A 228,948-nucleotide genomic window follows, 5' to 3' on the forward strand; every position below is an offset into this window, starting at 1 on the left:
GACCGCGTCCACCGACACCTGAAGGTTCGCCTTGGCCTCGTCGTCCAGTTCGATCTCGATGACTTGCTCGACACCATCCTTGCCGATGATCACGGGCACGCCGACATAGAGGTTGTCGACGCCATACTGACCAGTCAGGTTCGCCGCGCAGGGCAGCAGGCGCTTCTGGTCGAACAGATAGGCTTCAGCCATCGCGATGCCGCTGGTGGCGGGCGCGTAGAAAGCGGAACCAGTCTTGAGCAGGCCGACGATCTCGCCGCCGCCCGAACGGGTGCGCTGAACGATGGCGTCGATGCGCTCCTTGGTGGAGCGGCCCTGCTTGATGAGGTCGGGGATCGGGATACCGGCGACGGTCGAATATTCGACGACCGGAACCATGGTGTCGCCATGGCCGCCGAGAACGAAGCTGGTCACTTCCTTCACCGACACCTGGAATTCTTCGGCCAGGAAGTGGCTGAAGCGTGCGGAGTCGAGAACGCCTGCCATGCCGACGACCTTGTTGTGCGGCAGACCGGAAAATTCGCGCAGCGCCCACACCATCGCGTCGAGCGGGTTGGTGATGCAGATGACGAATGCGTTGGGGGCGTTGTTCTTGATCCCCTCGCCCACGGACTTCATGACCTTTAGGTTGATGCCCAGAAGATCGTCGCGGCTCATGCCCGGCTTGCGGGCGACACCGGCGGTCACGATGATGACGTCGGCGTCCTTGATGTCGGCATAGTCGTTGGTGCCGGCGATCTTGGCATCGAAGCCTTCGACGGGGCCGCACTGCGACAGGTCAAGCGCCTTGCCTTGGGGCACGCCTTCGACCACGTCGAAGAGGACGACGTCGCCCAGGCCCTTGAGAGCGGCGAGATGCGCGAGCGTACCACCGATATTGCCAGCGCCGATCAGCGCGATCTTCTTACGGGCCATATGCAATCATCCTCCAAGCACGGAAATTGGGATTGCCCGCCCGCTTAAGCCGATCTCATTAATGATTCAACCAACTAAACGGGGTTTGGGAGATTTATCTTTGCAATTCATTCGCAGTTGCATTAATGCCCTTTTCGCCCCTGTTCGTTACGCGCTTCTACCCTGGCGCTGACTTGTCCCGCAGCGGCCACCTGCCGGACGCTTCCTCTCAGAAGGAAGCGTCCGGGCCATTTTCTATGTGATGAATGAGTGCCCCGCAGCACCGACTGGCGCTATTTCGGGCCGTGCCCCAGGGCAAGATAGTCGTCCGACTGCATTTCCATCAGGCGCGAAACCGTGCGTTCGAATTCGAACGCTCCGTCGCCGCGAGGATAAAGCTGCGGGGGCTCCGCATCGGCCGATGCGAGCAGCTTGACCTTATATTCGTACAAGGCGTCGATCAGCGTGACGAAGCGGGCGGCTTCGTTGCGGTTCTCAGGCCCCAGCACCCGGATGCCGACGAGGATGACGGTATGAAAGCGCCGCGCGATCGCCAGATAATCCGGCGCGCCGCGCGCCTCAGCACATAGGCGCTTGAAGGAAAAGACTGCCACACCCTTCAGGCTCTTTGGCACATGCAAGGTGCGCCCACCCTGCACCTTTATGTCCTCCACAGGAACCTTTGCCCGATCCTCCACCGGATAATCGGTAAGGCGGAAGAACGCTTCGGAAAGCGCCTTGGTCGCCGCTGGACCATTGGGCGAATGCCAAAGCTGCGCGTCTCCCAAACGATCCAGCCGGTAGTCGGTCGGCCCATCCAGGGTCAGGACGTCCAGACGTTCCTTGATCAGGTCGATGAACGGCAGGAAAAGCTGACGATTGAGGCCGTCCTTATAAAGTTCATCCGGCGCGCGGTTGGAAGTCGTGACGACCGTCACCCGCTTGTCCAGCAGCCCGGTGAACAGACGTGACATGATGGCGGCGTCGGCCATGTTGTTCACGACCATCTCGTCAAAGCAGAGCAGCCGCGCCTCTTCGGCGAGCGAGTCCACGACCGGAGGGATGGGATCCCCCTTCTCCGCCTTGCGAACCTCGGCAAGCCGCGCATGCACGTCGAGCATGAATTCATGAAAATGGGCGCGCTTCTTGCGCTTGACCTGCACGGTGTCGAAGAACAGGTCCATCAGCATCGACTTGCCCCGGCCGACGCCACCCCACATGTAGAGACCGCGTGGCGGCTCAGGCGCCTTTCGCAGCAATTTCCACAAGGTCGACCCGCGTGGCGGTGCCGCTTCCAATTCCTGCTGAAGCGCGTTCAGCCGTGCTGCTGCGGCCTGCTGATCCGGATCGGGGCGCAATTCCCCAGCCGCGACGAGCGCGCGATAACGCTCGATCACGCTGCTCATTTGGGGACCGGCACCTTTCGCACCGTGGCGGTCGAGGAAGCGACCAGCCCGTCATCCTGATGCAGGGTCAGCCGCATGAAGAATAATCGCCCGGTTTCCTGCAAAACCTCGACATCGGCGCGCAACGGCTGGCCGACTTTACCGGAGCCGCAATATTGCATGGAAAGATCGACAGTGACGGCAGCAGCCTGCTCGGGACGCCCCATGGCCGCCAGCGCCGCGAAATAAGCATGGTCAGCAAAGGCCGCGAGAAAGCCGCCATGCAGCGCGCCGTTGCGATTGGCGTGCGATGGACGGGTTTCCAGCATCACCGTGGCGCGGCGATCACCGGCACCTTGCGAATAGCTGGGGCCGACGGATGTGCTGAGGAACGTCTCCGGAACCGGATCGCTCCAGCGCAGCCAGTCAGCCCACGGACCTTCCAGCACCAGGCTTACAGGACCAGCATTATCGCCCACTGGATTAAAGCTGCCGTTCGACCATCATCTTCTTGGTCTCCGCGATCGCCTTGGCAGGGCTGAGACCCTTGGGGCAGACATTCGCGCAGTTCATGATGGTGTGGCAGCGATAGAGGCGGAAGGGATCTTCCAGCTCATCGAGGCGCTCGCCGGTAAATTCGTCACGGCTGTCAGCCAGCCAGCGATAGGCCTGAAGCAGGATGGCGGGGCCGAGAAACTTGTCGGAGTTCCACCAGTAGCTGGGGCAGCTGGTCGAGCAGCAGGCGCACAGAATGCACTCATACAGGCCGTCGAGCTTTTCGCGGTCTGCGGGCGACTGGAGACGTTCCTTGCCGCTGGGCGCGGGGCTGACGGTTTGCAGCCAAGGCTTGATCGAATTGTACTGCGCATAGAAATGCGTGAAATCGGGGACGAGGTCCTTGATCACATCCATGTGCGGCAGCGGCGTGACGCGCACTTCCTTGCCCGCGCACTCCTCGATCGAGGTGGTGCAGGCAAGGCCGTTCTTGCCGTTCATGTTCATCGAACAGGAACCGCAAATGCCTTCGCGGCACGAACGGCGGAAGGTCAGCGTCGGATCATATTCATTCTTGATCTTCAGCAGCGCGTCGAGGACCATCGGACCGCAATTGTCGAGGTCAATCTCGAACGTGTCATAGCGCGGATTCTGACCCGAGTCGGGATCGTAGCGATAGACCTTGAAGCTCTTGACGTTGCTCGCACCGTCAGGCGCCTTGTGGGTCACGCCCTTACCGGAAATCTTGCTGTTCTTGGGCAGGGTGAATTCGGCCATGGTTTAAGATGTCCTCCGTCCGCGCCGATAATTATATGGGGGCGCGCGCCAGAGGCCCTTAGCGCCTCGTTCCGCCATTTGCTACCCATCAAAGCAGCAAAAGCATGAAGCGATTTTTGGTAGTTAGATTAGAGAGCGTTCAATCTGAATCTCTCGATCCGTTCGGGCTGAGCCTGTCGAAGCCTCTTTCTTGCTATCTGAAAAAGTAGAGCCCTTCGACAGGCTCAGGGCGAACGGTATTGGGAGTAGTGCAGATTGCAGAGCGAAGCTTTACGCACGGTCGCTCAATATCTGTTCGATCAGCACCACATCCTCAACCTTATCCGCGTCGATGCAGGCTTCCGCCTTGCGCATGGGCACCAGTCGGGCGACGAGGCCAAAGCGGCGGCCGATGCGTGCAATGCCCCCGCGCAGCGTTGAGAGGCGCAGCCCCGCACCGAGCAAGACGATCGGCCCGAATGCCGAAAGGATCTTCCAACCCTTTTTGCGGTCCTGCTCCACCTCTTGCCAAAGGGCGATGACGGCGCGCGCCTTGGCGCTGCCGAACCAGAAGAGGTTGGCGCCGGACCACCAGCCGTCCCTGAATTTGAGCCAGGTCCGACGCGACGAGGGATAGCGGGCAAGCAAGGTCGCTCGTTCGACCATCGCCACCGCGATGTCGGCCCCTTCTGCCTCGGCTACAAATTGGTCGAGCATGTCGGCGTCGAGCAGAACATGATCCGCCGTGGTGACGAGCAGCGGAAAAGGGAGGTCTGGCCGTTGCAGGAGGCCCAGCAATGTGGACGCTATACCGCTGCCGCTTTGTTCGAAGCGGACGCGCGGGTCTTCGCCAAGCCAGGCTGTGGCGGGATCGGCGCGATATAGCTCCGGCGTCTGCGTGAGAATGACGACCTGTCCGACCGATGGATGCGCGAGCAGCGCCCGCGCGGGGTAATTGATCATCGGCTCGCCCGCCACAGGCGCGAGAGGCTTTACCGCGACCCCGGCTGCCTGCGCCAGAGGATCGGAACCGGGGCGCGATCCGGCGAGCAGCAGGGCGGTGATCTTGATCATGGAGGCGGGTTAGCGAAGCGGCCCAATTACGGGAAGCAGCTAAATTCTTACAGGGTGGGCGCAGCAGCCTGCGGCTTGTTTTGCGCGATAGTGACCGGCACGCCGACGCGTAGGCTCTTCAACTGCCTCAGCCGGTTCCGGAAAGCCGCCAGTTCTCCCCCGGCAAGCTGAGCAGTGGTGGTGAATTTGACCGAAAGCGGGTTCACCGTTTGGCCGTTGCGATACAGTTCGTAATGGAGATGCGGGCCAGTCGAAAGGCCGCTTGAACCGACATAGCCGATGACCTGCCCCTGACGGACGCGCTGTCCATAACGGGCGGCGATGCGGCTCATATGGGCGTATCCGGTGGCAAGGCCGTTGCCATGTTCCAGCCGGACATAATTGCCATGGCCACCATGGCGTCCTGAATAGGACACGACGCCATCGGTCGCGGCATAGATGGGCGAGCCATAGGCGGCGGCAAAGTCGATGCCCGCATGCATGCGCGTATAGCCAAGGATGGGGTGGCGGCGCATGCCAAAGCCAGAGGACATGCGGCCCTGCACCGGCGCGGACAGCACGCCGCGCCGTTCCCCGACGCCGGACGCCTCGAACCATTGGCTGCGGCCGTCGGTGGTCCATTTGAGCATGTCGATGCCCCGGCCGCTGGCCCGGTGCAGGCCAGCGAACAACAGGTCGCCTACTTCGACATCCCCGGTTGCCGCCCGGCGATATTCGGTGATGATGTCGTAGCGGTCTCCGCTATGGATCGACCCCAGATCGACTTGCTGCGCAATGACGCGCAGGAAGCTCTGGATCGCCTTGGGCGGCGCGCCAGCCGCGCGCGCGGATTGATAGATGCTGTCGCCGATTACGCCCTGAATGCGCAGCGGCGTGTCATCGACATGGATGGCCGTGCGCTTCACTTGCAGCAGCCCGCCCACGCGATTGATCTCCAGCGCCAGGTCGAGCCGGGCGCGGAAGGCGAGATGATCCAGCGGCCGGGGCATGTCGCGGCTGGCGCGGCGGCCAAGCACGATGTCGAGCGGCGTGCCCGGTTTCAGGCCCTTGGCTATATCGCCGCTGGCAAGCGCCATGACCTGAGCGGCGTCCGCATTGCTGACCCCCGCACGCGCCAGAGCGCGACCAAGCGAATCACTTCCACCAATCTGCGCGCGCAATTCGATCTGCGGACGTTCGGGTGTTTCGCGCAGAGGCTGGACGGCGTCGGTCGGCCCCATGCGCCGTCCGCTGTCCGCGCCCATGGCGAGCGGCGTGATCATCTGGCTGCGCACTTCCTCGAACTGCGGCTGAGCCAGCAGCGGCTCCGGCGCGCCGGGCAGAGGTTGAAAGCCGGGGGAGAGATAGAGCGCCGATGCGCAAAGTCCAAAGCATGTAGCAAGGCCGCGGAACCATGTACGGCTGCCCACTCGCTGGCCAAGGTCGGGGACCAGTTCGACCTCATCCGCCCAGTCGCGCAGGCGGGTGCGCCAGTCACGCGCGTCGGCGGTCGCGAACGGACCCTTGCCGATGGCGTCAGTCACCCAAAGGGAAGCGGATGCGCCCCCCTGCTGAGGACTGAACTGGCTACCGTGAAACACTTGAAAAAGCCCCCCACGGGCTGAAATTTCGCCCGACCCCCGCCGTGCGTTCATGGGCATTGTTGTGAACGCATAGGGTTAAAGTCAAATAAAGACGGATTTTTTAACCATATTCACGCGACGAAACGTGCCCTTCAGCCGTTGAACAACTGGAGCTGCATAGCCCAAAGGAGAATCGCGCCCTTCCCCTTGCTCTCGCTGCACTCATCCCCGACATAGAGAGGACCATGGCTCAATTTGCCCGATCGCCCGTCACAGCCGTGCTGGGTCCCACCAATACCGGCAAGACGCATTTGGCCGTCGAGCGCATGTGCGGTCATTCCAGCGGGATGATGGGTTTCCCGCTGCGTTTGCTGGCGCGCGAAGTTTATGACCGGGTTGTCGCCATCAAAGGTCCGGGTCAGGTTGCGCTGATCACGGGGGAAGAGAAGATCGTCCCTCCGGGCGCGCTCTATTATCTCTGCACGGCCGAATCGATGCCGCTGGACGGCGACTATGCCTTTGTCGCGCTCGACGAAGCGCAACTTGGCTCCGATCCGGAGCGTGGGCACATCTTTACCGACCGATTGCTGCGGGCGCGTGGTCGGGAGGAGACCATGATCCTGGGGTCGGCCAGCATCGGCCGGGTGGTGAAAGCACTGGTGCCGGGCGTGGAAATCGTCAGCCGCCCGCGCTTTTCCACGCTGTCCTATGGTGGGGCGAAGAAGCTGTCGCGCCTGCCGAAGCGATCGGCCGTCGTCGCCTTCTCGGCGGAGGAAGTCTATGCCGTGGCGGAGATGCTGCGGCGTTTTCGTGGCGGCGCTGCCGTCGTGATGGGGGCGCTGTCGCCCCGCACCCGAAATGCTCAGGTGCAGATGTTCCTGAACGGCGAAGTCGATTATCTGGTCGCGACCGACGCGATCGGCATGGGGCTCAATCTGGATGTGGCGCATGTCGCCTTCGCTTCGCTGCGCAAGTTCGACGGGCGGCGGACGCGGCGGCTGACCGTATCGGAAATGGCCCAGATCGCCGGTCGGGCTGGGCGTCATCATAAGGACGGCACCTTCGGTAGCCTTGGCCATGAAGATGGCGACGCTGCCTTCACGCCCGAAGAGATAGAGGCGATCGAAGCGCATCGCTTCCCGCCAGTCGAGCAACTCTTCTGGCGCGAAGGCCAGCCCCGCATGGACAGCATCGCCCGGCTCATCATGGAGTTGGAGACGCGGCCTGATCGCGACGAGTTGCGAGCGGCACCCGAAGCGGTGGACCTGGCGGTGCTCCGGCGGCTGTCCGACGATCCGCTGGTCATCGACCGGGTTAAGGGGAAGCAGGCCGTCGAAAGGCTGTGGGCCGCATGCGGTCTGCCCGATTTTCAGAAGCTGGGCGCGGAACATCATGCGCGCACCGTGGGCCGTATCTGGCGGTTCCTGTCCGAGGGTCAGGGCCACATCGCGCGCGACTGGTTTGCTCAGCAACTGGCGCGGCTCGATTCGGTGCAGGGCGACATCGATACGCTATCGGGGCGGATCGCCGCCGCCCGCACATGGTCCTATATCGCGCACCGCCCCGACTGGCTGGCGCATCCGGCGGAGATGGCAGAGCGGACGCGCGCTCTGGAGGAAAGGCTTTCCGACGCCTTGCATACAGCGCTGACACAGCGTTTTGTCGACCGCCGCACCGCTATATTGTTACGCGACATGGGGCAGGACGCCAGCAATTTGCCTGTCGATGTGGAGCAGGACGGGACGGTCTGCGTCGATGGTGAGACGATCGGGCGACTTGACGGATTTCGTTTCTCGGTCGATCCGGCTACGCGGCATCAGGATAGAAAGATGCTGCTGGCGGCGGCGGAACGCCGTCTTGGAAGGATATTACGAGTGAAGGCTGACGAATTGCTGGGCGCGCCCGACACTGATTTCGTGCTGATGGACGAGCCGGGACAGGCGCCGGGTATCGGTTGGCAGGGCAATGCCGTGGCGGCGCTGCTCGTTGGCCCGTCGCTGCTGGCGCCGGAAATCCGGCTTGATCGGGGCCTTCTAGCGCTTGGTCAGGATGTGCAGAAGCAGGTGCTCACGCGCCTCACAAGCTGGGTGGAGGCGCAAAAGGAAAAGCATCTTCTGCCCCTCGTGAAGATGGCGGCCAGCGCGGCCGATCCGGCGGTTCCTGCGGTGGTACGGGCGGTGTTCGCCCAACTGGCCGATGCTGGCGGAGTGATGGCAAGGATCGATCTCGATTCGGCGCTCAACCATCTGGACAAGGACCAACGCCACCTTCTGCGTCGTGCGGGCATCGATATCGGGGTGCTCGACATCTATCATCCGGGACTTCTGAAGCCCGGAGCGGCACGATGGCGCGCGGCGCTGCTGGCGGCACGCATCGCCAAACCATGCCTTCCCCTGCCCCTGCCCGGCCTGACGCTAATCCCGACGGGTGAAAAGGCGGAACAGATGGGTGCCCGCATAGCTGGCTTCCGCGGCTTCGACGATCAGATGCTGCGAATCGACATGGCGGAACGCATGGCCCGCGCCGCCCATGAAGCAATCGCGAAGGGCGAGGCCTTCACCGCGCAAAGCCCCCAGATCGTCTCACTCGGCCTCAACGAAGTCGCTTTCCTGCAATTGATGCGCCTTGCTGGCTTCCGCCCCGTCGAAGCAGCAACGGAGGGCGGCGCCAACTGGACTTTCCGTGGTCGGCAGAAAGCGCGGCCGGATCAACAGCAGGCCCGTGGGCCTAACCGGCGCAGCGCGCCTTCCCGTGGCGCACCTTCCCGCCCCGCTTCGACTGGCGCGGCGGCGCCAGTGGGCAACAATGCCTTTGCAGGCCTGGCGGAGCTTCTTGGCCGCAATGGCTGAAGGCGCGCCCCTCGGTAATCATGGACCGAGCCTGCGCATCGACAAATTCCTGTGGTTCGCCCGGCTCGCCAAAAGCCGGTCGGTGGCGCAGAAATTGGCCGAAGAGGGTCATATCCGCCTGAACGGTCGCCGCATCGAGCGCGCCCATTCGCCCGTGCGCGCGGGCGATCTCATCACATTTCCCCACCCCAGCGGGGTACGCGTGGTCCGCGTCGTGGAGCTTCCGGGACGCAGGGGACCAGCGCCAGAAGCTCAGACCTGTTATGAGGAACTGAAGCTGGGCGATTAGGGACGCAAAAATATCCTCATTGACCTTCGCGCGCGCCGGGCATAGCAGGGCCGCCGCTGTCGAACCCCTATAGAGTGCTGATCCATGACCTATGTCGTGACCGACAACTGCATCCGCTGCAAATATATGGATTGCGTCGAGGTCTGCCCCGTCGACTGTTTCTACGAGGGCGAGAACATGTTGGTCATCAATCCCAACGAATGCATCGATTGCGGCGTGTGCGAACCTGAATGCCCTGCCGAAGCCATTCTGCCCGATACGGAGAATGGTTTGGAGAAGTGGCTGGAGCTCAACACCAAATTCTCGGCTGAATGGCCCAACATCACCGTCAAGGGCGACGCCCCTGCCGACGCTGATGAGATGAAGGGCATCGAGAACAAGCTGGAGAAGTTCTTCTCGCCCGAACCCGGCTCTGGCAGCTGATCGGACGCTTCGGCGACGAGCGGGACGGCGTGTCCAGACGCTGAAAGTCCATCGTTTCCGATCATCATATTGATACCAGATCGTCCTTGACGAACTACCCCTAGCGTTTCGGCATGAGGCTCACTCCCGGATTTTGCGTCTGGGGGTGGCAATTTTGTTACGAATCTGCTAAATAAGGGTCAAGAGGCGGAAACGGTCGCATTCCGTCCTGGAGTATTTGCTCATGTCCTGACGGTGGCGCCGTGGAATCCTCGGCTTGTGCTACTCTGCGCATCTGTGACGCGGCGATATCCGTCCCCGGTAGAATTAGAAAGGTTTCAAATGGCTGCCAAGGCGCTGTCCTTTGACGTTGGTGATTATGTTGTTTACCCCAAACACGGTGTTGGCCGGGTGGTCGAGCTGCAAAAGGAGCAGATCGCGGGCATGGAATTGGAGCTTTACGTGCTCCGGTTCGAAAAGGAGCGCATGACGCTCCGCGTGCCGACCAACAAGGCCGAAGGCGTCGGCATGCGCAAGCTGTCGTCGAACAAAACCCTGGAAGAGGCCATCGAAACGCTGAAGGGCAAGCCGAAGGTCAAGCGCACCATGTGGTCGCGCCGCGCGCAGGAATATGAAGCGAAGATCAATTCGGGCGACCTGGTGTCGATCGCCGAGGTGACTCGCGACCTGTTCCGCGCTGACGATCAGCCCGAGCAGAGCTATTCCGAACGGCAGATCTTCGAGGCCGCATCCAGCCGTCTCGCTCGCGAACTCGCCGCAATGGAAGAAACGGATGAGCCCAGCGCACTCAAGAAGATCCTGCGCATCCTGAATGAAGCCGCACCGAAATATGCCAAGGTGGAAGGCTGATCTGAATTCAACCGAGCCGACAACGGCAGGTAAATGGATTTAGAAAGGGCGCTCCGATTGGGAGCGCCCTTTTTTATGCATGCCACGTCCGGGCGACAGCTTTTGCGAAAGCCGTTCCTGCTTATTCACCCTTCGCGCTGTCGGCTGCGTCCTTTGCAGCGCTTCCAACATCGCTCGCCGCTTGGCCGACCTGCGTGGCAGCGCTCTCAACCGCGCTATCCTTGCGCGTCTGGCTACTGATCAGGAAAAAGGCGGCAATCGCCACCACCACTACCAGCAACAGCACCGCAATCGCCGTGCCGCCACCGCTGCGCCGTTCAACTATCGTCGTCGTCGCTGGACGCTCCTGATAATCAGCCATGGATATCCTCCTCATCGTTACGCCACCCGCACGAATAATGCGCAATGGCGGAGGCGGTTCCTGCATCATCCTCAGCCGGCACGACGACAGTCTATTCTCGCGCAGAGCCCGCAGAAGGCGCAGAGAAAAATCTGCATTCCCGCGCGCGCTCTGCGCGAACGATATTCACGCGGAGGCGCGGAGACGCGAAGATGAAATTAAAACAACGGCTTTACTCCAGCGCCCATCCCTCCTGATACGGTAAGCGCCCGCAGCACTAGCGGAAGGCACCGCAAAGCTGATGCCGATGTCGATGCTTATCGCGGGACAAACGCGCCTTTTGCTCGATCCTTGACGACCTGATCCGCCCGAAACACCGATCCGCTCATGCTGATGTAGACACCAGGATCGGCAATCTGAGCCGTCGCGAACGCCATGCCGAGATTGAAGCTCGCGTCGCTTTGACCAAAGCGCGCAGGGGCGAGAGCGCCGACAAGCACGATCGTCTTGCCCTTCATGCCCTCAAGCGCCTTGGCTGTGTCCGTCATGGTATCCGTGCCATGAGTGATGACAATATGGCTTTCCGCCGCTGAAAGAACACGCTCGCGGATCAGCGCCCGGTCGGCATCATCCAGTTCCAGACTATCCTTGCGCGTCACCTCTTCTATGCGAAAGGGACGCTTCACCCCGCCTATCTGCAACAGTTTCGCGACGACGCTTTCACCAACCTTATAATCCGACAAAGCATCGAAATAGATTTTGTCGATCGTCCCGCCTGTGGTGAGAACCAGGATCGGCGTATTCACAGCCAGCATGGCGAACTCCCAACTCAGGCAGGTGCATTCAGTCTAAACGCGCCGCCATCGGATCGGAACCGCGGATCAGCGCGCGCGGGCGATTTCCTCGCCACGGTCGCGAGCGGCAGCCAAGGTATCGGTAAGGAGATTCAACAGCCGGTCGTTCGCGTCGAGAACATTCAATCCTTCGCGCGTCATGCCGCCGGGGCTTGCGACGCGGTCGGCCAATATCGCGGGGCGTTCGCTTGCCTGCGCGGCAAGACTGGCAGAACCTTGGACGGTGGCAAGCGCCATCCGTGCGGCCTGGTCTGCTGAAAGTCCGATCGCTTCTCCCGCGCGCGCGAACGCATCGATGAAGCGGAACAAGAAGGCGGGTCCACAGCCTGACAGGGCGGTCAACGCGTTGAACTGGCCTTCGTCTTCGATCCACTCGGCCGTACCTAATGGCGTAATGAGCGCATCCACTTCGCTGCGGATTGAGTGGGACACCTTGCCGTCGGCGTACAGTCCAATGACGCCCTGCCCCAAGGCGACAGGCAGGTTAGGCATCGCCCGGACGATGTCCTGGGCCACCGGGAAACGCTTACGCAGATCCGCAACCGGCGTTCCGGCCAATATCGAGACAATGCGCGTATCGGCCGCGCAAAGCGGCGCAAGCGAGGCTGCTACATCGTCAAGCTGATAGGGCTTCATTCCCAACAGTATTGTCGCATGCGCGGGCAGCGAGGCCGGATAGTCTGTCACCACCCGCACCCCGTCCGCGACGGCTCGGCCGCTCGGGCGCAACACGGTAACGCTGGCCGGATCAAGACCGCATGCCAACCAACGGGCAAGCATTTGCCCGGCCATATTGCCGCAGCCAACCATGAACAGGTGCGCGGGCCAAGCTTGCGTCATGGACAATCCTCAGGCTTCGCCGCGCGTCTCGATCAGGCTGGCGGAAATCGCCTCCGTCGGGCTCTTGCCGCCCCACAGGACGAACTGGAACACCGGGTAGAAACGCTCGCATTCGTCGATCGCGGTTTCGACCAGTATCTGCGCCTGATCCAGCGTCAACACGCCTCCCGCGCCCAGCAGAGCGCCGTGCCGGAACAGCACGATGCCACTGGAAGACCAAAGCTCGAAATGTCCGAGCCAAAGCTGCTCATTGATCAGGCCCAGCGTTTCGTAAATCGTCGCCCGCTTCTCCTCCGTCACGCGGATGTCGGGCAGGGCGAGCAGTTGCAGCACCTGATCTTCGTCGCGCCAGATGCCGCGCAGCTCATATTGCGCCCAGCTACCCTGCGTGCTGGCGACGATTTCATCTTCGCCGACCTGATCGAAACTCCACCCATTTGCTTCGAAATAGGCGGCCAGCATATCGATCGGCGCGGCCTCTTGGCCGCCATTTTCAAATTCGTCGCTGTCCATCATTGGCTGGCCATAGAGCATTTCCCGGCGGCAAGGAAACCACCGACTGAGGGAAACGCATCAAAATAGGCGATCGTTGCAGAAAACCAACGGACAGGCGGCAAAGCCTGCTTATTCCGCGTCGCCTGCCTTTGGCTTGGGCGAGCGGACGGTCTTTGTCACTGGTTCACCCGACCGGCCTTCCAGCGCGTCGATCCGGGCCTTCAGCAATTCGACCTCTTCACGGGCCGCCGCCGCCAGCGCCTTCAGCGCATCAAATTCGTCGCGGCTGACGAAATCCACGCCGCCGATCCACTGCTTGGCCTTTTCCCGGGCGTTGGTTTCAAATTCCCGGCTCATGCCAGCGACTGTTCCCGCAGCGCCGTTCACCAGCTTGGCGAGGTCGTCGAAAAAGCGGTTTTCGCTCTGCATGGTCTGAATGTCCTTGTTTTGCTGGCGCGCGAATGTGCGCCACGATGATGTCATATTTGGGTCTTGAGCGCGGGCGCGACAAGGGTCTCAGCATCCGGGTTGAGGCGCCCGATCTCATAATTCAGCGCCGATGCAAAGCCCAGCCATGCCAGATAAGGCAGCAGCAGCAGCCCCGCGACCCGCCTGATGCGCCAGAACAGCCATGCGGTCACAGCCACGGCGACGAAAAGGACGATGATCAGCGCAAGCGCATTATCGACCTGATGCGCGCGGAAGAAAAGCGGCGACCAGACGAGGTTTAGCGCCAGCTGGATCAGGAACAGGATGATGGCCACCCCCCTGCCCCGCGCTCCCCGCGCATGAATGACGATGGCCAGGGCAAGCCCCATCAGGATGTAAAGGATCGTCCAGGCGACACCAAAAGCCCAGCCGGGCGGCATGAAGTCGGGCTTCACCAGCGCGTCGAACCAGCGATTGCCATATCCGCTATTGGCCAGCTTGCCCGACAGGAAGCCCAGGAACACGATCGCCGGAACCGTGACCAGCGCCCAGCGCAGATAGGCCAAACGCAACTGACCGGGGGACGCGATTTCATTCATCGTCGGCGCAGCTCCACTAATCCTCACTCGGCGGCCTCGGGCGAATCCTTCCGGGCCTTGTCAAGCCGCCAGTGACCGGTTTGCGGTGAAACACTTCATCCCGCAACCGCGAATAGAGGTGGAAGAACGGCATCTGTCACAAAATCAAACGCCTGCCTGAGAATGAGCAAGCCCACGCCTAGCCGTCCAGCCGCGCGCCGATCAGAAACTCGACATTGCCTTGGGGGCCGGTGATGGGGCTTGGCGTCACGCCCAGTACTGTCCAGCCCTTCACCGTCAGCCACTGGCTGACTTCCTCGCAGACGCGGGCATGGATGGCGGGATCGCGCACGACGCCGCCCTTCCCGACCTCTTCCCGACCAGCCTCGAACTGCGGCTTGATGAGGGCAACGAGATGCGCTCCGGCCCGGGCGAAATCCAACGGACGGTCGAGCACCTTCGCCAGCGATATGAAGCTGGCATCGCACACGATGATATCGACCGGCTCCGGCACATGTTCGGCGGTCAATATGCGCGCGCTCGTTTGCTCATGCACGATCACGCGCGGGTCGGATCGCAGCTTCCAGGCAAGCTGGTTCGTCCCGCTGTCCACGGCGTAGACCCGCGCCGCGCCGTTGGTCAGCAGCACATCGGTAAAGCCGCCGGTCGAACTCCCGACATCGATCGCGGTCATGCCAGTCACGTCCAGCGCGAAATGATCAATGCCGTGGGCCAGCTTTATGCCTCCACGCGACACCCACGGATGATCGCGACCCTTCACCTCCAGCGCGGCATCCTCCGCGACCTGCTGCCCCGCCTTCTCGATCTTCCTGTCGCCCAGAAAGACAAGGCCCGCGAGAATAAGCGCCTGCGCGCGCGCCCGGCTCTCGGCCAGCCCGCGATCGACCAGCAGCTGATCTGCCCGCAGCTTCGCCATCAGCGCACCAGCCCGGTCAGCGTGGACACCGTCAGCAACTGCGGCAGCACCTCGGCGGATTTTCCCGGAGCATACCAAAGGTAGAGCGGCACGCCCGATCGTCCCTGCGCTTCCAGAAAGCGTGTGATGGCCGGGTCCGCACTCGTCCAGTCACCGACCATCACCGTCACGCCAGCCTTGGCAAAGGCCTCCCGCGTGTCGGCCCGGTCGATGGCGGCAGCCTCATTGGCCTTGCAAGTCAGGCACCAGTCGGCGGTGAAGTAAAGGAATACCGGCTTTCCAGCGGCACGCAGCTCGGCCAGCCGCCCCTCGTCAAAAGCCATAGCGCCATCCTGAACCTGCGCAGCACCAGCCGTCCGCGCAGGCAGCATCACCATCCCTACGCCGAGCAGCAGCGCAGCACTCAGCATGACGATCAGCCCGCCCCGCTTGCCGCGATGCTGACGCTCCCCCAGCCACCATAGCAGCAGCGCCAGCAGCAACGCCGCGCCCAGACCGATCGTCATCCCCGGCACGCCGCGCTGTTGCCCCAGCAGCCAACCCAGCCCCAGCGCGGTCAGGAACATCGGGATCGACAATATTCGCTGGAAAGTCCCCATCCACGCCCCCGGCCGTGGCAAACGCCCCCGAAGCGCCGGCATATAGGCGAGCAACAGGAAAGGCAGCGCAAGACCCAGGCCCAACCCCGCAAAAACCGCAAGCGCCGCCCCAACAGGCAGCACCAGCGCCGCCCCCATCGCCACCCCCATGAACGGCCCGGTGCAAGGCGTGGCGACGAAAGCGACCAAAGCACCAGTCCAGAATGACCCCGCAACGCCCTTCTTCCCCGCCAGCTTCTCACCACCGCCAAATGCGCTCAGTTCAAACAACCCCGCAAGGTTGAAGGCGACCGCCGTTACCAGCAGCAGCAGCAGCAAAATGACGCGCGGGTCCTGCAACTGAAACGCCCAGCCCACAGCCACGCCCGCCGACCGGATCGCCAGCAGCACCCCGCCCAGCACCAAACAGGTGAGAATAACGCCAGCGCCATAGGCCAGCGCCTCCCGCCGCACCGTAGCCTCATCACCGCCCGCGCGCGCCAGCTTGAGCGCCTTCAGCCCCAATATCGGAAAGACGCACGGCATGATGTTGAGCAACAGCCCGCCCAATATCGCCCCGCCAAGCGCGATCAACGCCGTGCGCAGCAGGCTTGAACTCGCCCCAACAACCGCGCCGGGACGAGCAGTCAGCAGAAAGCCGACATGGTTGCCGGTGCGCAGGACCGCCTGAACGGCATTCCCTTTAAATCCCTGCCCGGCATCGGTTTCGATCAGTAGCCGGTCCCCCTGACGATGGACCGATTGAGGCGCGGCATAACGGACAACCCCTTCTTCCAGTGGAAAGAGATGCACGTCAGACGCCGCAGCTTCACCGGGAAAAGGGATCGACATCCGCAGCTTGCCATCAGCAATTGCGTAACTCGCCTCACTCCCAAGCGGGCGCGGCAAATGCGCCCGCCAGCGGTCGAACCGAGCCTGAATGGCGGGCGACACCACACCATCGCCCGCGACCAGATCCAGTGCGATATCGGCACTTTCAGGCACGCAAATCTTGTCTGTGCAGGCGAGCCACTCCGCCTTCCCACGGATCGGCAGACGCGTGCCCTTCGCCACCTCCGGCGAAATATTCACAGGCGCGAGGAGCGTGTAAGGCCCCTCATAAACATGGTTCATCAGCCCGGAAATGAGCAGCGTCTCGGGCACCGGATAGCGCAAAGCCCCAATGCTCACCCCTTTGGGCAGCACCCATTTCACGGTCATGCCCAGACCCGCATCACCCGGATTCTGCCAATAGCCGTGCCAACCAGCCTCTGGCGTCATCGCAAAAGCAATGCTGCTGGTCCGACCCGGAGCAGGCGTATCGCTTTCGGCGACCAACTGCGCGGCGATATGCGGCGCACCCGATCCGAATGCGCCCTGGGCGCTGGCAACAGGCGCGATAAACAGCGCCAGCGTCATCAGGAGGACATGGAAAATCCGCATCGGGCCTCTGTTCGCGTGGATCAGAGCGGGCTAGGTCGGCATGGTTGCGCCGTCAAGGCACAGAAGGGATCGTAAAAGATGTTCAGGAAGACGCTTCATATCCTCCTGCTGCTAGCGCCCTTGCCTGCGCTGGCCCAGCCTGCCGCGAACCCTGCCCCTTCCGATGCTCCGCCACGGCTCATCATCGCAATCTCGGTCGATCAGTTTTCGGCTGATCTGTTCAACGAATATCGCCCCTATTATAGCGGCGGCCTCAAGCGCCTGAGCGAGGGCGCCGTGTTTCCGCGCGGATATCAAAGCCATGCCGCAACCGAAACTTGCCCCGGCCACAGCACCATCCTGACCGGCAGCCGCCCGTCACGCACCGGCATCATCGCCAATAGCTGGATCGACCAGAACGCTGCCCGGCCCGATAAGACGATCTACTGCGCGGAGGATGAGAAGCAGCCGGATAGCAGCAGTTCCAAATATATCCCCTCCCCCGTCCATCTGCGCGTCCCCACGCTCGGCGAACGCATGAAGGCAACCAATCCCGCCGTCCGCAATGTGGCCATCGCCGGAAAGGATCGCGCGGCCATCATGATGGGCGGCGCAAAGGCGGATCAAGTCTGGTGGCTGGGGCCGAAGGGCTATGTCAGCTATCCCGGCACGCCAACGCCTCCGCTGGTCGCACGGGTGAACGCAGTGTTCGAACAGCGGCTCGCCCAGCCCAATGCCGGTTTTGACCTGCCCCCGCAATGCGCCGCCAAGGATTTTCCCGTAAGTGCTGGCACGCGGGTTGTCGGCACCGGCCGCTTCGCAAGGCCCGCCGGTCAATTCGGCGCATTCCGTGCCTCGCCCGAGCAGGATGCCATGACCCTGGCCTTCGCCGCTGCCGCCATCGAAAGCATGAGCCTTGGCAAACAGGCTCAAACCGACCTCATTTCCATCGGCCTTTCGGCGACCGACGTCATCGGCCACGCCTATGGCACGGAAGGCACCGAAAGCTGCATCCAGATCGATCGGCTGGACCGCGAACTGGGCGCTTTCTTCGACCGGCTCGACAAGCAGGGCATCGATTATGTCGTGATGCTCACCGCGGATCATGGCGGCCACGACCTACCGGAACGCCATCAGCAAAATGCGATGCCAATGGAGCAGCGCGTCGATCCGGCGCTCATGCCCCGCGCGCTTTCAGAAGCCGTGGCCTCCCGCACCGGCGTAAACGGCAAGGGCTTGATCCAGGGCGATGGCCCGTCGGGCGACCTTTATTTCGACCGCAATCTCACCCGCGCCCAACGCGCCAAGGTGGAAGCCGCCACACTCACACTGCTGCGCGCCCATCCGCAGGTCGAAACCGTCCTTACCAAGGCGCAGATCGCCGCAGCGCCGTCTCCTTCAGGTCCGCCGGAAAGCTGGAGCCTGCTTCAGGAAGTGCGAGCCAGCTTCGATTCCGAACGCTCGGGCGACCTCATCCTGCTGCTGAAACCGCGCATAACGCCCATCGCTGATCCTTCGCACGGCTATGTGGCCACGCATGGCTCACCGTGGGACACGGATCGGCGCGTTCCGCTCCTCTTCTGGCGCAAGGGCATACGGCATTTCGAACAGCCGCTCGGCGTCGAAACGGTCGACATCATGCCGACGTTGGCGGCCCTCATCCATCTGTCCGTGCCCCGTAATGAAATCGATGGCAGGTGCATCGACCTGCAAGCAGGCCAAGGCGACAGCTGCGCTGCAAACTGAGGTCAGATATTCTCCGCGAAGCCGTCGCGTTCCGCATCCATCAGGGAGTGAACGCGGTGCGGCGCGGACACTTCGATCCGGCTGGTCACCTCATATTGCGCCTTTGCCTGACGCACATTGCTGTTCGCGGGAACACTGTCGGTCAGCCAGACATTGCCGCCGATCACTGACCGGCTGCCTATGATGATGCGGCCCAAAATGGTGGCGCCCGCATAAATCACCACATCATCCTCGATGATCGGGTGCCGGGGGATAGCCTTGGCCAACGCGCCCCTCTCATCGGCAGGAAAGCTGCGCGCGCCCAGCGTTACGCCCTGATACAGCCGCACCCTGTCACCCACTATGGCCGTTTCGCCGATGACGACGCCGGTGCCATGATCGACGAAGAAGCTGCGACCGATCGTTGCCCCCGGATGAATGTCGATACCCGTGCGCGAATGGGCAATCTCGGAGATGATACGGGCGACCAGCGGCGCGCCCAGATCATAGAGGCGATGGGCAAGCCGATGGTGGATGATCGCCAGCATCGATGGATAGCAGATCAGCACCTCATCAACGCTGCGCGCGGCAGGATCGCCCAGAAATGCCGCTTCGACATCGGAATCGAGCATGTCGCGCAAGCCAGGCAGGCTTTGGGCAAAGTTGCCGATGATGCGCGCGGCTTCGCCATCGATTTCGGCTGGCGGCCTGCCATGCATGTTATAGAGAAGCTCAAGGCGTATCTGGCCGTAGAGGCGGCTGAGCGCCGTCTGCAACGTCTGCGCTACAAAGGCGTCTTCATTATGGGTGCGAATGAAGCTCGGACCAAGGCGCAACGGAAACAGCGCGCCGCATAGCGACGTCATGATCTTGGTGAGATTGGCCCGTGACGGAAAACCCTCCGCGCCATATTCGGCATGATGCTGCTGCGCCGCGCGCCAGCCTGTGCGAACCTTCCCAAGATCGCTCACCAGCCGATCCAGGTCCCAATAGCCTTCCAGAAGCTGATCTTCGCTTTCGCCTTCTGCGGTCATATGCGCCTCTTGTTCAACAGCAGCTGGCATAGACCGCCACCAGCCGATCCGGTAAACGAGTTTTGCTTGGCCTCGCGATGTTTCTTTTTAACCGGAAGCCTCGGCCCGGTTTCAGCGGATAGGGCCTGCACCAGCTATATGCAGGCGGATTTCCACACTCAACCCGCCTTCGAGCCGGTTTTCCAGAACTAGCCTACCGCCTTCCTGATCGACCGCCTTCGCCACGATCGCGAGGCCAAGTCCCAAGCCCCGAGTATAACGCCCCCGCGCCTCATCGAGTCTGAAAAAGGGCTTCAACACCTCCTCCAGCTTGTCCTCCGGGATGCCCGGACCATCATCCTCCACCCGGATCAGCGCCTCCCCGTCACGGCGCTCGACGCTGACATAGGCCCGCTGGCCATAATGGAGCGCGTTTTCGACCAGATTGATGACCGCGCGGCGCAACAGCATCGGCCGCACATCCATTTCCAGATGATCCGGCCCCTCATAGCTTACATCGGCCCCCTGATCCTGAAAGCTATCGACCACCGTCGCCACCGTGACCGCAATGTCCGCCCGCACAGGTGGCTCGCCATTCTTTTCGCCGCCGAGGAAGGCGAGCAGCGATTCGATCATCGCCCCCATTTCCCCAAGGTCCCCGGCCATCGCATCGCGCGCTTCCGCGTCGCGGATTCCCTCCAGCCGAAGCTGCAAGCGGGCCAGTGGCGTGCGCAAGTCGTGCCCAACGGCGGCCAACGTTTCGGTACGCTCGGTGATCAGGCGATGTATACGCGTCTGCATCGCATTGAACGCCCGGATCAGGTCCCGCACATCGCTGGTCCCGCTTTCCGCGACGACGACCTCATCGCTGAGGCCAATATGCTCGGTCGCCTTGGTCAGGTCCTTGAGCGGCGCCAGCGTCCGCCGGATCAGCATGCCGCCCGCCACCATCAGCGCCGCAAGCGGGATGAGCGCCAGCCCCATCCGCCCGATGGTAAAGGTCCACTGCCCCCCGCTATGCCGCATGCCGAAATAGAGCCAGCTGCGATCGGGCAACTGCAAGCCGCCATTGATCTGCGACACTCGCCCGCCGGGCGACGCAAGGCGCAGCCAGAGACCCGACTGTTCCAGGCTCGGCTCCCAGGCAATGATCTGCCGGCGCATCCGCTCCAACTCCGGCGCCAATGAAGGCGGCGGCGGCGACGCTGGGGTCCAGTGAATATCATAGCGGTCGGTGGTAAGCTGGATCGCCATCGCATGCCGGTCGTTCGGCGGCTGCTCCGTCACCAGCTTGCGCGCGATCACCAGATGCTCGGCCAACCGCCGCGCCTCGTCATCCTGTAAGGATAGATGGCCAGCCCGCTCGTAGATCAGCGTACCGACCGCAAATTCCAGCGTAAGAGCCAGCAGCAGGATCGCCAGCAGCCGCCCCACCAGACCCAGCGACCGGCTCATATGCAAGCTCAAGCCCGGCTGACTTCCGCGTTGAACATGTAACCCACGCCGCGCACCGTGGTGATCGGCGCCGCCGCGCCTTCGGTCGATAGCTTGCGCCGCAACCGGCTGACCAGCACATCGATGCTGCGGTCGGAGCTGTCACCCATGCGCGTGCGCGACAATTCGATCAGCCGCTCACGCGCGATGACGCGCTGCGGATGACTGAGGAAGGAACCGAGCAGGTCGAACTCCGCGCCCGTCAGGTCAACGATCGCACCAGTTGGGGAGCGCAGTTCCCGGCGCGGGAAGTTGACGACCCAGCCGTCGAACCGCGCCTCATTCTCCCGATGTTCGTCGGGTCCACGCTCCACGCCCACGCGGCGCAGGATCGCCCGGATCCGCGCGATCAGTTCGCGTGTGCCGAACGGCTTGGGCAGATAATCGTCCGCGCCCAGCTCCAGGCCCACGATCCGATCGGTCTCGCTGCCCTTCGCGCTGATGAAGATGATCGGGACGTCGCTCTTGCGCCGGATCTGGCGGCACAGGTCGATGCCGTTGGTGCCCGGGAGCATGACATCCAGCACGACCAGATCGACCGGTCCTGCGTCAAAGGCCACCCACATTTCCGGCCCCGAAGAGGCCGGACGCACCTGATACCCATGTTCCTGAAGAGCGCGCGCGGTCAGCGTGCGCAGCGGCGGATCGTCCTCGACAAGTATGATCGTGGGGGCGGTCATGCCGGAAATGTTGCGCAACTAAAACGGCTCATAGCGCCTGAAGTAGGGGCGACCACCGACAGGGTCAACCGGACGTTACCGCAGAAACCCTCGGAAACAGGTCCAGCAACAATTTGTCATGACAGGGACAATTTCGCCGCCATGACGAGCAAGAATGCCATGCCGGGCCTCGTGAAAGGCCCGGCATGATTTCGTCAGAAAGCAGCCGAAACCGAGAATACCACCTGACTGCGAGCGATCGACTTGCCGAAATTGTCACCGTCCTGAACCATGAAGTTGGGGCGGATGTAGGTTTCGTCCGAACGCTTGATGTCGGTATCGACATAGGCGACGCCCAGGGTCAGCGGCGTGCCGGGGATCGCGACGTCCGCGCCGACCAGCCAGTCGAGATACTTGCCCGTGGGCGCGATCGACGTGCCGTTGGGGCCAAGGCCGGGGTTACCGTCTGAATAGCCCAGATGCGCCTTCAGCGTAACCGGCGTGCCCGGCACTGCGCCGCTTACGTCACCCCAGATGTACAGATTGTCTTCCTTGTCGCCCGGATCAGCGACAGTGCATGCCGCGTCGCTGCACCAGTTGCCCAGAGCCTGCTGCTTGGGTGCATAGGCGACACCGAGCAGACCCTTGACCGGGCCGAGCTGGCTCGAAAGCTTCACATAAGGCTCAGCGAAGTCGGTCTTGTCCGCGCCCGACGGGTACATGTACCAAGTCAGGCCGACGTCCAGCGTCGCGCTGCCCAGCGGGATGGCATAGCCAGCGAACAGATCGAGTTCCATGTTGGAACCGCCGAACTGGCCCCAGCCAGAAAGGTTCGAAGCCCAGGTGCCGACATAGGCGCCGCTTTCATGGGTGGCTGTGATGCCGCCCTGAATGGCCATGCCCTTGTCGCTCTGCGACACGCCACGGAAGCGATAATCGGAAACCAGCGCAACGCTGCCCGAAACGGTGACGGGACCTTCGGCCTCTTCCTGAGCGAAGGCCGGAGCGCTCGACAACAGGGCAAGAGCCGCACAGGCCATCTGCAACTTAGCGATTTTCATGAACATTCCCCTTTTTCGGTAAGAATGTTCCGTCCTGCGTCCGCGCTGGCCCAAAGGTCTGAATGCCCCGGATCCCGGCGGATTGACAGCAGGCTAGGGCGCGCCCGGATGAAGGGGAATGGACTTTTACCGCAAGTGCGAAGGTGACATTCAGGTCGTGCCATCAAAGGCACGGTTATTTGCTGATGGCGTTCCAAAAATGTCTATTTGATTTCCTGATCACATCCAGACATGAAAAAGCCGCCGCACCTGGAAGGGGTGCGGCGGCTAACGACGCCTGATGGAGGGGGTAGGTTCAGGCGGCGAGGTTACGTAGGCGTCCGGTTGCGCCCGCCAGTTCGACGCTGGCTCCGGTGCCACGGCGGCGGTCCATCCATTCCCGCACCATTTCGGCGCAGGTATGATCGATATGGAGCAGCCGCTCGACGTTCAGGATGACTGGACGTTCGGCGGGAACCGACTCCAGCTTTGCGGACAATTTGGGAAGTGTCAGGAAAGTGGCCGTGCCATGCAGGGCCAATTCATGCGCGTCATCCCGCCGGTCCTCATCCATGCCCAGCCGCAAACGGCGCGCATGGGGCAGCAGCTCAAGCAGCGACAGACCAATACCCACCAGCACGCCCGTCAGCAGGTCCATCGTGACCACCATGATCAGCGTCACCGCCCACACCACGGCGGGCAGCGGGCCATAACGGTGAAGCAAGTGCTTCACATGGTCCAGGCTGACCAATCGAACGCCGGTCACGACCAGGATGCCTGCCAGCGCCGCCATCGGAATCTCACGCAGCAACCAGGGCAGCAACGCCACAAAGCCGAGTATCCAGATGCCGTGCAGGACAGCGGACATGCGGGTCTTGGCACCCGCCTGGACGTTGGCGGAACTGCGGACGATAACGCCGGTCATCGGCAAAGCGCCCGCAACGCCGCACAGCAGATTGCCTACGCCCTGCGCGCTCAATTCGCGATTATAGTTGGTCCGTACGCCATCATGCATCCGGTCCACCGCAGCGGCCGACAGCAATGTTTCAGCGCTGGCGATGAACGCGATCGCGATGGCGGTCGTGATGACCGTCGGGTTCATCAACTGCTGAAACAGCCCTTCGCCCGGCAATGTCACCGCTGCGACGATCGATTCCGGCACTACGACGCGCGCCACCGGCAGACTGAACAGAAACGCCACCAGCGTGGCCAAAACCACGCCGACAAGGGCGCCGGGCAGCAGCTTCATCGAGGCCGGGCGGATCTTTTCCCAACCCAGCATGCCGCCGATGGTGACCAGACCCACGGCAAAGGCCGTTGCTGCGTCCTGATTGCTTAGGCCGAAAAGCTGGCCCGGCATCGCGATCAGGTTCGCAAGGCCGCTGGACAGCGGCTTGTCATCGAACAGGACATGGAACTGCCCTACGACGATCAGCACGCCGATACCCGCAAGCATGCCGTGGACGACGGCGGGCGAAATGGCGCGAAACCAGCCCCCGACCCTCATCAATCCGGCGATGACCTGAATCGCACCGGCAAGGATCAGGATCGGTCCCAGCGCGGACAGGCCCTGCTCGCGCACGATTTCAAAGACGATGACGGCAAGGCCCGCCGCCGGGCCACTGACCTGCAAGGGAGAACCGGCCAGCAGGCCGACGACGATGCCGCCAATGATGCCTGTGATCAGCCCCTTCTCCGGCGGCACGCCGGAGGCGACCGCGATGCCCATGCAGAGGGGCATCGCGACGAGGAACACGACGATGGATGCGGTGAAGTCGCGGCTGAACGTGCCGCCGGAAAGAGCCTTCAGCATGAGGCTTACTCCGCGGCCATGGCGATGCTGGTTTCACCAGCAAGGCGCCGCGCCTGCGCCTGTGCGACAGGAAGCGGATCGCCTTCGCGCATGGGCATGAACCGGCCGGTTTCCCCGTCGAGCCCAAGAACCTGGCCCGCATGAATATCGACATACCAGCCGTGCAGCGCGATTTCCCCACGCGCCACGCCCGCCGCCACCGACGGATGGGTGCGCAGGTGGTTCAACTGCACCACGACATTTTCCAGCGCCATGTTGCGCAGTTTTTCCGCGTCGCTCAGATCGGACGGATAATTCTCGCGGCACACCTTTTGCGCGGCATGTGAGTGACGCAGCCATGCGGCAACATTGGGCATAGACGTCAGGTCGGCATCCGTTGCCAGCGCCTTCATCGCGCCGCAATCGCTGTGCCCGCACACGATGATGTCGCGCACGCCCAGAACCATGACGGCATATTCGACCGTCGCGGTGACGCCGCCCAACTGGCTGGCGTGCGGGGGCACGATATTGCCCGCATTGCGGCATACGAACAGATCGCCGGGATCGGCCTGCATGATATGTTCCGGCACGATGCGGGAGTCGGCGCAGGAAATCATCAGCGCCTTGGGGCTTTGTCCGTGATTGGCAAGCTGGTTATAAAGCGTGCTCTTGTCCGGAAAGACTTTGCTTTCGAAACTGAAGACGCGACCGATAAGCTCGTTCATGGCTTCTATCCTTCTTTTTGGTTGCCGATCAGGGGGGGGGGCGGATCGGCGCTATTTGAAGGATAGGTACTTGCCTTTGCTGCGTCGCAGCGGCTTTGTTAAATAGTGTGTCTGACTGGATTTTCTGTCGTCACTGCCGCTCGACAGCAGCGCTCAGCATATATCCCGCCCCCCGAACGGTGACGATCGGCGCGGCCCTGCCACCAACGCTCAGCTTCCGCCGGACCCGGCTGACCAGCACATCGATGCTGCGATCGGACGATGGCGCATCGCGCACACCGGCCAATTCCATGAGCCTGGCGCGCGGGATCACCGTCTGCGGATTTTCCAGCATGACCTGGAGCAGTGCGAATTCGGCGGCGGTAAGCTCAATCGGCTGGTCGGCCTCGTCCTTCACTTCACGCCGCGCGAAATCGACCTGCCACCCGTCGAACCGGGCGAGCGTACTGGCGCGCAGGCCGATCAGCCGCTCCTTTTTGCTGCGACGCAGCACCGCGCGAAGCCGGGCGGCCAGTTCACGGGTCGAATAGGGCTTGGACATATAATCGTCGGCGCCCAGTTCCAACCCCACCACCCGGTCGACCTCGCTGCCGCCCGCGCCGACCAATATGATCGGCACGTCGCTCCGTTCCCGGACGTCACGGCATAGGTCCATGCCATCGGGACCGCGCAGCGCCGCATCCAGCACCAGCACGCCCACAGGCGCGGTCTTGATCGCGTTCCAGATGTCGGATGCCGACGCCGCAGGCAGCGCGCGAAAACCGCTCTGCTCCAGATATTCGCGCACCTGCTGGCGCTGTTCGGGCTTTTCCTCGGCAATCAGGATCAGCGGTGAACTCATCCGCCCTTCACTGACAGGCTGCGAAGGCCATCAAGCTCACCCTGGATAACCGCGCTGTCACCCTGCGCCGCCGCCAGCGCCTCGCCAGCGCGCGCCCGTGCGTAGCGCCCGATTGCCGCGTCGATCTGGCCCCGCGCGCTTGCACAGTTCCCGGCGTAGCTACCCGATAGCGGGGTGAAGCGATGGATGGCCTTACCCATCGCGGCAATCGCATTGCCTTCTGCCGTCACCGAGCGGTTGACGCCCAGTTCGGCCTGCCAGCGGCAGACGGGCGTGGTCGGACGGTTGGCGAAACGCGATTCGACCTGTCGGACATGAACCGTCGATACCGTTTCGTAGCTCGTCCGATAGGCTGTGGACGCATGGTTGATGTCCGCACTGTGGACCGGAGCGACGACGGCCATGACGGCAGCGGAAGCGAAAATGGAAAGCATGCGAAGAAACTCCTTGGCATAGGAAGCGCTTGCCAAGGCATAGGCGGGGCAAATGTCTCTGAAATTTTCCAAATGTGACAAATTGTTGCTGCACACGCGGAAACGCTTCGGCGCGGCAAGGCATTTTTACGCGCCAAAATCCCTCATGCTTTGAACAGCGCATGCAACTCGCCCGGCGCTCAGGCTTTTAACCCTCGTCAACGGCCGCCCGCGCCTTTGGCGCCTTCATGGCCAATGATGAGGATTGCTGAATGAAAATCGCTCAAATCGCTCCCTTGGCCGAAAGCGTGCCGCCAAAGCTGTACGGCGGAACCGAGCGCATCGTTTCCTACCTGACCGAAGCGTTGGTCGACCAAGGACATGACGTGACATTGTTCGCCAGCGGCGATTCCGTCACTCGCGCGGAACTGGTGCCGGTTACCGACATGGCGCTCCGCCTCAACCCCCATGTTCGGGACGCCATTCCCTATCACATGATGCTGCTGGAAGCGGTGCGCCAGCGCGCCCATGAGTTCGATGCGCTACATTTCCACATCGATCTTGTTCACATGCCACTGGTGCAGGACATCGTCGGCCGATGCGTCACGACGCTGCACGGCCGTCTGGACCTGCCGGACCTGCGCCCTTTCTACCAGACTTTCCGCGATCACAGCCTGGTTTCCATTTCCGACCACCAACGGTTACCTATGCCGCCCGTGAACTGGGCAGGCACCGTCTATCACGGCCTTCCCGCCGGTCTGCTGCCGCCGAAAATCGACAGCGATGACGGCTATCTCGCCTTCCTCGGCCGGATATCACCGGAAAAGCGGCCCGACCGCGCCATTCGCATAGCCGCCCGTTCCGGGAGGCCGCTCAAGATCGCCGCCAAGATCGACAATGTGGACAAAGCATATTGGGAGGCGGAAATAGCGCCGCTTATCAACCTTCATCCCAACATTCATTTCGTCGGCGAAATCAATGAAGCGCAGAAGGCTGACTTCCTCGGCGGCGCCAGTGCCCTTCTGTTCCCGATAGACTGGCCCGAACCATTTGGTTTGGTGATGATCGAGGCAATGGCCTGCGCGACCCCGGTCATCGCCTTCCGCTGCGGATCGGTTCCCGAAATTATCGACCATGGCGTGTCGGGCTTCATCGTCGATACAGAGGATCAGGCCGTCGAAGCCGTTTCCCGGCTCGGCGAACTTGACCGTCGCGGGGTACGCGCCGCCTTTGACGCACGTTTCACGGCAGACCGGATGGCGGCCGACTATGTCTCGCTTTATCACGGCCTGCCTGGCGCGCGCACCGATGCCGCCCGGCTTCGTCGCGAGCGCGGCGATGAAGCGGAGCTTCACCTTCAGGTCGTCGGATAAGGAGAGTCGCATGACGGCGAGCCAGTTGCAGCCAGAAGCCTTGGCCACGGAACCGGCAAAGTCCCTGCCCCAGCAGCAGACCCAGTTCTTCATCCCGGCCACCGCTTCTCTACACGAACGGCGTCCGCGAACGCTGAAGCATGGCGACAGCTTCGCGGTCTTCGACCATAGCGGCGATGCGATTGCCGGACCGGGGAGTCCCGAAGGGCTTTACCACCGCGACACCCGGCACCTGTCGCACCTCTATATGACGATCAACGGACTCCGGCCCATATTGCTGAGTTCCGCATTGCGTGACGACAACGCAATGCTGACCTGCGACCTCACAAATCCCGATTTTTCAGGCGACGATGGCCGGGTCGCGGTGGAACATGACCTTATCCACCTGCGCCGCACGAGGTTCCTGTGGGACTCCGCCGTCCATGAGCGGATCACGATCCGCAACTTCGACACCGACGCCCGAACGGTGAAGGTGGAGATGAGCTTCGCTGCCGATTTTGCCGATCTGTTCGAGATCCGCGGCATGACGCGCCTACGTAAGGGGACGATGAAGCCCCCTGTCGTGGGAAGCGCCGATGTTCTCCTCGTCTATGAAGGCCGCGACGCCAAGACCCGCGAAACCCACCTCTGCTTTGATCCGGCGCCTCAAGAGCTCACCGAAAGCCATGCCATGTTCGAGGTCATGGTCCCGCCCGGCGAACGGCGCACCTTGTACATGCGCATTGCATGCGAGCGGGTCGAATTGACGCAAGAACCCTTCTCACGCCAGTTCCTCAAAACCCTTCGCGAATCCATGAAGTCGTTGAAACAGGCAAGGGCGCGCGGCGCGACCGTCCGCTCCTCGAACGCTCTTTTCGATGAGGTTACGCGCAGGTCCGTTGCGGATATCACCATGCTATCCACGGACACAGAATTTGGCCCCTATCCCTATGCGGGCATTCCCTGGTTCAGCACCGTGTTCGGCCGCGATGCCATCATCACCGCGCTGGAGACGCTTTGGTATGATCCCGCGATCAGCCGCGGCGTGCTCGGCTATCTGGCGAAGCATCAGGCCACTGCGTTCGACCCGGCAGCGGACGCGGAGCCGGGGAAAATCCTGCACGAAGTCCGCCATGGTGAAATGGCGGAACTGGGCGAAGTGCCGTTTCGCCATTATTATGGCAGCATCGATTCAACGCCGTTGTTCATCATGCTGGCTGGCGCTTATCTGGAACGAACAGGCGACCAGCCCTTCATCACCAGCCTGCTGCCGCATCTGGATGCAGCCCTCGAATGGGTCGATCAGTATGGCGACCGCGATGGGGACGGCTTCGTGGAATATGGGCGGCTCACCGATCAGGGCCTGACCAATCAGGGCTGGAAGGACAGCCATGACTCGATCTTCCACGAGGATGGCTCGATCGCGCGCGGCCCCATCGCGCTCGCGGAGGTCCAGGCCTATGTCTACGGCGCCTGGAGAGCCGCCGAGGCCATCCATCGGGCGATCGGCGATGCTCAACGCGAGTCAGACTACGGACTACGCGCCGACCATTTGCGCGACCATTTCGATGCGGCATTTTTCGACCCGCAACTTGGCACCTATGTGCTGGCGCTGGATGGAGAAAAAAAGCCCTGCCGCGTTCGTTCTTCCAATGCCGGGCATGTGCTGTTTACCGGCCTCGCGCTGGAAGAGCGCGTGGAATCGGTGGTGCGCACGCTGATGGCGCCAGCCTCTTTTTCCGGCTGGGGCGTCCGCACCATCGCATCGACGGAAGCGCGCTATAATCCGATGAGCTATCATAACGGCTCCATCTGGCCGCATGATAATGCCCTCATCGCGGCAGGCTTCTCCCGTTATGGCTATAAGCGGGAGGCAGCACAAATATTCGAAGGGCTCTTCGCGGCCGCCACTTATGTGGACCTCATGCGCCTGCCGGAACTTTTCTGCGGATTTCCCCGCCGCCGCGCGCAAGGGCCGACCTTCTATCCCGTGGCCTGTAGCCCCCAGGCATGGTCCGCCGCAGCGCCTCTGTCACTGATCCAGTCAAGCCTAGGTATCGGCTTCGATGTGGCAGGTCCTGAAATCTCCCTGCGAGAACCAGCCCTGCCGCGATTCCTCGACGAACTGCGGCTCTATGGCCTGCGCATTGGCGAAGCATCGATCGACATCGCCTTTGACCGGATGGGTGACAAGGTCGTGGTAAAGCCGCTCGACCGAACAGGCTCGGCGCGGGTGGTGACGATCGCTTGAGGCTTATGCCTGACGGCTCCGCGTCATCACAGGCTACTAAAAATGGTGCAGGACGCATTCCAGAGCGAACCCGTCTCTTCCCTGCATTTCCCTGATATTGCCGTGAACTGCATTTTCGTCTGGAAATTGTCGCCATTCATGCGAAGAAAATGGCGGAAATCTGCCGTTCTAAAGAGAGATTTTCCTAGTCTCGCCAGCAGGGATTCTCTCCTTCGATTGCAGGGAAAAGCGGCAAGTCAGCAGGGAAGCTCATATCGCCCGGCATGATCTGAAAAAAAATCGTGCCGGTGTCAAACGTTGGTAGGCGCGAAAGGTCAGGACGTGGTTCTGACGCTCTCCACCAAAGGAGAACGATTATGATGCAGCGCGCAACGCGCGTACCCACTCCAAGAAGCAGATCGGCCAGATCGCCAGGAGTATCAGGAAGTTCGGATTCACCAACCCGATACTGATCGACGAGGAGGATCGGATCATCGCCGGGCACGGCCGCGTCGAGGCGGCAAAGAGCCTCGGAACGCCGGGCCTCGGCCTGGATCTTTGGCGCCATCTGCCCGGCTGAAGGAAAGGCGGCCCGCATTGTCATGCCCCACTGCAACAGCGAGGCGATGGGCTTGCACCTGGAAGAGATCGCCTTCCATGTCGCGCCTGGCGCGCACGCCGTAATCCTGCTCCACCAGGCCGGATGGCACGGCTCGAATGATCTGATCATCCCCTCCAACATCACGCTGCTGCCGCTACCACCCCGCTGCCCCGAGCTGAACCCCGTCGAGAACCTGTGGCAGTTCATGCGCGATAACTGGCTGTCGAACCGCATCTATAAATCCTACGACGACATCGTCGAGCACTGCTGCCACGCCTGGAACAAGCTTGCTGACCAGCCATGGCGCATCATGTCGATCGGCCTGCGTCAGTGGGCGCATGGGTTCTGATCAATGCGCCTTGGTATTAGCCTCACAGGAGGAACCGCCCGAACCTCGCCGATTTGCCACGGGGTGACCGCTGACGAAATCGGCTTTCAGGCCCTTAACTTAATTTCTGCCCGCGATGCGAATGCACGGGTCGTCCCACCAAGATCTGATGGGAATATTGCGAGAGAGAGAGAGAGAGACTGGGGTGCTGCCCGAGAAGCCGTATGATGGTTTGATACGTACCGAAGCGTTGGCTTTGATGGACTAGTGGATTGAAAGAAATGATTTATTTTAATGACGAGCGTCGACCACAAGTGGAGTCGTGTCCAAAGGGTGGATCTCGCAGTCGTCGGTAATCGATCACACCGGTCCGGGGGGCTCGATCGGCGCTTCATCGAAATTGTAGGTAGCAAATAGCCCGCCAAACGCCACCAGGCGTTCGCAGATGCCTCTGGTGTATGATTTTTAGGTACCGCGTGATATCTGCCGTCCAATATTTGCCTTCACTTCATCTAGATAGATCGAATACGCTCGATCCGTGATCCGTACTCTTTTCGGAGGCCGAGTTAATCCAAGTTGTTGCTGTATTGGAGGGCTAGACGCTAAGCATGATTGATCCTCGCGCCCTTCGCACCTTCCTGGCCGTATGCCGGGCCAATTCGATCAGCGGAGGCGCCCGGCTGCTCAACATTTCACAACCATCCGTATCGATCACCATCGCCCAGCTGGAACAATCGATCGGCGCCACCCTGCTGGAACGATCGCGCGCAGGCATAGCGCTGACGGCGGAAGGCCGCGTGCTTCTTCGCCGCGCGCAGGCGATGGAGGGGTTGCTCAAGGACGCCGAGGAAGAGTTACGCCTCTCGCGGCAGGGTATCGCCGGGCCGCTGCGCGTCGGCGGCACGCCGGGCGCGTTGGTCAGCCTTCTGCCCGGGGCCGTCCGCTTTCTTGAGGAGGATGTTGGCAGCTTCGCGCTTCATGTCATCGAACGGCCCGATCCCGACCTCGCCACGCTCCTCCGCCAGGGCGACATCGAACTCGCCTTCGTCACCACCGGCATGGATACGCCGCCAGACGATCTGGACGAACTCACCTTTTCCCAGGATCCCTTTTCCCTGATCGTCGGGCGGGCCAACGAACATCTGCCGAGCGAAGTGTCGTTGAAGGACCTAGCCGATCTGCGCTGGGTGTTGCCCGAAGCACGCGGCGCATTCCGCAGGCAGGTCGATGCCCTGTTCCTCGCCGCCGACGCGCCGGTGCCCAACAGCAGCATCCGCTGCGACTCCCTGCTGACGACGAAGGCTATCGTGCGCAGCAGCAGCCGTGTCACCATCCTGCCCATGCAGGTCGCCGCTGCGGAACTGTCCATCGGCGTACTCCGCGCCATCGCCATTCGTGAGGCTGCTTTCCCCCGCAGCATTGGCATCCGCAAGTTGAAGGGCGCCCGCCTGTCCGGTCTGGGACAACGCCTGCTCGACTATTTCATCCATAGGCTCTGACTATGTTATTAGTAAAAATGATTATTTTTCCTACGGACGAATAAGGCGCATGTAAGCCCCGGCAAACAAAATATGCCGGGAGAGGACAAGATGCGGCAGCTGATCCACAACGTGCGCATTTTCGATGGCAGCGGCGCTGCCAGCGCACCGGGCGCCGTCCTGATCGATCAGGATCGCATCGCCGCCATCTTCCCCGCCGACGCTGACCTGCAGTCCATCGCCGCCGACATCCGCATCGATGGCCATGGCAACACGCTCATGCCCGGCCTGATCGATGCGCATTGCCACCTAACCTGGGGCAGCTCGGTCGAACATATCTACCACCAGTTCATCCTGCCGCCCGAAGAGCTCAAGACCGCCGCGTGGCGCAACTCCCGTGTCCTCCTCGATCATGGCTTCACCAGCGTCTATTCCGCAGGCGCGCTGGGCGAAGGCATAGAGCCCGAACTCGCCCGCGCCATCGCAGCAGGCGAGACTCCCGGTCCCCGCTTGATCCCCTCTACGCTGGAACGCAGCCCCGAAGGCGAAGAAGGCGTGGAGACGGGCGACGTCTTCAACGGCCGTGGCCCTGAAGCGATGCGCGCCTTCATGGACCATTGCCGCCACACGGGCGTCAAATCGGTAAAGCTCGTCATTTCCGGCGAAGATGCGCTGAAGCCCGGCTCGGCGCAGGACATCCTCTACACTGACGAGGAAATGCAGGCGGCTGGCGAAGCGGCCAAGGCGAACGGCCTCTGGATCGCCACCCACGCCTACACCCCGCGCGCCATCGACCTCGCGCTCGAAGCAGGCGCGCGCATCCTCTACCATTGCTCCTTCGCCGACGAAGCCGCGATCGATGCGCTCGCCGCGCACAAGGACGAGATTTTCTACGCCCCCGGCCCCGGCGTCTCAGTCGCAGCGCTGGAAGCAACGCCCCCACCCCATATCGACATGAGCGCGATGAAGGCCAGCGCCACCCAGCGCATGCAACTGGAAGCAAGCCTCGTCCCCGAACTCAAGCGACGCGGCGTGCGCATCCTGATCGGCGGCGACTATGGTTTCCCCTTCAATCCCCATGGCCGCAACGCCCGCGACCTCCAGCATTTCGTCGATTATTTCGGCTTCACGCCCGCCGAGGTCCTGAGCGCAGCAACCATGCTCGGCGGCCAGCTGATGGGCGAGCAGACCGGCCTCATCAAGCAAGGCTATCTCGCCGACCTTCTTCTGGTCGAAGGTGATCCCACGCAGGATGTCGCCATCCTTCAGGACCCCGCCCGTCTGCTGATGATCATGCAGGGTGGCCGTCTCCACAAGTCCGTCCAGCCCGTTTCCGCCTGAAAGAACTGACCCCGTAAGATGTTCGACGTAGCGATCATCGGTTGTGGCCCGGTAGGAGCTTTCGCAGCCAATCTCCTTGGCAAGGCCGGCCTGTCCGTCCTTGTCGTGGAGCAGGAGGCGCACCCCTATCCCCTGCCCCGCGCCGTCCATCTCGACCATGAGATGATGCGCCTGTTCCAGTCCGCAGGCGTCATTGATCGCGTAGCGGGCGATATGCGCGAAACGGAGGGCCATCTTCATGTCGGCGCGGATCATGGCGTCATCCGCTACATGGGCACGGTCGGCCGCCCCCGCCCCTTCAGCTGGTCCAACGACTATTTCTTCTACCAGCCCGAACTGGAAGAGCATCTGCGCGAAGCCCTCGCCGCCTATCCCAATGTCACCCTCCTGCTCGGGACGGCGTTCGAAGGGCTGGAGCAGGACGCTCAAGCCGTCAGCCTCCACCTGTCCGGCAACCGCACCGAAAGGGCCCGCTATGTCATCGCCTGCGACGGTTCACGCAGCGCCGTTCGCAAGGCGCTCGGCATAGCCCTTGATGATCTGGATTTCGAGGAACCCTGGCTCGTCGTCGATGCCGAAGTCGACGGCCCGGTCCGCTTCCCCGACCTGTGGGGCGTACCGGAAGCCGCCGACCTGCAAAAGCTCTCTGTCATGATGTGCGACCCCAAACGCCCCGCGACCATTGTGCCGGGCCGTGGCAATCACCGCCGCTGGGAGTTCATGCTCCTCCCCGGCGAGGATGACGCCGTCATGATGCAGCCGGGCAATGTCGCCGCCCTCGTCGCCCCCTACCTCACCGGCGTGCCGCACAAGATCGTCCGCGCCGCCACCTACCGCTTCCACGGGCTGATCGCGGAGCAATGGCGTCAGGGCCGCGTCTTCCTCGCCGGGGACGCCGCGCACCAGACACCGCCCTTTTTCGGCCAAGGCATGTGCCACGGCCTGCGCGACATAGCGAACGTCGCCTGGAAGCTCGAATTGGTGCTGGCGGATCGCGCCCCTGAAACCCTGCTCGACAGCTACCAGACCGAGCGCGACCCCCATGTCCGCGCCGTCATCTCCGCCGCCGTAGCCGCAGGCCGTTACATCTGCATGCTTGACCCCGCCCAAGCCGCCACCCGCGACGCCCAGATGCGCGAAGCCGCCACGGGCGCGAAGCACGGCACCGCCGCCGACCTCATCCCCGCCATCGCACAAGGCGTCGTCGCCACCGGCACCCCCGGCGCAGGCGAACGCTTCATCCAGCCGAGCGTGGACGGCCAGCTTCTCGACGACATTACCGGCAGCGGCTGGCGCCTCTTCACCACCGCGCGCATCGACGCCCCCGCCGAAATCGCCCTCGTCCCTGCCAATGGCGCCATCGCCGACTGGCTCACCGTTCACAAGGCGCAAGCCGTCCTCGTTCGCCCAGACCATTATGTCTTTGGCACCGGCACACCCGCCGACCTTATCACCCTACTCGAAGCAAAGCTCCGGCCATGACCCTCACCCTCGCCCAAGCCCGCACTATCCTCGACGCCGCGCTCGCCCACGCCCGCGCGCAGCAGGCGCAGCCGCTCGCCATCATCATCCTCGACGCAGGCGCGCACCCCATCGCCTTCGCGCGAGAGGATGGCGCGAGCCTGTTCCGTTTCGACATAGCCAGGGCAAAAGCCTCGGGCGCATTGGGGTTGGGGGCGGACACACGAATCATTGCGACCCGCGCCGCTTCCAACCCCACCTTCTTTCAGAGCGTGGTGGCCGTCACTGGCGGCCAACTCGCTTTGTCACCCGGCGGCGTCATCATCCGTGACTTGGAAGGGCGGATGATCGGCGCCGTCGGGACCAGCGGCGACACCGGCGACATGGACGAAGCCTGCGCCATCGCTGGCATCGCCGCCGCTGGCCTCACTCACGGAGACGCAAAATGAAACTGCGCAGCATCGAACTGGCGCTGCCCCACGCCGCAGAGGCCGCCGCCTTCCTCACCGACATCTGGGGCATGGCCCCCGCCGAAGTGCGAGGCGGCACCCATTATCTGCGCGGATCGGGCAGCTTCCCCTATCTCGTCGCGCTTGAAGAGTCGGCGGAACCCCATGTCCGCTCCACCACCTTCACCTGCTCGCCCGAACGGCTCGAAGAACTGAAGGCCAGCGTCACGAAGGCGAACCTCCCCGCCAGCCCTGTCACTTCGAACGATCCCGGCAATGGCCACGGCATCATCGTCGAACTGGCCGAGGGCGAGCTGCTCCGCTTCCTCACCGATACGAGGGAAGTAGCGCCGATCGAAGGCAAGGATCTCCCCGTCAAGCTCACTCATGTGGTGTTCAACGCCACCGACGCCGAAGCCACCGGCCACTTGATCGAGGAAGCACTACGCTTCCGCGTCTCCGACCGGACGAAGGGCATGGTCTTCGTCCGCTGCAACGAGTCCCACCACAGCACAGCCTTCGCCCGCGCGGGATTCTCGTCGCTCAACCATATCGCGTTCGAGATGGCCGACATGGACGCGGTGATGCGCGGTATCGGCCGCCTGCGTGACCATGGCATGGTCCCCGCCTGGGGTCCCGGCCGCCACGGCCCTGGCGCGAATGTCTTCGCCTATTTCATCGCCCCCTTTGGTCCCGTCATCGAATTTTCCACCGCCGTCGAGAAGGTCCCCGACGACTACAAAGCCGGAGCCCCCGAAGACTGGACCTGGCCCGAAGGCCGCATCGATCAGTGGGGCATGTCCGACAAGGATCTCACCGGCCTCCGCGCCGCCGAGGAGAAATTCCGCCACCGCCGCGACTGGGCTCCGCAGCCCCTGAACGAGGAACAAGTCTGATGCGCTACGTGAGTTTCCGCCGCCCCGACGGCACCCCCAGCTTCGGCCGCCTGGACGGCGACGCCATCGTCGAACTGACCGGCGCCCCCAGCCTGAAAGCCGCACTCGCCGCGGGCAACCTCGCCTCGCTAACCGAGGGCGCCAGCTACAACCGCAACGACATCGTCCTGCTCCCGGTCATCCCCGACCCGGCCAAGATCCTTTGCGTCGGCCTTAACTATGCCGAACATGTCAAGGAAACCGGCCGCGAGCAGAAGGAGCACCCCGCAATCTTCGTCCGCTATGCCGACAGCCTAGTCGCCGACGGCCAGCCCATGGTGAAGCCGTCCGTCACGACCCGCTTCGACTATGAAGGCGAACTGGCCGTCATCATCGGCAAGCCCGCGCACAAAGTCGCCCGCGCCGACGCGACGGGCTACATCGCCGGTTATGCCTGCTTCAACGACGGCTCAGCCCGTGACTGGCAGCGCCACAATATCCAGTTCACGCCCGGCAAGACCTTCCCCGGCACCGGCGGCTTCGGCCCCGCGCTGGTGACGCCGGACGAGGCGGGCGACCTTGCCGCCCAGCGCGTCCAGACCCGCCTCAACGGCGAACTTCTCCAGGATCAGCCGATCAGCGACATGATCTGGGATATCGCCACCGTCATCGAATATATCTCCGCCTTCACGCCCCTTGCCCCCGGCGACGTCATCGCCACCGGCACCCCCGGCGGCGTCGGCGATAAACGCACCCCGCCGCTCTACATGAAGGCCGGCGACAAGGTCGAAATCAGCATCGGCGTCATCGGCACGCTCACCAACCGCATCATCGACGAACAGTAATCAACAAGGGGAGAAGATCAACGTCATGAGAAAGTTCACCATGCACATAGCCTTGGGCAGCGCCAGCCTGCTCGCCATCGCGACGCCTGCATGGGCGCAGGAAACAACCGCGCCGCAAGCGGCCGAGCCCGTCGCCTCGACGGACATCATCGTCACCGCCACCCGGCGCGCCGAACGCCTGCAGGACGTCCCACTCGCCGTGTCGGCTCTTAGCGGTGACCAGCTTGCCGCGACCGGCTTCAAGGACCTCACCAACATCGCCTACACCTTTTCGGGCGTGCAGTTCGGCACCACCCCCAACGACGCTGGCTTCCGCGTTCGCGGCGTCGGCACGCTCGGCGGCTTCACCAGCGCGTCCGAAGCGCCGGTCGGCCTGGTGGTCGATAATGTCGTCATCGGCTTCGGTAGCCCGGTCAACAGCCTTGGCGATCTGGAACGGATCGAAGTGCTGAAGGGACCGCAGGGCACCCAGTTTGGCAAGAACGCCTCTTCGGGCGTCATCAACATCACGACCAAAAAGCCCGAACTCGGCGAATTCAGCGGCAATGTTTTCGCCTCCTATGGCTCGTTCGACGAGCGCGACATTCATGGCGCGGTCAACATTCCGATCGGCAGCAAAGCCGCGGTCAACATCTACGCCTTCGACCGCGCCTATGACGGCTTCATCAAAAATGTCGTCCGCGATGAAACATGGGGCGGCCAGCATTATTATGGCACACGCGCCAAGCTGCTGGTCGAGCCCACCGATGGTCTCTCGGTCACCCTGATCGGCGACTATTCGCGCCAGAAGCAGAAGGGACCCGGCCAGACCTGGACCCTCAACAAGCTCTCAGCCGCTCAGACCGCTCCGGGCGGCATCGCTGGCGTGCCCTTCGTCAATCTCGCGGCGCTGGGCGTCACGCCCGGCCTGCACAATGAAGAGTCCATCGAAGATGGCGCGGGCTTCTACGACGTCGAAAATTACGGCGCCTCGCTTCAGGTCGATCTTGAACTGGGCGATCATACCCTGACCTCTGTATCGGCTTGGCGCGAATTCAATGAAGCGCCCTTCACCTATGCGATCGATGGCCTGCCTTATGAGAAGTTCTTCGCCAAGTCGAAGGGCGAAACCAAGCGCTTCTTTTCGCAGGAACTGCGCCTGACTTCACCGCAGGGCCAACCGCTCGAATATATTGCGGGCCTGTTCTTCTCCCGGCAAAAGACCGGCCTTGGCGGCGGCCAGAGCGCGATCTTGCGTCCGGCGCTGCCCTATTCGACCTTCCCGACCGTCTCGATCACCGCAGGCTATAACGTCACGCGCACCACATCGGACAGCGCCGCGTTGTTCTTCGACGGCAAATATCATATCACTGACACGCTCAGCCTGATCGGCGGTGCGCGCCTCACGCGGGACAAGGTGAAGGCGCTGAACTACTCCTATGCCGATCCGGAACTGGCGCCGTTCGATCCGCCATCTCCCGCGAACAATTTCACGCCATCGGGCACCGTGCCTTACGACGTGCGCGCGCCGCAGACCGGCCGGGCAAAGAAGACCGACATTTCGGGCCGCGCGGGCCTGGAATATAAGCCCAACCGCGACCTCCTCTTCTACGCCACCTACGCACGTGGTTATCTGGGGCCGACGGTGACCTTCTCCGGCCTCACCGGAACCCGCAGCACAGTCGCGCCCCAGACGGTGGACGACATCACGGCGGGCGCGAAGATGCAGTTCCTCGACCGCACGCTGACCGTCAACCTCAACGCCTTCTGGGACAAATATAAGGATCTTCAGACGTCGGTCTTCGATGGTCAGGAATTCCTTACCGAAAATGCCGGCGGCGCGGAGGTGAAGGGGTTCGAAGTCGAGCTGGTCGCCCGTCCTTCCAAGACCTTCTCGGTCAACGCGTCCCTCACCTATTCGGACGCGAAGTTCACCGATTATGTGACGGCCTGCCCGACCGTGTTCGTCGTTTCGGGCACCGCAGCGACGGTCTGCAACGCCTCGGCAACGCCGGGTCAGTTGTTTGACGCCAGCGGGGAAGTCCTGCCCGGCTCACCCAAATATAGTGTCGTGCTGGGCGCGAACTGGGAATATCCGGTCACCGACCGCTTGACCTTCGACGCATCCGGCAACCTGTCCTTCCGGTCCAAGACGCAAAATGCGGTGGGTGACAAGAATACAATTCAGCCCGCCTATGAAGTGGTGAACCTCAACCTTGGCATAGGCGATGCGGACGGCGCATGGCGCGTGGGCGGTTTCGTGCGCAACCTGTTCGACGTCGATTTCAACTCGGCAATCCTTGGCCTCCCCTTCTCGGACGGCGGCTACGTGAACTGGCGCACTCGTGAAGCCGAGCGCACCTTCGGCGTGTCGTTCGAAGCGCGTTTCTGATCAAAAGCTGGCGGGCGGTCCAAATGAGATCGCCCGCCTCTGTTGCCAGCTAAGGACGAAACGGATGAGGCACGATATCGCCGCCATGGGCCAAGCCCTCGGCCCTGACATTCTAGCCCGCTGCACCGCGTTATTCGATGCGGAACAGAGCACCCTCGCCGCTCGCATCCCCGCCACCGCGACGGACATCCCCTATGGCCCCCACGAGCGCCACCGCCTCGACCTCTACCGCCCGCAATCCTCCTCTTCCGCGCCCATCCTCATCTTCCTCCACGGCGGCGGCTTCCTGAAGGGCGACAAGGGCGGAGAGCAGAATTGGCCCAACGCCAATGTCGGCCGCATGGCAGCGCAGGCGGGTTTCATAGGCATCGTCCCCAACTACCGCCTCGCCCCCGACCACCAATGGCCCGCCGGTCCCGAAGACGTCGCCTCAGTCATCGCCTGGACGAAAGCCAACGCAGCCCAGCATGGCGGCGACCCCAATCGCATCGTCCTCATGGGTACCTCGGCAGGCGCCGTCCATGTCGCAGGCTATATCAAGCGCCACGGCACGGCCGATATCCGCGCCGCCATCCTGCTCTCGGGCCTCTACGGCTATACCCCGCTCGATGATCGGGACACGCTCTATTATGGCGACCCAGCACTCTACCCCGACCGCATGCCGCTCGAAGCCGTGGCCTCGACCACCCTCCCGCTCTTCATCGCCTGCGCCCAGCATGACCCCGCCCGCTTCCAACAGGAATTTCTCGGGCTGATGCAGGACCGGCTCAACCGCCACGGCGCCATGCCGCGAGCGATGATCGTCAGCGGCCACAATCATTACAGCCTGCCCATGCACCTCGGCACCAGCGACCGCCGCCTCGCCGACGAAATTTGCGCCTTCATCAAAGACACAACAAACTAACCCGAAAAAGGGAGAGAGACATGATCGACCGCCGGACCCTAATCGCCACCGGCGCGGCTCTCGCCGCCAGTCCCGCGCTCGCAGCCGCAAACCGGCTGAGCGGCCGCCGTTTCCCGCAGGGCTTCCTCTGGGGCGCCTCCACCGCCGGGCATCAGGTGGAGGGCAATAATGTCGCCAGCGACCAGTGGTTGCTCGAAAATATCAAGCCCACCATCTATTCCACGCCCTCGGGCGACGCCGCCAACAGCTTCGCCCTGTGGCCCCAAGACATGGACCTCGCCAAGGGCATGGGCCTCAACAGCTATCGCTTCTCCCTCGAATGGGCGCGGATAGAGCCCGAACCCGGCCTCTTCTCCATCGCCATGCTCGATCATTACAAGCGCATGATCGAAGGGGCACGGGAACGCGGCCTGAACCCGGTCGTCACCTTCAACCATTTCACCGCGCCGCGCTGGTTCAGCGCCATGGCCGGCTGGACCAACAGCGAAGGCATCCAGCTCTTCGGCCGCTTCTGCGACCGCTCCGCCCGGCATCTGGCAGGCGGCATCAGCCACGCCATCACCTTCAACGAACCGAACATCCTCCTCGTCCTGCGCGCCGTGGTCCTGCCGCCTCAGGTCATGGAGGCGCAAAAGGCGATGCTCGCCGAAGCAGCCCGCCGCATGGGCACGCCCAAATTCACCGCGCTCAACGCCGCCAACATGGACGATCTCGACGCCATGCAGGCAAACCTCGTCCCCGCACACAAGGTTGCAAAGGCTGCGATCAAGGCCGTGCGCGGCGACCTACCCGTCGGCCTCTCCCTCTCCATGTTCGATGACCAAGCCATTGGCCGCAACAGCCTCCGCGATGCCAAGCGGCGGGAGCTCTACGGCGCATGGCTGGAAACCGCGCGGGCCGACGACTTCCTCGGCGTCCAGAATTACGAACGCAATATGTGGAGCGACAAGGGCAAGCTTCCCCCGCCCAAGGGCGCGCAACTCAACTATTCCGGTGCGGAAGTCTATGCCCCCTCCCTCGCCGGGGCCGTCCGCTACGCCCATGAAGCGACCGGCGTCCCCATCTTCGTCACCGAACATGGCGTGGGCACCGATGACGACAGCATCCGCGCCCGCTTCATCCCCGCCGCCCTCGCGGAGCTGCAAAAGACCATCGCGTCGGGCGTGCCCGTCATCGGCTACAGCCATTGGTCGCTCATCGACAATTTCGAATGGATCTTCGGCTACCGTCCGAAATTCGGCCTCCACAGCTTCGATCCCACCACCTTTGTCCGCGTTCCCAAGCCCAGCGCGACCGTATATGGTGCAATCGCACGCTCCAATGCGATTTGATGCACAGAACAGATAGAGAGGAGACCCGTTCGATGAAGCGCCCGGCCCTGACCACCCTCGTCCTGACCACGCTCACCTTGGCGGTCGCCGCCCCCGCAGCCGCGCAAATGCAGCTCACGCCGATCGCCAAGCCAAAGCTCGCCGAAATCCCGCTCTATCCCTCCGCCAAGGATGCCGACAACGAACAATGGGAGCATTACAGCGTCCGTTATGGTCAGCTGCACATGGAAAATGACATTGTCCGCAATGTCACGCGCCCGACGATAACGCCCTATCTCCCCAACCCTGCAAAGGCCACTGGCGCAGGCGTCGTGGTCGCGCCCGGCGGCGCTTTCCTTCAACTTTCCATGGTCAGCGAAGGCGAGGAAATCGCCCGCTGGCTCGCTGCCCAAGGCATCGCCGCGTTCGTCCTCAAATACCGCCTAAACGAATCCCCCCGCGACGCGAAGGCCTACGGCACATTCATGGGCCAGCGCATGGCGCAGGCAACCAAGCCCGGCGCGGTGGACCAAATCAAGGAACCCCGCGCGACGCAGGACGCGCTGACCGCCCTCGCGATGATCCGCAGCCGCGCCAAGGAGTTCCGCGTCGATCCCGCCCGCGTCGGTATGATCGGCTTTTCCGCCGGAGCCATGACCGCGCTCAGCGCCGCGCTGGAGGGCCAGGGCGACGCCCGCCCCGCCTTCATCGGCTATATCTACGGCCCCATGACCGCCGTCACGGTCCCTGCCGACGCCCCACCGATGTTCGCCGCCATCGCCATGGACGACGGGCTGTTCAAGAAGCAGGGCTTCGCCATCGCCGACGCCTGGCGCCAGGCCCGCCGCCCGGTCGAGCTGCACGCCTATGAACGCGGCGACCACGGTTTCGGCGCTGGCCGCCCCGGCACCACCTCGACCGGCGTTCTGCCGCAATTCGCCGACTGGCTGCGGATGCACGGCTGGCTGGCCGACGCCCCCGCTACCGCCCGTTGATCCAAAGGATACCGGCATGAAGACCCGCGCCCTTCGTCTAGCGCTGCTGCTCGCCTGCACCGCCTTCGCCAGTCCGCTGTTGGCGGATGACCTCGCGGACGGCTTCCATAACCCACCGCAAAGCGCCCGGCCGCGCGTCTGGTGGCACTGGATGAACGGCAACATCACAAAGGAAGGGATCGACAAGGATCTCGACTGGATGGCCCGCATGGGCATTGGCGGCGTCCAGAATTTCGACGCCAGCCTGGAAACGCCGCAGATCGTGCCCAAGCGGCTTGTTTACATGACGCCGGACTGGAAAGACGCCTTCGCCCACGCCGTCCGCACCGCTGATGCCAAGGGCCTGGAATTCGCCATCGCCTCCTCCCCCGGCTGGAGCGAGACGGGCGGCCCCTGGGTCAAACCCGAAGACGCGATGAAAAAGCTCGTCTGGGCGGAAACCACCGTACGGGGCGGCCGCCGCGTGACCGGCGCACTGCCCCAACCACCCGCCACGGTCGGCCCCTTCCAGAGCGCGTCCCTCCCCCCCGCCTTCGAAGGCATGGGCGGCTCGAAAACGCTCGCCCCCCTCTATCGCGACGTCCGCCTGCTCGCCTATCCGGTAAAGCCCACCAGCTTGCCCCGCCCCCAAATGCGTCAAGGCGACGGCACCGCGATCGATGCCGCCGCGCTCGACGATGCCGACCTCAACACCGCCGCCCAAATCACTACCGGCACCCCCGATCAGCCCGGCACGCTGATCCTCGACTATGGCAAGCCCGTCACGGTCCGCTCCGCCAGCCTCTTCATCCCCAATGCCAAGCCGCCCTTCCGCGACCCCGCCTACCGCCCGGTGCTGGAGGCGCAGCAAGGCAGCGACTGGCGCCAGGTCGGCGACTTCCCCCTTTCCGAAGCCGCCACCACGATAGCCTTCCCCGCCGTCACCGCCAGCCGCTTCCGCATCGTCCTGCGGCGCAACGACGCGCCCCGCGCGCCCGGCCTTGGCGACGGCGTGCCGGGAGCCGTCACCATCGACTTCTTCGCTGCGCCGTCCAAGCCAAAGCTGGCCATCGGCGCGCTCCAGCTATCCGCCGAACCGCGCCTCGACCGCTTCGAGGCCAAGGCGGGCTTCACCGTCCTGCGCGACTACACCGCCCTCCCCGCCGGATCATCCTCCACCGCTGGCGCCGTAGACCCGTCGAAGGTCATCGACATCAGCAGCCATCTGCGCCGCGACGGCACGCTCGACTGGACCCCGCCTTCGGGCAGCGACTGGCGCATCCTCCGCCTCGGCTATTCGCTGCTCGGCAAGACCAACCATCCCGCCACCGCCGAAGCGACCGGCCTTGAAGTCGATAAATATGATCCTGCCGCCGTGCGCCGCTACATGGAAACCTATCTCTCCATGTATCGCGACGCGGTCGGCCCCAGCTGGATGGGGGCAAAGGGCATCCGCGCGCTCCTGACCGACAGCATAGAGGTTGGCCCGTCCAACTGGACGCCGCGCATGGTCGAGGAATTCACGGCCCGGCGCGGCTATGATCCCCTGCCCTATCTGCCCGTCCTCACCGGCGCGATCATCGGCTCGCCCGCGCGCAGCGACGCCTTCCTCCACGACTATCGCCAGACGCTGGCCGATCTTCTCGCCGACGCCCATTATGGCACCATCGCGAAGGTCGCGCATGAAAATGGCCTCATCCTTTATGGCGAAGCGCTGGAGGATGTGCGCCCGGTCTTGGGCGACGACCTCACCATGCGCAGCCATGCCGATGTGCCGATGGCCGCGCTCTGGACCTGGAACCGCGATGCAAAGCCCCGTCCAACCCTGCTCGGCGACATGAAGGGCGCGGCATCCGTCGCCCATATCTACGGCCAGAATATCGTCGCCGCCGAATCCATGACATCCGCCATGTCGCCCTGGGCCTTCGCGCCTTCGGACCTGAAGCGCATCGTCGACCTGGAATTCGCGTCCGGCATCAACCGGCCGATCGTCCACACCTCCGTCCATCAGCCGGTCGATGACAAGGTGCCGGGCCTCAGCCTCATGATCTTCGGCCAATATTTCAACCGGCATGAAAGCTGGGCGGAAATGGCGCGCCCCTGGGTCGATTACATGGCCCGCACCAGCTACCTGCTGCAACAGGGCCGCGACCATGCCGACATCGCCTGGTTCCATGGAGAGGACGCGCCGATCACCGCCCTGTTCGCGACCGCAGAACCGGCGGGATTGCCCAAGGGCTATGGCTATGACTTCGTCAACGCCGACATCCTCGCCAACATCCTGAAGGTCGAGGATGGCCAGCTGGTCGCCCCCGGCGGCGCCCGCTACCGCGCCCTCTATCTCGGCGGATCGAGCCGCGTCATGACCCTCCCCACCCTGCGCCGCATCGCAGCGCTCGCCGACGCGGGCATCCCCGTCATCGGCGAAGCGCCCCAGCGTGACCCCGCGATGAAGGATGATCCCGCCGAATTCGCCGCGCTGGTCGATCGCCTGTGGAAAGGCACCACCACCGCCAAGCCGCGCATCATCCCCGCTCAAGACCCGGACGCCGCCCTCGCCCGCATCGGCATCGCCCCTGACTTCCGCGTCACAGGCGGCGCGCCCGACAGTGCGTATCGCTTCGTCCACCGCACGCTACCGGACGGTGAACTCTATTTCGTCAACAATCGCCAGAACCGCGCGGAAAGGATCGAAGCCCGCTTCCGCGTGACCGGCCGCCAGCCCGAAATCTGGCGCGCCATCGACGGTACGGCAGCACCTGTCTCCTACCGCACCGAAGGTCAGGAAACCGTCATTCCGCTGGACGTCGGCGCAGAGGATGCCTTCTTCATCCTCTTCCGCAAGCCCGCCAGCGCCCCCGCCGCGACGATCACCGCGCCCAACCCGCGCCAGATCGCAACCCTCGACCAGCCATGGCAGATCAGCTTCCAGCCGGGCCGGGGTGCGCCCGCCACCCTGCCGATGCCACAACTCACACCGCTCAACGAAGCGACGCAAGAAGGCATCCGCTACTTCTCCGGCATCGCCACCTACACCAGCCGCTTTACTCTGCCCAAAGGCGCCAAGCGCGGCCAGCCGCTCTGGCTCGACCTTGGCAAGGTAGGTGACCTCGCCGAAGTCCGCGTCAACGGCCAACTCGCGGGCACCTGCTGGGTCGCGCCTTACCGCCTGGACATCGGCCGCTTCGTCAAATCCGGCAGCAATCAGCTGGAGGTGAAAGTCGCCAACCTGTGGGTCAACCGCCTGATCGGCGACAAGCAGCCCGGCGCAAAACCGATAACCTTTACCGCCGCTCCCACCTATAAACCGAACGCGCCCCTACGTCCCAGCGGCCTGATCGGCCCGGTGACGCTGTGGACCCAGTGAAAGCCCCTGCTCATCGCGTGGACCGTAGGGGATTTCTAGGGTCGGCGGCCGCCCTATTGGCGGCGCTTCCCTCTATGCTGCGGGCCGCTCCATCGCGCCGGTCTTCGCTGGCGCGGGTCATCATCGACAATGACTTTGCCGGAGATCCCGATGGCTTGTTTCAGCTCGCCCATCATCTTCTTTCCCCCTCCGTGAATATCCCGATCATCGTCAGCTCCCACCTGCCCCCGGCGTTCGGCGGTGCCTCGTCTGCAGCGGACGGCCTGGCAAAAGCAAAACAGCTACTCGCTGTCCTGAAAGCGCCCAGGACGCCACATCTGCTGACCGGATCGGAAAGCTCGATCGCCTCGCGTGACGCCTGGAAGCCCAGTCCCGCCACCGCCGCGATCGTTCGGGAAGCCATGCGCGAGGACACGAATGAACCCCTCGTATACGCCGCGGGCGCGGGGCTGACCGAACTCGCCCTCGCTTGGCTTGCAGAGCCACGCATCGGCCGCCGGCTGAAGCTTGTCTGGATCGGCGGACGCGAACATAGCGGTATCGCCTACCCGCCTCCGGGTCCGGATGAGGCCGAATTCAATTTCTCGATCGATCCCCTTGCAGCGCAGCTGATCTTCAACGAATCCGATATCGAGATCTGGCAAGTCCCTCGCGACGCCTATCGGCAGCTGCTGTTCAGTTCGGCGGAAATGCAGGATCTCGCCGCCTCAGGGCCGCTTGGCCGCTTTCTGAAGCTGCAAGTGGACGAAATGGACTCTAAACTCGCGGCGATCCCTGCATTTTCCAGCATGCCCTCGTCAGAAGTTATTGGGCTTGGCGACAGTGCGCTGGTGACGCTCACAGCGCTGTTGCCGCCCATCCAGCCCGATCCATCGTCGAGCCGGTACATTCTCCAGCCGACCCCTCGTTTGACTTCCGATGGCACCTACATCGCCAGGCCGACCGGCCGACCGATGCGTGTTTACACCTCGATCGACGCAGGCCTTACCATTCGCGACATGGTGCACAAGTTCAGGCGGCCACAGGTTCACCGGGAGCATTGATGGGGGCGAGCCGCTATGATGCTGTGCCAGAGCAGTCGAAAGTGAGACAAGGGGCGCGTGAAGGCCCCTTGCGCCACCATTATAGCGGCTGCCCCTCTCCGACCGCATCGACGTCGTCCCGCGTTTCATGACACTCGCTCGCGAGCGGCGGGATCAAATTCTGATAATCCAATGACACTTCTTCTGTGGCCACGATGGCCACAGGCAAAACGCGTCAACGCGAGACCGACCCTTTGCGGTCATTCAGCCACTAACTTCCCGACCTTCGGGGCGGTCGGTCTGCTTTTTTTGATCCTGTAGGCTCAGCCAATGACGGTCTGATAAGGAAACTGAGCAGTCAGCGGACCTTCTGCCTTGCCAGGACCACTGCTGAGTTGACGATTTTCATCAGCGACGGCTGCATCCATGATCCTGATCGGCCATACAGGCACCCATGCCACGTTTTAATGCGCGCTGACCGCGGCCCATTCGGCAATGTTTGTTTCCTGACCGATCAGCGCCAAGCCATGAGCGATCGACGTCAGTTCATCGCCACCCGCGATGCGGTCGGCCGCGAAACGCTCTTCAAAAAGGCGCCGGACGGCAGGGATCAGAGAGGAGCCTCCGGTAAGAAAGACCTGATCTATCGCCTGGGGCCCGATCCCCGCTTCGGCAAGCGCCGCGTCTACTGTCGCGCCGATGCGGTCGAGGTCCGGTGCGATCCACTGTGCGAAATCCGCACGGCTGACATCTGCCTCTACACGCACGCCAGCACGATCGAAATGAAAATGCGCATGCTCTTCGCTGGAGAGCGTGCGCTTCAATCGGGCGACCGCGTCATACAGTGGGTAACCCAGCTCATTTTCCACGACAGCGATCATACGGCCTATCGCTGCGGGATCGGCAGCGGCCCGCTTCAGCTTCTGCAATTCGGCCAGTGTGCGGCGATTATGCATCAGCGCAAGGCGAGCCCAGTCGCCAAAATCGGCGAAATGGCCCGCAGGGATCTCCAGCGACTTGCCCATCGATGCATAGGTACCGCCTTTGCCCAGCATGGGCAGCACCAGCTTGTCCATGATACGATAGTCGAAGCGATCACCCGCTATACCAATGCCCGCAGAGCCAAGCGGTATACAGCGTTTCGCCGCACCCGGCGCCTCGATCCGCACCACGGAAAAGTCGCTCGTGCCGCCTCCGAAGTCGGCGACCAGCAAGGTGGCGGGTTTGGTCAGCCGCGCGGCGAAGCTGAAGGCAGCGCCCAGCGGTTCGTAGACATAATGCACTTCGCGCTCCAAAGCGGCGAACATGAGGTCGTAGCGCTGGCGAGCCAGCATATCGTCTGGCCGTTGCCCTGCATAACGGACCGGGCGGCCAACGACGACCCGCGGTGGCAACAGTTTGAGTTCATCAGCCGCATGTGCCCGCAGCCGCTCCAGAAAAATATGGCCGAGTTCCTCGAAGCGCAATCGCTTTTCGAAGATGGTTGCGTGTTCGAACGCCTTGCTGGCAGCGACGGATTTGAAGGATTGCAGAAAGCGGCTGCCCTGAGGAAAATCCAGAAACTCGGAGATGGCCCATGGCCCAGCTTCCCGCGCGATGCCGCCCGGCACGCCGCTATCCTCCCAAAAACAAAGCGCGGAGCGAAAGATGGGACCGGCATTACCAGAGGCTGGATAATTCACCAACATCGCCTCGCCATCCGCGCAGCCTAGCGCGACAACCGAATTGGTGGTTCCAAAGTCGATGCCAATCGAACGAGGAGACGAAATCATGTTATCGCCAATGCAATTGGGGAAAGGGCAACACCGGCCCGACCGGTGGGGCGGGGCCTATCGCAGGCACAAGCGCCCGACGCAACCTTTACGATATCGCGGACATTAGAGCGGGCGGGCCACCGCACGGCGCTGTATAGCGAACAAGCGAACCAGCGTTTCATCCAGTGCGGAGAGGAACCGCGACCGGTCAACTTTGCTGAAAGCGGCGGGCCCACCAACATGATCGCTGCCAGCTCTCAAATCAGCCATGATCGCGCGAACCGCTATGGCATTGCCGATGGACGCGTTCGTAAAGGGCTTGCCGGTGGGAGAAATTACCGCCCCACCCATTTTCAGGCAGCGGTCAGCCAGCAGAATATCAGCCGTGATGACTACCGTTCCGGCCGTCACCCGCTCGGCGATCCAGTCGTCCGCCGCGTCGAACCCGTCGCTGACCACTGTGCGGCTGATCAGGGGATGACGGGGTATCCGCAAGGGACTGTTGCTCACGACCGTGACAGGCACGGCATGGCGAAGGGCAACCTTGTAGATTTCATCCTTTACCGGGCAGGCGTCGGCATCAATTAAAATTTGAATCATCGGACACCACACTCATGCTGCATGGCGCATCATCTTCCACCACGCTCGGCCCGGGCGAGGCGCCGTCCGGTGGTGATCGTCTGAATGATGAACAGCAGGATCAGGATCAGGCCAGCTGCTCCCACAAAAACATCAAAGCCGGACAGCGCTCCAAAGATACCGGGACCTGACCCGAGCACCATCATCATCACCGTCAGTGCGATCAGCATCAGTCGCAATTCTGTGGGTCCAGCGGCGAGATAGGACAGCTTGAACTCCCCCAGAACACGGGCGGAAAGATAGGCATGGATCGACAGCAACAGATAACCGGCCAGGGCCACCAGCGCGACGTTCATGGTTACGAAGGGACTAAGGCCAATGCCTGCAAGGATCAGCAGTGTTGCCAACCCATCGCAGCTATGGTCGATGAAGTAACCGTAGGAGGGACGCTCAATATGGCGATAGCGCGCAATGCTGCCATCCATCGAATCCCCGAACCATTGGACTACATAGCCGACGATGGCGAGTAGCAGCCAAGAAGCTGCCAGACCACTGGCGACATAACCCACGAAGATCATGAAGGCACCAACCATACCCAGCAAAGTCAGCCGATCAGGCGTGACCCACGGCGGCATCTGGCTGCACAGCCAATTCAGCAATCGACGTTCCCTGGCGGCTAACCAATTTTTCTGTATTCTCGATAGGGAAGGCGCGGTCTGTAATGGGATTGTCATACGGCCTTATGAGGCCGTACGCTTCTATGAGCAACGTGCGAATGTTTCCGACCTGAAGGCAGCGGCATGAGCGGCAAATCTCGGCAGAGCACGCCGCTTTGTAGCCGCTCAGCAGCTAATTTCTGGCACCCAGCTGCGGACGGTCGGGTTTTCCTGCTCGACCGCCGACGATCAGCGCTTGGCAGACGCGATCGAGAAGCTGCCCGGTAGTTCAGCTCAATTTCCGTTCACAATCTTGTCGCGCTGGTCAGCGGAGAGCGCGTCCGCATTGATGTCGGACTCGTCGATCGCTTCTTCCTTGGCTTCGCCTTGTTCCCGCGTGGCGTCAGCCTTGGCCTGCATCATGTCCTCGGCCGTTCCGCTCATATTGTCGGCCATGGCGTCCATCCTGTCCGCCCTGTTTTCCATCGCCTCCTGCGCCTGTTCGCCCAACTTGTCGTCTCCTTTGCCGCCACAGGCTGCCAAAGCCAGGCTGAGGCTCGCGGCGCAGGCGAAGATAATTGTGCGATGCATGTCGTCTCTCTCATTTTCCATCCAGGCCATAACCCCTTAACCCAATGTCGGATCCCAGAGGCAGATCGGGAGGCGTGGACAATCCTTACAAATTCGGCGTAACGACCTTGAGACGGCGATATCTCGCCTCCACGAAGCTGAAGATGCCGAACAGCGCCAGGCCGGTCGCGACTATCAGCAAGAGTGATGGCCCATGATCCTGCTCACGCAGTTCCCGGAGCGCCGCGCCAAGACCGCCTGCCTCTTGTGGATCGCGGTTGAGCAGTACGTTAATCAGGAACCATGCGATCATGGCAAAGACCAGCGCCCGCGCGGCATAACCTGCTTGTCCGATCCAACGAACCTGACGGGGGGCGGGCACATCGCCGTCCAGTTCGTCGAAATTCGCCTGATACGCCTTGACGCCCTGAGCCACCGCGACGGCAAGGAGGGAAAGTGCCACGAAGGCCACCAGCAGCGGACCTGCGGGCTGCTCCAACAGCCAGCCGGACCAGCTTTGAGCGGCTTCGTCACCCGGGCTGCCCAAGGATGCGGGGGCTTTTCGCAACGCCAGGCGTGCTGCCGTCACCGCAAGACCAGCGTGGACAATGCCGCTCAAGGCATAGCCAAGTCTTTCGAACTTCCCCTTGAAATCGCGCGATCGCATTTCGGGATCGAGAATGGCCTCGGTCAGACGCCAGAAGGCATAGCCAGCAAAGCCAAGAGCGCAAAGGACCAAGAGCAAGCGACCCAGCGGCGCATCGGCGAGCGTGCCCAGGACGCCCTGATTGTCACTTGGCTGCCCCCCATCGAATGCGACGTCGATCGCGAATACACCAATCAAAACGTAAACGAGCCCGCGCGCCGCAAAACCCAGCCGGGCAAACAAGGTGAACCAACTCCCGGAACCGTCGTACTTTATTCTCATCGCGCCTCCTGGTCATGGAACGCCGGGGAGCCGACGAAGTTGCCGAGGCTGATTGCGACACCGTCGGCGCACGGCAGCAGGTCGGCCAGGCAATGTATGCCGATCATCCAAAGGCGCCAGCAAGATCGTTCCTGCTGCGATGAAACCAGAGCAGCGTGGCAACGTTACGCTGACACAACAAGGAGAGAGGCTGATGAAATGGTGCGTCTTTCTGGCGATCGCAGCGAGCGCCACATCCGCCGGGCAGGCGCAGTTGCCTGCTGCAAACCCGGTGCTCGCCCCTGAGGAAACCTTGCTGGTGGTGAGCGGAGAAGGACAGAGCCGCCGAGTGCCTGATGTGGCCGTCTTCTCAGCTGGCGTTGTTACCCAGGGCAAGACGGGCGGCGACGCGCTCAGTGTCAACGCAATGCGGATGGATGAGGTGGTCAAAGCCTTGAAACGTGCCAGCATTGCGGATCGCGACATCCAGACATCGGCGCTTTCCCTGCAGCCGCAATATTCCAATCCGGATCAGGAGGCCCAAATCCGGGCAAGAATGACGCGCGAGCCCTATGTCGCGCCGGCACAGCCCCAGGCGCCCCGGATCATCGGCTATGAAGCGCGCAACAATGTGCAGGTGCGCGTCCGCAAGCTGGGTGAAATGGGGCGGATCATCGACACTCTGGTCCAGGCTGGCGCCAATCAGGTAGACGGCCCGTCCTTCACGCTGGACGAGCCCAAGGCCGCGCTCGACGAAGCGCGGACGGCGGCGGTGCGCGAGGCCCGGTCTCGCGCCGAGCTTTACGCGCGGGCGGCGGGGTTGCGCATTTCCCGCATCCTGTCGATCAGCGAGGGCGGAGGCTATTATCCCCAGCCGATCATTGTCACGGGCCGCATGGCAGGAGCGCCCCCCGCGCCGCCGCCGCCAAGTCCAGTGGCACCGGGCGAGTTGATGCTCGGCGCAACCGTCTCCATCCAGTTCGCGCTTCGACCCTAGGCGTGAAGCTGACGGCCTGGCCCGCGATGATCGCCGGGTCGCTCCTGCTTGCAGCGCTGCGAACCGGCAGATGATCGCGACGATCGTGGATGCTCTCGCCCAGGCGGGCATCGTGGAGAAGGACATTCAAACCCGATCTCTGAACGTGCAGCGAATTGATTGGGGCGATCGCAAGGGTCAGTATCAGGCGAGTAACGTCATCAATGTCACGGTTCGGGATGTGGATCGCGCCTCCGCTGCCATCACGGCGGCTACGGCTGCTGGAGCCAACATCCTGAGCGGTCCCGACCTGCGCCTCGCGGACCCGGAAAAGGCAGCCAACTCAGCCTACACAGCGGCGTACGACGCAGCCCATGCGCGGGCGCAGGCCTACACCGATGCAGCGGGCATGACGATCGCCCGTGTCCTGACCATCCGCGATGCGGGCGGGACGCAAGGCAATCGCTACCTGCCCGGCGCCGTACCCGTCGCGCCGCCGCCTGTCGCTGTCGAGCAATCCGCCACCAACGCCTCGACAGTTCTGCTCATGCCGGGGCAGACAGCGAGCACCGTTTCAGTTCAGGTCGATTTCGCGCTGGTGCCAAAAGCCGCCCTCTAACGAGCCGCGTCTCGTAAAAACGATTAGTTCGGGTGGCGACGCTTTGCGGCCGTTCGGAAGCCAAATTTTACATCCCGGATGCAGACGCCCAGCTATCCCGTTTAGGTAGCAGGAGGCTTCCGATGTTGAACGCCCACCGTGATAAAATCTCGGCTTCCCTCACAGGAAAGTCGCCCCTCATTCCGCGATGATAAGTTAAACAGGCAAGTTTCGTCAGGACCGCCTGTCACTGGCACCTTGTAGACGATCAATGCGGCCAATCGGCTGGTTTCTTGCCGGTCTGGCCCCCCTGCAAAGCATCCAGCGCCCGCTTGAATGCCGGGCGTGCCATGCCCCGCGCGACATAGGCGCCGAGCGTAGGATAATCTGCGAGGATCGCGCCATCGACATGACGCAGGACCTGAACCATGAGCAGATCGCCCGCGCTAAAATCGCCATCCAGCCAGTCCCAATCACCCAGCGCGGCAGCGAGTTCGCCAAGACGCACCTTCAACCGTTGCAGCACGCTTGGCCAGCGATCTTCAGCCCAGCTGTGCTTCGCGTCTATAATGCGAGCGATCACCTGATCCCATACTACTGGCTCGACGGTATTGAGCGCTGCGAAAATCCAGTCAATCGCGCCTGCCCGATCGGCCGGATCGTCGGGCAGCAGGCCCGGCCAGCGCTGCGCGATGTGCAGAACGATTGCACCAGATTCGAATTGAACGACGTCGCCCTCTTCATAGGCGGGCACCTGTCCGAACGGGTTGCGGGCACGATGCTCCGGATCCTTTTGCTCACCCCAGTTCAGATAGCGCACGTCATAGGGCTGGCCGACTTCCTCCAAAGCCCAGCGGACCCGCATGTCGCGTACAAGGCCGCGCCCTTCGTCGGGCGCCCAATTGTAGGCGGTGAGTACAGGTCGGGTCATGCCGATTGGTCCGGCATGTTTTTCATATTTTCCTTCCATTCGTCATAGGCCGCAGGGGGAGAGCCGGTGAAGCCCTCCAACTGGCTCGCGAGCGCTCGCTGAAACGCCGGGCGCGCCGTGCCGCGCTTCACATAATCCACCAGCCTTGCCTGTTCGGTCAGCAGCGGATCATGCTCGATAATACGAAGCACCGAGATCATCATCAGGTCGCCTGCCGTGAAAGCCCAGTCAAACCATTCTTCATCGCCCAGTCGGTCAGCGGTTTCCTGCAACCGCTCCCGGATGCGGGTCTCGACGGCCGGGCGGCGCGGCCTGGACCAGGGTTTGTCGGCTTCGAACAGGTCGATGATGGACAGGTCCATGATCAACGGCTCGACCGTATTGACCGCAGCAAACATCCATTCCGTTGCCCGGGCTCGGCCGGCGGCGTCGGCGGGAAAAAGGCCATCACGTGTGCTCGCAATGTGGTGGACGATCGCGCCGCTCTCGAACAGCGTGAGGTCACCCTCCTCCAGGGTCGGAACCTGTCCATAAGGTTGACGTCTGCGGTGCCCGGCTTCCTTCTGTTCGCCCTGGCGCAGATAGCGGACATGATATTCCTCGCCGACTTCCTCCAGCGCCCACCGTACACGCAGGTCGCGGACTTGCCCTTTCGCGAAATCGGGCACCCAGTCGAACGCAGTGATGGTAACCGCCATATCGTCCTCTCTCGGAATCCGCCGCTCGGCCGCCGGGCTTTAGCGGGATGCCGCCGTCATCGCGACAAACAATGACACACAAATATGATTTGAGTCGGCATAAATATTCAGAGTTCGCCGACGCATATCAAGCATCGCGCACGGATCGGCGCATCGCGCCCAACATACCTCAATAAATGCGACTGACTTGCATTAGTATCAAACATTCAGTAGCGAGCCCCAGGAAAACGGGGAACTCGATGCAAAAGACCATTCACGCTCTTCTGACAACCTGTGCGCTTGTGGTCACGGGCTCGGCATTCGCGCAATCGCCAGCCGGGTCGGACGGCGAGGCGGCTGCCCCGATTATCGTCACCGCCGCGCGCAGCATCCTGCCTGTCAACGCCCTGCCGCTGACGATCGACGTGATCGATAAAGAAATGCTCGACCAGCAGATCGCCATTTCCGGTTCGGTCACCGATGCTGTGGCGACGCTCACTCCTTCCTTCTCCCCCACGCGCCAGAAGCTGTCTGGCGCGGGCGAGACATTGCGCGGTCGATCGCCGCTTTACGCGATCAACGGCATCCCGCAATCGACGCCGCTACGCGACGGCGGGCGCGATGGCTTCACCATCGACGGCTTCTTCGTGGATCGCGTCGAACTGATCTACGGCTCCAACGCGCTGCAGGGGATTGGCGGCACCGGCGGTATCGTCAATCAGGTTACGGTCGGCGCGCCCAAACAGGAAGGCCTCAGCGGCCGGGTGCTGCTGCAAGGGACGGCGGACAACAAGTTCCACTCCAACGGCATGGGCGGCAAGGCGGGCGGCCTGTTCCAGTATAAGGCGGGCGATTTCGACGCGACAGTCGGCGCGACCTACGAAAAGCGTGGCGTCTTCTATGACGGGCAGGACCGCCGCGTCGGCCTAAACCTGACGCAGGGCGAAACGCAGGATTCGCAGGCGACGAATTTCTTCGCGCGGTTGGGCTATGCCGTCTCGGCGACCGGCCGCATCGACCTCATCGCCAGTCGCTTCGAGCTGAAGAGCGACGGCGATTACATTGCGGTTCTCGGCAACCGTCCAGCGGGCTTGCCGACCAGCGCCACACGGGGCGCTTCTCCCGGAGATCCTGCCGCCAACCGCACCGAAAGCGTGGTCCTGTCTTACACCGACAGCGCGCTTTGGGGCGGCAATTTCATCAGCCAGCTTTTCTTCAACCGTTCACGCGACACCTTTGGCGGTGAAAACCGCGATGCCACCGGCAAATATATCGCCTCCTTCCAGGACCCGAGCATCGCGCCGGTCGGCGATCTGTTCGATCAGTCGCAGAACCGCTCCCGCAAAATGGGAGCCAAGTTCAGCTATGAGCGGGCCGTCCCGGGCTTCGAAGCTCTCACCGCCACCCTCGGCTTCGATGCGCTGTGGGACAAGACCCAGCAGCGACTGATCGCCACCAACCGCGTCTGGGTGCCGCCCGCCGAGTTCCGCAGTCTCGCCCCCTTCCTGCAGACCAACCTCAAGCTGTTCGACGGACTGGTCCGCGTCGCGGGCGGGGCGCGCTGGGAAAATGTGCAGATCAAGATCGATGATTTCCACACCCTCGCCCAGACCACCCAGACGCTCCCCGCCGGGCAGCGCTATTGGGGCGGCGTCGATGTCGCAGGCGGCAATCCCAAGTTCGACGACCTGCTGCTGAACGGGGGTGTCATCCTCGAACCGTGGGACGGAATCCGCGCCCACGCCAGCTATGCCGAGGGCTACACAGCACCTGATGTCGGGCGGATCACGCGCTCGATCAATCTGACCGGCATCGACATCGACAGCTATCTTGCGATCGAGCCAATCGTCTCCAACAATCGCGAGATCGGTGTTGAAGTGAAGCGCGGACCGTTCGACGGGTCCGCCACCTATTTCTGGTCATCCAGCGATAAGGGCCAATTGCTCGTGCCTGGCACCGGCCGCAATTTCGACGTCCAGCGGCAGCGCATCGAGATCGAAGGGATTGAGGTCAATCTGCGCAGCCAAACACCGATCTCGGGCCTGAAGCTCGGCATCGGCTATGCCCATATCGAGGGCCGCTATGACAGCAATGCCGATGGTGCGGTCGATACCGATCTGGACGGCGTCAATATCTCACCTGATCGCGTAAACCTGTCCGCGACCTATAATCGTGGTCCAGTTTCAGCGATCCTCCAGACGCAATATTATCTCTCGCGCAGCTTCCATGCCGACGCAGGTGTGACGCAGCCCGATCCGCGCAACAACTTCGGCGGCTACGCCGTTACCGATGCCAGCATTCGTTACCAGACCGGTTTCGGCGGCGTCCGGTTGAGTGTGCAGAACCTGTTCGATAAATTCTACATCGATTACAGCAGCGACACGCGGCTGCCGTCCGACAATCTCGCTTATTTCGCGGGACGAGGGCGCAGCTTAACACTGAGCTGGGATTATAATTTTTGAAGATCCTCGACATCCTGCACCGCTGGATCGGCGGGTTGATCGGCGTGGTACTGGCGGTGCTGGGACTGTCGGGCGCGCTGCTGGTGCACAAGGATGCCTGGGTGATGCTCCCCCATGCATCCGATGTACTGGTGCAGGACGGCGCGGTCATCGCCCGGACGGTCGAGCGGGTCATGGCCGATCCCGTCCACCGAACGGAGATGATAAGCTTTGCCGGGCCGAATTTCGGCCTCGACCGACTACGTTTCGCGGACGATTCGGGCGCATATGTCACTCAGACAGGGGATTTGGTGACGCGCTGGGACAGCCAGTGGGAGCGGCCGGAACTTTGGCTGTTCGACCTCCATCACCATTTCTTCGCTGGCGACGTGGGCGAGACGGTCATCGGCATCGCCGCGCTGCTGGGGATGTTCTTCGTGGTATCGGGCGTCATCCTGTGGATCCGGACGCGCAAGACCTTCGAATTTCGCCTTTTCCCCAGGCGGCTCAGCCGCCCCGCAATCGTGCGCCAGCATCGCGATCTGGGCGTGATTGCTGCGCCCTTGCTGGTATTGGCGTTTCTGACGGGCTCCATATTGGTTTTCCGTCCCATGGCGGCGCTGATCCTTGGCTCCTCCGCGCCCGCGCAGATCGATGCCAGCCTGAAGCCACCCAAGGCCACTGCTGTACCGCTAGGCTCAAACCTCGACTGGCGCGCAATGATCGCCACGGCGCATACGCGATTCCCCGACGCGGAGCTGCGCAGCCTGTCGCTGCCTCGCAAAAAGAGCGGCCTTATCACCCTGCGCATGAAGAAGCCGGAAGAATGGCTACCCAACGGCCGCACGACCCTGTGGTTCGCGGCGGACAGCGGCCGGCTGATCGCGGCGCGAGACGCATCGCGTCTGCCTGTAGTCGTGAAAATCTATAATATGCTCTATCCACTACACGCGGCTAAAGTGGGTGGTTTGGCCTATCGGCTGGTGATGACCTTCGCCGGTCTGGCTCTCACGCTGTTGGGAAGTCTGACCCTCTGGTCCTTCTGGTTCGCTCGAGGCCTAACCCCAAACATGCTTCCGCGATCCGCCGACAATCCCAAACCTCTTGTTACCAACGCCAGGTAAGCCACGTATCTCGGTCTGCGTCACGGATACTGGTACTGGAATTCCAAAAGACATCGCCGCTCGCATCTTCGATCCCTTCTTTACGACCAAGGCAATCGGCCAGGGCACAGGCTAGGGTCTTTCCATGACCCACGGCTTCGTGCCGCAGTCTGGCGGGCAGGTTCGGGTGTACAGCGAACCCGGGGATGGCACCACAATGTGCCTGTACCTTCCGCGCTTCTTGGGTGAGTTCGTCGATGATGTCGCCGAGATGCAGGAAGAAATTCCTGAGGTCGGTGCTGGCGAAACAGTGCTTGTGATTGATGACGAACTGACCGTTCGCATGCTGATCGTGGAGGTCCTGGAAGACGCGGGAAGACCCTGATCGAGTCTCTGGGCATACCCAAGTTCCTGCGCACCAAGGGGGCTTCCGGCTATCCAGATCTGCTGGTCGGCGGGCCTGGCTTTTGCTTCCCTGTGTTGCGGTGGAATGGTCGAGCATACAGCCGACATCATTTCGAATATGAGGGCAAGTCTTGCCGAGCGCGGTCGTGATGGTGATGGGAAACTCGACCCTTCTTTGCCGTTTAGGAGAAAAATTTCGCTGCTCCGGTGCGGACTGTCCGCTTGTCCATGCTGAGCACCCCGAAACTGGCCACTCGCTGGCGGTCAGGCTCGTTCCGCCGCTCGCACCGCAGGCAACAGTGCCGCTGGTCATTAATCTGATGTGCTTTGCAAAGTGTGGAAGTCCACATTGCCAACGTCGCCTGGGCCGTGATTAGCTGTGACTGGTCGATCACAGGATGGACCATTAGCGACGAGGGACTCGCCAAAGCTGCTCTCGAACAATCAGGCTAGCCTGTCGCGCGCCTACCCTTGCACCGGATGATGAGGATGCTAAACCTTGGACCAGCCCGTCTCCGATCCCATAGGCGTATCGCGGTCCCAGGATCAAAGCTATCTCGAACAGCCGCCTCCCAGTTGCCGATGCTGGCACATTGCAGTCCCGCGAAACGCTGCTGAACGCGCTATACGCTAGTGCGTCGGAGGTCCCCGCCTGGGTCAGCTTCACGCATGCTGCGCGCGAAGTTTTCGGCTGTGAACATGCAGCGGTGATGGTGGGCGCATCCGGCGCTGAGATTGCTGTCGGCGCCTATTCAGATGACGCGGTGGCAGCGGAGATTGAGGCGTTCTTTGCCGCCACAACGCTGGAACCGAACAGCGGCGTGCACCGGCTCGCGGCCCTGGGCGGTGCACATGTCACGCTCCTGCCCGTCGCCGATAGTCAGAAGCGAAGTGCAACGATCATATTGTGGCGGCAGAGTGAAAGCGCGCCCCTTTCCGCGCCGCAGGAACAGCTGCTTGCGTCCCTGTCGGAACCTTTGCGCCGCAGCTTGCAGATTTATTACCGCATCATGGATCTGGCGCGGCGCGGCATGTTGAGTGATCTTGCGCTCAACACCAGCCGCATCGGCGCTGCACTCGTAAGCAGTGATGCGGAGTTGATGCTGGCCAATGATGTGGCGGACCATCTGCTTGCGTCCGGCGGCGGCTTGCGTGTCGTAGGCGGCCGGTTGCAAGCTGAAAGCGGAGAGGAAACCCGCGCGCTGCTTGCCGAAATCAGGCGTTGCGCGCTGGCCCAGGCGCCCGAACCCGATTTGCAGAATTATGTGCCCATGGCCTTTTCCCGCCGCGACCATGACTTGCCGCTGACGATCATCGTCCGGCCAGGTCCCGGCTATTTCCCGCTACGCCAGCCCAACCGGCGGACGGCCATCCTGGTGCTGCGTGATCCGGCAGCGCAGGCTGCCTGGCCAGCAGAAACACTCGCCCGCCTCTTTGGCCTCAGCGCTGCCGAGGCGCTGCTCGCAAGCAAACTGGCCAAGGGCGCGAGCCTTGAGGAAGCGGCGATGGAACTCGGCATCAGCCGCAACACCGTGCGGTCGCAGCTGCAAAGCATCTTCCTCAAGACCGGCATCAATCGCCAAAGTGACCTGATCCGGGCACTGCTGAACTCGGCCGCGACCTCAGCCTAAGTCAGGCTTAGCACGGCCCCCGCGCATGAGGCGGCCCGGCAGCACGCCGGTGGGCTGTCCATCGCGCAGCACGATCTCGCCCGCCAGCATGGTGACATGATAACCATCGGCCCGCTGCGTCAGCCGCCGTCCCCCCGCCGGAAGATCGAACGTCACCTCTGGCGCGTGCAGGCGAAGCGATTTCAAATCGATGACGTTGATGTCCGCGCGGTATCCGGGCGCAAGCACGCCGCGATCGTTGAGGCCGATGAGCGAGGCCGGGCCGCGCGTCAGCGCAACGACCGCGCGCTCCAGCGGCACCCTCCCATAGGCGCGGTCCCGCACCCAATGGGTCAGCAGGTGCGTCGAGTAGCTCGCGTCGCAGATCGCGCCGTAATGCGCGCCCCCGTCGCCTAACCCCATCACCGCATCGGGGTGCATCAATATCTTTCCCATCCCGTCCAGATTGCCTTCGGCATAGTTGGAGATGGTGAGGTACAGCTGCCGCTTGCCATCCCGCTCCAACAGCATGTCGTAAGCAAGCTCGGCGGGCGTCACGCCCATCGCCTCTGCCCGCCCCGCCATGCTTTCATCCAGCGATGGTTCGTAATTCGGCGTGTCGGCAAGCGCGAATATGCGGCCAAAGTCATGGACGAAGTTGGTCAAGGCATTGCCGGGATCCGGCGTCAGCGGCTCTGAAAGGATCGCGGCCCTCACCTCCGGCCGTCGCAGCTCCGCGATCTTCGCTTCGAAGGGCAGCTTGGCGAGCGATCGGTAGGTGGGGCTGGTGCAGAAGGGATGCAGGGTGAGTTGGTGCCCCATCACCGCGCCCGTCGCCCGGCCCAGAACCTGTACGCCGATGCGACAACCGGCTGCGTTGGCGGCGCTGATGCGTGACATCAGCTTGCTGCGTTCCGGGTCTTCCGCCGTGCCGCTGACGGGGAAAGTGATCGGCCGACCCGACTTTTCGGCAATGCGAGTCAGCATGTCGAATTCCGCCTCTTCATCGGCGAAATCGCTGACGAACTGGAAGGTGCCGCCACCCGCCGCCGTCATGGCGTCCGCCAGCGCCTGGAGCTCGGCTTCCCCGGCGGTCAGGGTGGGGATCAGATTGCCGTCGATCGAACGGTGGAACATCGTGCGGGATGTGCCGATGCCCATCGCGCCCGCCGCGATACCCTCCTTCACAAGCGCGGCCATGCGGGAGCGGTCCTCCGCCGTCGCAGGCTCGCGCGCTTCGCCCCGCTTGCCCATCACATAGACGCGCAGCGCTGCGTGCGGGATAAGCGCGGCGACATCCGCGTCGAATGCCTTGTCGCCAATGCTGTCGAGATATTCGGGGAATGTCTCCCAATTCCAGGGCAGGCCCTCGGTCAGCACGGGGTTCGGAATATCCTCCACGCCTTCCATCAGCCGGACGAGCCCCTCGCGCTGCTCCGCGCGGCACGGGGCAAAGCCAACGCCGCAATTGCCCATCAGCACCGTGGTCACCCCATGCTCGGTCGATGGGCGCAGCCGGGAATCCCAGGTTACCTGGCCATCATAATGGGTATGAATATCGACGAAGCCGGGCGTCACGATCATGTCCGTAGCGTCAATCTCTTCGACCGCATCGCCCAGATCCATGCCCACCGCAGCGATGCGGTCGCCGATGATCCCGACATCGGCCCGCCGGGCTTCGTTGCCCGTGCCATCGACCACCAGGCCATTGCGTATCAATATATCGAAGCCGCTCATTTCATTGCTCCTCGCCGTCGCCGTCTTTGCGGCGCGATCATGCTGCTTGTCCTATCCACTGATGTTAACAACAGAGGGCGTACCCGCCTTCATCCAAACGGATGATCGCCAGTCTTCACGCCGTTTTTCGCGCCGTCGTGCCGATCATTCATTTGCATGATGACAGTCGTGAAGCGCCGATTGAGAATAGCGCCATCACAACAGTTCGGCGGTCACCGGCCTGCATCAGGCAGTCGCAAAAACGGGATCAGGCTGAATCAGAAGAGGTGTTTGCAATGATCGAAACTAGGAAGCTCGGCGCGATCGGGTTGGAAGTCATCGGTGTAGATGCTTCCGGAGCGATCAATGAGGATATAGCCCGGCAACTTGTTGCGCTGTGGCGGGAAGAAGGCGTTCTGCTGTTCCGGGGCGTCGGCGTCGCGCCTGAACTTCTGCTCAACCTCAGCCAGTGCTTTGGCGAACTGGAACCGCATCCCGTTCCCGACCTGCGCCTGCCCGAACATACCGAATTGATCCTCCTCACCAACAAGGGTGGGCCGCGCGGGCCGGTCTATGCGTTTGACGGCGTGCCGACCTATGGCCGGATACCCTGGCATACCGATCTTGCCTTTCAGGAAGTGCCCAATGCCGGGGCGCTGCTCAACATGGTGGAGAAGGCGACGATCGGCGGACGCACCGCCTGGCTCGACACCGCAGCGGCCTATGACTCGCTCGATGAGTCGCTCAAGCGCCGTATCGAGGGCCTCGAAGTACGCTTCGAATTTTGCACCGACCTCAGCCGCGTTCGCTTCGGCAATGAAAATGGCACGCGCGTCGGCGAAATGAAGATGAACTTTCCCGATTATCCGCCACAGGCAAGGCCGCTCGTCTGGAAGCATCCGCAAACCGACCGCACGATCATGAATATCTGCCCGCTGAACCTGCAAGCCATTGTTGGCATGGATCAGGCGGAAAGTGATGAACTGCTCCAGACTCTGATCGGCCAGCTATGCCAACCGCGGTTCATCTACGAACATGATTGGGCCGAGGGTGACATCATCCTATGGGACAATTACCGGATGATGCATCGCGCCGAAGGACATCCGCTGGACGTCATCCGGGTCGTGCACCGGACGACATTGCGTGGATCGGCGAAGGTCGGGCGAACGATCGCTCCACACGCCGCGCTCGTCGCTTGAGGCGGTGCGCGCCGCCTGCCCTGACAACAGAAATTTGACACCGTGATCAAGGGCTTGGGCTTCGCCGCAGCGACAAAGGAACGAAGATGAAGCACAGATCCTCCTTGGAAAATCGTGGCAAAAGGTCGGAAGTTCCGCGGTTAGCGGAAGCAGAAACCGCCTCGTAGGCTGTTAAAACTTGCAGCCTGCATGTTTACGAGCTGCTACCGGCAGCAACCTTGCGCCGTCCCTTCATGATGATGGCCCATCAAGGGACCTCTTACACGCGTTCGATGCTTAGACGGTTTCAGTGCAAGTCACTCGTGGCACGATCGCACTGGCTTACGAGCAAATAGGCTCTCACCCTCCCCTCGTGAAGACTGCAGTTCCAGTGGCGACCATCGCCAACCATCGCGGCTGCGTTCGGCGGCGATCTAGGCGAGTTCGGCGTAAAAGAGAAACAACTTGCGTCAAATGTTATCAGGTCACACCTGGTGCTGGGTGCCGGACACCTGATCATCTGAGTGCTTGTGGCAGTATCGACGGAAGCGATAATCCGACGATTGCGGGTGCCGAGCCAAAAAATCAGTCTCGACACCGCGGCATCGTTCAATACTCAAACGTAAGTTCAAGCCCATAAGTGCGCGGATCGCCGAAGATCGCGCTTGGCAGGCCGCCGTTGAAATGGGCGATATAATATTCCTTGTCGGTCAAATTCTTGCCAAAGGCCGACAGACGCCAGTTGCCGAAGCCCACCGGAATATCGGAAAGGGTGAGGCGGGCGTTGAGCAGTCCATAGTCTCCGATCACATAACGCGGATCGGCTGTGGACGTCGAAACCTTGCTTTTGAGGAAATAGTCGACATTCGCCGTGAGGACGCCGATGGGCGTATCGGGGAAGCGATATTCCAGCGAAGTCGTCAGCGTATGTTTTGGCGCTTCGACAAAAGTATAGCGAGACGTGATGTCGTTGCCTGTTTGATCGAGGATCTGCTCGAACTTGGCGTCCAGATAGGCATAGTTGACTGAAAGCGTCAGCGCATCGGCCGGCTTGGCGATCAGGTCCAGTTCGAAACCCTGTATCCGGGCCTTGCCTGCATTGAACACATCGGTGATCGCGACATTGGTCGGGTCGGACTGAAGATTGGTCTGGATATCCTTGTAGTTCGACCGGAACAGGGCGAAGTTTGTCTGGAGATGATTGTCGAGCCAGCTCGCTTTTACGCCGAGTTCGAAGGAGTCCAGCGTTTCGGGACCGAAGCCTTCATTGAAGCGCGTGATGCTGCTGGCGCGGATATTGTAGCCGCCCGTCTTATAGCCACGCGCATATTTGGCGTAGATATTGAGGTTGGGGGTGGCGTTGTAGCCGATGACGAAGCTGGGGCTGAGGTTGGAGAAATGATTTTTGCCCTCGCCATGGGGTAGCACGGTCGGCGCGCCTGACGCGGGAACGATCGTCTGATCCAGCGTTGCTTCACGCTCGTCACGCGACCAGCGCAGGCCACCGGTCAGGTAGAGCCCCTCAACGAAGGCAGGGCGCAAGGTCGCCTGGCCGTAGAGGGCATAGGCGCGGTTGTGGATCGTCGCGACGCGATCCACGCGGGGACGGCCCGTTATCGCCGAATAATCGGTGCTTTCGCCATTTTCGTCGAAATAATAAGCGCCAAGGACATAATCCAGCCGGCGATCGAGAGCGGAGCCGACAAGTTGCACTTCCTCGCTCCATTGATCCTGCTGCTGGTCAAAGCCGGTCAGGATCAATGGGAATGCGCCGACGACGCCGGTCAGATAATTTTGATTGGTGACGCTGGAGAGCTTCCGATAGCCGGTGAGCGATTTCAAGGTGACGTCGTCAGCCACTTCCCAGCTGATGGTGAGGTTATGACCTTGAGACGTGGCATCGTTCGGCATGAGGTTGCGCACAAAGGGCGACCCCGCCGTTGGCCGGCCGGCCTTACGCGGGTAGAAAGGCGCCGCGGCCATGAAGACGGGTGTGTCGTTGATGTCGGAACGGTCATAGGTGTAGCGCAGCTGCAGAGCATCGGTCGGCTGGAACAGAATGGCCGCGCGATAGGCGTCGCGGCGCTGATCGCCCCAGCGGTCGACGCCGGTGCCCGGATTATCGACAAAGCCATCCTTCTGGCTGTGCAGATAGCCCAGTTCGACCGCCAGCTTGTCACCCACCGGGATGTTTACGCGGGTGCGCGACCGAAACTGGTTGTAGTTGCCGACGGCGAGGGTTTGCTTCGCGGAAAACTCGTCCAGTTCAGGCGCGCGGGTGATGTAGTTGATCGCGCCGCCCGTCGCATTGCGGCCATAGAGCGAACCCTGCGGCCCGCGCAGCACTTCAATCCGCTCGACCTCCGCAACTTCGGCAGAGAGGCCCTGGTTGCGGGCGATGTAGATGCCATCCAGATAGACTGCGACGCTGGGGTCCACGGTGATCTGGTCGTCATTATTGCCGATCCCGCGAATGAAAACGCGAGCCGTTGTCGCGCTGTTCGGATGGGGAGTCACGGCAAGGCTGGGGACCAGCGTGCGCAGGTCGGTGATGTCGGCAATGCCCTTCTTTTCAATGTCGGCGCCGGTCATGGCCATCATCGAGATGGGCGTTTTCTGAAGGGATTCAGATCGCTTTTGGGCGGTGACGACGATCTCCTGGATGCCCCCGCCATCCTCTTCCTGGGCGAGCGCGGGTGAGGCGCAGGCGAAAAGGCACAGCGCCAGGGCGTGGCGTGAAATAGCGTTGTTCATGATAGTTCCTCCCTGTTGTACGATGTTGTTTCGTACTGGTTAGCGTATGACGAGATTGATGGGGGTGACGGTGAGGTCGAGCGCGGCGAATATCTGCCCGAGCGCGGACGACCCTGCGCCGGAGATTGCGCCTGTTTTCACCAACGCGTCGACGGACTGGCTGCCGGAGACTAGATCTCCCAGCGCAGTGCGCTCCAGATTCACGACGGGCATGGTCCCCGCCTGGCCCCGCCGAAACTTCAAGGTGCTGTTACGCAGTTCGAGAAGCCATGGGTCGCTTTCTCCAGCGATGGCCAAGGCGACGGCATGGTCGCCAGCCCCGGCCCGCTTCGGATCGACCTTGTAGCGGATCTGCTCGAGCATCAGCGCCACCGGCATCTTGCGGATATTGTCCGGGTTCATGTAGCGCGCGGTGAGGCCCGCCTGCTGCAGCTTTCCTTCCAGCTCCAGCGCGCCCATCAGGTAGAAGCCGCGCCGGTTGCTGTTATAGGTGGCGTAGCCCAGCTTGCGGAAAGCAGCGGCCTTCAGGCGACGCGCGTCCATATCCTGATGGTCGATGGCGATGAGCAGCGTCGTCAGCTCCGCAGCCCATTGCGCGTCGCCCTGTGCAAAGGCGCGGTTAGCAGTGGCAAGGACCGGCGCTCGCCCGCCCATCAGCGCCACCTCTCGCCGCGCGCGCTCCACACGCGGCGTGGGCGCAAGATCGGTCGCATCGCCGGAGAACCAGCTGATATAGCCGACATAATAGCTGCGCGCGGCATCGGCGACGGTGCCATAATATTCGGTCGTATAGGGTTCCGAACGCAGCCATTGCGGCAACGGTCCCAATGCATCGGGTAGTTCATCCTCCGTAACGCCCTTGTTGATCAGGCGGATCGTCTGGTCATGCGTATATTGGATTGCATCCTCATAGCGGGTCAGCAGAGCCTTGATCTGCGGCGCGCCCTCCACGACCGGCCCATGCATCGGCACCATCCAGGCCGCGTCATAGCGCTCCATCCGGCGCAGCGCCTCGATCCAGCGATTGGCGTCGCGCATCTTGGTGCCGCGCATCGAATGGAGGTTGGGGAAAGTCGGCCCCTGCACCTCGTCGCCCGAGATCAGCACCTGATAGTCGGGAAGCCATGCCGCGATATGCGAAGCTGCCTCCCCGCCGGTATGGAACAGGTGCAGCTTAACCCCAGCGATTTCGATGTCGCGCGCGCCGTCCACATCGACGAACTGCGTGGGTGGGATATAGGCGGACTCATTCTTTCCAGCCGCGCCCAAGCCGCCACAGCAGCCGACATGAAAATCCTCAGCCTCCTTCCCGGTCAGGCTGAAGCCGAACATATAAGCGGCGCGGGTGGCGACGATCGGCAGCGTCGCAACGCCTTCATCCGACAATTCCTTCAGGAAATTGGAGGCGGCGTAGATCGGCACCTTGCCGCTGGCGACGTCGGCCGGGGTTGCGAAGACCCCTGCTCCATTCACATGATCGGGATGATGGTGCGTGTAGATGATCGCCTTGATCGGCTTGGTCGAGATCTGCGCCCTTATCTTTGCAAGGGCGGCGGTCGCGACATCGCGGTTCATGCCGGTGTCAAGGAGGATCAGCCCGTCGCTGCCTTCGACGACGACGATGTTCATGCCCTGAAATTCGATCTGCCAGACCGGCGTCTTTCCTACATGCGTAACGCGCTCCTGAAACAGGCGGGCATGCGCGGTGTAATTGGACGGCGCGGAAAAGGGCACGTTCAGGTCTGGCGCATGAGCGAGCGCAGGGGTAGCTGCGCCGGCCAGCAGCAGGGCTGTCAGGATGCGCATCAGATCGACGCTCCCGGCGCATGCGGCAATTGTCGAATGCGCCGTCGATCGGCGCAGCAGGTCGAAACCCCGCGGGTCATATACTCTCCTATCGTTCATTTTGTCGTTTGCTTGCTTGTACTGTACGAAACTATTCCGTACAAGACACAAAACAGGATGGAGTGGATGAGCGATGCCAAGACGTTCGGAAATGAGAGTTGGCGCGGGATTTCTGGCGGTTCTGCTGGCTAGTGCAGCGCCTATCGCGGCGCAAACCGTGCTACCACGCGCACCCGAACCATTTGCGGGCAAGATCGGGCAGACCTATGCCGATTCGGTCGCGGCCTTCCCCAAGCCGGTGACCGCGCCTGCGGGAGCACCCAATGTTCTGCTGATCCTGACAGACGATCTGGGCTTTGGCGCGGCATCCACCTTTGGCGGGCCGATACCTACGCCCAATCTGGATCGGTTGGCGGCGAGGGGCCTGGTCTATAACCGCTTTCATACCACCTCGATGTGTTCGCCCACGCGCGCTTCGCTGCTGACCGGGCGTAATCACCATGCGGTGGGCAATGCGGTGGTCAGCGATATCGCCACCGGATATCCCGGCTATTGGTCGATGATCCCCCGCAGCGCAGCCACGGTCGCCGAGGTGCTGCGCCAGAATGGCTACAACACGGCGATGTTCGGCAAGCATCATAATATCCCGGCGCAGGAGGGCTCCATCGCAGGCCCCTTCGATCAATGGCCGACGGGGCTAGGCTTCGAGCAGTTTTACGGCTTCCTGGGCGGCGACACGGAACAATGGACGCCCAAGCTCTATCGCGGCAATGCGCCCGCCGAGCAGAAATATGACAAGGACCCGACCTACATCCTGGACCGTGATCTGGCGGACGAGGCGATCGGCTATGTCCACGCGCAGAAGGCGGCGGCGCCCGACAAGCCCTTCTTCCTCTATTATGCTCCCGGCACGGCGCACGCCCCGCATCAGGCGCCAGCCGACTGGATCGCGAAGTTCAAGGGCCAATTCGACCAGGGATGGGACGCGGTTCGCGCCGAAACCCTGAAGCGGCAGATCGCGATGAAGATCGCTCCGCCAGGCACCAAGGCCACGCCGCGCATCGGTGATATTCCCGCCTGGGACAGGCTGAACGCCGACCAAAAGCGCGTCTATGCGCGGATGATGGAAGTCTATGCAGGCATGCTCGCCTACCAGGACGCGCAGATCGGCCGCCTGCTGGACGAGTTGGACCGCATGGGCGAGAGCGGCAACACGCTCGTCATGTTCATCGAAGGCGACAATGGCGCGTCATCCGAAGGCGGAATGGCGGGCAGCACCAATGAGCTGGGCACCTTCGCCAACGGCGCGACGGAGGACATGGCCTGGCTCAACAGCATGATCGACAAGCTAGGCGGCAAGGACAGTTACGGTCATTTTCCGGTCGGCTGGGCCTGGGCGACCAATGGACCCTTCCCATGGATGAAGCAGATCGCCTCTCACCTCGGCGGGACACGCAACGGTATGGTTGTGTCCTGGCCCGATCACATCAAGGCGCGGGGCATCCGTTCGCAATTCACCCATGTGAATGATGTGATGCCGACGATTTTGGAAGTGGCGGGGATCAAGGCGCCCGAGCGCGTCAATGGCACCGCCCAGCAGCGGATCGACGGCGTCAGCTTTGCCTATAGTTTCGACGCGCCCAAGGCTGCGGAGCGGCACGACACCCAATATTTCGAGATGATCGGCACGCGGGCCATCTATCACAAGGGCTGGATGGCCAGCACCACGCCCGCCCGCATGCCATGGAAGATGGGCGAAGTTCTCATTTCTCCCCTCGATTATAGATGGGAACTTTATGACCTGAACAAGGACTATGCGCAGTCCCGCGATCTGGCGGCGCGCTATCCGGAGAAGCTGAAGGAGTTGCAGGCGCTCTGGACGGCCGAAGCGCAAAAGAACAACGTATTCCCGCTCGATGGGGGGCAATCGCTCGACCGCTCCTCCGCGTCGGAGATCACCTTCGCGACGCGCCGCAAGAGCTTCACCTATTGGGGGAAGGGGATCAGCGTAGCAGAAGGCGCGGCCCCCATGATCCGGGGGCGTTCCTTCGAGATCGTCGCCGATATCGACATGCCCTCGGGCGGCGGCAACGGGCCGCTGGTCGCGCAGGGCAGCAAGTTCGGCGGCTGGAGCTTTTACCTGAAGGATGGGAAACCAGCAGCGCACGTGGCGTTGACGCAGCAGCCCAGCCATCAATGGGACGTCGCGGCGGCCACACCGATCCCGGCGGGTCCGGCCAAAATCAGCTATGCGTTCGACTATGACGGCGGCGGCTTCGGGCGCGGCGGGCTGATGCGCATCAGCGTCAACGGCAGCGAAGTCGCGCGCGGGCGGATCGAGCGGACCTTCCTGATCCCCGCCGGGCTCGGCGAGACCTTCGACATTGGCGACGACACGGGGGCGACGGTGATCGACTACCCGAACGGCCATTCATTCAACGGCGAAGTCCGCAAGATCGAGGTATTTCTGAAATGAGAAAAATGCTTGCCGCAGCTTTGCTTGCAAGCGCGTCGCCGCTTGCCGCGCAAACGGTATTGCCGGCCCCGGCTGCTCCGTTCGCGGGGAAGATCGGGCAGACCTATGCCGATTCCACTCCCGCCTTTCCCAAGCCCGTTACCGCGCCCGCCGGAGCGCCCAACGTACTGCTGATCCTGACGGACGATGTGGGCTTCGGCGCGGCATCCACCTTTGGCGGGCCGATCCCGACGCCCAATCTGGATCGACTGGCGGCGCGCGGTCTTGTCTATAACCGCTTTCATACCACTGCGATGTGTTCACCAACGCGCGCCTCTCTATTGACGGGGCGTAACCATCATGCGGTGGGCAATGGCATCGTCGCCAATCTGTCCACGGGCTTCCCCGGCTATACCAACATATTGCCCAAAAGCGCGGCGACGGTGGCCGAGGTGCTGCGGCAGAATGGCTATAATACCGCCATGGTAGGCAAGCATCATAATGCGCCGGAAGCTGATGTGTCGCCAGCAGGGCCGTTCGACATGTGGCCAACAGGGCTTGGCTTTGAACATTTCTACGGCTTCATGTCGGCGGAGACCAACCAGTTCACCCCGGCCCTGTATCGCGGCATCACGCCCATACCCACGCTGAAGGAAGGGGTGCTGGACAAGGCGCTCGCCGACGAAGCGATCCAATGGATCCACAATCAGAAGGCGTCCGCGCCAGACAAGCCCTTCTTCCTCTATTATGCGACGGGCTCAGCGCACGCGCCGCTTCAGGCCCCGGCGGACTGGATCGCGAAGTTCAAGGGCCAGTTCGACAAGGGATGGGACGCCGTGCGGGCGGAAACAGTCCGCCGCCAGAAGCGGCTCGGCATCATACCCTCCGCCACGCAGGACACCGCGCGGCCCGACGGCCTGAAGGCGTGGAGCGAACTGACCCCCGACCAGCGTCGGATCAACGCGCGCTTCATGGAGGTCTATGCGGCGATGCTCGCTTATCAGGATGCGCAGATCGGCCGTGTCCTTGATGAACTCGATCGCATGGGGGAAAGCAACAACACGCTGGTGATGTTCATCGAAGGCGACAATGGCGCTGCCGCCGAAGGGGGAGAAAATGGCAGTTCAAACCCCATGTCCGCCTTCGCCAACGCCATGCAGGAGGATGATAGGCTGCTGCTCGCCAATCTCGACAAGATCGGCAGTCCAGATGCCGTCGCCAACTGGGGTTATGGCTGGGCCTGGGCGACGGACGCGCCGTTCCGCTGGTTCAAGCAATATGCCTCTCATCTTGGCGGCACCCGCAACGGGCTGGTCGTGTCCTGGCCCGATCATATCAAGGCGCGCGGAATCCGGTCGCAATTCACGCATGTGACCGATGTGATGCCGACGATATTGGAAGTCGCCGGTCTGAAGACGCCTGATGTCGTCAATGGCGTGGATCAGCAGCGGATCGACGGCGTCAGTTTCGCCTATAGCTTCGCCGCGCCCAAAGCGCCCGAGCGGCACGACACTCAATATTTCGAGATGATGGGCAATCACGCCATCTACCATCAAGGTTGGCTGGCGAGCAGCACGCCCATCAATCTGCCGTGGCAGCGCGGCGACGGCTCGGTCCTGCCGAACCAATATAAGTGGGAGCTGTATGATCTGCGCAAGGACTTCTCTCAGGCGCATGATCTCGCGGCGAGCCAGGGCGCGAAGCTGAAGGAAATGCAGGCGCTTTTCCAGAAGGAGGCGGAACGGAACCAGGTTCTCCCGCTTGACGACCGGCTGACGCTCGCGCGGTTCCAGGCAGCGGAGAGCCAGCGGCCGCATCGATCGACCTACAGCTATTGGGGGGCGGGCATCAGCATCCCCTCGGTCAGCGCCGCGCCGTTGTTGGCGCGCAGCTTCCGCATCACGGCCGATATCGACGTGCCGAATGAACCTGCAACCGGCGCGCTCGTGGCGCTGGGCAGCAAATTCGGCGGTTGGAGCTTCTATCTGAAGGACGGTCGCCCCATTGCCCTGATGGCGGCATCGCAGCTGGCTGGCGACCAGTCGCAGGTGGCGGCGGCGCAACCGCTTGCGGCGGGGCAAAAGCGGGTTGTCTTCGACTTCCGCTATGATGGCGGCGCGAATGCCGGGGGCGAGATGACGATCAGCGCCAATGGCGACATTATCGGACGGGGCCGCATCGCGCGCACCATTTCCAAACTGCCGGAGATGAGCGACACGCTGGACATCGGCTTTGACGCCGACACGCCGGTCACTTCCGACTATGCGGTCGGCGAGCATTTCGCCGGCCGGATCAGGAAGGTGGACATCGCCGTGGGCAAGCCGGGCGCTGGCGGTGAAGCGCCCTGAACGGCGAGCCCCTGACGCCTGCAGTCCCGCGCGACCGCAGGCGTCAGGAGCCGCTTTTCGGCTTTGCCCGTTGACGTCGCGCCCTTTCCCGCCGTTAAGATGATCCCGCATGGTCGAAATCACTCTTCATCCCGATAGCGCCGAGCGCGACGGCAGGACGCAAATCCTTGACGCAGCCGGCGAAGTCTTTCTGTCCGAGGGCTTCGAACGCGCGAGCGTCGACAGGATTGCCGCCGTCGCGCACATGAGCAAGCAAAGCATTTATGAGCTTTATCCCAACAAGCTCGCCCTGTTCGAGGCCGCCGTCCGCAACAAGTTGAACGGCGCGTGGCTCAGCATGACCAATATCGACAACGGCATGGATGCCGAGGACACGCTGACCCGGTACGCCATGCGCCTGTTCGAAGGTTTCGCCGAACCGGTGAATTTCGGACTGTTCCGCGCCAATATCGAAGCGGCGAACCATGTGCCGGAATTGGCGGCGGAATTGCACGAAAGGCGACTGGCAGCGTCTCAACCTCTCGCCTTTTACCTTGAAGCGTTGATCGAGGGCGCGGTGATCGTGCCGTGCGATCCACTCGCCATGGCTATCCGCTTCGGCGGCGTGGCGGTGGAAGGCGCGCGCTATTTTCTGGGCAAGGCGTTGCCGGGCAAGGCCGCGCAGAAGCGCATCGTGGATCAGGCCGTGCGGATGTTCCTGGACGGATATCGCAGCGTGCAGGACGCGGCCGGGGACAAGGCCCCCTCCACGCCGATCGAGCCGCCTGTCCGCGAAGGCGTCACCGCGCTGCGGCTGCCTGCGGAAAAGCTGTTGGCGCTGCTGGATGCAGCCACCAGGGAATTTCTGGAATATGGCTATCGCCGCGCCAGCATCGACCGCATCTCGGCGGCGGTAAGGGTCAGCAAGGCGACCATCTACCGGCAGTTCGGCAACAAGGAAAATCTGCTGCGCTACATCGTTCAGCGCGAAATTTTCGCAGCCAATCAGCAGCCGTTCGAACTGCTGCCCGAAGGTACGGACCCGGAAATCGCGCTTGTCGCTCTGGCGCGTCAGGCGCTGGACCGTCATCTGGAACCGGCAAATATCCGCATGCACCGGCTGCTGATCGTGGAAGCCGATTTCATCCCCGACCTCGCCCAGCTATTCTATGAAGGGCGGGTGCGCCGCCTGGGCGATGCGCTGGAGCAGCAACTGGAAGCGCTGGGCCTGCCCCGCCCCAGCCAGTCGGCCACGCGCATCTTTTACACGCTTGCGACCTTCGCCGTGCGCTTCTTCACCGCCATGGCGCCGTCGTCGGAAGCAGATCGGGACATTTACGCCAGAGAGTGCGCCAGGCTGTTCCTGAATGGGCTGCGCGCAGGCAATAAGCAAAAGGCGATCGCGCAAGCAGATTGAATCCGGAGCATCGATGCGTCAGTTTACAAGAAAGGCGAGCCAATCATCGCGGACCGGTCGAACTGACACCAGCGGCATGCGCTGGGTGGAAGGGGGCGTGTTCGCGATGGGGTCTGAGAATTTCTACCCCGAAGAAGCGCCGGTGCGGCCCGTGCGCGTCGATGGCTTCTGGATCGACGAGACTCCTGTCACCAATCGCGAATTCGCCCGTTTCGTCGACGCCACGAACCACAAGACGCTGGCTGAAATCGCGCCTGATCCCAAAGACTATCCGGGCATGCCAATCGACATGGCGCGGCCGGGATCTTTGCTGTTCCACCGTACGTCCGGGCCGGCTGACCTGCACGATCCCAGCCAGTGGTGGGACTTCGCGTTCGGCGTGGACTGGCGGCATCCGCATGGGCCTGACAGCAATCTGGACGGGCTGGAGGATCACCCCGTTGTGCATGTCGCATTAGAGGATGTGCGTGCCTATGCGAAATGGGCGGGCAAATCGCTGCCGACCGAGGCCGAATGGGAATATGCGGCGCGCGGTGGGCTGGACGGGCAGGATTATGCCTGGGGCCATCAACTGGCGCCCGACGGAGCGATGCTGGCCAATTATTGGCAGGGCGCTTTTCCATTCGCGAATACTCTGGACGATGGATGGGAAAGGACTTCCCCCGTCCGCAGCTATCCGGCGAACGGTTTTGGCCTTTACGACATGATCGGCAATGTCTGGGAATGGACCATCGACTGGTATGCCCAGCCAAAGATTGAAAGCAAGGCGCGCGGTAGCTGCTGCATACCCGCAAATCCACGCGGTCCGACGCGGCGCGAGAGCATGGACGCAGTGAATGCGATCCCGCGAAAGGTCGTGAAAGGCGGTTCGCACCTTTGCGCATCCAATTACTGCCAGCGCTACCGCCCGGCGGCGAGACATGCGCAGGCAATCGATTCATCGACCAGCCATGTCGGCTTCCGCTGCGTGGTGCGGGCGAAAGGGTGACGCCACCGACAACTTAACCGTCCGCAACGGGGCTACAGGCTTTCGGCATCGCGGAGCTGGGCTATGTCCACCACTGCTATGCGGCGGCAGTCTTCGACCCCGCGGGAAAGGTGGCATGGCGCGATCAGCTTCGACCCTTTATGGTCGTTCAACCGCCAACTTCTCCATTCCAGCTGTCGACCGTCCACTTCCCCAATTTTTGTATACCCAAGTTTGCCGATTGGTCCGCCGGTTGCGCCGATCCTCCATGTCGGCTTTCCACACAACCGCGCGCTATGCCTCTGCGCGTACCGGAAATCCCGCTCCTGCCCGGCTTCGCATCCTCAACGGCCGTTGGGCCGCATCGCGAAGCTCCGATCGGAGCCGCTGTTGCCATTTCCTATCCGTTCGTCGCCGATGTCGGGCTGGGGGAAACATGGCTGTCCGAACAGTCTTGGGCTGTCAGCGACCTGACACAAGGCCATGAGTTTGTCAGCGGAGAACTCTTCAGCGGCTTTGGCTTTCCTCCCGGCGTTATGCTCCGACGCTTCGGACGCGAGTGACCAGGACGTCTCTCTTAATTTTTCACGGTCGGCAACTCCGACCAGTCTTCCGGGTTCATGTCGGGATATGTGCGGCCGGCTGCTGTGTCTCGTCGGCTCACCATCTCCACGATTGACAAGGAGCCGTCATGGCGAAGAAGTCTGCACCGTCCAAAGCCTCCTCGAAAGCATCTCCCAAATCGGCTGGGAAGCTGACACCCTCGGGTCTCGCGGGCGCCGATCTGGGTGGAGAGTCGCCACAAAAAGCGGCACCCGTCCCCGCTGACGCCGCCATCTCCCTCTCCTATGCCGAGAAACAGTCCGAAGGTGGCGAAACGCATCAGACTGCAGGGAGCGACGTAGCGACGCTCACCACGCAGCAGGGTATCCCGGTCGCAGATGACCAGAACAGTTTGAAGCAAGGAACACGCGGGCCAACGCTGCTGGAAGACTTCCATTTTCGGGAGAAGATCTTCCATTTCGACCATGAGCGCATCCCCGAACGGGTCGTTCATGCGCGGGGCTACGGTGCGCACGGCTTCTTCGAACTGACCGACAGCCTGGCCGATGTCAGCCGGGCCGACATTTTTCAGCGCGTTGGGGAGCGTACGCCTGCCTTCGTCCGCTTTTCGACGGTGGCCGGTTCGAAGGGATCATTCGATCTCGCACGCGACGTGCGCGGCTTCGCGGTCAAGATCTACACGCAGGAGGGCAATTGGGACCTGGTGGGCAACAACATCCCTGTCTTTTTCATTCAGGATGCGATGAAATTCCCCGACCTGGTTCATGCGGCCAAGCCCGAGCCGGATCGCAACTTCCCTCAAGCGCAAACCGCTCATGACAATTTCTGGGACTTTATCAGCCTGACGCCCGAAAGTTTCCACATGATTATGTGGGCCATGTCGGATCGGGCAATTCCGCGGTCCTTCCGCACGATGGAGGGCTTTGGCGTTCATACTTTCCGGCTGCTCGATGCGGAGGGCCGGTCCACCTTCGTTAAATTCCATTGGAAGCCCAAGCAGGGCCTGCAGTCGGTGGTCTGGAACGAGGCGGTCAAGATCAATGGCGCTGACCCCGACTTTCATCGCCGCGACCTCTGGGACGCGATCAACGCCGGCGATTTTCCCGAATGGGAATTGGGCGTTCAACTGTTCGACGATGCCTTCGCCGACAGCTTCGACTTCGATATTCTCGACGCTACGAAAATCATACCGGAAGAACTGGTGCCCATCCGGGTGATCGGTCGACTGGTGCTCGACCGGGTCGTCGACAATTTCTTTGCCGAGACGGAGCAAGTCGCTTTTTGCACTCAAAACGTCCCGCCCGGCATCGATTTTTCCAACGACCCGCTGCTGCAAGGACGCAACTTTTCCTATCTCGACACCCAGATCAAGCGTCTGGGCGGACCAAACTTCACGCATATTCCGATCAACGCGCCCAAATGCCCGATGGCCCATTTCCAGCAGGATGGCCACATGGCCATGCGTAATCCGAAGGGACGCGTGAACTATGAGCCCAACAGCTGGGGGCCCACACAAGGCGGGCCGCGCGAAAACCCAGTTCGTGGATTCAGCAGCTTTGCTGAAACTGCGGACGGCCCCAAGCAGCGCGCGCGATCGGAAAGTTTCGCCGACCATTACAGCCAGGCGCGGCAATTCTTTATCAGCCAGACCCCTGTCGAACAGAAACATATTGCCGATGCGCTCGTCTTCGAACTGTCCAAGGTCGAACGTCCCGACATTCGGTCGAGGACGGTGTCCCACCTGCTCAATGTCGACGAGACACTGGCGGTGAAGGTGTCCGATGGCCTTGGCCTGCCTCTGCCCGATCCGGCCGTGGCCGCACGCAAGCCTATCACGGACCTGCCGCCTTCCGACAAGCTCAGCATCGTCAAAAACGGTCCGGGTAGTTTTCGCGGTCGAAAGCTGGGCATCCTGCTGAGCGACGGAGCGGACGCAAAATTGCTCAAGGCGCTGATCGATGCAGTGGATGCAGAAGGCGCCATGTTCGAGATCATCGCCCCGAAGATCGGCGGGGTAACCCTGTCCGATGGGACGCGGGCAGCTGCCAAGCACAAGATTGACGGTGGGCCGTCGGTGCTGTTCGATGCAGTCGCCATCATCGTGTCCGCCGAGGGGGCAGCGCTGCTGTCGCTCGACGCGGCAGCCAAGGATTTCGTCACCGACGCTTTTGCCCATTGCAAATTCATAGGGATCAGCGCCGAGGCAGAGGCGATCTTCGCCAAGGCTGGCATCGCCAGCGATCTGGACGAGGCCTGTCTACCGCTCGGCAAGACCGACGACGCCCGCACGTTCATCGCGGCGTGCCGCCCGCTTCGCTACTGGCCACGTGAACTAAATGTCGACCTTGACGCGAACCCATAGCCCAAAGCGCAAGACCACCTAGTCGATGAGCGATCCCATCAATCACGCTTTGTGCCCGCGAGAGAAGAATATTCATCAACAAGATCCTCAACATTTTCCGATCAGCGGCTCTGCCTGCTTATCAAAGGGCTGGTTGTGCAATATGGTGCGAGAGGTCATACTGACTCTGGGGTTCCATCCCAAAAGTGTGGCCATCGGGAAAACGCGATCATATTGCAGGGTTACCGAATAGATGGTGACATCCTTGGCGCCGCCTTGACCCTGTACCCCGGAATCTGCATCCATGACACCGTTGCGGTTGGCGTCGTCGAAGCCCTCATTGTTGTTGCAGATGCCGTCTCCATTAGAATCAATAAAGGATTCAACCCGGGATTGCGCTCGGCCATAGGATTTGAATGCGAGCCGTTCAAAACTGAGCATACCTCCGCTCACCAATTTCTTTACGGCCCCTTCAACGCCCGCATCCAGCAAGGCACGATTGGTGTCGGTGGCAGTCTCCAGTGCCGACGCTCGCCCCGCGGCCTGAACTGGACATGTAACGGTTTTGTGCCGGTCACTTATCTCATTATGCCACCTTGGCTTCGAAGGCGAGCGGGCTAATGCCGCCCAGATATGAATGGCGACGACGGGCGTTGTAGAAGCCGTTGATGTATTGGAAGATGGCAGCTTCTGCCTGCCGTCGCGTTGGCCAGCGCTGCCGCCAGATGAGTTCCGCCTTCAGGGATTTGAAGAACGTCTCGACGGAGGCATTGTCGTAACAATTACCCTTGCCGCTCATTGATGGACGCAGGCCATAGGCCTGCAGCTTTTTCTGATAATCGTAAGAACAATATTGGCTGCCGCGATCCGAATGGAAAAGGCAGCCCTCTGGTGGCTGGCGCAGGCGTACCGCCATATCCAGTGCCCTGATCGCCAAATCCTTCTTCATCCTGTCGCTGACAGCCCAGCCCACGACGCGGCGGCTATGCAGATCGAGGATGACAGCGAGGTAGAGCCATCCCTCCGACGTCCAGATATAGGTGATGTCGCCGGCCCATTTACGGTTGGGCGCATCGGCGGCGAAATCGCCGTCCAGCCAGTTTGCCGCGACACCCAGGCGATGGTGGCTGTCTGTCGTAACCTTGTGTTTGCGCGTGCGGACCGGCCTGATCCCGTTGATGTTGGCTACGCCGCCCTTCGGGTCATAAGGCGCTCACCCACATCGAGCCCCACCTCTTTTAACTCCATCGTCATGCGAGGACGGCCGTAGCTGCCAAGGCTCAGCCTGTATTGTTCGCGGATATGAGCCAACACCTTCATGTCCGTCCGGCCCCGGCAACTGATCGGGCGCGAGCGCCAGGAACGATAGCCGCGTTCACTGACAAGCATGACACGGCAGAGCAGTGCAACGGGCCAGCGATGCCGCCAGCTATGCACGAAAGCGAACTTCACGGCCTTTGGCTCGCGAAGAACTGCGTGGCCTTTTTTAGGATTTCCCTCTCCTCCCGCAGCACGCGGTTCTCAAGGCGAAGCCGTTCATTCTCGCGCGCCAGATCTGCTTGCGGCGCTGAAACCAGATCACTGGGCCGATACTGCGACACCCACTTGTTCAGCGTCGATTTGCCAACCCCCAAATCCAACGCGACCCGCTCCCGCGGCAACCCACTGGTCAGCGCAATCCGCACCGCCTCCTGCTTGAACTCCTCGCTATGTTTGATCATCTCGTCGGTCTCCTTGAACAAGCTTTAAACTCTCAAGTGACCGGCACAAAACCGTTACATGTCCAATCATCAGCGCCATCATCCATGGTACGCAGCCGGCCAGCCTCACTCGCAGGCAACTGGTGCGCACCGATCGCATCCCACTGAGCTGGTCAGCTCAAGAGCGGTTGTTCGGGTTCGCCTGAAGACAACCCTCCCTCAAACGTCCAAAATTCTTGAGGCACCAACATCGGCGCCTGGAGATGTCGGGCTTTGGCAGGCGGCGCCATTAGGGCAATCTGGTCTCCAATTGCGCCAGAGCCAAACACACCCTCACAACCCACGGATAACGCGTGAGTAATTCTGACCGTCGGCCGGTCTCCCGGACACTGGCGATTCTTGGAAAGGAGTGGTGCACCCGACGGGATTCGAACCCATGGCCCTCAGATTAGGAATCTGATGCTCTATCCTGCTGAGCTACGGGTGCCCGGTGACGGCTCTATGCTGCGTCGCAGGCGGGGTCAATTCTTCGCTTCGGGCGGCACGACCGGAAACAGCAACGGAGCAACCTCCACGCCTTCCGATATCAGCGCGCGGGCTTCCTCGGGCGCCACTTCGCCGTGGATGCTCGCCCGGTCCTTCTCGCCATAATGCATGGCGCGGGCATGTTCGGCAAAGCCTCTGCCGACCCAGGTCGAATCTTCCAGAACCTTTGACTGCGCCTGCGCCAGCGCCTGCATCATCTCGCGCATCCGGACTTCGTCGCCCGCCATGGCCACCGGCGCGGTCGAGGTAGCAACCGGCGCTTCCGACCTGCGGCTGTTTCCTTTGGCGGCGACTGCGGGCGCCATCAATGCCTTCGACACCTCCGCATCGCCGCACATGGGGCAGGCCAGCAGGCCGCGAGCCACCTGATCCTCATAGTCCGCGCTCGATCCGAACCAGGCTTCGAACACATGGCCATGGGCGCCGCATTTGAGGTCAAAAACAATCACGAAATGGTCACGTCCACTGGAAGGTTACGCCGGTTGGCAATTGCAGGCACGCGCCCGCGCACTTCCTCTACGCGCGACAGGTCGATCTCGGCAAGGGCTAGTCCCGTCCCCTCTCCCATGTCGAGCAACACCTCGCCCCAAGGATCGATGACCAGACTATGGCCATAGGTCTCCCGCCCGTCTTCATGGCGGCCGGTCTGCGCCGCCGCGACCACGAAACACCCAGCTTCGATCGCACGGGCGCGCAGCAGGACATGCCAGTGCGCCTGCCCGGTCGGCACGGTAAAGGCGGCAGGCATCAGCAACATTGTGGCGCCCGCATTGGTGAGAGCGCGATAAAGGTCGGGGAAACGCATGTCGTAACACACCGACAATCCCATCCTTGCCCAAGGCGTATCGACCGCCACCACCTCTTCTCCCGGCCGATATACCGACGATTCCCGCCAGCTTTCCCCGGTCGCCAAATCAACATCGAACAGATGGATTTTGTCGTAGCGCGCCCGAATGCCGCCCTTGTCATCGATCATGAAACTGCGGTTGACCCAACGACCATCGCCACCTTCGTCCTTGAGCGGCACCGAACCAAGATGCACCCACAACCCGTGCCGAGCCGCCGCCTCGCGAACCGCATCCAGCACCGGAGCGTCAGCTTCGCCGCGCAGGGTAACCGCAGCCCGCGCACGGTTCTGATCCAGATAACCCGCCATTTCCGGCGTGAACAGCATGTCCGCGCCCTGTTCGGCCGCGCGTCCCGCCATCTCGACGATGGCGGCCGCATTCGCGGCGGGATCAATCCCGCTGGTCATCTGGAAGATCGCGGCCCGCATGGCGCTTACAGCCCTAGCAGTGGGTTCAGCTTGCCCTGACGATCCAGCGCCGCCATGTCGTCGCTGCCGCCAATATGCCTGCCGTCGATGAAAATCTGCGGCACCGTGGTCCCGCCATTGGCGCGATCCAACATTTCGCCGCGCTTCGGGCCGCCCATCGTGATGTCATATTCATCAAAGGCCACGCCCTTGCCCTCCAGCAGCGCCTTTGCCCGCGCGCAATATCCGCACCATGCCTTCGTGTAGATTTCGACCTTCGCCATTCGATACTCCTTGCGCGCTGAAATTGTGGCTGGGCGAGCCTTTGTCAATCAGTGCCTTCCGCGCCTTCCGGCAAAGCCCGCGCCCAGCACAACAGATGAACGCTCGACGCCCCGCCACGTTTCAGCACCCGCGCGCAAGCAGCCCCAGTCGCGCCACTGGTATGGACATCGTCGATCAGCAGCACCGCCCTGCCTTTGACGCCATGATCCTTAGCCAGTGCAAAAGCACCCGCGACAGCCTTGGCCCGCTGCCGCGCATGCATGCTCCGCAGCGGCTGCGTCGCACGGACTCGAAGCAGCGCATGCTTGTCCACCGGCAGCCCTGAAGCCCTACCAAGATGATCCGCGATCAGCGCCGCCTGATTGAAGCCCCGCCACCACAGCCGCCACCGATGCAACGGCACCGGCACGACTAACGGCGGTGCATCGAAGGCGGGCAAGCGCCGAGCCATATGCCGCGCGATCAGCCGCGCCAGACCGATGCGCCGCCCATATTTCAGCCGCAACGCCACCGTCCGCGCGACATCGCCATAGGCCAGCACCGCCCGCGCGCTGTCGAATGGCGGCGGATCGGCAAGGCAGGCGCCGCATGCCGCGTCCCCGCCCCTATCATGTTCGAACGGCACGCCACATCGCGCGCAGCAGGGCTCGCCCAGAAAGCGCATCCCGCTCCAGCATGTCAGGCAAAAGGCATCGTCGGCATTGACGATGACGCCGCATCCGGGGCAACGCGGCGGCAGCGCATAGTCGAGCGCCGGGCGAACAGCGCTCTTGAGAAGAGAAGCGAGATGCATGATCGCCCTTGTTCCCGCTCCGGCACCGATGCACAAGGGCCGCCATGAGCCAGCCCGACATCTTCGACCGCACATTGCGCGCCAGGCGGCGGGACCGGATGATGCCGCATTTCGCCGAGCATGACTTTCTCTATCGCGCGATGCTGGACGAATTGCTCGACCGGTTGGCGGATGTTCAGCGTGACTTGTCCGAAGTTCTCGTCATCGGCTGCCCCGACGGCAGCGCTCGCGCCGCGCTTGAAACCATGGAGAAGACGGTAATATGCACCGACCCCGGCTTCGCAGCCGCGAGCGCGCAGGGCGGCGTGCAGGCGGAAGAAGACGCGCTCCCCTTCGCCGACGACAGTTTCGACCTGATCATCGCCTGCGGCACGCTCGACAGCGTCAATGACCTCCCCGGCGCGCTCATCCTCATGCGGCGCATCCTGCGGCCCGACGGCCTGCTGCTCGCGGCCTTTACCGGCGCGGGCACCCTGCCCCGCCTGCGTACAGCGCTGATGGCCGGAGAAGGCGATCGCCCCGCCCAGCACATCCATCCGCAAATCGACGTGCGCGCGGCGGGCGACCTGCTGAGCCGCGCAGGCTTTGCCATGCCTGTGGCGGACAGCGAGACGCTGACCGTGCGCTATGGCGACATATTGCGCCTGATGCATGACCTGCGCGGCATGGGCGCGGGCAATGTGCTTGCGTCCCATCCCCCAGCCCTGCGCCGCAACGCATTGATCGAAGCAAGCCAGCACTTCGCTGCCGCCGCCCATCCCGACGGCCGCACTGCCGAAGAAATGGCTATCCTGTATCTAAGTGGTTGGAAGCCCGACCCCAGCCAGGCCAAGCCAGCCCGGCGAGGCAGCGCGACCGTGTCGCTGGCAGAAGCGCTCAAGCGGAAGGAATAGCCGCTCGTCCCTTTACAGGGTCACTCAACTCCGTTCGCTCTAAGCCGCCAGCCGCAGGAAAGGCACCGGCTCCGTCGATCGCAACACGATCGGCTTGCCCTCCGAAGCCTCAAACAGCTCACCGTCAAGAATGACGCTGCTTCGGTCGCCCTCGATCCGGATGATATCGCCCTGCTCCAGATGCACGCCCTGCACCTGCGACTTGCCGACCCGCCGGGTGATGCTCGCCCAGGCCAGCCGCAAAAGCGCGGCCAGACTCTGGTCCACCGCCATCAGCTTCATGTTCCCGCGACGGCTGTCCCCTGCCTGCACGCCCAGCAGCAGCCGGTCGAGCGTCGTCACGATAAGCACGGCAAAGCGCCCCGCCAACTGCCCTTCCCGGATCAGCGAGATGCGCACCGGGTGGCTGGATTGCGGCAGGAACCGCGCTCGAATGCCGAAAACCAACGACACCAGCACCGCTATCACCGTCAGGAAATGGCTAAGCCCATTGGACAGGCCAAGCGGATAAATCTGGTTGCGGCAGTAAAGCATGTAATCGGCAAGCCCCGCGCCGCCCAGGAACATGCCCAGCACCGGCCGCGATTCCGCACCTCCGTCGGACAGCGCGATCAGCTCACGCGCCACGACATGATCGTCCACGCCCGCCTTGGCGATCTGAACGATCCGCTCCAGCGCCTTGATCGGATCGCCATGGATGCCAAGGTCGAGCGCGATCAAATTGGTCTTGCCATTGGGCAGCACCGCGATCGGCGGCACGCGGCCCTTGAAATGTTCGCCCTGATACAGTTCCGTCAGCGCCGCCTGCACCGTCCCGTCGCCACCATTGATGACGATGACCACCGGATCGACGCGCGCGATGGTTTGCAACGCGCGGCCGATCTGATCGACATGCTCCACCTCATAATGGAAGATGTCGGGATTGCTCGCGCAATAGCTGCGCACGCGCGGCAGCGTCTGCCGGTTGCCCGTCGATTTAGGATTGGACAGGAGCGCGACCCGGACCATCAGAACTCACATATATTGAAGTTTAATGGTGATCCGCGTCACACCCGGACCCACCTTCACCGCAGCCTTTTCGACCGACGGCTTGCCCAGGTTGAAGATGCTGATCGACGGATTGTTGGAAAAACCGCCGCCGTCGCGCGAAATACTCGTCTTGCCATTGCCGTCCCGGTCGTGCCGGACTGCAATCGCATATCTACCCGGTTCGGGCACCGGCATGCAGAATCGCATCCCGTCGCTGCCGGAGCGAACCGCCGTGTCTATCCGGTTCAACCACGCACCCTTCGCCAGCCAGGCACTTTTGGTCGCGGGATAGGATTGCACGCGGACCTTGCCCGTCGCGGCGGCAAAACCCCGAACGTCGATCAGCAGCGCCGGACCCTTCGCGGACGGACCACAACGATCCAGCTCGTTTCCGATTTCCTGCCCGTGAGCCAAGGCCGGGATAGAGGCAAACACTGCCCCAGCCGACAAAAGGCCCATCGCAACTTTGAACATGACCATCCAACTCCGTGAAGCTATAGCCGCCCGATGAAACCGGACGGCGAGCCCCTGTTCGCCCCCGCGAACTTCATTTCCGTGACTCTGCTATGGGCGGGGTTTGCGGCCAAATCATGGTGATGGGACGACCACATAGAGAATGCTGACCGCCACCGACCGATATCTCGCCCGTCTGATTGCGCTGCCGATGCTCGGCACGCTGGTCATTTCCGCGATGCTGCTGGTGCTCGACAAGATGCTCAGCCTGTTCGACTTCGTGGCGGCGGAGGGCGGCCCCGTCAGCGTCGTGTGGCGCATGCTCGCCAACATGATGCCGGAATATCTGTCGCTTGGCATTCCCATCGGCCTGATGCTGGGCATATTGCTGGCGTTCCGCAAACTTGCCCTGTCATCGGAACTGGACGTCATGCGCGGCGTCGGCCTGTCCTACGGCCGCCTGCTGCGTGTCCCCTATATGTACGCGATCGCGCTCGCCCTCCTCAATTTCGGCATCGTCGGCTTCGTTCAGCCACTCTCCCGCCACGCCTATGAAGCGCTGCGCTTCGAACTGCGCTCGGGCGCTCTAGGCGCATCGATCAAGGTCGGCGAGTTCACCAGCCTCGGCAAGCGCATGACCCTGCGCATCGAACGCAGCCTGGATGAAGGCCGCAATCTTCAGGGCATCTTCGTGCGCGCCGCTGGCAAGGATGGCCAGACCGTCGCGGTGACCGCCGCGCAAGGCAGCTTCCTGGCGACGGACGATCCCGATACCATCATCTTCCGCTTGCGCGATGGGGTGCTGGTCAACGACGCGCCCAAATATAAGTCCCCGCGCATCCTTTCCTTCTCCAGCCACGATCTGCCGATCGACCTGCCGCAGATAGAGCGTTTCCGTGGCCGCAGCGTGGACCGGGAAAAGACCATCCCTGAACTTGCGGTGATGGGTCATGACCCCACGACACCCGAAAAGCTGCGCTATGAAATTCGCGCCAACTTCCACTTCCGCCTGGTGGAGGTGGCGATGATGATGCTTCTGCCGCTCGCGGCCCTCGCCTTCGCCATCCCGCCGAAGCGATCGACATCCGCACTCGGCGTCTTCCTCTCGATCATCTTCATCGTGACCTATCACAAGATCAACGAATATGGCCAAGGCGTCGGCTCACTGGGCAAAGTTGATCCGATCATAGCGCTCTGGACGCCATTCCTGCTGACGGCCGTACTGATCATGTGGATGTATCATGTCGTGGCGCACCGCCCCGGCGGCCAGCCGATCGGCGCCCTCGAATATGCCTTTGCAAAGCTCGGCAAGCAGATCGCGAAACTGCTTCGCTTCGGGCGAAAGCGGGTGACCACCGCGCAGGGAGCAGCCTGACCCATGCAGTTCGACTTCTTCCCCTCGCCCCAGATCAGCTGGTACATGGCGCGCCTGTTCCTGACGCGGACCTTCGCCGTGCTGGCGCTGCTGGTCGTCGTGCTGCAAACGCTCGACCTGCTGGGCGAGTCAGGCGATATCCTGGCCTATGCCGGTAACGGCGATGCGCAGCTGTGGCATTATGTCGGCCTTCGCATACCGCAGATCATAGCGCGCTTCCTGCCCTTCTCCGTTCTTCTGGGCACGCTCATCATGCTTGCGGGCATGAACCAGAATAGCGAGATCGTATCGATGAAGGCGGCGGGCCTGTCCGCGCACCAGATATTGGCGCCACTGATCGCCTCCGCACTCGGCGTCGCCATCATAAGCTATGCTTTCAACGAACGCGTGGTAGCCCGCGCAACGGCTTCGCTCAGCGCTTGGCAGGCCGTTGATTACGGCCCCATTCCCGCAGACAGCGGCGTAAAGTCAAATCCCTGGGTCCGTGACGGCAACAACCTCGTCACCGCCGCGATCGTCGCGGGTCGAGGCAATAATGTGCAGCTACGCAAGGTCGAGATTTTCAACCGTGTTAACAATAGCCTGACGACCATCGTCCAAGCTCCGCGCGGCCATTATGACGCGGCGAGCAAGAGTTGGTTGCTGGAGGATGCGCGCCAGTTCGACGTTGCGCGCGGCACGGAACGGCAGGTTGGCACCGTCCGCTTCGGCCATGCGATCCGGCCCGACCAGTTTACCCTGGCAAAGGTCGATCCTGACGCCCTGACTTTCTCGGAACTACGCGCCGCCATCGCCGACCTGCGCGACGCCGGACGTCCAACCGCCGAACTGGAAGGCAGCCTGTGGCACAAGCTGTCCGGCCCGCTTTCGGCCCTGCTGATGCCGATCCTGGGGTCCGTCGCCGCCTTCGGCCTTGCTCGCTCGGGCCAATTGTTCGTGCGCGCAGTGCTGGGGATGGCACTTGGCTTCGCCTATTTCGTCGCGGACAATTTCTCGCTCGCCATGGGCAATCTCGGCGCCTACCCACCCATCCTCGCGGCATGGGCGCCCTTCTTCCTGTTCCTGCTCGTGGGCGAAACAGTCCTCTTCAGAACGGAAGAATAGGCGTCACCCTCATCCGTCATCCCAGCGTTGAAATGAGGCGCGTGACTCATTTCAACTGGGATCTCAGGCCCAACGCGACGGCTTAACGCCGAACCATAGTACTGCGCGCAATCTTCCCCACCAGCGGCCACATGCCCGCATAATTGCCGCGATGATAAGGCGACTCCTCGCCCAAGGCCGCGATCAACCGCGCATGCGCCTTGCCCAGCGCATGATAAGGCACACTCGGTAACAGGTGATGCAGCGCATGATAGCGCAGCCCCACCGGCGCCCAGATCGCGGCCAGCGGCGAAGGCGGCGGCACATTCACCGAATCCAGATATTGCGCCGTCACCGTCATCGCATCGCCCTCATTCTCCCAAAGGTGCGCGACCAGCGTGCGAAGCTGGTTGATGACGGTCATGCCCGAATGCACAGCCATATAGACGAGCAAAGGCTTCCATCCAAAAACGAACACGCTGGCGACCAGGGCAAGCGCAAACAGCAAAGCGCCCGCCTCCTGCCAAAGCCAGCGGCGGCGAAACTCCCCTTCCGGCGCCCGGCGGCGATAGGCGGGGTTGATCGACAGCGCCGAAAATTCGGCGACGACCTTGCGCCGTAGCGCGGGCACGAAGAGGCTGAGCGGCGCCAACACGCCATAGCGCAGGATCAGACCCACGGGCGCCAGCGACGCGATCAGGATGAACAAAGGCAGCGACCATGGCTTCATCAACGCCAGCGGCAGATATTCCGGATCGTTCGCCGTGCCGTAGCGGGTGCGCGCATGATGCTGCGTATGCACATCCTCATACATGAAGGACGGGATCATCAGCGGAATGCCGACCAGCAGGTTCCAGCCCAGCCGGAAACCGGGAAGCGCGTCCCTGCGGATATGCGTCAGCTCATGGATGAAGCTCGCCGCGCGATAAAGCGCCAGCATCGCCACCAATCCGCACAATAGCGCCAATGCGACACTGTTCGCCACGATCGCCCCAGCGAGCGCCGCATAGCCGATCAGCGCCGACGCCAGCAGGTCCGGCCAGTAAATTCTCGGGTTCGCCACCGCAAATTCGCGCGACAGTTCCGCTGCGGCGCGCAGCATCGCCGCGTCATCCGGAATCGAGGCGCGCTTGACGGCCGCGCCCGCTATGATGGGATCATGCACAGTCATGCAGGCGCTCCTAAATGGTAAATGCGCTGAAATCGTGGCAGCGGCATGACAGCTTCGCCTTGGTACGTCATCAGGCGCGCACCGGATTGACAATGTCGTAACAAGCGCCGAACTGCTCCGGTCCTTTAGCGAAAGCTCTGCCGTGGCTACTCCGAATCTGGTAATAACCCCCGTCACTTCCAAGGCCGACAAAAAGGCGTTCGTGGACTTGCCATGGCGCCTGTACGCCAATGACCCCAACTGGGTGCCGCCGCTCAAGAGCGAAGTTTACGGTGTCATAGAGCCCAGCAAGAACCCCTATTTCGGCCATGCCGAGGCGCAATATTTCCTGGCCCGTCGCGATGGCCGGGTCGTCGGCCGCATCTCCGCCCATATCGATCATCTCGCGCTCGCCCAGCCGGTTGAACAGGGCATGGGTCCGGGCACCGGCAATTTCGGCTTTTTCGAAGCGGAGGACCCCGAAACCGGAAAGGCGCTGATCGAAGCGGCGGAAAGCTGGCTCCGCGCCAAGGGCATGACCCGCGTGTTAGGCCCCATTTCCCTCTCGATCTGGGAAGAACCGGGCCTTTTGATCGAAGGCCATGACCATCCCCCCACAGTGATGATGGGCCACAACAGCCCCGCTTATCAGGCGATGATCGAGGGCGCGGGCTACCAGCCCGTCAAGCAGCTCAAGACGTACGAACTCGACATCACCAACCCCTTCCCACCCCTCATCCAGCGGATCGTCTCGTCCGGCGAAAAGAGCGACCGCATCCGCATCCGCCAGGTCGACAAGTCGAAATTCGACGCCGAGGCGGCCATCCTGCTCGGCATCCTCAACGACGCCTGGGGCAGGAATTGGGGTTTCGTCCCGATCACCGACGCCGAAGTCGCGCATACCGGCAAGAAGCTGAAGCCCATTGTGTTCGAAGACCTGATCATGATCGCCGAACTCGACGGCGAGCCGGTCGCCTTCATGATGACCCTGCCCGACCTCAACGAAGCGACCGCGCCATTGAACGGCTCCCTGCTCCCCTTCGGCTGGGCCAAGCTCCTCTGGTGGCTGCGCAAACCGCAAGTCCGCACCATGCGCGTACCGCTGATGGGCGTGGTCCAGAGGCTCCAATCCTCCCGCCTTGCCAGCCAGCTCGCCTTCATGATGATCGAATATATCCGCCGCAACGCCGTCAGCCGCTATGGCGCAACGCGGGGTGAGCTCGGCTGGGTGCTCGACGACAATCAGGGGATGAACGCCATCGCAGATGCCATCGATGGCAAGGTGAACAAGATCTACCAGATCTACGAAAAGAACCTCGCCTGAAAGCCTAACCCGGCACCGCCACATCAATAGCGCCCGCGGCAACCTTGACCGTTGCGGGCGTCCTCGCGACCACCTCGCCATCGATCGAAATGCGCTGCCTAGGCTGCGTCTCGATCCGAAAAGACTGGCCCCGAAACTCCTCCGTCTGCGCATCCCTGTCGCGCAGCTTGAAGAATTTAGCGTACCAGTCCCACGCCAGCCGCGCATGGCTGCGCCCCACCACCGCCTGAACCACGATCTCGCCGCTATCCACGTCGGCACGATCGGACAGTTCGACCCCGCCATGATAAGGTCCGTTCAATATCCGCACTTCGGTCGACCACATCCGCCGCTCGGCCTGGCCGTCATCGATCATCAACCGGAACGCCCGAAACCCGACCGAACATTTTACCGCCCAGATCAGATAACCGATCCGCCCCAGATAGCGCTTCAGCTTGTGCGGCACCGTTTTCCCGATCATCGGCGACAGCCCCAGCGACGCCGCGTTGACGAAATAATCGTGATCGATCATCCCCAGGTCAATGCGCCGCCGCCTGCCCTGCGCGATCACCTGCACGGCCCCATCCAGATCCAACGGAATACCAAGCGTCCGCGCAAAGCTGTTGGCCGTGCCAAGCGGCAACACGCCAAAGACGCAATCCTTCCCCACCAGCTCATCCACCGTCCCGGACAATGACCCATCACCGCCGCCCACGATGACCATCGGCGCACCATTGCTCACCGCCTCGCGTACCGTCTCCTGCAATCGCTCGGGATCGCGCACCGCATGGGCCGCAATCAAGCGCACCCCCGCCGCCTCCAGCTTCTCGCGCGCCTCTTCAAAAAGCGCCTCTCCCTTCCGGCTGTGAACATTGACGATCAGCGCCGCATCGCGCGGCAGGGAGTTCGTTTCCATGCCCCAACAACTCGCCAGAACCCCATCGGCTCCTCACCGCAACAAATCCGCGTGAACAGTCGTTGGAAAGCCATGGCTCGCATCGCTCACCTGTCCGACATCCATTTCGGCGCCAACGATCCCAAAATAGTATCCGCCACCGAAGCCTGGCTGGAACGCAGCCAGCCCGACCTGGTCATCATCAGCGGCGATTTCACGCAGCGCGCCCGCGTCGATCAGTTCCGCGCCGCCTCCGCCTGGCTCAATCGGCTACGCGCGGCGGGCATGCGCCTGCTCGTCATTCCGGGCAATCATGACGTGCCGCTCTATGACGTGGTCCGCCGTTTCGCCGCCCCCCTGGAACGCTACAAACGCTATATCAGCAATGAGCTTTGCCCCTGGTATGAGGATGAAAAGGTCGCGATCCTGGGCATCAACACGGCCCGTTCGCTGACGATCAAGGACGGGCGCATCAACCATGACCAGATGAAGATGATCGAAGAGCGCTTCGCCCCGGTCGCACCGGAAAAGACGCGCATCCTCGTCACTCACCACCCCCTGTTCGCCATGCCCATCGGCAAGGGCGGAGAGCTGAGCGAAGCGGTCGGCCGCCATGATGACGCGGTCGAAGCCGCAGCCGCAGCCGGAATCCACATCGCCCTCGCAGGCCATTTCCACCGCACCTATGCCGAAGCAGCGCAGAAGATGGTCGCCGACGCAGGCGGAGCGCTGGTCATTCAAGCAGGCACCGCGACATCGACCCGCCTGCGCAACGCCGAACCGCAAAGCTTCAACTGGCTCCACGTCCACCGCAATGACCGGATCGAGTTGCAAGTCATTGTCTGGGACGGCGCCAGCTTTCAACGCGGCCATCATGTCGAATATAGCCGGGACGCCGCCGGATGGCAGGCACATGAGCTGGACGACCCGACCGCTCGCCCCGGCATCCGCGTGGCGCAAGCCGCCCGCGCCTGAGCGCCCGACGCTGATCAGGCGAATGCAGGGGCAGCCAGCCCCAACGCATGATCGCGGATCGCGACCGGCCAATCCGCACACAGTTCCTCGAACGCAGCCTGATCCCTCGCATACAGCGCGCGAATGGCCGCTTCATAACCGGGCCGGTCCCCTGCCATCACCGTCAGGAAATGATAGGCGGCGTCCATGGCGACGCGCGGCGTTATCAATCCTTCTGAAGCCTTTCGCGCCTGCTCCACCAATTGTCGCAACGTCGCCGACGCTCCGCCGGGCTGAGCCGCCAGCCATTCCCAATGACGCGGCAACAGCGTGATCTCCCTCGACTGCACGCCCATTTTCGGCCGCCCTCGCCCCCGTTGCTCCTGATCGGCGGAAGCATGGAGGTCGATATCGACCTGGCGCCCGGTCATGTCATCGAACAGCAGGACGCCTTGCGCATCGTCGGCCATGGCCTTCAGCGCCCGCCGCATTTCCCCTTCGTCGCCAGCGGCGACCACATGTTCACCCGCAAAGGCCGTAAAACGCCGTGTCACATCGAATCTCCTTCGACGCGACAAATATTACCCGGATAATATAGAGTCAATTATTCCCGGGTAATATTACGCGCTCAGTTCAACCCATGTCGGCGCATGGTCGCTCGCCTTCTCCCGTCCGCGAAAATCCTTGTCCACCTGTGCGTCGATCAGGCGATCGGCCGCCGCCGGGCTCAGCAGCAGATGATCGATCCGGAAACCGGCGTCACGCGGCCAGGCGTTCATCTGATAGTCCCAATAGGTCCATACCCCGCCCGCCGGATGGCGGCTGGCAATCGCGTCGGTCCATCCGTCGCCCAGCAAACGGCGATAAGCGGCGCGGCTTTCCGGCTGCATCAGCGCGTCGTCGGCCATGGCCTTGACCGAATAGACGTCCCGATCGCGCGGAATGACATTATAATCGCCAGCAAGAATGGCGGGCACTTCCTCTGCCCAAATCTCCGCCGCCCGGTCGCGCAGACGCTTCATCCAGCGCAGCTTGTAATCGAATTTCGGCCCCGGCTGCGGATTGCCATTGGGCAGGTAGATGCTGGCGACCCGAACGCCCTTCACATCGGCTTCGATATAGCGGCTATGCTCGTCCTCGGGCTCGCCCTCCAACCCCCGGCGTACCTCGACCGGCGTCTCGCCGCGCGCCAGAATGGCAACGCCGTTAAAGCCCTTCTGCCCGTGCCAGATCGCCCCATAGCCGACATCCTCAATGTCCTTCAGCGGGAATGTCTCGTCCGAAGTCTTGATTTCCTGAAGGCAGGCGACATCCGGCTGCGTCTCGCTCAGCCATTCCAGCAGGCGGGGCAGGCGCGCCTTGATGCCGTTGATGTTGAAGGTCGCGATGCGCATGGGGCTTTTCTCCTCCCGCGCATCCCTAAAGAGAATAGCCCCCCTTATACAAGGGACAGACAGCCGGTGATTAGCGCTTGGTGGTGCAATTCTTCAGCACCGTTCGCCCTAAGCCTGTCGAAGGGCTCTACTTCTCTTCAAGAAGAAGCGGGCTTCGACAAGCTCAGCCCGAACGGGTGAAAGCGTCAAAAGCGAACAAAAGCCCAGCCCGTGCTTAAATCGAAAAGCTCGACCCGCAACCGCAACCAGCGGTGGCATTCGGGTTCGTCACCTTGAACGCCGATCCGCCGAGGTCGGAAACAAAATCAACGGCAGCACCCCGCACCAGGTCCAGGCTGACGTCATCGACGACCAGCGTCACGCCATCCCGCTCCACGGCCAGATCCTCCGCCTCCACCGCATCGGCGAGGCCAAAGCGGTACTGAAAGCCCGAACATCCGCCACCCTCCACGGCCAGTCGCAGGATCGCGGGCTTGCCTTGCTTGGCGGCAATCGCAGCCACGCGGGCAGCGGCGGAAGGGGTAAGGTCAATGTCAGCCATGGCGCCTAGATAAGATCAAGCAAAAGGCCCGGCAACCCATCGGAGCCGAGCCTTTGCAAAGGATAAGCGGCGTAGCGCGGATTATTCCGCGTCATGCTCCTGCGCTTTCGTCGGGCCACCCATGGCAATGGGCGGCTTCGTGTTCATCGCTACGAGAACATCGGGACCGACGACGAACGGCATCGGGTTGATCGCCTGGCCGTCCACGCGGACTTCATAATGAAGGTGGCTGCCGGTCGAACGCCCGGTCGATCCCATCAGGCCGATCAACTGGCCGCGATGCACATAGCTGTTGGGGGCCGCGATCAGCTTCGACATATGGCCGTAACGGGTCTCAAGACCGCCGCCATGGGAAATCTGCACCAGATTGCCGTAACCGCTTGCCCAACCGGCGCGGCTGACGATGCCGTCTGCCGTGGCGTAAACCGGGGTGCCGACGGGTCCGGGAATATCGATACCCTTGTGCATCCGCGCGCCGCCGTTGAACGGGTCGGAACGAACGCCAAAGTTGGAGGTCAGCGACAGTCTTTCGACAGGCCGACCGGTCGGAATATTGTTGCTGGCCGCCTTTACGCCGCCATCCAGCCGCTGAAGGCTGGAGAAAAGATTGGAAAAGCCGATATCTGCCGGGCCAAGCGCGCTGGTATTGATTTCAGTCGCATCGCCATAAGGATCGTCGGCGACAGGCTTGGCCTGCGCAGGCATCGCTGCGCACAATGCGCTCACTACGCCTATAGCCCCAATGGATTTACACGCAGACAGGAACCATCGCGCGCTACGCGCATTATTCGAACGAAGAAACAACATGCCGACCCCGACTTATCCTCCGGAGGCTTTTTGAGCCTCTCGGCGCTCCCCGTGTTGACCAAATGCGACCTAAATCGCCACCCGCGTCATCAAAAGGACATTTCCCGCTTCATTGTGCAAGCGCGCCGTAAAAATCCAGCGTTAAACCGGCTTGTCGACGCGCCGAGTCGTTGAACGGCGGTTTCAGCGCCCCGCGAAAATGGCGTTTTACAAGGATTTGGTAATGATTTGCGGGGGTCAGCCCCTCTCGGTTCGCCGCATGACCAAACCAACTTGTCCCGGCTCTAACGTGGCAAATCTCATCTGTCATAATGCGGCGCAACATGCGCGCGGATGCTTTGTCCCCCACCCCTTCGAACCGCACGATCGTGGCGGGCGTGATGTCCAGCGCCCGCGCTTCCAGCACCATGGGAACGATGGCTAGCCGCGCCATGGCATCCCCTGCGGTTTCGGTAGCGGCCTGCCACAGCCCGTCATGGGCAGGCAGTTGGCCATAAGAGCTTCCCATTTGCCGCAGACGCCGGTCCAGCAGCGCGAAATGCATCGCCTCTTCGGCGCCTACCTGCATCCAGTCATCGACGAAGGCTTGCGGAAACTCGCTCCCGAACCGGCCGATCAGGTCGAAGGCAAGGTCGATCGCGACGAACTCGATATGCGCCAAGGCATGCAGCATGGCGATCCGCGCCCGGTCAGAACCGATCTTGCCGCGCTTGGGCATCTGATTGGCGGGAAGCAGGGCGGGAGCGTCGGGCCGCGCAGGCGTGTCGGGCATCGCGGCATCAAACTGATGCGCCAACCGGCCCTGCCTCCAGGCACGGGCCACCGCGCGCGCAGCCATCAGCTTGTCCCGTGGCTCCGGCATCATTAACACATGAGCGCAGGCCTGCCCCACGCTCTCAATCTCGACCGGCAAATTCAAAGCGCCTTCACGGCCTCCAGAACTTCGGCAGCATGGCCCTTCACCTTCACCTTGGGCCAGACGCGCAAAATCTTGCCCGTTCCATCGGCAAGGAAGGTCGCCCGCTCGATCCCCATATATTTCCGGCCATAAAGCGACTTTTCGACCCAAGTGCCGAACGCCTCGCACGCCTCACCCGGCTCGTCGGATGCGAGCGTCACGTTCAGGCCGTATTTTTCCGCGAATTTCTTGAGCTTCGCAGGCTTGTCCTTGGAAATGCCGACCACCGGCACACCCAATGCCGCATAGTCACCCGCCAACTCGGTGAAGTCCTTGGCCTCATTGGTGCAGCCGGGCGTATCGGCCTTGGGGTAGAAATAGACGACGACCGGCTTCCCCTTGAACCGATCCAATGTGAAGTCGACGCCATCGGCATCCTTCAACGTCACGCTCGGCAGGGCATCACCGGCTTCCAGCATCTTCTTCCTCCGAATAGGGCGCGGACAGCGCTGCCCAGGCATCGCTCACCCTTTGCCGGGCCTGCGCATAGCTTTCAAGCAGCGCGTCCCAGCTTTCGACACCACATGCCCGTGCAACGACCGGCCGGGTGGCCTCCGGCGGCTCGGTCGATTTGGGCGAAACCAGCCGCGACACGATCAGGAAACGCGTGATCAGGTCATGCGCATCGATCAGGTCTGCTGGAAGATGACCCGCCTCGACCAGCTCATCCAAAGCGGCGCGCAAATCCGGGCTGAAGGCCATATTATGCTTGAACTGCGACACGTGGATCAGGAACTCCAGATCGACCAGCCCCCCCGGCACCAGCTTGACGTCCAACTCACTGGCAGGCGGCTTGTGCGCGGCGATATCCCGGCGCATCTTCACCGCCTGACGCGCCAGCTCCGGGAAATCGCGCGGCCGTTCCAAAGTCTCGGCCAATATCGCGCTCAACGCCGCCCGGCCGCTATCCGACCCGAAAACCGGCCGCGCGCGCGTCAGCGCCAGATGTTCCCAAGTCCACGCCTCCTCGCGCTGATATTTGGCAAAGCTGTCCAGACTGACCGCCAGCAACCCCTGCGCGCCCGACGGCCGCAACCGCGTATCCACTTCATAAAGCGGCCCCGCGGCCGTCTGCACCGATAACGCATTGGTTATGCGTTGCCCCAGCCGGTTGAAATATTGCGTAGCCCCCAACGGCTTTCTTCCATCGGATTCCTTCATGAAATCGCCGGAAAAAAGAAAAACCAGATCCAGATCCGAAGCATGCGTCAAAACGCCGCCGCCCAACCGGCCAAGCGCAAGGATAAGCATCTCGCCACCCTGCACCCGCCCATGCACCGTTTCGAATTCCCGAACGGTCGCACTCGCCAACGCCTCGATCGCCGCCTCAGCCACCCGCGAATAACCACGCCCTGCTTCCAGCGGATCGCCACCGCGAATGATCTGCGCACCCAGCGCAAAGCGCCGATCATTAACCCGCTGCCGCACCCGGTCCAGCAGCGCCTGATAATCCTCCCCCGCTTCCAATTGCGCGAACTGTTCCGCAAGTTGCTCCACGGCAGGCGGCGGATCAAAAGCGGACGTATCGATCAGCCCATCGAGCAGTTCGGCCCGCCGTCCCAGCGCATCCGCCAGCGTCGGCGCATGACTGAGCAACTCCGCCATCAGCTCTGCAAGCCCCGGCCGCGCGGCAAGCAGCTTGAAGAAGTTGATGGCGCTCGGCAGCCTGCCGATCAGGTCATCAAGGCGGTTCAGCGCCCGCACCGGATCGGGCGCCGCCGCCAATGTGCGCATCAACCCCGGCAGCAAATCTTCCAGCGCTTCCCGCGAAGCCGTGCTGCGCAACGCCCTGATGCTGCCCGTGCGCCAGCGAGCGATCCGCGCAACCGGAGCCTGCGGATCAACAAAACCCATTTCCGCCAGCTGCGCCGCCAGCCGGTCTTCATCATGCGAAAGCGACTCTGATTTTTCAGCAGGCGTCAACTGGTCGTAATTGGCCCCCACCCATTCCACCTTCGGGCGCAGCAGCTCGATCAGTTCCGCGCCATTCTCCAGTCCATGCAGCCGCGCGACATTGTCCATGGCGTCTGCGGTCTTGGGCAGCTCATGCGTTTGCCGATCCTCGACCATCTGCAACCGATGCTCGATCGTGCGGAACAGCACATAGGCTTCGTCCAGCTTGCGCGAGACTTCCGGATCGAAGACCCCTGCCGCCGCCAGCGCTCGAAGCGCTTCGCGCGTATTGCCCGATCTTAGCGCCGGATCGCGCCCACCATGTATCAATTGATGGGTCTGCGCGAAAAACTCGACTTCCCGAATGCCGCCGCGTCCCCGTTTCAGATCATAGCCCGGCCCGAAAGCCTGACCCTGCGCATAATGGTCGCGGATTCGTCGCGATATGTCGGTGATCGCGTCGATCGCACCGAAATCCAGGCTCCGCCGCCAGACGAAAGGACGAATCTGCTGCATGAAATAATCGCCCAGGCCAAGGTCGCCGGCCGCAGGGCGCGCGCGGACGAAAGCGGCCTGCTCCCATCCCATCGCCGTCGATTCATAATAGCCGATCGCCGCCTCGACCGGCAGCGCAATGGGCGTGGCTTCGGGAGAGGGACGCAGCCGTAAATCCACACGAAAGACGTAGCCATCACCGTCCCGCGCATTCAAAAGCTCGCTCACTCGCCTGCCGATCCGCACTGCCGCATCAGCCGGGTCTTCCCGCTCCCCATGCGGCAGGGTCGTCGGATCATAGAGCAGGATGGGGTCTATATCGGACGAGTAATTCAACTCGCGGCTGCCATGCTTGCCCAATGCCAGCACGACAAATCCCTTCGGCTCCACACCCGGATACCGCTCGGCAAAGGTAGCGCGCAGTGCTTCTTCCAAAGCCTGATCAGCAAAATCCGACAAGGTGCGCGTCACCCGGTCCAGGTCCCAGGCGCCCGACAGATCCGCCGCCGCCGTGACCAGCGATAATGCGCCCTTCCGCCGCCGCAGGGACCTGGCGATTCCCTCATCCGCGTCCGATACGTTTTGGGCCGCCTTCAGCGCCGCTTCGACGTCTCCACCTTCGAGCAGGTCAATCACTTCGGGAAACCTGTCCATCTGTCTGGCGAGGAAAGGCGAATGCGCACGCATCCGCGCCATTGCCGCCGTCCAGTCCACCACCGCAATCTCTCCTGTCATACCGCCGCTATCGCCCGAGCCTCAAATGAATGCCAGAAACTTTTCCCGTTGCCGCCCGTTGTAGAAACATGGAAATGCAGCGTAAATCAGTGAGCCGATCTGGCAACGGGCGGAAGACGACTGATCGCAAATTCCTGACAGTTGGCGTCCCTCAGCCCTATGAAGGCATCGGCAACGCGCTGCAGTCTACCTTCCGCGCCAAGCGTGATAGCTTGCCATCGGACATGATGGACCTGCTGAAAAAACTCGACCGAAATTAGAACGGCTGCGCAGGATTTTATTTACCGAAAGCCACTAGAAGCAGCGCGTCTTTGGTTCAGGATGTGCCTGCATGCTCTACAAGGCTTTCGCCGCCATCACGTTGGTCAGCGCCCCAATAATCGTTCTGCTGGTTCAGGGCATCACGCCGCACCCTTCGGCGACACCCTCAGTTCCGGTGGTTCAACCCATGGTTCCGCAGTTCCCCGTTCAACAGCCTTTGCCCACCCAACAATCTGTCGTAGCGCCAGTGCCGATGGAGCAGGCCCCTCCTGCCGTACCCTTTGGCCAGCCCATGCCGGAAGCGGGCAAGCCATTCCTCGCACCGGGCAACGGCCTTCCCGGTGAAGCGCCGACCGGCACGGGCGAGGCCGGCAACAGCAATACGGCAACAAGTTCGGAAGCCCGCCCCCTCTGACAGCCTAAGGCGCTTTTTAGCCCGCCGCCCCGGCAAAGGTATCGCATTGCGCAGGGTCACCACTGTCCAGCCCCCTCCGCAGCCAGGTCACCCGCTGCTCGCTTGAACCATGGGTGAAGCTTTCCGGCACGGGACGCCGTCCCGCCGCCTTTTGCAATGTATCATCGCCAATGGATTGCGCGGCGGTCATGCCTTCTTCCAGATCGCCCGCTTCCATCAGGCCCGTGCGTTTCGCCCACACGCCTGCATAGCAGTCCGCCTGTAACTCGACGCGCACTTGCAGGGCATTGCCTTGCTCTTCACCCACACTGCGCTGGCGCTGTTGCACCTGTCCCAAAGTGCCTTCCAGATCCTGCACATGATGCCCGACCTCATGGGCGATCACATAGGCCTGGGCAAAGTCACCCGGCGCGCCAAAGCGCTGGCGTAGTTCATTGAAAAAATCGGTGTCCAGATACACCTTCTTGTCATTGGGGCAGTAAAATGGACCCATCGCGCTTTGCGCGGCGCCGCAACCCGACGCGCCAGCCTGCGAGTAAAAAGACAGGACTGTCGGCTGATATTGCTGCCCCGATTGCTGGAAAATCTGGCCCCACACCTTCTCCGTCGATCCCAGGACCTTCAACGACCAATGCTGAATTTCCGACAATTTCTGCGGATCGCGACTGACGGACACATCCTGCTGCACGCCGCCTCCGCCACCGACCAGGCTCAGCGGATTGACCCCCATCACCATCAGGATGATGAGCGCGACGACGATCCCACCGCAACCAAAACGGCTGCCGATAAATGGCAACAGCATGCCAAGGCCACCGCCCAGCCCGCCACCAAAGCCGCCACGGCCGCTTTGCACCTCGAAATTGGAGCTTTCTCGTTCGTCGTCCAGCCGCATGACGCCCTCTCTTTCATCCCATGCCTATCCGATCAGCGTGAAGGTTGGAACGGCTGCGATATGGAGTTGGTTGCTTTCAGCTTATCGGATTGTTGCAGCACATTAAGTTGGCACCCGCGCGCTAGTCGTTATATTGCACTGCGACATGGCCGATATCGATCCTTCCATTCCGCGCCGGGCGAGCACGCCGCTCCCCTTGCCCCACGATGTTGCGCTGCTGCTTCAGGGTGGTGGCGCCCTTGGGTCTTTCCAGGCTGGGGTTTATCAGCGCCTCGATGAACTTGGCATCGACGTCAGCTGGGTCGCGGGCATTTCGATCGGCGCGGTTAACGCCGCGATCATAGCGGGCAATCCACCGCACCGCCGCATCAGCAGGATGAAGAAATTCTGGCTGACGGTTTCCGGCGGCCTTCCCAATATCGTCCTGCCCGAAATCGATCATATTCGTGAAGCGGCGCATTTGATGGCGGCGGGAGCCGTTGCGACATTCGGCGTGCCCGGCATGTTCCGCCCTCGCCTCTGGCCATCCGTGATGATGCCCGAAGGCACGCCGGGGGCGATCAGCTTCTATGACAGCGCGCCCCTCAAGGAAACGCTCGACGCCTGTGTGGATTGGGACCTTCTGAACGACGGCCCTGTTCGCCTTTCGGTCGGAGCGGTGGATGTAGAGAGCGGCAACTTCGCTTATTGGGACACGCGAGGCCCTGACGGACGGACCCGCATCGACGCGCGCCACATCATGGCTTCGGGTGCGCTCCCCCCCGGTTTGCCCCCGGTCGAAATAGATGGGCGGCATTATTGGGACGGCGGTCTCGTTTCCAACACGCCCTTAGCTCACGTGCTGGAACATCAAAATGACGACATGCTCGTCTTTCAGGTCGACCTTTTCCCCGCCGAAGGTCCGATGCCGCGCCAGATGACGGACGTCTATTCCCGCGCCAAGGACATTCAATATTCCAGCCGGACGCGTCAGGTCACCGATCAATATCTACGCCTGCGCCGCGAGCATAAGGCGATCAAGGCGCTGCTCGACAAATTGCCGCCGGACCTCAAAGACGACGCCGACGCCCAGCGCCTGCGCGAATATCTCGACCGTGGCTCGGTCAACATCGTCCACCTCATCTACCGCAGTCGCGCCTGGGAAAGTGGCGCCCGCGACTTTGAATTTTCCCGTTCCACCATGCTGGATCATTGGAGCCAGGGCCGCGACGCCGTCGAAGAAGTGATGCACAAGGGCGACCTTATCGCCCGCAACATCACGAACGGTAAAAGCGCCACCTTCGACCTCCAGGCCCCCGATACTCTCAAGGAGAAGAACGCATGACCAAGTCCCTCGCCGGAAAGACAGCGCTGATCACGGGCTCCACCTCCGGCATCGGCCTTGCTTATGCGAAGACCCTCGCGGCCGAGGGCGCGAACATCGTCATCAACGGCTTCGGCGACAGCGCTGCGATCGAACAGGAACGGCAGGCGTTGGAGCAGGCGAGTGGCGCCAAGGCCCTCTACAGCGGGCACGATCTCACCAAGGCCACCGAGATCGAAGCGATGATGCAGGAAGCGGCCAGTGCTTTTGGCGGCGTCGATATCCTCATCAACAATGCGGGCATGCAGCATGTCGCCCCGGTCGAGGATTTCCCGGTCGACAAATGGGACCTCATCATCGCGCTCAATCTGACCAGCGCCTTCCACACGTCCCGCCTTGCCATCCCCTATATGAAGTCGAAAAAGTGGGGACGCATCATCCAGACGGCCAGCGCCCATTCGCTTACAGCTTCTCCCTTCAAGAGCGCCTATGTGACCGCCAAGCACGGCCTTGCCGGGTTCACCAAGACGCTGGGCCTCGAACTCGCCACGTTCGGTATCACCGCCAACTGCATCTCACCGGGCTATGTCTGGACGCCGCTGGTCGAGAACCAGATTCCCGACACTATGAAAGCGCGGAACATGACGCGCGAGCAGGTGATGAATGATGTGCTGCTCGCTGGACAGCCGACCAAGCAATTCGTGACCGTGGATCAGGTTGCCGCCATGGCGCTCTTCCTGTGCAGTGATGCGGCGGCCAATATCACGGGCGCCAACATGAGTATCGACGGCGGCTGGACTGCCCAATAAGAGCGCGTTGCAATTTTACCACGCAAGGACAGGATGTACGGCGTCGGCGTCGAAGTCGGCCCGAAGGACATTGGCCTTGGCGGCATCACCGGCAAGAGCGGCATTCGCCTCCGCTTCCAGACTGAAACCTATGATTTCGACAGCTTCCGTCCGACCGCGGGTGTGATCTTCCACTTCTGATCCTGTCGCGACGGATCGTGACAGGCGCTCGTCCTTCAATGGACGGGTGCCTTTTCATATCTGCCACTTTCCTTGCGCCGCCAAATCTTCCTATGCTCCCGTCCAACAGGGAGAATAGCCGATGCGTCACGCGTTCAAGCTCATCATGGCCGCCGCCACTCTTTCGTCTGCCGCCACGGCACAGACTGGTGCCGCTCCTGCATCTCCAGTTCCACAGGCACAGGAGATAGCCGCCCAGATCGATCGCGACATGAGCGACCTCATGACGCTTTACCGCGATCTCCATGCCCATCCCGAACTGTCGGAGCAGGAAACAGCGACCGCCGCAAAGCTCGCCCGCCGCCTTAAGGCGATGAAGTTCGAAGTCACCGAAAAGGTGGGCGGCACAGGCGTCGTCGCGGTCATGAAAAATGGCGAGGGACCGGTTCTCCTCATCCGCGCAGACATGGATGGCCTACCAGTCACGGAGCAGACTGGCCTCCCCTTCGCCTCGAAAGTTCGCACCAAGACGGCTGAAGGCATTGAAACCGGCGTCATGCACGCCTGCGGCCACGACACACACATGACCGCCTTCATCGAAACAGCCCAGTTGCTGTCATCGAGGAAGGACCGCTGGCGCGGCACGCTGGTCATGATCCTCCAGCCAGCCGAGGAAGTCGGCCGGGGCGCGCGCATGATGCTGGACGATGGTCTCTACACCCACTTCCCCCGTCCCACGCATGCCATCGCCTTCCATGACGCCGCCAATCTTCCGGCGGGCACGATCGGTTATACCCCCGGCTATGCGCTCGCCAATGTAGACAGCGTGGACATAGTCGTTCGAGGCACCGGCGGTCATGGCGCCTATCCTCAAACGACAAAAGACCCCATAGTGCTGGGCGCCCGCATCGTCGGAGCTCTTCAGACCCTCATCAGCCGTGAACAGGACCCTCTGGACCCCGCAGTCGTCACGGTCGGCAGCTTCATCGGCGGCGCGAAGCATAATATCATCCCTGACGAGGCAAAGCTGCTTCTCACCGTCCGCAGCTATTCCGACGAGAATCGCGAACGGCTGATCCACGGCATCGAACGCGTCGCGCGCGGCGAGGCAATCGCGGCGGGCATTCCCGACGATCGGATGCCGATTGTCTCGGTAAAGGATGAATTCACGCCCGCCGCCTACAATCCGCCAGCCTTCGCCAACGAAATGGCCGGACTGCTCAAAACGCATTTCCCCGAAGGACGCGTCATCGAGACGAAACCATCTATGGGAGGCGAGGATTTCGGCCGCTATTACCGGGCTGACAAAAGCATCAACAGCTTCATCTTCTGGGTCGGAGGGGTTCCCGCCGATCAAATGACAAAAGCTGCCGCTGGCCGGCTCACCCTTCCATCTCTTCACAGCCCCTTCTGGGCGCCGGAGGCCGACAAGGTCATCGCCACGGCAAGCGAGGCCATGACGGTGCTCGCGTTGAACATATTGGAGCGGTGAGCCGCAGCAATCCCACTGTTCCCCCTGTCCCAACAGGATTCATGGCATGACGGCAATCATCAGGACGGCTCTTGAGGACGATGCGCCTCACCTCGCGGCGATCTACGCCCCTTATGTTTTGGACACCGTAATCTCGTTCGAAAGCGTGCCACCAGACGCTCAGGAATTCAGCGTTCGGATGGCTGATTGCTTAAAATATTACCCATGGCTGATCGCGGAGGTGGATGGTCGGATAGTGGGATATGCCTATGCCGGACCCCATAGCGGCCGGGCGGCTTATGATTGGTCGGCGAATATCTCCGTCTATCTGACGGCTGATCATCATCGTCGCGGGATCGGGAGGCGTCTCTATGACATATTGATCCACATATTGCGGCATCAGGGCTATCACAGCCTCTTCGCGGGCATCACCCTTCCGAACAGCGCCAGCGTGGCGATTCACACGGCGTTGGGCATGAAAGAGGTGGGCATCTACCGAGAAGTCGGCTTCAAATTCGGTCAATGGCATGACGTGATGTGGATGGGGATGGCGATTTCCGCCTCTACCGAACCTTCCGAAAAGCCGACGCCTTTTCCCTTACTCGGCGATCTTCAGAACATTGTTCCCGGCCTACAGGTTACGGCCAGGCGCTAGGCGGGCCGGTGCCCTTTGCGCCACTTCGTCAGCAAATGCCGGACCAGCATCATCGGGGGCATGCGCAGCCAGTGTGACCGGACATAAAATGCAAAGCGGAGCAGCTTGCGCGTTTCACGCCCCCAACCGTCCCGAGCCAGCAGCCGAGCAATGAAAAGGCGGTCGCTCCATCTCGCGCGATAGTCCACTTGAATGGGTGAGCGAAGGGGCCGGACAGGGGTGCCAAACAGGAAGTGCGCCAGTCTCAGGGCGCGCAACACCACCGCATACAACTGATGCTCCGCCGCCCTTTCAAGCAAGCCAAGATCAAAATCCTGCTGGCTCTCCCCAAATTCGCGGCACAGGCAGTGAATATCCCACAGGTTGCGCAAACCACCCGCCAGATCGCCATCCGCAAACAAGTGCGCCGCAGAATGGCAGATCATATCCTCCGGCGACAAGACCGATAACCGATCAGTCACCGGCACCGCATCCGCCAGCATCGCCTCCGCGTTCGGCCTCGGACGCGCGGTCAGCGGCAGGATCGTATGATGCACATCGATCATCCTGTCCCGCTCGCGATGGATCATCGGCGGCAGTTCATGCATCCATTGCCGGTAATAGGCGTCGTCATAGGCATCTTCCTTGACCCACTCCCACCCCGCCGCGATCAACCTTTCCTCGACCTGCTTCAAACGGCCGTGCGGAACCAGAATGTCGAGATCGCCGATAAATCTTCCCTCGCCTGCCTTGAGGCGAGCTGCCGCATAGGCGGTCCCCTTCAACATCAGCACCGGCTCCCCCAGCGCTTCAGCAGCCCGATCCGCTTCCCATAAAGCCTGCCGGGCTTCCCGCGCCGCATCCAGCCGAGCATCAGCCAGAATCGGCCGCACCCTCTCAGGCGCCAATCCATCATCGACGAGCATGGCCAGCGTTCCGATCAGCCGCTCAACCCGTGCCGCCGCGATCAACGCATTCCACCCGGCACTGTCCAGACGCCTGACCGACGCCGGATCGCGGAGCGACCTGATCAAAAGCGCGGCGCTCATGTGAGTTCTTCCCACAACCGCTCGACCATCGCGATGGCCTCGTCCCCTGAGGGAAAGTCGATCGCCCGCGCGGGCACATGCTGCACGAACCGGGTCAGCGCACCGAACCCCGCCTCTCCCAATGCGACATAATTGGTGGACGCCTGAGTCAGGCGCATGAAAACCTCGCCCTGCCCCACCGGGCGAACGTCGGCGGCATGCCCGAAACGCGGAAACAGCAGCAGGGCGGGCTTTGCCGCTTCCGTCATCCGCGCGACCGCATCGGGGCGAGGCATGAGGTGTCGAATATCCCCCTTCGCCGTGCCAGCCATCAACGGCCCCATCCGCTCGGCCGAAACCTCCCCCGTGATCACATCGATGGCGCCGTTCTTGAGCGAAACGAGTCGAGGGAAAGGCAGTAATTCGCCGGTAGCAAAATCCAGCAGAGCAAATTCATCACCCATGAGCCGCCAGCCACGTTCGCCAAGCTGGGCCGCGAGCGTCGACTTGCCGGACCCGGATTCGCCGGTCATCACAAGCGCGCGACCATCCTTCTCCACGCTCGACGCATGGAGCAGCAGGTGCCGCCGCCAACCCAGCGCCATTTGCAGATTCATGCCCATTTCCGCCGCCAACAGCCCATGCGTCAAACTCATCGGCGCCGCGTCGGCCAGGCCATGATCGCCGGTGATGAAGATCGACGGCCTGACCCATCGCCGGACCATGCTCGTCGGCTCCAGCCGCACGGTAAAGTCGGCCACATCTTCCTTTGGCTGAGGATAGCTGTCGTACAGCTTCGCCAGCAATTCCAGCGGCTCCCGCCATGCTGAACCGATCCGAAATGACGCGAGGCCGATCGACAGGGAAAGCTGGTGCCTCATGAACAGCGCACCAGACCCAGCGCCGTCAGCCCTTCCAGATGCGTCTCGATTTCCGCAATCGCCTGCGTCCGCTCGCCCAGATCATAGTGACGTTCCAGCCGCGCATGCAGTTGCGCGGCTGTGGAGTCAGCTTCGTCATCCAGCGCCTCCAATATCTCTGGAGCAGGGCTGACCATCATATGCGTCTGGCCCGACGCGCGATGGTAAAGGACGATGATGTCCTCCAACACGCACGCGGCAGTGTCCCTGTCTCTACGGTAACGACGTTCTGCGGTCACAAACTGCTCTCAAACTCACTGGCGGCGCTCAGCTGTAGCGCACAGGAGTAAGCAGGTGCCTAACGCGGCATTTGCAATGATGCGTAGCAGGTGAAGCCGCTGGTTCCGGACTGAAGGCGCCGGATATAGTTCAGATACGCCTGATTCTGCTCATAGCTTGTGCCCGGCAGCCTGCCGCCGCGCAGAGCCTGCCGGACCTGCTCACCGCTATAGCTGCGTCCTTGCGCGGGCACGGCGCCCGCTGTCCCTGCCGGTACAAGCTGGCCATTGGGCGCGATATATTTTCCCGCGCGCGCCTGATCGGGAACCGGAATGGTGCAGTTCAGCACGGACGCAGCGGTATTGGCCAGAGCCGGACGGATTGACACAATCGCTGATGCGGCAACGGCGCCACCCATCAGCAGCTGGCGGCGCGAAGACGCGATCGAGTCGGCGTCCTGCTCCGCACCCTCTGAAGACACGGAATCGGAAGCATGCTGTCCGGGCGATTGGTCTTTCATACCGTCCTGATCCGCTATCGCGCTTGCCAAAGCGTAAAGAATCCACGCTATTGCGCCAGCCATTGCAGCAAAGCAGCCAATAATCCAGCGCGGTAACCATGAATCGACTGAGCATTTCCCAGATCACGGCGTCGCTCGCCATGCTGTTTTTGGCTACCGGAACCGCATTGCTGATGGGCGCGGCGCTCTCAGCCATCGCTCTTCCTGTGCTCGCGGGCATCGCCGTCCTGATCATCGCCGCGCAAGCGCCCACGTCCCGCCCTGCCGAGCCTGCCTCAATCGAACCTATCACCGACATAGTCGAACACCCCGACTTCGCGGACATGATGGAGGCGATTGCGGACCCTCTGATGCTCATCGAGCGCGGACGCATCATCCGGGCCAACCGGGCGGCGCAACGCTTGCTCGGCGCCCATATCGAGGGCGAGGATGCCCGCATCGCCATCCGCCATCCCGCCGCCGCCGAACGGCTCGCCAGCCTTGCGCCGATGAGCGAGGCGGTGATGCTGGAGCTGGTGGGTCTCGGCACACGCGATCAACGCTGGCAGATGCGCATTGCACCGGTCGGCGATGATGACGCAGTGCGTCGGCTGGTGCATCTTGCCGACCATAGCGGCGCCTATGCCGCCGAAAAGATGCGCGTCGATTTCGTGGCCAACGCCAGTCACGAGCTTCGCACGCCGCTTGCGGGCATTTTGGGCTTCATCGAAACGCTGGGCGATCCGGACCTTGGCCGCGACAATGATACGCGGCAACGCTTCCTCAAGATCATGGACGGTGAGGCGCGCCGAATGCAGCGGCTGATCGACGATCTCATTTCCCTGTCCCGCATCGAGGCGGAAAAATATCGCGTCCCTGACAGCCCCGTCGATCTTGGCGCCTTGGCTGCCGAGGTGGTGGGCGTTTTCCGGACGAGCCATGGCGACCGGGGCCGGGAAGTGGAATTGGACGTTACGCCCGGCCTGTCGGAAGTCGCGGGAGACAGGCCGCAATTGTCACAGCTGCTTCACAACCTGATCGGCAACTCGGTGAAATATGGAAAGGCCGGAACACCGATTCGCGTGAGCCTGACCGAAGGTCCGGGCGGAATGACCCGCCTCACCGTCGCTGACGAAGGCGAAGGGATCGGCCCGGATCACCTGCCCCGCCTGACCGAACGTTTCTACCGCGTCGATTCCGGGCGCAGCCGGGCTGTGGGCGGCACCGGCCTTGGCCTCGCCATCGTGAAGCATATCGTGGAGCGGCACCGTGGTCGGCTCGACATTGTAAGCGCGCCGGGAAAAGGGACCACGATCACGGTCCTGCTGCCGCCGATGCCCGCTGAAGAGAGGCTGTCGCTGTCCAAACACTGAATAAATTCTGCTCATCTTTTGAGCTTCCGGCCGCGATGTCATAAAAGTGCAACTGGACTGTCACAAAGGCGCGACCTACCGCGGCTACTGCGCGCCAAGGGGGGCAGCGATTGCGAATCGCGGCCTTTGATAAAGGAGACTATCCGTGAAGCATTTCGCTCTGATGGCTGCTACCGCAGCGGCCGCTCTTACTCTTGCCGGTTGCGGCGACCAATCGGGCGGCAGCGCCGGTGGGACGCGTGACCAAATCCGCGCGGTCGGTTCCTCGACCGTTTATCCCTTCGCGACGGCGGTCGCCGAAATGTTCGTCCAGGGCAATCCCGGTATGAAGTCGCCGATCATCGAATCGACCGGCACCGGCGGCGGCATGAAGCTGTTCTGCGCGGGCGTCGGCGCACAGCATCCCGACATCGCAAACGCCTCGCGCCGCATGAAGAAAGCCGAGTTTGAGGATTGCCAGAAGAACGGCGTTAAGGACATCATCGAAGTCCAGGTGGGCGTCGATGGCCTCGCCTTCGCCGAGTCAAAGGACGGCCCGGGTTTCAAGCTGACCCCGAAAATCGTCTATGAAGCGCTCGCCGCCAATCCTTATGGCAAGGGTCCGAACAAGGCGGAAACCTGGAAGGACGTTGACCCGAGCCTGCCCGCAACCGCGATCAGCGTATTCGGGCCGCCTTCGACCAGCGGCACCCGCGATTCGCTTGCCGAACTGATCCTGACCAAGGGCTGCGAAACCGATCCGGCCATGAAGGCGCTCAAGGAAAAGAGCGAGGACGAGTTCAAGGCAACCTGCACCCGCATCCGCGAAGACGGCAAATATGTGGATTCGGGCGAAAACGACAATCTGATCGTTCAAAAGCTCGCCGCGAACCCCAATGCTCTCGGCGTGTTCGGCTTCAGCTATCTTGAGGAAAACAAAGACAAGCTGAAGGACGTGTCGATCAACGGCGTCGAAGCGACCTATGAAACAGTGTCGACCGGCAAATATCCGGGCGCTCGCCCCCTCTTCATCTATGTGAAGAAGGCGCACATGACCGCGATCCCGGGTCTTCAGGCCTATCTCAACACCTTCGCCGCCAACTGGGCGCCCGACGGCGCGCTGACAAAGCGCGGCATGGTTGCCGCACCGGAAGACGTGCGCAAGGCGAGTGCCGAGACGATCAAGTCGCTGACTGTTCTCGACGGTTCGCAGCTCAAGTAAGCGGAAAATATGACAGGTCCTGCAATCTTCCTGCTGCTGGCAGGCCTGGGCGCCATCGCCTGGGTCAGTGCCCGGACGCGCGCGCTGCGGCTGCAAACCGCCGCACGCGCTTCGGGCCGCCGCGACGCCGTGCATAGCCTTCCTGGCTATCATGGCTGGTATGTCGCGCTCTGGACGCTCATCCCGGCGGCGATCTTTCTCGCCGTCTGGGCGAATATCTCCCCCGGGCTCGTCACTCAGCAAGTGTTGAGCAGCCCGGCCGCGCACAGCCTGCCAGCAGATGATTTCTCGCGCTCGGCCATATTGGGCGAAGCGCGAGCGATCGCCAGCGGTTCGCAATCGGGAGCGTTCAACCCACTCTCGCAGGGCCTTGTCCAACCCTATAAGGACGCCATCGGCAAATATGGCATCGCGGGCGCAGCGCTCGCACTGGTGCTGGCCTTTGCCGGGGGCGCCTATGCCTTCACTCGCGTGCGGCCTGATTTCCGGGCGCGTACGCGGGTCGAACGGCTCGTGATGGCGGTGTTGCTTGTGGCATCACTCCTCGCGATCGTCACCACATTGGGCATCGTCGTGTCGCTGCTGTGGCAGAGCCTTCGCTTCTTCTCGATGGTGAACCCGTTCGATTTTCTCTTTGGCACCAAATGGAGCCCGCAATCGGCGGCGCTGGGCTACGGCAATGACGATGCCTTCGGCGCTGTCCCTCTATTCTGGGGCACGATCTTCATCGGCGCGATCATCGCGATGGTCGTCGCCATCCCGCTTGGCCTGATGAGCGCCATTTATCTGACCCAATATGCCAGCCCCACGGTACGCAAGTGGATGAAGCCCATCCTTGAAGTGCTCGCGGGCGTCCCGACCGTCGTCTACGGCTATTTCGCCGCGTTGACAGTGGCCCCCGCATTGCGCGACCTCGCCGTGGCGATCGGCATCCAGGGCGCCTCTTCGGAAAGCGCCTTGGCCGCTGGTCTGGTCATGGGCGTGATGATCATACCCTTCGTATCCTCCATGGCGGACGATAGCATCGCAGCCGTGCCGCAATCCATGCGCGACGGCAGCCTCGCCATGGGCGCAACCACCAGCGAAACAATCCGCCGCGTGCTGATCCCCGCCGCCCTTCCCGGCGTCGTCGGCGGCGTGCTACTGGCTGTCAGCCGCGCGATCGGTGAGACGATGATCGTGGTGATGGCAGCCGGTCTGGCGGCAAACCTCACCCTGAACCCCTTCGCCAGCGTCACGACCGTGACGACGCAGATCGTGCAACTGCTCACTGGCGACCAGGAATTTGACAGCGCAAAGACGCTGGCGGCCTTCGCCCTCGGTCTCGTCCTCTTCGTGGTGACGCTGCTGCTCAACATCGTGGCCCTGCGGGTCGTGAAGAAATATCGCGAGGCTTACGAATAATGGCACCCGAACGCCTCCCCACCGACTGGAAGTCGGACGCGATGCGCAAGCGGATCGCCCGGCGCTATGCTTCCGAACGCCGCTTCAAGGCGGCTGGCCTTCTCGCCGTGGCACTGTCGGCCGCCTTTCTTGCCTTCCTGCTCTTCAACATGATGGGCAATGGCCTGCGCGGTTTCACGCGGACGGAAATAGCGGTGAAGATCGACTTCCCCGCGTCACCGCTGCTGCTCGATCCGAATGCGATCACCGATCAGTCGCTCGCCAACGCGAACCTGCCGATGATGACGGGCGACGTCGTGAAAAAGGCGCTGGGCGCGGATGCCGAGGAATGGGTGTCGCCCACGGCCTGGGTCGTTCTGCGTGACGCTATCAAGGCTGATCCCGGCATCCTGAGCCGCACCGAGACCATCAAACTCCCCGCATCGACCACCATCGATCTGGCGGCAAAGAGCGAGGGTTCGCCCGAGGCCGAAGCGGCTGTGGAGCGCCTGAACAAGGCAGGCTTGCTCACCACCGGCTTCAACATGAGCTTCCTGTCCGCCAGTGACGGCACCGACCCGACACAGGTCGGCATCTGGGGCGCATTCAAGGGATCGCTGCTGACGATGCTGGTGACGCTGGTGCTCAGCTTCCCGATCGGCGTCGCGACTGCCGTCTATCTGGAAGAATATGCGCGCAAGAACTGGCTGACCGACATTATCGAAGTGTCGATCAACAATCTGGCGGCTGTTCCTTCGATCATCTTCGGCCTGCTCGGTCTGTCGATCTTCTTGAACTTCCTGCACCTGCCGCGCTCCGCCGCGCTGGTCGGCGGCATGACGCTGGCGCTCATGACCATGCCAGTCATCGTCATCGCAGGCCGCAACGCCATCAAGTCGGTCCCGCCCAGCATCCGCGACGCAGCGCTCGGCATCGGCGCTTCGCCTGTCCAAGTGGTCTTCCACCACGTCCTGCCGCTCGCCCTGCCCGGCATTCTCACCGGCACGATCATCGGCATGGCCCGCGCGCTCGGCGAAACCGCGCCGCTGCTGATGATCGGCATGCGCGCCTTCATCGCCACGCCACCGGGCGGGATCACCGATCCGGCGACCGTCCTGCCGGTGCAGATCTTCCTGTGGTCCGACGAAGTCTCAAAGGGCTTTGTCGAAAAGACCTCCGCCGCCATCATCGTCCTGCTGGTCTTCCTGCTCGCGATGAACGGCCTCGCCATCTACCTGCGCAACAAGTTCGAAAAACGGTGGTAACAATGATGCACGAACCGCAAACACTGGTGCCCGCCACCCAAGTCAAGATGACCGCGCGCGACGTGAAGGTCTTCTATGGCGAAAAGCAGGCGATAAAGGGCGTCTCCATCGACGTCGACATGGATAATGTCACTGCCTTCATCGGCCCGTCGGGCTGCGGCAAGTCGACCTTCCTGCGGACCCTCAACCGCATGAACGACACCGTCGCTTCCGCCCGGGTCGAAGGCGCGATCACGCTCGATGGCGAGGATATCTACGCCCCCTCGATGGACGTGGTGCAACTGCGTGCCCGCGTCGGCATGGTGTTCCAGAAGCCCAACCCCTTCCCCAAGTCGATCTATGAGAACATCGCCTACGGCCCGCGCATCCACGGCCTGGCCCATGCCAAAGCGGATCTTGACGTCATCGTCGAAAAATCGCTCCGCCGCGCGGGCCTGTGGGAAGAGGTGAAGGATCGCCTGCACGACAGCGGAACCGCGCTTTCGGGCGGCCAGCAGCAGCGCCTCTGCATCGGCCGCGCCATCGCGGTGGAACCGGAAGTCATCCTGATGGACGAGCCCTGCTCGGCACTCGACCCGATCGCGACTGCGAAGATCGAGGAGCTGATCCACGAACTGCGCGGTCGTTACGCGATCGTCATCGTCACCCACAATATGCAGCAGGCCGCCCGCGTGTCGCAGCGCACCGCCTTCTTCCACCTGGGCGAACTGGTCGAATATGGCGTGACCTCGGACATCTTCACTAATCCCCGCCAGGAGCGGACGAAGGACTATATCACCGGTCGCTACGGCTGACCCGAGCGATTTCGAGCCAGATGGAACATCTGGCGGCTCGGAAATCGCGCAACAAGATCCAGCATCGATCAACGATGGATGCCTGCGGAGAGACGACATATGGCTGAACATACGATCAAGGCGTTCGACGAGGAAATCGACAAGCTGCGCGGCCTTATCGCCGAAATGGGCGGTCGTGCCGAAGCCGCCATCGAGAATGCAATGGTTGCGCTCCAGCGGCAGGACAAGACGCTCGCCGCGCAGGTGGTCACCGACGACAAGCGCATCGACGCTATCGAGGCGGAAGTTGAAAAGCTGGTGATCCAGGTCATCGCCCTGCGCGCGCCCATGGCCAACGACCTGCGCGACGTCATCGCCGCGCTGAAGATCGTCGGCGTGGTGGAGCGCATCGGCGACTATGCCAAGAATATCGCCAAGCGCGTTCCCCTGATCGCCACCAACCAGCGCACGTTGGAGCCGGTTTCCCTCCTCCCCTCCATGGGTCAGGTCGCGGCCGAAATGGTGCATGACGCGCTCAACGCCTTCGCGGCCCGCGACGCTGATCTCGCCACAGCCGTGATCGAGCGCGACACGGTGGTGGACGATTTCTACAACAGCGTCTTCCGCAGCCTCGTTACCTACATGGTCGAAAATCCCAAGACCATCAGCGAGTGCGCGCATCTGCTCTTCATCGCGAAGAATATCGAGCGGATCGGCGACCACGCCACGAACGTCGCGGAGATGGTCTATTACGCCGCGACCGGCCAGATGGCCCCGGAACGCGAACGCGGCGGCACCCAGGCCCTGGAGGACTGAATATGGCGAGAGCCAAGATGCTTCTGGTTGAAGATGACGCGGCCCTCGCAGAACTTCTCATCTGGCATTTCAAGCGCGAGGATTTCGAGGTCGCCCACACCGTCGATGGCGAGGAGGCATTGCTGCTGGCGCAGGAAAATGTGCCCGACATCGTCCTGCTCGACTGGATGGTGGAAAGCCTGTCCGGCATCGAAGTCTGCCGCCGTCTGCGCCGCATGAACGGCACGGCCAATGTTCCGATCATCATGCTGACAGCGCGCGGTGAGGAGGAAGATCGGGTTCGCGGCCTGGAAACCGGCGCCGACGATTATGTCACCAAGCCTTTTTCCCCCCGCGAACTGGTGGCGCGCGTCGGAGCAGTCCTCCGCCGCGTGCGCCCCGCCCTCGCTGGCGAAACGCTCACTTTTGCAGACGTGGAAATGGACACCGTCGGTCACAAGGTGCGTCGCGGCGGCCAGGTGATCCCCCTCGGCCCCACAGAATTCCGCCTGCTCAAGCATTTCCTGGAGCATCCCGGCTGGGTCTTCTCGCGCGAGCGGCTGCTGGACAGCGTCTGGGGTCAGGACAGCGACATCGAACTGCGCACCGTCGACGTCCACATCCGCCGCCTGCGCAAGGCAATCAACGCCGACGGCCAATATCGCGACATCATCCGCACAGTACGTTCAGCGGGTTACGCGCTAGACACGGATGGGGTGGGTTAGCGTACCTGCTCCCTCTCCCCTTCAGGGGAGAGGGCCGGGGAGAGGGGAATGAGGGAACATCGCCTTCATAGCCCCGTCTCCCGCCTTCGCTACGCTCGGCACCTCAGCCAGAGTCACGTGCCTCTGGCTGACCCCTGAAGGAGAGAGCGAATCATATTTCAAGCCAGAGCGCTTCCCTGACCTCTACAGGCGTCTCAAGCCGCCTTGCGCGCCTTCACCAGCTTCTTCATCAACATGTCCCGCTTCAACCGCGACAGATGATCGATGAACAGCACGCCCTGCAAATGATCCATCTCGTGCTGTAAGCAAGTGGCCAGAAGGCCCTCAAGCTGCTCCTCATGAATACGCCCTTCGCGATCCATCCAGCTCGCCCGGATCGTCGCGGGCCGCTCCACCTCGGCATATTGGTCCGGCACCGACAGGCAGCCCTCATTATAGACTGACAGGTCCGCCGAACCCTCCAAAATCTCGGGATTGATGAACACCATCGGCTTTTTCACCGAAGGCGCACCCTCTTCATCCGATTCGGGCTCCTGCAAATCCATAACCAGCACGCGCTTCGGCACGCCAACCTGTATCGCCGCAAGGCCTATGCCCGGAGCGTCGTACATGGTTTCGAACATATCATCGATCAGGCGTTGCAGATCGTCATCGATCGCCTCCACCGGAGACGAAATGGTACGCAGGCGCGGGTCAGGCGCCTCAAGGATTGGAAGAATGGCCATGTGGTTAAAATAGCCGCAACGACGGGCTTTTTCAAGCGACCGCCAAATTCACCCAAGAGGCCGCCGCGCCCGCAAAGCCTGCGCCAATGTGCCCTCATCCAGATAGTCGAGTTCACCGCCCACAGGCACGCCATGGGCCAACTGCGTCAGCCGCACCGGAAAGCGCTCCAGCCGTTCCGCCAGATAATGCGCGGTGGTCTGCCCCTCCAGCGTCGCGTTCATCGCCAGCACCACTTCATCAATGCCGCCCGCTTCGACTCGCGTCACCAGCGCATCGATGGAAAGGTCTTCCGGCCGCACCCCTTCCAGCGCCGACAATCGCCCACCTAATACATGAAAACGCCCCGGAAAAAGCCGCGATTTGTCGAGCGCCCACAGGTCCGCCACATCCTCCACCACGCACAGCGCGCGAGCGTCGCGGCGCGGGTCGGCACAGATGCCGCAGGGATCCACCGTATCGACATTCCCGCATAAACCGCACGTAACCAGCCGATCATTCACCGCATCAAGCGCACGCAGCAGCGGTTCCAGCGCGCTTTCCCGCTTCTTCAGCAGGTGCAACACAGCACGCCGCGCCGATCGCGGGCCAAGGCCCGGCAGACGGGACAGCGCCTGCGTGAGCGCATCAATCTCGAGAGAAGCCATGGAACCGAGATAGGGGCTTGCAAGTCCGGGGTCAAAAGAGTTGAGAGGCGACTATGCGCATCATCTATATGGGAACCCCCGATTTCGCCGTCCCCGCCCTCGTGACGCTGGCCAAGGCCGGGCACGAAATCGTGGCGGTGTATAGCCAACCACCCCGCCCCGCCGGGCGTGGGAAGGCGCTACGCCCCTCCCCCGTTCAGGCTCAGGCTGAGCAGATGGGCCTCGAAGTTCGCACGCCGATTTCGCTCAAGGACGCGGAGGTACAATCCGCCTTTGCCGCTCTCAATGCCGATGTCGCGGTGGTGGCCGCCTATGGCCTCATCCTGCCGCGCGCCATACTGGACGCCCCCCGTTCCGGATGCCTCAACATCCACGCATCGCTCTTACCTCGCTGGCGCGGCGCAGCGCCGATCCAGCGCGCCATCCTCTCGGGCGACAATGTGACCGGCGTCACGATCATGAACATGGAAACGGGTCTCGACACCGGCCCAATGCGCGCCAAGCATGTGACCCCAATCGAGGACAAAACGGCTGGCACGCTCACCGCCGAGCTGGCGCAGGCAGGCGCCGAATTGATGATCGAGGTCTTGGACGACCTCCCTGCACACCCGGCTGTGCCCCAACCAGAAGAAGGCGTCACCTACGCCGCCAAGATCGACAAGAGCGAAGCCCGTCTCGACTTCACCCGCGACGCGCATCAGGTCGAACGGCAGATACGCGCCTTCAACCCCTTCCCCGGCGCATTCTTGGAATATCGCGGCGAACGCTTCCGCATCCTCGCCGCCCATGTCGAGGAGCATGAAGGCCAGCCAGGCGAGTTGCTCGACAACAGCCTGCTCATCGGCTGCGGCCACGGCGCGATCCGCCCCACCCTGCTCCAGCGCGCCGGCAAGGGTGCGATGTCTCCGGGCGAACTCCTACGCGGCTACGACATGCCCGCCGGGTCGCGCGTCGATGCCTAATCCCACTTCACCCCACAACCGTCATCCCAGCGAAAGCTGGGATCTCAGGGAACAGCATGCCACATGGTCCAACATCCCAGTTTCCCCTGGGATGACGGCGTCAATATTTCCGCTGATATAGCCCCCCATGACCCGCTTCGCCTTCACCGTAGAATTTGACGGCCGCCCGTTCATGGGCTGGCAACGGCAGGCGCACGGTCCCAGCGTCCAGCAGGCGCTGGAAGACGCCATCCACGCCGTCACCGGCGAGCGCTCCGTGATTCACGCAGCGGGCCGAACCGATGCCGGGGTCCACGGCCTTGCCATGCGCGCCCATGCAGACATTGAGAAGCCGATCGCGCCCTTCCGCCTGATGGAAGCGATGAACGCGCTCTTGCGTCCCGACCCCGTCGCCATTCTCGCCTGCGAAACCGTAGCCGATGACTGGCACGCCCGCTTCTCTTGCATCGGCCGCGCTTATGTTTACCGCATCGCCAACCGCCGCGCGCCGCTCACCTTCGAGAGCGGTCTGGTCTGGCGCGTCATCCAGCCGCTCGACACCGATGCAATGCAGGAAGCCGCCCAACTCCTCGTCGGCCGCCACGATTTCACCACCTTCCGATCGGCCCATTGCCAGGCGGAAAGCCCGCTGAAATCCCTCGACCGCCTCGACGTGGAACGCGAAGGCGACCGCATCGCCATCCACGCCGAGGCGCGTTCCTTCCTCCACCATCAGGTGCGCTCGATGGTCGGTTGCCTGGCGTTGGTCGGCATGGGTCGCTGGTCGATAGCCAACATGCGCGCTGCCCGAGACGCGAAGGATCGAGCCGCCCTCGGCCTCAACGCTCCGCCCGACGGCCTGTATTTCGTGCAAGCGCGCTACTGAACCCCTCGTCATCCCAGCGAAAGCTGGGATCTAAGGCCCCCTAAATCCGCGTCCGGAACGGCGTGAAATCCGTCCCCTCATCATAGACGTCCAGCCCCTCGGCGCGCTTCAGGCTGTTGACCACCAGATAGGTCAAGGGCGTCAAAACCGCTTCCCAGGTCACCTTCAACATCCAATTGGTGACCATCACCGTCAGCACCTGCGCGTTGCTCCACACGCCAACAAAGGCCAGCGGATAGAAAAGCAGGCTGTCCACTCCCTGCCCCACGATCGTCGATCCGATCGTCCGCATCCACAGATGCTTGCCCTGCGTCAGCAGCTTCATCTTGGCCAGCACGAAACTGTTGGCAAACTCCCCCGCCCAAAACGCCGCTAGCGAAGCAAAGACGATGCGCCATGTATTGCCGAACACCGCCTCATAGGCCTTCTGGTCCGGCCAGCCCTCCGCCGGAGGCAGCTTCACCACCACCCAACTCATCAGCGCCATGAACAGCATCGCGCCGAAGCCAGCCCAAACGCATCGGCGGGCGCGGGCGTAGCCATAGACCTCGGTCAGCACGTCCCCCAGCACATAGCCAAGCGGAAAGAAAAGAATGCCAGCGCCAAAAGTGAAGCCGCCAACCGTCGATAGCTTCGCCGCCCCGATCAGGTTCGACAGCAGCAATATGGCGACGAACGCCGCGATGAAGAAATCGAAATAGCGCATCGGCCGCCCAGAGAGCGCCTGTGCATCGATTTTCCGAACCCCCAAATCGGTCATGCGCCCTTGCATATCGGCCCGCCGCACAAATGCAATGGCAGGCATGATTGCGCGCAGGCACAAGCCCCGCTATCGAAGCGCCGATGCGGCCCCGTAGCTCAGCTGGATAGAGCATTCGCCTTCTAAGCGAATGGTCACAGGTTCGAATCCTGTCGGGGTCGCCATCTTCCCTACAAGCGCCAGCCGAACAGCAGCATCAATAACCCGGCGATCAGGATCGCCGCCGCCAGAAATCCCCAGCCAAAATCCAAGCCGTTCCTATTCGCCATCGAGCGGACTGTCTTGTGGCCGCGCCCGCATCAGCAGGTCGTCGGTCACCGTCATGGTGAAGATTGGATCCGCATCAGGCGGCACTTCCGCGATCGCATCGACAAAGGCGGCTCGGGTTTCCGGCTCATCATAGACCATCTTCTGGTCGAACGCCGCGCGCCAGGTCTCCTCGTCCGGCCACTCCGCATAGCCGACAAAGCGCCCATCGGCATCCCGGTGGAGCCGTGAACCGAAGCTGCCATATTTTTCGCGGATCAGGTCAGTTCCGCGCCGCCATGCCGCGCGGAACTGATCTTCTTTTCCCGGATGCACCCGCCACCAATAGACCGCGACGAACATCGCACCTCTCCTTTACAGGAGAGAATGATGCAGCGGACAAGAGGTTGCGACTTAAATCCACCGTGCTCCTGCGCAGGCAGGAGCCCAGTTCAAGCGGCGGGACTAGGTTCCTGCATACGCAGGAACACCTCGCTCCCAGATCAGAGAACCGACTGCCCGGTCTTCTCCCAGTCCGCCAGGAAGCCCGCAATTCCCTTGTCGGTCAACACGTGGTTGAACAGCGCCTTGATCACCGAAGGCGGCGCGGTCATCACGTCGGCGCCGATCTTCGCGCTTTCCAGCACATGGATAGGATGCCGAACGCTTGCCACCAGAATCTCGGTATCGAACGCATAATTGTCGTAGATCAGGCGGATATCCTCGATCAGCCTCATGCCATCAAAGCCGTTATCGTCATGCCGTCCGACGAAGGGCGAGATGAAGCTCGCGCCCGCCTTGGCCGCCAGCAGCGCCTGATTGGCCGAAAAGCACAGCGTGACGTTCACCATCACGCCATCGCTGGTCAGCGCCTTGCAGGTCTTGAGGCCATCGATGGTCAGCGGCACCTTGATGCAGACATTGTCCGCGATCTTCCGCAGCACGGCGGCTTCCTTCATCATCGTCTCATGGTCGAGTGCGACGACTTCGGCGGAAACGGGGCCATCGACGATGCCGCAGATTTCCTCGACCACTTCCATGAACTTGCGGCCTGATTTGTGGATCAGCGACGGATTGGTCGTCACGCCGTCCAGCAGGCCAGTCGCGGCAAGGTCGCGGATTTCGTTGGTGTCGGCGGTATCGACGAAGAACTTCATGGGTCTGCTCCGGGGCGGGATGTGCGAATCGGCTCCCCTTTAGCGGCCGATCGCCGGTTTAGCCATTATTGCCAGCGGCGGGCTTTACGGAAACAGGTCCGTAACATTATGAGCGCTACACCGTTCCAAGGATACCGCATGCCCGTCCCCACGCCCGGCCGCAGCGCTCTGGCAGCGCTCGCGCTCATTTTACTCGCCTTCAGCCCCGCTGCGCAGGCGGCCGAAGAGGAAACGCAGCTATGGCTCGGCGCATCGGCAACGATGAAGGCCAGCCCTCACAACATCGTCCTGATCGACATCGGCCACCGCTTCCGTCGCGATGAATCGGGCGGCGAACAGCAACTCGCCCGCATCGCGCTAGATCATGCGCTTGCTAAAGATGTCCAGATCGGCGGCGGCTTGGCCTTCTTCCATTCCGGTCCTGAACAGGAATTGCGCACGTTCCAGCAGTTGACCCTCACCCACGGCATCTGGCAAAGCCGCACCCGGCTGGAGCAGCGCTTCTTCGACACGACTGACGAAGCAAGCTGGCGGCTACGGCAGCGAGTGCAGGCCTCCATTCCACTGGACGCCGCGAAAAAATGGACGCTGGTCGCAGCAGGCGAGCTCTTCTTCCACCTGAACCGGGCCAAGCCGAGCGACAAGACCGGCCTTGCCGTCATGCGCCAGCAAGCCGGGCTGCGCCACGCGCTCGGCAAGTCCATCGATATCCAGGCACTCTACATGCGCCAGCAGACCTTCCGCGACGACCGGCCCGACGCGGTCGCCCATGTCCCCTGGCTGACGCTCAACTGGAAAATCTGAACGCGCCGCCTTGCCTCCCGCCCCCCAGACGATAGGGAGGGGCGGATGAGTTCGCGCGCCCGTGTCATCCTGCTGAACGCCGCCCTTGGGCCGCTCGACTATCGCGTGCCCCATGGCATGAACGCGCAGCCGGGCAGCATCATCGTAGCGCCACTCGGCCCACGGCAAATCATCGGCGTGGTGTGGGATGAGGACAGCTTCCCCGAAGTCGAAAGCGTTGGCGACAACCGCCTGCGCAACATCGTGGGACCCGTGGACGCGCCGCCGATCCCCGAAACCCTCCGCCGCCTGATCGAATGGACGGCGGACTATTATCTCGCCCCCATCGCCTCGGTCCTGCGCATGACGCTGGCATCCATGTCGGCGCTGGAAGGCGCGCGCACCATCATCGAATATCGCGCCACCGGCGACCTGCCGGACCGCATGACCGAACAGCGCGCCCAGGCCATGGAGCGCATAGGCGATCGGCAAGGGCTGATCCGCGAACTGGCGCTGATCGGCGGTGTCAGCGACGCCGTCATCCGTGGTCTGGTAAAGGCAGGCGCCTTCGAGGCGGTGGAAGTGAGCATCGACACGCCCTTCCCCCGGCCCGACCCCGACCATGCCCCGCCCCAACTATCCGACGGCCAAGCCAACGCCGCCGCCGAGTTCGTGGACGCGGTGCGCCAGCGCGACTTCGCCCCTTTCCTGCTCGACGGCGTCACTGGCTCCGGCAAGACCGAAGTCTATTTCGAAGCCATCGCCGCAGCCATCCGCGAAGGACGGCAAGTGCTGGTCCTCCTGCCCGAAATCGCGCTGACTGAACCCTTCCTCGAACGCTTCGAAAAGCGCTTCGGCACCGTCCCCATCAGTTGGCACAGCGGCCTGCGCCAATCCGAACGCCGCCGCGCCTGGCGTGCCATCGCATCAGGCGAAGCAGCGGTCGTCGTTGGCGCTCGCTCGGCTCTCTTCCTCCCCTATCCCAATCTCGGCCTCATCGTCGTCGATGAAGCGCATGAGGCAAGTTTCAAGCAGGAAGACGGCGTCCATTACCACGCCCGCGACGTCGCGGTGATGCGCGGCCTTATGGAAAAATTCCCCGTCATCCTCGCATCGGCCACCCCCGCGATCGAGACCCGGCATCAGGTCGAACTTGGCCGCTATCGCGAAATCAAGCTGCCCTCCCGTTTCGGCGGCGCGGAAATGCCAGGCATAGAGGGCATCAACCTGCTCACCGACCCGCCGGAGCGCGGCCGCTGGATCGCGCCGCCCCTCATCCGCGCGATCGATGAAACGATGGAGAAGGGCGAACAAAGCCTCCTCTTCCTCAACCGCAGGGGCTATGCGCCGCTCACCCTCTGCCGCCATTGCGGCTATCGCTTCCAATGCCCCAACTGCACCGCCTGGATGGTCGAACATCGACTGACCAAGCGCCTCGCCTGCCATCATTGCGGCCATGTCATCCCCTCCCCCCGCTTCTGCCCGGACTGCAAGGAGGAGGACAGCCTCGTCGCCTGTGGCCCCGGCGTGGAGCGCATTGCGGACGAGGTAAAGGCGCTCTGGCCGCAGGCGCGCATTGCCATCGTCACTTCCGACACGCTCTGGTCGCCAGCCAAAGCTGCCGAGTTCGTGAAGTCGGTCGAAGCAGGCGCGGTCGACATCATCATCGGCACCCAGTTGGTGACGAAGGGCTATCACTTCCCCAACCTGACGCTGGTGGGGGTGATCGACGCCGACCTCGGCCTCGAAGGCGGCGACCTCCGCGCGTCCGAACGCACCTTCCAGCAAATCGTCCAGGTCGCGGGCCGGGCAGGCCGGGGGCAGAAACCGGGCCGAGTCTTCATCCAGACCCGCATGCCCGAATCAGAAGTCATCAAGGCCCTCATCGCAGGCGATTCGGAACGCTTCTATGAGGTGGAGACAGAGAACCGCCGCCGCGCCAATGCCCCGCCCTTCGGCCGCTTCGCCGCGATCATCGTCTCCAGCGAGGATGCCGATGAAGCCGCGCAGGTCGCCCGTCTGATCGGCAAGTCCGCCCCGCTGATCGACGGCATGCGCGTTTACGGCCCTGCGCCCGCGCCGCTCTCCGTCCTGCGCGGCCGCCACCGCCATCGCCTGCTGATCCACGCCAACCGCCAGATTGATGTACAGGCGGCGATCCGCGAATGGCTGGACAATGTCACCTGGAAATCAGGGACGCGGGTCGCGGTGGACGTCGATCCCTACAGCTTCATGTGATGGCCTGAACGCCCATGGAAAGCCCCTGCATAAACATCTGCAAGCTGGACAAGGCAGGCCGCATCTGCACCGGCTGCGGCCGGACGGTTCAGGAAATCGCCCGCTGGCGCGGCATGAGCGAAGCGGAGCGCCGCGCGATCATGGAACGGCTGAAAAGGTCAAGAAGCTAAGAACACATTCCCCTCCCGCAAGCGGGAGGGGTTAGGGGTGGGCGCGAGCAAAGCGAGCTTCAAGGTTCGCCATTGAAGAACACCGCCGATGTTGCAAGGCCCACCCCCGGCCCTTCAAACGAGTCACGTGCCTCGTTTGAACGCTCGCGGGAGGGGAGAATATCTTCACTCTCCCCCACTCTCCCGCTCCAGCAAAGCCTTTTTCCGCTCCAACCCATAGGCATAGCCGCCAAGGCTACCATCACTCCGCAACACCCGGTGGCAGGGAATAATCACAGCCAACCCATTATCCCCACAAGCCGTCCCCGCAGCCCGCACTGCCCCCGGCCGCCCAATCGCCGCCGCGATCTCGCCATAGCTCCGCGTCTCTCCCGCCGGAATCGCCCTCAACGCCGCCCAGACCGCCTGCTGGAAAGCCGTGCCATTCACATCCATCGGCAAATCCAAAGGCTCAGCCGGATTCTCGATCAACCGCACCACCTGCCCCGCCAACGCTTCCAGCGCCGCATCTCCCGGCACGATTTCCGCCTTGGGAAAGCGCCGCCGCAGATCACCCTCATCCTCATCAAAGCTGATCCGGCAGAGCCCCTTGGCCGTCGCCGCCACCAGCACAGGCCCAAGACTCGACCCCACCACAACGTATCGGATCGCAACGCCGCGCCCGCCATCCTTCCACGCACTCGGCGTCATGCCCAAATGCCGATCCGCATCGGCATAGGCCCGGCTCGGCGCATTATAGCCCGCGTCATAGATCGCGCTGGTCACGCTCCCTCCTCCCTCCAAGGCCTCCTTCAGCCGCTCGGCACGCAGCGATCGAGCATAAGCAGCAGGCGTCAGGCCCGTATCCCGCTTGAACAGCCGATGGAAATGATGCGGCGCATAGCCCGCATGCGCTGCGACCTCCTCCAACGAGGGCACCGCCTCGCACCCAGCAATGAAGGCCTTGGCCGCCTCAACCGCCAACCGATCCCGCCCGACCTCATCCGGCCGACAACGCAAGCAGGCGCGAAAGCCCGCCGCCCTCGCCGAAGCAGGATCGGGCAAGAAGATCATATTCTCCCGCCGGGGATGCCGCGCCGCGCAGCTTGGCTTGCAATAAATGCCGGTCGTCAGCACCGCGCCCACAAACTGCCCATCCACGTCCCGATCGCGCCGCTGGAACGCGTTCCAGCAGGCATCGTCATCCATCGGTAGCGGAGTCGAGGCGGAAACTTCGGTCATCTGGTTCATGCATATGGGATAACAGGCGCGATCGGGCCAGCCTTCCCGCCTCTTGCGCTCAAAGCATTTCCCGATTGCCTCAGCCAGACTTTACCATATGAATGCGCCGCATCATGGTCGAACTCCTCCGCCGCCTCTGCCTTTTGCTCGCCCTCGCCCTGCCCGCGACAGCGCGCGCCGAACAGCAGGACATCGCCGCCGCCGCGCGCGGCGTTGTCCGCATCGCCATCGTGGCGACGGACGGCAGCGAAGCCTATTTCGTCGGCCATGGCAGCGGCTTTGCGGTTGCGCCAGACAAGGTACTGACCAACGCCCATGTCGTCGAACTGACCCGCGAGGAAAAAAACCTCGTCATCGGCGTCGTCCCTTCCGAAGGCCGCAAAAGCTACGGCGGCCGCGTCATCGCCTATTCCCCAGGCAACGACCTCGCGCTCATCCAGCTGGAGGAAGGCCACCTGCCCGTCAGCACCTTCTACGCGGGCGCCATCAGCGATGGGCAGCATGTGACCGCGATCGGCTATCCCGGCACGGTCGATCGGGCGCAGGGCCTTGGCCTCAAGGAAATGGTGGAGCCGCTCGGCACGGTAAAGACCAGCGGCAACGTGTCGTCGGGCCGATCAAGCCATAGCTTCGACACCATCCTCCACACCGCCCCCCTCGCCGCAGGCAACAGCGGCGGCCCGCTCGTCGACGATTGCGGCCGGGTGCTGGGCGTCAACAGCTTCGGGTCCATCTCGGACGGCAATGACGCCGAATTCGGTTTCGCCGTGTCCTGGCGCGAGGTAGCCTCTTTCCTCCGGCAGGCGGGCGTTTCATCCCTGCGCACCGTCGTTCCCTGCCGCTCCATGGCCGAAGCCGACGCCGCAGACGCCGCGCTCACCCAGCGCGCGGCGCAGCAAAGCGAGCAGTCGGAGCGCGCCCGCGCCGACGCGCGCGAAGCCGCGCTTGGCAAGGCGCGCGACGCGGCGGAACGCGACGTCATCTCCGGCCGCGAAAATGCGATGGCGGGCGCGGCCGTGCTTCTGGCGCTGGCGGTGCTTGGGCTCGGCGCGGGCGGCCTCTTCTACAGCCAGGGCCGCGAACGCCGCGCAACATGGTCGCTCGCGGGCGGCGGCCTGCTGCTGTTGGGCGCGGTCGCGCTGTTCCTGCTGCGGCCGAGCTTCTCCAGCGTGGATGAGCGCGTGAAACTGCCCGACGACGGCAGGGTGGCGGGCAACCATGCCTATGCATGGGAAGGCGACAATGTCTGCGCGATCGACCTCAACCGCAGTCGCCTCACCGTGTCGGAGGCCAATGACCTTCCTTTCAACTGGACCGGCACCGGCTGCGCCAACGGCAACAGCCAATATGTCAGCGCGGGCAATGAATGGGAGCGCGCCGCTGTCCCGGATTCGGGCAACTTCATCACCGTCAGCCGCTTCGACCCGGCAACGGGCACCTTACGCGTCCAGCGCTGGCTGCCGGATGGCGATGCGATGGACAAGGCTCGCGCCTTGTTGAAGGACGGCCCGATCAAGGCGTGCGGGACCGATCCCGATCTGCTCGCCCGGATCGCCGCCCTGCGAAGCGATCTTGCCTCCCTGCTGCCCGCGCAACCCAACGAACGCCTGGTCTATCATTGCCGCAAGGGCCGCCTCGCTCCCCCCGACCCCGCAAACTGATCAAAATCGCGCGGCGGAAAGCGCCGTCTAATCGTCTCCATTCCATCCTTGCGACGGAATCGCGTTCCATGACTTGCATAGTCATAAAGCCGCTGCTAACCGGCCGGGCAACAGGGGATCGGGACGGATAAGACCGCGCCCCTCTTTTCGCATGACCGGCAAATCAAGTGCCAGTGACAGAAATTGGAGGACGGTAAGCGCGTGGAGACTACCGGCGGCATTCAGGCTAGCCTCAGCGGACGCTACGCGCTTGCGCTGTTCGATCTGGCCCGCGACGGCAACGCCCTCGACACCGTGGCGGCCAGCCTCGGTGCGATCAAGGCGGCGATCGCCGAATCGGCTGATTTCAAAAGCCTCATCAACAATCCCGTGCTGAGCCGCGACGCGTCTGGAAAGACGATCGCAGCGGTCGCAGCATCCATCGGCATCGACGCGCTGACGACGAAGTTCCTGGGCGTCCTCGCCGCGAACCGCCGCCTGTCACAGCTGCCCGCCGTCATCCGCGCCTATGAAACGCTGCTGTCGAATCACAAGGGCGAAGTCCGCGCGGAAGTGACCAGCGCGCATCCGCTCGATTCGAACCAGATCACCGCGCTTGCGCAAAACCTCCGCACCCGCGTCGGCCGCGACGTCGCGCTCGAAGCCAAGGTCGATCCCGCGATCCTGGGCGGGCTGGTCGTAAAGATCGGCAGCCAGATGATCGATTCCTCCATCCGCACCCGTTTGAATAGTCTCGCCCAGGCGATGAAAGGCTGAACATGGATATCAACGCCGCAGAAATTTCGAAGGTCATCAAGGACCAGATCGCCAATTTCGGCACCGAAGCGCAGGTGAGCGAAGTCGGTTCCGTGCTGACCGTGGGTGACGGCATCGCCCGCGTCCATGGCCTCGACAACGTCCAGGCGGGCGAAATGGTCGAGTTCGCCAATGGCGTGCAGGGCATGGCGCTCAACCTCGAAGCCGACAATGTTGGCGTCGTGATCTTCGGCTCGGACGCCGAAATCAAGGAAGGCGACACCGTCAAGCGTACCGGCACCATCGTCGACGTTCCGGTCGGCAAGGGTCTGCTGGGTCGCGTGGTCGACGGCCTCGGCAACCCCATCGATGGCAAGGGCCCGATCCAGTATACCGAGCGCAAGCGCGTTGAAGTCAAGGCGCCGGGCATCATCCCCCGCAAGTCGGTGCACGAGCCCGTGCAGACCGGCCTGAAGGCGATCGACGCCCTCGTCCCCGTCGGCCGTGGCCAGCGCGAACTCATCATCGGCGACCGTCAGACCGGCAAGACCGCCGTCGCGATCGATACCTTCATCAACCAGAAGGGCATCAACGCGGGCGACGATGAGGGCAAGAAGCTCTACTGCATCTACGTCGCGATCGGCCAGAAGCGCTCGACCGTCGCGCAGATCGTCAAGCAGCTCGAAGAAAATGGCGCGATGGAATATTCGATCGTCGTCGCCGCGACCGCTTCGGAACCCGCTCCGCTCCAGTATCTGGCGCCCTACACCGGCGTCACCATGGGCGAATTCTTCCGCGACAACGGCATGCACGCCGTGATCGTCTATGACGATCTGTCCAAGCAGGCCGTCGCCTATCGTCAGATGTCGCTGCTGCTGCGTCGTCCTCCGGGCCGCGAAGCCTATCCCGGCGACGTTTTCTATCTCCACAGCCGCCTGCTGGAACGCGCTGCGAAGATGAACGACGCCAATGGCAATGGCTCGCTGACCGCGCTGCCGATCATCGAAACGCAGGCGGGCGACGTGTCGGCCTATATTCCGACCAACGTGATCTCGATCACCGACGGCCAGATCTTCCTCGAAACCAACCTCTTCTACCAGGGCATCCGTCCGGCCATTAACGTAGGCCTGTCGGTGTCGCGCGTCGGTTCCGCCGCGCAGACCAAGGCGATGAAGAAGGTGTCCGGCTCGATCAAGCTGGAGCTGGCGCAGTATCGCGAAATGGCGGCCTTCGCCCAGTTCGGTTCGGATCTCGACGCTTCGACCCAGAAGCTGCTGAACCGCGGTGCGCGTCTGACCGAGCTGCTGAAGCAGGCCCAGTTCTCGCCGCTGCCCTTCGAAGAGCAGACTGCGTCGATCTTCGCTGGTACAAACGGCTATCTCGACAGCGTCGCCGTCAAGGACGTGACCCGTTATGAAGAGCTGATGCTCGCCTATCTGCGTCACGACCATGCCGACGTGCTCGCCGCGATCCGCGACAGCAAGGATCTGGGCGACGAGCCCAAGGCCAAGCTGAAGGCCGCGCTGGACTCGTTCGGCAAGACGTTTGCGTAAAGGATAATCCGTCATCCCAGCGAAAGCTGGGATCTCAGGCCCAAGGGTTCAGCCCGGAGGCACGAGATCCTGACTTTCGTCAGGATGACGAACAGAAGGTTCGTCATGGCCAGCCTCAAGGAACTGAAGATCCGCATCGGGTCGGTTAAATCGACCCAGAAGATCACCAAGGCGAAGCAGATGGTCGCCGCCGCGAAGTTGCGCAAGGCGCAGGCCGCCGCCGAAGCCGCGCGCCCCTATTCCAGCCGTCTGGAAGCTGTCGTCGCCAGCCTCGCGTCGAAGATCGCGGGCGGCTCGGGCGAAGGCGCTTCGCCGCTGCTCGCTGGCACCGGCAAGGATGACGTCCATCTGCTGGTCGTCGCCAACTCCGACCGTGGCCTTGCGGGTGCGTTCAACGCGAACATCGTCAAGGCGGCTCGCGCCAAGGCGGACGAGCTGATCCAGCAGGGCAAGACCGTGCGCTTCTACCTGATCGGCCGCAAGGGTCGTCCGGTCATCAACCGCACCTTCCCCGGCATGATCGTCGCACAGTTCGAGACGACCGGCGCGAAGGAGCCGGGCTATGCTCAGGCCGAAGCTATCGCGCATGAGCTGACCGACATGTATCTGAACGGCAAGTTCGACGTAGCGCATCTCTTCTTCTCGCGCTTCAAGTCGGCTCTCGCCCAGATTCCGACGGAGCAGCAGATCATCCCGGTCAAGATCCCCGAAGACGCGGATCGCAACGCTATCCCCGCGACGGTCGAATATGAACCGAGCGAAGAAGCGATCCTCGACGACCTGCTGCCGCGCAACATCACGGTGCAGATTTTCAAGGCGCTGCTGGAAAACAACGCGTCCGAACAGGGCGCATCGATGACCGCCATGGACAATGCGACCCGCAACGCCGGCGACCTCATCAACAAGCTGACCATTCAGTATAACCGCAGTCGCCAGGCCGCGATCACCACCGAACTGGTCGAAATCATCTCGGGCGCAGAAGCCCTCTAAGATCACGCACGCAAGGAAGCAGTCATGGCAACCACCAACAATGTAGGCCGCATTTCGCAGGTCATCGGCGCTGTCGTCGACGTGACCTTCCCCGATGCGCTCCCCGCGATTCTCTCGGCGCTGGAAACCAGCAACAACGGCAACCGCCTTGTTCTGGAAGTCGCCCAGCATCTGGGTGAAAATACCGTCCGCACCATCGCGATGGACTCGACCGAAGGTCTGACCCGCGGTCAGGAAGTGACCGACACCGGCGCGCAGATCAGCGTTCCCGTCGGCCCGGCCACGCTCGGCCGCATCCTGAACGTCGTTGGCGAGCCGATCGACGAACGCGGCCCGGTCGCCACCACGCTGACCGCACCGATCCACGCCAAGGCTCCCGAGTTCGTCGATCAGTCGACTGAAAGCTCGATCCTTGTCACCGGCATCAAGGTCATCGACCTTCTTGCCCCTTACGCGAAGGGCGGCAAGATCGGCCTGTTCGGCGGCGCGGGCGTCGGCAAGACCGTGCTCATCCAGGAACTGATCAACAACATCGCGAAGGGCCATGGCGGCACCTCGGTATTCGCGGGCGTCGGCGAGCGTACTCGTGAGGGCAACGACCTTTATCATGAATTCCTCGACGCTGGCGTTATCGCCAAGGACGCCGATGGCAATGCCATCAGCGAAGGGTCGAAGGTGGCGCTGGTTTACGGCCAGATGAACGAGCCCCCGGGCGCCCGTGCACGCGTCGCCCTGTCGGGCCTCACCATCGCGGAATATTTCCGCGATCAGGAAGGCCAGGACGTGCTGTTCTTCGTCGACAACATCTTCCGCTTCACCCAGGCGGGCGCGGAAGTGTCGGCTCTGCTCGGCCGTATTCCTTCGGCCGTGGGCTATCAGCCGACCCTGTCGACCGACATGGGCGCTCTCCAGGAGCGCATCACCTCGACCAACAAGGGTTCCATCACCTCGGTTCAGGCCGTTTACGTCCCCGCGGACGATTTGACCGACCCGGCGCCTGCAACCTCCTTCGCGCACTTGGACGCCACCACCGTTCTCAACCGCGCCATTTCGGAACTCGGCATCTATCCGGCGGTCGATCCGCTGGACTCGACCAGCCGCGTTCTGGAACCCCGCACCGTGGGCCAGGAGCATTACGACACCGCTCGCGCTGTCCAGTCGATCCTGCAGAAGTACAAGTCGCTTCAGGACATCATCGCGATCCTGGGCATGGACGAGCTGTCGGAAGAAGATAAGCTCACCGTCGCCCGCGCCCGCAAGATCCAGAAGTTCCTGTCGCAGCCCTTCCACGTCGCCGAAGTCTTCACCGGCATCTCGGGCAAGTTCGTCCAGATCGAAGACACGGTGAAGTCGTTCAAGGCTGTGGTCGAAGGCGAATATGACCACCTGCCCGAAAACGCCTTCTACATGGTCGGCGGCATCGACGAGGCCATCGAAAAGGCAAAGAAGCTGGCTGCGGAAGCGGCGTAAGCTTCCAAATGTTTCCCCTCCCGCAGGCGGGAGGGGATTAAGGGGTGGGCCGCGAGCGCAGCGAGCTCCTGACCTATCCCGAAGCGTTGCAGGCGATTGCTAACGCAATCGCACCCACCCCTGCCCCTCCCTTGAAAGGGAGGGGGGAGAGATACAGATGGCACTGCATTTCGAACTCGTGACCCCCGAAAAGCTCGTCCGCTCGGAAGAGGTCTATCAGGTCGTCGTCCCCGGCACCGATGGCGACTTCGGCGTGCTGGAAGGCCACGCGCCGTTCATGTCCACCGTCCGCGACGGCGCGATCCAGATCTTCGCCAGCGCGGGCGCCGCGCCCGAAATCATCCCCGTCCAGGGCGGCTTCGCTGAAGTCAATGAAAAGGGCCTGACCGTCCTCGCGGAGCATGCGGGCTGAAGCAGCTAAGGCGATCCCGCCAATAAATTAAAAGGCCGCCTTCCAACAGGAGCGCGGCCTTTTCCTATCAGGGGGCAGGCTGACCCCCACATAGGTCACCAGGCCACCTTGCTCAGCGCCATTAGCCATTTGTCAAAGTTTCCGCCTTATTCACCATTGCAACCAATTCGGATCAGCCTGTTCCGGCAGGCGAATCCTACGGAATATCGCGGCGGAGAATTATGAGCGCGTTTGGACGGAAAAATGGACCTGCCGGCATCAAGCCGGGATTCGGTGTAGCCCGGCCAATGCAGGGCAGCGCCCCGCGTGAGGAAGCGCGAGGCGGAGACCAGTTCCCCCCGCTAGACATGGCTCCCCTGCCCGCCGCCGACACCCCAATCGATCCGCTGTCCGCGCCCACCAGCCAGATGCAGCGCAACGCGGACGCATTGCAGCGCTTGTCCGATCGCGCCAACGCCGAGCATGTCGCCGATGCGGGGCCGCAAGGCTTCGAAGCCTCCGTCCACAAAATCAAGGAACAGGTCCTCCCCCGCCTGCTAGAGCGCGTCGACCCCGAAGCCGCCGCGACGCTCAGCAAGGATGAACTGGCCGAGGAATTCCGCCCGATCATCATGGAGGTGCTGGCAGAGCTCAAGCTCACCCTCAACCGCCGCGAACAATTCGCGCTGGAAAAGGTGCTGGTCGATGAACTGCTCGGCCTCGGCCCGCTAGAGGAGCTGCTGGCCGACCCCGAGGTCACCGACATCATGGTCAACGGGCCGGAGCAGACCTATATCGAAAAGAAGGGCAAGCTGATCATCGCGCCCATCAAGTTTCGTGATGAGGAGCATCTGTTCCAGATCGCCCAGCGCATCGTGAACAAGGTCGGCCGCCGCGTCGACCAGACCACGCCGCTGGCCGACGCCCGCCTGCCCGACGGCAGCCGCGTCAACGTCATCGTGCCGCCGCTCTCGCTGCGGGGCACCGCCATCTCGATCCGTAAATTTTCGGCCAAGCCGATCACCATCGACATGCTCGCCCAATGGGGCGCGATGAGCCCGAAGATGGCCACCGCGCTCAAGATCGCTGGCGCATCGCGCATGAACATCGTGATTTCGGGCGGCACCGGCTCGGGCAAGACGACCATGCTCAACGCCCTGTCGAAGATGATCGACCCGGGTGAGCGCGTCCTCACGATCGAAGACGCAGCCGAACTTCGCCTGCAACAACCGCACTGGCTACCGCTCGAAACCCGCCCTCCGAACCTTGAGGGCCAAGGCGCAATCACCATCGGCGACCTCGTCAAGAATGCCCTGCGTATGCGTCCTGACCGCATCATCCTGGGCGAAATTCGTGGCGCGGAGTGCTTCGACCTGCTCGCCGCGATGAACACGGGCCATGACGGCTCCATGTGTACGCTTCACAGCAACAGCCCGCGCGAGTGCCTGGGCCGTATGGAAAACATGATCCTGATGGGCGACATCAAGATCCCGAAGGAGGCCATCTCCAAGCAGATCGCCGACTCCGTCGACCTCATCGTGCAGGTAAAGCGCCTGCGCGACGGTTCGCGCCGCGTCACCAACATCACCGAAGTCATCGGCATGGAAGGCGACGTCATCGTCACGCAGGAACTGTTCAAGTTCGAATATCATGACGAAGATGACAGCGGCAAGATCGTCGGCGAATACCGCTCTATGGGCCTGCGCCCCTACACGCTCGACAAGGCGCGCCAGTTCGGGTTCGACCAGCCTTTCCTGGAAGCCTGCCTCTGATCTTGTCGGCAGGATAGCAGGGGAACGACCGCCGCTACATTTTCCAAAGACGAGTCGATAATTATCATGGGGTGGTTGCGTCATCCTGTCCGCCGGTTAAAGCGACCTGCGTGCAACCCCCTGCCCCCATTAGCCCGCCAGAGGAGCTTCCGCCGCCACCATCGGCGCGTGACGAACATGCGCTGACAGGCATCGGCCTGCGTTTGCTGGCGATGTTGTTCATGGCCGTCATGTTTGCCCTCGGCAAGCTTGTGGGCACGCGGGGCGTCAGCTTGGTCGAGCTGATCTTCTACCGTCAGGCGCTCGCCCTGCCCCTTATCGTCACGTGGGTCGCGATGACCGATGGCCTCCCCTCGGTCCGCACGAACAGGCTGGGCGCGCATGTCAGCCGGACCGTGCTTGGCCTTACCGGCATGGTCCTCAATTTCGGCTCCTATCTGCTTCTTCCCCTAACCGAAGCCACCGCGATCGGCTTCACCATGCCCATCTTCGCCACGCTGCTGTCGGCCATCCTTTTGCGCGAAGCGACCGGCCCCCACCGCTGGGCTGCCATCATGCTGGGCTTTGTCGGGATCATCGTCATGGTCCGCCCTGATGGCGCGCATTTCCCGCCGTTCGGCCTTGCCGTCGCGTTGTCCGCCGCCATCATCACGGCCTGCATCGGCTTGCTGTTGCGCGACCTTGGCCGCACCGAAAAGACCGGCGTCATCGTATTCTGGTTCACCATCCTGTCCGTGCCGCCGCTGGGTATCCTGATGCTGTTCGTCGGGAAGGCGCACGATCCCATGACCTGGGCCATGCTCGTCGGCGTCGGGCTGACAGGCGGTATTGCGCAGCTCTGCATGACCGGCGCGCTTCGCCATGCGCCTGTATCCGTGGTGCTGCCGATGGACTACAGCACCATCATCTGGTCCACGCTGCTGGGCCTGTTGATCTGGGGCGAATGGCCGATGCACACTACCTGGGTAGGCGCAGCGCTCATCATCGCCAGCGGCCTCTACATTGCGTGGCGGGAGCATGTCCGCACCCGCCGTTTCGCTTCAGCCTAGCAATTCCGCGTCCAGGCTGATCTGCGCGTTCAGCAGCTTCGACACGGGGCAATTTTCCTTGGCTTTGGCGGCCAGCTCCTGGAATTTGGCGTCGTCAGCACCGGGAATGGTCGCCTTCAGCGTCAGCTTGCTCGCCGTTATCGCAAAGCCGCCCTCATGCTGCTCCAGCGTCACGACCGCGTTCGTTTCCATTTTCTCCGCCGTCAGCCCTGCCTCCCCCAAAATGAGAGATAGCGCCATGGTGAAGCAGGACGCATGGGCGGCGGCGATCAATTCTTCCGGATTGGACCCCGGCACCCCTTCGAACCGCATGGCATAGCCATAAGGATGCGCGTCCAAGGCGCCACTTTGCGTGGAGATCGCGCCTTTGCCTTCTTTCAGGCCGCCGCTCCATACCGCCGAACCACTGCGATTGATCTTCATGTCATCCTCCTGCGTGAAGAGTGGGAACCCCGCTGATCCTGCTCGGTTTCATCATCATAGCCTGATTCCTGTTCAGGAGGGTGACAATGACTGACCCGGCAGTGGAAAATCCCGGCGACCTGATCGCATCCGACCGGGTCGAAGGAACAGCCGTCTACAACCGCGAAGGCGAACGGTTGGGCCATATCTCGAACTTCATGGTGGAAAAACGCAGCGGCCAGGTCCGCTACGCTGTGCTGTCCTTTGGCGGATTTCTCGGCATCGGCCATGACCATTACCCCATCCCATGGTCGATGCTGAACTATGACACCGACAAGGGCGGCTATATCGTCGATCTTAGCAAGGAGGTGCTGGACAGCGCCCCCCGTTATCTTGCGGACACTCGGCCGGAATATGACGAGACCTATGGCCGCAACGTCTACTCCTATTACGGCCTTATATATCCTTGGTAACAGGCGAAGTTGTTGCCCTGACGGCGCTCTTCCAATGCTGAACCCCAGATGAATCCAATCGCCCAAATTTGGACACATTTGGTCGCTGAAGCATTGTCTACCTAAAGAATAGAATATACATCCATCGTGCAATTGGACGAGGATCACACCATGGACCGATTCGGACATCTGGGCGACGCGCGCAACCCTGTCGTGCTGACCATACCGGGTCTCAACAACAGCGGCCCCGGTCATTGGCAAACCCTTTGGGAGGGCATGCGCGGCGATTGTGAGCGTGTCGATCTGGGCAGTTGGGCCAGCCCCAACCGCAATGCATGGGTCACCCGCCTCGATGCGGCGATCCGCGAAGTTGAAGGACCGATCATCCTGGCCGCGCACAGCCTGGGTTGCCTCGCTGTCGCCTGGTGGGGCGCGTTGCAGAGCCAGGCTTATGGCTGGCCGGTGACGGGCGCATTGCTGGTCGCCCCGCCTGATTGCGACCGGATGGAAACGCCTGAGACTATCGGCGGCTTTGGACCGACGCCACGAGCACAGCTACCATTCCCGTCGATCGTCGTCGCCAGCCGCAACGACCCTTATATCTTCTTTGAACGCGCCCACAGTATCGCCAAAAACTGGGGCAGCAGCTTTGTCGATGCGGGCTTTAGCGGACATATCAATGCTGAAGCCAATCTTGGCACATGGGACTTCGGCCAATCACTGCTGGAACGGCTGGTCGACAACGCACATGAACAGGCTTCGCTCATGCGGCAGATGCGGCCAGCCATTCCCCTGGCCCATCATCAACATGACCGCAAACTGGCGGCGATGCGGTTGATCGGCTGAATTCCAAAGGGGCGCGACAAGGCAAACTTGGGCGCCCTATATATTTGCTTTTTTGTCTATTGAATTAGTTGAGATAAAAGCGGGCCATGAGGTGCTTATGAGTGACAACCCATCAACAGAATTTGCCCGCAACGGCCGCGCAGATGGCCAGCGGGCGGACATTTCCGTCAGCATCGAAAAGGTTCGCGGCGTTCTTGAAGCACTGCGTTTCGGGTCGATCACATTGACCGTGCATGATGCCCGCGTCGTCCAGATCGACGTGACGGAAAAGACTCGTCTCACCGCCTGAAAAAGGCGGGGGCCTTTAAGGGTTGCAAAACCGAGCCGCCGGACAGGCGGTTAATGATAGGCGGCAGGGGTGGGCCGCCAACTGTCCAGTACCATTCCCAGACCATCGGTGTTGACCGGCCAACCGGAAACGCCGCGATCAACATTCACCGGACCTCCGGAAGGGGAATTTTTATGATTGCGCGTTCTCTGTTGCTCGCCGGTGTGGCAAGCGCATCCATCTTTGCGTCCAGCGTCCATGCTGAGGAAGTGCCTGTTCCAGCCGCAGACGCAGCTGTCCCGGCCGCCGACGGGGCCGAACAGCCTACCAACCCTCGCGGCGACGTGATCATTGTCACCGCCCGCCGCCGCGCCGAAACGGCGCAGGAAGTGCCGCTGGCAATCTCCGTCATTCGCGGCGACAGCATCGAAGCGACCGGCAACTTCAACGTCGTGAAGCTCCAGCAGCTCGCGCCAACCTTGCAGGTCTACACCACCAATCCCCGCAACACCTCGGTCAACATCCGTGGTCTGGGCGTGCCGTTCGGCCTGACGAGCGACGGGTTCGAGCAGGGCGTCGGCATCTATGTCGATGACGTCTATAATTCCCGCGTCGCCGCCGCGACCTTCGACTTTCTCGATGTGAACCAGGTCGAAGTGCTGCGCGGCCCGCAGGGTACGCTCTACGGCAAGAACACGACGGCGGGCGCGATCAACATCACGACCAACCAGCCGACCTTCGATTTCGAAGGCCGTGCGGAACTCAGCGTCGGCAACCTCAATTACCGGCAGGCAAAGGCCGCCATTTCCGGCCCGCTTTCCGACACGGTCGCCGCCCGCCTCGCGGTCGCCGCGACCAGCCGCAGGGGCACGCTCTACAACGTCACCTCGCAGCGCTGGATCAACGAGCAGGACAATCTGGGATTGCGTGGCCAGTTGCTGTTCCAGCCCAACGACGATTTCAGCATCACCCTGTCAGGCGACTATAGCAAGCAGGACCCCGAATGCTGCGGCACCACCTTCGTCCGCGTCGGCCGCACGCAGCGCCCGCTGAACCGTCAATATGACGCTCTCGCCGCAGCGCAGGGCTATGTCGTGCCCAGCCGCAATCCCTATGACCGCCTGTCCGACCTCGACAGCAATCTGAACGCTGGCAACAAGATTGGCGGCGTTTCGGCGCGGGTGAAGTGGGACGTCGGCCCCGGCACGCTGACCTCGGTCACCGCTTGGCGCTTCTGGGACTGGAAGCCGGAAAATGACCGCGACTTTACGGGCCTGCCGATTGTGTCCAAATCGCAGAACCCCTCGCAACAGAACCAGTATAGCCAGGAATTCCGCTACAATTACGAAAGCCAGAAGATCGACTTTGTCGTCGGCCTCTTCGGCTTCAAACAGCGGATCGACACGCAGGGCACGGAGCAGCAGGGGGCAGCAGCCGCCAAGTGGAGCCTTGCACCCTCGTCGGACCCGTTGAACCCGGCCAACAACCCTGCAACGCTTGCGGGCCTCACCGCCAGCAACACGCAGTGGCTCAAGAGCGAGAGCGCCGCACTGTTCGGTCAGCTCAGCTGGAAAGTCACCGACGCGCTGACGATCCAGCCCGGTCTCCGGCTCAACTATGATAAAAAGTCGGGCTTCTACCAACGTGTCGTGACGAACGCGCTGGGTCAGGCGATCAGCTGCACCACGCCACCGGCGCCCGGCACGATCGCGGGCACCTCGCAGCAGTGCGGCGTCTATCAGCCGCAGGTAAGCGCCCCTTCCGACAGCGCGTGGAACTTCACCTACGACTTCAACGTCAACTACAAGTTCGCGCGGGACGTCCTCGCCTATGCGACCTATGCCAAGAGCTTCAAGACGCTGGGCATCAACCAGAACGGCTTGCCGCTCAACCTGGACAATACGGTCAACTATGATGCCGCAACGGTGAAGCCGGAATCGGTCCAGCATTTCGAAGTCGGGCTGAAAACCCAGCTGTGGGATCGGCGCGCGACCTTCAACATCTCGGCCTTCCGCACCACGATCAAGGACTTCCAGGCGACCGTGAACGGCGGCCAGTTCGGCACCGTGCGCGGCTACCTTGCCAATGCCGAAAAGGTCCGGTCGCAGGGCATCGAGGCGGACTTCAAGGTGGTCGCCAGCGATCGCTTCACCGCCTATGCCAACGCGGCCTATACCCACGCCAAATATAAGAAGTTCACCAACGCACCCTGCCCGCCGGAACTGTCCGGTGGACCCTCGCAACCTTCTGGCGCCACGCCCGATTATTCGCAGCCGGGCGTTCCGGGCGCTCCCAGCCCCCGCCAGTGCGACATTTCCGGTCAGGATCTACCCGGCGTGTCGAAATGGGCCTTCTCCTACGGCGCGGAATATAACATCCCGGTCACGCTGCTGGCGAAGGAAGGCCAGGTCTATCTGGGCGTGGACGGCAATTACCGCTCGCACTGGAACTCCAACGCCTCACCCTCGCGCTACACCGAAGTAAAGGGCTACGCGCTCACCAACTTCCGCGCAGGCTTCCGCGGCGAAGGCTTCGATGTCTTCGGCTGGGTCCGCAACGCGTTCGACGTCAACTATATCGAAAATCTTCAGGTTGCTCCCGGCAACACCGGCCTGATCGCTGGCCAGCCTGGCGATCCCCGGACTTGGGGCGGGACGATCAAATTCTCGTTCTGATCCCGTAACGATGTTCACCCCCTGGGGGAGCGGCACAGGCCCGCCGCTCCCGCATCTTTTTCAATTCGCCATTTCCTTCTCTAATTCCACTTCGCCAAAACCGGCCCGCCACCCGATTTGCGCCTGCAACCCCACTGGGGTACATCGCTCCCATGTCCACCACCTTCACGCTCGACACCTCCACCAGCCGCGCCAATCCCACGCCCGCGCCAATGAAGCGCCTGACCGTCCCCGCGATCCAGCGCCGCAAGGTCGAAGGCAAGACGGACGAGCCGCTGGTGATGCTGACCGCCTACACCGCCCGGCAGGCACAGCTCCTTGATCCCCATTGCGACATGCTGCTCGTCGGCGATTCGCTCGGCCAGGTGATCTACGGCCTGCCCTCGACCCTTGCCGTCACGCTCGACATGATGATTGCCCATGGCGCCGCCGTCGTCCGGGGCAGCTATCATAGCCTCGTCCTCGTCGACATGCCCTTCGGCAGCTACGAAGCCTCCCCCGCCCATGCCTTCGCCAGCGCCAGCCGCGTCATGGCCGAAACCGGCTGCGCCGCCGTCAAACTGGAAGGCGGGCAGGCCATGGCGGAAACCATAGCCTTCCTTACCCAGCGTGGCATCCCCGTCATGGCCCATGTCGGCCTCACGCCTCAGGCCGTCAACGCACTGGGCGGCTATGGCGCGCGCGGCAAAAGCCAGGAAGAACATGCCAAGATCATGGACGACGCCCGCGCCGTCGCGCAGGCTGGCGCCTTCGCCGTGGTCCTTGAAGGCGTGATGGAAGACCTCGCCGTCGCCATCACCGACAGCCTCGACATCCCCGTCATCGGCATCGGCGCATCGGCCCATTGCGACGGCCAAGTGCTGGTCGCCGAGGACATGCTGGGCATGTTCGAACGCGTGCCGCGCTTCGTGAAACGATACGAAAACATTGCCGAAACCATCAGCAATGCAGCCGAACGCTATGCCGTCGAAGTACGCAATCGCAGCTTTCCCACCGCAGATCAGGTCTATCGCCCCAAAAAGTGATTTGCGCTAAGCGCCGCCGCCGCTATTGATCGCGCCTTCCGCGAGCTTTTTCTGACGCATATCTGGAGACCCACGTGGCCCTGACGCCGCAAAATAGCGAAGCATTCATGCGCGAGGTCGATGAGGCCGTGCGTCAGGACCAATTGCTGACCTTCTGGCAGCGCTTTGGCCGCTGGATCGTCGCGGCCGTGGTCATCGGCCTCGTTGCCTTTGCGGCATGGCTTTATTGGCAGCATTACAGCGCCACTCAATCGCAAGCCGTGTCCGAGGAAATGGACAAGGTCATCTCGGCCGCCGCGGGCGGCGGGACGCCCGATGCCAAGCAACTCGACACGCTGACCGACGCCAGCCAGCCCGGCTTCCGCGCGTCAGCCCTGCTCGTGAAGGCTGGTGTCGCCGCTCGCAAGGGCGACAACAAGGCCGCGATCGCCGCTTACAAGGCTATGGCAGCCGACAGCTCGCTTGATCAGCCCTATCGCGACCTCGCCCTGATCCGCCAGACCACGCTCGAGTTCGAGACGCTTCAGCCGCAACAGGTGGTCGATCGCCTCAAGCCCCTCGCCGTCGAAGGCGCGCCATGGTTCGGCAGCGCGGGCGAACTGGTCGCCATATCCTATATGAAGATGCGCAAGCCCGATCTTGCTGGCCCGCTGTTCGCAGCGATGGCAAAGGATGCCACCGTGCCTCAGTCGATCCGTTCACGCGCGCGACAGATGGCGGGCTTATTGGGCATAGATGCAGTCGAAACGCCGACCGTACCGGGACAGGGATGAAGATAAGCGCATGGGGATGCACAGCATGACGAAATTTGCGGGCACGCGCCGGGTCCTGACCGTCGCCGCGATGGTCGCGCTACTGGCGGGCTGCGGCGTCATCGGGGGCAAGAAGGGTGGACCCAAGACCCCCGTGGTCGGCAACCGCGTATCCATCCTGACCAACGAGCAAGGCGTCGAGGTCGATCCGACCCTGGCCGATGTGCCCGTGTCACTGCCCGAAGCCTATGCCAACGACCAATGGTCGCAGCCGGGCGGCAGCCCTGCCAAGGCGATGGGCAACCTTGCGCTGAGCACCTCGCCCGCGACGGCCTGGACCAGTTCGATCGAAGGCAGCACGCCTCGCGCGCGCCTCGCCTCTTCACCCGTGATCGCCAATGGCAAGCTCTACGTCATCGACGCGGGCGCTCATGTCATCGCGTTCGACGCCGCGACCGGCGCGAAGCTCTGGCAGACTGCCCTGCCCGCCGAAGGCAGCGGCCGCGCCTTGTTCGGCGGTGGCGTCAGCATCGTCGATGACAAGGTGTATGCGAGCACCGGCGTGGGCGACGTAGCCGCGCTCAGCGCCGCAAACGGCTCCATCCTGTGGAAGAAGCGCCCCGGCGGCCCGCTACGCGGCGCACCGACGCTCGCCAACGGCCATGTCTATGTCATGGGGCAGGACAACCAGATCTTCGCGCTCAACCAGAGCGATGGCGAAGTGCAGTGGACCGACAGTGGCACGTTGCAGGTGACCGGCGTGTTCGGCGTCGCCGCTCCCGCCGCTGCGCAGGGCACGGTGATCGCGGGCTATAGCTCGGGCGAGCTCACCGCCTACCGCTATGAAAATGGCCGCACGCTGTGGGGCGATGCCCTTTCGCGCACCAGCATTTCAACGGCCGTCGCCTCCCTCACCGACATCGATGCCAATCCGGTTATCGACCGTGGCCGGGTCTTCGCCATCGGTCAGGGTGGCCGCATGGCCTCCTATGAACTGGTGAGCGGCCAACGCCTGTGGGAAATCAATATTGCGGGCATCTCGACGCCGTGGGTTGCGGGCGAATGGGTATTCGTCGTGACCAGCGATGCAAAGCTGCTCTGCGTCGCCCGCGCGACCGGCAAGATTCGCTGGATCAGCCAGCTTCGCCGCTGGGAAAAGGAAAAGAAGAAGGCGAACGCCATCCGTTGGACGGGTCCCGTTCTGGCAGGCGGTCGCCTGATCCTGGTATCCACCCATGGCGACCTCAACTATGTCGATCCGGCAACGGGCGCCGTTCAATCGGCTGTTGATATGGACAAGTCCATGTCGCTGTCGCCCGTTGTCGCCAACAACATGCTCTATATTCTTGCTGACAACGGCAAGCTGACGGCGTTTCGTTAACGCCTTAGATGATGTTAGATAAGCGTGCTCCTGCGCAGGCGGGAGCCCAGATCCGCCGTTTGGACTGGGCTCCCGCCTGCGCAGGAGCACCGTCATTTTAAAGGAAACGGGCTATCATGCTGCCCACAGTTGCCATTGTAGGGCGGCCCAATGTGGGCAAGTCCACCCTCTTCAACCGGCTCGTCGGCAAGAAGCTGGCGCTGGTCGATGACCAGCCCGGCGTCACGCGCGATCGGCGGGAAGGGCAAGCGAACCTGCTCGGCGTCGATTTCACCATCATCGACACCGCCGGTTATGAGGACGAGGATCCTCAGACCCTCCCCGGCCGGATGCGCATGCAGACGCAGGCGGCGGTCGAAAATGCCGATGTCGCCCTGTTCGTCGTCGATGCACGCGCTGGCATCACCCCGTTGGACGAGGAAATCGCCCGCTGGCTACGCGAAGGCGACGCGCCCGTCGTGCTGATGGCCAACAAGGCCGAGGGCAAGGCCGGTGACGACGGCGTGATGGAGGCATTCAGCCTAGGCATGGGCGACCCCATCCCCTTTTCCGCCGAACATGGTCAAGGACTTGCCGACCTGTTCCAGGCGCTCCTCCCCTATATCGACCGGGAGGATGAGGAAGAAGAGGAAGCCGAACCGAGCGAGGCCGATCTGGAGGCCGCTCCGCTCAAGCTCGCCATCGTCGGCCGTCCCAATGCGGGCAAATCGACCCTCATCAACCGGCTGCTCGGCGAAAACCGTCTGCTCACCGGCCCCGAAGCAGGCATCACCCGTGATAGCATCGCGGTGGACTGGACATGGACAGACCCCCGCAATGAGGAGGCTGAACCCCGCCCCGTCCGCCTGATCGACACCGCTGGCATGCGCAAGCGTGCGAAGGTGCAGGACAAGCTCGAAAAGCTCGCAGTTTCGGACGGTCTGAACGCTGTGAACTTCGCCGAAGTCGTTGTGCTTCTGCTCGATTCCACGCGCGGGCTGGAAGCGCAGGACCTGCGCATTGCCGACAAGGTGCTGGAGGAAGGCCGCGCCCTCGTCGTCGCGCTCAACAAATGGGACACGGTCGAGCATGGCTCGGCCCTGTATCAGGGCATCAAGCAGGCGCTGTCCGACGGCCTGGCGCAGATACGCGGCGTGCCGATCATGACCGTGTCAGGCGCGACAGGAAAAGGTCTGGACGACCTCATCCGCGTAGCCTTCGAAACACGCACCGCCTGGTCTCAGCGCGTCTCCACCGGCATCCTCAACCGCTGGTTCGAACGCGCACTGGAGGCCAACCCGCCCCCCGCCCCCGGCGGCAAGCGGATCAAGCTGCGCTACATCACGCAGAACAAGACCCGCCCGCCCACCTTCGTGCTATTCGGCACCCGTCTGGACGAACTACCGGAAAGCTACCGGCGCTATCTCGTCAACGGCATCCGCAAGGAACTGGGCTTCGGCGCCGTGCCTGTGCGCCTTACGTTGCGCAGCGCGCGCAATCCCTATGCCACCAAATGATACCGCCTATGTGAATGCCAGGGGAATGAAATGCCCCTGGCCCGCATTGCGCGCCGCCCGCGCTATGCGGTCGGCCCATGCAGTGACGGTCGAAGCGGACGACCCCAACGCCGCCCGCGAATTGGAGGCGCTTACCCGGCAGCATGGCTGGAATTTCTCCGCCGCTGCTGGCGATCGCTTTGAATTGTCGCGTAAATCCTGACGCCAACCTTGTTCTGACGCCTCCGCTTAACCTGCTGTTTACGCGCGGCTTCTATGCTGAAGTCGAAACAGGGAGTGTGACAGGGTGTCGTATCAAGAGGCAGAACTGGTCAATCAGGCCGATCTGGCAAAGTCCCGGTCGGAACTGGGCAGCGCATTTCTCCGGATTCTCAGCTATTTTCGCGAGGATGGCGACAAGGCCATTGGCGCGATCGAGCAGGCGATCCGCGAACGCAATGCCATCGCGCTCGTCACGCCCGCTCACACATTGAAGGGCGAATCGGCTCAATTTGGCGCCCATCGCTTGAGCAGCATGGCCGAACGCATTGAAATGGTCGCGCGCCGCTGCGTCGAAACACGCGAGGGTCCTGACGAATTGATCGAGGTTGTCGTCAGTTTGCGGCCCTGCTTTACCGAGACAATGTCCCTCCTCGATCACGACTCCAATCCGTTGGTCGCACGTCGCCCCGCCACATTTGGCCGCCGATCCGAACCACCGTCGCAGGGGTTCGGCCGCGTAGGCTGATCTTAGCTAACATCTAGGTATTGAAATAAAACGGATCATCGCCCCATATCCGGGCAATGATCTGTTTTTCCGTTCTGGACCTCGTCCCCGTCATTGAAGGAAGCACCGTTGGCGAAGCCCTCGTCAACGCCGCGGCCTTCGCCGTTCATGCTGAACAACTCGGCTTCCATCGCTATTGGGTTGCCGAACATCACGGCATGCCGGGCATCGCATCGGCCGCAACTTCGGTAGTGCTGGCGCATATCGGACAGGCGACATCGACCATCCGCATAGGTTCGGGCGGCATCATGCTCCCCAACCATGCCCCCCTGCTGATAGCCGAACAGTTCGGTACGCTCGCAGCGCTTTTCCCCGGTCGAGTAGACCTTGGGCTAGGCCGCGCGCCCGGATCGGACCAGCGGGTGGCTCAAGCCATGCGCCGCACGCTTTCCGGTGGGCCGGATGAATTTCCGCGCGACGTGCTGGAATTGCAGGCCTATTTCGCGGGTGACGGAAGGCTCGGCTTTCAGGCGACGCCCGGCGCGGGCGAAGATGTGCCACTTTGGATCCTCGGGTCCAGCCTCTACGGCGCCCAACTCGCCGCCGCGCTGGGCCTGCCCTATGCCTTCGCCTCCCATTTCGCTCCTGGCGCGCTTGAGGATGCGATCGCGGTTTACCGTCGCGACTTCAGACCCTCGGCCCAGCTTGATCGCCCCTATGTGATGGCAGGCTATAATATATTCGCGGCGGACAGCATGGAAGAAGCGCGACTGCTCGCCACCTCCATGCAACAGGCCTTCGTTCGTCTCCGCACGGGGCAGCCGGGCAAGTTACAACCACCCGTGCCCGGCTATTTCGAAAGCCTGCCACCCGGCGCGCAGGCGATGCTTTCGGATGTCCTGAGCGCCACGTCGATCGGCCCGCAGGACAAGGTCCAAGAGGATCTTGCCGCTTTCGTAGAGCGGACGGGTGTCGATGAATTGATCATCGGCGGGCAAATCCATGATTTCAGTGCCCGCAAGCGTAGCCTGGAAATCGCCATGGCCGCCGCCAAGGCAATTAGCTGACCGCCGAGGCTCCCTGCAAGCGTCCTCCACTCAGCACCTTGGCCAGACCCGGCCAGGCACGGCTGAGAAGCGATCCCAACAGCAGGACCGCGATCAGGACCAGCAACGGCTGAATCAACAGATAAGCAGGATAGAAAGGCGAACCGAGCTTCCCGAACAAAACACCCAGCAACGGCCCGCCCAGCCAGATCAGGATCAGATGCGAACAGAATAGCAGAAAGGCGAAAGGCTCGATCCTCAACAGCATTCCCCGCACGGGGCTTCCCGCCAGCCCCCAGGACAGCCGCCAGAAACAGGTGGCCGCAGCAACACGCACGGCAAGGTCAAGCAAGCCGACGCCTATGGCCGATCCCTGCGCCGCTTGCAGGGAAAAATGAAGCTGCACGGCCATGAGCAACAGGAAAGGCATGGCCGCTGCGGCCAAACCGAGCCCGGCAACCCGCTCCGCCAGCCCGGTTCGCCGGGCCATCATTCCCACGACAAAGAAGAACAGGATTGCTGGGCGCATCAGCACCGGCGGCCCCCAACCCGCAAGTTGCGCGACAGCTGCGACAGCAGCAACGCCAATCAGCACGCGACTAGGAAGGCGAAGCAGCAATGGAGCAATGACCATGCACAGGAACAAGTCGCGCAAGAACGGCATCTGCACGTTGATGTCCGGGTTCCGGGTCACGACGAACAGTTCCTGAAACAACCAATCGAACGAGACCGGCACGGGCGCTGACAATCCCAGCGACCAGGCCGCGCCGGATACCAGCAAGATGCCAAGGCCATTCCACAGGATCATCGGCAACAGGATCGTCCGCGCCTTTTGCAGCACATGACGGAACCAGTTCTGTGCGCGGGACGATCCCGCTACCAGCCAGCCGGAAATGACGCCCAGCAGCGGCACTGCGCTGCGCCCGAATATTTCCATGAGCAGCCAGCGCAGATTTTCCTGCGGTGTGCCGCGCGCGATTTCCAGGTCATGACCGTTCAACCCGGTCCAGGCGTGCACATAGACCACACCCAATATGCAGATCACCCGAGCTATGGAAATCGCATCGGATCGGCGCACCGCGTCAGCCGTCATCAACTGGGTCAAAGGCATATCCTGATCTTGCGGCAGTCAGCGGCCGATACGCATGACAAACGATTCGCGCCAGAGTAGACGCCTGAGCGCGCGGCGGGAGGTGGCGATAGCGAGGTTAACAGCCTGGTTCGGCAGCAGGCGCAAAACGTCCGAGATAAGCCATTTCTTTACCTATGTACGGCTACACAGGCAGGCCGAATTCCGGCAGCGCGCGTCGGAAATCAGATTCAAGGGGGGTGTATGAGCCACATGCCGGGAGCTGCCGAATTCACGCACGGCCAAACGAAGCCTGCCGCAGCCAACGCCATGGGCGCGGTTTTTCAGATAGCCGGTTCCAGTTCCAAGGTGCTGATCGACGCCGCCTCCATTGCAACTCTCGCACATGATAGCGACCCCTGCACGGCAATGGCGGGGCAAGTCGGCAGCCAAGTAAAAATGCGTGTAGGCAGTGCATGGCTCATCGCCAGCGTGCGCTCCATGGCGATGGATCGGCAGGACAGCGGCCTGATCATCGCTGACGTCGATTTTCTGGGCGAAGGTGACGAGGAACCGCTTACCGGTCGCATTCATCACTTCCGTCGCGGCGTCACCCGCTATCCTGCACCGGGCACAGAAATTTTCCCCGTATCCAGCGCCGACATGCAGCAGATCTACGCCGCCGATGACCGGCCCCATGTGCAGATCGGCACCGTCTATCCCACGACGGACACGCGTGCCGCGCTCTATGTCGACTCGATGCTGGGCAAACATTTCGCCCTGCTGGGTTCGACCGGTACGGGCAAATCCACCAGCGCCGCTCTCATTCTTCACCGCATTTGCGACCTGTCGCCCGAAGGCCATATCGTGATGGTCGATCCGCATGGCGAATATGGGGCGGCCTTTGCCCAGAATGGCGCGGTCTTCGACGTAGGCAACCTCGCTCTGCCCTACTGGCTGATGAATTTCGAGGAGCATTGCGAGGTTTTCGTCACCTCCGAAGGCTCCGATCGCACGGTCGACTGCGACATTCTGGCAAAATGCCTGCTCGCCGCGCGGCAGAAGAACCGGCTCGCGGAAAGCATCGGCAGGCTGACCGTCGATTCGCCTATCCCCTACCTGCTGTCGGACCTCACCAACATCCTGCAAAATGAGATGGGGAAACTCGACAAGGGCACGGGCGCCCTCCCCTATATGCGGCTCAAGACCAAGATCGACGAGATCAAGGCGGACCCGCGTTACAGCTTCATGTTCTCAGGCATGCTCGTCGCGGACACGATGCAGGAATTTCTGGCAAAGATCTTCCGCCTGCCATCGGGCGGGAAGCCGATTTCGATCATCGACGTGTCGGCCATGCCGTCGGACATCACCTCCGTGGTGGTATCGGTACTGTCCCGTCTGGTCTTCGACTATGCCATCTGGGCGCGGGACGAGGCTCAGCGGCCGATCCTGCTCGTCTGCGAAGAGGCGCACCGCTATATTCCCAGCACGACCACCGGCACCGGCCAGGCCGTCCGCCGCATCCTGGAGCGTATAGCCAAGGAGGGCCGCAAATATGGCGTATCGCTTGGCCTCATCACACAGCGACCGTCGGACCTTGCCGAAGGCGTGCTGTCGCAATGCGGCACCATCATTTCCATGCGCCTCAACAATGATCGCGACCAGGCATTCGTGAAGGCCGCCATGCCCGAAGGCGCGCGCGGTTTCCTCGACTCCATTCCCGCGCTCCGCAATCGAGAGGCGATCATCTGCGGTGAGGGTGTCGCGGTGCCCATCCGCGTCGCGCTGGACAATCTGGAGGAGCACCGGCGGCCCGCATCGGGCGATCCGAGCTTCACGGATCTTTGGCGTCAGTCCGGTGGAGAGGCAGACATTCTCGACCGCACTATCACCCGCTGGCGCAGCCAGGGACGATAAGCGTCAGCCCGCAGGTGCGAACCGCCCTGCGGGTTCGCTCTCCGCGCTGATGCTTTCCCGGCACTCTTCCTCATGCACGGGGACGAGCAGCGTCGCCTTGCGCCAGCCGCCCTGCAGATAGGCGAGACCTGCAATCAGAAGGGCTGATCCCGAACTCACAGGGAAGCTCAACCACAAGGCATTGGCGCCCAGATACGGATAGCTGAAGTGATAAAAGCCAAGGCGAACGCCGAACAACGTGACGGTAAGGATCAATAGCGGCCTCACCACGACGCCATTCGCCCGCATCACCCCGAACAGGATCATCGTCGCGCCGAACAGCATATAGCTCCAGGTCGCAAGCAACTGCATTTTCCAGGCGGCATCGATCGCGGCCCTGTTGTCGCCAAGGAAGAGCGAGAGCAACGGCGCGTGAAACAACAGGATCACGCCAATCATCGCGCCCGTAATCAGCAGCAGATAGCCCAATCCATAAGCGGTAATCCGGCCAATCCTGTCCCACCGGCCCGCACCGATATTTTGCGCCGCCATGGCGCTGACAGCCGCACCCATGGCCATCGCAGGCATCTGCAAATAGGTCCAGATCTGCTGCGCCGCGCCATAAGCCGCCGTAACGATAAGCCCTTCGCGGTTAACCAGACCGATGATCATCAGGCCAACAGCCGACATGACGATCATCTGAAGCCCCATCGGCAACCCTTTGCCCAGCAGGATACGCAATTGGTCCGGCGCCGGGATCAGATAGCGCAGTTCCGGCCCCCGCAAGCGCAGCGGCAGGTCCTTGGCATATACATAGAAGATCAGGCCAAGCAGGCTGGCGATGCCGGCCGCCGCCGTGGCCGCCGCTGATCCGCCGATGCCCATCGCCGGAATCGGCCCCAGCCCAAGGATGAATACCGGGTTCAGCACCAGATCGATCCCGACGCTGACGAACATGAAGATCAACGGCGTGCGCGCGTCCCCAGCTCCCCGCAATCCCATCATCATCATGACGCTGATCAACGTTGCGGGCATCGCAATGAAAATCACGCGCAGATAGATCAGCGCCATGTCAAATGCTTCGGCAGGCGTTCCCAGCAGGTGCAACATTGCGGGCGATGCAGCCCATCCGGCCGCAGCGACAACGGTGCCCAATATGGTGCAAAAGCCCGTCGCTGACCCGAAGGACCGGCGGGCGGCATCCATATCGCCCCGACCCGCCGCCTGGGCGATCACCACGGTCGATGCCATGCCGAATCCGAACACGATGGAAAACATCAGGAACATGGTGATGTTCGCGTTGGCCGTGGCGGCAAGAGCCTGCGCGCCCAGAAAGCGGCCGACCCAGATCGCGTTGATCGATCCATTCAACGACTGAAGCACATTGGACGCCAGCGTCGGCACGGCAAAGACCAGCAAGGACGACGCGATAGGCCCGTTTACCAGGTCCCTTGTTTCACGCTTCCCTGCCGCCATTCTTGCCCTCCCCTAAGCGCTTCATCATTAACCGATCAGGCCAGACGATCCAGCGCCGCCGCCAACCTGTCCGCCTCCGCGGTTTTCTCGGCATGATCTTCACGCGCCTTGGCCACCGCCTCGGGCTTGGCCTTTTCCACGAAACTCGGATTGGAAAGACGCCCGGAAAGCGAATCCCGTTCCTTTTCCGCAGCGGCGAGAGCCTTTGCCAGCCTCGCCTTTTCCGCAGCGATGTCGATCACGCCCTCCAGCGGGAGGATGAAGGTCGCCTCATCGACAACGATCTGCGCCGCGCCACCAGCTACGCTATCGCCAAAGGACAGGCTCTCCACCCGCCCCAAACGCGCCAGGGCCGCGCCCTGCCGATCGATGCGGCGTCGTGTTTCTTCCGACGCTTCGCTGACCACGACCTTCAGCTTGGCGCCCGGCGGCACGTTCAGTTCCGTTCGCGCCGTGCGCATCGCGCTGATCAAGCGGATCAGCCAGTCAATCTCTGCCTGCGCCTCGCTATCGACGGCATAGAGCGCCTGCGGCCAGCGAGCGACGATCAGTTCCGTCTCGCGCGTGCCGGTCAGGTTCCACAGCTCTTCGGTGATAAAGGGCATGAAGGGGTGGAGCATGACGAGGATCTGGTCGAACGCCCAGCCCGCGACAGCCTTCGTCTCCTCATCCATCGAACCCTTGGTGAGTTCGATATACCAGTCGCAAAACTGGTCCCAGACGAAATGATAGATGGCGTTCGCGGCTGCGTCGAAGCGCAGCTCGGTCATGGCGGTGTCGATCGCCTGCACGGTCGCCACCGTCTCGGCAATGATCCAGCGGTTGACCGGCGCGGTGGCGGCAGGTGCCTCATGGCTGGTCGATGCGGTGACCCCGTTGGATTGCAGGAAGCGCGCCGCGTTCCAAAGCTTGGTCGCGAAGTTGCGATACCCCTCAACCCGCTTCTCATCCATCTTCACGTCGCGGCCCTGGCTTTCCATGGCGGACATGAAGAAACGCAGCGCGTCCGCGCCGAACTTGTCGATCAGGCCCAGCGGATCGACGACATTGCCCTTGGACTTGGACATTTTCTGCCCGTCCGCCGCACGCACCAACCCATGGAGGTAGAGCTTGCGCCACGGCACATCGCCCATGAACTCCATCCCCTGCATCGCCATGCGCGCATCCCAGAAAAACAGGATGTCGAAGCCGGAAATCAACAGGTCGTTGGGATAATGGCGCTGGAGCAACGAGCCGGGACGAGGAATCAAGCCCCTCCCCTTCAGGGGAGGGGTTGGGGTGGGGGATTGCCCCAAGCGCTGCGTATGATCGAGAGCCCCCACCCCCGGCCCCTCCCCTGAAGCGGAGGGGTGCGTGAGGTTGTCCGGCCAACCCAGCGTGCCGAAAGGCCAGAGCGCCGAGGAAAACCATGTGTCGAGCACATCGGGATCGCGAACCAGCTTTTTGTTGCCAGCAAGCGCCTGCGCTTCCTCCTCGCTTTCCGCAACATAGGGATTGCCATCCTCATCATACCAGGCGGGAATCTGATGCCCCCACCAGAGCTGGCGCGACACGCACCAGGGCTGGATATTCTCCATCCAGTTGAAGAAGGTCTTTTCCCACGTCTTGGGGACGATCTCGATCCGCCCGTCGCGCACCGCCTGCATTGGCGCGACAGCCAACTTCTCGGCATCGACATACCATTGGTCGGTCAGCCAAGGTTCGATCACCACGCCCGAACGATCACCAAAGGGCGTCTGGATGGTGCGCGGCTCGAAATCGGCTTCGACCTCCTCGCCGTCCTTATTCTTCGAGACATGCGGCACCAGCATCCCCAGCGCCTTCATCTCCGCAACGACCAGTTCGCGGGCGCCATCGACGCCATCGCGCTTGAATCGGTGTAGCCCCAGGAAGCGCTCCGGTATCAATCCATCTGCCGTCTGCACGACATTGGCATCGGCATCGAACATGTTGAGCATCTCGGCCGCGCGGAAGCCCGCCCGCTTGCCCACTTCGAAATCGTTGAAGTCATGCCCCGGCGTGATCTTGACCGCGCCCGACCCCAGTTCCGGGTCAGCATGCTCGTCACCCACCACCTTAAAGCGCCGCCCCGTGATCGGCTGGAGAATATCCTTGCCGATCACGTCCTTGTAGCGTGGATCGTCAGGATGCACCGCCACAGCCATGTCGGCCAGCATCGTCTCGGGCCGGGTTGTCGCAACGACGATATGATCCGCACCATTGGCCAGCTTCACGCCGTCCGCCAGCGGATAGCGGAAATGCCAGAAGCCGCCCTTCACTTCCTGCGTCTCGACCTCAAGGTCAGAAATCGCAGAGCGGAAACGCGGATCCCAATTCACCAGCCGCTTGTCACGATAGAGCAGACCGCGCTCGTGAAGTTCCACGAACACCTTGATGACGGCCTTCGAAAAGCCCTCATCCATGGTGAAGCGCTCATTGGCCCAGTCCATCGAGCAGCCAAGCCGCCGCAGCTGGCGCGTAATCGCGCCGCCGCTCTCGGCCTTCCACTCCCAAACCTTCTCGATGAACTGCTCGCGCGTATAGTTGGTGCGCTTGTCCTGCCGCGCCTCCATCTGCCGCTCGACGACCATCTGCGTCGCGATGCCAGCATGGTCGGTGCCCACGACCCACAGCGCGTCCTTGCCGCGCAGCCGTTCGTAGCGGATCACGATGTCCTGCAACGTATTATCGAGCGCATGGCCGATATGCAGGCTGCCGGTCACATTTGGCGGCGGATTGACGATGGTGAAGGGTTCGGCGTCGGGGCGTTCCGGGCGGAACAGCCCCTTCTGCTCCCAATGGGCGTACCAGCGGGATTCGATTTCGGCGGGGTCAAAGGTCTTGGGCAGTTCGGTCATGGAAAGGCGCCTTAAAGCCCCTTCCCTGACCATTCCAGCGCTTTTACCGCCTTGCAGCCGTCAACCGAGCCAATGCGCCATAAGTTGGAACGCGGAGAGCCTGCGAGATCAGCGGCCAGTGATGCGAGCGATTTCCTTTGCCACCATGTCTTCCACCAGTGCGGGAAGGCGTGCATCCAGCCATTCCTTCAACATCGGCTTCAACATGGACCGTACCAGACCGTCCAGCGTGTTATCCTCGCCATCCTTGGGCGTTACCAACATGGACGAAAGCGCCGAAAGCGAATGCCGCGCGGCCACTTCGCTTTCAACCGAGAGGATTGAACTTTCCTCAACCGGCGCTTCGACCTGCGTTGCACGGCCAGTCTTGTGGGCAGGCATCGGCTCCTCCGCTCCAACCTCGTCAGTCAGTTCCAGCACTTCCTCGACCGCAGGGTCGGCGGGTTCGGCAGCCTGCTTGGGTGCGGCGTCGGATTTACCCCGGCGCGACACCGCCTGCGCAGCCTCCTCGCCTTCCTCGGCAATGATGCGCTTGATGGACGAAAGAATGTCCTCCATCGAGGGTTCCTTGCTCATGTCGCCCATGAATAACCCCTGTTAACCTTAAGGTTGTTGCGCCAAACCAGCAGGCACATTGGCATTTTGTGCAGGCGTGTCAACGGTTCTGGTCGCTTCCGGCTTGGGTGCGGGACCGAAATCCCAATCGAACCACTTGCCCTTGACCCGATCATAATTAACCATGGGATCATAGAGCGTGCCTGCTTCCAGGCTGAGGTCGTCCGCTTCCGCATGGCCCATCGCGGCCAGCAGACTGAAGCCCGCGACATAGGCGTTACGGCGAGCAGACACCAACTGCACCTTGGCGTTGAGCGCTTCCTGTTCCGCATTCAATATGTCCAGGATGGTGCGGCTACCGACAGAATTTTCCGCGCGCACCCCTTCAAGCGACAGATTGGCCGCCTCGACCGCCTTCTGGTTGGATTCGATGCTTTGCAGCGATGCCTGCCAGCTCGCATAGGCTGATCGCGTTTGAGCGATGACGCCACGCTCAACCTCAATCTCCTGCTCCATCGCCCGCGATTCGAGCGCCTGGTTCTGGCGCACCTGCGCGCCGGGCCGGCCGCCCTGATAAAGCGGAAGGCGCAACGTCGCTCCCGCAACCACCTGCTTGTTCAGCTGCGACGGATCGGTCGGGTCATCAAGTGATCCCAGATAATGGGTATAACTGCCCTGCGCGAAACCGGACAGCGTCGGGAGGACGCCTGCCTTCGCCACCCGCACGTCATAACGAGCAGCTTCACGCGCTTTTTTCGCGGCGACAAGGTCAGGATTGTCGGCAAGCGCCACCTGCACCGCCGTTTCCGGGGTGGCGGGAAGGCCGGGAAGCGGCGGCGGCGGCTGCAAATCATCCGGCGTGGCGCCAACCAGGGCGATGTAATTTTCGCGGCTGGCGATCAGGTTCGCCTGCGCCGTCTGCAAGTTGGATCGGGCCAGCGCGAGCCGCGATTCGGACTGGGCGACGTCCGTGCGCGTCAGATCGCCCACTTCGAATCGGTCGTTCGTTGCCTGCAAATTGACGCCGAGCGCGCTGACATTAGCCAGATTGAGCGACACGACCGCGCTGTCGCGGATAACGTCCATATAGGCGGCGACAACCTGGGAGAAGATCGATGCCTCGGTCCCGCGCAGATTGGCCTGCCCCGCCTGCACGCGCACCTGGGCAGCCTTCACCCCGTTACGCACTGCGCCGCCCTGATAAATTGGGACGTTCACCGTAGCGGTGCCGACGAGCGAACGATCAGGCGCGAGGAAGGACCGCGCGGGCTTTACCAGCAACTCCTGATATTCGGTGGTGGTGCCAATATTGGGCCGCCCATCCGCCTTGCGGATCGGCACAGTCTCATCCGTCGCCCGTTGCTGCGCCCGGGTGCCGGTGAGCGTGGGGTTGGAACGGTAAGCCTTTGCCAGGGCGCCCTGCAGGGTTTCGGCCTGCGCGATCCCAGCGTTGAGGAGCAGCAGAGCCGTGGCGGCCGAGTGCCGAAGAAACACCTGCTTTGCCGTCATGACCCCCCCAGCCGGTTAAAAGACGAAACGCTCCGGCGCCGCAAAACCGGGCAGGATGACCATCTCAAGGTCGGTCAGGCTGACAAGACCCAGAATACCGGAAACCACCCGCCCGCTGCACAGGCGTGTAACGCCGCGCTCGACAAGACCGGTCACCACACGCGCACCATCGGCAAGCTGCCCGACAAGCGTCGCGGGCACTTCCTGCACCGCCCCATCAATGAAAAGTATGTCATAAGGCGCGCCCTGCGGATAGCCCGCTTCCAACGGGCCGCGCATGACCGTGGCGCCATTGCCTGACAATTGCGGACCATCCTCAGTCTCGACTGCCGTCACCTGGGCGCCAAGAGCGGCCAGAAGTGCCGCGCTATATCCCGTGGCCGCGCCGATGAGCAGAACGCGATCGCCCTCCTCCACCTGCGCTTCCTTGAGCAGCCGTCCGGTGGCCAGCGGCGGATTGAGCGCACGGCCGGAGGAAAGCGGAATCGAACGATCGACATAGGCCATCGCGCGCCGTTCAGCAGGTACGAAATCTTCCCGCGGCACGCGCGCCATCACGGCGATCACCCGTGGGTCATCGACATCGCTGGTGCGAAGCTGGCTTTCGACCATGGCGGCCCGCATCGATGAAAAATTCTGCTCGGTCACGATACTACCTCGATTGGCATAACTGTATTGGCATGGCAATACAGCGCTGACATTACCGGAACGTCTAGATCACGCGACAAGCAACGCCAAGCGGCTTTCCACGCCCGTGAGCGATAATCTTGGGATCGGTCAACATGGCCGCGCTTGACTTTGCATCAAAAGCCGCACATTTGCGGCCACCCACGCCGAGGCCCGATGGCGGAGTGGTTACGCAGAGGACTGCAAATCCTTGCACGCCGGTTCGATTCCGGCTCGGGCCTCCAACTCTTTCAAAGAGTCAGCCATTTTCAGTCCTTTGTGCTGATTTGGCGTCTAACCTTGGATCAGGGTTAGACATTTCCCACTCAGAGAGGCGCTTGATCGCACCCTCCGCGAGGCGTTCCTGATTGGCCGCTTCGGTATAGCGCGCGACCTCGTCATCCTTCGAATGGCCGCTGACCGATTTCATGGTCTTATTCGGCATTTCCAGCTCGGCCATGCGGCGCATTGTCGCCTTTCGCAGGCCGTGGGCGGTACACCGTGGCAGGCCAGCGGCATCGCATTGCTCGCGGAACCAGCCTCCGAAACCCTTAACCGAGAATGGTTTGCCCCACTCCGTCACCAGAAAGCACATGGCATCAGTCGCTGGCATGGCGTCGATTGCTACCGCGAGCTGCGGGGCAATAGGCAAATGCAGCAGCTTGCCGGTCTTTGTCTGCCGGATCGCGAATTTGCCTGCACGTATATGCTGTCGGCCAAGATGGATAGCATCCACCTTGCGCTGATCGGTCCAGAGCATCAGTTCCATCGCGAGACGCTGCTTCGTTCCGCACGGCCAATGCGCGCGGTAGGTGGCAATGTCGGCCTCCGTCCAAGTGTAGAAGCCCAGCGACCGTTCGCCAGGCGCCACCTTCACTGTCTGCGAATCGTCAACGGGATTGCTCGTGATCCAGCCCAGCTTCCGAGCGAACGCGAAAAAGCGGCGCAGTTCCTTGCGCAGCTTGCGCGCGGCTTCGATCCCGCCGAATTTCCGCCCCTTCTCATCGACCGTCTTGACCCGCGCCTTGGCGATAATCGCGTCGATATGATCGAAGCGGATGCCTTTGACAGGCCTGTCTTCCCTATCCTCCGCGAATCGCTCCAGAATCTGACGCACTTTCGTTTGCGTTACGTCGCTGGGGCCAAGCCGCTCCGGCACAGCCAAGTATCGCCGCAGAAGATCGCCGATGCTGCCGGGCATCGTGCGTTCGGCGTGGGCCTGCTCCCGTGCCTCCGCTATCGCTTCGGGACTGTTGAAGCGCCGATATTCCTCCCTGAACGCCTCCGTTCCCAACGGCGCGGTGAAATAGCGTGATGGGTATCCCTTCCGCCGAAAACGCAGCCGCTCCTTGCCGTGCCGATCTTTGAAACGAGACACATATTCCGGTAGGAAGCGATTGGATCGGGAACTGCGTTTGTTCATGGCGATAGCTCAGCATCCCAAGGGTTGTCAGTCGTGGGCCTGCTAGAGCCACCATTCTCTATCAACACGAGGATGGTGCCGTTGGGTTCGATCTTGCAGCCTCCCGGCATCACGCCTGCCGCCAATACTGCCCGAACAGCGCGGGTTACATCAGCTTTCCGGAAACGGGCGGGCCGCGCGGTCATGATGCCACCTGGAAAAGCTGCCCGACCGAGATACCCTGCCCGCTGGTGGTGCGAAGGCGCGTCATATCACTTCGCCTCAGCCGCGCGAGGTTCCACCATGTTCGTTTCGAGAAATTCCTCGATCGCCCCTGCAGGCAGATAAACCGTTCGACCGATACGGACATGCCGGAGCTGGTTTGAGGCGATCAGCTTTCTGATCCGGCTTTCCGGCCAGCCCGTTTTGGCAGCCAATGATTTCGCACTCTCGAAATTGACGCTCATGGTGAATCCTTGCCGCAATTGCGCATTCTAGCTACGTTAGTGCAGAGAATGACATATTTATCCTCTTTTGAGGTTTTTTACCTCAAATGAGGTTGAGGGGCAAGTCTGTTGTCTGTTGGTGCGCGATTGGCAGAATTGAGAAGCGAAGCTGACCTCTCCCAGGCAGAGTTTGCTGTCCGCGTCGGCACATCCCAAAGTGCGTTCGCGACCTATGAAAAGGGGGCGCGTGAAACCCCGCTCAGTGTGGTCTCCGCCGCCTGCAAAGAGTTTGATGTCAATCCAACCTGGCTGCTGTTTGGCGAAGGCGCCAAGCGCAATGCCGATGCGTCAGACCTCGCTGCGCGCGCCTACAGGGTCACACGCAATTTCGTGAGGGATACGCCGGTCGAATGGACTGACGAAATGGAGAGCGAATTCTTCCTGCTCTCATTCCGCTATCTGACTGAACACGCCAACTCGTCAGATGAATTTCTGAACTTCATGCTCGGAAAGGCCGTCGCCAATGCCCGATAATGACAACAGCCCGCTGAGCGATTCCGAGCAGCGCCTGATTAGCTTCATCCAGTCTGTCCGTCCAGAATCGGCTGCCTTGCTCAAGCTTCGATACGCGACCGAGAAATGGCTTTGGCATGGTAAGCTGTGCGCTATCATTTGCGCGGCTGTCGTCTTTGGGGCCGCACTGCTCAGCGGGTGGCATGGATTGCCCGCCCTGTTGGCAATCATCGGCGCCAGCACGCCATTGGTAATGATCCTGTCCCTGGAGCGCCTGTTGGGCCGTTGGAAAGGGCGCCTGTGTATCGAGCAAGGTCGTCCAACCTCCCACTGGCATTTTGAGCGCGCTGCCGCCTGAAATCAGCGATCTCCTTGATACTTATTACCGAAGGAAGTGAATAGTAATGCCAACGCTGTCGTGGTTGACGCGCGAAAAGGATGTGAAGTGCGCGGACGGCGTGGCTTATCGATTGCTGGAGCGGGACGATGAGCTAAGCGTCGGCTCGCCTGATTTCGGCAACATGCTGATCCAAGGCGATAATCTTCAAGCCCTGAAAAGCCTGCTGCCCTATTATCGGGGACAGGTGAAGTGCATCTATATCGACCCGCCCTACAACACGCGGTCCGCCTTCGAACATTATGACGACAATCTGGAGCATAGCCAGTGGCTGGCGATGATTTGGCCGCGCTTGGTGCTGCTACGCGAACTGCTGGCGGAAGACGGCAGCATCTGGGTGTCGATCGACGACAATGAAGGACATTACCTCAAGGTCATCATGGATGAGGTGTTCGGGCGGCGGAATTTCATCGCGTCTAATGTCTGGCAGAAACGCTATTCGCGTGAAAACCGCGAAGCGATTGGCGACGTACATGAATACCTGACAGTCTACGCGAAATCACCCGAAGCCTTCAAAGCCGCACGCAACCGCATCCCGCTCGATGAGCAGCAGGCGAAGATTTATAAGAATCCAGGGAATTCGAAGGAAACAGACCCAACTAAGCGCTGGCGCGGCCTTCCAATGACCGCTCAAGGTTTCCGACCTAACCAGATGTACATTATCACCGCGCCCAACGGCACCCAGCATCGACCGCCAGAGGGCCGGTGCTGGTCGATGGTCGAACCTGAGTTCGAGAAGTTCAAGGCTCGAAATCGCATCTACTGGGGTAAGGACGGTAACGCTCAGCCAAGCGTCATCCGGTATTTATCGGAGGTCGAAGGCCTTGTCCCATGGACTTGGTGGCCACACACTGAGGTCGGCCACACCGACGAGAGCAAAAAAGAATGTAACGAGCTTTTCGGTGCAAGCGTGAGCTTCGGCACACCCAAACCAGAACGCCTGCTGCAGCGCGTCCTTCACATCGCGACCAATCCCGGTGATCTCGTTTTAGACTCTTTTCTCGGCTCCGGCACCACGGCGGCCGTCGCACACAAGATGGGGCGGCGCTGGATCGGCATCGAAATGGGCGACCATGCGCAATCCCATTGCGCCCCGCGCCTGCGCAAGGTGATCGACGGCGAACAGGGTGGCATCAGCAAATCCGTGGACTGGCAGGGCGGCGGCGGCTTTGCCTATTATCGCCTTGGAGAGGCCGTGTTCGACGGCAATGGCGCGATCAATCCCGGCATTGCCTTCGCCCCGCTGGCCGCGCATATCTGGTTCTCCGAAACCGGTCTGCCCTTTGCAGGCAAGGCGGATACGCCGTTCATCGGGGAACATGACGGCGGGGGCCTTGCCTTGCTCTACAACGGCATCCTTGGCGACAAGCGCGTGTCTGGCGGCAATGTGCTGACCCGCAAGACGCTGGCCACGGTCCGCGCTGCGGCAAGTGGGTTCTCTGGCCCGATCACCGTTTATGGCGAGGCATCGCGCCTGTCGCCGGAAAGTCTGCGCGCCGAAGGCATCACCTTTAAGCAGACACCCTATGATGTGAAAGCGCGCTGATGCTGCTCAAGGCCTACCAGACCGATACGCTTTCCCTCCTGCGCCGCTTTCTGGAAGAAGCGCGGCTGCATGGCCCCAAGGCGGCCTATGAGGCGATCACGCAGGAACCTGATCAGGCCAAGCGCCTGCGCGGCTATGGCGGGAAGTATGAGCCGCTGCTGGGTCAGGAGGACATGCCCTACGTCTGCCTGCGCCTGCCCACCGGCGGCGGCAAGACTCTGCTGGCCGCCCATGCGGTCGGCGTGGCGCGGGATGCGTGGATCGACGCCGAATTCCCGCTCGTCCTGTGGTTGGTGCCGACCAACATGATCCGCACACAGACGGTCGATGCCCTGAACAATCCGCGCCATCCCTACCGCGCGGCGCTGGATGACAAGTTCGGCGGGCGAGTCCGGATTTATGACATAGGCGATTTCGGACGGATCAGGGCGCATGATCTGGCAGGCAATTGCTGCGTCGTGGTCGGCACGCTCCAGACGCTGCGCGTGGAAAGCACCGATGGGCGTAAGGTCTATGCGCATCATGAAGAACTGGAGCCGCTGTTCAGCGCGGTGCCGCGCCGCATGGCAGGGCTGGAAACGCTGGGGCCGGACATGGCGGCCAAGGTCGGCGGACATCCCGACGACATTCGCTACAGCTTCGCCAACCTATGTTATCTGCGCCGCCCCCTGATGATCGTGGACGAGGCGCACAAGGCCGTCACGGGCCTCAGCCGCGAAATGCAGGCGCGCGTGAACCCAAGCGCGATCATCGAATTCACCGCCACGCCGCACAAGAAGAGCAACATCCTCCACAGCGTCAGCGCGATGGAACTGAAGGACGAGCAGATGATCAAGCTGCCCGTGCGGCTTGAGGAACATGCCGACTGGGAAAGCGCGGTGACGGGCGCGATCCTGAAACGCGCCGAATTGGCGGAGGAGGCGGCGAAGGATCGCGCGGGCTATATCCGTCCGATCGTGCTGTTCCAGGCGGAGGACAAGAACCGCGAGGTCACGGTGGAGGTGCTGCGCGATCACCTCGTCAACACGCACCATGTCGATCCTGCCGCCATCGCTGTGGCGACCGGCGATCAGCGCGGGCTGGACGGCATCAACCTGTTCGATCCTTCCTGCCCCATCGAATATGTCATTACTGTAGAAGCGCTGAAGGAAGGCTGGGACTGCTCCTTCGCCTATGTCTTCTGCTCTGTAGCCAACATCAAGAGCGCGACGGATGCGGAACAGTTGCTGGGCCGCGTGCTGCGCATGCCTTACGCCACGAGGCGCAAGGCCCCGATGCTCAACAAGGCCTACGCTAACCTTGTGTCGAAGTCCTTCGCCGAAGCCGCGAACACCCTGCGCGACCGGCTCGTGGACATGGGCTTTGAGGAAAGCGAAGCCGAAGCCAATATCGAAGCAGAACAGGGCACGCTCGACGATGGCCTGTGGGGTGAGAAGCGCCGTTCCCCGCCATCGACGCGCATCACCGTCGATGCCCCGCCGGACGCGCTGGCCGCCGTGAAGGCCGCCGCGCCGGAGAAAGTCAGGATCGATACCGCCCCGGACGCCGCGCCGACCATCACGGTGACGGGCTTTCTGCGGGAGGAGGAAAAGGCGGCGATCTTCGCCGCCCTGCCGGAAAAGGCGGCGCAGATCGTTCGCGAGGAAGTCGCGCGATACGAGGCGGAAAATGCCCATCAGGCATCCCCTGCCGAACTGACCGGGGATTTCATCATCCCGCGTCTGATGGCGTCGGTGCAAGGCGAACTGGTTTTCGCCGATGCCGACATATTGGGCGAGTATTTCGACTGGTCACTGGCTGATCATAGCGCCCAGCTCTCCCCCGCCGAGTTTTCCGTGCGGGACACCTCTGAAGCGTTCGAGATTGATCTCGACGGCGACAACCTGATGGTGCGGCATAGCGATCAGACGGATCAGCTCATGCTGGACGTGCCGGTCGATGGCTGGACTGAGGGTGGGCTGGTCAATCTGCTTGCTCGGCAGGTGCGGCAGGCGGATAGCGCGATCGGCCACGGCGAGATGATTGGCTGGCTGTCTGACGCGGTGCGCCATCTGACTGGGCCGCGCGGCATCCCGCTCGCCACGCTAATGCGCTGCCGCTTCATCCTGGCGCGCAAGCTGCGCGAAAAGATCGCCGCGATACGGGCCGAAGTGCGCAAGGCCGTCTATCAGCGGTGCCTGTTCGCGCCAGAAGCCAAGCCCGAACTGTCATTTGAAAACGGCTTCCGTTTTCATGAAGGCATGTTTGCCGGCGTACCCTTCTATCGAGGAACGAAATATCGCTTCGCCAAGCATTATCTTGGCTGGGATCGTGTCCCCCGCTTCGACGGTAAAGGCGATGATGGTGCAGACGGTGAAGAGTTTAAGGCCGCACAGCAACTCGACAGCATGGGACAGGTGGATTTTTGGGTACGGAACGTGTCCAAACATCCAGATGCCTTCTCGTTTCCTCTTGCAAACAATCGCACATATCCTGATTTCGTCGGGAAGCTAAAAGACGGTCGGACGCTGGTGGTCGAATATAAGGGCGATCATCTGGTGACGGAGTCCACGGAAAAGCGAGCCATCGGTCAATTGTGGCAAGAGGCCAGTAAGGGCCAGGGCGTCTATGTCTTCGCGGAGAAGGAACGTGATGGCATGAACGTGAAGCAGCAGATCGCCGAAGCTATTGAGAGGGGAGTTTAGGCGCTGCTCATGCCCGGGGTGACCATTTCTGCGCGGTCCCTTGCAACGACTATGGCACTATATTCGCGTAGCACCTGATCGACCGTAGCATCATCAGTCACGTTGAACGATTCTGCCACCCTCCGAGCTTGCGTGGTTCGCATTTCCAGCCAAGTAATCCGCGCCCGATCGGGCGCCTCCCGCTGATACTCGGCGTCGATCTGCTCGCTATAGCCGGCGATAACGTCATTGATGGCCTCCAGCGCCACCTCATAGGCGATCGCCTGATCTTGTGACCATTTCGGAAAGTGCCCTGCTGCTTCGGTCATGCTTCTGCCTCCTCCAGTCGTGGGAATGATACCCGCTCACAATCCTTATTGGTCTTTCCATTTCGGCTGCCATGCTCCCTTCTCCCAGACTTGCCGCGTTCGTTTCTGCGCCCGTCGGAATTCGTCCCCCGCGATTTCTTGGATTGCGATGGCAGCGTGTCCGCAATTCGCTCCGGCGTCCGCATGGTGCAGGCATTGGGCAGACTGGCGGCGGGCTTCTTCAACATGAGCCTTGTAGTACCCGACTGATTTGTCCTCCCCACATCCGATCAGCGATAGCGCGGCTATCGGTGCCATACGGATGTACCGCTTCACGGCATCGTTCCCTTGGCGGCGTGTTGGCACCCCTCAGCGTCAGTCTCGGGGATGGTTCGAAGAAAGTTGATACGTTCAAGGAATTTAGGGAGCATATCAGGGTCCTCGTCCCAGACCACGAGGAATACATCGAACAGCAAGTCCGGCAGGGTAGTACGGTAGTCGCTTTCCAAATGGCGAAGCATCTCGAGAATACGATCGAGCTTAGCTTCAGGTTCAAATGGGTCAAATTCGATTGACGACGACATGCTGCCTCCTTGTTGACCAGAGAGGCGCTGACCCGGATCAGCCGGGTGTTGGAAACCTGGACTCTCGCACAGGCGCTGCCGTTTTTGGGCAGAGCCTTGGACATGTACGACAGCCACCCGGCCAGAACGATGTCCTGACCGGCTGAGAGTTCCGAGGTTTCCACGCCTCACCCACCGTCTCTGGAGGGCGGCAGGACAATGGCAAAATGACATCGGAGAGGCAACGACGAAAGCGATCTCACCCTCAATGGCCGACCATCGCCGCGTTCTGCCCGAAAGCTCACAGCGCGAGAAACACTTCTCCCACCTCTAGACAAACATAAGACACAACGATAATGTTGTGTCCATGATACCGCCCTTGATCAATATTGGCGCGCCGACGCCATGGCCGGTTCTTCCTCCGGGCATCCACGATACTGATTTTCAAGAGATCGAGGCAGTCTTCGCCAGCACGCCGCATAGGCAATGGCTGTTTGACGGCTTCGTCCGGGCGGCAGATGCGCTTGCTGCTGCCGGTTGTAAAATCGCCTATCTCGATGGAAGCTTCGTCACCGGCAAGCCGCATCCCGACGACTATGACGGATGCTGGGATCATAGCGGGGTGGATTTGTCACTCCTTGATCCGGTGCTCAAAAGCTTTGAGTCCAAAAGATTGAAACAGAAGCGGAAATATTTCGGTGAAATGTTTCCGGCGATTTCGATGGCTGCACCTGGGCTCAGCTTTCTTCAGTTCTTTCAGATCGAAAAATACTCTCAACGTCCCAAAGGCATCTTGCGTGTCTCGCTCGCCGCGAAAGGAGCGACGCCATGATCACAAACGAAAAGCAGTACCGCTCTACCAGAGCCTTGATCGAGCAATTCCGCATCGGCCTGTCGTCGTTGGTGCCGAGCAATCACCCGGATATGTCCCCTGACATGCTGGCGCTCCAGCGCGATGCCATTCAGAGCCAGATCCTCGATCTGGAGAATGAAGCAGGTGCTTATGATGCTCTGCGCTCCGGTCAGATCACCTCATTCTCGGCTAACAATCTCAGCGACCTTCCCGATATATTAATTCAGGCGCGGATTGCGCGGGGCATGAGCCAACGCGATCTTGGCGACTATCTCGGGCTGAAAGAGCAGCAGATCCAGCGCTATGAAGCGGAGCGCTATCGTTCTGCCAGTCTCGATCGGCTGATCGAGGTCGCGGACGCTCTTGGGGTGCAAATCCACAAGCGGGCCGAACTTGTCGGGGACACCAGTCTGGGTTCTGTCGATCCATCAATGTGGCAGGCTTTTCCGATCGCGGAAATGTTCAAGCGCGGATGGTTCGACGATTTTGACGGATCGTTAGCCCAAGCGAAAAAGGCTGCCGCCCAGTTGGTGCCAGTCTTCCTGAAGCATGCCCAGGCGCCTCGTGCCTTTGCCGGACTTCATCGCAAATCTGTTCGTGCCAACGGGCAGGTGCATGAAGCCGCGATCGTCGCATGGGAGGCGCGGGTCAGGCAGGTTGCCCAGCGCTGCCCGCCAGAGGTCGAGTTCGAACCAGGCCGCATCGATGCAGCGTGGTTGAAGGACCTACTCGCCCTCACACTCCTAACCGATGGACCGGCCCGCGCGGTGGACCATTTGTATGAGATCGGAGTCTCTTTGATCGTTGAGCGCCAACTTCCCGGAACTCTTCTCGACGGTGCCGCTCTTCGTTCGCTGGACAGCCATGCCATCGTTGCCCTTACATTGCGTCATGATCGCCTCGACAATTTCTGGTTCACGCTGTTCCACGAAATTGGACATCTCAAGCTGCACATTGGCGATGGCGAGTTCACCGCCATCTTCGACGATACCGAGGCCCCATCCACGGACGCGATCGAGAATGAAGCGGATTATTTCGCGCAGGAAGCGCTTCTGACCAGCGAACAATGGGAAGTCGCGGCCTCACGATATCTGAGAACCGAAAAGGCGGTGATGGTCGACGCAAAGCGGTTCGGCGTCGGCCCTGCCGTCATTGCCGGTCGCATCCGCCGGGAAGCGAAAGACTACGCGCTTCTGAAAGGACTTGTCGGAAGTGGCGAGGTTCGCCGTCAGTTCAATATGTAAGAGGCACATTATGTCCATTTCGTCGAACGACTATATGCCGGTGCTCAAATGGCGCCAGGGCGAGTATCAGGGGCTGATGCGCCTCCATGATCCGGTAAAGGATCGTACGGTCCCTTTGATCGAAGTGACGCCGCCGGACTTCGATTTCGAGCTTCAGAAACCGACCAAAACGATAGACGAGCATATTGGCACTTTCGCCAGTCGCCTGGACAAAAAGTGGGGTAAACGCAGAGCGCTTCTCGATTGCAGCCTGTTGCCGCCAGCCATGCGGATGAGCGACGGCAGGCATCCCATGCTATATCTAGGGCAGGAGATCGTCGCGACCGGCAGGTCGATCATCCCGGTCGTTCGTCTGACGAGCGATCCAGACTATCGGCAGGCAGTCTATTGGGTCGATGCTCAAACGCTTGGCGGCGTGGCCCTGCGCTGTAACCTCGACGAGGCCGTCGATCCCGACTTCGACACACAGGTCGATGACCTCGTCCAGGAGCTTGGGATTGATCTGGCCGGCCTCGACCTCGTTCTGGACCTCGCCGCGCCGACATGGGAGCCGGAAAGCGGCTTGGTCGCGCTCATCATGATGGCACTTTCTGGGGCGAACACTTTCGCACAGGCGCGTAGCGTGACGATCGTCGGATCTTCCTTCCCCGATTCGATGGGGATGGTGACAGGCCCGATCCAGTTCTGGCCTAGGCGCGAATGGGCCGTCTATCGTGCGCTCTTGGCTGCCTTGCCCCTTGGCGCCCGCCGCCCAGGGTTCGGCGATTATACGATTGCCGGTCCAGGATTTGCGCAAGGTGATATGCGGCTTTTAAAGCCCTCAGCCACCATCCGTTACGCCTGCAATGATGGCTGGATCATCGCCAAGGGCAGTAACGTGCGGGACAATGGCTTCGCGCAGTACCAGACCTGCAGCGGGACGATTACAACGTCTCCGCTCTTTCTCGGGGCACATTTCTCACGCGGAAGCGCCTATATCGACGGCTGCCGCCTTGGCACAGAGAAGACAGGCAACCTAACCACTTGGCGATGGGTCGGCACCAACCAACACATCACAAAGGCCGTCAGTGACCTCGCCAGCCTTTCCTGGCTTTGAGCGTTTCGCGCACAAGTGTGGCTACAGCCCTTGGCTGAAGTTCTGAAACGAGAGTTGCGTAGAGGATGGCCCTGGGCGAGCGCAGCAGTCGTTCCGGGTGGCCGCGTTCACGTAGAATGGCGGCAACCTCGTCATGCCAGAGAAGCCGTGCCAGCGACATTGGGTTCACCATTGGGTTTGCCCGTTCGTCTCGCAGACGCTTGAAGATGACGCCCCCCGTGACACCTCGATCGGCAAGGACAACGCCCCACCAGTTCGGCAAAACCTCTAGCGCGCTGGCAAGATGTCTCGGTGCGACGATCAGCGATGCCCGGTCGACCACCTCTCCATATGCGCTGATCTGACCGGGCAGCCGCTTAATGTTGTCGGCATCGGACTTGATTTCCATGCCCCTAAAATGTCCATTGATCACCGCTATGTCGATACGATTGGCACCGTGTCCGACGCCGAGTTCGTCGATAACGCGCGTGTCGGGACAACGGCGGGCATGACTCAAAAGTCGCCCATAAGCCGCCCGGCGCACATCGATGTCGCGAAGAATCTGCCCCATGATTGCGCGGTAGCGCCATCGGCACGGCTCATGCAAGTCTCCAACGACAGGACGAGCGGGCTTCGGCTCAGCCGCCCGATTTTACAGGGCAATCATATGGGCGGCCCTGAACAGAGGTCTTGGGCGCTGATACCTTGAGCCGATTCACGCATACAGGATAGCGACCTATGAATCATCGGTGTCGCTGAGGCTAAGGTTGCAATGGGGGGTATCTTCTTGCGCCAAATGGCCCAGCGAGCTGAAGATTGCGTCCAAAAACTACCTAAAAATTTTTATAGGCCGGAGTGGAAAAATCCAGGCAGCTACAGCATATTGAGCGCGACGGTCTGCCGTCTTCTTCCTGCATTGCTCCACGGCCCGCAATCTTGGGCACAATGGAGTGACCCGGAGCCCGGGCTTTCACCCGGACCCAAGGAGGTTGATATGCGGATCGCATGCAACTGGCCGAGGTCAGTGTCGGTTACCGACTACTGGCGTTTCCGGCTTGGGCAGTGGGAGCATGTTTGCTCACACTGTCGTTCATACCCTACTCGTTGACGCGGCGTAGGTAACCAACTTGCGGCGGACCGTCACCTTAGAGTCTGAACATCGAGCAAAAGCAAGTTCAGATTTTCGTTCATCAGGCCCACTGCCCGTTGGACGAAAATATGCGTGGTCGGTTCAGATTGCGGTTGGCAAAATGCGCCGAGCCGAAGTTTCGGTTATTGATTTGTTGGATTTCGACGCATATGTCGGTGTCGATCGCACCCGCCCGGCCTCTGTCCGAAAGGATATGCACACTGGGCGGGTCTTTTATTTTTGGGCAAAGCGTAGCAGAAAGCGGGCAATATGACCCGAACCTTCGCAAAACCTGCTCTCACTTGGCAGCAGCAAATCGATCATCTTCGTGCCAATGGCATGCGTATCGACGACGAAGACCGCGCCGTTTACTGGTTGCGCCACGTCAGCTATTATCGACTGAGTGCCTATTGGCTCTATTTTGAGCACCCGAAGGATCATGCCGGGCCACGGTTTCGGGAAGACACGACTTTCGATCGGGTAACCGCGCTATATGATTTCGATCGAATTTTACGACGCCTCATCATGCGTGGCACGGAGCATGTCGAAGTCGCTCTGCGAGGGAGCTGGGCGTATCACCTCAGCCAGATCAACGATGGTCATAGCTACCTTGACGCCAGCCTTTATGATGATCGGCGCGAATTTCACACGAACTTATCGAAGCTGGCCAGCGAGACGGGATTTTCTCGCGAAACTTATGTGAAGCATTATCGAGAATCTTATGACGTGCCAGCCATCCCACCAGTCTGGGTGGTGGCGGAAATGATGTCTTTCGGCCAGCTTTCCCGCTGGTATTCCAATCTCCGCAACCGTGCATTGCGAAACCAGATTGCGAAGCCGCTTGGGCTGCCAGAAACCGTCCTTGTGCCGCTTGTGCGTCACGTTACCGATCTGCGGAATATCTGCGCTCACCATGGCCGTCTATGGAACCGTGGCTTCCTGATTCCACCTCGGCTTGCGCAAAAGCCCGCCGACCTCCGAGACACGCTGGATCAGGCGGCCACGCAGGCGCCTGCCAAGCTGTACAATGGCGCCTGCCTAATCGCACACGTTATCAGGACAGTGGCGCCTAATTCAACGTGGCGCACAGATTTCGCGGCCCACATCGACACGCATCCTGAAGGCGATTTGGCCGCAATGGGTTTTCCCGCCGATTGGAAAACCCGGCCCATGTGGCAGTGAGCGCCTTGCGCCCGCTGGGCTGGCGGGCGCAAGGCGGACATCTGATTCGTTCAACGTGACGGCGGATCTACATCACGCTCTCGGTCATGATGCATAGCTCGCTGGCGATCGAGTATCATCTCTTCCAACTTTTGCGCCTGCTGGGAAAGCCTATCGGCAGCACGCGGCAATTGCACATCGCTACCTATGCGATGTGCATCTTTCCTCTGCTCATTCAGCTTTGCCGTAGAGGCCCTGACCTTTTCCGCGACCTCGGCGATTCGGACCATCATCGCCTGCGATTTCTCGGACATGAGCGGCGCGGCAGCCTCGCGATCCGGTGACGTGATCGCCATGGATGCAACCAGCCCGCGCAGGGCTTTCGCACAAGACAGCTCGGAATCCCCACCGTGGCGTTCAAGTTCGTCGATGGCGCGCATGTAGATCGACGTTACCCGGTCCATATTCTCGGCGCGGTGCCGATCTGCGGCGCCCCCAGGCTCCGCCAATGGCCTTTGCTGGCGATCGCGGGCCTTCTGAGCCACAATGTCTTCCCGCCTCGGCGGAAAGCCACGCGCCGCGCGCCGCGTCGCGTCTGCTTCCACACCGCGTGCGCGGAGGTTCTCGGCAAACCGCTCGCGGCAATGGGCCAAGAACTCGCGGTCGGGATTGAAGCGGCGACCGTCCTCGTCCCGGTTGGCGACGATCAGGTGAACATGCGGATGCGGCTCGTCGGTGTGTAGCGCCATAACCCATCGACGATTTGTCATGTCCTGCTCGGCAAAGTCCCTGACGGCCTCGTGCACCTTGGCGGGGTCCGTGCCGGGAGGCATGGAGAATACCATCGCCAGCGCCGTTGCTCCCTTCCTCCGCGTCTCGTCGGACATTTCGTGGAGTTGCCATTCGCGTGCCAGTTGCTGCATCTCGTCAGCCCGCTCCAGCAATTTGCCTTCGCTAGTTTCCAGCGGCAGAGGCTCCTGATCGCCCACGCCCAGACGGGCAACATAGGTGAAGGCGCCAAGCACGCTACCCGCCCCGTGGATGCGCCCGGTGATCTTCACCACGGTCTGCGGGGCACGACGCGTCGTCCGCTCCAGCGTCTCCATTGCTCGCTGGCTTCTGTTAGCGGGTGGCCGGAAATTCCCCCAGTTGCCAGATAGCATCGCACGGGCGAGTTGGCCGTTACCTTTGCGATCGATCTTGCCGCGCCGCGCGCTACGGGCACCCTGTATCCGCTCCAGCCCGTCCAGCGTTTCGTCGGAAAACTGAAACCCCGTCATGCGCTACGCTTCCTGGTTCTGGATGCACTATTGCCGCTCCCGGTCCAATAGCTGACCTCCGCCGCCGTGATGCTGGACAGGTCGAAAGTGGCTGTAGCGATGATGGTCGATAGCCGATCCTCCATCCCGATCACCGCCTGCGCGGCAAGTTCGATCGGGACAGAAGCATCGGGCCTGTTGGCGGCATTCACCGCCTTTACCGCCTGATTGAGCGAGCGCCCGATCGCGCGAACCTGTACGGCCAGCTTGAGGATGGATTGGGCGCTCGCCGGTGCCAAGCGCAATTCACCCGCCCGGTCCCATAATTGCCAGCGGATCGTCCGCTTGATCCACTGCCCGCGGGTCAGGCCCGCCTGCCCGGCGACGGTTTCCATCGCCGCGACTTCCTCAGAAGGGAAGCGCATGGACACCAGTTTTGACGGGCAGGTGAATGCCGGAACATCGCGGATTTCATTGGGCCGTTTTTGCAGAGCGTCGATCAACGCGCGCTTGATCCATGCGCTGCGCGTCATCCCGGCAGCCTTGGCAAGAAGGTCGATCGTCTGGGCAAGATCGTCCTCGATCCTGAGGCCAACCGCCGTCATGACAGCCTCGTGCAGCGAGCATAACGTGCAGCCATTTGTCCGAAAATGCTGTCAGTTATGCTATCCTGCGCATTTCCAATCTCACTCTTCCCCGCCTTCTTCCTTTCGTCCTTACGATCGCGGATCGCAGCGACCATCCCGGCAAGGTTCATCGTTCCCGCCGAGGTGGATTTCACCATCCCTGCCAAACACCCCGCAGGTTTGCGGACATGGTAGCGATGACCGGAGGACAGGGTGGCGTTGCGCTGGATGATGATGACGCAAAGGGCTGCATGTTCACGTCCAAGGCGAGCGCAGGCGGACTGCCAGGACCGCTGACCAATCCCCATCTGGATAGCCACATTGAACGACGTTTCCACAATGCCGGACCAAGTGGTTCCGCCAAACATCGAAAGAGCCTCACGATACTCGTCGGTAGCGATCATGGCAGCCTGCTGGGGTGACATGCGCAGGTCGGGCGCTCGCGACGGCTCCCCGGCGCTACAGGTTTTTGAAGATTGTTCTGGTGGTATATTGGGTGCGCAATTTTCTTCCGATCCATCGGAAATTTTCTGCGCACCGGCACCATCGCAGAGCATGGTCAGGACGTTAGCCAAGGCATCCCTGATCGTCGTCAGCCGGTCCAAATCAGCGATGCGCGCCGTTCGCCCATGCGGCAAAATCTCATCGGCCATCGAGCGCAGGTTCATCTGTTCGCTCGAACGGATCGCATGATTGATCTGGCGGATTTCGGCCTTGCACTGATCGACCGCGCGATCCCGCAGCCGGATCGCTTGCAGCTTGTCCTGCAATTCGTGAAAGCGAAGGATCAGCGGGGCCAGATTGATGCCGGACGCCCAGATGACCCGTCCGTCACGCCGCTTGCCATAACGCGCGCCGTTGCCGCCCGTGGACCGGATCAGGAAGCCCGCATCTTCCAGTTCCCGTTCCGCGCCATTGACGGAACGGGGGGTGAGGCCGATCGCTCGTGCTGTGGTCGCCACCTGGGACCAGACAGCGCAGACGCGGCCTTTGCGGTAATCCTCATCCGATGTTCTGAGGACATAGTGCCGAACCAGCGCAATGGCGGTCTTGGACAAGCGATAATGGGATTTGGCGACCTGCTCGAAGACAGACAGCAAATCGAAGCGGCCTTGTCCTTCTGGCAGGCCGTCATGAGTGAGGGCGATGCTCATTGCACCGCTCCCGCATCACCGGTACACTGAACACTCCAATCCCGAGCTGTGGTTTGGTTTGCCCTCGCGTTGGTGCCAGCCTTCGCGGGGGCTTTATTTTGCCTCCCGGGCGGCCTGCCACGGTTAGACATTGTCCCCGCAACCGCTTGATTTCCCGTTGAGCGGAATCGACGGGTTAGACATTTGAAACCCGCCGGATACCTCGATTGTAGAAGCCCGGCTCGGGCCTCCAAAGCTGCCTCATCCTGCGATAAGGCGCCAGCCCACCAGAACCAGGATGATCGCCAGCAACGGCTGAAGCACGCGATCCGATGCGCGCGTCGCCAGCAGCGATCCGATGATGATGCCCGGGATTGATCCGATCAGCAGGTTGGCGAGCAGCATGCCGTTCACATTGCCGATCCACAAATGGCCAAGCCCGGCGATCAGGGTAAGCGGCACGGCGTGGACAATATCAGTCGCCACCAACCGTTGCAGCCGCATGCGGAGGGGATAGAGCGCAAGGAGCAAGGTCGCGCCGATCGCCCCCGCACCCACGGACGTCAATGTTACCATCGTCCCTAGCAGCGCACCCGCGGCAACCGTCAGCGGAGGCTGCCAACGCGTAAAGCGATCGGCGGTGCCAACGCGACGAGCCAAGGCCCAGCGATGGAATCGCCCGCGTAGGAGGGTTGCGATCGCCGTGACGACCAAGACGCCACCCAGCGCGCTAGTGACAATGCCGCTCTTGATCTGCTGCATATGCGTCTGGGAAAGGATCAACAGCGTGATCAGCGCGGCCGGAAGGCTCCCCAAACACAGGCGCTTCACCACCTGATAATCCGGGCCGCCATCTGGCCCGCCGTGACGGTGATGGATCGCACCGCCCACTGACTTGGTGATGGCCGCAAACCATAGGTCGGTGCCGACCGCCGTCGCCGGTGCTACGCCGAAAAGCAGGATGAGGATTGGCGCCATCAGCGACCCGCCGCCAACACCCGTCATTCCGACCATGATTCCGACGAACAGGCCCGCTATTCCATGCAGCCAGTCCATAATTCCCCCCACTCGGCGTTCAGTTCGCCGTTGGGCCATACGACGGCCCCCATGATGCAGCCAAGCCCTGTACCAAGGATTTTCTACCAAAATAATATAGAAAGTGATTCGAATGCGCCATCCGGTTGCTCTCGACACCCCTTCCTTCGCCCGTCTAAAGAAGGGCGATGATGAAGCTATTCATAGGCAACAAGGCATATTCCAGCTGGTCTCTGCGCGGCTGGCTCGCCTGCAAGCTCAGCGGGTTGCCGTTTGAGGAAGTCGTGGTCCCCCTCTATGATGAAGCATGGGAAAGACGGCGCGAAGGCGATGAATTCGCCCCTTCTTCAGGTAAGGTGCCCATATTGTGGGACGGCGACGACACCGTTGTCTGGGACAGCCTGGCGATCATCGAATATCTGAACGAGAAGGCTGGCGGCGACAAATTCTGGCCCACCGACACGGCGGCGCGGGCGATGGCCCGGTCCATGGCGGCGGAGATGCATTCCAGCTTCGCGGCGCTGCGCCGCGAGCACAGCATGAACATCCGCCAGATTTACGACGCCGTGCCGCCCTCTGAGGCTGTCGCGCAGGACATCGCCCGTATCATGCAGCTATGGGCACAGGCCCGGGCTCGTTATGGCGGCGTGGGCGATTTCCTGTTCGGCGAATTTGGCGCGGTGGACGTGATGTTCGCCCCGGTCGTGACGCGCTTCATAACCTATCAGCTGCCCGTCGCACGCTTTGCCGAAGCCTATATGCAGGCGGTCGTCAATCATCCCTGGATGCAGGAATGGATCGGCGGCGCACAAGCCGAGGAATGGGTGATCGACCGATTCGAGGCGCCGCCGGTTTCGAATTGAGGTTGCGGCGGACCCTTCCTAAATCCTCCCTGCGCGAAGCGTGGGGAGGGGACCAGCCGAAGGCTGGTGGAGGGGAAAATGCGCGGCGTCAGTCCATTTCCCCTCCACCATCGGCTACGCCGACGGTCCCCCTGCCCATCTACCGATGGGGAGGACTTCAATGTCCGCAATCCAACCAAATCCGATCACAAAAAAGGGCCGGCGGACTTACGTCCCCGGCCCTTCTTTCATCCTGATCGATTAGATCAGCCGACGATTTCTTCGGGCTTGAAGAAATAGGCGATCTCGATCGCGGCATTTTCTTCGCTGTCCGAACCATGGACCGAGTTGGCTTCGATCGACTCGGCATAATCCTTGCGGATGGTGCCTTCGTCGGCGTTGGCCGGGTTGGTGGCGCCCATGATGTCGCGGTTGCGCTTCACGGCGTCTTCGCCTTCCAGAACCTGGACGACGACCGGGCCGGAAATCATGAAGGCCACCAGATCAGCGAAGAAAGGGCGTTCCTTGTGAACGGCATAGAAGCCTTCGGCCTGCTCGCGGCTCATGCGGATGCGCTTGGACGCGACAACGCGCAGGCCTGCTTCTTCCAGCTTCTTGGTCACAGCGCCGGTCAGGTTGCGGCGCGTGGCGTCAGGCTTGATGATCGAAAAGGTGCGGGTCACGGCCATAAGGCTCAAAAGCTCCGGATTGTTGGAATTGGCGCGCCCTTTAAACCGCGCCGCTTCGCACCGCAAGGGGGCGTGGCCGCCCCGCTTGCTCACGGACCCTGCACCCATTTCCCCTGCTCCTGCCGCCAGAAGCGGGGCGTCACCCCCTCCCGCTTCGACAGGGCACGCCAGCTTTCGCGCGCGCCATCGACGGTCAGCGTGTCGAAAAAGTAGAAAGCGCGCTCGAAATCGAGCGCCTCTTCACGCCATAGGCCATCGGCAATCGCGACGTGCCGGGCACCGTTCGCAGGGCTGCAATCCTGCGCCAAAAGTACCGGCTGCATCGCCTCGCCGCCCTCCCCCGCCCGGCCGTGGGCAAGGAAGCTTTCCGGCGGCCCGTTCCACAGCCCAGCCGAAATGCGTTCAAGTTGTGCCTCGTCCTGCGCGACCACCAGCAACCGTTGACCCAGGCCGAGTATACGCGCCGCAATGGCGGGCAGCACCCGGTCCACAGGATCACGGCTAAGCTGGTAGAAATCGACCTGCATCAGCGCTCAAACTTGTCCGCCACCAGACGATCGATCAGGCGCACACCATAGCCGGTCGCACCCTTGTCCCAGGTTGCGCCGGGCTTGTCCGCCCAGACCATACCTGCGATGTCGAGGTGCGCCCATTTGACCCCATCATCGACGAATCGCTTGATAAACTGCGCGGCGGTGATCGATCCGGCATAGCGCGCGCCCATATTCTTCATGTCCGCGATCGGGCTGTCGATCAGCTTGTTATAGGCGTCGCCCAGCGGAAAGCGCCAAAGCTGGTCCCCCGCCGCCTTGCCAGCAGCGAGCAGATCCTCGGCAAGCCCTTCGTCATTGGCGAACAGTCCGGCATATTGATCGCCCAACGCCACGATCATCGCGCCGGTCAGGGTGGCAAGATCAATGACAACCTCGGGAGAATAGGTTTTCTGCGCCCAGGTGATCACGTCGCACAGCACCAGCCGCCCTTCGGCATCGGTGTTGATCACCTCGATCGTTTGGCCCGACATGGAGGTCACGATGTCACCGGGACGCTGCGCGTTACCGTCCGGCATGTTTTCCACAAGGCCGCAAACGCCGATGACGCGCGCTTTCGCCTTGCGCCCCGCGAGCGCCTTCATCGCGCCCGCGACCGCGCCTGCGCCGCCCATGTCCCACTTCATGTCTTCCATGCCCGCGCCGGGCTTCAACGAAATGCCGCCGGTATCAAAGGTGACACCCTTGCCGACAAAGACGATGGGCTTGTCGCCCGCGCCGCCCGTGCCATCCCACTCCATCGCCAACAGGCGGGGTTCGCGTACCGACCCCTGCGCCACGCCGAGCAACGCGCCCATGCCCAGTTCCGCCATCGCCGCCTTATCGAGAACGGTGACCTTGACGCCCAGCTGCTCCAGATGACGGCAGCGTTCGACGAAGCTTTCCGGGTACAGGATGTTCGCCGGTTCAGAGACCAGCTCGCGCGTGAAGGTGACGCCATCGGCCACCGCCGACAGCCTTTGCCAATGCGCATCCGCGTCATTCGCAACGACCGACAGCTTCATCAATGTCGGCTTTGTCTTTTCCGGCTGTCGGGTGCGATAGGTATCGATCCGCCAAGCACGCAGAGATGCTCCAAAGGTAAAATGAGCCGCCTTATCGCCAGCCGCGCCGCCGAAAAACTCCACTGCGGCATGGCTCGCCCCGCTCGTCAGCAGGCGTGCCGTCAGCGCCGCGCCCGCCCGTTCATAATCGGCCTCGCTCCCGCTGCCCGTGCCGACAAGAACGATGCGCAGCACCTTGCCACCCTCTTCGGCGAAGCTTTCAAAGCTTGCCCCCGCCTCACCCGTGAAGCGCGCCGCCGCTGCTCCCGCCGCCAGAGTAGGCGCCGCCGCGATCGGCAAGGCATCGAAACCGCCCTTGGGAACGGCAAAGACCAGCGTGTCGGCGTCGGGACGCACCGGGGTGAATGCGATTTCCATCAAGGGTCCTTCTTCTGCTTTTCTGATCGTGTGGCGCTAGGAACGCTCCATGCCAGATAATGTCGCTTGCCCCATCTGGCAAAGCCGTTCGACCGATTTCCCGCAAAAGAAGCGTGACGAAAGATTGCGGCGCGCGCAAAGCAATGCGATAGGCGGGCAACGAAGCGCCCCTGAAGAGGCACGATCCCCTTGCAGAATTTTTCCCGTTTCTCGCGTCTGAAACATATGCTGGCCGCAAGCGCGGCGCTCGCCTGCATGGGCGGGATGCCGCATGCCTTCGCGCAGGAACTGCAATCACCGCCGACGCCCGTCAGCGCGCCCGACGCTCCCGTGCCCGCGACCGACGAGCAAATCGGCTTTTCGGCCGACGCCCTGGAATATGACAATAATACCGAAATCGTGACAGCCACCGGCAATGTCCAGCTGCTCCGGCAGGGCAACCGTCTGCGCGCGGACAAGGTGGTGTGGAACCGGACGACCGGCGAGGTGGAAGCGCGCGGCAATGTCTCGGCGACTGATCCTGAAGGCAATATCGCGTATGGCGACCGCTTCCAGGTGACCGACACGCTGAAGGACGGCACGGTCGAAAACATGCTGCTGGTGCTCCAGTCGGGCGGCCGATTGGCGGCGGTGCAGGGCGTTCGGGTGAACGGCGTCTATACGCTGCACAAGGCTGCCTACACCGGCTGCAGCGTAGTGGACAGCGACGGCTGCCCCAAGGAACCCACCTGGCAGATCAAGGCGGTCAAGGTCGTCTACGACCCCGTCGCCGCTCGCGTGCGATACCGCAATGCCAGCGTGGAAATATTCGGCCTGCCGCTTATTCCGCTGCCCGGCTTTTCGCACCCGGTGGGCGACACGGGGGGCACGGGCCTTCTGGTGCCGAACCTCCGCTACGACCGGAATAACGGCCTCGAAGTCGCCCTGCCTTATTATATCAAGCTGGCGCCCAACCGCGACCTGACGATCACGCCGCATGTCTATTCCAAGACGCTGCCGATGCTGGAGACGAATTTCCGCCATCGCTGGGACCGTGGCGCCTATCAGATCACCGGATATGTGACCCATGCGCGGCGGATCGACGCCAGCAGTTCCCTGCCCAGCTCCACCAGCCCAGCGGGATCGGAAAAGGATTTCCGCGGCTATCTCGACGCCAGCGGCGCCATGCAACTAACGCCGGAATGGAGCGTCAACGGATCGCTTCGCGTAGCGAGCGACCGCACCTTCCTGCGTCGCTATGACATCAGCCGCGACGACCGGCTGCGTTCGACCCTGGGCGCCCAGCGCATCGGCGAGAACAGCTATTTCTCCATCGCTGGCTGGGCCGTCCAGACACTGCGCCTTGGCGATCCGCAGGGGCAAACGCCGATCGCGCTGCCCGTGATCGACTATCGCCTGCGCCTGATCGACCCGCTTCTCGGCGGCCGGATTCAGTTTCAAGCGAACAGCCTCGCGATCACCCGCACCCACGGCCAGGATACGCAGCGCGCCTTCGCTGCCTTTGAATGGAACCTGCGCAAGCTGACGGGCATGGGTCAGGAGGTGAATTTCACCACCTATCTTCGCGGCGACGTGTACCACAGCAGTGACAATCTTCAGAACAACATCGCCCGCTATGCCGGCGATCCCGGCTGGCAGGCGCGCGGCATCGCGGCGGCCGCGATCGATGTCCGCTGGCCCTTCATGGGTGAGGCGTTCGGCGGTGTGCAGCGGATCGCGCCCCGCGTGCAGATCGTAGCAGCGCCCCGGCTGGCAAATCTGTCGATCCCCAATGAAGACGCGCGCGCCATCGATCTGGAGGACAGCAACCTCTTCGCGCTCAATCGCTTCGCAGGCTATGACCGGTTCGAAGATTCGACCCGCATCACCTACGGTCTGGAATATAGCCTTTCCCTGCCCGGCTTTTCGCTGGAAAGCGTGGTCGGCCAGAGCTACCGCCTTAACAGTCGCGAAAGCATCCTGCCCGACGGCACCGGCCTTTCCGATCGCATGTCCGACATCGTCGGCCGCACGACCGTCCGTTTCCGCGATTTCGTCAGCCTCATCCACCGTTTCCGCCTGGACAAGGATGGGCTGTCGGTGCGCCGCAACGAAATCGACGCGACGGTCGGCAGCCACAAGACCTATGCCATGGTCGGCTATCTCCGGCTCAACCGGAACGCCGCGCCGGGGCTTGAGGATTTGCAGGACCGCGAGGAGCTGCGTTTCGGCGGCCGCGTGCAATTCGCCCGTTTCTGGTCCGTCTTTGGGTCCACCGTCGTCGATCTGACCGACCGGAAAGAAGATCCGCTCAGCGTCTCTGACGGCTACGAACCCGTCCGTCATCGGCTCGGCATCGCCTACCAGGATGACTGTCTGACGCTGGGCCTGACGTGGCGTCGCGATTATCTGGCCGCCGGTGACGCGCGAAAAGGCAATAGCTTCCAACTACGGCTGGCTTTTCGGAATATCGGCATATAAGGATCAGCCTTCCCGTTCAGGACCGGTTCTGGCCGCTCAGGACCGGTTAAGGCGGACCGGCGCATCACGCGCTGGACCGTAATGGAGAGTTTTGTCGACGATGCAGCCTGTCGTTTCCCCGCCTTCCCGCCTTGGACTATCGCTTCGGACCAGCGCGCGCGCCTTGCTCCTGTCCTCCATCCTGCTGGGATCGATCGGCAGCCCTGTCGCCGCCCAGACCGTCAATGACGATGAAGGGGTTGCCGCGCAGCAGTTGAACCTGCCCAAGGACGTGACCGTCTTTGGCAAAAGCGATCCCAATGTCCGTAAGGCTACGGCCATCGTCAACGGCCGCATCATCACCGGCACGGACGTTGACCAGCGCCTGGCGCTCATCCTCGCGGCAAATGGCGGTAAGGTGTCGCCAGAGGAACGGGAGCGGCTGCGCGTGCAGGTGCTGCGCAACCTCATCGACGAAACGCTTCAGATTCAGGAAGCCGCCGCCCACGACATCAAGATCGACAAGTCGGAAATCGACCAGAGCTATGAACGTGTCGCGGCGAACTTCAAGCAGTCGCCCGCCCAGTTCGACCAATATCTGCGCACGCAGGGCAGCGCGCCCGCCAGCATCAGGCGCCAGATCGAAGGCGAACTGGCGTGGAGCCGCCTGCTCCGCCGCAACATCCAGCCCTTCGTCAACGTCTCCGCAGACGAGGTGAAGTCGGTCGTCGATCGCATGAACGCGGCCAAGGGCAGCGATGAATATCGCATCGGTGAGATCTACCTGTCGGCAACGCCCGAAAATGAGGCGCAGATCGTCTCGAACGCCCGCAACATCATCGAACAGATCAAGCAGGGCGGCAGCTTCGCCGCCTACGCCCGGCAGTTTTCCGAAGCATCGACTGCTGCGGTTGGCGGCGACCTCGGCTGGGTACGCCCGGCGCAGTTGCCCGATGAACTGGCCAAGGCCGCCAATGAGATGCAGGTCGGGCAGCTCGCTGGTCCCATCCCCGTTCCGGGCGGCATCTCCGTCATCTATGTCATGGACAAGCGCAAGGTGCTGACCGCTGACCCGCGCGACTCTCTGCTCAGCCTCAAGCAATTGTCGATCAGCTTCCCGCCCGGCACGACCAAGGAGCAGGCGAGTGCCAAGGCAGCCAGCTTCGCCGCGCAGATCAAGACGATCAAGGGATGCGGCCAGGCGAACGAACTGGGTGGCAAGATCGGCGCCGATGTCGTGGACAATGACAATGTGAAGGTGCGCGATCTGCCCCCGCAGTTGCAGGAAATCCTCCTCGGCCTGCAAGTTGGCGAAGCGACCCCTCCCTTTGGCTCGGTCAATGACGGCGTGCGCGTTCTCGTCGTTTGCGGCCGCGATGAAGCCAACAGCGCCGCCGCGCCGAACGCCGAACAGATCATGGCTCAGCTTGAGGAAGAACGGGTCAACAAGCGCGCCCGCATCTATCTGCGTGACCTTCGCCGCGATGCCATCATCGACTATAACTGATCCAGCCTCGGCTCGACCGGAGCTGGCACCTTTTGCCGTCCCGCTGGGCGACCCGGCGGGGATCGGGCCGGAAATCGTAGCGAAAAGCTGGGTGATGCGCGAAGCACGCGGATTGCCCACCTTTTTCGCCGTGGGTGATGCGGCATCCTTGCGCCGGGTCTGGTCCGGCCCTGTCGCCCCCATCGCCACACCGCAAGAGGCAGCGGCGCTGTTCGACACCGCGCTTCCCTGCCTCCAGGTTGCCGACGCCGGTGACAACGTACCGGGCTCCCCCAGCATCGACGGCGCGCGCACTGCTTTTCAGGCACTGGAAGCGGCGGTAGGCCTCGCCCGCACCGAATCGGCCGCCGGGATCGTCACCGCCCCTGTCGGCAAGGAACAGCTTTACGGCGTCGGCTTCACCCATCCCGGCCAGACCGAGTTCATCGCCGAACGTTGCGGCGTAGCCCCCCACAATGCGGTGATGATGCTCGCCGGTCCTTCATTGAAGGTGGTGCCCATCACCATCCATATCCCGCTGGCAGAGGTCGCCTCGGCCCTGACCATCGACCTGATCCGCGCCCGCGCCACGACCACGGTCAAGGGATTGCAGCGCAATTTCGGTATCCCCCGCCCGCGCATCGTCGTCGCCGGACTCAACCCCCATGCGGGTGAGGGCGGCGCGCTGGGCCGGGAAGAAATCGACATCATCAGCCCCGCGATCGAATCGCTACGGGCGGAAGGCATGGACATTGTCGGCCCCCTTTCCGCCGATGGCCTGTTCCACGCCCGTGCCCGCGAAACCTACGACGCGGTGCTGTGCATGTATCATGACCAGGCGCTGATCCCGCTCAAGACGCTGCATTTCGATGAGGGCGTCAACATCACGCTCGGCCTGCCGATCGTGCGCACCTCGCCCGACCATGGCACCGCCTTCGGCATTGCCGGAACGGACAGCGCAAACCCCGGCGCGATGATGGCGGCGCTCAAGATGGCGGCCGAAGCTGCGCGATCGCGGTTAAGCCATGGGGGCTGATACGCGGCCGGTCCTGCCGCCGTTGCGTGAAGTCATCGCTGCGCACGGCCTGCAAGCGAGCAAGGCGCTCGGCCAGAATTTCCTGCTCGACGAACAGTTGCTCGATCGCATTGCCGCGATCCCCGGATCACTAAAAGATCAGCCCGCGTTCGAGGTTGGACCCGGCCCCGGCGGCCTGACCCGCGCGATCCTGCGGGCCGGAGCACGGCTGGTCGCTGTCGAACGGGATCGCCGCTGCCTGCCCGCTCTTGCGGAATTGTCAGACGCCTTCCCCGGCCAGTTACGCGTCATATCCGGCGACGCCATGCAGGTGGACGCGCATGCCGAAGCTGGCGAACATGCCCACATCATAGCCAACCTGCCCTATAATGTCGGCACAGCGCTACTGATCGGCTGGCTGTCTGCGGAATGGAACCCGCTGCCCTGGTGGTCTTCCCTGACGCTCATGTTCCAGATGGAAGTCGCCGAGCGCATCGTCGCAAAACCGGGCGGCGACCATTATGGCCGTCTCGCCGTCCTGTCCCAATGGCGCAGCGACGCCCGCATCGCCATGAAGGTCCACCGCAGCGCCTTCACCCCGCCCCCGAAGGTCATGTCGGCCGTGGTCCACATCACGCCCAAAGCAGCGCCAGAGGGCGTGCAGCTCAAACATCTCGAACGCCTCACCGCCGCCGCCTTCGGCCAACGCCGCAAGATGCTGCGCCAAAGCCTCAAAGGCCTACCGGGCGCACTCGATGCGCTGGAGCAAATCGGCATAGATCCCCAACGCCGCGCCGAAACGGTCAGCGTGGAGGAATTTGTTGAAGTGGCCCGGGTGATGGGATCGCGCAGACCCTAGGTCTGCTGTGAGTGGTCAGCGGACGTTGCGGGCACGTCCGTCGGCGCGTTGCGGAAACACTAAAATGAGACAAAGGATCGCGCCTGCCAAAGCTGCCGTAGCCAAAGGACGACTGAACTCCAAACCACCTTTCGCGATGGGTTTGTCCAAAAAGTCGCCCACGGTCGCTCCCAAGGGGCGGGTTAAGATAAATGCAGCCCAAAAGAGGAGCACATGCGAAACAGAAGTCCAGAAATATAGCGCGGCAAGGAGGGCGAGCAGCCCGCCGAAGATCATTGCTGCGCCGCTATAGCCAAGGGAACCGTCGGCAACCCAATCGCCAAGCGCGGTGCCAAGCGTCTGCGAAAAAGTGATAGTAACCCAATAGAAAGTTTCGGCTTTAGCCGTTTCAATGCGATTGACGTCCACTGACCCCAAGGTGCGATACCACCAGAGCAGCGATAGCAGCACTAGCGAAAACAGAAGAACTGAGCCGCCCGGATATCCGAGGCCTATGGAACGTGTCGCATAGTCGGCGAGTGTCGTCCCTGCGGTGGTTGAGGCAATAATCGTGGCCCAATAAAGCCATGGGTTGAAACGCCGAGCCCGAATTTGCAGCGACACCAACACTATGAGTAGAAGGCCGAAAATGGCGGTGCCGATAAGATAGCCGTTTATGCCGCTGCTGCCAGCGTTCGGCGTCGTTTCGCCGAGCCAACTCATGCTAACCGCGTCTCCGCCCGTTTCGCCGAGTGTGGTGGCGAGCACCTTGATCACCCAAAAAACCAACGTCACTGCGGGGACTTTATTTATCGCAGCACCGGGTGAATCAAGCATGCGTCATCTCACAGAACATCATTGAGTCTCGACGATCTTAGGACAACGCGTTCTGTCCGCCAATGGCCAATGGTCGCTTGCCGCTGGGCACTTACCCGTCTCTATCCGGAAGCCACCTATGGAGCGCAGCCTAACGATCAGCGCCGTCAATGGCTGGCCAGAGTGGATTTCAGTCATCCCCCCTCCCGCAAGCGGGAGGGGGCTAGGGGGTGGGCCAGCGCAACGCCCGACCTTATTCTTCAACGGCACGCCAGCGGCTCGTTTCGCTCGCGTCCAACCCTATTAACCCCTCCCACCTACGGGAGGGAATGTCTTAGGCGACCCTTTCAAGACAGCCTCAGGGCGTCTCCGTCTCCACCGCCTTCGGCACCACGACAGCATCCTTCGCACTCAACACCGTCGCAGGCGGCCCCTTCTGGATCGCGGCGGCGAGCTTGCCGACAGCCGCGCAGTCGGACTTGCACGCGCTCTGCGCCTGGGCGAGATTTTCCTTTGCCTTGGCGATCGCACCCTTCTCGACCATCGCCTCGCCCTGTCCGACCAATGCATGCACATCGTTCGGGTCGAGCAGCAGCGCCTCGCGATAGAGGCGAATGGCCTTGCCCTGAAGGCCCTGCGCACGGGCTACTTCGGCCAGTTCGATATAGGCCGAGCGATTGCGCGGATCGACCGCCAGCGCCGTTTCCAGCGCATCGTTCGCCGCATTGAAATGCCCCGCTCGACGCGCGGTGACGCCCGCCTGCTGCCATTCGATCGACAAAGGCGAAATCTGGGCATCCGGCCGCTGCGTCAGACCGGCGCTCGACACGGTGGTCAGCAGGACGGCAAGGGCGATCGAAGCAGGGGTAAAACGCATGCACAACTCCAGCCATGTTTCAGGCGTTGATTCTACCCGAGTGTCGTCATTTTGGCGGGGCTTGTCCATCGCCTCTTTCATGCACCGCGCCGAAGCCGGGCGAAATAGAAACCGTCCGTCGCGTCATGCCCCGGCGTCAGCAAACGGCCATGCCCATGCACCCGCCCGGCCGCGATCGGGATCGCCTCAGCCGTCCATCCCTCGTGGCGATCGAGAAACGCCTGCACCTGCCCCGCACCTTCCTGATCGGTCAGGGCGCAGGTGGCGTACACAAGCGCCCCACCGGGCGCCACCAGCGGCGCCGCGAAGTCCAATATGCGCGCCTGTTCGCCCACCAGCCGTTCCAGCCGCGCGGGTGTCAGGCGCCAGCGAGCCTCGGGATTGCGCCGCCAGGTCCCGGTCCCGGAACATGGCGCATCGACAAGCACGACGTCCGCTTGCCCCTGCAAGCTCTCCAGCCCCCGCGCCTCATGCCCCTGATCGAGCAGCAATGTCTGGATGAAGGTCGCCCCCGCCCGCTCGGCGCGCGGGTCAAGGCGTGAGAGGCGCGAGCGGATCGTGTCCGCCGCAATCAGCGTCCCCTGTCCGGCCATCGCCGCCGCAAGCGCCAGCGTCTTGCCGCCCGCTCCCGCGCAAAGGTCGATGACAGTCATGCCGGGCGCAGCGCCGCATGCCGCAGAGATGAGCTGGCTGCCCGCATCCTGCACCTCGACCAGCCCCTGCTTCCACGCATCGCTCTGCTCAACCGGCCAACCCTCCGGCAGGCGCAGCGCGTCAGGCAAGCCGTCGATCGGCACCGCTTCGGGAAAGATCGGCGCGGCATCTTCCGGCGTCGCTTTCAACCGGTTCACCCGCAAATCCACAGGCGCCCGGCCCAGCAACTCCTCCTGCTCCACAGGCGCCGCAAACAACGGCTTGAGCCAGACGGGCACCGCTCCGGCAATAGCCCCCGCCTCCTCGGCAAGGATGGGCGCAGGCCCATGCGGCGATCCATCGAACAGAGCCGCGATATCCGGCCTTTCCCGCGCCAGTCCGATCATCGCCGCGCGGCCATTTTCCGGCCGTTCCGCAGCCCGCCGCACCGCATCATAAACATGATCGCGCACTGCTCGCCGGTCGCGGGAACCGGCATAGCGCCGTTCCTTGAAATAGCGTGCGATCAGCGTGTCGGCAGCCGGTCCACCATCGCGCGCCGACGCTATGATGGCATCGAGCAGCTCGATCGCGGCCTGAACACGCGCGGAGGGGGTCACCCCGCCTTACCCTCAGCGGGTGGGATAGTTGGGCGCTTCCCGCGTGATGGTCACGTCATGGACATGGCTTTCGGACAGGCCCGCATTGGTGATCTGAACGAAGCGCGCGCGCTCCTGAAGGTCCTTGATCGTGCGGCTGCCGGTGTAGCCCATCGCCGCCTTCACGCCACCGACCAGCTGGTGGATGACGTCCTTCGCAGGCCCCTTGAACGGCACCTGCCCCTCGATCCCTTCGGGCACCAGCTTCATCTGGTCCTTGATGTCCGCCTGGAAATAGCGGTCGGCAGAACCGCGCGCCATCGCGCCGACGCTGCCCATGCCGCGATAGCTCTTGTAGGCGCGGCCCTGATACAGGAAGGTTTCACCCGGTGCTTCGGCCGTACCCGCCAGTAGCGATCCTACCATGACGCAGCCCGCGCCAGCCGCCAGCGCCTTTGCCACATCGCCCGAGGTGCGAAGCCCGCCGTCCGCGATCACCGGAATGCCCTGCTTTGCCGCTTCATTGGCCGAATCCATGACGGCGGTCAGCTGCGGCACGCCCACGCCCGCCACCACGCGCGTGGTGCAGATGGAGCCAGGCCCGATCCCGACCTTCACGCAGTCGGCCCCGGCGTCGATTAAAGCCTTGGTCGCTTCAGCGGTCGCGACATTGCCTGCCACAACCTGAACATGGTTGGAAAGGCGCTTCACCGCCTCGACCGCAACCGCGACCTGCTTGCTATGGCCATGCGCGGTATCGATGACGATCAGGTCGCATTCGGCGTCGATCAACGCCTCGCTGCGCTCCAGCCCCTTGTCGCCCACTGTCGTCGCCGCCGCCACACGCAGGCGGCCCGAACCGTCCTTGGTCGCCTGCGGATAGGTGACCGCCTTCTCGATGTCCTTGACGGTGATGAGGCCAACGCAATGATAGTCATCATCGACCACCAGCAGCTTCTCGATCCGCCGCTGATGCAGCAGCCGCTGCGCTTCATCCTGCCCCACGCCCACCTTGACCGTGGCAAGATTATCTTTCGTCATCAGTTCGCTGACGGGCTGATTGGGGTTTTCCGCGAAGCGCGTGTCACGATGGGTGAGGATGCCGACCAGCTTGCCGCTGTTCTCGACCACCGGAATGCCGCTGATCCGGTGCCGCTCCATCAACATCTGCGCGTCTGCCAGGGTAGCGCGCGGCGTGATCGTGATAGGGTTCACCACCATACCGCTCTCGAAGCGCTTGACCGCACGCACCGCATCCGCCTGCTCTTCGATCGACAAATTGCGATGCAGGACGCCGATACCGCCCAGCTGCGCCATGACGATCGCCATGTCGGCCTCCGTCACCGTGTCCATCGCAGAGGACAGGACCGGGATGTTCAGCTTGATCTGCTTGGTCACATAAGTGCTGGTGTCCGCCTGGCTGGGCAGCACATCGGACTCGCCGGGCTGCAACAGCACGTCGTCAAAGGTGAGGCCGAGGCGGATATCCATGTGAAAGCCACTTTCTTCTGTGCGACCTGCCAAGGGGCATAGCGCGATCGCTGGGGATTCGTGGCGGCCCATGTAACCATTAACCAGCGAAACGGCCAGACCTTAGGCGTATTTTGTTGCTGGCCGCCTCACGGCACAGGAGGACGGGCGCTTTTCAGGATTTGGCGGTAGCACCCACAAGCCGATCCAGCCATGCCTGCGCCTGCTTCGGCTCCCCGACCGCCTGCGAACTGACCGGGCCGCGCGATGCAAGAAACTCCTGTTGCAACTCAAACGGAGGCATCAAGAGTTGCTCCCGCGCCTTGTCGATGGCTTCCCCGATTTCTGCCAACTGTTCGATGACCGGAGCGATCGCGGCGCGACTTGCCCGGTCCTCCTTATGCCCGAACAGACCCCATTTCCCCGAAGCAGTCACGCGCAATGCGTCGATGAGCTTCTCGGTATATTCCGCCTCCAGTTCCAGGCGGCGGGTGTCCAGGCGTTCCAGTCGGTCAGCTTTTGCCATGACAATCCCTATCTCACCACGATGAGATAGCCGCAAACAAAAAGGGCGCCGCCCGACGGCAGCGCCCTCTTCAAACCCTTGACCGCAGATTAGATCCCGGCAGGCGAAGGATCGCCAAACGGCCCCTTGCGCTTGCGCGTCTTGGGGATGGAAGAACCCGCCGCCGGAACGACGGATGGCTTGATCGTGGTGCCGTCGTCACGGGTAATCTCACCTTTGTCGAGCAGCGTCTTGATCTCCTCACCGGACAGCGTCTCATATTCCAGCATGGCGTTGGCCAGCAGGTGCAGCTGGTCCTCGTGACCCTTCAGCACTTCCTGCGCCCGGGTATAGCCCTGCTCCACCAGTCCGCGGATTTCCTTGTCGATCAGCTTTGCCGTCTCGTCCGACATATGAACGCGCTGGCTCTGCGAATAGCCGAGGAAGGTTTCGCCCTGCTGCTCTTCATATTGCAGCGGGCCGAGCTTGTCGGACATGCCCCATTGCGTGACCATGTCACGGGCCAGCTTGGTGGCATATTGAATGTCACCCGACGCACCCGACGACACCTTGTCATAACCGAAGATGATCTCCTCGGCGACGCGCCCGCCCATGGCGACGGCCATGTTCGCGTGCATCTTGTCGCGGTGATAGCTGTAGCTGTCCCGCTCCGGCAGACGCATCACCATGCCCAGCGCACGGCCGCGCGGGATGATCGTCGCCTTGTGGATCGGATCGGACGCCGGTTCATGGACTGCGACGATGGCATGGCCCGCCTCATGATAGGCGGTCATCTTCTTCTCGTCCTCGGTCATGACCATGGAGCGGCGCTCGCTGCCCATCATGACCTTGTCCTTGGCCGCCTCAAACTCATCCATCGCGACCAGACGCTTGCCCCGCCGCGCCGCCATCAGCGCCGCTTCGTTGACAAGGTTCGCAAGGTCAGCGCCCGAGAAGCCCGGCGTACCGCGCGCAATGGTACGCGGATTGACGTCCGGCGCCAGCGGCACCTTCTTCATGTGCACGGCCAGGATTTTCTCGCGACCCTCAATGTCGGGACGCGGCACCACGACCTGACGATCGAAGCGACCCGGACGCAGCAGCGCAGGGTCCAGCACGTCGGGGCGGTTGGTCGCCGCAACGATGATGATACCCTCATTCGCCTCAAAACCGTCCATCTCGACCAGCAACTGGTTCAGCGTCTGCTCGCGCTCGTCATTGCCGTTACCGAGGCCCGCGCCGCGATGACGGCCGACCGCGTCGATTTCGTCAATGAAGACGATGCAAGGCGCGTTCTTCTTCGCCTGCTCGAACATGTCGCGTACACGGGAAGCACCCACGCCGACGAACATCTCGACGAAATCCGAACCCGAAATGGTGAAGAAGGGAACCCCCGCCTCACCCGCAATCGCGCGCGCGAGCAGCGTCTTACCCGTACCCGGCGAACCCACCAGCAGCGCGCCCTTGGGAATCTTGCCGCCCAGCCGCGCAAATTTGGTCGGGTCCTTCAGAAACTCGACGATTTCCTGCAATTCCTCGCGCGCTTCATCGATGCCCGCAACGTCATCAAACGTAACTTTGCCGTGCTTCTCGGTCAGCAGCTTTGCCTTGGACTTGCCAAAGCCCATCGCACCGCCAGCGCCGCCGCCCTTTTGCATCTGCCGCAACACGAAGAAGGCGATACCCAGGATCAGCAGGAATGGCAGCGACTGGTAGAGCATGATCTGCCAGAAGCTCGGCTGCTCCTCAGTCTGTCCGGAATATTTGACGTTATAATCGTCAAGCAGCCCGGTCAGCCCCGGATCATTCACGGGAACGGTGTTGAACCGCTGCCCGCTGGTCAGTGTGCCGGTAATCTTGTCGGTCGCGATCGCAACGTCCTTGACCTGCCCCTCCTGAACCTTTGACCGGAATTCGGAATAGGCGAGGCCGCTACCCGCCTGCGAAGCGGAGCGGCTGTCGAACATCGAGACGAATAGCAGCAGAGCGACAATCACCCCCGCCCAAATCATCGCGCTCTTGATCCAGGGGTTACCCTGCGGGTCCTTCTCGTCGTTCATCATCACTCTCTTTCACCGGGCAAGATAGGATGCTCCGGCAAAATCGCAAGTTGGGTGCAACGGTCTGCTGACGTTATCCGCCCACGAACTGCGACAGGGCGATATAGGCTAGGATCATCGCCAGGCCCGCCGACACGCCGCACAGCAGATATCCAACATACAGCAGCAAAGGCGGATGCGGGCGAGCCAGCTTCCGGTTACGTTGCGCCGCCGAAAGGATCACACTGGCGAGCACGCCATAGGTCAACGCCGCAAATTCGAACATAAATGACTTTCCATGCCTGAGTGCCGACCCCAATACGCCTGAAGGCTATTAAGGAAAGGTCATTGCGCTGCAACAATTCGACGGAGCGAGGCGTCGGCGCGTTGATCCGTGGAACCTTTCCGTAACGATCAATTCAATGCCCGAAGTCGTTTCGGACGAGACTCATCATCGCGGTATCGGCGGGCTTTCGCGTCCAAGATCGATTCTGACTCAACGTCGGGGCGGCGCCACGCTGACTCTCCAGGCGGCGCCCCCTTTCAGCAGTAATCCGCCAAGGCTCGTCTTCCCGCCCCGCATTGCCACCGTAATCGCTCGGTCGAGCGTGTCGCCTCGCCGTTCCGCGCCGGGCTCCGCCTCCGTAATGATGCGCAGCAACAAGCGCCGAAGCAGTTCACGGGGCAAATCCGTGCGGGTCAGCAGCCACGCCTCCCCTTCCCTGCGAACATGCGCCGCCGCGATATTATTTACCATCCAGTCCAACGCTTCCTCGCACTCCGCCAGCGCCGCCGCACTGCGGACGGCACTTTGCGGGTCGAGCCATTCGGCTTCCTTCAGATGCCGTCGAATCACCGCCCGATCAAATCGCGGATCGACGTTGGAAGGATCGTTGACAAAGGGAAGCGCGCGCTCACCCGCATAGTCCAACAGTTGCGCGCGTCGCACGCCAAGCACGGGCCGCAATACCCGCCCTTGCCGCGCGCGGATTCCGGCCAGACCATTGACCCCGGCACCCCGGTTAAGCCGCATCAGCACGGTTTCCAGCTGATCATCGGCATGGTGCGCGGTGAAGATCCAATCGATCCCGCGATCGGTCCTCCATTGTTCCAGCGCCGCATAGCGTTGGGTCCTCGCCCATTGCTGGACATTGCCCGTAAGAGGCTGGGGCGGATGCAGAACGGCATGCGTGACGCCGCTGCCATGGCACCAATGCCCCACCATTGCGGCCTCTTCCGCAGACTCTGGCCTCAATCCATGGTCAACGGTGGCCGCTTCCACCCTGCCCGCGAAGGCATGCGCAGCCATGGCGAGCAAGGCCATGCTGTCGGGACCGCCCGACACCGCCACGCCAAAACGCAGTGAGGCATCATCGCCCACCAGCGCACCAACCGACCGCGTCAGCAACGCTTCCAGGTCAGGCTGAGCCGAATGCGGCGCGGCCATGCGGGTGCCTTAGCTGCACTTCGCCTTGGCGCGGCCCTTGTCCATCATGCCGCGCTGGCTGGCCGACATGGTGGCGCCATAGACCTGTTCCAGCTCCGCATAGACCTTGCACGCGTCGGCAGGCTTCTTGAGCTGGATCAGCGCCTCACCCAGATAGGCAAGGCTGTCGGCGGCGCGATCCCCCTTGGGGCGCTTCTGATAATTGTCGTAAAAAGCGACGGAGGCCAACGCGGGCTTGCCATCGTCCAGATAGGCACGACCCAGCAGGTTGGAAGCGCGGCTCGCGACCGGCGCAGTACCATATTTATCCACCGTCGCCTTCAGTTGCGCCTGCGCCTCGGGATAGAATTTGGCGTCCCACAGACGATAGCCATAGCTATAGGCGTCAGCCGCTGCGTCGCCGGTCGATGGCCGTTCGATCGCTGCCACGGCCGCCTTGCGCGCCTCGGTCGCGCCACCATTGGTGCCCGGCTTTGGCGTGGCCGGGGCTGCATTATCTGCGGGAACCACGGGGCGCAGGGGCGGCGGAGCAACGACTTCCGCGCGGCTCTGCGCCTCAGCCTTATATTTGTTGAACGCCTCTTCCAGCTGACGGATCTTGAAGCTGTTTTCCTCAACCTGTCCGGTCATCGAAGCAAGCTGCGATTCCAGCGCACCCACGCGCGCCGTCAGATCGGCGACGGGCGATGATGACGGCGTGCCGGGCGGGACGGTGGGCGTCGCCGGGCGATTGATTTCCGCCTCCAGAGGAGCGCCTGCGGGAAAGACCTTGCGCTGGACCGCGCGCATTTCCTTTTCCAGCCGGTCAACGCGCACATCCAGCGCCACATTCTGGGCGGCCGCTGCGGGCGCGAGCGCAACCATAGCGGGTGCCCCCAGCAGCAGGGCGGTTGTCGCAAACAAGGCGTAACGCATGATGATCCCCGACTAAAACTTAAACTCACCGACGATACGGCCCACAAAGGCCGCGCTCCCCGCTCTTAACCATAAGGCCATATTCGCCGCGGTAAAGCGGGACGTGTGGCGCAAACAGGGATTGGAGACGCGTTAATCCGCCGTGGACGGGGCTGCTGGTGCGGGCTCCACAGGGATCGCAGGCGCCACGTTCCCGGTCACGGGCCTCGCGGCAGGCGTTTGCGCCGCCGAGGGGGCAGCCGCAGGGGCAGGCGAAGCGGCCGGAGCGACCGGCGCCGGAGCAGCCCGAGCCAGCAACGCAGCCGCCGAAACGGGCACATCGGAAATCGTGCGATCGGGCGCGCCAAGCGGTGCAATAGGCTTGCCACCGACAGTAACCGTCAACGCTTGCGGACGGCCGGTCAGGATCATGGGGTTGCGAGCAGTGGCAGGCAGGGTGAAGCTCTCACCCTTCTTCATGAGTCCATCCTTCAGCCGGTCGCCAGCCTCGTCATAAATGCGCAGCCACACATCGTCATTGGCGGTGAAGACCACCGTCTGCGCCACCGGCGCGGCGGGACGCGCGCCCGGCGCCGGTTTCGCGGCAACGGCGGGCTTGGCCTGTTCGGCGGCGATCTCCTGCCCTGTCGGCGGAGTCAGCATCTGCGTACGCCAGATGGTGAAGCCAGCCACCAGCACAATCACGATCGCCGCGGCCGTCCAGGCAAGCAGGCGCGACGGCACACGGGCCGGATCGGCCGGTTCGAACGCCTCGTAGCGATTGGCGCCTAGGTCGGAATTATGGACGGCATGGCGCACATCGGCGGCAATGGCCACCTCGTCCAGATCGACCGCGCGGGCATAGGCGCGGGCAAAGCCGACCGCATAGGGAATTCCCGGAAGCGCAGAATAGTCGTCCCGCTCTATCGCTTCCAACTGACGTTGCGCGATGCGCGTGCGCGTCGCCACGTCCTGGATCGACAGGCCATGCGCCTCACGCGCCGCGCGCAGCTTTGCGCCCGGAGTGCCCAATTGCACGTCCGGCGCCGTCGCGCCGCTTTCCACTTCGGGTTGTTCTGCCATGCTGCTCCGCGATCTTATAAGCCGGTCTTGTCTCATTCCGGCACAGGGATTGTCAACGCCGCCGGGGTCGTGCCTGACCCATTTTCCGGTTCAATTCAGTTCGATGCCCCGCTCATCCGCCCATTGCGTCAGCGCGCCACGAATATCCACGATCCCGTCGTCCAGCAGCTTGCGCATCAACGCCTGCAATTCGGCGGCATCGATAGCCCGGATCATGGCCTTGACCGGACCAACCGACGCAGGCGTAATCGACAGGCGCCGAACGCCCAGGCCAACCAGCGCCATCGCTTCCAGCGTCCGCCCGCCCATTTCCCCACAGACGCCAACCGGCACCTGATATTCCTCGCAAGTCCGCACCACCCGGCTGAGGAAGCGCAAGATGGCGATACTCAGCCAATCATAGCGCTCCGCCAACTTCGGATGCGCCCGGTCGGCTGCAAAGAGAAATTGCGTCAAATCATTGGTGCCGATCGACAGGAAGTCGAGCTTCGGCAGCAGCAGGTCCAGCACCTCCGCCAGCGCAGGCACCTCCAGCATCGCGCCATAGCGTACCGCCGTCGGCACCTTCTTGCGCTGGGCCACCAACCATTCGCGCTGATGCTCCACCAGAGCGCGCGCCTTCTCATATTCCCACGGCTCCGACACCATCGGGAACATGATGTTGAGCACCTTCCCCGCCGACGCTTCCAGCAAGGCCCGCGCCTGCGCCTTCATCAGCCCATCGCGGTCCAGCGCCAGCCGAAGCGCGCGCCAGCCCATCGCCGGATTGTCCTCCAGCTCCTCATCCTCATCGCGCTGCATATAGGGCAGCGCCTTGTCACCCCCGATATCGACGGTGCGGAAGATGACCGGCCGGTCGCCCGCCGCGTCCAGCACATCCTTGTAGAGGCGCTGCTGCTTTTCCCGCTGCGGCAAAGTCGCGGACACGAGGAACTGGAACTCCGTCCGAAACAGCCCAATGCCGTCAGCGCCGACCAGGTCCAGCGCCTGCGCATCCTCACGCAGGCCCGCATTCACCATCAACTCGATACGCTGCCCGTCCGCCGTCACCGACGGCAGGTCACGCATCGCGGCAAATTCGGCCCGGCGCTTCTGCGTGACATGCAGCTTGTTCTCGAACGCCTCGTCCATGTCCGCCGTCGGGCGGATCAACAGGTTGTTCGACACGACGTCCATCAGGATGAGGTCGCCCTCATTCACCTTGTGCCGGATTTCGCGGACGCGCCCCAACACCGGCACGCCCATGGCGCGCGCAACGATGGTGACATGCGCGGTCAGAGACCCTTCCTCCAGGATCACGCCTTTCAACCGCCGCCGGTCATATTCCAGCAGTTCCGCCGGACCCAGATTGCGCGCGATCAGGATGGCGTCCTGCCGCAGGCCCATGGTCGCGGCCGTCCCCAGCTGCCCCGACACGATCCGCAACAGGCGATTGGCCATGTCCTCCAGATCATGCATGCGATCCTGCAACAGAGCGTCATCGATCTGCCGCATGCGCATGCGGGTGCGCTGCTGCACGCGCTCGATCGCCGCCTCGGCGGTCAATCCGCTGTCGATCGCCTCATTGATGCGCCGTATCCAGCCTTCATCATAGGCGAACATCTTGTAGGTCTCGAGCACCTCCTGATGCTCGCCCTCCATCCCGAACTCGACAGCGCCCGTCATGCGGTCGATCTGTTCGCGCATTTTGGTGAAGGCCGAAATGACGCGCTGCCGCTCGGCCTCGGTATCCTCCGCGACCGTATGTTCGACATGAACACGCGGCTGGTGGAACACCGCGTGGCCCCGCGCCATCCCCATGACTAGCTGCAAACCCTGCAACATGATCGTGCCCGTATCCTGCACGCGCGAATCCGCCGGGCCGTCGTCGGCCAGTTCGGCATTGGCGATCAATTCCGACAGCACCATGGCCACGGTCTGTAACGCCTCGATCTCGACCTCTTCATAACGGCGCGGTTCCACATGCTGCACGCACAAGACGCCAATCGCGCGCTCGCGCCGCACAATCGGCACGCCGGCAAAGCTATGGAACAGCTCTTCGCCCGTTTCCGGCCGATAGCTATAGTCCGGATGCGCCGCGGCTTCGTCCAGGTTCAGCGTTTCCACATTGGTGGCGATCAGACCGACCAGACCCTCGCCCATCGCCATGCGGGTGACGTGGACGGCCTCCTGCTTCAAACCGCGCGTCGCGAACAGTTCCAGCAGCCCCTCGCGCACCAGATAGATGGAGCAAACCTCGCTCGACAGCGCCTGGCCGATAATGTCCACGACCTTGTTCAGCTTGGCCTGCGCGCTCGTTCGCGCAGCCATCACCTCCTGCAAACTGGTGAGGATGTGGCGGGCGGCTGCGGCGGGCGTCGTGGGCATGATCAAGCGCTAACAGATCGCAGCCCCCCTTTCCAAGAGGAAGTCAGGGTTAATCTGGAGAGAACCCCATCAAATCGTCAAAAGACGAGCGCCTTCCCCCCCAAATCCTCCCCATCGCCAGATGGGGAGGGGGACCGCCAAAGGCGGTGGAGGGGAAAATGCGCAACGTCAGCCCACCTCCCCATCTCCCGATAGGCAGGAGTACCCCATCAAGCCGTCGCCGCCGAAGTCTCACACAATTCCTTGAACTGCTGCGCCATCTGATCCCATCCCGGATGAAACCCCATTTCCTCATGTCGCTTCAGCGCTTCCTCGCTCCAATGCCGCGCCGTCGCGGTAAAGCGCGTGCCCTCACCCTCTTGCGCAAAGCTCCAGATCGACGTCAGGAACGGCTCCTGCGGTATCCAGCCGGACGCATAAGCATCGGTCGACACAACCCGCTCTCCCGGAACGACCTCAAGGAAAATGCCCTCCATCGGCCCGGTATCCTCGCCATCGGGGCCGAACATGCGCACGGCACTGCGGCCACCGGGGCGCAAATCTTCCTCAATCACCTCGGCCCGCCACGGCTTGGGGCAAAACCATTGGTCCTTCAGGTCCGTCCACACCTTCCACACAATCTCGCGCGGGGCGGCGATGTGACAGCTGACCGACAGCTCATGTTGCGCGCTGCTCATGCCATCGCTCCCTCATAAGCCGCCTTCATCCGGGCAAGGTCCAGCTTTTGCATGGTCATCATCACCGCCATCATCGGCTGAATGCCGGGACCGCCCTTTCGATGCATCTCCATCACCTCTTCGGGCACCAACTGCCAGGACAGGCCATATTTGTCCTTCACCCAACCACAGGGACCGGGCGAGCCGCCATCGGCCGTCAGCACATCGAAATAGCGGTCCAGTTCCGCCTGATCCTCGCAGGACACCGACAAGGACACCGCTTCGGTAAACGGAAATTTCGGCCCACCGTTCAGGCCCTGATAACTTTGCCCGAACAGGCTAAATTCCACCATCAGCACATCCCCTCCCTTGAAAGGCGCAGGACTGGGGACATCATCCGGATAGCGGCTGATCGAATCCACCGATCCGCCAAAGACCGAGACATAGAAGCGCGCAGCTTCCTCGGCCTGTCCGTCGAACCACAGACAGGGTGAAATCTTGGACATCGTTCCTCTCCTTACGCTGCGGTCGAGCGCATGCCGACCAGCGCGAACATCGCGCCTTGCGGGTCGGTAGCCTGGATGATCCAGGCGCCGCCCGGCACTTCGGCAGGGCCATTAAGCACCGTGCCGCCGCCTGCCCTCACCTTCTCAACGCCCACATCAATGTCGGGCACGACGAAGTAGAAAAGCCATTGCGGCACCGGCATTTGCTCGGGCTTGCGCATCATGCCGCCCTCCATCGCGTTGAATTCGGTGGCGCCGGACATGGAGAAAAGCTGATAGCTTCCCATCGGCCCCATATCCATCGCCTCACCCTTCCCCCAGCCGAACTGCGACGTGTAAAAAGCCAGGTCCGCATCGAAATTGCCGCTGTAAAGCTCGTGCCAGCCGACATGGCCGTTCGCCATCGGCGGCGCAGCGTCCATGCCATCGGGGCTTGACCCCTTGAGCAGCATGAAGATCGCCCCGCCCGGATCGCTCATCACGGCAAAGCGGCCAACCCCCGGAATATCTTCCGGCGGCCGCTTCACGCTTGCTCCTGAGCCGCTCAACCGCCCGGCATCCGCATCGACATCGGCCGATCCGACATAGCCGCCCCACCAGGGCGACATGCCGCATTCCTTCGCTTCGGCCGGAATCCGCATGATGCCACCCACCGGACCCGCGCTGCCGGACACGACATTATAGGGATCGTCCGTCCGCTCGCCACCAAAGGGCTGCGCCGTCCAGCCTACCACGTCGCCGTAGAAGGCGATCGCTGCGTCAGGGTCGCTGGTCATCAGTTCGTACCAGAAGAATTTGCCGGTGAGATCGGTCATCATCCGTCTCCTCTAAAAGGAAGTTTCAGGCCTTTTGGTCGAGCATCACGTCGAACCCGCCATAGATCATCCGCTTGCCGGAAAAGGGTATCTCCCCATCTTCCTGCATGCGGGGGTCCTTCATCGCTTTTTCCTGCCCCGCATCACGGGTCGCCTTGTCGGGCCATTCGATCCAGGAAAAGACGACATCCTCGTCCTCTTCGGCGATCACGGATGTCCGGAAGTCATTGACCTTCCCCACCGGGACATCATTGCCCCAGCATTCAACCATACGCAGCGCGCCATGTTCCAGAAAAACGGGCGCGGAACGGGCGGCAAACTGCTGATACCGCTCCTTCTGCCCCTTGGGCACGGGAACCACGAAGCCATCGATATAGCTCATCATCTCTCTCCTTATATCTGTCAGGACGAAGTCAGGCCGTCGTTTCCGGCTGATTCACAGCCAGGGCCGCCTCCATATCCATCCACGCGAGTTCCCAGATATGGCCGTCCAGATCGGCGAAATCGCGGCCGTACATGAAGCCATGATCCTGCAACGGATTGGGTTCCGTCCCTCCCGCCGCCAGCGCCTTGGCCATCGTCGCATCGACCGCAGCCCGGCTTTCCTCGCTGAGCGCAAGCAGCACCTGCGCCGTTTCATGCGCATTGGGAATGCGCCGCGCCGTGAAGCTGGAAAAACGTTCATGCGTCAGCAGCATGACGTGGATTGTGTCGGAAAAGCTGACCATCTGCGCGCTGTCATCGGCAAAGTCATTGTTCCGCACGGCACCGACCGCTTCGTAAAAGGCGATGGAAGCGGATAAGTCCTTCACCGGCAGGTTAACGAAAATCATCTTGGGCGCGGGGGCATTGGGCATCACGCATCTCCTTGAGCTTCGCGGCAGGGAACTGTCGCTGTCGACTCACCGCCTTGAACTTTGTGGACCCATAGATTATCTTCTGCAACATATAAGTTATAAAAAATAACTAAGGACTCGCAATTGAAAAAGCGCGCCTATCAGGATGGCTGTGCAGTCGCCCATGCGCTGGACCTTATCGGGGACCGCTGGGCCATGCCCATCATGCGGGAATTGATGCTGGGGCCAAAGCGCTTCACCGATCTGCGCGCCAGCCTGCCCGGAATCAGCGCCAACGTGCTGACGCAGCGACTGGAAGAGCTTGAGGCGGCCAGCGTCCTCATCCGCCGCCGCCTGCCCCCACCCGCCGCCAGCCAGATTTACGAACTGACGCAATGGGGCCGCGAGTCGGAAATCCTTTTCCAGGTCCTCGGCCGCTGGGCCTGCCGCTCACCTACGATGCAACCCGGCCAGCCAATGAGCAACGTGTCGGTGGTCCTCTCCATGCGCACCATGATCGACCGCAGCCGCATTGGCGATCTCAACGCAACGATCGGCTTCCGCTTCGGCGAGGAAGAATTTCGCGCGCTATTGAAGGATGGCGACTTCACCATCGATCGCGGCTCAGCCCATGACGCAGACGTGCTGTTCAGCGGCGATCAAAACGCCTTGGCCGCCGTCGTCTATGGCGGAGCCAGCTTCAAGGATGTCGCCGACGCGCTGCAAGTCGAGGGCGACCACGCATTGGCGGAACGCTTCGTGCGCCTGTTCCCCCTGCCCGCCAAGGCCCCCGCGACCTACCCCTCCGCTTAGCGCGTAATCGGGAAAGTCGGCACAACCACACGCGGCGCAGACGTCGCGCCCGGCACCAGAGCCTGCCCGCTTTCCTCACGCAATCGTGGGAGCGCGGGCGGCGGGACGAACCCCGCCCCAATCTCCGCTGGCGGCTTGGGCGGCGGCGGCAGAGGTGTGGGCGACACGATCACCGTCACCGTCCCGCCAAAGCGCGACTGCCACTCCGCCAACCGCCGCAGATAGTCGGCATAAGCCTCGTAAAATTCCTGGAACGGCTGTTCGAGCGCGGTCAACGCCTCCGGAGCATAGCCCAGCAGCTGGCTCGACGGCAGCGCAAGCACCTTCGCCCCGACCTCGATCGCGGCTTTGCAGAAGGTCGGCTGAACCGGCGGGAGCGAGAAGAAATTATAGACGACCGTATTCAGCAGTTCGCGCGACTGAAGACCCCCGCTCCCATAAGCGGCGGTGTAGTTGCGATCGACTGCGGCATTGGCCTCCCGCAGCACGTCCTTATGAACCCGCAATATCTGATTATATTGCACCCGCGCCGGTTCGTTCACGCCATGGCAGGACAGCGCCGCCACATTCAACGCCATCCGGACATGCCAAAGCGCCGTATTGGCCGTCACCCCGCGATTGGGCGTCAGATATTTTCCCTCCGGATCAACCTCGGGAATGCTCATATCGTCCACCGCGCCCATAGGCGGTAATGGCTTGATCGTCCGAACGACCGGCGGCGGAGGCGTGGGCGGTGCCTTGGGCGTGGAGCAGCCTGCAACCAGCGCCAAGGCGGCCACCGAAGCGATTGTCCAGACGCGACATGAAACGGCACGCAGCGGCAACCCGATATCCCCTATGAATAATTCTCTGCGCAAAAACTCATGGCCCAAACTCATGCCAAAGCCGCGCGTTCCTGGCGATGACCGCCCGGATCACTTCATCCCTCAGGAGATTCGGCTCGTCCCGATATCGGGATCGGGCACGCTTCAGGCGCTACGCCGCTCCAGCGCAACCGCCGCCTCGGCCATCAATTGCGCGATGATCTCCGCGACCGGCTCTTCCTTGGTGACCATGCCGACCGACTGACCCGCCATCAGCGACCCGCCTTCGACATCACCGTCAATCACAGCGCGACGCAGGGCACCTGCCCAATAATGTTCGATCTGCAACTGCGCCTCGCCCATGTCGACCGATCCGCTGTCGAGCAGGTTGGCGACTTCACGCTGCTTGGCGGTGAATGCCTCCGTGCCGTTATTCTTGAGCGCGCGCACGGGGATGACCGGCAGGCGCGGGTCGATCTGCACACTCGCGATCGCGTCGCGAGCGGATGCGCGGAAGAAGGATTTCTTGAAATTCGGATGCGCGATGCTCTCGCTGGCGCAGGCAAAGCGGGTGCCCAGCTGCACGCCCGCCGCACCCATTTCCAGATAGGCGGCGATCAACTCACCCCGGCCGATCCCGCCAGCGACAAACACCGGAAGCTGCGCCGCCATTTCCGGCAAAATCTCCTGCGCCAGCACGCTGGTCGATACCGGGCCGATATGACCGCCCGCTTCCATCCCCTCGATCACCAGCGCATCCACGCCCGACCGAACCAGCTTCTTCGCCAGGCTCAGCGCCGGGGCAAAGCAGATGAGCTTCGCACCCTTCGCCTTGATCGCCTCGATGCTGCCCTTGGGCGGCAAGCCGCCAGCCAGCACGACATGGCCAACTTCATGGCGCGCGCACACTTCGATCAGGTCGAACAGTTGCGGGTGCATGGTGATAAGGTTCACGCCAAAAGGCTTGCTCGTCAGCGCCTTCGTCGCCGCGATTTCCTTGTCCAGCAATTCAGGCGTCATCGCCCCACAGGCGATCACGCCGAACCCGCCAGCGTTGGAAATGGCCGCAACCAAATTCCGCTCCGACACCCAACTCATCGCCCCACACATGATCGCGACCTCGCACCCGAGAAATTCGGTGCCGCGAGCCATCAGGGAAGTGAGTTTGGCGTTGGTCATTGCATATTCCTAGAATCACAAAGCCCCTCCCCTTCAGGGGAGGGGTTGGGGTGGGGGGGCTTCCCCACGCATTGTTCTATGGGGCGGCCCCACCCCCGACCCCTCCCCTGAAGGGGAGGGGAGAAAAGGTCAAGCGACCGGCGCGTCGAGCCCATAAGCCGTGTGCAACACACGCACCGCCAGCTCCGTCTCATCCTCGTCGATCAGCACCGAAACCTTGATCTCGCTGGTCGAGATGGCGAGGATATTGATCCCACGCTCGGCCAGCGACTTGAACATCGTCGACGCGACACCCGCATGGCTCTTCATGCCGACGCCCACGACGCTAATCTTCGCGACCTTCGTATCGGGGATCACGCGATTGAAGCCGATCTCTTCCTTCTGGCTTTCCAGCACGTCGAGCGCGCGGGCCAGATCAGCGCCCGGCACGGTGAAGGTAACGTCCGTCTCGCCCTTGTCGCGGCCGACATTCTGGATAATCATATCGACGTTGATCGCCGCATCGGCCAGCGGGCCAAAGATGTGCGCCACCGCGCCCGGACGATCCGGCACGCGGGTCAGGGTGATCTTCGCCTCATTCTTGTCATGGGCGATGCCGGTGATGAGCTGACGTTCCATCTTGTCTTCCTTGAGCTTGGCTTCCAGTTCCTCTTCGCTGACGATCAGCGTACCGGGGAGGTCGGTCTGGGTGGGATCATCGAAGGAGGAAAGCACCTGCACGACCACGCCTTCCTTCATGGCGAGGCCGACCGAGCGGGTCTGGAGCACCTTGGCCCCGACCGATGCCAGTTCCAGCATTTCCTCATAGGTAACGAGGTCGAGCTTGCGCGCCCTCGCCACAATGCGCGGGTCGGTGGTGTAGACGCCATCGACGTCGGTATAAATGTCGCAGCGATCAGCCTTCAGGGCCGCCGCAACCGCGACCGCCGAAGTGTCCGAACCACCACGACCCAGGGTCGAGATGCGGCCATCCTCCATCATGCCCTGAAAACCGGGGATAACCGCCACGGTGCCGCCGCGCATGGACGAAAGCAGATCGATCGTGTCGATCTCACCAATGCGTGCCTTGGCATGGGCTTCATTGGTACGGATCGGCAGCTGCCAACCGAGCCAGCTGCGCGCGTCCACACCCATGGCCTTCAACGTCATGGCCAGCAGACCGCTAGTCACCTGCTCGCCGCTTGCAACCACGACGTCATATTCCGCCGGATCGTAAAGCGCGGAAGCTTCCTTGCAGAACCCCACCAGACGGTCGGTCTCGCCCGCCATCGCGGATACGACAACAGCGACTTCATGCCCCTGTTCGACAACATGTTTCACGCGCGCGGCCACGTTGCGAATTCGCTCCATCCCCGCCATGGAGGTGCCGCCGAATTTCATCACGATGCGCGCCATTTGCCTGTCAAACCTGTCTGCTGATCTGGAAAGCGTCCGTCCCCCTCCGGGGAAAAACGGCGCCGCTATAGCAGCAGCGGCGGATATGGCAAGCAAGCCATCGGCCGGGGCGGAACACCACGGCTCACCCCTCATTCCTTTCACTCGAAGAATGGAAGGAAGAAGCCATGGACGGAATCTTGTACGGGCTCATCACGATCGGAGGCCCGATCCTGCTGGCGGCGGTGCTGATCTACGTGATGATGAGCAACCGTCGGCATAGAAGCCCCGAAGAATTGGCGAGGACGGAAGCGGCTACGCGCGAGCTGCGCCGCCAGCTGGACGCCGAGGATAAATATCTTGACGGCGAAGGCCCGCCACCGCGCAAGACATAAATGCCCGTGGCGCGCAGTCGCGCAGCTTGATAGTCAGGGCGCATGGCCAATTCAGCGACAAGCACGATCGATCCCCGCGAAGCCGCGCACTTCGGCGCAATGGCGGCCGACTGGTGGGACCCCAAGGGCAGCAGCGCCATGCTGCACAAACTCAATCCGGTAAGGCTGCGCTATATTCGTAGCGCCATCGACAGACACTGGCTTGGCGAGGAAAGCAGCTTCCACCCGCTTGAAGGCAAATCTGCGCTGGATGTGGGGTGCGGCGCGGGCCTGTTGTCCGAACCTCTGGCGCGGTTGGGCGCTGCGGTCACCGCGCTCGACGCGGCGGAAGAAAATATCGCCATCGCCCGCGCCCATGCGGACCGTCAGGGCCTCCTGATCGACTATCGCGCGACGCCGGTCGAACAGCTCAACGCCGGAAGCTTCGATCTCGTCACCTCCATGGAAGTCGTGGAGCATGTCACCGACCCCGCCGCCTTCGTCCGTGCGCTGGCGGACAAGCTCAATCCCAACGGCCTGCTCATCATGTCCACGCCAAATCGCACACCACTCTCACGCCTCGCCATGATCCGCATCGGCGAAGGTATCGGCGGGATCCCAAAAGGAACGCACGACTGGGACAAGTTCCTCACACCCGATGAACTGACCGAGATGCTCGTCAAGGCCGGGCTGGAGGTGACGGATGTCACCGGCCTCTCCTTCGACCCGCGCAAGGGCTTCACGCTCTCATCGAACAAGGCGATCAACTATCTGCTGACTGCCCGTCATCCCGCAGGTTGAAACCGCCGGGATTGCCGAGGGGGGAAGTTAGAGCTTCGTGCTTTAGGGTGTGTGGGGATTCAGTTCAGGGCGAGGCGAAAATGGTGAATTTCGAGAACCGGCGCGCAGCGTACTTCAGTACGTGAGCACCGGAAGCGCAGAAAGTCGCCATTTGCAGCCCGTCATGGGCTGAACCCCCACACACCTTAAGAAGCGGCCGCCACCGGGCCTGGGGGCGACCGCTTCCCAATCCCCCGCTCGGAGGGTTGTCTCGTCAGGCTGCTTGCGCTGCCTCTTCCGAAGCGGGCAGGCGGATAAGATAATCGAAGGCGGAAAGCGCCGCTGTCGATCCTGCTCCCATGGCGATCACGATCTGCTTGTAGGGCACGGTCGTGCAGTCGCCCGCAGCGAATATCCCTGGCTGACTCGTTTCGCCCCTGGCGTCAATCTCGATCTCTCCGCGTGGCGACAGCGCGATCGCGTCCTTCAGCCATTCCGTGTTCGGGACCAGCCCGATCTGCACGAAAATGCCCTCCAGCTCGACATCATGCTCGGTGCCATTGTTGCGGTCCTTGTAGGACAGGCCCGTAACCTTGGCTCCATCGCCGTCCACCTTGGTGGTGAGCGCCGAAGTGATGATCCGCACATTGGGCAGGCTGGCGAGCTTGCGCTGCAACACCGCGTCGGCGCGCAACTGGCTATCGAACTCGATCAGCGTCACATGGGCGACAATGCCCGCAAGATCGATCGCCGCTTCGACACCACTATTGCCGCCGCCGATCACTGCCACACGTTTGCCCTTGAACAAGGGGCCATCGCAGTGCGGGCAATAGGCCACGCCCTTGTTGCGATATTCATCCTCGCCCGGCACGCCCATCTGCCGCCAGCGCGCGCCGGTGGACAGGATCAGGGTGCGTCCTTTGAGCGACGCGCCATTTTCCAGCACGACCTCATGATAGCCGCCTTCAGTCTTTGCCGGGATCAGCTTGGCCGCCTTTTGCAGGTTCATGATCTCGACATCATAATCCTTCACATGCGCTTCCAGCTGCGCGGCCAGCTTCGGTCCCTCGGTGTGGCTCACCGAAATGAAATTCTCGATCGCCATCGTGTCGAGCACCTGCCCACCGAATCGTTCCGCCGCAACACCGGTACGGATGCCCTTGCGCGCCGCATAGATCGCCGCCGCCGCACCAGCGGGGCCACCGCCGACCACCAGCACCTCGAAAGGTTCCTGGGCCTTGATCTTCTCCGCCGCGCGTTCCGCCGCGCCGCTGTCGATCTTCGCGACGATCTGCTCCAGCTCCATGCGACCCGAAGCGAAGGGCTCGCCATTCAGGAATACGGTCGGCACCGCCATCACCTGACGCGCATCAACCTCTTCCTTGAACAGCGCGCCGTCGATGGCGACATGCTTGATCCGGGGATTGAGCACGCTCATCAGGTTCAGCGCCTGCACCACGTCGGGGCAGTTCTGGCATGACAGCGAGAAATAGGTTTCGAAGCTGAAGTCGCCGTCCAGATCCTTGATCTGCTCGATCAGCTCCTGCGCCGCCTTGGACGGATGGCCGCCCACCTGCAGCAGCGCCAGCACCAGCGACGTGAACTCATGTCCCATCGGAATGCCCGCGAAGGTCACGCCGATATCGGTCCCCGCCCGCCGGATCATGAAGCTGGGCTTGCGCCTGTCATTACCGGAGGTCACCGTCACCTTGTCCGACAGCTCGGCAATCTCGTTCAGCAAGCCTTCCAGCTCGCGCGACTTCGCGCCTTCGCCCAGCGACGCCACCAGCTCGATCGGCTGCGTGATGTTCGCCATGTAGGTCTTCAGCTGACCCTTCAGATTTGCGTCCAACATCTATCGTAGCTCCATTGAATTGGCGCGCTGCCTGGGGCGCGCAGCTTTCCCTTCGCCGGCACGGCCCAAAGGCCCGGCATGAGATTAGCAGTCAAATTGTCAGGTAAAACCCCCGCCGGGCCGGGGAGTTGCTCAACCCGGCCCGGCGAAAGGTCAGGTTTGCTTAGATCTTGCCGACGAGGTCGAGCGAGGGAGCGAGCGTTTCTTCACCCTCTTCCCACTTGGCCGGGCACACTTCGCCGGGGTGAGCGGCGACATATTGCGCAGCCTTGACCTTGCGGAGCAGCTCGGTCGCGTTGCGGCCGACGCCTTCCGACGTGATTTCCATGAACTGGATCACGCCTTCGGGATCGACCAGGAACGTCGCGCGATCAGCCAGGCCGACGCCCGGACGCATCACGTCGAAATTATTGGTGATCTGGCCCGACTGGTCGCCCAGCATATAATAGTTGATCTTGCTGATCGCGGGCGAAGTGTCGTGCCATGCCTTGTGGCTGAAATGCGTGTCGGTCGAAACCGAATAGACTTCCACGTTCAGCGACTGCAGCGTCGGGTAGATGCCGGCCAGGTCTTCCAGCTCCGTCGGACACACGAAGGTGAAGTCGGCGGGGTAGAAGAAGAAGATCGCCCACTTGCCCTTCACGTCCTCGTCGGTGACGTCGACGAACTTGCCTTCCTTGAACGCGGTGGCTTTGAACGGCTTGATGCTGGTGTTGATGAGAGCCATGGGCTTTCCAGTTCCTTCTGAGGGGTTGCTGTTGCCCGGCCTATGTAGGGAGGTAGCAGGGTAAGGGGAAATTGCTTTTCTTCACACCACTGATTGAGAAAAGCGATCAACCCACCCCTCGTTGATCGACCGGCTCATCCCTTGGCTTCTGAAGGACATAGGTCATAGCCTCCTTGGCCATCTCCAGCGCCTCATCGATCGTGAAAGTCGAGGAATCCAGACAAAGCTCCAGCCACAACCCATCCAGCATGGCCGTCAAACCAATCGCCGCGATCCGCGCAGCCGGACGCGGAATCTGCGGCGCCGCCTCGCGCAGCAACACCTCCAATCGCTCGCGCGATCCGCCATAGGTTTCCGCATGCGTCGCAGCGATCTCGGGACTGGTCTTCACCAGACTCCAGAAGGAAATCCAGGTCGCCAGCAAATTGGGGTCCAGCACCGGCGGCTGCAAATTCGCCCTTATATAAGCCCACAGCCGGTTAAGCGGATCAGGCCCCGCCTCCGCCACGGCCTGCTCCAGCGCCGCCGCCACCTTATTTCCAACCTCGCGATAGGTGGCGAGGATCAGGGCATCGACACCATCGAAATAATGCGTCAGCAACCCCGCCGACACGCCCGCCCGCGCGCAGATCGCCCGGACGGAAGTCGCGGCCACGCCCTTCTCCGCAAGGCACTGCGCCGTCGCTTCGATCAGCGCCTGACGCCTGACATCGGGTGTTTCCCTGACAAAGCGCGCGCGCCCCTCTATCCTACCAAGGCGGCCTGCAATCTTATCCACGTCTCGTTTCCCGTCACCATGCCGCATGCCCTTAGGGCGGCACATCCCGCCCCCTTCCCGCAACATGGATCACCGCGCCTTCGATCACCATTTAGGCCAGCAATGCAAGGGGAATTATGGCGCGCAGCCCCGTCAGGCAGGCTCGCTCAACTCTTCCAAAGCGGTAAAGCGTTGCGACCACAGCGCCCCGTAAATCGCCATCCATTGCACGACCGGAGCCAAGCCCTTCACCCGCGCCGCATAATAGGTCTCCCGCCCCGCCCGGCGAGCCGTCACCAAACGCGCGCGCTTCAGCTTCCCCAAATGCCGCGACACCATCGGTTGCGATACATCGGAGACGGCCGTTAGGGCATGCACGCTCTGCTCGCCCTCCTTCACCAGATATTCCAGCAAGGCCCGCCGCGTCCCATCGGAAAGCGCCTTGAAAAGTTCGTCACATGCCGCCGAGCGGTCGCCACTTGAAACAGGATCATTCATTGCGAACTCATAACCAAATGATTATGAGAAGATCAAGCGAAGACCGTTTTTGACGGGTCGAAGCGACGTTAACCAAAAAAAGTTGGCGGGGTCCAGCAGCTGAGTCTTTTGAGTCACACCACCTGATATTGAGTCCCTTGGCTAAATCCGGACTCAACATGTCGTGTCTACCTCTTTCGTTCTCACGCTGTTAACTTTTGTCTGAGGCTCAATCGCTAAGCCGTTGATCTTGACGCCGGACTCTCGACGACTCAACGCTGGTCCTCGAAACACATGGGGGTCACATAATGGGTGTCATGGAACGCGTCGCACCGCGGCGTAAAAGAGCGGTTGCGCCGATCGAAAAAGAGGCGGTCAACGTCCCGGCAAACTGCCTGCTGCGCGGCGACTGCATCGCCGAAATGGCAAAGCTGCCCGACGCCTGCATCGACATGATCTTCGCCGATCCGCCCTATAATCTTCAGCTGGGCGGCGACCTGTTCCGCCCCGAAGGCGGCCGGGTGGATGCCGTCGACAATGACTGGGACAAATTCGATACGCTCAGCAGCTATGACCGCTTTACCAAGGCATGGCTGGCGCAGGCCCGCCGTATCCTGAAACCCAATGGCAGCATCTGGGTCATCGGCAGCTATCACAACATCTTCCGCGTCGGCACCGCCCTTCAGGACGAAGGCTTCTGGATCCTCAACGACATCATCTGGCGCAAGTCGAACCCCATGCCCAATTTCAAGGGCACGCGCTTCACCAACGCGCATGAAACGCTGATCTGGGCCAGCCAGGGCGAGGACGCCAAATATACGTTTAACTATAAGGCAATGAAGACGCTCAATGACGAGTTGCAAATGCGCTCCGACTGGGTGTTGCCGATCTGCGGCGGCCAAGAACGGCTGAAGCGTAACGGGACAAAGGCGCACCCGACGCAAAAGCCCGAAGCCTTGCTCTATCGCGTGCTTCTGGCCTGCACAAAGCCGGGCGACGTCGTGCTCGATCCCTTCTTCGGCACCGGCACTACCGGCGCGGTCGCCAAGCGCCTCGGCCGCAAATGGATCGGCATCGAACGCGAAGACAGCTATATCGAAGTCGCCATGGAGCGGATCGAAGCCGCCCTGCCGCTGGACGAATCCGCCCTCACCATCATGCAAAGCGCCAAGAGCCAGCCCAAGGTTGCCTTCGGCACGCTTGTCGAAACCGGCTATCTCCAGCCCGGCGCGATCCTGACCGACGCCAAGCGCCGCTGGCAGGCCACCGTGCGCGCGGACGGCTCGCTCAGCGTCGGCACCGACACGGGTTCGATCCACAAGATCGGCGCAACCCTGCAAAATGCCCCCAGCTGCAATGGCTGGACGTTCTGGCATCATGAGGTTGAAGGCACACTCAAACCCATCGACACGCTGCGCCAGACTTACCTGCTGGCAAACGAACCCTGATAGCGCCCATACCAAAACTCCAAACCAACCTCCGTTCGGGCTGAGCCTGTCGAAGCCCCTTCCTTTCCTTTAACAAGGAAAAGCCCTCGACAGGCGCAGCGTGAACGAGACCAGCATGACCCTCTCCACTCTCCCCCAGGGCGCCCGGCTCTACCTGAAGCCCACATGGTTCGTCCCCTCCCCCATCGGCCTGCCCGATGGGTCAGCGGCACGCATGGCCAACGGCCTCATCTGGTTCCAGGCCTATGAGCTAACCGCACTTCAAGGCTCCCAACGCCTCGCCCGAACCACAATCCCGGTCGCCCAGTTCGCCCAAACCATCGCCACCCTCCCCGACGCGCTCGCCGAACGAGCGCAACGTCTCGCAACAAACATCTCCGCCCAACGCCAGCCGCTCGCACTAGGCGATCGCACCATCCGCTTCGACGCGCCGCAAGTCATGGCGATCCTCAACGTCACGCCCGACAGCTTCTCCGATGGCGGAAAGCATATGGACGACCCGCAAGCCGCAGCGGACGCAGGCTTCGCCATGGCGGCCGCAGGCGCAGCGCTCATTGACATAGGCGGAGAATCCACCCGCCCCAAAGCGCCAAAGGTCTGGGAGGGCGACGAAATCGCCCGCGTCGTCCCCGTCATCGAAAAGCTGGCCACCGCAGGGGTCCCGGTCTCCATCGACACCCGCAAGGCATCCGTCATGGAAGCGGCGCTCGCAGCGGGCGCAAAGGTCATCAACGATGTCAGCGCCCTCGCCCACGACCCCCGCGCGATGGAAGTCGCCGCGCGGTCAACCTGCCCCGTCATCCTGATGCATGCGCCCTCCTCCGGAGATGATCCGCACGACAATCCCGGCGGCTATGGCGATGTCGTCGCCGACGTGTTCGACATGCTCGAAAGCCGCATCGAAGCCTGCGTCGCCGCAGGTATCACGCGTGACCGAATCATGGTCGATCCGGGCCTGGGCTTCGGCAAATCGCTCGCCGACAATCTCGCGCTGGTCAACGGCCTGTCGGTGTTTCAGGGCCTCGGCGTGCCCCTGCTCTTCGCCGGAAGCCGCAAGCGTCTGATCGGCGCACTCTCCAACGAAGCCCCCGCCCCCGACCGCCTCGGCGGCTCCATCGCCCTCGCCTTCCGCGCCGCGCAATCCGGCGCGCAGATGGTGCGCGTCCATGACGTAAAGGAAAGCGTGCAGGCCCTGCACCTATGGCGCGGCCTCGCCGACGCAGGGCTGAGCGCGGTCTGAAGCATGATCATGCTTGAGTGATCGTCACCCCGGACTTGATCCGGGGTCCCGCTTCTTTTCTGACGCTGCCGATGCAGCGGGACCCCGGGTGGAACCCGGGGTGACGGAAAATCAGCCTTAATGCGATGCTTCCGTGTAAAACGATCAGCCTCTAAGGATCGCAAACACTCTTAACCCGGCCGCCCTGAGCCTCAGGCCAACAACCCAAGCCCGTTCGGGCTGAGCTTGTCGAAGCCCCTTCCTTCTCTTCAGCAATCAACCCGGAAAGCTGCAATGACCCGCTATCAGCGCTAAGCCGCCCGCCTCCGTCCCGTTCAGACTGAGCGGATCGAAGCCCTCACCTATTCAAAACGAAGGCGTCAGACCTCCGGAAAACAGGCACGTAACCTACCACCGCCGCAACCTCGGCCGAAACACACTCGGATCAATCGCGAGCACAGGAACATCCCCAGCCGCCAATTCAACCTTCGCCTGCTCCACCACCGGCAGCTTGGCACCCGGCGTGAAAGTGACCACCGCCGTCCCCGGATCATCCAGCACCAGCCGATCCAGCATCAACGCAGGCCCCAACTCATCCGCATTCACCCGAACCAGCGTCCCAAGCTCCGTCATCCCGAACAATGTCCGCGCAAAGGCGGTAGGCAATCTTATGCAACCATGGCTCGCCGGATAGCCGGGATTATGCCCCGCATGCAGCGCCACCCCATCCCATGTCAGCCTTTGCATGAACGGCATGGGAGCGTTGCTGTAGAGGTTGGACCGATGCCATTCCCGCTTTTGCAGGATCGTGAACTCGCCCGTCGGCGTCCGATGTCCCGCCGTGCCCGTCGACACGCTCGCCACGCCCACCAGCCGGTCCCCGCTATAGACATGCACCATCTGCCGCTGAAGGCTGATGATCAGGTAAAGCGGCCCATCAAACGGCCCCTCCTCTAGCCAACGATAGCCGCCCGGCTGCACCACCTCACCATCCGGAATCGCGGACTCAGCAGCAGCGTCACGCGTCGGCGAAAGAGAGGTTATGGCGACCAGCGCCAGCAGGAACGGCATCACGCGCATAAAGACTTTCTTAGCCATAATGCGCGGCCGCGCCAGCCAGTACGGGACTATCGACTCACTATTCTTAATCCCGTCGTGGCACAGGTTAAGAAGTCTTGATCCTGTCCGCGCTAGGCCGCGTGATCCTTCTAGAGCTTCGAGCTTTAAATCGGCACCACCTCCTTTTGCCGTTCGCCCTGAGCCTGTCAAAGGGCTCCACTTCTTTTAGAAAGTAGAGGGCTTCGACATCCAAACGAGGCAAGTGACTCGTTCGGACAGCCCGAACGGGGTTGAGGAATTCAGATAAAGGCACGACGCTCTAATCCGTTCAGCATCGACGTATCACGCCAACGAGGGGGGTGTGAAAGCCAGATTCAAATTTGAGGGCCAAGCTCCCACGGATCCATCCCGTCAGGGCAGAAACTAGCCACTCTTCGGTCTATCACCCGCTCGATATCACCTGAATCAAGCAACGGCGGCTACCCGGCGGTCAATTCGGCCGAAGCCCTACAACAGGACCAGCTGAGCGACCGGGGCAAAGCTGCGGCGGTGCAGCGGCGTCGGACCATGTTCCCGCAACGCCGCCAGATGCATCGGGCTACCATAGCCCTTGTTGCTTTCCCAGCCATAATGGGGATGCACCGCCGCCGCCTCTATCATCATGCGGTCGCGCGCTTCCTTGGCCAATATCGACGCAGCCGCGATCGACAGGCATTTGGCGTCGCCCTCCACCACAGCCGTCGACGCCCACCGCCATTTCGGGCAGCGATTGCCGTCCACCAGCACATGCGCGCAATCATGCGCCAGGGCCTCCACCGCCCGCGTCATCGCAAGCATTGTCGCCCACAGGATGTTGATCTCGTCAATCTCCTCGACCGACGCCACCCCAATCCCCCAACACAGCGCCCGCGCCTTGATCTCGACCTCCAGCACGGCGCGCCGCGCGGCGGTCAGTTGCTTGCTGTCGTTAAGGCCGTCCGGGCAATCCTCCTGCCGCAGGATGACGGCAGCTGCCACCACTGGCCCCGCAAGCGGCCCCCTGCCCGCTTCGTCCACACCCGCGACCAGGCCCGGATGATGCAACCGCTCATGCGCAAAATCAGGCATGCTGGTGAAACCCGAACGGCGCCCCCATAGGCCCATGACCCTGCCCCAGCCCCGGCGCCAGCATCAACGCTTCTCGAACATATTTACGAGCAAATTCAATAGCTTCTACCAGTCCCGATCCCTGCCCCAGCCGAGCAGCAATAGCACTGGCCAAGGTACACCCCGTCCCATGCGTATGAATCGTTTCAATTCGCGCATTGCTCCATGACTTTACTAACCCCCGCGGCCCAATCAGCCGATCCGTCAGCATCGCCCCCTCGCCATGCCCACCCTTCGCCAGCACATGCGTGCCGAAACGGATCGCAATCTCCTCGCCCCCCAACGCCTCCATCTCAGGAATGTTCGGCGTCACCAAAGTCGCCAGCGCCATCAACCGCTCAAACGCCGCAATCGTCGCCTCGTCCGCCAGCACCGATCCACTAGTAGCGACCATCACCGGATCGAATATAATCGGCACATCAGACAACTGCGCAAGCCGATCAGCAACGGCCTGAGCAGTCTCAGCCGAACCGATCATCCCGATCTTCACCGCATCAACACCGATATCGCTGATGACGCTATCCATCTGCCGCAGCACCATATCAGTGGGCACCGCATGCACGCCCTGCACCCCCAGCGTATTCTGAGCAGTGATCGCAGTGATCGCCGTCATCGCATGCCCACCCAGCAGCGTGACTGTACGGATATCCGCCTGAATGCCAGCCCCCCCGCCACTGTCCGAACCAGCGATGATCAAAATGCGCGCGGGCTTCATCCCTTGTAGTGACGCTCGGTAGAGGCGGGATGGCGCGCAAGCGCATCGCCTATGCGTGTCGGCCGGTCCATCAGTTCCCCGCCGCAATTAGGGCAACGGTCATCAAGCGCCTCGGCACAAGCAGCGCAAAAGGTGCATTCGAATGAGCAAATGAACGCACCCGGCTCCGCAGCTGGCAGATCCTCGCCGCATCGTTCGCAATCAGGACGCATATCCAGCATCAGGCTGCCACCCTCGCCACCGCGTCGCATATCCGTTCGACGACGTCCTTCACCTGATCTTCCCGATCGCCCTCGGCCATGACACGGATCACAGGCTCTGTGCCGGACGGACGAATGACCAATCTGCCGCAACCATTCAATTCACCCTCCGCCTGCGCGATCACCCGCTTGACCTCCTCATGCTCCAGCGGCTTGCCCCCGGAAAAGCGGACATTTTTGAGTAGTTGAGGCACGGGATCAAACTGATGCAGCACTTCGCTGGCGGGCTTGCCCGCGCGAACAAGCGCCGCGAGCACCTGTAGCGCTGCAACAGTCCCGTCGCCGGTCGTCGCATAATCGGACAGGATCATATGTCCCGACTGTTCACCGCCGACATTGAAGCCACCCTCACGCATTCGCTCCAGCACATAACGATCCCCAACCTTGGTACGCTCGAGATTAATGCCTTGCGCAGCCAGATAGCGCTCCAGGCCGAGGTTGGACATAACCGTCGCAACCAATCCGTCCCCCCGCAGCAATCCGTCGCGTGCGAAATTGCTGGCGATCAGCGCCATGATCTGATCGCCATCAACGATCTGGCCCTTCTCATCCACGACGATCAGCCGGTCGGCATCGCCGTCAAGAGCGATCCCGATGTCCGCACCGGACGACACGACCGTTTCCTGGCACAGAAGCGGGGAGGTCGATCCACAACCATCATTGATATTGATGCCATTCGGCGTCACCCCAATCGCGATCACCTCAGCGCCCAATTCCCAAAGAGCCGAGGGCGCGACCTGGTAAGCGGCGCCGTTCGCGCAATCGACGACGATCTTCAGCCCATCGAGGCGAAGGTCAGCGGGAAAGCTGGACTTTACCGCATGGATGTAGCGGCCCCGAGCGTCCTCGACCCGGCGCGCGCGTCCGATTTCCGATGAAGCCGCGAGCGGGATGTCCTGATCCAGCATCGCTTCAATCTTCAACTCATCTTCATCGGACAGCTTATAGCCGTCAGGTCCGAACAACTTGATGCCGTTGTCGGCATAGGGATTGTGACTGGCCGAAATCATGACACCCAGATCGGCACGCATAGAATGAGCAAGCAGCGCCACGGCAGGCGTTGGAATCGGCCCGAACTGAACAACGTCCATCCCCACCGCAGTGAAGCCCGCGACCAGCGCATTTTCGACCATATAGCCAGACAGGCGCGTATCCTTTCCGATCACAACCCGGTGCCTATGGCTCCCCCGCTGAAAATGCTTTCCGGCGGCCATGCCGACCTTCATCGCCAGTTCTGCGGTCATCGGCCATTGGTTCGTACGGCCCCTGATCCCGTCGGTGCCGAAATAACGCCTGCTCATGATTCTGTCCTGCAACGCGACCTAAGTTGCCGTCGTCCATAGCAATCTTTGTTCGACTTTCCACTGGCCGACAGTCATCCCATAGCAGATGGACGGTTTCAATGCAGCGGTGGACGCGCTTTCAAGTGCGGTCTTCTTCAAGGTGCCCGTCATGGGTGCCCGGATCGAGCTGGTCATTCTCTATCTTGCGGTCCCGATGTTGTTTTTCACCATCTGGCTAGGCTTTCCCAATGTCCGCACTGTGGGACGGGCGCTACGGATATTGCGGACCCAGCCAGGCACAGGCGAGGCCAAGGGCGACGTCAGTCAGTGGGGCGCTTTGACCACGGCGCTCGCCGGGACGATCGGCCTCGGCAACATCGCCGGGGTCGCGGTTGCGTTGACCATGGGTGGGCCGGGCGCGATCTTGTGGATGTTCGTGATCGGCTGGTTCGCAATGACCGTGAAGATGGCCGAAGTAACGCTCGGCCTTAAATACCGGACGTTCGATCAACGCGGCCATGTGCATGGTGGCCCCATGTATGTGCTCAAAGCCATAGGCACGGCCCGAGGCTGGCCCCGTCTAGGACTTACGCTCGGCGGCCTTTACGCCTTCTTCGCCCTGTTTGGCGCGATCCCGATGGTGCAGGTTAACCAGAGCTTCGCGCAGGTGAAGGTTGTGACCGGTCTCTCTAATGGTTGGGCCTATGGCGTGCTTCTGGCTGCCGCCGTGGCGTTGGTGACACTGGGCGGCGCGGCGTGGCTTGGCGAGGTCGCGAAACGGCTCACCCCGCTCAAGGTGGCCGTCTATCTCATTGGTGTCGCTGCCGTCCTCATCATCCACGCGCCAGCTATACCCGACGCATTGGCCCAGATATGGCACAGCGCCTGGAATGGAAGCGCGGCCACAGGGGGCGCTGTCGGCGCCTTTGTCTCGGGAATGAGGCGAGCGGTCTTTGCGAGCGAGGCGGGTGTCGGCTCCGCAGTGATGGCACACAGCCTGGCACGAGTGCGCCATCCGGTTTCAGAAGGACTGGTTGCCCTGCTTGAACCGCTGCTCGGCACAATGATCGTCTGCTCGGTGGGTGGTCTGGCGCTGGTGGTCGCGGGCACTTGGACATCTGGATTGGAGGGCATCGCAATCACATCTGCCGCCTTCGCGCAGGTATCACCATGGTTTCCATGGCTACTAGCGGCCGTCGTTGTGCTGTTTGCCTATTCGACGCTTGTGGCGTGGGGCTTTTATGGTCTTCAGGCGTGGGGATACCTGTTCGGTCATGGTCCAAAGGCGCAGTGGAGTTACAAGATCCTCTATATCGTCGCGCTGCCTCCTGCGGCCGCGATCGACCTTGGTCGGGTCGTGGACATCGTCGATAGCAGCTTCTTCCTGATGGCGATTCCCAACGTCATTGCCCTCTATCTCTGTGCGGGGGAATTACGGCGAGACGTGCGTGCCTATCTAAGCGAAGCGGAAGAACATGCCTCACCAAGCGGATTTAAGGACTAACCGATAAGCGAAAGGCCCCACCAGTTGGCGAGGCCTCTCTTAAATTATATCAGGTTAGGTTGGTTCAGATCTTGTCGCCAAGCGCACCCTTCACAGACCCTTTGATGTCCTGAGCGGTGCCCTTAGCCTGCTGCGCCTTTCCCTCTGCGACCAGATCGGCATCATTCTGGTTCCGGCCCGCAGCTTCCTTGACCGCTCCAGCAATCTTATTGCCTGCCGCTTTAACCTTGTCAGTCATTTCACCCATAACGTCCTCCTATCGAAAGCTACGATGGGTCAACAACTTGGAGTAACCGAAGGTTGCCACCGGTACGATTGCGCAACGGTTGCAGACAAAGAAAAAGGGCCGGAAAACCGGCCCCTTCCAAAATAATGGTAGCTGACGCTTAGCGCTTCGAGAACTGGAAGCTGCGGCGAGCCTTGGCGCGGCCATACTTCTTACGCTCGACGGTACGGCTATCGCGGGTCAGGAAGCCTTCGGCCTTGACTGCGCTGCGCAGCGCCGGCTCATACTTCGTAAGAGCCTGGGCGATGCCGTGCTTGACCGCGCCGGCCTGGCCAGACAAACCGCCGCCCTTGACGGTGGCGATCACGTCATACTGACCTTCACGCTCAGTGATGCCGAAGGGCTGGTTGATCACCAAACGCAGGGTCGGGCGAGCGAAATAGATTTCCTGATCGCGGCCGTTGACCGTGATCTTGCCGGTGCCGGGCTTCACCCAGACGCGGGCGACGGCATCCTTACGCCGGCCAGTAGCGTAGGCACGGCCGAGGCTGTCGATTTCCTGGGCGCGCAGAGGAGCCGAAGGCTGAACAGGAGCGATCGGCGCGTCGGCAGCGACGGTCTCACCAGCGGCGGGCGCGGGAGCGTTGGCGGTCAGCGACGCGAGGTCGGACAGGGACTGGCGGTTATCGGACATTATGCACCCACCTTGTTCTTGCGGTTGCGCGATGCGAAATCGAGCACTTCGGGGTTCTGCGCTTCGTGCGGATGTTCAGCACCGGCGAAGATGCGCAGGTTGCGCATCTGCTGACGGCCGAGCGGACCACGGGGGATCATGCGCTCAACGGCCTTTTCCAGGACGCGCTCAGGGAAACGGCCTTCCAGGATCTTGGCAGGCGTGGTTTCCTTGATGCCGCCGGCATAGCCAGTGTGCTTGTAGTACACCTTGTCTGTCAGCTTGCGGCCGGTGAACTTCACCTTGCCAGCGTTGATGATGATGACATTGTCACCGCAATCGACGTGGGGCGTGAAGCTGGTCTTGTGCTTGCCGCGAAGGATGTTCGCGACGGTCGAGGCGAGGCGGCCGACGACGAGACCTTCCGCGTCGATCAGGATCCACTTCTTTTCGACCGTTGCCGGGGTTGCCGGCTTAGTGGTCTTCATCAGCGCCTTCATGGTGCCAATCTCCAGAATGAAATAGTGAATTGAACGCGTTTTGAGGGCGTTCAAAGATGGGCGCTAATGACCGGCGAGGTTCAAGAAGTCAAGAGATTCGGCGGGTTTCCTGACGGGTAAAATAATACCCGTCACTTTGCGATCTGTTCGGCAACCCATTTTGCGTAGCTTAGATCGGCGCTTTCCACCGGTAATGCGAGGATCGCGGGCACTTCATAGTCGTGAAGCTCCGCGATGCGCGCCATCAGCGCGTCGCGGCGCGAGGGCGTGGTCTTGAACAACACCGGCACCTCCGCCGCGCTTTCCAGCACGCCGTTCCATTCATAAAGGGACGTCGCAGCCCCGAGCATGTTGGCGCAAGCAGCAAGCCCTTCCCCGATAAGCTGGCGCGCGACGCGGTCGGCGGCCTCCGCGGAGCCGAAGAGCGTGTAGACGAGCGCGACGCCGCTCACCCCCGGCGCGACCCGACCGCATGCGCGCCCCAGGCGGCGGAAGCGACGACGAGGGCGCCGACCGCCTGATGCAGCACCGCGAGCGGCAAGGCGATGCCGCTGACGACAGTGGCGATGCCCAGCGCGATCTGCGTGCCGACGGCAGCGTTGATGGCGATCGAGGGACCGCGCCGCCCCGCCCGCTTTGCCTTACGCGCAAGCAGGACCAACATCGCGGCGGCAACCCATGCCCACCAGCGATGGATGAAATGGACGAGATAAGGGTCGCTGGACAAGGTCGCCCAAAGCGATCCCAGCCACGAAATCCCCTCCGGCACGAGATGGTCGTTCATGAGCGGCCATGTGTTCGAGACATAACCGGCGTCGAGCCCAGCGGTGAACGCGCCGAACATCAGCTGGACCAACAGCACCAGCAGGGCGACCAGCGCAAAGGGCTTCAGCGCAGCAGGACGGGCGGCAGGGTTCCGCGCCAAGGCAAACAGATCAAGCGCGGTCCAGATGAGGCCGCCGATGATGAAAAGTGCCGTCAGCAGATGAACCGCGAGCCGGTAATGGCTGACATCGGTGCGCACGGACAGGCCAGAAGTCACCATCCACCAGCCGATTGCGCCCTGAAGGCCGCCGAGCGCCAGCAAAGCGACCAGACGCCAGCCGTAGCCGTATGGGATAGCGCGGCGAAAGGCGAACCACAGGAGCGGCAGGGCGAAGGCGAGGCCTATCAGTCGTCCAAGCAGCCGATGCACCCATTCCCAGAAGAAGATGAACTGGAAATCGGACAGGGTCATGCCCTGCCGCAATTGCTGATATTCGGGGATTTTCTGATAGAGGCGGAAGGCGTCCATCCACTGATCATGGGTCAGCGGCGGAATGGCGCCGGTGATCGGTTTCCACTGCGTTATCGACAGGCCCGATTCGGTAAGCCGGGTAATGCCGCCCACCACCACCATGCAGAAAACGAGCGCTGCCACCGTGAGCAGCCAGCGGGCGATCGCGACGGGACGGGAAACATCCATGGCCGGGCGAAGGGCAAGTTCAGTCATGGCGCCGATCCATGCGCCGATGCCCGGATTGTTGCAAGAGGGCGACCATAGGACAAAAGGTCGCAACGCTCCGTAACGAGCGGATACAAATCAACGGACAGGCGTATCCCGTCTATGCACTTCTTAACAGAGGATAATCGATGAGCGCCCCGGCGACCCACATTGCCGGGATGATCGCTGCACAGGGTCCGATCGGAGACCTGACGGCGCGCATCGGCCACGCGTCCCCTCTGGGGCCGGTCAGCCGATGGTCGCCTGCACTGATATCAACGGTGCGGCTGATGCTGTCTTCCAAGGCAGAAATCGTTCTGTTCTGGGGCCCGGAACTCTGCGCACTCTATAATGAAGCCTATGCGCCGACGATCGGCGACAAGCATCCGGGGGCATTGGGCCGTCCGGCGCGGGAGAACTGGGCCGAATTATGGGACGATCTGGAGCCGCTGCTGCTGTCGGTGATCGAGCGGGGCGAGACGGTGCATGCCAAGGACCGCCCCTTTTACATCGAGCGGGACGGCGGCCGTGGCGAGGAAGTCTATTTCGATATCAGCTATTCACCCGTGTTCGAAGCGGACGGGTCGATCGGCGGGGCGCTGTGCATCGTCAGTGAGACTACGCAGCGCGTCCGAACCGAGCGCGAGATGCTGGCGGATCGGAACCGATTATGGACGCTGGCCCGTGATCCTTTTCTGATCGCCGACATGGACGGCACATGGCTGTCCGCCAGCCCCGCATGGACGGACATATTGGGATGGAGCCAAGAGGAGCTGATCGGCCGCACGTCGGAATGGATGGAGCATCCCGATGATGTCGCACGCGTCCGGAAAGAAGTTGACACGCTCCAGCAAGGCGTTCCCTCGCTGCGCTTCGAAAACAGGTTCCGAACAAAGGACGGCGGCTATCGCAACTTCAGCTGGACGGCCGTGCCGGACAATGGGCTGATCTATTGTGTGGCGCGGGATGTCACCGAACAGCGCGCCCATGCCCGCGCGCTTGCCGAAGCGGAAGCCGCGTTGCGGCAAGCGCAGAAGATGGAGACGCTAGGCCAGTTGACCGGCGGCGTGGCCCATGACTTCAACAACCTGTTGCAGGTGGTGACGGGCAATCTTGAACTGCTCCAGCGCGGCCTCAAAGATAATGAGCGGATGCGCCGTGCGGCGGACAATGCGATGGCGGGCGCCGAACGTGCGGCCATGCTGACGCAGCGGCTGCTCGCCTTTTCCCGCCGCCAGCCATTAGCGCCCGAGCGCGTGAACCCCAACCGGCTGGTGAGCCGCATGTCGGAGCTGTTAAGCCGCACTTTGGGCGAGCGGATCGAGGTTGAAACGATCCAGACCGCGCGGGCCTGGCCGATCGAGGTCGATCTTAATCAGATGGAAAATGCGCTGTTGAATCTGGCGGTCAATGCGCGCGATGCGATGCCCGATGGCGGCAAGCTGACCATCGAGGTCGCCAATACACATATAGATGACCGTTACGCGGCGCAGGAAGAGGATGTGCAGCCCGGACAATATGTGCTGATCAGCCTGTCGGACACGGGACAGGGCATGGATGCGGAGACGTTGAGCCATGCGATCGAGCCGTTCTTCACCACCAAGGAGGTGGGTCGTGGCACCGGGCTTGGGCTGTCCATGGTCTATGGTTTCATCAAGCAATCCGGCGGCCACATCCGGGTGTATTCGGAGGTCGGCGAAGGGACGAGCGTCAAGATTTACCTCCCTCGTTTCCATGGCCTGGTGCCCGCAAATGATCAATTGGAGGAGGCACCGCCCCCGGTCGTAAGCGGGGGCGATGAGACGGTTCTGGTGTGCGAGGATGACGATAAAGTCCGCGCCTATGCGGTCGAGGTGCTGAACGAGTTGGGATATCGGGTGATCGAAGCCAGTAACGGAGCGGCGGCGCTGGATGCGCTGGAGCAGGCCCCGGTGCCGGTCGATCTGCTGTTCACCGATGTGGTGCTGCCCGGTGGGATGACGGGCGCGGACGTTGCGCGGGAAGCGGCGGCAAGGCGGCCGGAGCTTAAGATCCTGTTCGCGACCGGATATGCGCGCAACGCTATTTTCCACCATGGGCGGTTGGACCCGGGGGTGGAGTTGCTGACCAAGCCTTTTACTTACGCGGAACTGGCGGGGAAAGTGCGTGAGGTGTTGGACCGGCGGGAAGAGCAGAGGGTGGGGTAGGTTGAGCTTTGGAGTGGCTTCGCTTCGCTCGGCCTGAACGGGGGTGGGGCAGTTCAGCCCCGTCAAAGCCTCGCCCCGATCCAATCACTTTAAATCCGTTCGGGCTGAGCTTGTCGAAGCCCTTTCCTTTCTTGAGAAGGAAGTGGAGCCCTGCGACAGGCTCAGGGCGAACGGAGATAGGGGTTAGCGCACTTAGCCAATGGCGCGCCATGCCGTGACCAACGCCCTCGCGCGTTCCGCCACCGTCGCGGCATTGTCGCCGGGGCGGTATAAAGCGCCGCCGACGCCAATGCCTTCGCAGCCTGCGCCGAGCCATTGGCCGATCGTGTCGGCGCCAGTGCCGCCCACTGCCCAGAGGCCGACATGGCGCGGCAGCACTTCCTTGATGGCCTTTATATAGGCTGGGCCAAGGCTGGCAGCGGGGAACAGCTTCAGACGGCGGGCGCCAGCGCGGACGGCGGCGAAGCCTTCGCTGGGGGTCATGAAGCCGGGCAGCATGTCGAAGCCATATTGCGCGCCACGGGCGATGACGGCCGGGTCGGTGTTAGGCGTGACCATGATGCGTCCGCCGGTGCGACGCAGATCGTCCACCGCCTCTACCGTCAGCACGGTGCCGCCGCCGATCAGCGCGGTGGCGCCGAACGCCTGTTGGAGCGCGGTGATGCTTTCGAAGGGTTCGGGCGAGTTCAGCGGTACTTCGATGATGCGGATGCCCGCATCGATGAGGGCCGCGCCGATCTCCACCGCCTCTTCGGGGCGAAGGCCGCGCAGGATTGCGGCGATGGGGGGTGCGCCGGCTGCAAGAAGGGAATCGAGGGTCATGCGGCATTCTCCGGAAGGGTGAGGCCAGCGAGGACGCAATCGTCGCCGCTCAAGGATCGGGAAGGCAGGCCCTGCGCCTCCAGCGCCTCTGCATAGCGGGCGCAAAGGCGCTGGTCGCCGATGAGGGTGATGCCGCTTACTTCGCCGAGCATGGCGCGTACTTCGGCTATTTCGCAGCCGATGAGCAGGCCGGAGAGGTAGCCAGCGGCCCAATCGGGGGATCGGCCGGCGCGCAGGCGTTTGGCGCGGGCGGCGAAGAGGCTGGTGAGAAGGCGGCCCTCCCCTGCCCGGCCGAGACCTTCGGCGAAACCTTCCGCTTCCTGGGCAGCGTCGGCGGGGGCGGCTTTGGGGCCGAGGGTGGAGTGATCGCGTAGCAGGGCGAAGAGTTCGCCGGTGGGCACGGTGCGGAAGCTGACGATGCGGCCATCCTCTACCAGCGACCATTTATTGTGCGTGCCGGGCAGGACGATGAGGTGGCGGCCCTGCGCAAGGTCGGGATTCCGGTGCATTGCGCCGAAGATTTGCGTTTCTTCGCCGCGCATGACGTCGGGCACGCCGTCCTTGTCGGTGCAGGCCAGGCCGGCGAGGATCGTGACGGGCGAGCCTTGCCAGTCGGAGCGCATGGCGGCGGCGCGCCATTGCTGCGCGGTTGCGGGGCAGTCGGCATAGGGTGCCTCCACCCAGCCATCGCGCGCGCCTGCCATGCCGCACAGGCGGATGCTGCCGGGCGTGCCGTCTTCCAGCCAGGGGGCGATCGTCTGCGCGAAAGCGGCGGCGGCGTTCGCGCCCGCTTCGGCGATGCCGGGGCCTTCGCGGCGGGCGGTGACTTGCCCTTGCTCCATGCGGAAGAGGCGCAGGCGGCTGGTGCCCCAGTCGCCGACGACATCATAGCTGCTCATGCCGAAGTCATTTCCGTTCTTGTCTGCTTATTTGTATGAGTATATGCAACGGCCGATAGCGTCAATGCGTCGCGCACCTCATGTCTTTCAGGAACTCTCATGGCCGCTTCGTCTCAGCCCAACCGGAAATTGCGCAGCCGCGCCTGGTTCGACAATCCCGACAATATCGACATGACGGCGCTCTATGTGGAGCGTTACCTGAACTTTGGGCTCAGCCTGGAGGAACTGCGCAGCGGAAAGCCGATCATAGGCATCGCGCAGACGGGGAGCGACTTGTCGCCCTGTAACCGGCACCATCTGGTGCTGGCCGAGCGCATCCGCGAGGGGATTCGCGAGATGGGCGGGATCGCGCTGGAGTTTCCGGTGCATCCGATCCAGGAGACCGGCAAGCGGCCGACGGCGGGGCTAGACCGCAACCTTGCCTATTTGGGGCTGGTCGAGGCGCTGTACGGCTATCCGATCGACGGCGTGGTGCTGACGACGGGCTGCGACAAGACGACGCCTGCGCTGTTGATGGCGGCGGCGACGGTGAATATTCCCGCGATCGCGCTGTCGGTCGGGCCGATGCTGAATGGCTGGCACAAGGGGCAGCGGACGGGATCGGGCACGATCGTCTGGCATGCGCGGCAGCTGCTGGCGGCGGGGAAGATCGATGATGAGGGCTTTATCAAGCTGGTGGCTTCGTCGGCGCCTTCGACTGGCTATTGCAACACGATGGGCACGGCTACGACGATGAACTCGCTGGCCGAGGCGCTGGGGATGATGTTGCCGGGGTCGGCGGCGATCCCCGCGCCCTATCGCGATCGGCAGGAAGCCGCCTGGCGCACTGGCAAGCGGATCGTGGAGATGGTGGCGGAGGATCTGAAGCCGTCGGACATATTGACGCTGGATGCCTTTCATAACGCGATCTTGGTGAATTCGGCGATCGGTGGGTCGACCAATGCGCCTATCCATCTGGCGGCGATTGCCCGGCATGTCGGCGTTGAATTGCCGCTGAAGGATTGGGAGACGGTGGGGCATGACGTGCCGCTGCTCGTGAACCTGCAACCGGCGGGCGAATATCTGGGCGAGGATTATTATCATGCCGGGGGCGTGCCTGCGGTCGTGGGGCAGCTGATCGCGCAAGGCCTGATCCGCGAGGGCGCGATGACGGTCAACGGGCGGACGATGGGGGAGAATTGCCAGGGAGTCGAAATCGAGGATGAGAATGTCATCCGTCCTTTTGCCCAGCCGTTGAAGGAGGAAGCGGGATTCCTGGTGCTGTCGGGCAATTTGTTCGACGCGGCGATCATGAAGACGAGCGTCATCAGCGAGGAATTCCGGCAGCGATACCTGTCCAATCCTGACGATCCCAACGCCTTTGAGGGGCCGGCTGTCGTGTTCGATGGGCCGGAGGATTATCATGCGCGGATCGACGATCCCGCAGTGGGCATCACGCCCGAAACGCTGATGTTCATGCGCGGCGCGGGGCCGATCGGCTATCCGGGCGCGGCGGAGGTGGTGAACATGCGTCCGCCCGCTTACCTGATCACCGAAGGCGTGTCCGCCCTGCCCTGCATCGGCGACGGGCGTCAATCGGGGACTTCGGGGAGCCCGTCGATCCTCAACGCTTCGCCGGAGGCTGCGGCGATGGGCGGACTGGCGCTGCTGAAGACCGGGGACCGGGTGCGGATGGACCTGGAGGCGCGGACGGTGAATGTGCTTATTCCCGAAGAGGAACTGGAAGCGCGGCGCGCGGCGTTGCAAGCTGAGGGCGGCTATGCCTATCCCGCTTCGCAGACGCCGTGGCAGGAAATCCAGCGGGCGCTGGTGGGGCAGTTGGACAAGGGCGCGATCCTGGAGGGTGCGGAGAAATTCCAGCGGATTGCCCAGACTCAGGGCCTTCCGCGCGACAATCACTAAGAGATAAGGGAAGCGGCATGAGCGGCATCATCAAGGCGGGGCTGGTTGGCTTGGGCAAGATCGCCCGCGATCAGCATCTGCCCGCTATCGAACAGACAAGCGGCATCGATCTGGTCGCGGTCGCCAGCCGCAACGCGCAGGCGGACGGGGTGAACAATTACCCTACGCTCGACGCGATGCTGGCGGGAGAGCCGGACATGAATGCGGTGATACTGTGCCAGCCGCCGCAGGTGCGGTACGAAGCCGCGCGCAAGGCCATATTGGCGGGCAAACATGTGTTTCTGGAAAAGCCCCCCGGCGCGACGGTGACGGAGGTCGAGGCGCTCATCGCCCTGGCGAAGGCGCGGGGCGTGACGCTCTATGCGAGTTGGCACAGTCGCCATGCCGCCGCCGTGGGACAGGCGAAGGCATGGCTCGCCGTGCGCAAGGTCACGCGCGTGTCGATCGAATGGCGCGAAGATGTGCGGCACTGGCATCCGGGCCAGCCGTGGATTTGGGAAGCGGGCGGCTTTGGCGTGTTCGATCCGGGCATCAATGCGCTGTCGATCCTGACCGAAATCATGCCGGAGCCGGTGACGATGCTGTCCGCCAGCCTGGAAGTTCCATCCAATAAGGACGCCCCGATCGCCGCCGCCCTGAAGATGGCGAGCGCGTCGGGCGCGCCGATCGATGCAGCGTTCGACTGGCGACAGACTGGCAAGCAGACATGGGACATTGCGGTCGAGACGGACGATGGCGGGCTGATCCTGTCAGAGGGTGGAAACCGCCTGACGGTGGACGGGGAGGTCATGGTGCAGGCTTCCGACCATGAATATCCCGATATGTACCGCCTGTTCGTCGAGCTGGTGGGGCAAGGCGCGATCGATGCGGATACCAGCCCCCTGCGACTGGTGGCTGACGCCTTCCTTTGCGGCAAACATTGCCCTACGGCGGCGTTCGACGATTAGACCAAAGGAGCATGGCATTGGGGAGGGAAGACCGGCGTCCAGCCGAACGCAAGTTCGGACATGAGGAAGGCGGGCTTCGCATCCATCAGGCCATTGCCCGGCAGCTGGGCACCGCCATCGTCGCGGGAGTCCACAAGCCCGGCGATATTTTCGAAGGCGAGATCGAGGCCGCCGAACGGCTGGGCGTATCCCGCACCGCCTATCGGGAAGCGGTGCGCATTCTGGTGGCCAAAGGCATGCTGGAAAGCCGACCCAAGGCGGGCACCCGCGTCCTGCCGCGCAGCCGGTGGAATGTGCTGGACCCGGAGATGCTCGCCTGGATGTTCGCGGGAGAACCCGACCCGGCCTTCGTCCGTGACTTGTTTGAATTGCGTGGCGTCATAGAACCGGCAGCGGCGGAACTGGCGGCGCGGCGGCGCACCGATGCGCAGCTTTTGGCGATGGAACAGGCGCTCATGGGCATGCGCGATCATGGCCTTTCGTCCGAAGAAGGACGCGCGGCCGACCAGCGTTTTCACCATGCCATCCTTGCCGCGACGCGAAATGACGCTCTGGCCGCGCTGGCGAGTTCGGTGGGCGCGGCGGTCAGCTGGACCACGACATTCAAGCAGCGGAAGAAGTCGCCGCCGCGCGATCCTTTCGCGGATCATCGCGCGGTGTTCGATGCGATCGCCGCAGGATGCGGACGGGGCGCGATCGACGATGGCGGAGCTGCTGCGGCTGGCGCTGGCGGATATGGATGTTGCGCTTTCCGGGCCGGGGGTGGGTTCTTGATCGACGCTATTGGGAGGGCAAACGGCATTTTTGCGATCAAGAGCCTGGGCAATTTTCTGTCATGCCAGCGCAGGCGGGGATCTCGGGCAAGGCCGTACTGCACCTCCTGAGATCCCAGCTTCCGCTGGGATGACGGGACGGGGGTGTCTTTTTGTGGAGCGGGCCGTGACGCCGATCGGATCAGCTTTGATCGATGAGGTCCCGAAGGCGACTTGCCAGTTCCTGTAGCGTGAAGGGTTTTGCGAGCAAGGCGATGTCCGGGTCCAGCTTTCCGTCGCGCAGGAAACCATCGCGGGTGTAGCCGCTGGTATAGAGGATCTTGAGGTCGGGTCTTAATGCGCGGGCCTTTTCGCTCAACTCCTTGCCGGACATTCCCGGCATGACCACATCGGTGAAAAGCAGGTCGATCGGCTGATCATCCGCTTCGATCAGGCGCAGTGCAGCGTTGCCGTCGGCTGCCTCCAGAGCCCGGTAGCCAAGTTCGCGCAGAGTCTCGACGGAATAGGCACGCACGCCGTCGTCATCTTCCACCACCAATATGGTTTCGCCATTGGCTGACAGGTCGTGCGGGGCGGCCTTTTCCTGCGCCTCATCCGCCTCTCCGATAAAACGCGGCAGGTAGATTTTTACCGTGGTCCCCTGCCCCTGTTTCGACAGCACTTCGACATGGCCGCCCGATTGCTTAACGAAGCCGTAGACCTGACTGAGGCCGAGCCCCGTGCCCCGGCCGATTTCCTTGGTGGTGAAAAAGGGTTCGAAGATGCGCGTCAGAACGGGGGGCGCCATGCCCGTGCCGGTGTCGCTGACCGCAACCATCACATAATTGCCCGGCGTCACATCGCCGCAGGCGGCGGCATAGCCGCTGTCCAAATGTGCGTTGCCGGTTTCGATCGTCAGCGTCCCGCCGTCCGCCATGGCATCGCGGGCATTCACCGCGAGGTTCAGCAGCGTGCTTTCGATCTGGTTGGGATCGGCCTCTACCAACCATAGATGCGGGCCGTTCACCGTTTTCAGCTGAATAAGTTCGCCAAGGGCGCGCTTCAGCAGATCAGAAAGCCCGTCCACCACCCGGTCCAGGTACAGCGGCTTGGGCGACAAGGGTTGCCGCCGGGAAAAGGCGAGCAGCCGCTGGGTGAGCGACGCCGCACGCTCGGCCCCCTGCCGCGCATTGGCGATCGCACGGCTGATCTTGGCCGGGTCCGATCCCTTTTCCAGATTGCGTTCGGCCAGTTCGATATTGCCATTGATGACGGTCAGCAGATTGTTGAAGTCGTGCGCGATGCCGCCGGTGAGTTGCCCCACCGCCTCCATCTTCTGCGCCTGACGCAGCTGTTCCTCGACCGCCCGTTTTTCGGTGAGATCGCGCGTCACCTTTGCAAATCCGATCAGACGGCCCTGATCGTCATGAATGGCATCGACGATGATGCTGGCCCAGAATTCGGACCCGTCCTTGCGCACCCGCCAGCCTTCGGCCTCGAACCGCCCGGCGCTGGCCGCGACCTGAAGGGTGTGGGCTGGCATGCCCGCTTGCTGATCCGGATCAGTGTAGAAGCAGGAGAAGTGACGCCCGACGATTTCATGGGCCGTATAGCCCTTGATCCGTTCCGCCCCAGCGTTCCAGTTGGTGATCGTGCCGTTCGCGTCCAGCATGCACATGGCGTAATCGGTCACTCCCTGAACCAGCAGGCCGAAGCGCCGTTCGCTTTGTTCCAGTTCGCGGAAGGCGGCGCGAATCTGTTCGGTGCGCTGTTCGATCCGCTGTTCCAGCGTGGCGTTCAGCTGGCGCAATTCTCCTTCCGCCACCGTTCGCGCCGCGATTTCCCGCTGCGCCTTATGATGGAGGCGGGCATTATCGATGGCGATCGACGCGTGCCCGGCGACACCGGCCATGATCTTTTCATGTTCGGCGGTGAAGCGGCCGGGCAGATGATGACCGAAGAAGAGGCCGCCCTGCACTTCGCCGCTTTGCGAGATGACCGGCACCGCGAGATAGCTGGTGACGGGCAAATGACCCGGGGGCATGCCCTTGTGCGGGGCGTTATGACCATAACGGGCGTCCTGCCGAATATCATCGGACCGGACGATGCCCTCGCCCAGGAAAGTGGGTGCGAAAACGGCCGTGTTGCGCGGCATGGGAAAGTCGGCAAAGGCTTCCCTTGGAACGCCCGAAAGGCTGTACAGCATGTAGCTCTCGCCATGCTGGTCGATGAGATTATAGAAAAAGGCGCCGAATTCAGCGCCGGTCAGTTCCACGGCGGCGTCGGTGATCGTCTGAACGACTATGTCCAGATTCGGCTCGGCGGCGACAGCGGCGCCTATGCGATTGATGATCTCGAACGAGGTCTGCAACGACACGTTGCGCACGGCGGCCCCGACAAGCCGGGCAAGCTGGCCGAGCAAGTCGACCGAAAAATCGTCCGGCGCATTTGCCCGTGACCAATAGGCGCCGATCGCCATCGGCTGCGATCCGGTTTCGACCGGCGTCATCACCATGCTGCGGACGAAGGTGTCCGCGTACAAATGATGGGGGACGCGCGCGTCGGCGAAAATATCGGGGATGACCGCCGCCTCCCCATGCGCCATCACCCAGCCGGAAACGCAGGCCGAACGTGGGAACCTTTGCCCCTTCCACAGCGGTTCGACGGCATCTTCGGCGACGTATAGGCAGTCATCGCCCTCCGCCAGCACGACCGTGATGCCCTGCGCCCCTGCGATGGTACGCGCCGCCGTCCGCACGACTTCCACCACGTCCTCCAGCGAACGGGCGTTCGCCAGACGCTCCGCTGCCGCGAACAATGGCGTCCATCGGTGAGGAGCGTCTTGAGCAGGCAGCAACGTGTCCAACAAAGCAGCTTTCGGAAATTGGGACGCCCCAGCATAACGCTTTGTTTTTGAACCGCCAACCGCCCGAATTGCCGCAAGATGGTGAAAAGCTCTTAACCCTGATTGCATAAACCGGGGTTGATGAAGGTCAGGGCGGCGAGGCGGGCAATCGGTTATGATCACGCCGAGGCTGCACGATC

Annotated in this window: 215 protein-coding genes, 3 tRNA genes and 4 pseudogenes (1 of these 222 running past the window's edge); 103 read left to right on the plus strand and 119 right to left on the minus strand. The window is 62.2% G+C overall.

Going from position 1 to position 228,948, the window contains the following annotated elements; all coding sequences use genetic code 11:
- The 6 genes from mdh to ACYU81_RS01935 form a co-directional block, all read right to left on the minus strand.
- Window positions 1-915: the 5' portion of a malate dehydrogenase gene (mdh, locus tag ACYU81_RS01910; protein ID WP_460986098.1), read on the minus strand. Its footprint begins 48 nt before the window's first position; only the first 915 of its 963 coding nucleotides appear in the window; it begins with the start codon at window positions 913-915; the stop codon falls past the left edge of the window.
- Window positions 916-1,187: 272 nt separating this feature from the next.
- Window positions 1,188-2,300 carry a cell division protein ZapE gene (gene zapE / locus ACYU81_RS01915; protein ID WP_460986099.1) on the minus strand — a complete coding sequence of 371 codons (1,113 nt, stop codon included), beginning with the start codon at window positions 2,298-2,300 and terminating at the stop codon, window positions 1,188-1,190.
- Window positions 2,297-2,758, minus strand: a complete 462-nt coding sequence (locus ACYU81_RS01920; RefSeq protein WP_460986100.1) for a PaaI family thioesterase — start codon at window positions 2,756-2,758, stop codon at window positions 2,297-2,299. The genes zapE and ACYU81_RS01920 overlap by 4 nt, the downstream gene beginning before the upstream one ends.
- A gap of 4 nt (window positions 2,759-2,762) precedes the next feature.
- On the minus strand, window positions 2,763-3,551 hold the full coding sequence (locus ACYU81_RS01925; protein WP_460986101.1) for a succinate dehydrogenase iron-sulfur subunit: 789 nt from the start codon (window positions 3,549-3,551) through the stop codon (window positions 2,763-2,765).
- 270 nt (window positions 3,552-3,821) lie between these two features.
- Window positions 3,822-4,604, minus strand: a complete 783-nt coding sequence (locus ACYU81_RS01930) for a nucleotidyltransferase family protein (protein WP_460986102.1) — start codon at window positions 4,602-4,604, stop codon at window positions 3,822-3,824.
- A gap of 47 nt (window positions 4,605-4,651) precedes the next feature.
- Window positions 4,652-6,238: a peptidoglycan DD-metalloendopeptidase family protein gene (locus ACYU81_RS01935; RefSeq protein ID WP_460986103.1), complete on the minus strand. Its 1,587-nt coding sequence runs from the start codon at window positions 6,236-6,238 to the stop codon at window positions 4,652-4,654.
- A gap of 173 nt (window positions 6,239-6,411) precedes the next feature.
- Between ACYU81_RS01935 and ACYU81_RS01940 the strand changes: the two genes are divergently transcribed.
- The 4 genes from ACYU81_RS01940 (at window position 6,412) to ACYU81_RS01955 (ending at window position 10,576) form a co-directional block, all read left to right on the plus strand.
- On the plus strand, window positions 6,412-9,015 hold the full coding sequence (locus tag ACYU81_RS01940; RefSeq protein ID WP_460986104.1) for a helicase-related protein: 2,604 nt from the start codon (window positions 6,412-6,414) through the stop codon (window positions 9,013-9,015).
- Window positions 9,008-9,304, plus strand: coding sequence for an RNA-binding S4 domain-containing protein (locus ACYU81_RS01945; RefSeq protein WP_449473352.1), 297 nt, complete (start codon window positions 9,008-9,010; stop codon window positions 9,302-9,304). Before ACYU81_RS01940 ends, ACYU81_RS01945 begins: the two co-directional genes overlap by 8 nt.
- Window positions 9,305-9,388: 84 nt before the next feature.
- Window positions 9,389-9,727, plus strand: coding sequence for a ferredoxin FdxA (gene fdxA, locus ACYU81_RS01950; protein WP_097091262.1), 339 nt, complete (start codon window positions 9,389-9,391; stop codon window positions 9,725-9,727).
- A gap of 321 nt (window positions 9,728-10,048) precedes the next feature.
- Entirely contained in the window at window positions 10,049-10,576 is a 528-nt protein-coding gene (locus ACYU81_RS01955; RefSeq protein WP_097091261.1) for a CarD family transcriptional regulator, read from the plus strand.
- Window positions 10,577-10,697: 121 nt separating this feature from the next.
- On the opposite strand, the gene ACYU81_RS01960 is transcribed toward ACYU81_RS01955, so the two are convergent.
- From ACYU81_RS01960 to ACYU81_RS01995, 8 genes are all read right to left on the minus strand, one after another.
- The gene (locus tag ACYU81_RS01960) at window positions 10,698-10,937 is read right to left on the minus strand and encodes a hypothetical protein (RefSeq protein ID WP_460986105.1); all 240 of its coding nucleotides are present in this window, start codon (window positions 10,935-10,937) and stop codon (window positions 10,698-10,700) included.
- Between the two features lie 296 nt (window positions 10,938-11,233).
- A complete protein-coding gene (locus tag ACYU81_RS01965; RefSeq protein ID WP_460986106.1) occupies window positions 11,234-11,731 on the minus strand; it encodes an asparaginase domain-containing protein in 498 nt (165 codons plus the stop codon).
- A gap of 66 nt (window positions 11,732-11,797) precedes the next feature.
- A complete protein-coding gene (gene proC / locus ACYU81_RS01970; protein ID WP_460986107.1) occupies window positions 11,798-12,610 on the minus strand; it encodes a pyrroline-5-carboxylate reductase in 813 nt (270 codons plus the stop codon).
- A gap of 9 nt (window positions 12,611-12,619) precedes the next feature.
- Window positions 12,620-13,126, minus strand: a complete 507-nt coding sequence (locus ACYU81_RS01975; protein ID WP_196224098.1) for a type III secretion system chaperone family protein — start codon at window positions 13,124-13,126, stop codon at window positions 12,620-12,622.
- Window positions 13,127-13,234: 108 nt separating this feature from the next.
- On the minus strand, window positions 13,235-13,534 hold the full coding sequence (locus ACYU81_RS01980; protein WP_460988092.1) for an accessory factor UbiK family protein: 300 nt from the start codon (window positions 13,532-13,534) through the stop codon (window positions 13,235-13,237).
- 50 nt (window positions 13,535-13,584) lie between these two features.
- On the minus strand, window positions 13,585-14,133 hold the full coding sequence (locus tag ACYU81_RS01985) for a TspO/MBR family protein (protein ID WP_460988093.1): 549 nt from the start codon (window positions 14,131-14,133) through the stop codon (window positions 13,585-13,587).
- Window positions 14,134-14,311: 178 nt separating this feature from the next.
- Entirely contained in the window at window positions 14,312-15,049 is a 738-nt protein-coding gene (locus ACYU81_RS01990; protein ID WP_460986108.1) for a TlyA family RNA methyltransferase, read from the minus strand.
- Entirely contained in the window at window positions 15,049-17,070 is a 2,022-nt protein-coding gene (locus ACYU81_RS01995; RefSeq protein WP_460986109.1) for a protein-disulfide reductase DsbD family protein, read from the minus strand. The genes ACYU81_RS01990 and ACYU81_RS01995 overlap by 1 nt, the downstream gene beginning before the upstream one ends.
- A 78-nt stretch (window positions 17,071-17,148) precedes the next feature.
- On the opposite strand from ACYU81_RS01995, the gene ACYU81_RS02000 reads away from it, so the two are divergent.
- Window positions 17,149-18,795, plus strand: coding sequence for an alkaline phosphatase family protein (locus ACYU81_RS02000; protein WP_460986111.1), 1,647 nt, complete (start codon window positions 17,149-17,151; stop codon window positions 18,793-18,795).
- A gap of 2 nt (window positions 18,796-18,797) precedes the next feature.
- Here the strand turns inward: ACYU81_RS02000 and epsC are convergent, their stop codons facing one another.
- The 8 genes from epsC to ACYU81_RS02040 all read right to left on the minus strand — a co-directional run bounded on the left by epsC (window position 18,798) and on the right by ACYU81_RS02040 (window position 26,772).
- On the minus strand, window positions 18,798-19,808 hold the full coding sequence (gene epsC, locus ACYU81_RS02005; RefSeq protein WP_460986112.1) for a serine O-acetyltransferase EpsC: 1,011 nt from the start codon (window positions 19,806-19,808) through the stop codon (window positions 18,798-18,800).
- A 111-nt stretch (window positions 19,809-19,919) separates the two neighbouring features.
- Window positions 19,920-21,242, minus strand: coding sequence for an ATP-binding protein (locus tag ACYU81_RS02010; protein ID WP_460986114.1), 1,323 nt, complete (start codon window positions 21,240-21,242; stop codon window positions 19,920-19,922).
- Between the two features lie 8 nt (window positions 21,243-21,250).
- Window positions 21,251-21,961: a response regulator gene (locus tag ACYU81_RS02015; protein ID WP_449474649.1), complete on the minus strand. Its 711-nt coding sequence runs from the start codon at window positions 21,959-21,961 to the stop codon at window positions 21,251-21,253.
- 194 nt (window positions 21,962-22,155) lie between these two features.
- Window positions 22,156-23,007 carry a TorF family putative porin gene (locus ACYU81_RS02020; protein WP_460986115.1) on the minus strand — a complete coding sequence of 284 codons (852 nt, stop codon included), beginning with the start codon at window positions 23,005-23,007 and terminating at the stop codon, window positions 22,156-22,158.
- 289 nt (window positions 23,008-23,296) lie between these two features.
- Window positions 23,297-24,793: a SulP family inorganic anion transporter gene (locus ACYU81_RS02025; protein ID WP_449473374.1), complete on the minus strand. Its 1,497-nt coding sequence runs from the start codon at window positions 24,791-24,793 to the stop codon at window positions 23,297-23,299.
- 5 nt (window positions 24,794-24,798) lie between these two features.
- Window positions 24,799-25,497, minus strand: coding sequence for a carbonic anhydrase (locus ACYU81_RS02030; protein WP_460986116.1), 699 nt, complete (start codon window positions 25,495-25,497; stop codon window positions 24,799-24,801).
- Between the two features lie 130 nt (window positions 25,498-25,627).
- Window positions 25,628-26,338: a response regulator transcription factor gene (locus tag ACYU81_RS02035; RefSeq protein ID WP_460986117.1), complete on the minus strand. Its 711-nt coding sequence runs from the start codon at window positions 26,336-26,338 to the stop codon at window positions 25,628-25,630.
- A complete protein-coding gene (locus tag ACYU81_RS02040) occupies window positions 26,335-26,772 on the minus strand; it encodes a hypothetical protein (protein WP_460986118.1) in 438 nt (145 codons plus the stop codon). The genes ACYU81_RS02035 and ACYU81_RS02040 overlap by 4 nt, the downstream gene beginning before the upstream one ends.
- A gap of 251 nt (window positions 26,773-27,023) precedes the next feature.
- Between ACYU81_RS02040 and ACYU81_RS02045 the strand changes: the two genes are divergently transcribed.
- On the plus strand, window positions 27,024-28,124 hold the full coding sequence (locus tag ACYU81_RS02045) for a glycosyltransferase family 4 protein (RefSeq protein ID WP_460986119.1): 1,101 nt from the start codon (window positions 27,024-27,026) through the stop codon (window positions 28,122-28,124).
- 10 nt (window positions 28,125-28,134) lie between these two features.
- A complete protein-coding gene (locus ACYU81_RS02050) occupies window positions 28,135-30,354 on the plus strand; it encodes an amylo-alpha-1,6-glucosidase (RefSeq protein ID WP_460986120.1) in 2,220 nt (739 codons plus the stop codon).
- Between the two features lie 184 nt (window positions 30,355-30,538).
- On the opposite strand, the gene ACYU81_RS02055 is transcribed toward ACYU81_RS02050, so the two are convergent.
- Entirely contained in the window at window positions 30,539-30,931 is a 393-nt protein-coding gene (locus ACYU81_RS02055; RefSeq protein ID WP_460986121.1) for a hypothetical protein, read from the minus strand.
- Here ACYU81_RS02055 and ACYU81_RS02060 point away from each other — a divergent pair.
- From ACYU81_RS02060 to ACYU81_RS02120, 13 genes and pseudogenes are all read left to right on the plus strand, one after another.
- Window positions 30,867-31,283 (plus strand): annotated as a pseudogene (locus tag ACYU81_RS02060) (IS630 family transposase); the annotation flags it as partial. The gene ACYU81_RS02055 and the pseudogene ACYU81_RS02060 sit on opposite strands and share 65 nt — an antisense overlap.
- A gap of 587 nt (window positions 31,284-31,870) precedes the next feature.
- Window positions 31,871-32,761 (plus strand): LysR family transcriptional regulator, encoded by an 891-nt coding sequence (locus ACYU81_RS02065; protein WP_460986122.1) that lies wholly within the window; start codon window positions 31,871-31,873, stop codon window positions 32,759-32,761.
- A gap of 90 nt (window positions 32,762-32,851) precedes the next feature.
- On the plus strand, window positions 32,852-34,081 hold the full coding sequence (locus ACYU81_RS02070) for an amidohydrolase family protein (RefSeq protein WP_460986123.1): 1,230 nt from the start codon (window positions 32,852-32,854) through the stop codon (window positions 34,079-34,081).
- Window positions 34,082-34,099: 18 nt separating this feature from the next.
- Complete coding sequence (locus ACYU81_RS02075) at window positions 34,100-35,563, plus strand: bifunctional 3-(3-hydroxy-phenyl)propionate/3-hydroxycinnamic acid hydroxylase (RefSeq protein WP_460986124.1); 1,464 nt, start codon at window positions 34,100-34,102, stop codon at window positions 35,561-35,563.
- Window positions 35,560-35,991 carry a GlcG/HbpS family heme-binding protein gene (locus ACYU81_RS02080; protein WP_460986125.1) on the plus strand — a complete coding sequence of 144 codons (432 nt, stop codon included), beginning with the start codon at window positions 35,560-35,562 and terminating at the stop codon, window positions 35,989-35,991. The genes ACYU81_RS02075 and ACYU81_RS02080 overlap by 4 nt, the downstream gene beginning before the upstream one ends.
- Window positions 35,988-36,887: a VOC family protein gene (locus ACYU81_RS02085; protein WP_460986126.1), complete on the plus strand. Its 900-nt coding sequence runs from the start codon at window positions 35,988-35,990 to the stop codon at window positions 36,885-36,887. The genes ACYU81_RS02080 and ACYU81_RS02085 overlap by 4 nt, the downstream gene beginning before the upstream one ends.
- Window positions 36,887-37,711: a fumarylacetoacetate hydrolase family protein gene (locus ACYU81_RS02090; RefSeq protein ID WP_460986127.1), complete on the plus strand. Its 825-nt coding sequence runs from the start codon at window positions 36,887-36,889 to the stop codon at window positions 37,709-37,711. The genes ACYU81_RS02085 and ACYU81_RS02090 overlap by 1 nt, the downstream gene beginning before the upstream one ends.
- 25 nt (window positions 37,712-37,736) lie before the next feature.
- Window positions 37,737-40,082, plus strand: coding sequence for a TonB-dependent receptor (locus ACYU81_RS02095; protein WP_460986128.1), 2,346 nt, complete (start codon window positions 37,737-37,739; stop codon window positions 40,080-40,082).
- A 64-nt stretch (window positions 40,083-40,146) separates the two neighbouring features.
- Complete coding sequence (locus ACYU81_RS02100) at window positions 40,147-40,986, plus strand: alpha/beta hydrolase (RefSeq protein ID WP_460986129.1); 840 nt, start codon at window positions 40,147-40,149, stop codon at window positions 40,984-40,986.
- Window positions 40,987-41,006: 20 nt separating this feature from the next.
- Window positions 41,007-42,317, plus strand: coding sequence for a family 1 glycosylhydrolase (locus ACYU81_RS02105; protein WP_460986130.1), 1,311 nt, complete (start codon window positions 41,007-41,009; stop codon window positions 42,315-42,317).
- A 32-nt stretch (window positions 42,318-42,349) separates the two neighbouring features.
- Window positions 42,350-43,291, plus strand: a complete 942-nt coding sequence (locus tag ACYU81_RS02110) for an alpha/beta hydrolase (RefSeq protein WP_460986132.1) — start codon at window positions 42,350-42,352, stop codon at window positions 43,289-43,291.
- A 16-nt stretch (window positions 43,292-43,307) separates the two neighbouring features.
- A complete protein-coding gene (locus tag ACYU81_RS02115) occupies window positions 43,308-46,637 on the plus strand; it encodes a glycosyl hydrolase (RefSeq protein WP_460986133.1) in 3,330 nt (1,109 codons plus the stop codon).
- Window positions 46,638-46,711: 74 nt separating this feature from the next.
- Window positions 46,712-47,680: a nucleoside hydrolase gene (locus ACYU81_RS02120; RefSeq protein WP_460986134.1), complete on the plus strand. Its 969-nt coding sequence runs from the start codon at window positions 46,712-46,714 to the stop codon at window positions 47,678-47,680.
- A 302-nt stretch (window positions 47,681-47,982) separates the two neighbouring features.
- Here ACYU81_RS02120 and ACYU81_RS02125 read toward each other — a convergent pair whose 3' ends face one another.
- The 6 genes from ACYU81_RS02125 to ACYU81_RS02150 all read right to left on the minus strand — a co-directional run bounded on the left by ACYU81_RS02125 (window position 47,983) and on the right by ACYU81_RS02150 (window position 52,146).
- Window positions 47,983-48,120, minus strand: a complete 138-nt coding sequence (locus ACYU81_RS02125) for a hypothetical protein (protein WP_460986135.1) — start codon at window positions 48,118-48,120, stop codon at window positions 47,983-47,985.
- 3 nt (window positions 48,121-48,123) lie between these two features.
- Window positions 48,124-49,431 carry an Hsp70 family protein gene (locus ACYU81_RS02130; protein ID WP_460986136.1) on the minus strand — a complete coding sequence of 436 codons (1,308 nt, stop codon included), beginning with the start codon at window positions 49,429-49,431 and terminating at the stop codon, window positions 48,124-48,126.
- A gap of 105 nt (window positions 49,432-49,536) precedes the next feature.
- Window positions 49,537-50,013: a YaiI/YqxD family protein gene (locus ACYU81_RS02135; protein WP_449473402.1), complete on the minus strand. Its 477-nt coding sequence runs from the start codon at window positions 50,011-50,013 to the stop codon at window positions 49,537-49,539.
- Window positions 50,014-50,042: 29 nt separating this feature from the next.
- Complete coding sequence (locus ACYU81_RS02140; RefSeq protein WP_460986137.1) at window positions 50,043-50,726, minus strand: CDP-alcohol phosphatidyltransferase family protein; 684 nt, start codon at window positions 50,724-50,726, stop codon at window positions 50,043-50,045.
- Between the two features lie 216 nt (window positions 50,727-50,942).
- The gene (locus tag ACYU81_RS02145; protein ID WP_460986138.1) at window positions 50,943-51,239 is read right to left on the minus strand and encodes a hypothetical protein; all 297 of its coding nucleotides are present in this window, start codon (window positions 51,237-51,239) and stop codon (window positions 50,943-50,945) included.
- A gap of 85 nt (window positions 51,240-51,324) precedes the next feature.
- A complete protein-coding gene (locus ACYU81_RS02150; protein ID WP_460986139.1) occupies window positions 51,325-52,146 on the minus strand; it encodes a DUF1206 domain-containing protein in 822 nt (273 codons plus the stop codon).
- 193 nt (window positions 52,147-52,339) lie between these two features.
- On the opposite strand from ACYU81_RS02150, the gene ACYU81_RS02155 reads away from it, so the two are divergent.
- Together ACYU81_RS02155 and ACYU81_RS02160 are read left to right on the plus strand one after the other, a co-directional pair.
- Window positions 52,340-53,122 (plus strand): SIMPL domain-containing protein, encoded by a 783-nt coding sequence (locus tag ACYU81_RS02155; protein ID WP_460986140.1) that lies wholly within the window; start codon window positions 52,340-52,342, stop codon window positions 53,120-53,122.
- Between the two features lie 16 nt (window positions 53,123-53,138).
- Window positions 53,139-53,720, plus strand: a complete 582-nt coding sequence (locus ACYU81_RS02160) for an SIMPL domain-containing protein (protein ID WP_460988094.1) — start codon at window positions 53,139-53,141, stop codon at window positions 53,718-53,720.
- Window positions 53,721-53,967: 247 nt separating this feature from the next.
- Here ACYU81_RS02160 and ACYU81_RS02165 read toward each other — a convergent pair whose 3' ends face one another.
- Window positions 53,968-54,630, minus strand: a complete 663-nt coding sequence (locus tag ACYU81_RS02165) for a glutathione S-transferase family protein (RefSeq protein ID WP_460986141.1) — start codon at window positions 54,628-54,630, stop codon at window positions 53,968-53,970.
- Window positions 54,627-55,328 (minus strand): glutathione S-transferase family protein, encoded by a 702-nt coding sequence (locus ACYU81_RS02170; protein WP_460986142.1) that lies wholly within the window; start codon window positions 55,326-55,328, stop codon window positions 54,627-54,629. The genes ACYU81_RS02165 and ACYU81_RS02170 overlap by 4 nt, the downstream gene beginning before the upstream one ends.
- Window positions 55,329-55,567: 239 nt before the next feature.
- On the opposite strand from ACYU81_RS02170, the gene ACYU81_RS02175 reads away from it, so the two are divergent.
- The 5 genes from ACYU81_RS02175 to ACYU81_RS02195 all read left to right on the plus strand — a co-directional run bounded on the left by ACYU81_RS02175 (window position 55,568) and on the right by ACYU81_RS02195 (window position 60,887).
- Window positions 55,568-57,769: a TonB-dependent receptor gene (locus ACYU81_RS02175; RefSeq protein WP_460986143.1), complete on the plus strand. Its 2,202-nt coding sequence runs from the start codon at window positions 55,568-55,570 to the stop codon at window positions 57,767-57,769.
- A complete protein-coding gene (locus ACYU81_RS02180) occupies window positions 57,766-58,872 on the plus strand; it encodes a PepSY-associated TM helix domain-containing protein (RefSeq protein ID WP_460986144.1) in 1,107 nt (368 codons plus the stop codon). Before ACYU81_RS02175 ends, ACYU81_RS02180 begins: the two co-directional genes overlap by 4 nt.
- Window positions 58,853-58,987, plus strand: coding sequence for an ATP-binding protein (locus tag ACYU81_RS02185; protein WP_460986145.1), 135 nt, complete (start codon window positions 58,853-58,855; stop codon window positions 58,985-58,987). Before ACYU81_RS02180 ends, ACYU81_RS02185 begins: the two co-directional genes overlap by 20 nt.
- Window positions 58,988-58,996: 9 nt before the next feature.
- Window positions 58,997-59,236, plus strand: a complete 240-nt coding sequence (locus ACYU81_RS02190; RefSeq protein WP_460986146.1) for a hypothetical protein — start codon at window positions 58,997-58,999, stop codon at window positions 59,234-59,236.
- A gap of 613 nt (window positions 59,237-59,849) precedes the next feature.
- Complete coding sequence (locus ACYU81_RS02195; protein ID WP_460986147.1) at window positions 59,850-60,887, plus strand: helix-turn-helix transcriptional regulator; 1,038 nt, start codon at window positions 59,850-59,852, stop codon at window positions 60,885-60,887.
- On the opposite strand, the gene ACYU81_RS02200 is transcribed toward ACYU81_RS02195, so the two are convergent.
- Complete coding sequence (locus tag ACYU81_RS02200; RefSeq protein ID WP_460986148.1) at window positions 60,879-62,603, minus strand: N-acyl-D-amino-acid deacylase family protein; 1,725 nt, start codon at window positions 62,601-62,603, stop codon at window positions 60,879-60,881. The genes ACYU81_RS02195 and ACYU81_RS02200 overlap by 9 nt on opposite strands.
- 275 nt (window positions 62,604-62,878) lie before the next feature.
- Between ACYU81_RS02200 and ACYU81_RS02205 the strand changes: the two genes are divergently transcribed.
- Window positions 62,879-63,781: a TauD/TfdA dioxygenase family protein gene (locus tag ACYU81_RS02205; protein WP_460986149.1), complete on the plus strand. Its 903-nt coding sequence runs from the start codon at window positions 62,879-62,881 to the stop codon at window positions 63,779-63,781.
- A gap of 588 nt (window positions 63,782-64,369) precedes the next feature.
- On the opposite strand, the gene ACYU81_RS02210 is transcribed toward ACYU81_RS02205, so the two are convergent.
- Both ACYU81_RS02210 and ACYU81_RS02215 read right to left on the minus strand, forming a co-directional pair.
- The gene (locus ACYU81_RS02210; RefSeq protein WP_460986150.1) at window positions 64,370-66,514 is read right to left on the minus strand and encodes a TonB-dependent receptor; all 2,145 of its coding nucleotides are present in this window, start codon (window positions 66,512-66,514) and stop codon (window positions 64,370-64,372) included.
- A gap of 39 nt (window positions 66,515-66,553) precedes the next feature.
- A complete protein-coding gene (locus ACYU81_RS02215) occupies window positions 66,554-68,320 on the minus strand; it encodes an alkyl sulfatase dimerization domain-containing protein (RefSeq protein ID WP_460986151.1) in 1,767 nt (588 codons plus the stop codon).
- A 172-nt stretch (window positions 68,321-68,492) separates the two neighbouring features.
- Between ACYU81_RS02215 and ACYU81_RS02220 the strand changes: the two genes are divergently transcribed.
- From ACYU81_RS02220 to katE, 6 genes are all read left to right on the plus strand, one after another.
- A complete protein-coding gene (locus ACYU81_RS02220; protein ID WP_460986152.1) occupies window positions 68,493-70,835 on the plus strand; it encodes an arylsulfatase in 2,343 nt (780 codons plus the stop codon).
- Window positions 70,836-70,894: 59 nt separating this feature from the next.
- The gene (locus ACYU81_RS02225) at window positions 70,895-73,162 is read left to right on the plus strand and encodes an arylsulfatase (protein ID WP_460986153.1); all 2,268 of its coding nucleotides are present in this window, start codon (window positions 70,895-70,897) and stop codon (window positions 73,160-73,162) included.
- A gap of 109 nt (window positions 73,163-73,271) precedes the next feature.
- Window positions 73,272-74,558, plus strand: coding sequence for a TetR/AcrR family transcriptional regulator (locus ACYU81_RS02230; protein WP_460986154.1), 1,287 nt, complete (start codon window positions 73,272-73,274; stop codon window positions 74,556-74,558).
- 76 nt (window positions 74,559-74,634) lie between these two features.
- Entirely contained in the window at window positions 74,635-75,546 is a 912-nt protein-coding gene (locus ACYU81_RS02235; protein ID WP_460986155.1) for a formylglycine-generating enzyme family protein, read from the plus strand.
- A 275-nt stretch (window positions 75,547-75,821) separates the two neighbouring features.
- Window positions 75,822-76,088: a hypothetical protein gene (locus ACYU81_RS02240; RefSeq protein ID WP_460986156.1), complete on the plus strand. Its 267-nt coding sequence runs from the start codon at window positions 75,822-75,824 to the stop codon at window positions 76,086-76,088.
- 128 nt (window positions 76,089-76,216) lie between these two features.
- On the plus strand, window positions 76,217-78,451 hold the full coding sequence (katE, locus tag ACYU81_RS02245) for a catalase (RefSeq protein WP_460986157.1): 2,235 nt from the start codon (window positions 76,217-76,219) through the stop codon (window positions 78,449-78,451).
- 87 nt (window positions 78,452-78,538) lie between these two features.
- Here the strand turns inward: katE and ACYU81_RS02250 are convergent, their stop codons facing one another.
- The 7 genes and pseudogenes from ACYU81_RS02250 to ACYU81_RS02280 all read right to left on the minus strand — a co-directional run bounded on the left by ACYU81_RS02250 (window position 78,539) and on the right by ACYU81_RS02280 (window position 83,009).
- Window positions 78,539-78,922: a hypothetical protein gene (locus ACYU81_RS02250; protein WP_460986158.1), complete on the minus strand. Its 384-nt coding sequence runs from the start codon at window positions 78,920-78,922 to the stop codon at window positions 78,539-78,541.
- 94 nt (window positions 78,923-79,016) lie between these two features.
- Window positions 79,017-80,151: pseudogene (locus ACYU81_RS02255) on the minus strand (IS3 family transposase).
- Between the two features lie 389 nt (window positions 80,152-80,540).
- A tRNA-Arg gene (locus ACYU81_RS02260) sits at window positions 80,541-80,617 on the minus strand.
- 34 nt (window positions 80,618-80,651) lie between these two features.
- On the minus strand, window positions 80,652-81,125 hold the full coding sequence (locus ACYU81_RS02265) for a DUF1178 family protein (protein ID WP_460986159.1): 474 nt from the start codon (window positions 81,123-81,125) through the stop codon (window positions 80,652-80,654).
- Entirely contained in the window at window positions 81,122-81,952 is an 831-nt protein-coding gene (locus tag ACYU81_RS02270; protein ID WP_460986160.1) for a carbon-nitrogen hydrolase family protein, read from the minus strand. Before ACYU81_RS02270 ends, ACYU81_RS02265 begins: the two co-directional genes overlap by 4 nt.
- A 5-nt stretch (window positions 81,953-81,957) precedes the next feature.
- The gene (gene grxC / locus ACYU81_RS02275; RefSeq protein ID WP_449473447.1) at window positions 81,958-82,215 is read right to left on the minus strand and encodes a glutaredoxin 3; all 258 of its coding nucleotides are present in this window, start codon (window positions 82,213-82,215) and stop codon (window positions 81,958-81,960) included.
- Window positions 82,216-82,259: 44 nt separating this feature from the next.
- Entirely contained in the window at window positions 82,260-83,009 is a 750-nt protein-coding gene (locus ACYU81_RS02280) for a double zinc ribbon domain-containing protein (RefSeq protein ID WP_460986161.1), read from the minus strand.
- A gap of 44 nt (window positions 83,010-83,053) precedes the next feature.
- Here ACYU81_RS02280 and ACYU81_RS02285 point away from each other — a divergent pair, with 44 nt between their 5' ends.
- Window positions 83,054-83,902, plus strand: coding sequence for a class I SAM-dependent methyltransferase (locus tag ACYU81_RS02285; RefSeq protein WP_460986162.1), 849 nt, complete (start codon window positions 83,054-83,056; stop codon window positions 83,900-83,902).
- 39 nt (window positions 83,903-83,941) lie between these two features.
- Here ACYU81_RS02285 and ACYU81_RS02290 read toward each other — a convergent pair whose 3' ends face one another.
- Together ACYU81_RS02290 and ACYU81_RS02295 are read right to left on the minus strand one after the other, a co-directional pair.
- Window positions 83,942-84,910: an acylglycerol kinase family protein gene (locus ACYU81_RS02290; RefSeq protein ID WP_449473449.1), complete on the minus strand. Its 969-nt coding sequence runs from the start codon at window positions 84,908-84,910 to the stop codon at window positions 83,942-83,944.
- A gap of 6 nt (window positions 84,911-84,916) precedes the next feature.
- On the minus strand, window positions 84,917-85,411 hold the full coding sequence (locus ACYU81_RS02295) for a DUF2141 domain-containing protein (protein ID WP_460986163.1): 495 nt from the start codon (window positions 85,409-85,411) through the stop codon (window positions 84,917-84,919).
- A 136-nt stretch (window positions 85,412-85,547) separates the two neighbouring features.
- Between ACYU81_RS02295 and lptF the strand changes: the two genes are divergently transcribed.
- The gene (lptF, locus tag ACYU81_RS02300; protein WP_460986164.1) at window positions 85,548-86,759 is read left to right on the plus strand and encodes an LPS export ABC transporter permease LptF; all 1,212 of its coding nucleotides are present in this window, start codon (window positions 85,548-85,550) and stop codon (window positions 86,757-86,759) included.
- A gap of 3 nt (window positions 86,760-86,762) precedes the next feature.
- The gene (gene lptG / locus ACYU81_RS02305; protein ID WP_460986165.1) at window positions 86,763-87,863 is read left to right on the plus strand and encodes an LPS export ABC transporter permease LptG; all 1,101 of its coding nucleotides are present in this window, start codon (window positions 86,763-86,765) and stop codon (window positions 87,861-87,863) included.
- Window positions 87,864-87,945: 82 nt separating this feature from the next.
- Here the strand turns inward: lptG and ACYU81_RS02310 are convergent, their stop codons facing one another.
- A complete protein-coding gene (locus tag ACYU81_RS02310) occupies window positions 87,946-89,013 on the minus strand; it encodes a fatty acid desaturase family protein (protein ID WP_460986166.1) in 1,068 nt (355 codons plus the stop codon).
- A gap of 142 nt (window positions 89,014-89,155) precedes the next feature.
- Here ACYU81_RS02310 and ACYU81_RS02315 point away from each other — a divergent pair, with 142 nt between their 5' ends.
- Window positions 89,156-90,316, plus strand: coding sequence for a GNAT family N-acetyltransferase (locus ACYU81_RS02315; protein WP_460986167.1), 1,161 nt, complete (start codon window positions 89,156-89,158; stop codon window positions 90,314-90,316).
- Between the two features lie 4 nt (window positions 90,317-90,320).
- On the opposite strand, the gene ACYU81_RS02320 is transcribed toward ACYU81_RS02315, so the two are convergent.
- Window positions 90,321-91,211 (minus strand): diacylglycerol/lipid kinase family protein, encoded by an 891-nt coding sequence (locus ACYU81_RS02320; RefSeq protein WP_460986168.1) that lies wholly within the window; start codon window positions 91,209-91,211, stop codon window positions 90,321-90,323.
- A gap of 72 nt (window positions 91,212-91,283) precedes the next feature.
- Here ACYU81_RS02320 and ACYU81_RS02325 point away from each other — a divergent pair, with 72 nt between their 5' ends.
- Window positions 91,284-92,165: a metallophosphoesterase family protein gene (locus ACYU81_RS02325; protein WP_460986169.1), complete on the plus strand. Its 882-nt coding sequence runs from the start codon at window positions 91,284-91,286 to the stop codon at window positions 92,163-92,165.
- 14 nt (window positions 92,166-92,179) lie between these two features.
- Here ACYU81_RS02325 and ACYU81_RS02330 read toward each other — a convergent pair whose 3' ends face one another.
- The 7 genes from ACYU81_RS02330 to ACYU81_RS02360 all read right to left on the minus strand — a co-directional run bounded on the left by ACYU81_RS02330 (window position 92,180) and on the right by ACYU81_RS02360 (window position 98,967).
- On the minus strand, window positions 92,180-92,698 hold the full coding sequence (locus ACYU81_RS02330; RefSeq protein ID WP_460986170.1) for a DUF2239 family protein: 519 nt from the start codon (window positions 92,696-92,698) through the stop codon (window positions 92,180-92,182).
- Window positions 92,699-92,764: 66 nt separating this feature from the next.
- Window positions 92,765-93,538, minus strand: coding sequence for an exodeoxyribonuclease III (gene xth / locus ACYU81_RS02335; protein ID WP_460986171.1), 774 nt, complete (start codon window positions 93,536-93,538; stop codon window positions 92,765-92,767).
- Between the two features lie 214 nt (window positions 93,539-93,752).
- The gene (erpA, locus tag ACYU81_RS02340; RefSeq protein WP_460986173.1) at window positions 93,753-94,079 is read right to left on the minus strand and encodes an iron-sulfur cluster insertion protein ErpA; all 327 of its coding nucleotides are present in this window, start codon (window positions 94,077-94,079) and stop codon (window positions 93,753-93,755) included.
- Window positions 94,080-94,160: 81 nt separating this feature from the next.
- Complete coding sequence (locus ACYU81_RS02345) at window positions 94,161-94,886, minus strand: M23 family metallopeptidase (protein WP_460986174.1); 726 nt, start codon at window positions 94,884-94,886, stop codon at window positions 94,161-94,163.
- 109 nt (window positions 94,887-94,995) lie between these two features.
- Entirely contained in the window at window positions 94,996-95,751 is a 756-nt protein-coding gene (locus ACYU81_RS02350) for a ferritin-like domain-containing protein (protein WP_460986175.1), read from the minus strand.
- Window positions 95,752-95,801: 50 nt separating this feature from the next.
- Window positions 95,802-96,263, minus strand: coding sequence for a thioredoxin-dependent thiol peroxidase (gene bcp / locus ACYU81_RS02355; RefSeq protein WP_460986176.1), 462 nt, complete (start codon window positions 96,261-96,263; stop codon window positions 95,802-95,804).
- Window positions 96,247-98,967, minus strand: a complete 2,721-nt coding sequence (locus tag ACYU81_RS02360; RefSeq protein WP_460986177.1) for a bifunctional [glutamine synthetase] adenylyltransferase/[glutamine synthetase]-adenylyl-L-tyrosine phosphorylase — start codon at window positions 98,965-98,967, stop codon at window positions 96,247-96,249. Before ACYU81_RS02360 ends, bcp begins: the two co-directional genes overlap by 17 nt.
- Before the next feature lie 29 nt (window positions 98,968-98,996).
- On the opposite strand from ACYU81_RS02360, the gene ACYU81_RS02365 reads away from it, so the two are divergent.
- Complete coding sequence (locus ACYU81_RS02365; RefSeq protein ID WP_460986178.1) at window positions 98,997-99,227, plus strand: hypothetical protein; 231 nt, start codon at window positions 98,997-98,999, stop codon at window positions 99,225-99,227.
- 71 nt (window positions 99,228-99,298) lie between these two features.
- Window positions 99,299-99,643 carry a hypothetical protein gene (locus tag ACYU81_RS02370; RefSeq protein WP_460986179.1) on the plus strand — a complete coding sequence of 115 codons (345 nt, stop codon included), beginning with the start codon at window positions 99,299-99,301 and terminating at the stop codon, window positions 99,641-99,643.
- A 16-nt stretch (window positions 99,644-99,659) separates the two neighbouring features.
- Here ACYU81_RS02370 and ypfJ read toward each other — a convergent pair whose 3' ends face one another.
- Window positions 99,660-100,535: a KPN_02809 family neutral zinc metallopeptidase gene (gene ypfJ / locus ACYU81_RS02375; RefSeq protein WP_460986180.1), complete on the minus strand. Its 876-nt coding sequence runs from the start codon at window positions 100,533-100,535 to the stop codon at window positions 99,660-99,662.
- Between the two features lie 145 nt (window positions 100,536-100,680).
- On the opposite strand from ypfJ, the gene ACYU81_RS02380 reads away from it, so the two are divergent.
- The 5 genes and pseudogenes from ACYU81_RS02380 to ACYU81_RS02400 all read left to right on the plus strand — a co-directional run bounded on the left by ACYU81_RS02380 (window position 100,681) and on the right by ACYU81_RS02400 (window position 104,932).
- Window positions 100,681-101,859 (plus strand): patatin-like phospholipase family protein, encoded by a 1,179-nt coding sequence (locus ACYU81_RS02380; protein ID WP_460986182.1) that lies wholly within the window; start codon window positions 100,681-100,683, stop codon window positions 101,857-101,859.
- The gene (locus ACYU81_RS02385; RefSeq protein ID WP_460986183.1) at window positions 101,856-102,647 is read left to right on the plus strand and encodes a 3-hydroxybutyrate dehydrogenase; all 792 of its coding nucleotides are present in this window, start codon (window positions 101,856-101,858) and stop codon (window positions 102,645-102,647) included. The genes ACYU81_RS02380 and ACYU81_RS02385 overlap by 4 nt, the downstream gene beginning before the upstream one ends.
- 21 nt (window positions 102,648-102,668) lie before the next feature.
- Window positions 102,669-102,827, plus strand: a pseudogene (locus ACYU81_RS02390) (opacity protein); the annotation flags it as partial.
- Between the two features lie 121 nt (window positions 102,828-102,948).
- Window positions 102,949-104,298 (plus strand): amidohydrolase, encoded by a 1,350-nt coding sequence (locus tag ACYU81_RS02395; protein ID WP_460986184.1) that lies wholly within the window; start codon window positions 102,949-102,951, stop codon window positions 104,296-104,298.
- Between the two features lie 46 nt (window positions 104,299-104,344).
- Window positions 104,345-104,932 (plus strand): arsinothricin resistance N-acetyltransferase ArsN1 family B, encoded by a 588-nt coding sequence (locus tag ACYU81_RS02400; RefSeq protein WP_460986185.1) that lies wholly within the window; start codon window positions 104,345-104,347, stop codon window positions 104,930-104,932.
- Here ACYU81_RS02400 and ACYU81_RS02405 read toward each other — a convergent pair.
- The 4 genes from ACYU81_RS02405 to ACYU81_RS02420 are packed head-to-tail and all read right to left on the minus strand — an operon-like array spanning window position 104,929 to window position 107,496.
- The gene (locus tag ACYU81_RS02405) at window positions 104,929-105,960 is read right to left on the minus strand and encodes a nucleotidyltransferase domain-containing protein (protein ID WP_460986186.1); all 1,032 of its coding nucleotides are present in this window, start codon (window positions 105,958-105,960) and stop codon (window positions 104,929-104,931) included. The two genes, ACYU81_RS02400 and ACYU81_RS02405, sit on opposite strands and share 4 nt — an antisense overlap.
- The gene (locus ACYU81_RS02410) at window positions 105,957-106,820 is read right to left on the minus strand and encodes an HprK-related kinase A (protein ID WP_460986187.1); all 864 of its coding nucleotides are present in this window, start codon (window positions 106,818-106,820) and stop codon (window positions 105,957-105,959) included. Before ACYU81_RS02410 ends, ACYU81_RS02405 begins: the two co-directional genes overlap by 4 nt.
- Window positions 106,817-107,098, minus strand: a complete 282-nt coding sequence (locus ACYU81_RS02415) for an HPr-rel-A system PqqD family peptide chaperone (protein ID WP_460986188.1) — start codon at window positions 107,096-107,098, stop codon at window positions 106,817-106,819. The genes ACYU81_RS02410 and ACYU81_RS02415 overlap by 4 nt, the downstream gene beginning before the upstream one ends.
- Before the next feature lie 59 nt (window positions 107,099-107,157).
- On the minus strand, window positions 107,158-107,496 hold the full coding sequence (locus ACYU81_RS02420) for a hypothetical protein (RefSeq protein ID WP_449474653.1): 339 nt from the start codon (window positions 107,494-107,496) through the stop codon (window positions 107,158-107,160).
- A 200-nt stretch (window positions 107,497-107,696) separates the two neighbouring features.
- Here ACYU81_RS02420 and ACYU81_RS02425 point away from each other — a divergent pair, with 200 nt between their 5' ends.
- The 7 genes from ACYU81_RS02425 (at window position 107,697) to phoB (ending at window position 115,092) form a co-directional block, all read left to right on the plus strand.
- Window positions 107,697-108,950: an ATP-binding protein gene (locus ACYU81_RS02425; RefSeq protein WP_449473482.1), complete on the plus strand. Its 1,254-nt coding sequence runs from the start codon at window positions 107,697-107,699 to the stop codon at window positions 108,948-108,950.
- Window positions 108,951-109,095: 145 nt separating this feature from the next.
- Window positions 109,096-110,151, plus strand: a complete 1,056-nt coding sequence (locus ACYU81_RS02430) for a substrate-binding domain-containing protein (protein WP_460986189.1) — start codon at window positions 109,096-109,098, stop codon at window positions 110,149-110,151.
- A 9-nt stretch (window positions 110,152-110,160) separates the two neighbouring features.
- Window positions 110,161-111,555 (plus strand): phosphate ABC transporter permease subunit PstC, encoded by a 1,395-nt coding sequence (gene pstC, locus ACYU81_RS02435; protein ID WP_460986190.1) that lies wholly within the window; start codon window positions 110,161-110,163, stop codon window positions 111,553-111,555.
- Window positions 111,555-112,799 (plus strand): phosphate ABC transporter permease PstA, encoded by a 1,245-nt coding sequence (gene pstA, locus ACYU81_RS02440; protein ID WP_460986191.1) that lies wholly within the window; start codon window positions 111,555-111,557, stop codon window positions 112,797-112,799. The genes pstC and pstA overlap by 1 nt, the downstream gene beginning before the upstream one ends.
- A gap of 5 nt (window positions 112,800-112,804) precedes the next feature.
- On the plus strand, window positions 112,805-113,593 hold the full coding sequence (gene pstB / locus ACYU81_RS02445; RefSeq protein ID WP_449474654.1) for a phosphate ABC transporter ATP-binding protein PstB: 789 nt from the start codon (window positions 112,805-112,807) through the stop codon (window positions 113,591-113,593).
- 99 nt (window positions 113,594-113,692) lie between these two features.
- A complete protein-coding gene (gene phoU / locus ACYU81_RS02450; RefSeq protein WP_460986192.1) occupies window positions 113,693-114,388 on the plus strand; it encodes a phosphate signaling complex protein PhoU in 696 nt (231 codons plus the stop codon).
- Between the two features lie 2 nt (window positions 114,389-114,390).
- Complete coding sequence (gene phoB, locus ACYU81_RS02455) at window positions 114,391-115,092, plus strand: phosphate regulon transcriptional regulator PhoB (protein ID WP_460986193.1); 702 nt, start codon at window positions 114,391-114,393, stop codon at window positions 115,090-115,092.
- Window positions 115,093-115,286: 194 nt separating this feature from the next.
- On the opposite strand, the gene def is transcribed toward phoB, so the two are convergent.
- Together def and recR are read right to left on the minus strand one after the other, a co-directional pair.
- Window positions 115,287-115,817 carry a peptide deformylase gene (gene def, locus ACYU81_RS02460; RefSeq protein ID WP_449473490.1) on the minus strand — a complete coding sequence of 177 codons (531 nt, stop codon included), beginning with the start codon at window positions 115,815-115,817 and terminating at the stop codon, window positions 115,287-115,289.
- 48 nt (window positions 115,818-115,865) lie between these two features.
- A complete protein-coding gene (gene recR, locus ACYU81_RS02465) occupies window positions 115,866-116,462 on the minus strand; it encodes a recombination mediator RecR (protein WP_460986194.1) in 597 nt (198 codons plus the stop codon).
- A 53-nt stretch (window positions 116,463-116,515) separates the two neighbouring features.
- On the opposite strand from recR, the gene fmt reads away from it, so the two are divergent.
- Both fmt and truA read left to right on the plus strand, forming a co-directional pair.
- Window positions 116,516-117,424, plus strand: coding sequence for a methionyl-tRNA formyltransferase (gene fmt, locus ACYU81_RS02470; RefSeq protein WP_460986195.1), 909 nt, complete (start codon window positions 116,516-116,518; stop codon window positions 117,422-117,424).
- Window positions 117,425-117,551: 127 nt separating this feature from the next.
- Window positions 117,552-118,289 carry a tRNA pseudouridine(38-40) synthase TruA gene (gene truA, locus ACYU81_RS02475; protein WP_460986196.1) on the plus strand — a complete coding sequence of 246 codons (738 nt, stop codon included), beginning with the start codon at window positions 117,552-117,554 and terminating at the stop codon, window positions 118,287-118,289.
- Between the two features lie 40 nt (window positions 118,290-118,329).
- Here truA and ACYU81_RS02480 read toward each other — a convergent pair whose 3' ends face one another.
- On the minus strand, window positions 118,330-119,049 hold the full coding sequence (locus ACYU81_RS02480; protein WP_460986198.1) for a queuosine precursor transporter: 720 nt from the start codon (window positions 119,047-119,049) through the stop codon (window positions 118,330-118,332).
- 87 nt (window positions 119,050-119,136) lie between these two features.
- On the opposite strand from ACYU81_RS02480, the gene ACYU81_RS02485 reads away from it, so the two are divergent.
- Window positions 119,137-119,213, plus strand: a tRNA-Arg gene (locus ACYU81_RS02485).
- Between the two features lie 94 nt (window positions 119,214-119,307).
- Here the strand turns inward: ACYU81_RS02485 and ACYU81_RS02490 are convergent.
- Entirely contained in the window at window positions 119,308-119,658 is a 351-nt protein-coding gene (locus tag ACYU81_RS02490) for an antibiotic biosynthesis monooxygenase family protein (RefSeq protein WP_449473499.1), read from the minus strand.
- 140 nt (window positions 119,659-119,798) lie between these two features.
- The gene (gene fsa, locus ACYU81_RS02495) at window positions 119,799-120,452 is read right to left on the minus strand and encodes a fructose-6-phosphate aldolase (RefSeq protein ID WP_460986199.1); all 654 of its coding nucleotides are present in this window, start codon (window positions 120,450-120,452) and stop codon (window positions 119,799-119,801) included.
- Window positions 120,453-120,590: 138 nt separating this feature from the next.
- On the opposite strand from fsa, the gene ACYU81_RS02500 reads away from it, so the two are divergent.
- The 3 genes from ACYU81_RS02500 to ACYU81_RS02510 are packed head-to-tail and all read left to right on the plus strand — an operon-like array spanning window position 120,591 to window position 123,643.
- Window positions 120,591-121,256, plus strand: a complete 666-nt coding sequence (locus ACYU81_RS02500) for a DUF2490 domain-containing protein (protein ID WP_460986200.1) — start codon at window positions 120,591-120,593, stop codon at window positions 121,254-121,256.
- Window positions 121,257-121,301: 45 nt separating this feature from the next.
- Window positions 121,302-123,473, plus strand: a complete 2,172-nt coding sequence (locus ACYU81_RS02505; RefSeq protein ID WP_460986201.1) for a primosomal protein N' — start codon at window positions 121,302-121,304, stop codon at window positions 123,471-123,473.
- 14 nt (window positions 123,474-123,487) lie between these two features.
- Complete coding sequence (locus ACYU81_RS02510; RefSeq protein WP_460986202.1) at window positions 123,488-123,643, plus strand: DUF1289 domain-containing protein; 156 nt, start codon at window positions 123,488-123,490, stop codon at window positions 123,641-123,643.
- Window positions 123,644-123,808: 165 nt separating this feature from the next.
- Here ACYU81_RS02510 and ada read toward each other — a convergent pair whose 3' ends face one another.
- A complete protein-coding gene (ada, locus tag ACYU81_RS02515; RefSeq protein WP_460986203.1) occupies window positions 123,809-124,873 on the minus strand; it encodes a bifunctional DNA-binding transcriptional regulator/O6-methylguanine-DNA methyltransferase Ada in 1,065 nt (354 codons plus the stop codon).
- A gap of 104 nt (window positions 124,874-124,977) precedes the next feature.
- On the opposite strand from ada, the gene ACYU81_RS02520 reads away from it, so the two are divergent.
- The 8 genes from ACYU81_RS02520 (at window position 124,978) to ACYU81_RS02555 (ending at window position 134,485) form a co-directional block, all read left to right on the plus strand.
- Window positions 124,978-126,525, plus strand: coding sequence for a S1C family serine protease (locus tag ACYU81_RS02520; RefSeq protein WP_460988095.1), 1,548 nt, complete (start codon window positions 124,978-124,980; stop codon window positions 126,523-126,525).
- A gap of 201 nt (window positions 126,526-126,726) precedes the next feature.
- On the plus strand, window positions 126,727-127,281 hold the full coding sequence (locus ACYU81_RS02525; protein WP_460986204.1) for a F0F1 ATP synthase subunit delta: 555 nt from the start codon (window positions 126,727-126,729) through the stop codon (window positions 127,279-127,281).
- A 2-nt stretch (window positions 127,282-127,283) separates the two neighbouring features.
- Complete coding sequence (gene atpA / locus ACYU81_RS02530; RefSeq protein ID WP_460986205.1) at window positions 127,284-128,813, plus strand: F0F1 ATP synthase subunit alpha; 1,530 nt, start codon at window positions 127,284-127,286, stop codon at window positions 128,811-128,813.
- Window positions 128,814-128,918: 105 nt separating this feature from the next.
- Entirely contained in the window at window positions 128,919-129,803 is an 885-nt protein-coding gene (locus ACYU81_RS02535; RefSeq protein ID WP_460986206.1) for a F0F1 ATP synthase subunit gamma, read from the plus strand.
- Between the two features lie 24 nt (window positions 129,804-129,827).
- Complete coding sequence (gene atpD, locus ACYU81_RS02540) at window positions 129,828-131,273, plus strand: F0F1 ATP synthase subunit beta (RefSeq protein WP_449473516.1); 1,446 nt, start codon at window positions 129,828-129,830, stop codon at window positions 131,271-131,273.
- A gap of 157 nt (window positions 131,274-131,430) precedes the next feature.
- On the plus strand, window positions 131,431-131,685 hold the full coding sequence (locus tag ACYU81_RS02545; RefSeq protein ID WP_449473518.1) for an ATP synthase F1 subunit epsilon: 255 nt from the start codon (window positions 131,431-131,433) through the stop codon (window positions 131,683-131,685).
- Window positions 131,686-131,906: 221 nt separating this feature from the next.
- On the plus strand, window positions 131,907-133,436 hold the full coding sequence (locus ACYU81_RS02550) for a CpaF family protein (protein ID WP_449473519.1): 1,530 nt from the start codon (window positions 131,907-131,909) through the stop codon (window positions 133,434-133,436).
- Between the two features lie 110 nt (window positions 133,437-133,546).
- Window positions 133,547-134,485: a DMT family transporter gene (locus ACYU81_RS02555; RefSeq protein ID WP_460986207.1), complete on the plus strand. Its 939-nt coding sequence runs from the start codon at window positions 133,547-133,549 to the stop codon at window positions 134,483-134,485.
- Here ACYU81_RS02555 and ACYU81_RS02560 read toward each other — a convergent pair.
- Window positions 134,477-134,908, minus strand: a complete 432-nt coding sequence (locus ACYU81_RS02560) for an OsmC family protein (RefSeq protein ID WP_460986208.1) — start codon at window positions 134,906-134,908, stop codon at window positions 134,477-134,479. The two genes, ACYU81_RS02555 and ACYU81_RS02560, sit on opposite strands and share 9 nt — an antisense overlap.
- An 86-nt stretch (window positions 134,909-134,994) precedes the next feature.
- On the opposite strand from ACYU81_RS02560, the gene ACYU81_RS02565 reads away from it, so the two are divergent.
- The 11 genes from ACYU81_RS02565 (at window position 134,995) to ACYU81_RS02615 (ending at window position 145,555) form a co-directional block, all read left to right on the plus strand.
- Window positions 134,995-135,360 (plus strand): PRC-barrel domain-containing protein, encoded by a 366-nt coding sequence (locus ACYU81_RS02565; RefSeq protein ID WP_460986209.1) that lies wholly within the window; start codon window positions 134,995-134,997, stop codon window positions 135,358-135,360.
- A gap of 150 nt (window positions 135,361-135,510) precedes the next feature.
- Window positions 135,511-136,185 carry an RBBP9/YdeN family alpha/beta hydrolase gene (locus ACYU81_RS02570; RefSeq protein ID WP_449473522.1) on the plus strand — a complete coding sequence of 225 codons (675 nt, stop codon included), beginning with the start codon at window positions 135,511-135,513 and terminating at the stop codon, window positions 136,183-136,185.
- A gap of 97 nt (window positions 136,186-136,282) precedes the next feature.
- Window positions 136,283-136,474 (plus strand): YezD family protein, encoded by a 192-nt coding sequence (locus ACYU81_RS02575; RefSeq protein WP_460986210.1) that lies wholly within the window; start codon window positions 136,283-136,285, stop codon window positions 136,472-136,474.
- 173 nt (window positions 136,475-136,647) lie between these two features.
- Window positions 136,648-139,128: a TonB-dependent receptor gene (locus tag ACYU81_RS02580; RefSeq protein WP_460986211.1), complete on the plus strand. Its 2,481-nt coding sequence runs from the start codon at window positions 136,648-136,650 to the stop codon at window positions 139,126-139,128.
- 152 nt (window positions 139,129-139,280) lie between these two features.
- Window positions 139,281-140,153, plus strand: a complete 873-nt coding sequence (panB, locus tag ACYU81_RS02585) for a 3-methyl-2-oxobutanoate hydroxymethyltransferase (protein WP_460986212.1) — start codon at window positions 139,281-139,283, stop codon at window positions 140,151-140,153.
- Window positions 140,154-140,227: 74 nt separating this feature from the next.
- Entirely contained in the window at window positions 140,228-140,926 is a 699-nt protein-coding gene (locus ACYU81_RS02590) for a tetratricopeptide repeat protein (RefSeq protein WP_460986213.1), read from the plus strand.
- 10 nt (window positions 140,927-140,936) lie between these two features.
- Window positions 140,937-142,286, plus strand: a complete 1,350-nt coding sequence (locus ACYU81_RS02595; protein WP_460986214.1) for a PQQ-binding-like beta-propeller repeat protein — start codon at window positions 140,937-140,939, stop codon at window positions 142,284-142,286.
- A gap of 116 nt (window positions 142,287-142,402) precedes the next feature.
- Window positions 142,403-143,782 carry a ribosome biogenesis GTPase Der gene (gene der, locus ACYU81_RS02600; protein ID WP_449473531.1) on the plus strand — a complete coding sequence of 460 codons (1,380 nt, stop codon included), beginning with the start codon at window positions 142,403-142,405 and terminating at the stop codon, window positions 143,780-143,782.
- A complete protein-coding gene (locus ACYU81_RS02605; RefSeq protein WP_460986215.1) occupies window positions 143,769-143,984 on the plus strand; it encodes a sulfurtransferase TusA family protein in 216 nt (71 codons plus the stop codon). Before der ends, ACYU81_RS02605 begins: the two co-directional genes overlap by 14 nt.
- Window positions 143,985-144,068: 84 nt before the next feature.
- Entirely contained in the window at window positions 144,069-144,509 is a 441-nt protein-coding gene (locus ACYU81_RS02610) for an Hpt domain-containing protein (RefSeq protein WP_449473535.1), read from the plus strand.
- Window positions 144,510-144,565: 56 nt separating this feature from the next.
- The gene (locus tag ACYU81_RS02615; RefSeq protein ID WP_460986216.1) at window positions 144,566-145,555 is read left to right on the plus strand and encodes an LLM class flavin-dependent oxidoreductase; all 990 of its coding nucleotides are present in this window, start codon (window positions 144,566-144,568) and stop codon (window positions 145,553-145,555) included.
- Here ACYU81_RS02615 and ACYU81_RS02620 read toward each other — a convergent pair.
- Window positions 145,548-146,645, minus strand: coding sequence for an acyltransferase family protein (locus ACYU81_RS02620; protein ID WP_460986217.1), 1,098 nt, complete (start codon window positions 146,643-146,645; stop codon window positions 145,548-145,550). The genes ACYU81_RS02615 and ACYU81_RS02620 overlap by 8 nt on opposite strands.
- A 222-nt stretch (window positions 146,646-146,867) precedes the next feature.
- On the opposite strand from ACYU81_RS02620, the gene ACYU81_RS02625 reads away from it, so the two are divergent.
- On the plus strand, window positions 146,868-148,520 hold the full coding sequence (locus ACYU81_RS02625) for an ATP-binding protein (protein ID WP_460986218.1): 1,653 nt from the start codon (window positions 146,868-146,870) through the stop codon (window positions 148,518-148,520).
- Window positions 148,521-148,523: 3 nt separating this feature from the next.
- Here the strand turns inward: ACYU81_RS02625 and ACYU81_RS02630 are convergent, their stop codons facing one another.
- The 5 genes from ACYU81_RS02630 to ACYU81_RS02650 form a co-directional block, all read right to left on the minus strand.
- Entirely contained in the window at window positions 148,524-149,975 is a 1,452-nt protein-coding gene (locus tag ACYU81_RS02630) for an MATE family efflux transporter (protein ID WP_460986219.1), read from the minus strand.
- A 35-nt stretch (window positions 149,976-150,010) separates the two neighbouring features.
- Window positions 150,011-152,833: a valine--tRNA ligase gene (locus ACYU81_RS02635; protein WP_460986220.1), complete on the minus strand. Its 2,823-nt coding sequence runs from the start codon at window positions 152,831-152,833 to the stop codon at window positions 150,011-150,013.
- Between the two features lie 108 nt (window positions 152,834-152,941).
- Entirely contained in the window at window positions 152,942-153,418 is a 477-nt protein-coding gene (locus ACYU81_RS02640) for a DUF2497 domain-containing protein (protein WP_460986221.1), read from the minus strand.
- A gap of 18 nt (window positions 153,419-153,436) precedes the next feature.
- Window positions 153,437-154,897 carry a TolC family outer membrane protein gene (locus ACYU81_RS02645; RefSeq protein WP_460986222.1) on the minus strand — a complete coding sequence of 487 codons (1,461 nt, stop codon included), beginning with the start codon at window positions 154,895-154,897 and terminating at the stop codon, window positions 153,437-153,439.
- A 15-nt stretch (window positions 154,898-154,912) separates the two neighbouring features.
- Window positions 154,913-155,545 carry a protein-L-isoaspartate O-methyltransferase family protein gene (locus ACYU81_RS02650; RefSeq protein ID WP_460986223.1) on the minus strand — a complete coding sequence of 211 codons (633 nt, stop codon included), beginning with the start codon at window positions 155,543-155,545 and terminating at the stop codon, window positions 154,913-154,915.
- Between the two features lie 189 nt (window positions 155,546-155,734).
- On the opposite strand from ACYU81_RS02650, the gene ACYU81_RS02655 reads away from it, so the two are divergent.
- Window positions 155,735-155,808 (plus strand) — tRNA-Cys (locus ACYU81_RS02655).
- 14 nt (window positions 155,809-155,822) lie between these two features.
- Here the strand turns inward: ACYU81_RS02655 and ACYU81_RS02660 are convergent.
- Together ACYU81_RS02660 and ACYU81_RS02665 are read right to left on the minus strand one after the other, a co-directional pair.
- Complete coding sequence (locus ACYU81_RS02660; protein ID WP_460986224.1) at window positions 155,823-156,986, minus strand: tyrosine-type recombinase/integrase; 1,164 nt, start codon at window positions 156,984-156,986, stop codon at window positions 155,823-155,825.
- A gap of 251 nt (window positions 156,987-157,237) precedes the next feature.
- Entirely contained in the window at window positions 157,238-157,432 is a 195-nt protein-coding gene (locus tag ACYU81_RS02665) for a hypothetical protein (RefSeq protein WP_460986225.1), read from the minus strand.
- Window positions 157,433-157,540: 108 nt separating this feature from the next.
- On the opposite strand from ACYU81_RS02665, the gene ACYU81_RS02670 reads away from it, so the two are divergent.
- The 4 genes from ACYU81_RS02670 to ACYU81_RS02685 are packed head-to-tail and all read left to right on the plus strand — an operon-like array spanning window position 157,541 to window position 162,551.
- Window positions 157,541-157,945 (plus strand): helix-turn-helix domain-containing protein, encoded by a 405-nt coding sequence (locus tag ACYU81_RS02670; protein WP_460986226.1) that lies wholly within the window; start codon window positions 157,541-157,543, stop codon window positions 157,943-157,945.
- Window positions 157,935-158,282: a hypothetical protein gene (locus ACYU81_RS02675; RefSeq protein WP_460986227.1), complete on the plus strand. Its 348-nt coding sequence runs from the start codon at window positions 157,935-157,937 to the stop codon at window positions 158,280-158,282. The genes ACYU81_RS02670 and ACYU81_RS02675 overlap by 11 nt, the downstream gene beginning before the upstream one ends.
- Window positions 158,283-158,328: 46 nt before the next feature.
- Window positions 158,329-159,867 carry a site-specific DNA-methyltransferase gene (locus tag ACYU81_RS02680; protein WP_460986228.1) on the plus strand — a complete coding sequence of 513 codons (1,539 nt, stop codon included), beginning with the start codon at window positions 158,329-158,331 and terminating at the stop codon, window positions 159,865-159,867.
- Window positions 159,867-162,551: a DEAD/DEAH box helicase gene (locus tag ACYU81_RS02685; RefSeq protein WP_460986229.1), complete on the plus strand. Its 2,685-nt coding sequence runs from the start codon at window positions 159,867-159,869 to the stop codon at window positions 162,549-162,551. Before ACYU81_RS02680 ends, ACYU81_RS02685 begins: the two co-directional genes overlap by 1 nt.
- Here ACYU81_RS02685 and ACYU81_RS02690 read toward each other — a convergent pair.
- From ACYU81_RS02690 to ACYU81_RS02700, 3 genes are read right to left on the minus strand one after another with little or no spacing between them, the layout of a single operon-like run.
- Window positions 162,548-162,859, minus strand: coding sequence for a hypothetical protein (locus ACYU81_RS02690; RefSeq protein WP_460986230.1), 312 nt, complete (start codon window positions 162,857-162,859; stop codon window positions 162,548-162,550). The two genes, ACYU81_RS02685 and ACYU81_RS02690, sit on opposite strands and share 4 nt — an antisense overlap.
- A 45-nt stretch (window positions 162,860-162,904) precedes the next feature.
- A complete protein-coding gene (locus ACYU81_RS02695) occupies window positions 162,905-163,156 on the minus strand; it encodes an EexN family lipoprotein (protein WP_460988096.1) in 252 nt (83 codons plus the stop codon).
- Between the two features lie 14 nt (window positions 163,157-163,170).
- Window positions 163,171-163,422, minus strand: coding sequence for a hypothetical protein (locus ACYU81_RS02700; RefSeq protein ID WP_460986231.1), 252 nt, complete (start codon window positions 163,420-163,422; stop codon window positions 163,171-163,173).
- 358 nt (window positions 163,423-163,780) lie between these two features.
- Here ACYU81_RS02700 and ACYU81_RS02705 point away from each other — a divergent pair, with 358 nt between their 5' ends.
- From ACYU81_RS02705 to ACYU81_RS02715, 3 genes are read left to right on the plus strand one after another with little or no spacing between them, the layout of a single operon-like run.
- Entirely contained in the window at window positions 163,781-164,233 is a 453-nt protein-coding gene (locus tag ACYU81_RS02705; protein ID WP_460986232.1) for a DUF6932 family protein, read from the plus strand.
- The gene (locus ACYU81_RS02710; protein ID WP_460986233.1) at window positions 164,230-165,498 is read left to right on the plus strand and encodes a helix-turn-helix domain-containing protein; all 1,269 of its coding nucleotides are present in this window, start codon (window positions 164,230-164,232) and stop codon (window positions 165,496-165,498) included. Before ACYU81_RS02705 ends, ACYU81_RS02710 begins: the two co-directional genes overlap by 4 nt.
- A gap of 10 nt (window positions 165,499-165,508) precedes the next feature.
- Window positions 165,509-166,594, plus strand: a complete 1,086-nt coding sequence (locus ACYU81_RS02715; protein WP_460986234.1) for a beta family protein — start codon at window positions 165,509-165,511, stop codon at window positions 166,592-166,594.
- Here the strand turns inward: ACYU81_RS02715 and ACYU81_RS02720 are convergent.
- Window positions 166,563-167,144: a sce7726 family protein gene (locus ACYU81_RS02720; RefSeq protein ID WP_460986235.1), complete on the minus strand. Its 582-nt coding sequence runs from the start codon at window positions 167,142-167,144 to the stop codon at window positions 166,563-166,565. The genes ACYU81_RS02715 and ACYU81_RS02720 overlap by 32 nt on opposite strands.
- 897 nt (window positions 167,145-168,041) lie before the next feature.
- On the opposite strand from ACYU81_RS02720, the gene ACYU81_RS02725 reads away from it, so the two are divergent.
- Window positions 168,042-168,884, plus strand: a complete 843-nt coding sequence (locus tag ACYU81_RS02725) for an Abi family protein (protein ID WP_460986236.1) — start codon at window positions 168,042-168,044, stop codon at window positions 168,882-168,884.
- 50 nt (window positions 168,885-168,934) lie between these two features.
- Here ACYU81_RS02725 and ACYU81_RS02730 read toward each other — a convergent pair whose 3' ends face one another.
- From ACYU81_RS02730 to ACYU81_RS02745, 4 genes are all read right to left on the minus strand, one after another.
- On the minus strand, window positions 168,935-170,143 hold the full coding sequence (locus ACYU81_RS02730; RefSeq protein ID WP_460986237.1) for a relaxase/mobilization nuclease domain-containing protein: 1,209 nt from the start codon (window positions 170,141-170,143) through the stop codon (window positions 168,935-168,937).
- Complete coding sequence (locus ACYU81_RS02735) at window positions 170,140-170,727, minus strand: ribbon-helix-helix protein, CopG family (protein ID WP_460986239.1); 588 nt, start codon at window positions 170,725-170,727, stop codon at window positions 170,140-170,142. Before ACYU81_RS02735 ends, ACYU81_RS02730 begins: the two co-directional genes overlap by 4 nt.
- Complete coding sequence (gene repC / locus ACYU81_RS02740) at window positions 170,724-171,902, minus strand: replication initiation protein RepC (RefSeq protein ID WP_460986240.1); 1,179 nt, start codon at window positions 171,900-171,902, stop codon at window positions 170,724-170,726. The genes ACYU81_RS02735 and repC overlap by 4 nt, the downstream gene beginning before the upstream one ends.
- Before the next feature lie 240 nt (window positions 171,903-172,142).
- Window positions 172,143-172,937 carry a sulfite exporter TauE/SafE family protein gene (locus ACYU81_RS02745; RefSeq protein WP_460986241.1) on the minus strand — a complete coding sequence of 265 codons (795 nt, stop codon included), beginning with the start codon at window positions 172,935-172,937 and terminating at the stop codon, window positions 172,143-172,145.
- Window positions 172,938-173,104: 167 nt separating this feature from the next.
- Between ACYU81_RS02745 and ACYU81_RS02750 the strand changes: the two genes are divergently transcribed.
- Window positions 173,105-173,779 (plus strand): glutathione S-transferase family protein, encoded by a 675-nt coding sequence (locus ACYU81_RS02750; protein ID WP_196224182.1) that lies wholly within the window; start codon window positions 173,105-173,107, stop codon window positions 173,777-173,779.
- 245 nt (window positions 173,780-174,024) lie between these two features.
- On the opposite strand, the gene ndk is transcribed toward ACYU81_RS02750, so the two are convergent.
- From ndk to ACYU81_RS02765, 3 genes are all read right to left on the minus strand, one after another.
- Window positions 174,025-174,447, minus strand: a complete 423-nt coding sequence (gene ndk / locus ACYU81_RS02755; RefSeq protein WP_009820765.1) for a nucleoside-diphosphate kinase — start codon at window positions 174,445-174,447, stop codon at window positions 174,025-174,027.
- Window positions 174,448-174,536: 89 nt separating this feature from the next.
- Entirely contained in the window at window positions 174,537-174,974 is a 438-nt protein-coding gene (locus ACYU81_RS02760; RefSeq protein WP_460986242.1) for a DNA polymerase III subunit chi, read from the minus strand.
- Window positions 174,974-176,419, minus strand: coding sequence for a leucyl aminopeptidase (locus ACYU81_RS02765; protein ID WP_460986243.1), 1,446 nt, complete (start codon window positions 176,417-176,419; stop codon window positions 174,974-174,976). Before ACYU81_RS02765 ends, ACYU81_RS02760 begins: the two co-directional genes overlap by 1 nt.
- Before the next feature lie 225 nt (window positions 176,420-176,644).
- Here ACYU81_RS02765 and ACYU81_RS02770 point away from each other — a divergent pair, with 225 nt between their 5' ends.
- From ACYU81_RS02770 to rsmA, 4 genes are all read left to right on the plus strand, one after another.
- The gene (locus ACYU81_RS02770; protein WP_460986244.1) at window positions 176,645-178,879 is read left to right on the plus strand and encodes an LPS-assembly protein LptD; all 2,235 of its coding nucleotides are present in this window, start codon (window positions 176,645-176,647) and stop codon (window positions 178,877-178,879) included.
- A 100-nt stretch (window positions 178,880-178,979) separates the two neighbouring features.
- Window positions 178,980-180,365 carry a peptidylprolyl isomerase gene (locus tag ACYU81_RS02775; RefSeq protein ID WP_460986245.1) on the plus strand — a complete coding sequence of 462 codons (1,386 nt, stop codon included), beginning with the start codon at window positions 178,980-178,982 and terminating at the stop codon, window positions 180,363-180,365.
- Window positions 180,343-181,380, plus strand: a complete 1,038-nt coding sequence (gene pdxA / locus ACYU81_RS02780; RefSeq protein WP_460988097.1) for a 4-hydroxythreonine-4-phosphate dehydrogenase PdxA — start codon at window positions 180,343-180,345, stop codon at window positions 181,378-181,380. The genes ACYU81_RS02775 and pdxA overlap by 23 nt, the downstream gene beginning before the upstream one ends.
- On the plus strand, window positions 181,370-182,218 hold the full coding sequence (gene rsmA, locus ACYU81_RS02785; protein ID WP_460986246.1) for a 16S rRNA (adenine(1518)-N(6)/adenine(1519)-N(6))-dimethyltransferase RsmA: 849 nt from the start codon (window positions 181,370-181,372) through the stop codon (window positions 182,216-182,218). The genes pdxA and rsmA overlap by 11 nt, the downstream gene beginning before the upstream one ends.
- A 15-nt stretch (window positions 182,219-182,233) precedes the next feature.
- Here rsmA and ACYU81_RS02790 read toward each other — a convergent pair whose 3' ends face one another.
- From ACYU81_RS02790 to ACYU81_RS02865, 16 genes are all read right to left on the minus strand, one after another.
- Window positions 182,234-183,034, minus strand: a complete 801-nt coding sequence (locus tag ACYU81_RS02790; protein ID WP_460986247.1) for a COG4705 family protein — start codon at window positions 183,032-183,034, stop codon at window positions 182,234-182,236.
- A 337-nt stretch (window positions 183,035-183,371) separates the two neighbouring features.
- Window positions 183,372-183,890: a tetratricopeptide repeat protein gene (locus ACYU81_RS02795; RefSeq protein ID WP_460986248.1), complete on the minus strand. Its 519-nt coding sequence runs from the start codon at window positions 183,888-183,890 to the stop codon at window positions 183,372-183,374.
- 77 nt (window positions 183,891-183,967) lie between these two features.
- The gene (locus ACYU81_RS02800; protein WP_460986249.1) at window positions 183,968-185,143 is read right to left on the minus strand and encodes an RsmB/NOP family class I SAM-dependent RNA methyltransferase; all 1,176 of its coding nucleotides are present in this window, start codon (window positions 185,141-185,143) and stop codon (window positions 183,968-183,970) included.
- 12 nt (window positions 185,144-185,155) lie between these two features.
- Window positions 185,156-186,613: an IMP dehydrogenase gene (gene guaB / locus ACYU81_RS02805; RefSeq protein WP_449473564.1), complete on the minus strand. Its 1,458-nt coding sequence runs from the start codon at window positions 186,611-186,613 to the stop codon at window positions 185,156-185,158.
- Between the two features lie 154 nt (window positions 186,614-186,767).
- A complete protein-coding gene (locus tag ACYU81_RS02810) occupies window positions 186,768-187,118 on the minus strand; it encodes a hypothetical protein (protein WP_460986250.1) in 351 nt (116 codons plus the stop codon).
- Between the two features lie 89 nt (window positions 187,119-187,207).
- Window positions 187,208-189,157, minus strand: coding sequence for an ATP-dependent zinc metalloprotease FtsH (gene ftsH, locus ACYU81_RS02815; RefSeq protein ID WP_196226569.1), 1,950 nt, complete (start codon window positions 189,155-189,157; stop codon window positions 187,208-187,210).
- 73 nt (window positions 189,158-189,230) lie between these two features.
- Window positions 189,231-189,422: a hypothetical protein gene (locus ACYU81_RS02820; RefSeq protein ID WP_196224194.1), complete on the minus strand. Its 192-nt coding sequence runs from the start codon at window positions 189,420-189,422 to the stop codon at window positions 189,231-189,233.
- 210 nt (window positions 189,423-189,632) lie between these two features.
- Window positions 189,633-190,583, minus strand: coding sequence for a tRNA lysidine(34) synthetase TilS (tilS, locus tag ACYU81_RS02825; RefSeq protein ID WP_460986251.1), 951 nt, complete (start codon window positions 190,581-190,583; stop codon window positions 189,633-189,635).
- Window positions 190,584-190,592: 9 nt separating this feature from the next.
- Window positions 190,593-191,498, minus strand: coding sequence for a hypothetical protein (locus tag ACYU81_RS02830; protein ID WP_460986252.1), 906 nt, complete (start codon window positions 191,496-191,498; stop codon window positions 190,593-190,595).
- Window positions 191,499-191,630: 132 nt separating this feature from the next.
- A complete protein-coding gene (locus tag ACYU81_RS02835) occupies window positions 191,631-192,560 on the minus strand; it encodes a helix-turn-helix domain-containing protein (protein WP_460986253.1) in 930 nt (309 codons plus the stop codon).
- Window positions 192,561-192,650: 90 nt separating this feature from the next.
- Window positions 192,651-194,927 (minus strand): phosphoenolpyruvate--protein phosphotransferase, encoded by a 2,277-nt coding sequence (ptsP, locus tag ACYU81_RS02840; RefSeq protein ID WP_460986254.1) that lies wholly within the window; start codon window positions 194,925-194,927, stop codon window positions 192,651-192,653.
- Window positions 194,928-195,136: 209 nt separating this feature from the next.
- Window positions 195,137-195,604, minus strand: a complete 468-nt coding sequence (locus ACYU81_RS02845) for an SRPBCC family protein (protein WP_460986255.1) — start codon at window positions 195,602-195,604, stop codon at window positions 195,137-195,139.
- A complete protein-coding gene (locus tag ACYU81_RS02850) occupies window positions 195,601-196,089 on the minus strand; it encodes a VOC family protein (RefSeq protein ID WP_460986256.1) in 489 nt (162 codons plus the stop codon). The genes ACYU81_RS02845 and ACYU81_RS02850 overlap by 4 nt, the downstream gene beginning before the upstream one ends.
- An 11-nt stretch (window positions 196,090-196,100) precedes the next feature.
- Complete coding sequence (locus ACYU81_RS02855) at window positions 196,101-196,904, minus strand: VOC family protein (protein ID WP_460986257.1); 804 nt, start codon at window positions 196,902-196,904, stop codon at window positions 196,101-196,103.
- 25 nt (window positions 196,905-196,929) lie between these two features.
- On the minus strand, window positions 196,930-197,286 hold the full coding sequence (locus ACYU81_RS02860; protein WP_449474659.1) for a DUF1428 domain-containing protein: 357 nt from the start codon (window positions 197,284-197,286) through the stop codon (window positions 196,930-196,932).
- Window positions 197,287-197,317: 31 nt separating this feature from the next.
- A complete protein-coding gene (locus tag ACYU81_RS02865; protein ID WP_460986258.1) occupies window positions 197,318-197,761 on the minus strand; it encodes a VOC family protein in 444 nt (147 codons plus the stop codon).
- A 123-nt stretch (window positions 197,762-197,884) separates the two neighbouring features.
- On the opposite strand from ACYU81_RS02865, the gene ACYU81_RS02870 reads away from it, so the two are divergent.
- Complete coding sequence (locus ACYU81_RS02870; protein ID WP_460986259.1) at window positions 197,885-198,553, plus strand: winged helix-turn-helix transcriptional regulator; 669 nt, start codon at window positions 197,885-197,887, stop codon at window positions 198,551-198,553.
- Here ACYU81_RS02870 and ACYU81_RS02875 read toward each other — a convergent pair.
- The 3 genes from ACYU81_RS02875 to ACYU81_RS02885 form a co-directional block, all read right to left on the minus strand.
- On the minus strand, window positions 198,550-199,332 hold the full coding sequence (locus ACYU81_RS02875; RefSeq protein ID WP_460986260.1) for a hypothetical protein: 783 nt from the start codon (window positions 199,330-199,332) through the stop codon (window positions 198,550-198,552). The genes ACYU81_RS02870 and ACYU81_RS02875 overlap by 4 nt on opposite strands.
- Before the next feature lie 189 nt (window positions 199,333-199,521).
- Entirely contained in the window at window positions 199,522-200,535 is a 1,014-nt protein-coding gene (locus ACYU81_RS02880; protein ID WP_460986262.1) for an NAD(P)H-dependent flavin oxidoreductase, read from the minus strand.
- 129 nt (window positions 200,536-200,664) lie between these two features.
- Window positions 200,665-201,930: an aspartate kinase gene (locus tag ACYU81_RS02885; RefSeq protein WP_196224203.1), complete on the minus strand. Its 1,266-nt coding sequence runs from the start codon at window positions 201,928-201,930 to the stop codon at window positions 200,665-200,667.
- A gap of 167 nt (window positions 201,931-202,097) precedes the next feature.
- On the opposite strand from ACYU81_RS02885, the gene ACYU81_RS02890 reads away from it, so the two are divergent.
- Both ACYU81_RS02890 and ubiG read left to right on the plus strand, forming a co-directional pair.
- Window positions 202,098-202,304 (plus strand): hypothetical protein, encoded by a 207-nt coding sequence (locus tag ACYU81_RS02890; RefSeq protein ID WP_460986263.1) that lies wholly within the window; start codon window positions 202,098-202,100, stop codon window positions 202,302-202,304.
- 42 nt (window positions 202,305-202,346) lie between these two features.
- The gene (ubiG, locus tag ACYU81_RS02895) at window positions 202,347-203,084 is read left to right on the plus strand and encodes a bifunctional 2-polyprenyl-6-hydroxyphenol methylase/3-demethylubiquinol 3-O-methyltransferase UbiG (protein ID WP_460986264.1); all 738 of its coding nucleotides are present in this window, start codon (window positions 202,347-202,349) and stop codon (window positions 203,082-203,084) included.
- Between the two features lie 253 nt (window positions 203,085-203,337).
- Here ubiG and ahpF read toward each other — a convergent pair whose 3' ends face one another.
- The 4 genes from ahpF to ACYU81_RS02915 form a co-directional block, all read right to left on the minus strand.
- Window positions 203,338-204,918, minus strand: coding sequence for an alkyl hydroperoxide reductase subunit F (ahpF, locus tag ACYU81_RS02900; RefSeq protein WP_460986265.1), 1,581 nt, complete (start codon window positions 204,916-204,918; stop codon window positions 203,338-203,340).
- A gap of 163 nt (window positions 204,919-205,081) precedes the next feature.
- Window positions 205,082-205,645, minus strand: a complete 564-nt coding sequence (ahpC, locus tag ACYU81_RS02905) for an alkyl hydroperoxide reductase subunit C (protein WP_460986266.1) — start codon at window positions 205,643-205,645, stop codon at window positions 205,082-205,084.
- Between the two features lie 106 nt (window positions 205,646-205,751).
- Entirely contained in the window at window positions 205,752-206,423 is a 672-nt protein-coding gene (gene betI / locus ACYU81_RS02910) for a transcriptional regulator BetI (protein ID WP_460986267.1), read from the minus strand.
- A gap of 132 nt (window positions 206,424-206,555) precedes the next feature.
- A complete protein-coding gene (locus ACYU81_RS02915) occupies window positions 206,556-206,900 on the minus strand; it encodes an ArsR/SmtB family transcription factor (RefSeq protein WP_449473592.1) in 345 nt (114 codons plus the stop codon).
- A gap of 287 nt (window positions 206,901-207,187) precedes the next feature.
- On the opposite strand from ACYU81_RS02915, the gene ACYU81_RS02920 reads away from it, so the two are divergent.
- Together ACYU81_RS02920 and folP are read left to right on the plus strand one after the other, a co-directional pair.
- Window positions 207,188-208,327 carry a DNA methyltransferase gene (locus ACYU81_RS02920; protein ID WP_460986268.1) on the plus strand — a complete coding sequence of 380 codons (1,140 nt, stop codon included), beginning with the start codon at window positions 207,188-207,190 and terminating at the stop codon, window positions 208,325-208,327.
- 115 nt (window positions 208,328-208,442) lie between these two features.
- Window positions 208,443-209,567 carry a dihydropteroate synthase gene (folP, locus tag ACYU81_RS02925; RefSeq protein WP_460988098.1) on the plus strand — a complete coding sequence of 375 codons (1,125 nt, stop codon included), beginning with the start codon at window positions 208,443-208,445 and terminating at the stop codon, window positions 209,565-209,567.
- 387 nt (window positions 209,568-209,954) lie between these two features.
- Here the strand turns inward: folP and ACYU81_RS02930 are convergent, their stop codons facing one another.
- The 5 genes from ACYU81_RS02930 to glmM form a co-directional block, all read right to left on the minus strand.
- On the minus strand, window positions 209,955-210,617 hold the full coding sequence (locus ACYU81_RS02930) for a L,D-transpeptidase family protein (RefSeq protein WP_460988099.1): 663 nt from the start codon (window positions 210,615-210,617) through the stop codon (window positions 209,955-209,957).
- A 495-nt stretch (window positions 210,618-211,112) separates the two neighbouring features.
- Window positions 211,113-211,712, minus strand: a complete 600-nt coding sequence (locus ACYU81_RS02935) for a ribonuclease HII (RefSeq protein WP_460986269.1) — start codon at window positions 211,710-211,712, stop codon at window positions 211,113-211,115.
- A complete protein-coding gene (gene thiD / locus ACYU81_RS02940) occupies window positions 211,705-212,466 on the minus strand; it encodes a bifunctional hydroxymethylpyrimidine kinase/phosphomethylpyrimidine kinase (protein WP_460986270.1) in 762 nt (253 codons plus the stop codon). The genes ACYU81_RS02935 and thiD overlap by 8 nt, the downstream gene beginning before the upstream one ends.
- On the minus strand, window positions 212,463-212,687 hold the full coding sequence (locus tag ACYU81_RS02945) for a DUF1272 domain-containing protein (RefSeq protein ID WP_460986271.1): 225 nt from the start codon (window positions 212,685-212,687) through the stop codon (window positions 212,463-212,465). Before ACYU81_RS02945 ends, thiD begins: the two co-directional genes overlap by 4 nt.
- On the minus strand, window positions 212,687-214,027 hold the full coding sequence (gene glmM / locus ACYU81_RS02950; RefSeq protein ID WP_460986272.1) for a phosphoglucosamine mutase: 1,341 nt from the start codon (window positions 214,025-214,027) through the stop codon (window positions 212,687-212,689). Before glmM ends, ACYU81_RS02945 begins: the two co-directional genes overlap by 1 nt.
- Window positions 214,028-214,115: 88 nt before the next feature.
- On the opposite strand from glmM, the gene ACYU81_RS02955 reads away from it, so the two are divergent.
- A complete protein-coding gene (locus tag ACYU81_RS02955) occupies window positions 214,116-215,513 on the plus strand; it encodes an alanine/glycine:cation symporter family protein (protein ID WP_460986273.1) in 1,398 nt (465 codons plus the stop codon).
- A gap of 64 nt (window positions 215,514-215,577) precedes the next feature.
- Here ACYU81_RS02955 and ACYU81_RS02960 read toward each other — a convergent pair whose 3' ends face one another.
- From ACYU81_RS02960 to ACYU81_RS02980, 5 genes are all read right to left on the minus strand, one after another.
- Complete coding sequence (locus ACYU81_RS02960; RefSeq protein WP_449473604.1) at window positions 215,578-215,760, minus strand: CsbD family protein; 183 nt, start codon at window positions 215,758-215,760, stop codon at window positions 215,578-215,580.
- A gap of 139 nt (window positions 215,761-215,899) precedes the next feature.
- A complete protein-coding gene (rpsI, locus tag ACYU81_RS02965; RefSeq protein WP_449473606.1) occupies window positions 215,900-216,433 on the minus strand; it encodes a 30S ribosomal protein S9 in 534 nt (177 codons plus the stop codon).
- Window positions 216,433-216,912: a 50S ribosomal protein L13 gene (rplM, locus tag ACYU81_RS02970; protein WP_097092068.1), complete on the minus strand. Its 480-nt coding sequence runs from the start codon at window positions 216,910-216,912 to the stop codon at window positions 216,433-216,435. The genes rpsI and rplM overlap by 1 nt, the downstream gene beginning before the upstream one ends.
- 131 nt (window positions 216,913-217,043) lie before the next feature.
- The gene (gene cutA / locus ACYU81_RS02975) at window positions 217,044-217,364 is read right to left on the minus strand and encodes a divalent-cation tolerance protein CutA (protein WP_460986274.1); all 321 of its coding nucleotides are present in this window, start codon (window positions 217,362-217,364) and stop codon (window positions 217,044-217,046) included.
- Window positions 217,361-218,404, minus strand: a complete 1,044-nt coding sequence (locus tag ACYU81_RS02980; protein WP_460986275.1) for a COX15/CtaA family protein — start codon at window positions 218,402-218,404, stop codon at window positions 217,361-217,363. The genes cutA and ACYU81_RS02980 overlap by 4 nt, the downstream gene beginning before the upstream one ends.
- A gap of 140 nt (window positions 218,405-218,544) precedes the next feature.
- On the opposite strand from ACYU81_RS02980, the gene ACYU81_RS02985 reads away from it, so the two are divergent.
- Window positions 218,545-220,581, plus strand: a complete 2,037-nt coding sequence (locus tag ACYU81_RS02985) for a hybrid sensor histidine kinase/response regulator (protein WP_460986276.1) — start codon at window positions 218,545-218,547, stop codon at window positions 220,579-220,581.
- Between the two features lie 192 nt (window positions 220,582-220,773).
- Here ACYU81_RS02985 and ACYU81_RS02990 read toward each other — a convergent pair whose 3' ends face one another.
- A complete protein-coding gene (locus ACYU81_RS02990) occupies window positions 220,774-221,403 on the minus strand; it encodes a 2-dehydro-3-deoxy-6-phosphogalactonate aldolase (RefSeq protein WP_460986277.1) in 630 nt (209 codons plus the stop codon).
- Entirely contained in the window at window positions 221,400-222,302 is a 903-nt protein-coding gene (locus ACYU81_RS02995) for a 2-dehydro-3-deoxygalactonokinase (RefSeq protein ID WP_460986278.1), read from the minus strand. The genes ACYU81_RS02990 and ACYU81_RS02995 overlap by 4 nt, the downstream gene beginning before the upstream one ends.
- A gap of 99 nt (window positions 222,303-222,401) precedes the next feature.
- Here ACYU81_RS02995 and ACYU81_RS03000 point away from each other — a divergent pair, with 99 nt between their 5' ends.
- From ACYU81_RS03000 to ACYU81_RS03010, 3 genes and pseudogenes are all read left to right on the plus strand, one after another.
- Window positions 222,402-224,204 (plus strand): IlvD/Edd family dehydratase, encoded by a 1,803-nt coding sequence (locus ACYU81_RS03000; protein WP_460986279.1) that lies wholly within the window; start codon window positions 222,402-222,404, stop codon window positions 224,202-224,204.
- 17 nt (window positions 224,205-224,221) lie between these two features.
- A complete protein-coding gene (locus tag ACYU81_RS03005; RefSeq protein ID WP_460986280.1) occupies window positions 224,222-225,151 on the plus strand; it encodes a Gfo/Idh/MocA family protein in 930 nt (309 codons plus the stop codon).
- Between the two features lie 11 nt (window positions 225,152-225,162).
- A pseudogene (locus tag ACYU81_RS03010) lies at window positions 225,163-225,925 on the plus strand (FadR/GntR family transcriptional regulator).
- Window positions 225,926-226,105: 180 nt separating this feature from the next.
- Here the strand turns inward: ACYU81_RS03010 and ACYU81_RS03015 are convergent.
- Entirely contained in the window at window positions 226,106-228,769 is a 2,664-nt protein-coding gene (locus tag ACYU81_RS03015) for a GAF domain-containing hybrid sensor histidine kinase/response regulator (protein ID WP_460986281.1), read from the minus strand.
- Window positions 228,770-228,948 lie beyond the last annotated feature (179 nt).

The sequence above is a fragment of the Sphingobium sp. TomTYG75 genome, assembly GCF_054771635.1.

Coding starts and splice junctions, on each gene's coding strand:
- ACYU81_RS02930 (WP_460988099.1), bottom strand. CDS start 210,617: ATGCCGTTCCTGCTGGCGCTGGTCGCCATAACCTCTCTTTCGCCGACG.
- ACYU81_RS02010 (WP_460986114.1), bottom strand. CDS start 21,242: ATGAGCCGGTCGCTGGGTCTGGTGGGGCGGCTGCTGGCGATCCTGCTG.
- ACYU81_RS02570 (WP_449473522.1), top strand. CDS start 135,511: ATGGACCGATTCGGACATCTGGGCGACGCGCGCAACCCTGTCGTGCTG.
- ACYU81_RS02235 (WP_460986155.1), top strand. CDS start 74,635: ATGCGCTGGGTGGAAGGGGGCGTGTTCGCGATGGGGTCTGAGAATTTC.
- ACYU81_RS02380 (WP_460986182.1), top strand. CDS start 100,681: ATGGCCGATATCGATCCTTCCATTCCGCGCCGGGCGAGCACGCCGCTC.
- ACYU81_RS02700 (WP_460986231.1), bottom strand. CDS start 163,422: ATGTCGTCGTCAATCGAATTTGACCCATTTGAACCTGAAGCTAAGCTC.
- grxC (WP_449473447.1), bottom strand. CDS start 82,215: ATGGCGAAGGTCGAAATCTACACGAAGGCATGGTGCGGATATTGCGCG.
- panB (WP_460986212.1), top strand. CDS start 139,281: ATGTCCACCACCTTCACGCTCGACACCTCCACCAGCCGCGCCAATCCC.
- ACYU81_RS02100 (WP_460986129.1), top strand. CDS start 40,147: ATGAGGCACGATATCGCCGCCATGGGCCAAGCCCTCGGCCCTGACATT.
- fmt (WP_460986195.1), top strand. CDS start 116,516: ATGCGCATCATCTATATGGGAACCCCCGATTTCGCCGTCCCCGCCCTC.
- ACYU81_RS02090 (WP_460986127.1), top strand. CDS start 36,887: ATGCGCTACGTGAGTTTCCGCCGCCCCGACGGCACCCCCAGCTTCGGC.
- rplM (WP_097092068.1), bottom strand. CDS start 216,912: ATGAAGGCGCTGATGAAGACCACTAAGCCGGCAACCCCGGCAACGGTC.
- ACYU81_RS02175 (WP_460986143.1), top strand. CDS start 55,568: ATGCAAAAGACCATTCACGCTCTTCTGACAACCTGTGCGCTTGTGGTC.
- ACYU81_RS02285 (WP_460986162.1), top strand. CDS start 83,054: ATGAGCCAGCCCGACATCTTCGACCGCACATTGCGCGCCAGGCGGCGG.
- ACYU81_RS02220 (WP_460986152.1), top strand. CDS start 68,493: ATGCCAAGACGTTCGGAAATGAGAGTTGGCGCGGGATTTCTGGCGGTT.
- ACYU81_RS01965 (WP_460986106.1), bottom strand. CDS start 11,731: ATGCTGGCTGTGAATACGCCGATCCTGGTTCTCACCACAGGCGGGACG.
- ACYU81_RS02605 (WP_460986215.1), top strand. CDS start 143,769: ATGCCACCAAATGATACCGCCTATGTGAATGCCAGGGGAATGAAATGC.
- rsmA (WP_460986246.1), top strand. CDS start 181,370: ATGGGGGCTGATACGCGGCCGGTCCTGCCGCCGTTGCGTGAAGTCATC.
- ACYU81_RS02240 (WP_460986156.1), top strand. CDS start 75,822: ATGCCTCTGCGCGTACCGGAAATCCCGCTCCTGCCCGGCTTCGCATCC.
- ACYU81_RS02045 (WP_460986119.1), top strand. CDS start 27,024: ATGAAAATCGCTCAAATCGCTCCCTTGGCCGAAAGCGTGCCGCCAAAG.
- ACYU81_RS02770 (WP_460986244.1), top strand. CDS start 176,645: ATGCTGGCCGCAAGCGCGGCGCTCGCCTGCATGGGCGGGATGCCGCAT.
- ACYU81_RS02400 (WP_460986185.1), top strand. CDS start 104,345: ATGACGGCAATCATCAGGACGGCTCTTGAGGACGATGCGCCTCACCTC.
- ACYU81_RS02680 (WP_460986228.1), top strand. CDS start 158,329: ATGCCAACGCTGTCGTGGTTGACGCGCGAAAAGGATGTGAAGTGCGCG.
- ACYU81_RS02565 (WP_460986209.1), top strand. CDS start 134,995: ATGACTGACCCGGCAGTGGAAAATCCCGGCGACCTGATCGCATCCGAC.
- ACYU81_RS02765 (WP_460986243.1), bottom strand. CDS start 176,419: ATGGAAATCGCATTCACCCCGGTGCGTCCCGACGCCGACACGCTGGTC.
- ACYU81_RS02205 (WP_460986149.1), top strand. CDS start 62,879: ATGATCGAAACTAGGAAGCTCGGCGCGATCGGGTTGGAAGTCATCGGT.
- ACYU81_RS02155 (WP_460986140.1), top strand. CDS start 52,340: ATGAAATGGTGCGTCTTTCTGGCGATCGCAGCGAGCGCCACATCCGCC.
- ACYU81_RS02845 (WP_460986255.1), bottom strand. CDS start 195,604: ATGAGCAGCGCGCAACATGAGCTGTCGGTCAGCTGTCACATCGCCGCC.
- ACYU81_RS02280 (WP_460986161.1), bottom strand. CDS start 83,009: ATGCATCTCGCTTCTCTTCTCAAGAGCGCTGTTCGCCCGGCGCTCGAC.
- ACYU81_RS02745 (WP_460986241.1), bottom strand. CDS start 172,937: ATGGACTGGCTGCATGGAATAGCGGGCCTGTTCGTCGGAATCATGGTC.
- ACYU81_RS02075 (WP_460986124.1), top strand. CDS start 34,100: ATGTTCGACGTAGCGATCATCGGTTGTGGCCCGGTAGGAGCTTTCGCA.
- lptG (WP_460986165.1), top strand. CDS start 86,763: ATGCAGTTCGACTTCTTCCCCTCGCCCCAGATCAGCTGGTACATGGCG.
- ACYU81_RS02810 (WP_460986250.1), bottom strand. CDS start 187,118: ATGGCAAAAGCTGACCGACTGGAACGCCTGGACACCCGCCGCCTGGAA.
- ACYU81_RS02310 (WP_460986166.1), bottom strand. CDS start 89,013: ATGACTGTGCATGATCCCATCATAGCGGGCGCGGCCGTCAAGCGCGCC.
- ACYU81_RS02170 (WP_460986142.1), bottom strand. CDS start 55,328: ATGGCGGTTACCATCACTGCGTTCGACTGGGTGCCCGATTTCGCGAAA.
- ACYU81_RS01990 (WP_460986108.1), bottom strand. CDS start 15,049: ATGGCGAAGCTGCGGGCAGATCAGCTGCTGGTCGATCGCGGGCTGGCC.
- recR (WP_460986194.1), bottom strand. CDS start 116,462: ATGGCTTCTCTCGAGATTGATGCGCTCACGCAGGCGCTGTCCCGTCTG.
- ACYU81_RS02500 (WP_460986200.1), top strand. CDS start 120,591: ATGCCCGTCCCCACGCCCGGCCGCAGCGCTCTGGCAGCGCTCGCGCTC.
- ACYU81_RS02210 (WP_460986150.1), bottom strand. CDS start 66,514: ATGAACAACGCTATTTCACGCCACGCCCTGGCGCTGTGCCTTTTCGCC.
- tilS (WP_460986251.1), bottom strand. CDS start 190,583: ATGGCCGCGCCGCATTCGGCTCAGCCTGACCTGGAAGCGTTGCTGACG.
- ACYU81_RS01960 (WP_460986105.1), bottom strand. CDS start 10,937: ATGGCTGATTATCAGGAGCGTCCAGCGACGACGACGATAGTTGAACGG.
- ACYU81_RS02855 (WP_460986257.1), bottom strand. CDS start 196,904: ATGACCGATCTCACCGGCAAATTCTTCTGGTACGAACTGATGACCAGC.
- ACYU81_RS02890 (WP_460986263.1), top strand. CDS start 202,098: ATGGACGGAATCTTGTACGGGCTCATCACGATCGGAGGCCCGATCCTG.
- ACYU81_RS02955 (WP_460986273.1), top strand. CDS start 214,116: ATGGACGGTTTCAATGCAGCGGTGGACGCGCTTTCAAGTGCGGTCTTC.
- ACYU81_RS02065 (WP_460986122.1), top strand. CDS start 31,871: ATGATTGATCCTCGCGCCCTTCGCACCTTCCTGGCCGTATGCCGGGCC.
- ACYU81_RS02820 (WP_196224194.1), bottom strand. CDS start 189,422: ATGTTCGAATTTGCGGCGTTGACCTATGGCGTGCTCGCCAGTGTGATC.
- ACYU81_RS02850 (WP_460986256.1), bottom strand. CDS start 196,089: ATGTCCAAGATTTCACCCTGTCTGTGGTTCGACGGACAGGCCGAGGAA.
- ACYU81_RS02595 (WP_460986214.1), top strand. CDS start 140,937: ATGGGGATGCACAGCATGACGAAATTTGCGGGCACGCGCCGGGTCCTG.
- ftsH (WP_196226569.1), bottom strand. CDS start 189,157: ATGAACGACGAGAAGGACCCGCAGGGTAACCCCTGGATCAAGAGCGCG.
- ACYU81_RS02000 (WP_460986111.1), top strand. CDS start 17,149: ATGTTCAGGAAGACGCTTCATATCCTCCTGCTGCTAGCGCCCTTGCCT.
- ACYU81_RS02635 (WP_460986220.1), bottom strand. CDS start 152,833: ATGACCGAACTGCCCAAGACCTTTGACCCCGCCGAAATCGAATCCCGC.
- pstB (WP_449474654.1), top strand. CDS start 112,805: ATGCACGAACCGCAAACACTGGTGCCCGCCACCCAAGTCAAGATGACC.
- erpA (WP_460986173.1), bottom strand. CDS start 94,079: ATGGCTGACATTGACCTTACCCCTTCCGCCGCTGCCCGCGTGGCTGCG.
- ACYU81_RS02270 (WP_460986160.1), bottom strand. CDS start 81,952: ATGCGGGCCGCGATCTTCCAGATGACCAGCGGGATTGATCCCGCCGCG.
- ACYU81_RS02580 (WP_460986211.1), top strand. CDS start 136,648: ATGATTGCGCGTTCTCTGTTGCTCGCCGGTGTGGCAAGCGCATCCATC.
- ACYU81_RS02715 (WP_460986234.1), top strand. CDS start 165,509: ATGTCCATTTCGTCGAACGACTATATGCCGGTGCTCAAATGGCGCCAG.
- ACYU81_RS02095 (WP_460986128.1), top strand. CDS start 37,737: ATGAGAAAGTTCACCATGCACATAGCCTTGGGCAGCGCCAGCCTGCTC.
- ACYU81_RS02030 (WP_460986116.1), bottom strand. CDS start 25,497: ATGAACGAGCTTATCGGTCGCGTCTTCAGTTTCGAAAGCAAAGTCTTT.
- ACYU81_RS02505 (WP_460986201.1), top strand. CDS start 121,302: ATGAGTTCGCGCGCCCGTGTCATCCTGCTGAACGCCGCCCTTGGGCCG.
- ACYU81_RS02370 (WP_460986179.1), top strand. CDS start 99,299: ATGCTCTACAAGGCTTTCGCCGCCATCACGTTGGTCAGCGCCCCAATA.
- ACYU81_RS02885 (WP_196224203.1), bottom strand. CDS start 201,930: ATGGCGCGCATCGTGATGAAATTCGGCGGCACCTCCATGGCGGGGATG.
- ACYU81_RS02690 (WP_460986230.1), bottom strand. CDS start 162,859: ATGACCGAAGCAGCAGGGCACTTTCCGAAATGGTCACAAGATCAGGCG.
- ACYU81_RS02990 (WP_460986277.1), bottom strand. CDS start 221,403: ATGACCCTCGATTCCCTTCTTGCAGCCGGCGCACCCCCCATCGCCGCA.
- ACYU81_RS02960 (WP_449473604.1), bottom strand. CDS start 215,760: ATGGGTGAAATGACTGACAAGGTTAAAGCGGCAGGCAATAAGATTGCT.
- ACYU81_RS02545 (WP_449473518.1), top strand. CDS start 131,431: ATGGCACTGCATTTCGAACTCGTGACCCCCGAAAAGCTCGTCCGCTCG.
- ACYU81_RS02795 (WP_460986248.1), bottom strand. CDS start 183,890: ATGCGTTTTACCCCTGCTTCGATCGCCCTTGCCGTCCTGCTGACCACC.
- ACYU81_RS02150 (WP_460986139.1), bottom strand. CDS start 52,146: ATGAGAATAAAGTACGACGGTTCCGGGAGTTGGTTCACCTTGTTTGCC.
- ACYU81_RS02995 (WP_460986278.1), bottom strand. CDS start 222,302: ATGAGCAGCTATGATGTCGTCGGCGACTGGGGCACCAGCCGCCTGCGC.
- ACYU81_RS01945 (WP_449473352.1), top strand. CDS start 9,008: ATGGCTGAAGGCGCGCCCCTCGGTAATCATGGACCGAGCCTGCGCATC.
- ACYU81_RS02645 (WP_460986222.1), bottom strand. CDS start 154,897: ATGACGGCAAAGCAGGTGTTTCTTCGGCACTCGGCCGCCACGGCTCTG.
- ACYU81_RS02615 (WP_460986216.1), top strand. CDS start 144,566: ATGATCTGTTTTTCCGTTCTGGACCTCGTCCCCGTCATTGAAGGAAGC.
- ACYU81_RS03005 (WP_460986280.1), top strand. CDS start 224,222: ATGAGCGGCATCATCAAGGCGGGGCTGGTTGGCTTGGGCAAGATCGCC.
- ACYU81_RS01980 (WP_460988092.1), bottom strand. CDS start 13,534: ATGCAGAGCGAAAACCGCTTTTTCGACGACCTCGCCAAGCTGGTGAAC.
- xth (WP_460986171.1), bottom strand. CDS start 93,538: ATGCGCATCGCGACCTTCAACATCAACGGCATCAAGGCGCGCCTGCCC.
- ACYU81_RS02135 (WP_449473402.1), bottom strand. CDS start 50,013: ATGATTCAAATTTTAATTGATGCCGACGCCTGCCCGGTAAAGGATGAA.
- ACYU81_RS02050 (WP_460986120.1), top strand. CDS start 28,135: ATGACGGCGAGCCAGTTGCAGCCAGAAGCCTTGGCCACGGAACCGGCA.
- ACYU81_RS02365 (WP_460986178.1), top strand. CDS start 98,997: ATGCCAGAAACTTTTCCCGTTGCCGCCCGTTGTAGAAACATGGAAATG.
- ahpC (WP_460986266.1), bottom strand. CDS start 205,645: ATGGCTCTCATCAACACCAGCATCAAGCCGTTCAAAGCCACCGCGTTC.
- ACYU81_RS02830 (WP_460986252.1), bottom strand. CDS start 191,498: ATGCGTTACGCCTTGTTTGCGACAACCGCCCTGCTGCTGGGGGCACCC.
- ACYU81_RS02725 (WP_460986236.1), top strand. CDS start 168,042: ATGCGTATCGACGACGAAGACCGCGCCGTTTACTGGTTGCGCCACGTC.
- ndk (WP_009820765.1), bottom strand. CDS start 174,447: ATGGCCGTGACCCGCACCTTTTCGATCATCAAGCCTGACGCCACGCGC.
- ACYU81_RS02140 (WP_460986137.1), bottom strand. CDS start 50,726: ATGACAATCCCATTACAGACCGCGCCTTCCCTATCGAGAATACAGAAA.
- ACYU81_RS02410 (WP_460986187.1), bottom strand. CDS start 106,820: ATGAGGCACCAGCTTTCCCTGTCGATCGGCCTCGCGTCATTTCGGATC.
- atpA (WP_460986205.1), top strand. CDS start 127,284: ATGGATATCAACGCCGCAGAAATTTCGAAGGTCATCAAGGACCAGATC.
- ACYU81_RS02550 (WP_449473519.1), top strand. CDS start 131,907: ATGAGCGCGTTTGGACGGAAAAATGGACCTGCCGGCATCAAGCCGGGA.
- ACYU81_RS01985 (WP_460988093.1), bottom strand. CDS start 14,133: ATGAATGAAATCGCGTCCCCCGGTCAGTTGCGTTTGGCCTATCTGCGC.
- ACYU81_RS02165 (WP_460986141.1), bottom strand. CDS start 54,630: ATGACCCGACCTGTACTCACCGCCTACAATTGGGCGCCCGACGAAGGG.
- pstC (WP_460986190.1), top strand. CDS start 110,161: ATGACAGGTCCTGCAATCTTCCTGCTGCTGGCAGGCCTGGGCGCCATC.
- pstA (WP_460986191.1), top strand. CDS start 111,555: ATGGCACCCGAACGCCTCCCCACCGACTGGAAGTCGGACGCGATGCGC.
- ACYU81_RS03000 (WP_460986279.1), top strand. CDS start 222,402: ATGGCCGCTTCGTCTCAGCCCAACCGGAAATTGCGCAGCCGCGCCTGG.
- pdxA (WP_460988097.1), top strand. CDS start 180,343: ATGCCATCATCGACTATAACTGATCCAGCCTCGGCTCGACCGGAGCTG.
- proC (WP_460986107.1), bottom strand. CDS start 12,610: ATGACGCAAGCTTGGCCCGCGCACCTGTTCATGGTTGGCTGCGGCAAT.
- der (WP_449473531.1), top strand. CDS start 142,403: ATGCTGCCCACAGTTGCCATTGTAGGGCGGCCCAATGTGGGCAAGTCC.
- ptsP (WP_460986254.1), bottom strand. CDS start 194,927: ATGCCCACGACGCCCGCCGCAGCCGCCCGCCACATCCTCACCAGTTTG.
- fsa (WP_460986199.1), bottom strand. CDS start 120,452: ATGAAGTTCTTCGTCGATACCGCCGACACCAACGAAATCCGCGACCTT.
- ACYU81_RS02560 (WP_460986208.1), bottom strand. CDS start 134,908: ATGAAGATCAATCGCAGTGGTTCGGCGGTATGGAGCGGCGGCCTGAAA.
- ACYU81_RS02395 (WP_460986184.1), top strand. CDS start 102,949: ATGCGTCACGCGTTCAAGCTCATCATGGCCGCCGCCACTCTTTCGTCT.
- ACYU81_RS02945 (WP_460986271.1), bottom strand. CDS start 212,687: ATGCTGGATATGCGTCCTGATTGCGAACGATGCGGCGAGGATCTGCCA.
- ACYU81_RS02325 (WP_460986169.1), top strand. CDS start 91,284: ATGGCTCGCATCGCTCACCTGTCCGACATCCATTTCGGCGCCAACGAT.
- guaB (WP_449473564.1), bottom strand. CDS start 186,613: ATGGATATCCGCCTCGGCCTCACCTTTGACGACGTGCTGTTGCAGCCC.
- ACYU81_RS02490 (WP_449473499.1), bottom strand. CDS start 119,658: ATGTTCGTCGCGGTCTATTGGTGGCGGGTGCATCCGGGAAAAGAAGAT.
- def (WP_449473490.1), bottom strand. CDS start 115,817: ATGGCCATTCTTCCAATCCTTGAGGCGCCTGACCCGCGCCTGCGTACC.
- ACYU81_RS02130 (WP_460986136.1), bottom strand. CDS start 49,431: ATGATTTCGTCTCCTCGTTCGATTGGCATCGACTTTGGAACCACCAAT.
- ada (WP_460986203.1), bottom strand. CDS start 124,873: ATGAACCAGATGACCGAAGTTTCCGCCTCGACTCCGCTACCGATGGAT.
- lptF (WP_460986164.1), top strand. CDS start 85,548: ATGCTGACCGCCACCGACCGATATCTCGCCCGTCTGATTGCGCTGCCG.
- ACYU81_RS02835 (WP_460986253.1), bottom strand. CDS start 192,560: ATGGCAGAACAACCCGAAGTGGAAAGCGGCGCGACGGCGCCGGACGTG.
- epsC (WP_460986112.1), bottom strand. CDS start 19,808: ATGACCGCAGAAGGCGAAAGCGAAGATCAGCTTCTGGAAGGCTATTGG.
- atpD (WP_449473516.1), top strand. CDS start 129,828: ATGGCAACCACCAACAATGTAGGCCGCATTTCGCAGGTCATCGGCGCT.
- ACYU81_RS02120 (WP_460986134.1), top strand. CDS start 46,712: ATGCTGCGGGCCGCTCCATCGCGCCGGTCTTCGCTGGCGCGGGTCATC.
- ACYU81_RS02080 (WP_460986125.1), top strand. CDS start 35,560: ATGACCCTCACCCTCGCCCAAGCCCGCACTATCCTCGACGCCGCGCTC.
- ACYU81_RS02860 (WP_449474659.1), bottom strand. CDS start 197,286: ATGAGCTATATCGATGGCTTCGTGGTTCCCGTGCCCAAGGGGCAGAAG.
- ACYU81_RS01955 (WP_097091261.1), top strand. CDS start 10,049: ATGGCTGCCAAGGCGCTGTCCTTTGACGTTGGTGATTATGTTGTTTAC.
- ACYU81_RS02420 (WP_449474653.1), bottom strand. CDS start 107,496: ATGGGTGGCGCCGTTGCCGCATCAGCGATTGTGTCAATCCGTCCGGCT.
- ACYU81_RS02665 (WP_460986225.1), bottom strand. CDS start 157,432: ATGAGCGTCAATTTCGAGAGTGCGAAATCATTGGCTGCCAAAACGGGC.
- ACYU81_RS02385 (WP_460986183.1), top strand. CDS start 101,856: ATGACCAAGTCCCTCGCCGGAAAGACAGCGCTGATCACGGGCTCCACC.
- ACYU81_RS02750 (WP_196224182.1), top strand. CDS start 173,105: ATGATGAAGCTATTCATAGGCAACAAGGCATATTCCAGCTGGTCTCTG.
- ACYU81_RS02190 (WP_460986146.1), top strand. CDS start 58,997: ATGACCCACGGCTTCGTGCCGCAGTCTGGCGGGCAGGTTCGGGTGTAC.
- ACYU81_RS02405 (WP_460986186.1), bottom strand. CDS start 105,960: ATGAGCGCCGCGCTTTTGATCAGGTCGCTCCGCGATCCGGCGTCGGTC.
- ypfJ (WP_460986180.1), bottom strand. CDS start 100,535: ATGCGGCTGGACGACGAACGAGAAAGCTCCAATTTCGAGGTGCAAAGC.
- fdxA (WP_097091262.1), top strand. CDS start 9,389: ATGACCTATGTCGTGACCGACAACTGCATCCGCTGCAAATATATGGAT.
- ACYU81_RS02320 (WP_460986168.1), bottom strand. CDS start 91,211: ATGGAAACGAACTCCCTGCCGCGCGATGCGGCGCTGATCGTCAATGTT.
- bcp (WP_460986176.1), bottom strand. CDS start 96,263: ATGCTGGAAGCCGGTGATGCCCTGCCGAGCGTGACGTTGAAGGATGCC.
- ACYU81_RS02620 (WP_460986217.1), bottom strand. CDS start 146,645: ATGCCTTTGACCCAGTTGATGACGGCTGACGCGGTGCGCCGATCCGAT.
- ACYU81_RS02775 (WP_460986245.1), top strand. CDS start 178,980: ATGCAGCCTGTCGTTTCCCCGCCTTCCCGCCTTGGACTATCGCTTCGG.
- ACYU81_RS02055 (WP_460986121.1), bottom strand. CDS start 30,931: ATGCGGGCCGCCTTTCCTTCAGCCGGGCAGATGGCGCCAAAGATCCAG.
- ACYU81_RS02985 (WP_460986276.1), top strand. CDS start 218,545: ATGAGCGCCCCGGCGACCCACATTGCCGGGATGATCGCTGCACAGGGT.
- ubiG (WP_460986264.1), top strand. CDS start 202,347: ATGGCCAATTCAGCGACAAGCACGATCGATCCCCGCGAAGCCGCGCAC.
- ACYU81_RS02640 (WP_460986221.1), bottom strand. CDS start 153,418: ATGGGCGACATGAGCAAGGAACCCTCGATGGAGGACATTCTTTCGTCC.
- ACYU81_RS02675 (WP_460986227.1), top strand. CDS start 157,935: ATGCCCGATAATGACAACAGCCCGCTGAGCGATTCCGAGCAGCGCCTG.
- zapE (WP_460986099.1), bottom strand. CDS start 2,300: ATGAGCAGCGTGATCGAGCGTTATCGCGCGCTCGTCGCGGCTGGGGAA.
- ACYU81_RS02145 (WP_460986138.1), bottom strand. CDS start 51,239: ATGCATCGCACAATTATCTTCGCCTGCGCCGCGAGCCTCAGCCTGGCT.
- ACYU81_RS02920 (WP_460986268.1), top strand. CDS start 207,188: ATGGGTGTCATGGAACGCGTCGCACCGCGGCGTAAAAGAGCGGTTGCG.
- ACYU81_RS01995 (WP_460986109.1), bottom strand. CDS start 17,070: ATGCGGATTTTCCATGTCCTCCTGATGACGCTGGCGCTGTTTATCGCG.
- ACYU81_RS02980 (WP_460986275.1), bottom strand. CDS start 218,404: ATGACTGAACTTGCCCTTCGCCCGGCCATGGATGTTTCCCGTCCCGTC.
- ACYU81_RS02040 (WP_460986118.1), bottom strand. CDS start 26,772: ATGCTTTCCATTTTCGCTTCCGCTGCCGTCATGGCCGTCGTCGCTCCG.
- ACYU81_RS02720 (WP_460986235.1), bottom strand. CDS start 167,144: ATGGGGCAGATTCTTCGCGACATCGATGTGCGCCGGGCGGCTTATGGG.
- ACYU81_RS02760 (WP_460986242.1), bottom strand. CDS start 174,974: ATGCAGGTCGATTTCTACCAGCTTAGCCGTGATCCTGTGGACCGGGTG.
- ACYU81_RS02345 (WP_460986174.1), bottom strand. CDS start 94,886: ATGTTGTTTCTTCGTTCGAATAATGCGCGTAGCGCGCGATGGTTCCTG.
- ACYU81_RS02105 (WP_460986130.1), top strand. CDS start 41,007: ATGATCGACCGCCGGACCCTAATCGCCACCGGCGCGGCTCTCGCCGCC.
- ACYU81_RS02425 (WP_449473482.1), top strand. CDS start 107,697: ATGAATCGACTGAGCATTTCCCAGATCACGGCGTCGCTCGCCATGCTG.
- ACYU81_RS02035 (WP_460986117.1), bottom strand. CDS start 26,338: ATGAGTTCACCGCTGATCCTGATTGCCGAGGAAAAGCCCGAACAGCGC.
- ACYU81_RS02710 (WP_460986233.1), top strand. CDS start 164,230: ATGATCACAAACGAAAAGCAGTACCGCTCTACCAGAGCCTTGATCGAG.
- ACYU81_RS02230 (WP_460986154.1), top strand. CDS start 73,272: ATGGTCGAAATCACTCTTCATCCCGATAGCGCCGAGCGCGACGGCAGG.
- ACYU81_RS02025 (WP_449473374.1), bottom strand. CDS start 24,793: ATGCTGAAGGCTCTTTCCGGCGGCACGTTCAGCCGCGACTTCACCGCA.
- ACYU81_RS02070 (WP_460986123.1), top strand. CDS start 32,852: ATGCGGCAGCTGATCCACAACGTGCGCATTTTCGATGGCAGCGGCGCT.
- ACYU81_RS02685 (WP_460986229.1), top strand. CDS start 159,867: ATGCTGCTCAAGGCCTACCAGACCGATACGCTTTCCCTCCTGCGCCGC.
- ACYU81_RS01925 (WP_460986101.1), bottom strand. CDS start 3,551: ATGGCCGAATTCACCCTGCCCAAGAACAGCAAGATTTCCGGTAAGGGC.
- ACYU81_RS01975 (WP_196224098.1), bottom strand. CDS start 13,126: ATGATGGACAGCGACGAATTTGAAAATGGCGGCCAAGAGGCCGCGCCG.
- ACYU81_RS02865 (WP_460986258.1), bottom strand. CDS start 197,761: ATGCCCAATGCCCCCGCGCCCAAGATGATTTTCGTTAACCTGCCGGTG.
- ACYU81_RS02695 (WP_460988096.1), bottom strand. CDS start 163,156: ATGGCACCGATAGCCGCGCTATCGCTGATCGGATGTGGGGAGGACAAA.
- ACYU81_RS02520 (WP_460988095.1), top strand. CDS start 124,978: ATGGTCGAACTCCTCCGCCGCCTCTGCCTTTTGCTCGCCCTCGCCCTG.
- ACYU81_RS02200 (WP_460986148.1), bottom strand. CDS start 62,603: ATGAGCGGCTTCGATATATTGATACGCAATGGCCTGGTGGTCGATGGC.
- truA (WP_460986196.1), top strand. CDS start 117,552: ATGACCCGCTTCGCCTTCACCGTAGAATTTGACGGCCGCCCGTTCATG.
- ACYU81_RS02510 (WP_460986202.1), top strand. CDS start 123,488: ATGGAAAGCCCCTGCATAAACATCTGCAAGCTGGACAAGGCAGGCCGC.
- ACYU81_RS02915 (WP_449473592.1), bottom strand. CDS start 206,900: ATGAATGATCCTGTTTCAAGTGGCGACCGCTCGGCGGCATGTGACGAA.
- thiD (WP_460986270.1), bottom strand. CDS start 212,466: ATGAAGCCCGCGCGCATTTTGATCATCGCTGGTTCGGACAGTGGCGGG.
- katE (WP_460986157.1), top strand. CDS start 76,217: ATGGCGAAGAAGTCTGCACCGTCCAAAGCCTCCTCGAAAGCATCTCCC.
- folP (WP_460988098.1), top strand. CDS start 208,443: ATGACCCTCTCCACTCTCCCCCAGGGCGCCCGGCTCTACCTGAAGCCC.
- ACYU81_RS02215 (WP_460986151.1), bottom strand. CDS start 68,320: ATGCGCATCCTGACAGCCCTGCTGCTGGCCGGCGCAGCTACCCCTGCG.
- phoU (WP_460986192.1), top strand. CDS start 113,693: ATGGCTGAACATACGATCAAGGCGTTCGACGAGGAAATCGACAAGCTG.
- ACYU81_RS02015 (WP_449474649.1), bottom strand. CDS start 21,961: ATGACCGCCCCCACGATCATACTTGTCGAGGACGATCCGCCGCTGCGC.
- repC (WP_460986240.1), bottom strand. CDS start 171,902: ATGAGCATCGCCCTCACTCATGACGGCCTGCCAGAAGGACAAGGCCGC.
- phoB (WP_460986193.1), top strand. CDS start 114,391: ATGGCGAGAGCCAAGATGCTTCTGGTTGAAGATGACGCGGCCCTCGCA.
- ACYU81_RS02295 (WP_460986163.1), bottom strand. CDS start 85,411: ATGGTCATGTTCAAAGTTGCGATGGGCCTTTTGTCGGCTGGGGCAGTG.
- ACYU81_RS01940 (WP_460986104.1), top strand. CDS start 6,412: ATGGCTCAATTTGCCCGATCGCCCGTCACAGCCGTGCTGGGTCCCACC.
- ACYU81_RS02935 (WP_460986269.1), bottom strand. CDS start 211,712: ATGCCTGATTTTGCGCATGAGCGGTTGCATCATCCGGGCCTGGTCGCG.
- ACYU81_RS02735 (WP_460986239.1), bottom strand. CDS start 170,727: ATGACGGCGGTTGGCCTCAGGATCGAGGACGATCTTGCCCAGACGATC.
- ACYU81_RS02575 (WP_460986210.1), top strand. CDS start 136,283: ATGAGTGACAACCCATCAACAGAATTTGCCCGCAACGGCCGCGCAGAT.
- ACYU81_RS02350 (WP_460986175.1), bottom strand. CDS start 95,751: ATGATGCCGGAGCCACGGGACAAGCTGATGGCTGCGCGCGCGGTGGCC.
- ACYU81_RS02730 (WP_460986237.1), bottom strand. CDS start 170,143: ATGACGGGGTTTCAGTTTTCCGACGAAACGCTGGACGGGCTGGAGCGG.
- ACYU81_RS02115 (WP_460986133.1), top strand. CDS start 43,308: ATGAAGACCCGCGCCCTTCGTCTAGCGCTGCTGCTCGCCTGCACCGCC.
- ACYU81_RS02880 (WP_460986262.1), bottom strand. CDS start 200,535: ATGACCAACGCCAAACTCACTTCCCTGATGGCTCGCGGCACCGAATTT.
- ACYU81_RS02360 (WP_460986177.1), bottom strand. CDS start 98,967: ATGACAGGAGAGATTGCGGTGGTGGACTGGACGGCGGCAATGGCGCGG.
- ACYU81_RS02790 (WP_460986247.1), bottom strand. CDS start 183,034: ATGCTTGATTCACCCGGTGCTGCGATAAATAAAGTCCCCGCAGTGACG.
- ACYU81_RS02290 (WP_449473449.1), bottom strand. CDS start 84,910: ATGGTCCGGGTCGCGCTCCTGTCCAATCCTAAATCGACGGGCAACCGG.
- ACYU81_RS02085 (WP_460986126.1), top strand. CDS start 35,988: ATGAAACTGCGCAGCATCGAACTGGCGCTGCCCCACGCCGCAGAGGCC.
- ACYU81_RS02110 (WP_460986132.1), top strand. CDS start 42,350: ATGAAGCGCCCGGCCCTGACCACCCTCGTCCTGACCACGCTCACCTTG.
- rpsI (WP_449473606.1), bottom strand. CDS start 216,433: ATGTCCGATAACCGCCAGTCCCTGTCCGACCTCGCGTCGCTGACCGCC.
- ACYU81_RS02630 (WP_460986219.1), bottom strand. CDS start 149,975: ATGGCGGCAGGGAAGCGTGAAACAAGGGACCTGGTAAACGGGCCTATC.
- ACYU81_RS01930 (WP_460986102.1), bottom strand. CDS start 4,604: ATGATCAAGATCACCGCCCTGCTGCTCGCCGGATCGCGCCCCGGTTCC.
- ACYU81_RS02480 (WP_460986198.1), bottom strand. CDS start 119,049: ATGACCGATTTGGGGGTTCGGAAAATCGATGCACAGGCGCTCTCTGGG.
- ahpF (WP_460986265.1), bottom strand. CDS start 204,918: ATGTTGGACGCAAATCTGAAGGGTCAGCTGAAGACCTACATGGCGAAC.
- ACYU81_RS02020 (WP_460986115.1), bottom strand. CDS start 23,007: ATGTTCATGAAAATCGCTAAGTTGCAGATGGCCTGTGCGGCTCTTGCC.
- ACYU81_RS01935 (WP_460986103.1), bottom strand. CDS start 6,238: ATGAACGCACGGCGGGGGTCGGGCGAAATTTCAGCCCGTGGGGGGCTT.
- ACYU81_RS02660 (WP_460986224.1), bottom strand. CDS start 156,986: ATGAACAAACGCAGTTCCCGATCCAATCGCTTCCTACCGGAATATGTG.
- ACYU81_RS02625 (WP_460986218.1), top strand. CDS start 146,868: ATGAGCCACATGCCGGGAGCTGCCGAATTCACGCACGGCCAAACGAAG.
- ACYU81_RS02535 (WP_460986206.1), top strand. CDS start 128,919: ATGGCCAGCCTCAAGGAACTGAAGATCCGCATCGGGTCGGTTAAATCG.
- glmM (WP_460986272.1), bottom strand. CDS start 214,027: ATGAGCAGGCGTTATTTCGGCACCGACGGGATCAGGGGCCGTACGAAC.